180 protein-coding genes, 5 tRNA genes, 3 pseudogenes and 1 riboswitch (1 of these 189 only partly in view) are annotated in these 214,772 nt (G+C 72.4%); of the genes and pseudogenes, 141 read left to right on the forward strand and 47 right to left on the reverse strand.

Annotation, left to right across the window (positions count from 1 at the left end):
* On the forward strand, nt 1–982 hold the 3' portion of the coding sequence (locus IG88_RS0112985; RefSeq protein WP_031039274.1) for a cysteine desulfurase family protein. 188 nt of this gene lie to the left of the window's left edge; 982 of the gene's 1,170 nt are visible here — the last part of the coding sequence; the start codon falls outside the window, past its left edge; its stop codon occupies nt 980–982.
* Nucleotides 983–1,001: 19 nt separating this feature from the next.
* On the opposite strand, the gene IG88_RS0112990 is transcribed toward IG88_RS0112985, so the two are convergent.
* The gene (locus IG88_RS0112990; protein WP_031039275.1) at nt 1,002–1,730 is read right to left on the reverse strand and encodes an N-acetylmuramoyl-L-alanine amidase; all 729 of its coding nucleotides are present in this window, start codon (nt 1,728–1,730) and stop codon (nt 1,002–1,004) included.
* 60 nt (nt 1,731–1,790) lie between these two features.
* Between IG88_RS0112990 and mnmA the strand changes: the two genes are divergently transcribed.
* Nucleotides 1,791–2,921, forward strand: coding sequence for a tRNA 2-thiouridine(34) synthase MnmA (mnmA, locus tag IG88_RS0112995; RefSeq protein ID WP_031039280.1), 1,131 nt, complete (start codon nt 1,791–1,793; stop codon nt 2,919–2,921).
* A 43-nt stretch (nt 2,922–2,964) separates the two neighbouring features.
* Here the strand turns inward: mnmA and IG88_RS0113000 are convergent, their stop codons facing one another.
* Nucleotides 2,965–3,744: an alpha/beta fold hydrolase gene (locus IG88_RS0113000; RefSeq protein WP_031039282.1), complete on the reverse strand. Its 780-nt coding sequence runs from the start codon at nt 3,742–3,744 to the stop codon at nt 2,965–2,967.
* A 37-nt stretch (nt 3,745–3,781) separates the two neighbouring features.
* The gene (locus IG88_RS0113005; protein WP_031039284.1) at nt 3,782–4,123 is read right to left on the reverse strand and encodes a DUF427 domain-containing protein; all 342 of its coding nucleotides are present in this window, start codon (nt 4,121–4,123) and stop codon (nt 3,782–3,784) included.
* A 90-nt stretch (nt 4,124–4,213) separates the two neighbouring features.
* Here IG88_RS0113005 and IG88_RS0113010 point away from each other — a divergent pair, with 90 nt between their 5' ends.
* The 15 genes from IG88_RS0113010 (at nt 4,214) to IG88_RS0113080 (ending at nt 22,991) form a co-directional block, all read left to right on the forward strand.
* Nucleotides 4,214–4,753, forward strand: a complete 540-nt coding sequence (locus IG88_RS0113010; protein WP_031039286.1) for a TIGR00730 family Rossman fold protein — start codon at nt 4,214–4,216, stop codon at nt 4,751–4,753.
* 27 nt (nt 4,754–4,780) lie between these two features.
* Entirely contained in the window at nt 4,781–5,470 is a 690-nt protein-coding gene (locus tag IG88_RS0113015) for an SDR family oxidoreductase (protein ID WP_031039289.1), read from the forward strand.
* A 64-nt stretch (nt 5,471–5,534) separates the two neighbouring features.
* A complete protein-coding gene (locus tag IG88_RS0113020; protein ID WP_031039291.1) occupies nt 5,535–6,530 on the forward strand; it encodes a methionine synthase in 996 nt (331 codons plus the stop codon).
* Nucleotides 6,531–6,544: 14 nt separating this feature from the next.
* Nucleotides 6,545–8,752, forward strand: coding sequence for an NAD-dependent DNA ligase LigA (gene ligA / locus IG88_RS0113025; protein WP_031039294.1), 2,208 nt, complete (start codon nt 6,545–6,547; stop codon nt 8,750–8,752).
* Between the two features lie 256 nt (nt 8,753–9,008).
* Entirely contained in the window at nt 9,009–11,237 is a 2,229-nt protein-coding gene (locus IG88_RS0113030; protein ID WP_031039297.1) for a putative bifunctional diguanylate cyclase/phosphodiesterase, read from the forward strand.
* A gap of 377 nt (nt 11,238–11,614) precedes the next feature.
* On the forward strand, nt 11,615–12,109 hold the full coding sequence (locus IG88_RS0113035) for a cupin domain-containing protein (RefSeq protein WP_031039300.1): 495 nt from the start codon (nt 11,615–11,617) through the stop codon (nt 12,107–12,109).
* Between the two features lie 141 nt (nt 12,110–12,250).
* Complete coding sequence (gene gatC, locus IG88_RS0113040; protein WP_003973500.1) at nt 12,251–12,547, forward strand: Asp-tRNA(Asn)/Glu-tRNA(Gln) amidotransferase subunit GatC; 297 nt, start codon at nt 12,251–12,253, stop codon at nt 12,545–12,547.
* 3 nt (nt 12,548–12,550) lie between these two features.
* The gene (gene gatA / locus IG88_RS0113045) at nt 12,551–14,044 is read left to right on the forward strand and encodes an Asp-tRNA(Asn)/Glu-tRNA(Gln) amidotransferase subunit GatA (protein ID WP_031039303.1); all 1,494 of its coding nucleotides are present in this window, start codon (nt 12,551–12,553) and stop codon (nt 14,042–14,044) included.
* Entirely contained in the window at nt 14,041–14,280 is a 240-nt protein-coding gene (locus IG88_RS0113050) for a hypothetical protein (RefSeq protein ID WP_031039305.1), read from the forward strand. The genes gatA and IG88_RS0113050 overlap by 4 nt, the downstream gene beginning before the upstream one ends.
* 15 nt (nt 14,281–14,295) lie before the next feature.
* Nucleotides 14,296–15,810, forward strand: a complete 1,515-nt coding sequence (gene gatB / locus IG88_RS0113055; protein ID WP_031039307.1) for an Asp-tRNA(Asn)/Glu-tRNA(Gln) amidotransferase subunit GatB — start codon at nt 14,296–14,298, stop codon at nt 15,808–15,810.
* A 238-nt stretch (nt 15,811–16,048) separates the two neighbouring features.
* Nucleotides 16,049–18,295, forward strand: coding sequence for an MMPL family transporter (locus tag IG88_RS0113060; protein ID WP_031039309.1), 2,247 nt, complete (start codon nt 16,049–16,051; stop codon nt 18,293–18,295).
* Between the two features lie 181 nt (nt 18,296–18,476).
* Nucleotides 18,477–19,130 carry a hypothetical protein gene (locus IG88_RS0113065; RefSeq protein ID WP_031039311.1) on the forward strand — a complete coding sequence of 218 codons (654 nt, stop codon included), beginning with the start codon at nt 18,477–18,479 and terminating at the stop codon, nt 19,128–19,130.
* 194 nt (nt 19,131–19,324) lie between these two features.
* Nucleotides 19,325–19,510 carry a hypothetical protein gene (locus IG88_RS0113070; RefSeq protein WP_031039313.1) on the forward strand — a complete coding sequence of 62 codons (186 nt, stop codon included), beginning with the start codon at nt 19,325–19,327 and terminating at the stop codon, nt 19,508–19,510.
* A 104-nt stretch (nt 19,511–19,614) separates the two neighbouring features.
* A complete protein-coding gene (locus tag IG88_RS0113075; RefSeq protein ID WP_037835867.1) occupies nt 19,615–22,743 on the forward strand; it encodes a helix-turn-helix transcriptional regulator in 3,129 nt (1,042 codons plus the stop codon).
* Between the two features lie 38 nt (nt 22,744–22,781).
* Nucleotides 22,782–22,991 (forward strand): DUF6191 domain-containing protein, encoded by a 210-nt coding sequence (locus tag IG88_RS0113080; protein WP_031039317.1) that lies wholly within the window; start codon nt 22,782–22,784, stop codon nt 22,989–22,991.
* Between the two features lie 8 nt (nt 22,992–22,999).
* Here the strand turns inward: IG88_RS0113080 and IG88_RS0113085 are convergent, their stop codons facing one another.
* Both IG88_RS0113085 and IG88_RS0113090 read right to left on the reverse strand, forming a co-directional pair.
* Entirely contained in the window at nt 23,000–24,202 is a 1,203-nt protein-coding gene (locus IG88_RS0113085) for a PQQ-dependent sugar dehydrogenase (protein ID WP_051851888.1), read from the reverse strand.
* Between the two features lie 76 nt (nt 24,203–24,278).
* Nucleotides 24,279–25,277 (reverse strand): aldo/keto reductase, encoded by a 999-nt coding sequence (locus IG88_RS0113090; protein WP_031039321.1) that lies wholly within the window; start codon nt 25,275–25,277, stop codon nt 24,279–24,281.
* Between the two features lie 74 nt (nt 25,278–25,351).
* On the opposite strand from IG88_RS0113090, the gene IG88_RS0113095 reads away from it, so the two are divergent.
* The 6 genes from IG88_RS0113095 to serA all read left to right on the forward strand — a co-directional run bounded on the left by IG88_RS0113095 (nt 25,352) and on the right by serA (nt 35,336).
* Nucleotides 25,352–26,296, forward strand: a complete 945-nt coding sequence (locus tag IG88_RS0113095; protein ID WP_031039323.1) for a 2-hydroxyacid dehydrogenase — start codon at nt 25,352–25,354, stop codon at nt 26,294–26,296.
* A gap of 405 nt (nt 26,297–26,701) precedes the next feature.
* Nucleotides 26,702–29,785: a putative bifunctional diguanylate cyclase/phosphodiesterase gene (locus tag IG88_RS0113100; RefSeq protein ID WP_031039326.1), complete on the forward strand. Its 3,084-nt coding sequence runs from the start codon at nt 26,702–26,704 to the stop codon at nt 29,783–29,785.
* A 240-nt stretch (nt 29,786–30,025) separates the two neighbouring features.
* Nucleotides 30,026–31,867, forward strand: a complete 1,842-nt coding sequence (locus IG88_RS0113105) for an acetolactate synthase large subunit (protein ID WP_031039328.1) — start codon at nt 30,026–30,028, stop codon at nt 31,865–31,867.
* A 21-nt stretch (nt 31,868–31,888) separates the two neighbouring features.
* Entirely contained in the window at nt 31,889–32,413 is a 525-nt protein-coding gene (gene ilvN, locus IG88_RS0113110; protein ID WP_031039333.1) for an acetolactate synthase small subunit, read from the forward strand.
* A 118-nt stretch (nt 32,414–32,531) separates the two neighbouring features.
* Nucleotides 32,532–33,530 carry a ketol-acid reductoisomerase gene (ilvC, locus tag IG88_RS0113115; protein WP_031039336.1) on the forward strand — a complete coding sequence of 333 codons (999 nt, stop codon included), beginning with the start codon at nt 32,532–32,534 and terminating at the stop codon, nt 33,528–33,530.
* Nucleotides 33,531–33,746: 216 nt separating this feature from the next.
* On the forward strand, nt 33,747–35,336 hold the full coding sequence (serA, locus tag IG88_RS0113120) for a phosphoglycerate dehydrogenase (protein WP_030402378.1): 1,590 nt from the start codon (nt 33,747–33,749) through the stop codon (nt 35,334–35,336).
* 56 nt (nt 35,337–35,392) lie between these two features.
* On the opposite strand, the gene IG88_RS0113125 is transcribed toward serA, so the two are convergent.
* A complete protein-coding gene (locus IG88_RS0113125; RefSeq protein ID WP_199807448.1) occupies nt 35,393–36,940 on the reverse strand; it encodes an MFS transporter in 1,548 nt (515 codons plus the stop codon).
* A gap of 97 nt (nt 36,941–37,037) precedes the next feature.
* Here IG88_RS0113125 and IG88_RS0113130 point away from each other — a divergent pair, with 97 nt between their 5' ends.
* Nucleotides 37,038–37,628, forward strand: coding sequence for a TetR/AcrR family transcriptional regulator (locus IG88_RS0113130; protein ID WP_031039344.1), 591 nt, complete (start codon nt 37,038–37,040; stop codon nt 37,626–37,628).
* On the opposite strand, the gene IG88_RS0113135 is transcribed toward IG88_RS0113130, so the two are convergent.
* On the reverse strand, nt 37,606–38,847 hold the full coding sequence (locus IG88_RS0113135) for a helix-turn-helix domain-containing protein (protein ID WP_051851889.1): 1,242 nt from the start codon (nt 38,845–38,847) through the stop codon (nt 37,606–37,608). The genes IG88_RS0113130 and IG88_RS0113135 overlap by 23 nt on opposite strands.
* Nucleotides 38,848–39,032: 185 nt before the next feature.
* On the opposite strand from IG88_RS0113135, the gene IG88_RS0113140 reads away from it, so the two are divergent.
* The 7 genes from IG88_RS0113140 to IG88_RS0113170 all read left to right on the forward strand — a co-directional run bounded on the left by IG88_RS0113140 (nt 39,033) and on the right by IG88_RS0113170 (nt 47,970).
* On the forward strand, nt 39,033–39,959 hold the full coding sequence (locus IG88_RS0113140) for a proline dehydrogenase family protein (RefSeq protein WP_031039348.1): 927 nt from the start codon (nt 39,033–39,035) through the stop codon (nt 39,957–39,959).
* 46 nt (nt 39,960–40,005) lie between these two features.
* Nucleotides 40,006–41,646 carry an L-glutamate gamma-semialdehyde dehydrogenase gene (pruA, locus tag IG88_RS0113145; RefSeq protein ID WP_031039351.1) on the forward strand — a complete coding sequence of 547 codons (1,641 nt, stop codon included), beginning with the start codon at nt 40,006–40,008 and terminating at the stop codon, nt 41,644–41,646.
* Between the two features lie 312 nt (nt 41,647–41,958).
* The gene (locus IG88_RS44930; RefSeq protein WP_007444772.1) at nt 41,959–42,090 is read left to right on the forward strand and encodes a hypothetical protein; all 132 of its coding nucleotides are present in this window, start codon (nt 41,959–41,961) and stop codon (nt 42,088–42,090) included.
* A gap of 75 nt (nt 42,091–42,165) precedes the next feature.
* Nucleotides 42,166–43,218 carry a 3-isopropylmalate dehydrogenase gene (locus IG88_RS0113155; RefSeq protein ID WP_031039354.1) on the forward strand — a complete coding sequence of 351 codons (1,053 nt, stop codon included), beginning with the start codon at nt 42,166–42,168 and terminating at the stop codon, nt 43,216–43,218.
* Nucleotides 43,219–43,481: 263 nt separating this feature from the next.
* Nucleotides 43,482–44,570, forward strand: coding sequence for a branched-chain amino acid aminotransferase (locus IG88_RS0113160; RefSeq protein WP_031039358.1), 1,089 nt, complete (start codon nt 43,482–43,484; stop codon nt 44,568–44,570).
* A gap of 377 nt (nt 44,571–44,947) precedes the next feature.
* Nucleotides 44,948–46,552 carry a citramalate synthase gene (cimA, locus tag IG88_RS0113165; protein ID WP_031039360.1) on the forward strand — a complete coding sequence of 535 codons (1,605 nt, stop codon included), beginning with the start codon at nt 44,948–44,950 and terminating at the stop codon, nt 46,550–46,552.
* A 62-nt stretch (nt 46,553–46,614) separates the two neighbouring features.
* The gene (locus IG88_RS0113170) at nt 46,615–47,970 is read left to right on the forward strand and encodes a hypothetical protein (RefSeq protein ID WP_031039362.1); all 1,356 of its coding nucleotides are present in this window, start codon (nt 46,615–46,617) and stop codon (nt 47,968–47,970) included.
* A 21-nt stretch (nt 47,971–47,991) separates the two neighbouring features.
* On the opposite strand, the gene IG88_RS0113175 is transcribed toward IG88_RS0113170, so the two are convergent.
* Entirely contained in the window at nt 47,992–48,549 is a 558-nt protein-coding gene (locus tag IG88_RS0113175; RefSeq protein ID WP_031039364.1) for a YceI family protein, read from the reverse strand.
* 171 nt (nt 48,550–48,720) lie between these two features.
* Here IG88_RS0113175 and IG88_RS0113180 point away from each other — a divergent pair, with 171 nt between their 5' ends.
* The 3 genes from IG88_RS0113180 to IG88_RS0113190 all read left to right on the forward strand — a co-directional run bounded on the left by IG88_RS0113180 (nt 48,721) and on the right by IG88_RS0113190 (nt 53,034).
* Nucleotides 48,721–51,081 carry a polysaccharide lyase 8 family protein gene (locus IG88_RS0113180; RefSeq protein WP_031039365.1) on the forward strand — a complete coding sequence of 787 codons (2,361 nt, stop codon included), beginning with the start codon at nt 48,721–48,723 and terminating at the stop codon, nt 51,079–51,081.
* A gap of 154 nt (nt 51,082–51,235) precedes the next feature.
* On the forward strand, nt 51,236–52,819 hold the full coding sequence (locus IG88_RS0113185) for an acyl-CoA carboxylase subunit beta (protein WP_037835850.1): 1,584 nt from the start codon (nt 51,236–51,238) through the stop codon (nt 52,817–52,819).
* A 17-nt stretch (nt 52,820–52,836) separates the two neighbouring features.
* Entirely contained in the window at nt 52,837–53,034 is a 198-nt protein-coding gene (locus tag IG88_RS0113190) for an acyl-CoA carboxylase epsilon subunit (RefSeq protein ID WP_031039369.1), read from the forward strand.
* Between the two features lie 258 nt (nt 53,035–53,292).
* Here the strand turns inward: IG88_RS0113190 and IG88_RS0113195 are convergent.
* The 8 genes and pseudogenes from IG88_RS0113195 to IG88_RS0113235 form a co-directional block, all read right to left on the reverse strand.
* Nucleotides 53,293–53,649: pseudogene (locus tag IG88_RS0113195) on the reverse strand (GTP-binding protein); the annotation flags it as partial.
* Between the two features lie 38 nt (nt 53,650–53,687).
* Complete coding sequence (locus IG88_RS0113200; protein ID WP_031039374.1) at nt 53,688–54,260, reverse strand: DUF742 domain-containing protein; 573 nt, start codon at nt 54,258–54,260, stop codon at nt 53,688–53,690.
* 94 nt (nt 54,261–54,354) lie between these two features.
* A complete protein-coding gene (locus tag IG88_RS0113205; protein ID WP_004983065.1) occupies nt 54,355–54,768 on the reverse strand; it encodes a roadblock/LC7 domain-containing protein in 414 nt (137 codons plus the stop codon).
* Between the two features lie 10 nt (nt 54,769–54,778).
* Nucleotides 54,779–57,991, reverse strand: coding sequence for a nitrate- and nitrite sensing domain-containing protein (locus tag IG88_RS0113210; RefSeq protein ID WP_031039376.1), 3,213 nt, complete (start codon nt 57,989–57,991; stop codon nt 54,779–54,781).
* Between the two features lie 402 nt (nt 57,992–58,393).
* Nucleotides 58,394–58,750, reverse strand: a pseudogene (locus IG88_RS0113220) (GTP-binding protein); the annotation flags it as partial.
* A gap of 2 nt (nt 58,751–58,752) precedes the next feature.
* On the reverse strand, nt 58,753–59,151 hold the full coding sequence (locus IG88_RS0113225; RefSeq protein ID WP_007387727.1) for a DUF742 domain-containing protein: 399 nt from the start codon (nt 59,149–59,151) through the stop codon (nt 58,753–58,755).
* 111 nt (nt 59,152–59,262) lie between these two features.
* Nucleotides 59,263–59,676, reverse strand: coding sequence for a roadblock/LC7 domain-containing protein (locus tag IG88_RS0113230; protein WP_003973453.1), 414 nt, complete (start codon nt 59,674–59,676; stop codon nt 59,263–59,265).
* Nucleotides 59,677–59,685: 9 nt separating this feature from the next.
* Nucleotides 59,686–63,627 (reverse strand): nitrate- and nitrite sensing domain-containing protein, encoded by a 3,942-nt coding sequence (locus IG88_RS0113235; RefSeq protein ID WP_031039381.1) that lies wholly within the window; start codon nt 63,625–63,627, stop codon nt 59,686–59,688.
* Between the two features lie 602 nt (nt 63,628–64,229).
* Here IG88_RS0113235 and IG88_RS0113240 point away from each other — a divergent pair.
* From IG88_RS0113240 to IG88_RS0113290, 10 genes are all read left to right on the forward strand, one after another.
* The gene (locus tag IG88_RS0113240; protein WP_031039383.1) at nt 64,230–64,415 is read left to right on the forward strand and encodes a hypothetical protein; all 186 of its coding nucleotides are present in this window, start codon (nt 64,230–64,232) and stop codon (nt 64,413–64,415) included.
* Between the two features lie 127 nt (nt 64,416–64,542).
* Nucleotides 64,543–65,319 carry a fumarylacetoacetate hydrolase family protein gene (locus IG88_RS0113245; RefSeq protein ID WP_031039388.1) on the forward strand — a complete coding sequence of 259 codons (777 nt, stop codon included), beginning with the start codon at nt 64,543–64,545 and terminating at the stop codon, nt 65,317–65,319.
* On the forward strand, nt 65,312–66,796 hold the full coding sequence (gene gltX, locus IG88_RS0113250) for a glutamate--tRNA ligase (RefSeq protein WP_063760610.1): 1,485 nt from the start codon (nt 65,312–65,314) through the stop codon (nt 66,794–66,796). The genes IG88_RS0113245 and gltX overlap by 8 nt, the downstream gene beginning before the upstream one ends.
* Nucleotides 66,797–66,903: 107 nt before the next feature.
* A complete protein-coding gene (locus tag IG88_RS0113255; protein ID WP_031039410.1) occupies nt 66,904–67,299 on the forward strand; it encodes a RidA family protein in 396 nt (131 codons plus the stop codon).
* A 56-nt stretch (nt 67,300–67,355) separates the two neighbouring features.
* Complete coding sequence (locus IG88_RS0113260; protein ID WP_031039412.1) at nt 67,356–68,090, forward strand: HAD family hydrolase; 735 nt, start codon at nt 67,356–67,358, stop codon at nt 68,088–68,090.
* Between the two features lie 92 nt (nt 68,091–68,182).
* Nucleotides 68,183–68,254 (forward strand) — tRNA-Gln (locus tag IG88_RS0113265).
* 39 nt (nt 68,255–68,293) lie between these two features.
* Nucleotides 68,294–68,366 (forward strand) — tRNA-Glu (locus tag IG88_RS0113270).
* Between the two features lie 62 nt (nt 68,367–68,428).
* A tRNA-Glu gene (locus IG88_RS0113280) sits at nt 68,429–68,501 on the forward strand.
* A 20-nt stretch (nt 68,502–68,521) separates the two neighbouring features.
* Nucleotides 68,522–68,593, forward strand: a tRNA-Gln gene (locus IG88_RS0113285).
* A gap of 44 nt (nt 68,594–68,637) precedes the next feature.
* Nucleotides 68,638–68,710, forward strand: a tRNA-Glu gene (locus IG88_RS0113290).
* Between the two features lie 60 nt (nt 68,711–68,770).
* On the opposite strand, the gene IG88_RS0113295 is transcribed toward IG88_RS0113290, so the two are convergent.
* A complete protein-coding gene (locus IG88_RS0113295; protein WP_031039414.1) occupies nt 68,771–69,415 on the reverse strand; it encodes a MerR family transcriptional regulator in 645 nt (214 codons plus the stop codon).
* 82 nt (nt 69,416–69,497) lie between these two features.
* On the opposite strand from IG88_RS0113295, the gene IG88_RS0113300 reads away from it, so the two are divergent.
* Complete coding sequence (locus IG88_RS0113300; RefSeq protein WP_031039416.1) at nt 69,498–70,061, forward strand: DUF4188 domain-containing protein; 564 nt, start codon at nt 69,498–69,500, stop codon at nt 70,059–70,061.
* A 69-nt stretch (nt 70,062–70,130) separates the two neighbouring features.
* Here IG88_RS0113300 and ndgR read toward each other — a convergent pair whose 3' ends face one another.
* A complete protein-coding gene (ndgR, locus tag IG88_RS0113305; RefSeq protein ID WP_011030305.1) occupies nt 70,131–70,847 on the reverse strand; it encodes an IclR family transcriptional regulator NdgR in 717 nt (238 codons plus the stop codon).
* A 197-nt stretch (nt 70,848–71,044) separates the two neighbouring features.
* Between ndgR and leuC the strand changes: the two genes are divergently transcribed.
* From leuC to IG88_RS0113325, 4 genes are all read left to right on the forward strand, one after another.
* Nucleotides 71,045–72,475 carry a 3-isopropylmalate dehydratase large subunit gene (gene leuC / locus IG88_RS0113310; RefSeq protein WP_031039424.1) on the forward strand — a complete coding sequence of 477 codons (1,431 nt, stop codon included), beginning with the start codon at nt 71,045–71,047 and terminating at the stop codon, nt 72,473–72,475.
* 5 nt (nt 72,476–72,480) lie between these two features.
* The gene (gene leuD / locus IG88_RS0113315) at nt 72,481–73,074 is read left to right on the forward strand and encodes a 3-isopropylmalate dehydratase small subunit (protein ID WP_031039428.1); all 594 of its coding nucleotides are present in this window, start codon (nt 72,481–72,483) and stop codon (nt 73,072–73,074) included.
* Nucleotides 73,075–73,358: 284 nt separating this feature from the next.
* Entirely contained in the window at nt 73,359–73,589 is a 231-nt protein-coding gene (locus tag IG88_RS0113320) for a hypothetical protein (RefSeq protein ID WP_031039430.1), read from the forward strand.
* 136 nt (nt 73,590–73,725) lie between these two features.
* Nucleotides 73,726–74,397 (forward strand): HU family DNA-binding protein, encoded by a 672-nt coding sequence (locus IG88_RS0113325; protein WP_031039433.1) that lies wholly within the window; start codon nt 73,726–73,728, stop codon nt 74,395–74,397.
* 126 nt (nt 74,398–74,523) lie between these two features.
* On the opposite strand, the gene IG88_RS0113330 is transcribed toward IG88_RS0113325, so the two are convergent.
* Together IG88_RS0113330 and cofC are read right to left on the reverse strand one after the other, a co-directional pair.
* Nucleotides 74,524–74,757: a hypothetical protein gene (locus tag IG88_RS0113330; RefSeq protein WP_031039436.1), complete on the reverse strand. Its 234-nt coding sequence runs from the start codon at nt 74,755–74,757 to the stop codon at nt 74,524–74,526.
* 9 nt (nt 74,758–74,766) lie between these two features.
* On the reverse strand, nt 74,767–75,405 hold the full coding sequence (gene cofC, locus IG88_RS0113335) for a 2-phospho-L-lactate guanylyltransferase (RefSeq protein WP_031039439.1): 639 nt from the start codon (nt 75,403–75,405) through the stop codon (nt 74,767–74,769).
* 143 nt (nt 75,406–75,548) lie between these two features.
* Here cofC and IG88_RS0113340 point away from each other — a divergent pair, with 143 nt between their 5' ends.
* The 3 genes from IG88_RS0113340 (at nt 75,549) to IG88_RS0113350 (ending at nt 78,615) form a co-directional block, all read left to right on the forward strand.
* Nucleotides 75,549–76,346, forward strand: a complete 798-nt coding sequence (locus IG88_RS0113340) for a lysophospholipid acyltransferase family protein (protein WP_031039441.1) — start codon at nt 75,549–75,551, stop codon at nt 76,344–76,346.
* Nucleotides 76,343–77,353 (forward strand): NAD(P)H-dependent glycerol-3-phosphate dehydrogenase, encoded by a 1,011-nt coding sequence (locus IG88_RS0113345; protein WP_031039442.1) that lies wholly within the window; start codon nt 76,343–76,345, stop codon nt 77,351–77,353. Before IG88_RS0113340 ends, IG88_RS0113345 begins: the two co-directional genes overlap by 4 nt.
* A 92-nt stretch (nt 77,354–77,445) precedes the next feature.
* Nucleotides 77,446–78,615: a D-alanine--D-alanine ligase family protein gene (locus tag IG88_RS0113350; protein ID WP_031039446.1), complete on the forward strand. Its 1,170-nt coding sequence runs from the start codon at nt 77,446–77,448 to the stop codon at nt 78,613–78,615.
* A 108-nt stretch (nt 78,616–78,723) separates the two neighbouring features.
* On the opposite strand, the gene IG88_RS0113355 is transcribed toward IG88_RS0113350, so the two are convergent.
* Complete coding sequence (locus IG88_RS0113355) at nt 78,724–78,957, reverse strand: Lrp/AsnC family transcriptional regulator (RefSeq protein ID WP_031039447.1); 234 nt, start codon at nt 78,955–78,957, stop codon at nt 78,724–78,726.
* Nucleotides 78,958–79,201: 244 nt separating this feature from the next.
* On the opposite strand from IG88_RS0113355, the gene IG88_RS0113360 reads away from it, so the two are divergent.
* Together IG88_RS0113360 and thiD are read left to right on the forward strand one after the other, a co-directional pair.
* Nucleotides 79,202–80,170, forward strand: a complete 969-nt coding sequence (locus IG88_RS0113360) for a thiamine-phosphate kinase (protein WP_031039449.1) — start codon at nt 79,202–79,204, stop codon at nt 80,168–80,170.
* Nucleotides 80,167–80,964: a bifunctional hydroxymethylpyrimidine kinase/phosphomethylpyrimidine kinase gene (gene thiD, locus IG88_RS0113365; protein WP_031039452.1), complete on the forward strand. Its 798-nt coding sequence runs from the start codon at nt 80,167–80,169 to the stop codon at nt 80,962–80,964. The genes IG88_RS0113360 and thiD overlap by 4 nt, the downstream gene beginning before the upstream one ends.
* A gap of 433 nt (nt 80,965–81,397) precedes the next feature.
* Here the strand turns inward: thiD and rpmB are convergent, their stop codons facing one another.
* Entirely contained in the window at nt 81,398–81,583 is a 186-nt protein-coding gene (gene rpmB, locus IG88_RS38645; RefSeq protein WP_004924906.1) for a 50S ribosomal protein L28, read from the reverse strand.
* A gap of 265 nt (nt 81,584–81,848) precedes the next feature.
* On the opposite strand from rpmB, the gene IG88_RS0113375 reads away from it, so the two are divergent.
* The 9 genes from IG88_RS0113375 to mutM all read left to right on the forward strand — a co-directional run bounded on the left by IG88_RS0113375 (nt 81,849) and on the right by mutM (nt 90,945).
* Entirely contained in the window at nt 81,849–83,543 is a 1,695-nt protein-coding gene (locus tag IG88_RS0113375) for a DAK2 domain-containing protein (protein ID WP_031039455.1), read from the forward strand.
* 41 nt (nt 83,544–83,584) lie between these two features.
* Nucleotides 83,585–85,804, forward strand: coding sequence for an ATP-dependent DNA helicase RecG (gene recG / locus IG88_RS0113380; RefSeq protein WP_031039458.1), 2,220 nt, complete (start codon nt 83,585–83,587; stop codon nt 85,802–85,804).
* Between the two features lie 55 nt (nt 85,805–85,859).
* Complete coding sequence (gene rsmD / locus IG88_RS0113385; RefSeq protein ID WP_031039461.1) at nt 85,860–86,447, forward strand: 16S rRNA (guanine(966)-N(2))-methyltransferase RsmD; 588 nt, start codon at nt 85,860–85,862, stop codon at nt 86,445–86,447.
* A gap of 26 nt (nt 86,448–86,473) precedes the next feature.
* Entirely contained in the window at nt 86,474–86,953 is a 480-nt protein-coding gene (coaD, locus tag IG88_RS0113390) for a pantetheine-phosphate adenylyltransferase (protein ID WP_107071696.1), read from the forward strand.
* A 121-nt stretch (nt 86,954–87,074) separates the two neighbouring features.
* The gene (locus IG88_RS0113395) at nt 87,075–88,184 is read left to right on the forward strand and encodes an ATP synthase F0 subunit B (protein WP_031039467.1); all 1,110 of its coding nucleotides are present in this window, start codon (nt 87,075–87,077) and stop codon (nt 88,182–88,184) included.
* Nucleotides 88,185–88,326: 142 nt separating this feature from the next.
* On the forward strand, nt 88,327–88,980 hold the full coding sequence (locus tag IG88_RS0113400; RefSeq protein ID WP_031039469.1) for a YceD family protein: 654 nt from the start codon (nt 88,327–88,329) through the stop codon (nt 88,978–88,980).
* Nucleotides 88,981–88,982: 2 nt separating this feature from the next.
* Complete coding sequence (gene rpmF, locus IG88_RS0113405; RefSeq protein WP_003951102.1) at nt 88,983–89,156, forward strand: 50S ribosomal protein L32; 174 nt, start codon at nt 88,983–88,985, stop codon at nt 89,154–89,156.
* A 7-nt stretch (nt 89,157–89,163) separates the two neighbouring features.
* Nucleotides 89,164–89,994 (forward strand): ribonuclease III, encoded by an 831-nt coding sequence (rnc, locus tag IG88_RS0113410; protein ID WP_051851890.1) that lies wholly within the window; start codon nt 89,164–89,166, stop codon nt 89,992–89,994.
* A gap of 90 nt (nt 89,995–90,084) precedes the next feature.
* Entirely contained in the window at nt 90,085–90,945 is an 861-nt protein-coding gene (mutM, locus tag IG88_RS0113415; protein ID WP_031039475.1) for a bifunctional DNA-formamidopyrimidine glycosylase/DNA-(apurinic or apyrimidinic site) lyase, read from the forward strand.
* Here mutM and IG88_RS0113420 read toward each other — a convergent pair.
* Nucleotides 90,935–91,339: a winged helix-turn-helix transcriptional regulator gene (locus IG88_RS0113420; protein ID WP_031039477.1), complete on the reverse strand. Its 405-nt coding sequence runs from the start codon at nt 91,337–91,339 to the stop codon at nt 90,935–90,937. The genes mutM and IG88_RS0113420 overlap by 11 nt on opposite strands.
* Before the next feature lie 53 nt (nt 91,340–91,392).
* Nucleotides 91,393–92,595, reverse strand: coding sequence for a CAP domain-containing protein (locus IG88_RS0113425; protein WP_031039481.1), 1,203 nt, complete (start codon nt 92,593–92,595; stop codon nt 91,393–91,395).
* Between the two features lie 182 nt (nt 92,596–92,777).
* Here IG88_RS0113425 and IG88_RS0113430 point away from each other — a divergent pair, with 182 nt between their 5' ends.
* The 8 genes from IG88_RS0113430 to IG88_RS0113465 all read left to right on the forward strand — a co-directional run bounded on the left by IG88_RS0113430 (nt 92,778) and on the right by IG88_RS0113465 (nt 103,170).
* Nucleotides 92,778–93,059 carry an acylphosphatase gene (locus IG88_RS0113430; RefSeq protein ID WP_003973419.1) on the forward strand — a complete coding sequence of 94 codons (282 nt, stop codon included), beginning with the start codon at nt 92,778–92,780 and terminating at the stop codon, nt 93,057–93,059.
* Between the two features lie 380 nt (nt 93,060–93,439).
* Nucleotides 93,440–93,652, forward strand: coding sequence for a hypothetical protein (locus IG88_RS0113435; RefSeq protein WP_030188592.1), 213 nt, complete (start codon nt 93,440–93,442; stop codon nt 93,650–93,652).
* 252 nt (nt 93,653–93,904) lie between these two features.
* Nucleotides 93,905–97,489: a chromosome segregation protein SMC gene (gene smc / locus IG88_RS0113440; RefSeq protein ID WP_031039487.1), complete on the forward strand. Its 3,585-nt coding sequence runs from the start codon at nt 93,905–93,907 to the stop codon at nt 97,487–97,489.
* Nucleotides 97,490–97,689: 200 nt separating this feature from the next.
* Complete coding sequence (locus IG88_RS0113445; protein ID WP_031039489.1) at nt 97,690–99,108, forward strand: sugar porter family MFS transporter; 1,419 nt, start codon at nt 97,690–97,692, stop codon at nt 99,106–99,108.
* A 366-nt stretch (nt 99,109–99,474) separates the two neighbouring features.
* Entirely contained in the window at nt 99,475–100,392 is a 918-nt protein-coding gene (locus tag IG88_RS0113450; protein ID WP_234332139.1) for a 3-oxoacyl-ACP synthase III family protein, read from the forward strand.
* Nucleotides 100,389–102,071, forward strand: a complete 1,683-nt coding sequence (locus IG88_RS0113455) for an AMP-binding protein (protein ID WP_158853914.1) — start codon at nt 100,389–100,391, stop codon at nt 102,069–102,071. Before IG88_RS0113450 ends, IG88_RS0113455 begins: the two co-directional genes overlap by 4 nt.
* Nucleotides 102,068–102,379, forward strand: coding sequence for an acyl carrier protein (locus tag IG88_RS0113460; RefSeq protein WP_031039500.1), 312 nt, complete (start codon nt 102,068–102,070; stop codon nt 102,377–102,379). Before IG88_RS0113455 ends, IG88_RS0113460 begins: the two co-directional genes overlap by 4 nt.
* On the forward strand, nt 102,376–103,170 hold the full coding sequence (locus IG88_RS0113465; RefSeq protein WP_051851891.1) for an acyl-ACP desaturase: 795 nt from the start codon (nt 102,376–102,378) through the stop codon (nt 103,168–103,170). Before IG88_RS0113460 ends, IG88_RS0113465 begins: the two co-directional genes overlap by 4 nt.
* 61 nt (nt 103,171–103,231) lie before the next feature.
* Here the strand turns inward: IG88_RS0113465 and IG88_RS0113470 are convergent, their stop codons facing one another.
* Nucleotides 103,232–104,158, reverse strand: coding sequence for an acyl-ACP desaturase (locus tag IG88_RS0113470; RefSeq protein ID WP_031039508.1), 927 nt, complete (start codon nt 104,156–104,158; stop codon nt 103,232–103,234).
* Between the two features lie 262 nt (nt 104,159–104,420).
* On the opposite strand from IG88_RS0113470, the gene IG88_RS0113475 reads away from it, so the two are divergent.
* The 5 genes from IG88_RS0113475 to IG88_RS0113495 are packed head-to-tail and all read left to right on the forward strand — an operon-like array spanning nt 104,421 to nt 109,542.
* Entirely contained in the window at nt 104,421–105,344 is a 924-nt protein-coding gene (locus IG88_RS0113475; RefSeq protein ID WP_031039510.1) for an alpha/beta fold hydrolase, read from the forward strand.
* 1 nt (nt 105,345) lies between these two features.
* Nucleotides 105,346–106,920: an AMP-binding protein gene (locus IG88_RS0113480; protein WP_031039514.1), complete on the forward strand. Its 1,575-nt coding sequence runs from the start codon at nt 105,346–105,348 to the stop codon at nt 106,918–106,920.
* On the forward strand, nt 106,917–108,068 hold the full coding sequence (locus IG88_RS0113485; protein WP_063760611.1) for an NAD-dependent epimerase/dehydratase family protein: 1,152 nt from the start codon (nt 106,917–106,919) through the stop codon (nt 108,066–108,068). The genes IG88_RS0113480 and IG88_RS0113485 overlap by 4 nt, the downstream gene beginning before the upstream one ends.
* A complete protein-coding gene (locus tag IG88_RS0113490) occupies nt 108,065–108,316 on the forward strand; it encodes an acyl carrier protein (protein ID WP_031039520.1) in 252 nt (83 codons plus the stop codon). Before IG88_RS0113485 ends, IG88_RS0113490 begins: the two co-directional genes overlap by 4 nt.
* Nucleotides 108,313–109,542, forward strand: a complete 1,230-nt coding sequence (locus IG88_RS0113495; RefSeq protein ID WP_031039522.1) for a beta-ketoacyl-[acyl-carrier-protein] synthase family protein — start codon at nt 108,313–108,315, stop codon at nt 109,540–109,542. Before IG88_RS0113490 ends, IG88_RS0113495 begins: the two co-directional genes overlap by 4 nt.
* A 27-nt stretch (nt 109,543–109,569) precedes the next feature.
* Here the strand turns inward: IG88_RS0113495 and IG88_RS0113500 are convergent, their stop codons facing one another.
* Nucleotides 109,570–111,021 carry a cytosine permease gene (locus IG88_RS0113500; protein WP_031039527.1) on the reverse strand — a complete coding sequence of 484 codons (1,452 nt, stop codon included), beginning with the start codon at nt 111,019–111,021 and terminating at the stop codon, nt 109,570–109,572.
* Nucleotides 111,022–111,205: 184 nt separating this feature from the next.
* On the opposite strand from IG88_RS0113500, the gene ftsY reads away from it, so the two are divergent.
* On the forward strand, nt 111,206–112,411 hold the full coding sequence (gene ftsY / locus IG88_RS0113505; RefSeq protein ID WP_031039529.1) for a signal recognition particle-docking protein FtsY: 1,206 nt from the start codon (nt 111,206–111,208) through the stop codon (nt 112,409–112,411).
* A gap of 586 nt (nt 112,412–112,997) precedes the next feature.
* On the opposite strand, the gene IG88_RS0113510 is transcribed toward ftsY, so the two are convergent.
* Nucleotides 112,998–113,708: a bifunctional DNA primase/polymerase gene (locus IG88_RS0113510; protein ID WP_051851892.1), complete on the reverse strand. Its 711-nt coding sequence runs from the start codon at nt 113,706–113,708 to the stop codon at nt 112,998–113,000.
* A gap of 445 nt (nt 113,709–114,153) precedes the next feature.
* Here IG88_RS0113510 and IG88_RS0113515 point away from each other — a divergent pair, with 445 nt between their 5' ends.
* The 5 genes from IG88_RS0113515 to ffh all read left to right on the forward strand — a co-directional run bounded on the left by IG88_RS0113515 (nt 114,154) and on the right by ffh (nt 121,863).
* On the forward strand, nt 114,154–115,653 hold the full coding sequence (locus IG88_RS0113515) for a hypothetical protein (RefSeq protein ID WP_031039535.1): 1,500 nt from the start codon (nt 114,154–114,156) through the stop codon (nt 115,651–115,653).
* A gap of 320 nt (nt 115,654–115,973) precedes the next feature.
* Complete coding sequence (locus tag IG88_RS0113520; protein WP_031039538.1) at nt 115,974–117,320, forward strand: ammonium transporter; 1,347 nt, start codon at nt 115,974–115,976, stop codon at nt 117,318–117,320.
* The gene (locus IG88_RS0113525; protein ID WP_031039541.1) at nt 117,317–117,655 is read left to right on the forward strand and encodes a P-II family nitrogen regulator; all 339 of its coding nucleotides are present in this window, start codon (nt 117,317–117,319) and stop codon (nt 117,653–117,655) included. The genes IG88_RS0113520 and IG88_RS0113525 overlap by 4 nt, the downstream gene beginning before the upstream one ends.
* A gap of 27 nt (nt 117,656–117,682) precedes the next feature.
* On the forward strand, nt 117,683–120,154 hold the full coding sequence (locus tag IG88_RS0113530; RefSeq protein ID WP_031039543.1) for a [protein-PII] uridylyltransferase: 2,472 nt from the start codon (nt 117,683–117,685) through the stop codon (nt 120,152–120,154).
* A gap of 158 nt (nt 120,155–120,312) precedes the next feature.
* Nucleotides 120,313–121,863 (forward strand): signal recognition particle protein, encoded by a 1,551-nt coding sequence (gene ffh, locus IG88_RS0113535; RefSeq protein ID WP_031039545.1) that lies wholly within the window; start codon nt 120,313–120,315, stop codon nt 121,861–121,863.
* 143 nt (nt 121,864–122,006) lie between these two features.
* On the opposite strand, the gene IG88_RS0113540 is transcribed toward ffh, so the two are convergent.
* A complete protein-coding gene (locus tag IG88_RS0113540; RefSeq protein ID WP_031039547.1) occupies nt 122,007–122,912 on the reverse strand; it encodes an SAM-dependent methyltransferase in 906 nt (301 codons plus the stop codon).
* Nucleotides 122,913–123,582: 670 nt separating this feature from the next.
* Here IG88_RS0113540 and IG88_RS0113545 point away from each other — a divergent pair.
* From IG88_RS0113545 to IG88_RS0113625, 17 genes and pseudogenes are all read left to right on the forward strand, one after another.
* Nucleotides 123,583–124,179, forward strand: coding sequence for a hypothetical protein (locus IG88_RS0113545; protein WP_030188620.1), 597 nt, complete (start codon nt 123,583–123,585; stop codon nt 124,177–124,179).
* Nucleotides 124,180–124,434: 255 nt separating this feature from the next.
* A complete protein-coding gene (gene rpsP / locus IG88_RS0113550; RefSeq protein WP_007444852.1) occupies nt 124,435–124,854 on the forward strand; it encodes a 30S ribosomal protein S16 in 420 nt (139 codons plus the stop codon).
* Nucleotides 124,855–124,856: 2 nt separating this feature from the next.
* Nucleotides 124,857–125,096, forward strand: coding sequence for an RNA-binding protein (locus IG88_RS0113555; RefSeq protein ID WP_003973401.1), 240 nt, complete (start codon nt 124,857–124,859; stop codon nt 125,094–125,096).
* A 113-nt stretch (nt 125,097–125,209) separates the two neighbouring features.
* Entirely contained in the window at nt 125,210–125,779 is a 570-nt protein-coding gene (gene rimM / locus IG88_RS0113560; protein WP_031039551.1) for a ribosome maturation factor RimM, read from the forward strand.
* Nucleotides 125,779–126,612: a tRNA (guanosine(37)-N1)-methyltransferase TrmD gene (trmD, locus tag IG88_RS0113565; RefSeq protein WP_031039554.1), complete on the forward strand. Its 834-nt coding sequence runs from the start codon at nt 125,779–125,781 to the stop codon at nt 126,610–126,612. The genes rimM and trmD overlap by 1 nt, the downstream gene beginning before the upstream one ends.
* A 136-nt stretch (nt 126,613–126,748) precedes the next feature.
* Nucleotides 126,749–127,099 (forward strand): 50S ribosomal protein L19, encoded by a 351-nt coding sequence (rplS, locus tag IG88_RS0113570; protein ID WP_018531094.1) that lies wholly within the window; start codon nt 126,749–126,751, stop codon nt 127,097–127,099.
* A gap of 45 nt (nt 127,100–127,144) precedes the next feature.
* On the forward strand, nt 127,145–127,909 hold the full coding sequence (gene lepB, locus IG88_RS0113575) for a signal peptidase I (protein WP_031039560.1): 765 nt from the start codon (nt 127,145–127,147) through the stop codon (nt 127,907–127,909).
* Nucleotides 127,902–128,984: pseudogene (gene lepB, locus IG88_RS45125) on the forward strand (signal peptidase I); the annotation flags it as partial. The gene lepB (IG88_RS0113575) and the pseudogene lepB (IG88_RS45125), both read left to right, overlap by 8 nt.
* Nucleotides 128,875–129,891 (forward strand): signal peptidase I, encoded by a 1,017-nt coding sequence (gene lepB, locus IG88_RS0113585; RefSeq protein ID WP_031039563.1) that lies wholly within the window; start codon nt 128,875–128,877, stop codon nt 129,889–129,891. The pseudogene lepB (IG88_RS45125) and the gene lepB (IG88_RS0113585), both read left to right, overlap by 110 nt.
* A gap of 142 nt (nt 129,892–130,033) precedes the next feature.
* A complete protein-coding gene (gene lepB / locus IG88_RS0113590) occupies nt 130,034–130,810 on the forward strand; it encodes a signal peptidase I (RefSeq protein WP_031039565.1) in 777 nt (258 codons plus the stop codon).
* A complete protein-coding gene (locus tag IG88_RS0113595) occupies nt 130,800–131,330 on the forward strand; it encodes an NUDIX hydrolase (RefSeq protein WP_031039568.1) in 531 nt (176 codons plus the stop codon). The genes lepB (IG88_RS0113590) and IG88_RS0113595 overlap by 11 nt, the downstream gene beginning before the upstream one ends.
* Before the next feature lie 56 nt (nt 131,331–131,386).
* Complete coding sequence (locus IG88_RS0113600) at nt 131,387–131,695, forward strand: DUF2469 domain-containing protein (RefSeq protein WP_003965949.1); 309 nt, start codon at nt 131,387–131,389, stop codon at nt 131,693–131,695.
* An 88-nt stretch (nt 131,696–131,783) separates the two neighbouring features.
* Nucleotides 131,784–132,146: a YraN family protein gene (locus IG88_RS0113605; protein WP_031039570.1), complete on the forward strand. Its 363-nt coding sequence runs from the start codon at nt 131,784–131,786 to the stop codon at nt 132,144–132,146.
* Nucleotides 132,146–133,771, forward strand: a complete 1,626-nt coding sequence (locus tag IG88_RS0113610) for a YifB family Mg chelatase-like AAA ATPase (protein ID WP_031039572.1) — start codon at nt 132,146–132,148, stop codon at nt 133,769–133,771. The genes IG88_RS0113605 and IG88_RS0113610 overlap by 1 nt, the downstream gene beginning before the upstream one ends.
* 155 nt (nt 133,772–133,926) lie before the next feature.
* Entirely contained in the window at nt 133,927–135,057 is a 1,131-nt protein-coding gene (gene dprA / locus IG88_RS0113615; protein WP_031039576.1) for a DNA-processing protein DprA, read from the forward strand.
* 281 nt (nt 135,058–135,338) lie between these two features.
* On the forward strand, nt 135,339–136,181 hold the full coding sequence (whiG, locus tag IG88_RS0113620) for an RNA polymerase sigma factor WhiG (protein WP_031039579.1): 843 nt from the start codon (nt 135,339–135,341) through the stop codon (nt 136,179–136,181).
* 127 nt (nt 136,182–136,308) lie between these two features.
* On the forward strand, nt 136,309–136,866 hold the full coding sequence (locus IG88_RS0113625) for a TetR/AcrR family transcriptional regulator (protein WP_031039583.1): 558 nt from the start codon (nt 136,309–136,311) through the stop codon (nt 136,864–136,866).
* On the opposite strand, the gene IG88_RS0113630 is transcribed toward IG88_RS0113625, so the two are convergent.
* Nucleotides 136,820–137,518: a murein hydrolase activator EnvC family protein gene (locus tag IG88_RS0113630; protein WP_078861490.1), complete on the reverse strand. Its 699-nt coding sequence runs from the start codon at nt 137,516–137,518 to the stop codon at nt 136,820–136,822. The genes IG88_RS0113625 and IG88_RS0113630 overlap by 47 nt on opposite strands.
* A 270-nt stretch (nt 137,519–137,788) precedes the next feature.
* On the opposite strand from IG88_RS0113630, the gene rpsB reads away from it, so the two are divergent.
* The 9 genes from rpsB (at nt 137,789) to IG88_RS0113680 (ending at nt 147,814) form a co-directional block, all read left to right on the forward strand.
* Nucleotides 137,789–138,685 carry a 30S ribosomal protein S2 gene (gene rpsB / locus IG88_RS0113635; RefSeq protein WP_031039588.1) on the forward strand — a complete coding sequence of 299 codons (897 nt, stop codon included), beginning with the start codon at nt 137,789–137,791 and terminating at the stop codon, nt 138,683–138,685.
* 95 nt (nt 138,686–138,780) lie between these two features.
* On the forward strand, nt 138,781–139,617 hold the full coding sequence (tsf, locus tag IG88_RS0113640; protein WP_030402293.1) for a translation elongation factor Ts: 837 nt from the start codon (nt 138,781–138,783) through the stop codon (nt 139,615–139,617).
* Between the two features lie 206 nt (nt 139,618–139,823).
* Nucleotides 139,824–140,582 carry a UMP kinase gene (pyrH, locus tag IG88_RS0113645; protein WP_031039590.1) on the forward strand — a complete coding sequence of 253 codons (759 nt, stop codon included), beginning with the start codon at nt 139,824–139,826 and terminating at the stop codon, nt 140,580–140,582.
* Nucleotides 140,583–140,758: 176 nt separating this feature from the next.
* Nucleotides 140,759–141,316 carry a ribosome recycling factor gene (frr, locus tag IG88_RS0113650; RefSeq protein WP_030402292.1) on the forward strand — a complete coding sequence of 186 codons (558 nt, stop codon included), beginning with the start codon at nt 140,759–140,761 and terminating at the stop codon, nt 141,314–141,316.
* Nucleotides 141,316–142,491, forward strand: a complete 1,176-nt coding sequence (locus tag IG88_RS0113655) for a phosphatidate cytidylyltransferase (RefSeq protein ID WP_037835864.1) — start codon at nt 141,316–141,318, stop codon at nt 142,489–142,491. Before frr ends, IG88_RS0113655 begins: the two co-directional genes overlap by 1 nt.
* Before the next feature lie 175 nt (nt 142,492–142,666).
* Complete coding sequence (gene rlmN, locus IG88_RS0113660; protein ID WP_031039594.1) at nt 142,667–143,779, forward strand: 23S rRNA (adenine(2503)-C(2))-methyltransferase RlmN; 1,113 nt, start codon at nt 142,667–142,669, stop codon at nt 143,777–143,779.
* A gap of 55 nt (nt 143,780–143,834) precedes the next feature.
* Nucleotides 143,835–143,940, forward strand: a riboswitch (TPP riboswitch).
* A 139-nt stretch (nt 143,941–144,079) separates the two neighbouring features.
* A complete protein-coding gene (locus tag IG88_RS0113670) occupies nt 144,080–145,126 on the forward strand; it encodes a thiamine ABC transporter substrate-binding protein (RefSeq protein WP_051851896.1) in 1,047 nt (348 codons plus the stop codon).
* The gene (locus tag IG88_RS0113675) at nt 145,102–146,784 is read left to right on the forward strand and encodes an ABC transporter permease (RefSeq protein WP_031039598.1); all 1,683 of its coding nucleotides are present in this window, start codon (nt 145,102–145,104) and stop codon (nt 146,782–146,784) included. The genes IG88_RS0113670 and IG88_RS0113675 overlap by 25 nt, the downstream gene beginning before the upstream one ends.
* A 1-nt stretch (nt 146,785) precedes the next feature.
* Nucleotides 146,786–147,814 carry an ABC transporter ATP-binding protein gene (locus IG88_RS0113680; RefSeq protein WP_031039601.1) on the forward strand — a complete coding sequence of 343 codons (1,029 nt, stop codon included), beginning with the start codon at nt 146,786–146,788 and terminating at the stop codon, nt 147,812–147,814.
* A 244-nt stretch (nt 147,815–148,058) separates the two neighbouring features.
* On the opposite strand, the gene IG88_RS0113685 is transcribed toward IG88_RS0113680, so the two are convergent.
* The 6 genes from IG88_RS0113685 to IG88_RS0113710 all read right to left on the reverse strand — a co-directional run bounded on the left by IG88_RS0113685 (nt 148,059) and on the right by IG88_RS0113710 (nt 153,967).
* The gene (locus IG88_RS0113685; protein WP_031039603.1) at nt 148,059–148,769 is read right to left on the reverse strand and encodes an LAETG motif-containing sortase-dependent surface protein; all 711 of its coding nucleotides are present in this window, start codon (nt 148,767–148,769) and stop codon (nt 148,059–148,061) included.
* Nucleotides 148,770–149,032: 263 nt separating this feature from the next.
* Entirely contained in the window at nt 149,033–149,440 is a 408-nt protein-coding gene (locus IG88_RS0113690) for a VOC family protein (protein ID WP_031039605.1), read from the reverse strand.
* A gap of 175 nt (nt 149,441–149,615) precedes the next feature.
* The gene (locus IG88_RS0113695; protein WP_031039607.1) at nt 149,616–151,109 is read right to left on the reverse strand and encodes a hypothetical protein; all 1,494 of its coding nucleotides are present in this window, start codon (nt 151,107–151,109) and stop codon (nt 149,616–149,618) included.
* Entirely contained in the window at nt 151,091–151,867 is a 777-nt protein-coding gene (locus tag IG88_RS0113700; RefSeq protein ID WP_031039609.1) for an ABC transporter ATP-binding protein, read from the reverse strand. The genes IG88_RS0113695 and IG88_RS0113700 overlap by 19 nt, the downstream gene beginning before the upstream one ends.
* Before the next feature lie 207 nt (nt 151,868–152,074).
* Nucleotides 152,075–153,448 (reverse strand): aspartate aminotransferase family protein, encoded by a 1,374-nt coding sequence (locus IG88_RS0113705; protein WP_031039611.1) that lies wholly within the window; start codon nt 153,446–153,448, stop codon nt 152,075–152,077.
* Nucleotides 153,449–153,451: 3 nt separating this feature from the next.
* A complete protein-coding gene (locus tag IG88_RS0113710) occupies nt 153,452–153,967 on the reverse strand; it encodes an Lrp/AsnC family transcriptional regulator (RefSeq protein ID WP_030402280.1) in 516 nt (171 codons plus the stop codon).
* A gap of 165 nt (nt 153,968–154,132) precedes the next feature.
* Here IG88_RS0113710 and IG88_RS0113715 point away from each other — a divergent pair, with 165 nt between their 5' ends.
* Complete coding sequence (locus IG88_RS0113715) at nt 154,133–155,572, forward strand: gamma-aminobutyraldehyde dehydrogenase (RefSeq protein ID WP_031039613.1); 1,440 nt, start codon at nt 154,133–154,135, stop codon at nt 155,570–155,572.
* Nucleotides 155,573–155,740: 168 nt separating this feature from the next.
* Nucleotides 155,741–156,931, forward strand: coding sequence for a polyamine ABC transporter substrate-binding protein (locus IG88_RS0113720; protein ID WP_031039616.1), 1,191 nt, complete (start codon nt 155,741–155,743; stop codon nt 156,929–156,931).
* A gap of 68 nt (nt 156,932–156,999) precedes the next feature.
* Here the strand turns inward: IG88_RS0113720 and IG88_RS0113725 are convergent, their stop codons facing one another.
* Genes IG88_RS0113725 through IG88_RS0113740 form a run of 4 tightly spaced genes read right to left on the reverse strand, consistent with a single transcriptional unit; the run spans nt 157,000 to nt 161,202 of the window.
* Nucleotides 157,000–158,049: a LacI family DNA-binding transcriptional regulator gene (locus tag IG88_RS0113725; RefSeq protein WP_031039618.1), complete on the reverse strand. Its 1,050-nt coding sequence runs from the start codon at nt 158,047–158,049 to the stop codon at nt 157,000–157,002.
* Nucleotides 158,046–158,954: a carbohydrate ABC transporter permease gene (locus tag IG88_RS0113730; protein WP_031039621.1), complete on the reverse strand. Its 909-nt coding sequence runs from the start codon at nt 158,952–158,954 to the stop codon at nt 158,046–158,048. The genes IG88_RS0113725 and IG88_RS0113730 overlap by 4 nt, the downstream gene beginning before the upstream one ends.
* The gene (locus tag IG88_RS0113735) at nt 158,951–159,877 is read right to left on the reverse strand and encodes a carbohydrate ABC transporter permease (RefSeq protein WP_031039623.1); all 927 of its coding nucleotides are present in this window, start codon (nt 159,875–159,877) and stop codon (nt 158,951–158,953) included. Before IG88_RS0113735 ends, IG88_RS0113730 begins: the two co-directional genes overlap by 4 nt.
* Nucleotides 159,874–161,202: an extracellular solute-binding protein gene (locus tag IG88_RS0113740; RefSeq protein ID WP_031039626.1), complete on the reverse strand. Its 1,329-nt coding sequence runs from the start codon at nt 161,200–161,202 to the stop codon at nt 159,874–159,876. The genes IG88_RS0113735 and IG88_RS0113740 overlap by 4 nt, the downstream gene beginning before the upstream one ends.
* 191 nt (nt 161,203–161,393) lie before the next feature.
* Here IG88_RS0113740 and IG88_RS0113745 point away from each other — a divergent pair, with 191 nt between their 5' ends.
* The 3 genes from IG88_RS0113745 to IG88_RS0113755 all read left to right on the forward strand — a co-directional run bounded on the left by IG88_RS0113745 (nt 161,394) and on the right by IG88_RS0113755 (nt 165,737).
* A complete protein-coding gene (locus IG88_RS0113745) occupies nt 161,394–163,391 on the forward strand; it encodes a beta-galactosidase (protein ID WP_031039628.1) in 1,998 nt (665 codons plus the stop codon).
* Nucleotides 163,392–163,524: 133 nt separating this feature from the next.
* The gene (locus IG88_RS0113750) at nt 163,525–165,081 is read left to right on the forward strand and encodes a glycosyl hydrolase 53 family protein (protein WP_031039631.1); all 1,557 of its coding nucleotides are present in this window, start codon (nt 163,525–163,527) and stop codon (nt 165,079–165,081) included.
* Nucleotides 165,082–165,197: 116 nt separating this feature from the next.
* A complete protein-coding gene (locus tag IG88_RS0113755; protein ID WP_031039633.1) occupies nt 165,198–165,737 on the forward strand; it encodes an HXXEE domain-containing protein in 540 nt (179 codons plus the stop codon).
* Between the two features lie 60 nt (nt 165,738–165,797).
* Here the strand turns inward: IG88_RS0113755 and IG88_RS0113760 are convergent, their stop codons facing one another.
* The 3 genes from IG88_RS0113760 to IG88_RS0113770 all read right to left on the reverse strand — a co-directional run bounded on the left by IG88_RS0113760 (nt 165,798) and on the right by IG88_RS0113770 (nt 168,929).
* Nucleotides 165,798–166,973, reverse strand: a complete 1,176-nt coding sequence (locus IG88_RS0113760; RefSeq protein ID WP_031039636.1) for a serine hydrolase domain-containing protein — start codon at nt 166,971–166,973, stop codon at nt 165,798–165,800.
* 177 nt (nt 166,974–167,150) lie between these two features.
* The gene (locus tag IG88_RS0113765; RefSeq protein WP_031039639.1) at nt 167,151–167,852 is read right to left on the reverse strand and encodes a glycerophosphodiester phosphodiesterase; all 702 of its coding nucleotides are present in this window, start codon (nt 167,850–167,852) and stop codon (nt 167,151–167,153) included.
* Nucleotides 167,853–167,867: 15 nt separating this feature from the next.
* A complete protein-coding gene (locus tag IG88_RS0113770) occupies nt 167,868–168,929 on the reverse strand; it encodes an adenosine deaminase (protein ID WP_031039642.1) in 1,062 nt (353 codons plus the stop codon).
* Nucleotides 168,930–169,086: 157 nt separating this feature from the next.
* Between IG88_RS0113770 and IG88_RS0113775 the strand changes: the two genes are divergently transcribed.
* Nucleotides 169,087–169,788 (forward strand): DUF4190 domain-containing protein, encoded by a 702-nt coding sequence (locus IG88_RS0113775; RefSeq protein WP_031039645.1) that lies wholly within the window; start codon nt 169,087–169,089, stop codon nt 169,786–169,788.
* A gap of 58 nt (nt 169,789–169,846) precedes the next feature.
* Nucleotides 169,847–170,296, forward strand: a complete 450-nt coding sequence (locus IG88_RS0113780) for a DUF4190 domain-containing protein (RefSeq protein WP_031039648.1) — start codon at nt 169,847–169,849, stop codon at nt 170,294–170,296.
* Between the two features lie 128 nt (nt 170,297–170,424).
* On the opposite strand, the gene IG88_RS0113785 is transcribed toward IG88_RS0113780, so the two are convergent.
* Nucleotides 170,425–171,069, reverse strand: a complete 645-nt coding sequence (locus tag IG88_RS0113785; RefSeq protein WP_420712086.1) for an NADAR family protein — start codon at nt 171,067–171,069, stop codon at nt 170,425–170,427.
* Nucleotides 171,070–171,271: 202 nt separating this feature from the next.
* Here IG88_RS0113785 and IG88_RS0113790 point away from each other — a divergent pair, with 202 nt between their 5' ends.
* The 8 genes from IG88_RS0113790 to IG88_RS0113825 all read left to right on the forward strand — a co-directional run bounded on the left by IG88_RS0113790 (nt 171,272) and on the right by IG88_RS0113825 (nt 181,024).
* Nucleotides 171,272–172,807, forward strand: coding sequence for a gamma-aminobutyraldehyde dehydrogenase (locus tag IG88_RS0113790; protein WP_031039653.1), 1,536 nt, complete (start codon nt 171,272–171,274; stop codon nt 172,805–172,807).
* A gap of 55 nt (nt 172,808–172,862) precedes the next feature.
* Nucleotides 172,863–174,110, forward strand: a complete 1,248-nt coding sequence (locus IG88_RS0113795; protein WP_031039655.1) for an ABC transporter substrate-binding protein — start codon at nt 172,863–172,865, stop codon at nt 174,108–174,110.
* 5 nt (nt 174,111–174,115) lie between these two features.
* Nucleotides 174,116–175,309 (forward strand): ABC transporter ATP-binding protein, encoded by a 1,194-nt coding sequence (locus IG88_RS0113800; protein ID WP_031039658.1) that lies wholly within the window; start codon nt 174,116–174,118, stop codon nt 175,307–175,309.
* Complete coding sequence (locus IG88_RS0113805; protein WP_031039661.1) at nt 175,309–176,238, forward strand: ABC transporter permease; 930 nt, start codon at nt 175,309–175,311, stop codon at nt 176,236–176,238. Before IG88_RS0113800 ends, IG88_RS0113805 begins: the two co-directional genes overlap by 1 nt.
* Entirely contained in the window at nt 176,239–177,051 is an 813-nt protein-coding gene (locus IG88_RS0113810; RefSeq protein ID WP_031039663.1) for an ABC transporter permease, read from the forward strand.
* A 33-nt stretch (nt 177,052–177,084) separates the two neighbouring features.
* A complete protein-coding gene (locus IG88_RS0113815; protein ID WP_031039667.1) occupies nt 177,085–178,512 on the forward strand; it encodes an NAD(P)/FAD-dependent oxidoreductase in 1,428 nt (475 codons plus the stop codon).
* Between the two features lie 130 nt (nt 178,513–178,642).
* Nucleotides 178,643–179,110: a hypothetical protein gene (locus IG88_RS0113820; RefSeq protein ID WP_031039670.1), complete on the forward strand. Its 468-nt coding sequence runs from the start codon at nt 178,643–178,645 to the stop codon at nt 179,108–179,110.
* A gap of 87 nt (nt 179,111–179,197) precedes the next feature.
* The gene (locus IG88_RS0113825) at nt 179,198–181,024 is read left to right on the forward strand and encodes a chitinase (protein ID WP_031039673.1); all 1,827 of its coding nucleotides are present in this window, start codon (nt 179,198–179,200) and stop codon (nt 181,022–181,024) included.
* On the opposite strand, the gene IG88_RS0113830 is transcribed toward IG88_RS0113825, so the two are convergent.
* The gene (locus tag IG88_RS0113830; RefSeq protein ID WP_051851893.1) at nt 180,963–181,658 is read right to left on the reverse strand and encodes a phosphatase PAP2 family protein; all 696 of its coding nucleotides are present in this window, start codon (nt 181,656–181,658) and stop codon (nt 180,963–180,965) included. The two genes, IG88_RS0113825 and IG88_RS0113830, sit on opposite strands and share 62 nt — an antisense overlap.
* Nucleotides 181,659–181,702: 44 nt before the next feature.
* On the opposite strand from IG88_RS0113830, the gene IG88_RS0113835 reads away from it, so the two are divergent.
* Nucleotides 181,703–182,542: a tetratricopeptide repeat protein gene (locus IG88_RS0113835; protein ID WP_234332140.1), complete on the forward strand. Its 840-nt coding sequence runs from the start codon at nt 181,703–181,705 to the stop codon at nt 182,540–182,542.
* A gap of 430 nt (nt 182,543–182,972) precedes the next feature.
* On the opposite strand, the gene gabT is transcribed toward IG88_RS0113835, so the two are convergent.
* Complete coding sequence (gene gabT, locus IG88_RS0113840) at nt 182,973–184,307, reverse strand: 4-aminobutyrate--2-oxoglutarate transaminase (RefSeq protein WP_031039680.1); 1,335 nt, start codon at nt 184,305–184,307, stop codon at nt 182,973–182,975.
* 254 nt (nt 184,308–184,561) lie between these two features.
* Here gabT and IG88_RS0113845 point away from each other — a divergent pair, with 254 nt between their 5' ends.
* From IG88_RS0113845 to IG88_RS44935, 4 genes are all read left to right on the forward strand, one after another.
* Nucleotides 184,562–187,000 (forward strand): ATP/GTP-binding protein, encoded by a 2,439-nt coding sequence (locus IG88_RS0113845; protein ID WP_031039681.1) that lies wholly within the window; start codon nt 184,562–184,564, stop codon nt 186,998–187,000.
* A gap of 215 nt (nt 187,001–187,215) precedes the next feature.
* The gene (locus tag IG88_RS0113850) at nt 187,216–188,859 is read left to right on the forward strand and encodes a PucR family transcriptional regulator (protein ID WP_031039682.1); all 1,644 of its coding nucleotides are present in this window, start codon (nt 187,216–187,218) and stop codon (nt 188,857–188,859) included.
* 446 nt (nt 188,860–189,305) lie between these two features.
* Nucleotides 189,306–190,751 carry an aldehyde dehydrogenase family protein gene (locus IG88_RS0113855; protein ID WP_031039683.1) on the forward strand — a complete coding sequence of 482 codons (1,446 nt, stop codon included), beginning with the start codon at nt 189,306–189,308 and terminating at the stop codon, nt 190,749–190,751.
* A 325-nt stretch (nt 190,752–191,076) separates the two neighbouring features.
* Nucleotides 191,077–191,202 carry a hypothetical protein gene (locus IG88_RS44935; RefSeq protein WP_267884655.1) on the forward strand — a complete coding sequence of 42 codons (126 nt, stop codon included), beginning with the start codon at nt 191,077–191,079 and terminating at the stop codon, nt 191,200–191,202.
* A 101-nt stretch (nt 191,203–191,303) separates the two neighbouring features.
* Here IG88_RS44935 and IG88_RS0113865 read toward each other — a convergent pair whose 3' ends face one another.
* A complete protein-coding gene (locus IG88_RS0113865; RefSeq protein WP_031039685.1) occupies nt 191,304–194,141 on the reverse strand; it encodes a glycoside hydrolase family 3 C-terminal domain-containing protein in 2,838 nt (945 codons plus the stop codon).
* 343 nt (nt 194,142–194,484) lie between these two features.
* On the opposite strand from IG88_RS0113865, the gene IG88_RS0113870 reads away from it, so the two are divergent.
* Genes IG88_RS0113870 through IG88_RS0113895 form a run of 6 tightly spaced genes read left to right on the forward strand, consistent with a single transcriptional unit; the run spans nt 194,485 to nt 203,159 of the window.
* Complete coding sequence (locus IG88_RS0113870; RefSeq protein ID WP_031039688.1) at nt 194,485–196,170, forward strand: extracellular solute-binding protein; 1,686 nt, start codon at nt 194,485–194,487, stop codon at nt 196,168–196,170.
* 27 nt (nt 196,171–196,197) lie between these two features.
* Complete coding sequence (locus IG88_RS0113875; protein WP_031039690.1) at nt 196,198–197,232, forward strand: ABC transporter permease; 1,035 nt, start codon at nt 196,198–196,200, stop codon at nt 197,230–197,232.
* Nucleotides 197,229–198,185: a carbohydrate ABC transporter permease gene (locus IG88_RS0113880; RefSeq protein ID WP_031039692.1), complete on the forward strand. Its 957-nt coding sequence runs from the start codon at nt 197,229–197,231 to the stop codon at nt 198,183–198,185. The genes IG88_RS0113875 and IG88_RS0113880 overlap by 4 nt, the downstream gene beginning before the upstream one ends.
* Nucleotides 198,185–200,155 (forward strand): beta-galactosidase, encoded by a 1,971-nt coding sequence (locus tag IG88_RS0113885; RefSeq protein WP_031039694.1) that lies wholly within the window; start codon nt 198,185–198,187, stop codon nt 200,153–200,155. Before IG88_RS0113880 ends, IG88_RS0113885 begins: the two co-directional genes overlap by 1 nt.
* Nucleotides 200,152–202,368, forward strand: coding sequence for a glycosyl hydrolase family 95 catalytic domain-containing protein (locus IG88_RS0113890; RefSeq protein ID WP_031039696.1), 2,217 nt, complete (start codon nt 200,152–200,154; stop codon nt 202,366–202,368). The genes IG88_RS0113885 and IG88_RS0113890 overlap by 4 nt, the downstream gene beginning before the upstream one ends.
* A gap of 38 nt (nt 202,369–202,406) precedes the next feature.
* Nucleotides 202,407–203,159 (forward strand): glycoside hydrolase family 12 protein, encoded by a 753-nt coding sequence (locus IG88_RS0113895; RefSeq protein ID WP_078861491.1) that lies wholly within the window; start codon nt 202,407–202,409, stop codon nt 203,157–203,159.
* A 64-nt stretch (nt 203,160–203,223) separates the two neighbouring features.
* On the opposite strand, the gene IG88_RS0113900 is transcribed toward IG88_RS0113895, so the two are convergent.
* Complete coding sequence (locus tag IG88_RS0113900) at nt 203,224–204,237, reverse strand: LacI family DNA-binding transcriptional regulator (RefSeq protein WP_031039702.1); 1,014 nt, start codon at nt 204,235–204,237, stop codon at nt 203,224–203,226.
* Nucleotides 204,238–204,527: 290 nt separating this feature from the next.
* On the opposite strand from IG88_RS0113900, the gene IG88_RS0113905 reads away from it, so the two are divergent.
* The 7 genes from IG88_RS0113905 (at nt 204,528) to IG88_RS0113935 (ending at nt 214,540) form a co-directional block, all read left to right on the forward strand.
* On the forward strand, nt 204,528–206,480 hold the full coding sequence (locus tag IG88_RS0113905) for an acyl-CoA dehydrogenase family protein (RefSeq protein WP_031039703.1): 1,953 nt from the start codon (nt 204,528–204,530) through the stop codon (nt 206,478–206,480).
* Nucleotides 206,481–207,356: 876 nt separating this feature from the next.
* Nucleotides 207,357–208,613 (forward strand): 1-deoxy-D-xylulose-5-phosphate reductoisomerase, encoded by a 1,257-nt coding sequence (gene dxr, locus IG88_RS0113910; RefSeq protein WP_031039707.1) that lies wholly within the window; start codon nt 207,357–207,359, stop codon nt 208,611–208,613.
* A gap of 8 nt (nt 208,614–208,621) precedes the next feature.
* Nucleotides 208,622–209,914: a M50 family metallopeptidase gene (locus IG88_RS0113915; RefSeq protein WP_107452160.1), complete on the forward strand. Its 1,293-nt coding sequence runs from the start codon at nt 208,622–208,624 to the stop codon at nt 209,912–209,914.
* Nucleotides 209,915–210,170: 256 nt separating this feature from the next.
* Complete coding sequence (locus IG88_RS0113920) at nt 210,171–211,202, forward strand: flavodoxin/ferredoxin-dependent (E)-4-hydroxy-3-methylbut-2-enyl-diphosphate synthase (RefSeq protein ID WP_031039712.1); 1,032 nt, start codon at nt 210,171–210,173, stop codon at nt 211,200–211,202.
* Nucleotides 211,203–211,300: 98 nt separating this feature from the next.
* Nucleotides 211,301–212,149, forward strand: a complete 849-nt coding sequence (locus tag IG88_RS0113925; RefSeq protein WP_031039714.1) for a GNAT family N-acetyltransferase — start codon at nt 211,301–211,303, stop codon at nt 212,147–212,149.
* 71 nt (nt 212,150–212,220) lie between these two features.
* Nucleotides 212,221–212,763 (forward strand): GNAT family N-acetyltransferase, encoded by a 543-nt coding sequence (locus tag IG88_RS0113930; RefSeq protein WP_031039716.1) that lies wholly within the window; start codon nt 212,221–212,223, stop codon nt 212,761–212,763.
* A 73-nt stretch (nt 212,764–212,836) separates the two neighbouring features.
* Nucleotides 212,837–214,540, forward strand: a complete 1,704-nt coding sequence (locus IG88_RS0113935; RefSeq protein WP_031039719.1) for a proline--tRNA ligase — start codon at nt 212,837–212,839, stop codon at nt 214,538–214,540.
* Nucleotides 214,541–214,772 lie beyond the last annotated feature (232 nt).

Consider the following 214,772-nt stretch of genomic DNA (forward strand, 5'->3'; position numbering starts at 1 on the left):
CCTCACTTCCGGCGGCACCGAGGCCGACAACCTCGCCGTCAAGGGCCTGTACTGGGCCCGCCGCGACGCCGACCCGGCCCGCACCCGGGTCCTGGCCAGCCCCGTCGAGCACCACGCCGTCCTCGACGCCGTCCACTGGCTCGGCGAGCACGAGGGCGCCACCGTCGAGTACCTGCCGGTCGACGAGTACGGCCGCGTCCACCCCGAGGCGCTGCGCGAGGCCATCGCCCGCGACCCCGGCGACGTCGCCCTCGCCACCGTCATGTGGGCCAACAACGAGATCGGCACCGTCATGCCGGTACGGCAACTCGCCGACATGGCCGCCGAGTTCGACGTCCCGCTGCACGCCGACGCGGTCCAGGCATTCGGGCAGCTCCCCGTCGACTTCGCCGCCTCGGGGCTCGCCGCGGCGACCGTCTCCGGCCACAAGGTCGGCGGCCCCTACGGCATCGGCGCGCTGCTCCTGGGCCGCGAGTACACCCCGGTACCCGTCCTGCACGGCGGCGGACAGGAACGCCATGTGCGCTCCGGGACCCTCGACGTCCCCGCCGTGGCCTCCTTCGCGGTGGCCGGGCGGCTCGCCGCCGAGCGGCGCGAGTGGTTCGCCCGCGAGATCGGCGCCCTGCGCGACGACCTCGTCGCCGCCGTCCGCACGGCGGTCCCGGACGCGATCCTCGGCGGCGACCCGGCACCCCAGGGGCGCCTGCCCGCCAATGCCCACTTCACCTTCCCGGGCTGCGAGGGCGACTCCCTGCTCCTCCTGCTCGACGCCCAGGGCATCGAGTGCTCCACCGGCTCCGCCTGCACCGCGGGCGTCGCCCAGCCCAGCCACGTCCTGCTGGCCACCGGGACCGATCCCGACCTGGCCCGCGGCACCCTGCGCTTCTCGCTGGGCCACACCTCGACCCGGGCCGACGTGGAGGCACTCGGCAAGGCGATCGGCCCCGCGGTGGAGCGGGCCAGGGCGGCGGGGCTGTCGTAGCGGCAGCCGCGGGCAGGGTTCAGGCCTTGGTGGGCGGCTGGGACGGGGCGCTCGTGGCCGCCCGCCGCACCAGCTTCAGATACCGGTCCCAGTCCCAGTGCGGCCCCGGATCGGTGTGGTCGGTGCCCGGCACCTCCACGTGGCCGAGGATGTGCTTGCGGTCCACGGGTATGCCGTACCGCGCGCAGATCCCCGCCGTCAGCCGCGCGGAGGCGGCGTACATCGCGTCCGTGAAGTCCCGCGGGCGGTCCACGAAGCCCTCGTGCTCGATGCCGACACTGCGTTCGTTGTAGTCGCGGTTGCCCGCGTGGTACGCCACGTCCAGCTCGCGGATCATCTGGGTGATCCGCCCGTCCTGCCCCACGACGTAGTGCGCGGCAGCCTTGTGCCCCGGGTCCTGGAAGGCCCGCACGGCGCTGTCGAAGCTGCCCTGGGTGACGTGGACGATCACCGTGTCGATGCCGAAGTCGTCCGGCCGGTCCGCCCGCCGCCAGTTGGCGTCCGACGCCGCCACCCAGCGGGCGCCCGCGTAGTCGACCGCGCCCTGCTCGCGGGGCCGCTCGACGCCCGGCAGCCGCCACCACAGGCGCGACAGCTCGTCGCGGGCCAGCACGCCCGTGCCCACGGCCGCCGCCGCACCGCCGACGATCAGCGCCCGCCGGCCGATGCGCCGGTCGCCGTCCGCGGAGCCGCCGCTCCCGGAACCGCCCGGTGCCGACCCGCCCGTGGAACCCTCTTCAGCCCCCATACGATCTTCAACGCATACTCGCGCGCCCCGGTTCCCGCCTCCCCGTACTCTGGAGGGGCTATGACTGACACTCCGCAGCGCACCCGTCCCCTCCGCGTCCTCGCCGCCATGTCGGGCGGAGTCGACTCCGCCGTCGCCGCCGCCCGCGCGGCCGAGGCGGGGCACGACGTGACCGGCGTCCACCTGGCGCTCTCCGCGAACCCGCAGTCCTTCCGTACGGGCGCCCGGGGCTGTTGCACCATCGAGGACTCCCGGGACGCCCGCCGCGCCGCCGACGTCATCGGCATCCCCTTCTACGTGTGGGACCTCGCCGACCGCTTCCGCGAGGACGTGGTCGAGGACTTCGTCGCCGAGTACGAGGCCGGCCGCACTCCGAACCCCTGCCTGCGCTGCAACGAGAAGATCAAGTTCGCGGCGCTGCTCGACAAGGCGCTCGCCCTCGGCTTCGACGCCGTCTGCACCGGCCACTACGCCCAGGTGGTCCTGCGCGAGGACGGCACCCGCGAGCTGCACCGCGCCTCCGACATGGCCAAGGACCAGAGCTACGTCCTCGGCGTGCTCGACGACCGCCAGCTCGCCCACGCCATGTTCCCGCTCGGCGACACGGTCACCACCAAGGACGAGATCCGCGCGGAGGCCGAGCGCCGCGGCCTCGCGGTGGCCAGGAAGCCCGACTCGCACGACATCTGCTTCATCGCCGACGGCGACACCCAGGGCTTCCTCGCCGACCGCCTCGGCAAGGCCGAGGGCGACATCGTCGACGAGGCCGGAAACCGCCTCGGCACCCACGAGGGCGCCTACGGCTACACCATCGGCCAGCGCAAGGGCCTCAGGATCGGCACCCCGGCCCCCGACGGCAAGCCCCGCTACGTCCTGGACATCTCCCCGGTGGACAACACCGTGACGGTCGGCCCGGCCGAGGCCCTCGACGTCGACGCCCTCCGCGCGATCAGGCCCCGCTGGTGCGGCGCCGCCCCCACCGGCCCCGGCACCTACACCGCCCAGCTCCGCGCCCACGGCGGCGAGAGCGAGGTCCGTGCCGAACTGGTCGACGGCACCCTGGAGGTGACGTTCACCGAGCCGGTGCGCGGCGTCGCCCCCGGCCAGGCGATCGTGCTGTACGACGGGACGCGTGTGGTGGGCTCGGCGACCATCGCCTCCACGACGCGTGCGACGGCCGGCGCGGCCTGATCCGTCCCCCGGACACGCCTGTACGGTCGGCGTCGTCCACGGATCACGCGGCGAGGAACTCCGCGAGCACCGGCGCCAGTACGCCCGGCTCCACCCGGTGGGTCTGCCCGGCCACGGTGCCGTACGTCCCCTCGGGGGCCGCCTCGGCGACCGCGCGGGCGGCCTCGTGCCACCACGCGTCGCTCGCACCGCCCGCGAGGACCAGCAGGGGAGCGCCGATCGTGGCGATCGCGGACGTGGGGACCCGGCCCCCGCCCAGTACGGCGTCGTCGTACGCCAGGCTCGGCGCCAGCGACTCCATCCCGGCCCACATCGGCGACTGCCGGGCGCCCCGGATCATCTCCTCGCCCAGCCCGGTGTGGCGCAGGAACAGCTCCACGGCGTCCCCGCGCCCACCCCGCCCGAGGGCCTCGGCCAGTCGCCCGGTGTACTCGGCGGCGGCCCGCACGGCCGCGTCGTCCATGGCGTACGGCACCTCGTACACGGCCGCCCGGCGCACCGGCAGCCCGCTCGCCGCCGCCCGCAGCACCAGCGCGCCGCCCGACGACATGCCGTACAGCGAGGCCTCGCCGCCCACCTCCTCGATCAGCGCCGCCAGGTCCTCGATCTCGCGTTCCACCGCGTAGGGCGCCGTGTCGCCGCTCTCGCCGCGCCCCCGGCGGTCGTACACGACCACGTCGAAACGGTCCGACAGCTCGGCGGCCAGCGGTGCCGTCGTCGCCCCCGTCGACATGGCTCCGCTGACGAGCACCACCACCGGTCCGCGCCCGGAACGGTCGTAGGCGATGCGGGTGCCGTCACGGGAAACAGTCGTCTTGTCCATGCCCGTGCAGACTGCCGCACGGCACTCGGTTCATCGGTCAGGACACCTCGACTTCGTAGAAGCAGAAGTGGTCCTTGATCTCCGCGACCTCCGGCTTCGGGTCCGGGTACGCCCACACCACGTCCGCCGCGCCGGGCAGCGACCAGTAGGACGCGTCGCCCTTGAAGGGGCAGTGGGTGTGCGTGCCGGAGGGGGTCAGCAGGTCGACGCGTACGTCCGACGGCGGGATGTAGTACCGGTCGGGACAGCCCGTCTCGTGCAGGACGAGCGCCGCGTCGCTCTCCGCCAGGACCTGCCCGTCGTGCACCACGCGCACGTGCCGGCCGCTCGGCTCGACGGTGATGCGGTGCCCTGTGAGCTTCCCGAGTCCCTCGGTCATGATCGTTCTCCTCCGTGGCAGTGTCCTTCGTCACTACAGCGTGCCCGGGCGACGGCTTCTTCCCACCGCGCGGGAACGTACCGTTGAGCCATGAACATCTGCGTCTTCCTCTCCGCCGCCGACCTCGACGAGCGCTACACCCGGCCCGCCAAGGAGTTCGGCGGGCTGCTCGGCAAGGGCGGCCACACCCTCGTCTGGGGCGGCTCGGACACCGGCCTGATGAAGGTCGTCGCCGACGGCGTGCAGGAGGCCGGCGGGCGGCTGCTCGGGGTCTCGGTGGACTTCCTGGCGGCCAAGGCGCGCGAGGGCGCCGACGAGATGGTGATCGCCAAGGACCTGGCCGAGCGCAAGCGGCTGCTGCTGGAGAAGGCCGACGCCGTGGTCATCATGGTGGGCGGCACCGGCACCCTCGACGAGGCCACCGAGATCCTGGAGCTGAAGAAGCACGGACACACCGACAAGCCGGTCGTCCTGCTCAACACCGCGGGCTTCTACGACGGCCTCAGGGAGCAGTTCCGGCGCATGGAGGACGAGGGCTTCCTGCCCCGCCCCCTCACCGAGCTGGTCTTCTTCGCCGAGGAGCCGGTCGGCGCGCTCGCCTACCTGGAGGAGAGCCGGGGCATCGAGTAGGACATCGGTGGTGCGAGCATGGCGGGCATGGCTACACATGTGATCACCGGAGCGGGCTCCGGCATCGGCGCGGCCGTCGCCCGCCGCCTGCACGCACGCGGCGACGAGATCGTGCTCCACGCGCGCGACGCGGGCCGCGCCAAGGAACTGGCCGCCGCGCTCCCCGGCGCGCAGACCCTGGTCGGCGACCTCTCCGAACCGGGCAAGCTGTCCTGGGCGCTCTCGCACCAGTCGCTGCCCGACCGGGTGGACTCGCTGCTGCACATCGCCGGGGTCGTCGACCTCGGCGATGTGGGCGACCTCACCCCCAAGACCTGGATCAACCAGCTCAACGTCAACCTGGTCGCCCCCGCCGAGCTGACCCGCCTCCTGCTGCCCCAGCTCCGCGTCGCCCAGGGCCAGGTGATCTTCGTCAACTCCGGTTCCGGTCTCAACGCCCACGCCGGCTGGGCCGCGTACGGCGCCTCCAAGCACGGGCTGAAGGCGCTGGCCGACGCCCTGCGCCAGGAGGAGCACGGCAACGGCGTCCGCGTCACCTCCGTCTACCCCGGCCGCACCGCCAGCCCCATGCAGGCCAAGGTCCACCAGCAGGAGGGCAAGGAGTACGACCCCGCGCGGTGGATCGACCCGGAGTCCGTCGCCACGACGATCCTGATGGCCCTCGACCTCCCCAGGGACGCGGAGGTCAACGACCTGACGGTGCGCCCGGGACGCTGAACGCCCTCCCGCGAGCGGCGGCGGGGGCGGAAACAGCCCCGCGACCCCTGCGTACGCTTCTCCCGTGAACGACGACTTCGCCCCCGCCACCGGCATCGGCAGCCTCCCAGGCCACGACGCCCGAGAGGCCGCCAAGACCGCCACCGGCACCTTCGAGGACTTCCCCTTCCTCCCCGAACTGCCCGCCCGCGGCCCCGGCGCCGACATGATCGGCCGCACCGCCGGGATGCTCGTCGAGCTGTACGCGCGCGTGGAGCCCAGCGGCTGGCGGCTCGGCGACCGTCCGGGCCGGGACACCAAACGGGCCCGGGCCTGGCTCGGCGAGGACCTCGACGCCCTGGAGGAGTTCACCCAGGGCTACGAGGGCCCGCTCAAGGTCCAGGCGGTCGGCCCGTGGACTCTCGCCGCCGCCCTCGAACTGCGGGGCGGCGAGGCGGTCCTCTCCGACCCCGGCGCCTGCCGCGACCTCGCCGCGTCGCTCGCCGAGGGCCTGCGCCTGCACCTGGCGGAGATCCGGCGCCGCGTCCCCGGCGCGCGCCCGGTCCTCCAGCTCGACGAACCCTCCCTCACCGCCGTCCTGCGCGGACAGGTCCGCACCGCCAGCGGCTACCGCACCCACCGCGCCGTCGACCGCCAGACCGTGGAGGCGACCCTCCGCGAAGTGGCCGGCGTCCACGAGGGCGGCCCCGTCGTGGTCCACTCCTGCGCGCCGGACGTGCCGTTCGCCCTGCTGCGCCGGGCGGGCGTCGCGGGTGTCTCCTTCGACTTCTCGCTCCTCACCGACCGTGACGACGACGCGATCGGCGAGGCCGTCGAGGGCGGCACCCGGCTGTTCGCCGGTGTCGTGCCGGGCACGGACACCGCATTGTCAGACCCTGCCGGTAGCGTCATGGGTGTCAGAGCGCTGTGGCGCAGGCTGGGGCTGCGTCCCGAGCTGCTCGCGGAGGCGGTCACCGTCACTCCCGCGTGCGGACTCGCGGGCGCCTCCCCGGAGTACGCCCGGCGCGCGCTCGCCCACTGCGTCCGGGCGGCAGGATCCCTCGCGGACAACCCAGAGTAACGGGAGGACATACGGTGGCCGGCGACAAGCAGGGCGACAAGCAGGCGGAGACGACGAGCGTGCCCGCCGAGGCGCGGGAGCGGCACATGCGGCTCGCCGAGCAGATCGAGGAGCACCGCTTCCGGTACTACGTGAACGACGCCCCCGTCGTCAGCGACGCGGAGTTCGACCGGCTGCTGCGCACCCTGGAGGAGCTGGAGGAGCGGTACCCGGAGCTGCGCACGCCCGAGTCCCCGACCCAGAAGGTCGCCGGTTCCTACGAGACCGAGTTCACGGCCGTGCAGCACCCCACGCGGATGCTCTCCCTGGACAACACCTTCAACGACGACGAGCTGGCCGCCTGGTTCGACCGCATCGCCCGCGAGCTGGGCGAGCAGGAGTACCACTTCCTGTGCGAGCTGAAGGTCGACGGACTCGCCGTCAACCTCACCTACGAGCGCGGCCGCCTGGTGCGCGCCGCCACCCGGGGCGACGGCCGCACCGGCGAGGACATCACGCCCAACGTCCGCACCATCGCCGAGATCCCCGACCGACTGGCGGGCGAGAAGGTCCCCGACCTCGTGGAGATCCGCGGCGAGGTCTACTTCCCGATGGACAAGTTCCAGGAACTCAACGCCCGGCTGAACGAGGCGGGGGACAAGCCCTTCGCCAACGCGCGCAACGCGGCGGCCGGTTCGCTGCGCCAGAAGGACCCGCGCGTCACCGCCTCCCGCCCGCTGCACATGGTGGTCCACGGCATCGGCGTCCTGGAGGGGTACGCCGGCCTGACCCGCCTCTCCCAGGCGTACGACCTGCTGAGCGCCTGGGGCCTGCCCACCTCCCCGCACAACAGGGTGGTCGACGGCCTGGACGGCGTACGGGAGTTCATCGCGCACTACGGCGAGAACCGCCACTCCGTCGCGCACGAGATCGACGGCGTCGTCGTCAAGCTCGACGAGATCCGCCTCCAGGGCCGGCTCGGCTCCACGGCCCGCGCGCCCCGCTGGGCGATCGCCTACAAGTACGCGCCGGAGGAGGTCAACACCAAGCTCGTCGACATCAAGGTGGGCGTCGGCCGCACCGGCCGCGTCACGCCGTACGCGCAGGTCGAGCCGGTGACCGTGGCTGGCAGCGAGGTGGAGTTCGCCACGCTGCACAACCAGGAGGTCGTCAAGGCCAAGGGCGTGCTCATCGGCGACACCGTGGTGCTGCGCAAGGCCGGTGACGTCATCCCCGAGATCCTCGGGCCGGTCGCCGACCTCAGGGACGGCAGCGAGCGGGCCTTCGTGATGCCGGCCGAGTGCCCCGAGTGCGGTACGCCGCTGCGGGCCATGAAGGAGGGCGACATCGACCTCCGCTGCCCCAACGCCCGGGCCTGTCCCGCCCAGTTGAGAGAGCGGGTCGCCTACCTCGCCGGCCGGGAGTGCCTGGACATCGAGCACTTCGGCGGCGTCGTGGCGGCCGCGCTGACCGGGCCGCTGGAGCCGTCCGAGCCGCCGCTGGTGGACGAGGGCGACCTCTTCGACCTCACCCTCGAAAAGCTGCTGCCCATCAAGGCGTACGTCCTCGACCCCGACAGCGGGCTGCCCAAGCGCGACCCCGAGACCGGCGAGGAGAAGATCGCCACGGTCTTCGCCAACAAGGCGGGCGAGCCGAAGAAGAACACCCTCGCGCTGCTCCAGCACATCGAGGAGGCCAAGACCCGCCCGCTGGCCCGCTTCCTCAACGGCCTCTCCATCCGGTACGTGGGACCGGTCGCCGCGCAGGCCCTCGCCCGCGAGTTCCGCTCCGTCGAGCGCATCGAGCAGGCCACCGAGGAGGAACTGGCGAGCACGGACGGAGTGGGCGGCACCATCGCCGCCGCCGTCAAGGAGTGGTTCGCCGTGGACTGGCACCGCGAGATCGTCCGCAAGTGGAAGGCGGCCGGGGTTCCGCTGGAGGACCGGTCGACGGGGGAGGACGAGGGACCGCGCCCGCTCGAGGGCCTCACCGTCGTCGTCACCGGCACCCTGGAGAAGTTCACCCGGGACGCGGCCAAGGAAGCCCTCCAGAACAGGGGCGCCAAGGTGACCGGATCCGTGTCCAAGAAGACGTCGTTCGTCGTGGTCGGTGACAACCCTGGTTCGAAATACGACAAGGCGATGCAACTGAAGGTTCCGGTTCTGAACGAGGACGGTTTCGCCGTGCTCCTCGAACAGGGGGCCGAAGCGGCGGAGGGTGTCGCGCTTTCGGCTGAGGAATAGCGGTTGAAGGCCACCCGATCGGCGCATATCAGATGCATACGGGTGGCCGGGTGGCATTCGGGCAACCGTCGACGACCGGTGCCCCTGGACGCCTTGCGCGGCCTACTGTTGAGGGGTGCGCCCGCCGTGCCCAGCCGCGGTCGGGGCACCCCCTGCCCCGAGCGACAGGGGAACGGGTCTCCCACGCGGAGCCGTTGAAGGTGGTCGAGGCGGGGACCGCGTGGCGTGGGCACCGCCGGCTGTGAGAGGGACGGGAATGGAACCGACCGAGAGCGCCGCCGCGGGCTCACGGCTGCGCCTGCGTCACATGGCGGGCGCGCGGCACGTGGGCCGGTGGCTCGGGCAACGCGAGGGCGGCGTCCCGCATCCCGTGACGGGCCCCCGCGTGCCGCAGGCGACCGGCCACACCACCGGACACCTCCACGTCCCGGCCGACCCGGACGCCGAACGGCACCTGTCCTGGCCCGCGTTGCCCGCGGCGGTCGTCGCCACCGCCGCCTTCGTGCTGGGCGCCGGCTTCTACCGGGCGTTCAGCGACGGCCACGCCCTCTTCCCGTCCGGCACCGTCGGCTGGTCCCTGGCCGTGCTGGCCGGCATCGTCGTCGGACACCTCGTCATGCTCGGCCGCGCCCGCTGGTGGGGCGGCACCGGCTCGGGCGCCGCCCTCACCCTCGCCGTCCTGCTGCTGTACGGCTGGATCCCGGCCGGCATGGTCAGCCTCACCGTCGTCGTCCTGGTCGGCATAGCCCGCCGGGGCCGCTGGCGGCAGGGCGTCCTGCACGGCGCGGTGGACCTCCTCGGCATCGCCGCGGGCGCCCTGCTCCTCCGCCTCTGCGGCTCCGTACCCTCCGTCGAGCGTCCCTGGGACCCCGGCACCTGGGGGGTGTCCGCGGCGCCCAAGGTGGTGCTCGTCGCCGTCGCCTACCTCGCCGTCACCCGCGCCCTGCTGTGGTACCTGCAGACCCCGCGCCCCGGCCTGCCCACCGTCGCCCGCACCGCCCTGGTCAGACAGGGCCTGGTCGCCGTCGCCCTGCTCGGCATCGCCCCGCTGGTCTGCGTCGTCGCCCTCGCCAAGCCGCTGCTGCTGCCGCTGTTCGCCATCCCGCTCATCGCCCTCGACTCCACGCTGTGGATCGCCCGCGCCCGCGCCGAGGAGCAGTTGCGCGACCCGCTCACCGGTCTGCCCAACCGGCAGTGGCTGCTGGAGCGCACCTGGAGCGCGCTGGACGACGCCGAGCGCATCGGCGCCCGCGCCGCCCTGGTGCTGATCGACCTCGACCGTTTCCGGTCGGTCAACGACACGCTCGGCCACCTCGCCGGTGACCGGCTCCTGCTGCAGACCGCCGACCGGCTGCGGCAGGCCCTGCCGCGCGGGGCGGAGGCCGCGCGGCTCGGCGGCGACGAGTTCGCCGTGTTACTGCCCGTCGCCGACTCCACCACGTCGGCGACCCGGATCGCCCGCGGCCTCGTCGGCGCCCTCGGCTCCCCGATGGACCTGGACGGGCTCACCCTGGTCCTGGAGGCCAGCGCCGGCGTCGCCGTCTTCCCCGACCACGCGCTGGACGCCGAAGGGCTGCTGCGGCGCGCCGACGTGGCGATGTACCAGGCGAAGCGGGACCGCACCGGAGTCGAGGTCTACGAGTCCAAGCGGGACTCCAACACGCCGGACCGGCTCGGCCTCCTCGGCGACCTGCGCCGGGCGCTGGACGCCCACGAGGTCGAGCTGCACTACCAGCCCAAGGTGCGCTTCGACGGGCAGGTCGCCGGCCTGGAGGCGCTGGTGCGCTGGGTGCACCCCGAGCGCGGCAGGGTGCCGCCGGACGAGTTCATAGCCATCGCCGAGTCCTCCGGGCTGATGCCCCACCTCACCGAGTACGTCCTGGAGACGGCGCTCGGCCAGGTCGCCCACTGGCGCTCCCAGGGCCTGTTCGTGCCGGTCGCGGTCAACGTCTCCCCGCGCGACGTGCACACCCCCGGCTTCGCGGGCTCGGTGGCCGCCCGGCTGGCCCGGCACGGCGTTCCCGCGGGAGCGCTCCAACTCGAGATCACCGAGCACGTCCTCCTGGAGGACCCGCAGCGCGCGGCCGACACCCTCAACGCGCTGACCGGCCACGGCGTCAAGATGTCCCTGGACGACTTCGGCACCGGTTACTCCTCCCTCGTCCACCTGCGCAGGCTCCCCGTCAGCGAGCTGAAGATCGACCGCTCCTTCGTGGCCCGGCTGGCCGTCGACACCGAGGACGCCGAGATCGTGCGCTGCACCGTCGACCTCGCCCACTCCCTCGGCCTGCTCGTCGTCGCCGAGGGCGTGGAGGACGACGAGACCTGGGAGCGCCTGCGCGACCTGGGCTGCGACGCCGTGCAGGGCTGGCTCGTGGCGGCGGCGATGCCCCCGGAGGAGACCACGGCCTGGCTGCTCGCCCGCGGGTCCAGGGGCTGGGTACGGGCCGCCGCCGCCCTGCCGGCGGCAGCGAGCGACGAGTGACCTGACCCCCGTCGGCGCCGGCCCGCCGTCCCGCTGCCGGCCGGGAGCGGGCCGGGGCCCGCGTCGTGGCGGTCGGCCCGCCCGGTCCCGCGGCGCGAGGCGCCCGACCAGCAGCGCCGGCCGGCCCTCGTGGGCCCCGGGGGGCGGCCGGACGCTGCGCGTCGGCGTCACCAGCCCGTGCAGGCCCGCCCAGAAGGTCTCCGTGAGCAGGGGCCGGGTCGTCGTCCTCGTCAGCGCCGGGCTGCTCTTCGCCGTCTGACCACGCCCCTCCGGCACGCCGTCTGACCACGCCCGTCCGGCACACCGGCCCGGCGGGCCCGTCCGCCGCCGTCGTCCGAGTACGCTCAACCGTCGTTCCGTCGCAGGGGGTAGAAAAGATGTCGCTGTTCGTTCCGAAGTTCGACGAGTCCGTGGTCGTCCGCGAGGCCGAGGCCGAGGTCGTCGGCCGCGCGCCGACCACCGTGCGCCTGCTGGCCGACAGCAGCTCCACCGGCGGCGCCCTGTCCACCCAGCGCGTCACCCTCACCGCGGGTGCCGACGGCGCCGCACCGCACTGGCACGACAACTCCGCCGAGATGTTCTTCCTCCTCGACGGCGCCGCCGACGTCCTCTCCGGCGACGAGGTCGTCACCGCCGGACCCGGCGACCTGATCGTCGTCCCGCCCGGCAAGCCGCACGCCTTCGCCGCCGTGCCGGGGGCCGACGCCGACCTGCTCATCGTCCTCACGCCGGGCGTCGAACGCTTCGAGTACTTCCGCCACCTGCAACGCATCGCCCTCGGCGAGGCCACCCGGGAGAGCCTGCTGGAGGTCCAGGAGCTGTACGACAACCACTTCCTGAGCAGCGCCGCCTGGGACGCGCGACGCCGGTGAGCCGCTCCGGGGAAACCGTTTAACGGCCACGGCGCCCGGCCCCATAGGATTGGGCCAAACCGATTGGGCCGATTCGACGGGGACAAGCGACTTGTCCCGGCCGACGTGCCCCGACCACACACTCACCCAGAGGAACGCTGCATGCCTGGCATCACGCGCGAGGAGGTCGCCCACCTCGCCCGGCTGGCGCGTCTGGAGCTGAAGCCCGAAGAGCTCGAGCACTTCGCGGGACAGCTTGACGACATCATCGGCGCGGTCGCCCGCGTCAGCGAGGTCGCCGACCAAGACGTACCGCCGACCTCGCACCCGCTCCCGCTGACGAACGTCATGCGGCCGGACGAGGTCCGTCCGTCGCTCACGCCCGAGCAGGCGCTCTCCGGCGCCCCGGCCCAGGAGCAGCAGCGTTTCAAGGTGCCGCAGATCCTGGGGGAGGAGTAGGCCATGAGCGACATCATCAAGCTCACCGCGGCCGAGATCGCCGCGAAGATCGCCTCCGGGGAGCTGACCGCCGTCCAGGTCACCGAGGCCCACCTGGCCCGCATCGAGGCCGTCGACGAGAAGGTGCACGCCTTCCTGCACGTCGACCGCGAGGGCGCGCTGGCCCAGGCCCGTGCCGTCGACGAGAAGCGCGAGCGCGGCGAGAAGCTCGGCCCGCTGGCCGGCGTCCCCCTCGCGCTCAAGGACATCTTCACCACCGAGGGCATCCCCACGACCGTCGGCTCGAAGATCCTGGAGGGCTGGATCCCGCCGTACGACGCGACGGTCACCAAGCGCCTCAAGGACGCCGACGTCGTCATCCTCGGCAAGACCAACATGGACGAGTTCGCCATGGGGTCCTCCACCGAGAACAGCGCCTACGGCCCGACCGGCAACCCCTGGGACCTCACCAAGATCCCCGGCGGCTCCGGCGGCGGCTCCTCCGCGGCCCTCGCCGCCTTCCAGGCCCCGCTCGCCATCGGCACCGACACCGGCGGCTCCATCCGCCAGCCCGCGGCCGTCACCGGCACGGTCGGCGTCAAGCCGACGTACGGCGGCGTCTCCCGCTACGGCATGGTGGCCTTCTCCTCCTCCCTCGACCAGGGCGGCCCCTGCGCCCGCACGGTCCTGGACGCGGCCCTGCTGCACGAGGTCATCGCCGGGCACGACCCGATGGACTCCACCTCCATCGACGCCCCGGTCCCCGCGGTCGTCGAGGCCGCCCGCAACGGCAGCGTGGACGGCATGCGCGTCGGCGTCGTCAAGCAGTTCCGCGGTGAGGGCTACCAGGCCGGTGTCGTGCAGCGCTTCGACGAGTCCGTCGAGCTGCTGAAGTCGCTGGGCGCCGAGATCGTCGAGCTGGACTGCCCGTCCTTCGACCTCGCGCTCTCCGCGTACTACCTGATCGCGCCGTCCGAGTGCTCCTCCAACCTCGCCCGCTTCGACGGCCTGCGCTACGGCGCGCGCGTCGGCGACGACGGCACGCACTCCGCCGAGGAGGTCACCTCCCTGACCCGCGAGGCCGGCTTCGGCCCCGAGGTCAAGCGCCGCATCATGCTCGGCACGTACGCCCTGTCGAGCGGGTACTACGACGCGTACTACGGCAGCGCCCAGAAGGTGCGCACCCTCATCAAGCAGGAGTTCGAGCGGGCCTTCGAGCAGGTCGACGTGATCGTCTCCCCGACGACCCCGACCACCGCCTTCGCGATCGGCGAGCGCGCCGACGACCCGATGGCGATGTACCTCGCCGACCTGTGCACCATCCCCACCAACCTGGCGGGCAACGCGGCCATGTCGCTGCCCTGCGGCCTCGCCCCCGAGGACAACCTGCCGGTGGGTCTGCAGATCATCGCCCCGGCCATGAAGGACGACCGGCTCTACAAGGTCGGCGCCGCCGTCGAGGCCGCCTTCGTGGAAAAGTGGGGCCACCCGCTGATCGAGGAGGCACCGTCGCTGTGAGCGCACTGTCCAAGGCCAAGGGCTTCAAGAAGTCCAAGTCCGGTCTGTACGTCTCGATGGCCACCTCGGCGTTCGGCGCCGTGGGTGTCTACAAGCAGATCAAGAAGGCGCGTGGCGAGAGTGACACGCTGCGGCTGCTCGACGCCGTCATCACCGGCGCCGCCGTCGTCACCAACCTCGCCATCCTCTACCGCGAGCTGAAGCGCCTCGGCGACGACGACGTCCTGCTGGGCTGAGAGGGAAGTTTCACCGTGACCACCACGACCGACCTGGTGTCGTACGAGGACGCACTCGCGTCGTACGACCCCGTCATGGGCCTCGAGGTCCATGTCGAACTCGGCACCCACACCAAGATGTTCTGCGGCTGTTCGACCGCGCTCGGTGCCGACCCCAACACCCAGACCTGCCCCGTCTGCCTCGGCATGCCCGGCGCGCTCCCGGTCGTCAACGCGACCGGCGTCGAGTCGGCGATCAAGATCGGTCTCGCGCTGAACTGCGAGATCGCCGAGTGGTGCCGCTTCGCCCGGAAGAACTACTTCTATCCGGACATGCCGAAGAACTTCCAGACCTCCCAGTACGACGAGCCGATCGCCTTCGACGGCTACCTCGACGTGCAACTGGAGGACGGGGAGACCTTCCGCGTCCAGATCGAGCGCGCCCACATGGAGGAGGACACCGGCAAGTCGCTGCACGTCGGCGGCGCGACCGGCCGCATCCACGGCGCCTCGCACTCCCTCCTCGACTACAACCGCGCCGGCATCCCGCTCATCGAGATCGTCACCAAGCCGATCGAGGGAGCGGGCGAGCGCGCCCCCGAGGTCGCCCGCGCCTACGTCCGCGAGCTGCGCGAGGTCATCCGCGCCCTCGGCGTGTCCGAGGCCCGCATGGAGATGGGCCAGATGCGCTGCGACGTGAACCTGTCGCTGCGCCCCCACGGCACCGAGAAGTTCGGCACCCGCAGCGAGACCAAGAACGTCAACTCGCTGCGCTCCGTCGAGCGCGCCGCCCGCTTCGAGATCCAGCGCCACGCCGCGGTGCTGAGCGGCGGCGGCACGATCATCCAGGAGACCCGGCACTTCCACGAGGACACGGGGTCCACCACCTCGGGCCGCGTCAAGGAGGAGGCCGAGGACTACCGGTACTTCCCGGAGCCCGACCTGGTGCCCGTCGCCCCGGCCCGCGAGTGGGTCGAGGAACTGCGCACCGGCCTGCCCGAACTGCCGCTGGTGCGCCGCAACCGGCTCCGCGAGGAGTGGGGCGTCTCCGCCACCGACATGCAGTCCATCCTCAACGCCGGAGCCCTGGACCCGATCGTCGCCACGATCGACGCCGGAGCCGACGCGGCCTCCGCCCGCAAGTGGTGGATGGGCGAGCTGGCCCGCAGCGCCAACGAGTCGGGCAAGGCGCTCGACGAGCTGGCGATCACGCCGGTCCAGGTGGCCCGCGTAGCCGAGCTGGTGACGAAGGGCGAGCTGAACGACAAGCTGGCCCGCCAGGTCATCCTGGGCGTCCTCGCCGGCGAGGGCACGCCGGACGAGGTCGTCGACAAGCGCGGTCTCAAGGTCGTCTCCGACGAGGGCGCGCTGACCGCCGCCGTCGACGAGGCCATCGCCGGCAACCCCGGCATCGCGGACAAGATCCGCGGCGGCAAGGTGGCCGCGGCCGGCGCCCTGGTCGGTGCGGTGATGAAGGCGACCCGGGGCCAGGCGGACGCCGCCCGCGTCAAGGAACTGATCCTGGAGAAGCTGGGCGTCACCGAAGGCTGACGCCCCGTACGCCACGGGCCCTGGGGGGACGCGCCGACACGGCGGGTTCCCCCAGGGCCCTTTTGTGAAGAAGGCCACTAAATCCGCAAAGGATCACGTCTGCCTGCAAGAGTGATTCCGCATTGCTCATGCGTTCTTTGCGGACCGTTCACACCATGGGCGTCCGTTCCCGGTGTTCCCGGCCTTCCGGGTGTTCCCGGTCAAAGATCGACAATCAGACACCCCTGGGAGCACGTTCGTGGCAGCCCTCGCACGCTGGTGTGTACAGCATCGCCTCGCAGCCGTCCTGCTCTGGCTGCTCGCCTTCGGCGGTGTGGCCACGGCCGCCACGGTCGCCGGCTCCGCGTACTCCAACGACTACGGCATCCCGGACACCGGCTCCGACCGCGCCTACCGGCTGCTCGAGTCCCGCTTCCCCGACCTCGGCGGCGACAGCGACACCATCGTCTGGCACACCACGTCCGGCACCGTCCGCGCCGCCGACGTCGAGCAGACCATGACCCGCACCCTGGACCGCATCGCGGACCTGCCCGGCGTGGCCTCGGTGAGCAACCCGTACCAGGACCCCGACTCGCCCCTGATCAGCGAGAACGCGGACACCGCGTACGCCTCCGTCACCTTCGAGGACGCCTCCCAGGACATCGACCCGGCGCAGGCACGGGCCGTGGTCGACACGGCCGAGGCGGCCCGCACCGACGGACTCCAGGTCGAACTCGGCGGCAGCGCCATAGCGCTCACCGAGACCGGCGGCAGTCACCTCGCCGAGGCCGTCGGCGTGGCCGTGGCCGCGGTCGTCCTCTTCCTCGCCTTCGGCTCCGTCGCCGCGGCCCTGCTGCCCATCGCCACCGCGCTGGTCTCCGTCGGCACCGCCTACGCCGGCATCACCCTGCTCGGCCACGCCATGACCGTCGCCGACTTCGCGCCCATGCTGGGCACGCTCATCGGGCTCGGCGTGGGTATCGACTACGCGCTGTTCATCGTCACCAGACACCGGCGCGGACTGAAGCGGGGCCTGTCCGTGGCCGACGCCGCCGCCGAGGCCGTGGCGACCACCGGACGCGCCGTCGTCTTCGCGGGTGCGACCGTGTGCATCGCCCTGCTGGGCATGCTGATCCTCCGGCTGAGCTTCCTCAACGGCGTCGCGGTCGCCGCCTCGCTGACCGTGATCCTCACCGTCGCCGCCTCCGTGACGCTGCTGCCCGCCCTGCTGTCGTACATCGGCCCGCGCGCCCTGAGCCGTCGCGAGCGGCGCCGGCTCGCCGAGCACGGACCCGAGCCCGAGGTGCCGACCGGGTTCGCCGCCCGCTGGTCGGCCTTCGTCGAGCGCCACCCGAAGCTGCTCGGCGCACTCGCCCTCGTCGTCATCACCGTGATCGCCCTGCCCACCCTCGGCCTGCGCCTGGGCACCTCCGACCAGGGCAACGACCCCAAGGGCACCACCACCCGCCAGGCCTACGACCTGCTCGCCGACGGCTTCGGCCCCGGCGTCAACGGCCCGCTCACCCTGGTCACCGAGGTCCACGGCGCCGAGGACCGCCTCGCGCTCGACAACCTCGACGCCACCCTGCGCACCACCGAGGGCGTCTCCTCGGTGACCCCGGTGCTGTACAACACCGGCGGCGACGCCGCCCACCTCACCGTCGTGCCCGAGTCCGCCCCCCAGTCCCAGCAGACCAGCGACCTGGTCGACCGGCTGCGCTCCGAGGTGCTGCCGCGTGCCGAGACCGGGACCGCCCTCGACGTGCACGTGGGCGGCGTGACGGCCGGTTACGACGACTTCGCCGACGTCATCGTCGGCAAGCTGCCGCTCTTCGTCGGCGTCGTCATCGGCCTGGGCTGCCTGCTGCTCCTGCTGGCCTTCCGGTCCGTCGGCATCCCGCTCAAGGCCGCCGCCATGAACGTCGCCGCCGTGGCCGCCGCCTTCGGCGTGGTCGTGGCGATCTTCCAGTGGGGCTGGGGGAGCGAACTGCTCGGCCTCGGCAGCGCGGGGCCGATCGAACCCTTCCTCCCCGTGATCATGGTCTCGGTGCTCTTCGGGCTCTCCATGGACTACCAGGTCTTCCTCGTCAGCCGGATGTACGAGGAGTGGCTGGAGACCGGCGACAACCGCCGCGCCGTCCGGGTCGGCCTCGCCGAGACCGGCCGCGTGATCAACTCCGCCGCCGTCATCATGATCTCGGTCTTCCTCGCCTTCGTCCTCAGCGGCGACCGGGTGATCGCCATGTTCGGCATCGCGCTCGCCGCCGCCGTCGCCCTGGACGCCTTCGTGCTGCGCACCCTCCTGGTGCCGGCCCTGATGCACCTGCTGGGCCGCGCCAACTGGTGGCTGCCGCGCCGCCTGGACGCGCTCCTGCCGCGCATCAGCATCGAGCCGCCCGAGTGCCGGGCCGCCCACGAGAGGCTGGCCGCGGCGACGGACGCCGAGGTGGCGGACGTCCTCGCGGAGGAGGAACGGCAGCGGGACGTGCGCGACGTCACCGGGTGACCGGCGACGCGCGGTCGCGCGCCCACCCCGGGTGCCGGCGCCGCGCGGCCACTGGGCATGATGCGTGAGGGCGTGTGGCGCGGGAGCCTCCCTGCCGGGGCACGCGGCCGGCGGCACGCGCGCGTGCCGCCCACAGGGATCATTAAGGGACCTCTCAGACAGCGTCCGTACGGTGCGAGGCATGGGAACGAAGACAGTGGACGAGACCGGCGTGAAGACCGACGAGCACAAGACGGACGAGGCGACCGGGACCGCCGGGTCCACCGACCTCACCAAGACCGCCCAGACCCCTGAGGCCGGTGAGACCTCGGAGGCGGCCGAGACCGCTGAGGACTCCGGGACCTCCGAGGCTTCCGAGACCGGCACGCCCGAGGTTGCCGGGGCTGCGGAGGGCGAGGACACCGACGCCGCCGAGGACGCCGACGGCACCGGGGCCGGGCCCACCGGCGTCGGCCAGGGCGCGGGCGCCGTCGTCTCCGCCGGTCTCGGCATCGTCTCCCTGACCGGTAGCTGGGTCGGCACCGTGGCCTCCGCGCGCGAGTCGCTCATGGGCCAGCTCCAGACCTCCTCGTCGTCGAACGTCGGCACGCTGATCGAGAAGGGCTACGGCAACGCCTGGCAGGCCACCGCGCTGTGGGGCGGCCTCTTCGCCCTGGTCGCGCTGATCGTCGGCGTCGTCGTCCTGGCCCGCCCCGCGTTCGGGGCGCCCGGCCGCCCGCAGGCCCCGTGGATCAAGTCGGTCGCCTGGGCGGGCGTCGCCCTCGGCGTCATCGGCCTGCTCCTGGCCGTCCTGAAGTACACGGACGTGCTGCTGGGACTGCCCTCCGCCGGCTGACCGGCCACTTCTGAGGGGTCTTAGGGACCGTGCGCCCCGCGCGGCGCACGCCTAAGGCCCCTCACGCACGTCTGAGGCCCCGCCCGGCGCCGAAGATGCGGAACGTGCCCGATGCGGCCCGCCCCCCTGGGAGACGAAGGTTGAGGCATCGCCGGCGAGCGAAGCCGAAACCGAAGAGGAACCGAGGGACAGCCGTGTACGAGTACCAGGTCCAGCAGTACCGCTCCGCCGAACTGATCCGCCGCGCCGACGAGGCCCGGCTGGCCCGCGAGGTGCTCCGGGCCCGCCGCGCCGCCCGCCGCAGGGCCCGGCAGGACGCCGCCGAGGCGGAGAGCCATACGCCGCGACAGCGCCGGCCCCGGTTCGCCCGGGCCGCGTGAACGGGGGAACCGGGGAGGGAGGCCGCACGGCCTTCCTCCCCGCCGTCGTTCCCGGCACCGTCCGCCTGCCGAAAACCGGTGACCCGCTGTCGTACCCGCGTGCGATGCTCGGGTCCGTGGAGACCAGGTCCGTCAGTCCCGTGTTCGTCGGCCGCACCGGCGAACTGGACACGTTGAACGAGGCGCTCGCCCGTGCCGAGGGCGCCGACGCCGGGGCGTCCGACGCCGGGGCGTCCGCCTTCGGGGGAGAGCCGCAGGCCCTGCTGCTCGGCGGTGAGGCGGGCGTCGGCAAGACGCGCCTCGTCGAGGAGTTCGCCGCCGCCGCGCATCGCCGCGGCGCCGTCGTCGCACTGGGCGGCTGCGTCGAGATCGGCGCCGACGGGCTGCCCTTCGCGCCCTTCTCCACCGCGCTGCGCGCCCTGCGCCGCCACCTGCCGGGGGAACTGGCCGCGGCGGCCGCCGGGCAGGAGGAGGAGCTGGCCCGGCTGCTGCCCGAACTGGCCGAGGGCACCCCCGTCACCGGCGGCGGCCGGCACGACGAGGAGAGCATGGCCCGGCTCTTCGAGCTCACCGCCCGCCTGCTGGAGCGCGTCGCAGCCCGGCACACCGTCGTCCTCGTCCTCGAAGACCTGCACTGGGCCGACGCCTCCACCCGCCACCTGATCGCCTACCTCTTCCGCACCCTGCGCACCGGCCGCCTCGTCGTCCTGGCCACCTACCGCTCCGACGACATCCACCGCCGCCACCCGCTGCGTCCCCTGCTCGCCGAGCTCGACCGGCTGCGCACCGTCCGCCGCCTCGAACTCGGGCGCTTCACCCGCGACGAGGTGGGCCGCCAGATCGCCGGGATCCTCGCCCACGAACCCGACCCGGGACAGGTCGACGCGATCTTCGAACGGTCCGACGGCAACGCCTTCTTCGTCGAGGAACTCGCCGTCGCCGCCCACGAGGGGAGCTGCACCGGCCTCACCGACTCCCTGCGCGACCTGCTCCTGGTCCGCGTCGAAGCCCTGCCCGAGAGCGCCCAGCGGGTCGCCCGCCTCGTCGCCGAGGGCGGTTCCACCGTCGAGTACCGGCTGCTGGCCGCCGTCGCACAGCTCGCCGAGGACGACCTCATCGAGGCGCTGCGCTCCGCGGTCAACGCCCACATCCTGCTCCCCGCGCCCGACGGCGACGGCTACCGCTTCCGCCACTCCCTGGTCCGCGAGGCCGTCGGCGACGACCTGCTCCCCGGCGAACGCTCCCGCCTCAACCGGCGCTACGCCGAAGCCCTGGACGCCGATCCCACGCTGGTCCCCGCCGCCGAGCGCGTGATGCGCCTGGCCAGCTACTGGTACCACGCCCACGACCCCGCCAGGGCGCTGCCCGCCGTCCTGGACGCCTCCGTCGAGGCCCGCCGCCGGCACGCCTACTCCGAGCAACTGCGCCTGCTGGAGCGCGCCATGGAGCTGTGGGACGCCGCCCCCGACGACGTACGCGCCACCCTGCGCCCCGTCGACTACACCGAGGTCTACCCGCCCTGCGGCTGCGACCCGGACACCACACCCCTGCGCTACCTGGACCTGATGGCCGAGGCGGCCGTCGCCGGACGGCGGTGCGGGGAGCGCGAGCGCGCCATGAAGATCACCAAGCGGGCGCTGCGCCTGTTGGAGGACGAGCAGGGCACGAGCGCGTGCGGCCGGGACCAGCAGCGCGCCGCCTGGTTCTGGACCCAGCGCTCGCTGCTCGTCCAGGCCCAGGGCCGGGGCGACGGCTGGCGGGAGCTGGGCATCGCCCAGGAACTGGTCCGCGGACTGCCGCCCTCCCAGGTGCACGCCGAGGTGCTGGCCATGTCCGCCAACTGGTCGATGCTCCACTGCCCCGGCCCCGAGGCGATGACCGCGGCCGAACGGGCCGTGGAGTACGCGCGCATGGTGGGCGCCGACGAGATCGAGCTGAACGCGCGGCTCACCCTGGGCGGCCTGATGGTGGACGCGGGGCAGATCGACGCGGGACTCGCCGAGATGTTCCAGGTCAGAGACCTGGTCGTGGCACGGAACGGGACCGCCGTGGTGGCCCGCAGCCACGTCAATCTGCCGTCCGTGCTGGAGAGCGTCGGCCGCTCGCGGGAGGCGCTCGGCATCCTGCGCGAGGGCGTCGACCTCACCCGGCGGATGGGCCTGCTGGAGTCCGAGGCCTGGGTGTGGGGCAATCTCGCCGAGTCGCTCATCTCCCTGGGCCGCTGGGACGAGGCACTCGAAGCGGCGGACCGGGCCGGGGCGCCCGGCCGCGGCCCCGCGCCCCGCGGCGGCGCCGCCCTCAAGCGCGCGACCGTCGCCCTCGCCCGCGGCGAGTCGGCCGAGGCGGCCCGGCAGCTCACCGAGGCCCGCGCCGCCTACGGCACCCACGACCCCATGCCGCAGCACCGGCTGCCGCTGGCCGCCCTCACCGTCGGCGTGGCCGCGGCCGAGGGCCGCCTCGCGGACGCCCGCGCCGAACTCGCCCGCGCCCTGGACGAGGGCTTCCCGCCCGGCACCCAGCGCTACGGCTGGCCCCTGCTGCTGGCCGCCGCCGAGGCGGAGGCCGACGCCCGCACCCTGCCGGCCGCGGACGAGGGCCGGACCGAAGCAGTCGAACGCCTGTCCGATGCGGCGAAGCGTCTGACGACGGGCGCTCCCGTCTGGGCCGCCCACGAGCACTGGGTCCGCGCCGAACTCCACCGCGCGCGGGACCGCGACACCCCGCAGCTCTGGTCGGAGGCCGTCACCGCCTTCGAACGCCTGGAGCGCCCCTACGAACTCGCCCGCGTCCGGCACCGGCTCGCCGCGGCCCTCCTGGCGACCGGCGGCGAGGACGAGCGCGCCCGTGCCACGGAACTGCTGCGCCTGGCCCGTACCGTCGCCGACCACCTCGGTGCCCGCCCGCTGTCCGACGCCGTCGCCCTGCTCGTCCGGCGCGCCCGCCTCACCCTGGGCCGCGCCGCCCCCGAACCGGCCGCCGCACCCGCGCCCGCGGACCCGGCCGAGGCCCTGGGCCTCACCGGCCGGGAGCGCGACGTCCTGCGGCTGGTCGCCGAGGGGCGCACCAACCGCCAGATAGCCGGGGAACTCTTCATCTCGCCCAAGACGGCCAGCGTCCACGTCTCCAACATCCTGGCCAAGCTCGGCGTCTCCGGCCGCGGCGAGGCGGCGGCCCTGGCCCACCGGCTGGCGCTGTTCCCCGCCGAACGGCTCGGGGCCGGTCCGGCGGGGTGAGGTTTACGCTGAAAGGAACGCCGACGGACGGAGAAACCGTGTTCAACGCCTTCGAGGAACTGTTCTCCCCCGGCCGCAAGCACACCCACGACGAGCAGAAGCGCCTGGAACTGACCCGCGAGGACGTCGGCGACGGCGACCCCGCACGCGGCCCGATAGACCTCGGCTCGGGCAAGGTCGTCGTCCTGCGGCCGCGCACCGACGAGGCGGAGGCCCCGGCCCCGGCCCCGGCCCCGGAGGAGGAGTAGCCGGACGGCTACTTCACCGCCAGCTCCAGGATCCGGTCGTCGCCGCCCTTCGGGTCGCCGCGGCCGTCCGTGTTGCTGGTGACCAGCCACAGCTTGTCGCCGCCCGCCGGGGCCACCGTGCGCAGCCGCCCGTACTCGCCCTTCAGGAAGGCCTGCGGACCGGCCGAGACCCGCGTCCCGTCCAGCGGGATCCGCCACAGCCGCTCACCGCGCAGCCCCGCCATCCACACGCAGCCATCGGCGTAGGCGATGCCGCTGGGGGAGGCCTCGTCGGTGTGCCACTCGGCGATCGGGTCCTGGAAGCGCGGACCGCCGCCCTTGCCCTCCACGTCGGGCCAGCCGTAGTCGGCCCCCGGCTTGATCACGTTCAGCTCGTCCCAGGTGTCCTGGCCGAACTCCGAGGCGAACAGCCGCTGCTTGTCGTCCCAGGCCAGCCCCTGCACGTTCCGGTGGCCGTACGAGTACACGGGGGAGTCGGGGAAGGGGTTGCCGGGTGCGGGCTCGCCGTCCGGGGTCATCCGCAGGATCTTGCCGCCGAGGGACTTCTTGTCCTGGGACAGCCCCGTGTCGCCGCTCTCGCCCGTGCCCGCGTAGAGCATCTTGTCGGGGCCGAAGGCGATCCGCCCGCCGTTGTGGATCACCCCCTTGGGGATGCCCCGGAAGACCGTGTCCGGCGCGCCCAACTGCTCGCCCGGCGGCTTCTTCTCGTCGTACCGCATGCGCACGATGCGGTTGTCGGAGGCGGAGGTGTAGTACGCGTAGACCATGTGGTCCGAGGCGTAACGGGGGGAGAGCGAGATGCCGAGGAGGCCGCCCTCGCCGGACGCGGCGACCCCGGGCACCTCGCCCAGCTCCGTCTTCCCGCCCGTCCTGGTGTCGACCCGGGTGATGGTGGCCTTGTCCCGGGAGGAGACCAGCAGGCCGCCGCCGGGCAGCGGGGCCAGACCCCAGGGGCTGTTCAGTCCCGTGGCGACCGTGCGGAGCACCTTCACCGAGCCCTTCGCGGGCGGTGTCTCCGGCGTGGGCGACCCGGCCGGCGAGGAGCGCGCCGCCGTACCGGCCGGTGAGGAGGTGCCGGCGTCCGCCCCGGACGGATCCCCGCCGTCGGAGGAACAGCCGGCCGTCAGCAGGAAAGCGGCGGCCAGTACGGCCGGCACGGCTCGACGTCGCACGATCTCGGTCCCTTCCACGCGGCGGGTTCTCCCTGTCATACACCGCAGGGGCTCCCCAGGTTCCCGATCGCCGAATCCCGAACCCCGCGGCGGCCGGACCGGGCCGCCCCACGCCTCACTCCCAGGACCCCTGGGCCGGCGGCAGTCCCCGCAGCTCCGCCAGGTCCCGCTCGGTCAGCCGCAGCCGTGCCGCGCCCGCGTTCTGCGTCACCCAGCGTTCCCTCTTGGTGCCCGGCACCGGCACCACGTGCGGACCCTGTGCCAGCACCCAGGCCAGCGCCACCTGCGCCGCGGTGACCCCGTCGCCGTGCCGGGCCGCGACCCGGCGCAGGGTGGCCACGATCGGCTGGTTGGCCGCCATCATCTCCGCGGTGAAGCGGGGGTGGCGGGCCCGCAGGTCCTCCGGTTCGAAGCCCTGGCCGGGCGTCAGCGTGCCGGTCAGGTAGCCGTTGCCCAGCGGCATCGCGGCCAGGAATCCGACACCGCGCGAGGCGCACCACGGCAGCAGGGTCCGCAGTGCCTCCGGCGACCACACCGACAGCTCGGCCTCGACCGCGCTCACCGGGAAGACCTGCTGCACGCGCTCCAGTTGGCGGACCGTCGCGTCGTGCAGCCGCGCCCCCGGCCGCCGGGCCGAGCGCGCCCCGACCGCGCACAGGCCGAGCGCCCGCACCTTCCCCGCCCGCACCAGCTCCGCCATCGCGCCCCAGGTCTCCTCGACGGGTATCTCGGGGTCGGCGCGGTGCAGTTGGTAGAGGTCGATGACGTCCGTCTGGAGCCGGCGCAGGGACGCGTCGCAGGCCCGCCGCACATAGCCGGGGCGGCCGTTGGCCACGATGTGCTGCTCGCCCACCAGCAGACCGACCTTGGTCGACACGAAAGCCTCGGAGCGCCGCTCCTTCAGCACCCGCCCCAGCAGCAGCTCGTTGGTGAACGGGCCGTACATGTCCGCCGTGTCCAGCAGGGAGACGCCGAGGTCGAGGGCCCGGTGCACGGTCCTGAGCGACTCGTCGCCCCGCTGCCGCGAGGCGCTGTACGCCCAGTTCATCGGCATGCACCCCAGTCCGACGGCCCCCACCGCGAGTGCCGTCGCGCCGATCGTCCTGCGCTCCACCGGTCGTGACCCTCCCTCGTCAGGCCACCCAACCTAACCTCTGCCTCCTCGCCCTCTGACATAGCCTCCTGACCATGACTGCTGACGTGTGGCTGCCCATCCCCCCGGAGACGATCGAGGGCCTGCCCGAGGGTCCCGCCTACCGCCACTGGGACGGCGAGGAGACCTATCCCGCCGACCCGGCCGACTGCGCCTTCTACGTCGTCCCCTACATGAAGCCCGGCGGGGTCGGCGTACGTCCGCTGCCCGAGATGCGCTCCGTCCAGGTCGTCCAGACCCTCTCCGCCGGCATCGACCACGTCGAACCCGGCCTGAAGGACCTGCCCCCGGGCGTGCGGCTGTGCAACGCGCGCGGCGTGCACGAGGCCAGCACCGCGGAACTGACCCTGGCCCTGATCCTGGCCTCGCTGCGCGGCATCCCGGACTTCGTGCGGGCGCAGGACCGCGGGGAGTGGCTCGGCGGGGGATTCAGGCCCGCGCTGGCGGACCGCACGGTGCTGATCGTCGGGTACGGGTCGATCGGCGCCGCGATCGAGGACCGGCTCGTGCCGTTCGAGGTCGCGCCGGTCGTGCGCGTCGCGCGCTCCGCCCGCACCACCGAGCGCGGCCCCGTGCACCCGTTCACCGAACTTCCGGCCCTGCTCCCGCGGGCCGACGTGGTCGTCCTGGCCACCCCGCTCACCGAGGCCACCCGCGGCCTGGCCGACGCCGAGTTCCTGGCCCGCATGAAGGACGGCGCCCTGCTCGTCAACGTGGCCCGCGGACCGGTCGTCGACACGAAGGCGTTGCTCGCCGAACTGGAGAGCGGACGCCTCACCGCGGCCCTCGACGTGACCGACCCCGAACCGCTGCCGCCGGGCCACCCGTTGTGGCATGCTCCCGGCATAGTCGTCAGCCCTCACGCGGGCGGCCCGACCTCCGCCTTCCTGCCGCGGGCGGAGCGGCTGCTGGTGGACCAGTTGCGCCGCTTCGTGAACCGGGAGCCCCTGCGCAACGTGATCCTGACGACGGGCCCGTAGTCCGCTTCGGGCACCCTCCGCAATCCCCCGGATGCGGTGGGTGCGCGCATATCCGCTGGTCGTCACGGAGAGTAGAGAACCTATGTCCCTGAGTGACGAGACTGGTGTATCGTCCGACAGGGGATGCGCCGCGCACCGTCACGGCGCCGGGGATGGACATCTCAGACTGTGAGGGGGGCGACGGGCGATGCACGGCCTGTGGACCAACGATCCGACGCGGCGGAGTCGCCGCCGGCGACCCTGGCGCACGACGCCCACGACCGCGCGCGAACGGGGCCGGCCTGCCCGCAGCGGCCGGCACCGCCCCCACCCGCACCGGCCGGCCGAGCACCGCAGACGGCCGCGGCCGGTCCACCGGTGCCGGTGCGCGCGGGACACGGGAGCGGCGCGGACCGGGGGGCCGAGGTGAGTCCCCCGCCCGTGCCCACGCTGGACGGAGCGCTGCGCGGCCAGACCGCCCCCGGGCCGCTGCTGCCCCGGTCCCCGGCCGCCGCCGGCACGACGCCCGTGGTCCGCCAGCTCGTGCTGGCCCTGATCTGCGCGGCCTACGCCGTCGGCGCCGCGCTCGGCTGGGGCTCCGAGTACGTCGCCCAGATCATGGGCGACTTCGGGCTGAGCGCCGCCGCGGCCGCCGCCGCCGTCTCCTGTTTCCTCTACGCCCGCGGGCGCCGCGTCCGCTTCCGCTCGGCCTGGCTGCTCTTCTCGCTCTCCTCGGCGATGGCCTCCCTGGGCAACCTGGTCTGGGGGTGGTACGAGGTCGTGCTGCGGGTGCCGGTGCCCAGCCCCAGCTACGCCGACCTGTTCTTCCTGTGCTTCGCCCCGCCCGCCATCGTGGGGCTCCTCGTGCTGGCCAAGCGGCCGGTGACCAAGGCCGGCTGGATCTGCCTGGGCCTGGACGCCTGGCTGATCGGCGGTTCGCTGCTGACCCTGGCCTGGAGCCTGGCGCTCGCCCAGGCCGCGAAGGCCGAGGGCGGTTCCAGCGTGGCGCACGCGGCGCTCTCGGTGGCGTACCCGCTGCTCGACATCGCCCTGGTCAGCATGGTGCTCGCGCTGCACTTCCGGCGCTCGCCGGTCTGCAGGTCCGCCGTCAACACCGCCATCGGCGCACTCGCCCTGACGGTGGTGTGCGACGCCCTGTTCACCTCGCCGCTGCTCCACAACAGCTACCGCTCCGGGCAGTTGCTCGACGCCGGCTGGTTCGCGGGCTCCCTGCTGCTCGCGTACGCCCCCTGGGCCGCCTCCCGGCGCGGGCGGGCGGCGCCGGACGAGCGGGACCCCGGCGGCCACACCCGCGTGGTGCGCGAGCACGTGCCCGCACAGCGCGGCGCCGGGCACCGGCCCACGCCCCCCTCCGTCCCGCCCGCCGCGCCCCCCTCCCTGCCCGGACCCGGCCAGGGCGGCGAACGGGGCCGCTACCCGGCCGCCCGCCCCATCGCCGGGTCCCTGGCCGCGCTCACGCCGTACCTCGCGGCCGCCGTCTGCACCCTGGGCATCCTCTACAACGTGCTCAACGGCCGCAGCGTCGACCGCGTGGTGCTGCTGACCGGCGGCACCGTGGTGCTCGCGCTCGTCGTCCGGCAGGGCATCATGCTGCTCGACAACATCGTCCTCACCCAGGAACTGGCCCAGAAGGAGAACCACTTCCGCTCCCTGGTCCAGGGCTCCAGCGACGTCATCATGATCGCCGCGCCCAGCGGCATCCTGCGCTACGTCTCCCCGGCCGCCGCCGGGGTCTACGGGCGCCCGGCCGAGGAACTGGTCGGCAGCGAACTGGCCGGGCTCATCCACCCCGAGGACCTCGGCTGCGTCGTGCACGAGGTGCGCCGGTTCCTGGCCGCCGACCCGGCCGAGGAGCCCACCACCCGCATCGAGTGCCGCTTCCGTTCCGGGGAGGGCGGCTGGCTCAACGTCGAGTCCACCGTCAACCGGCACCACGGCGGGCTCATCTTCAACAGCCGGGACGTCACCGAACGCGTGCGCCTGCAGGCGCAGCTCCAGCACAACGCGGAACACGACCCGCTCACCGACCTGCCCAACCGGGCCCTGTTCACCCGGCGCGTCCAGCAGGCCCTCTCCGGCCGCCGCGCCCTGGACCGGGGCACCGCCCTGCGCGGCACGGCGGTGCTCTTCATCGACCTCGACGGCTTCAAGGGCGTCAACGACACCATCGGGCACCAGGCCGGGGACGAACTGCTCGTGCAGGCCGCCCGCAGACTCCACGAGGCCGTCCGCAAGGGCGACACCGCCTCCAGACTGGGCGGCGACGAGTTCGCGGCGCTGATCGTCGGGGACGGCGCCCGGGACCGGGCCGCCCGCGAGGGCCACATCCGGGAGCTGGCCGAGCGGCTCAGACTGACCCTCTCCCAGCCCTACCTCATCGACGGCAACGAAGTCCGGGTCAACGCCTCCATCGGCGTCGCCTTCGCCGAACCGGGCCTCGGTGCGGGGGAGTTGCTGCGCAACGCCGACCTCGCCATGTACCGGGCCAAGGCGGGCGGCAAGGGGCGCGTCGAGCTGTACCGGCCGCAGATGCAGCAGGACGTCGTACGCAAGGCCGAGCTGGCCACGCGTCTGCGGGCCGCACTGCACGACGGGGAGTTCGCGCTGCTGCACCAGCCGGTGGTCGCCCTGACGGACGGCCGGATCACGTCGGTCTGCGCCCAGGCGCGCTGGCGCTCCTCGCAGGGCGTGCTGTTCACCCCCGCCGAGTTCCTGCGGGTGGCCGACGACGGCGACAGAACCGCCGAACTGGACCGCTGGGTGCTCCGCGAGGCCGTCGCCCAGGCCGCCGACCGCGCCGCCGCCGGGCTGCCCGTCTCCGTGGCCATACGCATCGGCGCCCGCCGCCTGCTGGACCGCTCCATGCCGCTGGGCTCCGTGGAGGCCCTGCTGACCCGGCACGGGCTGCCCCCGGGCTCCCTCGTGATCGAACTGGCGGACATCGACCCGCGGATCGGCCTCGACGAACTGGACCGCCGGCTCAATGCCCTGCGCAGGGTCGGTGTCCGCATCGCGCTGGACGGCTTCGGCAGCGGCTACGCGGCGATCACCGCACTGCGGCGCCTGCCCGTGGACGTCCTCAAGCTCGACCGGAGCCTGGTCGAGGGCGTGGTCGAGTCCGCGCGCCTGCACAAGATCACCAGTGGTCTGCTGCGCATCGCGACCGACCTCGGACTGAAGTCCGTGGCCGACGGCGTCGACCTGCCCGAGCAGATCGTCGCCCTGCGCGCCATGGGCTGCACGCACGGACAGGGCATGGCCTTCTCCGGGGCGCTGGACGAGTACCGGCTGCGCAGGGTGCTCGGCACCGGCCACTACCCGGTGCCGCACGGCCCGGCCGAACCGGCCTTCGCGGGCAGCGGCGCCGGGGTGTACACCAAGGGCGTCGGCGCTCCCGCCACCGGGGGCGTGGCCTCCGGGCTGCCGGCCGTCCTCAGTGGTGGCACGGCCCTGCGCTCACATAATGAGACTCCCGTCCCACCCACTTGACAGTGGGTGCGCGCCGGAGGGAAGGTCAGTGCCATGCGCACCCGAATTCTCGTACTTGGACAGCGCGTCGGCTGAAGCTGGTGACGTCCGGACCGACCCGGACTCCCCGCGACCCCCACCGACGCGCTCCCCTCGCTTGCCTTGTGGCACGAGGGGTTTTTTGTTGCACAGGCACCTGCCGAGCAGCAGAACAGATCGCCCGAACTCGCACAAACCCTCAGCCTCGAGAAGAGAACGCCGATGACCGAGCAGGCCACCGGGGCTCACCCGCAGCCCCGGCCCCGATCCGGAGGACAGTCCGCCCCCGAGCACGTCACGGGTGCGCAGTCCCTCATTCGCTCTCTCGAGGAGGTCGGCGCCGACACCGTATTCGGCATTCCCGGCGGGACGATCCTCCCGGCCTACGACCCGCTGATGGACTCCACCCGGGTGCGCCACGTCCTGGTCCGGCACGAGCAGGGCGCCGGCCACGCGGCCACCGGTTACGCGCAGGCCACCGGCAAGGTCGGCGTCTGCATGGCGACCTCGGGCCCCGGCGCCACCAACCTGGTCACCCCGATCGCCGACGCCAACATGGACTCGGTGCCGCTGGTCGCGATCACCGGCCAGGTGGTGTCCTCCGCGATCGGCACGGACGCCTTCCAGGAGGCGGACATCGTCGGCATCACCATGCCGATCACCAAGCACAGCTTCCTGGTCACCAAGGCCGAGGACATCCCCCGGGTGATCGCGCAGGCGTTCCACATCGCCTCCACCGGCCGCCCCGGCCCGGTCCTGGTCGACATCCCCAAGGACATCCTCCAGAAGAAGACCACCTTCTCCTGGCCGCCGGTCATGGACCTGCCCGGCTACCGCCCGGTCACCAAGCCGCACGCCAAGCAGATCCGCGAGGCCGCCAAGCTGATCTCGGCGGCGAAGCGCCCCGTGCTCTACGTCGGCGGCGGCGTCCTCAAGGCCCGGGCCACCGCCGAGCTGAAGGTCCTCGCCGAACTGACCGGAGCGCCCGTCACCACCACCCTGATGGCGCTCGGCGCGTTCCCCGACAGCCACCCGCTGCACGTGGGGATGCCGGGCATGCACGGTGCGGTCACCGCCGTCACCGCGCTGCAGAAGGCCGACCTGATCGTCGCCCTCGGCGCCCGCTTCGACGACCGCGTCACCGGCAAGCTGGACAGCTTCGCCCCGTACGCCAAGATCGTCCACGCCGACATCGACCCGGCCGAGATCGGCAAGAACCGTGCCGCCGACGTGCCGATCGTCGGCGACGCCCGCGAGGTCATCGCCGACCTCGTGCAGGCCGTCCAGAAGGAGCACGACGAGGGCAACAAGGGCGACTACACCGCCTGGTGGAAGGACCTCAGCCGCTGGCGCGAGACCTACCCCCTCGGCTACGACCAGCCCGCGGACGGCTCGCTCTCCCCGCAGCAGGTCATCGAGCGCATCGGGCAACTGGCGCCCGAGGGCACGATCTTCGCGGCCGGCGTCGGCCAGCACCAGATGTGGGCCGCCCACTTCGTCCAGTACGACAAGCCCGCCACCTGGCTCAACTCCGGCGGCGCCGGAACCATGGGCTACGCCGTCCCGGCCGCCATGGGCGCCCAGGCCGGCATGCCCGACCGCACCGTCTGGGCGATCGACGGCGACGGCTGCTTCCAGATGACCAACCAGGAACTGACCACCTGCGCCCTGAACAACATCCCGATCAAGGTCGCCGTCATCAACAACGGCGCCCTCGGGATGGTCCGCCAGTGGCAGACCCTGTTCTACAACCAGCGGTACTCCAACACCGTGCTGCACTCCGGCCCGGACGACGTCAACCCCGAGGCCCGCGGCACCCGCGTCCCCGACTTCGTGAAGCTGTCGGAGGCCATGGGCTGCTACGCCATCCGCTGCGAGGACCCCGCCGACCTCGACAAGGTGATCGAGGAGGCCAACTCCGTCAACGACCGTCCCGTCGTCGTCGACTTCGTCGTCCACGAGGACGCGATGGTCTGGCCGATGGTCGCCGCCGGCACCTCCAACGACGAGATCATGGCCGCCCGGGACGTCCGCCCCGACTTCGGCGACAACGAAGACGACTGAGCGAGAGAGACCCAAGAGACCATGTCCAAGCACACGCTCTCCGTCCTGGTGGAGAACACCCCCGGCGTCCTGGCGCGGATCACCGCCCTCTTCTCCCGCCGCGGCTTCAACATCGACTCGCTCGCCGTCGGCGTCACCGAGCACGCCGACATCTCCCGCATCACCATCGTGGTGAGCGTCGAGGACTTCCCGCTCGAGCAGGTGACCAAGCAGCTCAACAAGCTCGTCAACGTGCTCAAGATCGTCGAGCTGGAGCCCACCCAGGCCGTCCAGCGCGAACTCGTTCTGGTGAAGGTGCGCTCGGACAACGAGACGCGCTCCCAGATCGTCGAGATCGTCCAGTTGTTCCGCGCCAAGACCGTCGACGTCTCCCCGGAGGCCGTCACCATCGAGGCCACCGGCAGCAGCGACAAGCTGACCGCCATGCTCCGGATGCTGGAACCGTACGGCATCAAGGAACTCGTCCAGTCCGGCACGATCGCCATCGGCCGCGGCGCCCGTTCGATCACGGACCGCTCGCTGCGCGCACTCGACCGGTCCGCATGACGACGGAATGCGGGCGGCCGGTGACCCCACCGGCCGCCCGTATTCCGAGACCCCGAAACTTCACTTCCCCCCACCGGCATACGGTGGGACGCAACACCGCACACAAGGAGAGAACCCAGTGGCCGAGCTGTTCTACGACGCCGACGCCGACCTGTCCATCATCCAGGGCCGCAAGGTCGCGGTCATCGGGTACGGCAGCCAGGGCCACGCCCACGCCCTGTCGCTGCGCGACTCCGGTGTCGACGTGCGCGTCGGTCTGCACGAGGGCTCCAAGTCCAAGGCCAAGGCCGAGGAGCAGGGCCTGCGCGTGGTGAGCCCGTCCGAGGCCGCCGCCGAGGCCGACGTCATCATGATCCTGGTCCCGGACCCGATCCAGGCCGAGGTCTACGAGAAGGACATCAAGGACAACCTGAAGGACGGCGACGCGCTGTTCTTCGGTCACGGCCTGAACATCCGCTACGGCTTCATCAAGCCCCCGGCCGGCGTGGACGTCTGCATGGTCGCCCCCAAGGGCCCGGGCCACCTGGTGCGCCGGCAGTACGAGGAGGGGCGCGGCGTTCCCTGCATCGCCGCCGTCGAGCAGGACGCCTCCGGCAACGCCTTCGCGCTGGCCCTGTCCTACGCCAAGGGCATCGGCGGCACCCGCGCCGGCGTCATCAAGACCACCTTCACCGAGGAGACCGAGACCGACCTCTTCGGCGAGCAGGCGGTCCTGTGCGGTGGCACGGCCGCGCTGGTCAAGGCGGGCTTCGAGACCCTGACCGAGGCCGGTTACCAGCCGGAGATCGCCTACTTCGAGTGCCTGCACGAGCTGAAGCTGATCGTGGACCTCATGTACGAGGGCGGCCTGGAGAAGATGCGCTGGTCGATCTCCGAGACCGCCGAGTGGGGCGACTACGTCACCGGCCCGCGGATCATCAACGACGCCACCAAGGCCGAGATGAAGAAGGTCCTCGCCGAGATCCAGGACGGCACGTTCGCCAAGAACTGGATGGACGAGTACCACGGCGGTCTCAAGAAGTACAACGAGTACAAGAAGCAGGACTCCGAGCACCTGCTGGAGACCACCGGCAAGGAGCTGCGCAAGCTCATGAGCTGGGTCGACGAGGAGGCGTAGGTCTCCCGCGCCGTGAGGGGTGCCCGTGTGCCGGGCACCCCTCACGGCCACTTCCGGGTGATCCTTCCGCACAGGCGCAGGACGACCACCGCCACGCCACTACACTGCTGAACACATACGCGTCGGGCCCACAGCGTCGTGCGTCTTCCACGCGGCTTAGCGACACCGAATGCGGCCGTCGGGACGGCCGTCCGCATTGGACTTGTGAGGACTCACGTGAGCTCGAAACCCGTCGTACTCATCGCCGAAGAGCTGTCGCCCGCGACCGTGGACGCGCTCGGCCCCGACTTCGAGATCCGCCACTGCAACGGCGCGGACCGGGCCGAACTGCTCCCCGCCATCGCCGACGTGGACGCGATCCTGGTGCGCTCCGCCACCAAGGTCGACGCCGAGGCCGTCGCCGCCGCCCAGAAGCTCAAGGTCGTCGCCCGCGCCGGCGTCGGCCTCGACAACGTCGACGTGTCCGCCGCCACCAAGGCCGGCGTGATGGTGGTCAACGCCCCGACCTCCAACATCGTCACCGCCGCCGAGCTGGCCTGCGGCCTCATCGTCGCCACCGCCCGCAACATCCCCCAGGCCAACGCCGCTCTGAAGAACGGCGAGTGGAAGCGCAGCAAGTACACCGGCGTCGAACTGGCCGAGAAGACCCTCGGCGTCGTCGGCCTCGGCCGCATCGGCGCCCTCGTCGCGCAGCGCATGTCGGCCTTCGGCATGAAGGTCGTCGCCTACGACCCCTACGTACAGCCCGCGCGGGCCGCGCAGATGGGCGTCAAGGTCCTGTCGCTGGACGAGCTGCTCGAGGTCTCCGACTTCATCACCGTCCACCTCCCCAAGACCCCCGAGACCCTCGGCCTGATCGGCGAGGAGGCGCTGCGCAAGGTCAAGCCGAGCGTCCGCATCGTCAACGCCGCGCGCGGCGGCATCGTCGACGAGGAGGCGCTGTACTCGGCGCTCAAGGAGGGCCGCGTCGCCGGTGCCGGCCTCGACGTGTACGCCAAGGAACCCTGCACCGACTCGCCGCTGTTCGAGTTCGACCAGGTGGTCTGCACCCCGCACCTCGGCGCCTCCACCGACGAGGCCCAGGAGAAGGCCGGCATCGCCGTCGCCAAGTCGGTGCGCCTCGCCCTCGCCGGCGAGCTGGTCCCCGACGCGGTCAACGTCCAGGGCGGCGTCATCGCCGAGGACGTCAAGCCGGGCCTGCCGCTCGCCGAGCGCCTCGGCCGCATCTTCACGGCCCTCGCCGGCGAGGTCGCCGTCCGCCTCGACGTCGAGGTCTACGGCGAGATCACCCAGCACGACGTGAAGGTGCTCGAACTGTCCGCCCTCAAGGGCGTCTTCGAGGACGTCGTCGACGAGACCGTGTCGTACGTCAACGCCCCGCTGTTCGCCCAGGAGCGCGGCGTCGAGGTCCGGCTGACCACCAGCTCGGAGTCCCCGGAGCACCGCAACGTGGTGACGGTGCGCGGCACCCTCGCGGACGGCGAGGAGGTGTCGGTCTCCGGCACGCTGGCAGGCCCCAAGCACCTCCAGAAGATCGTCGCCGTCGGCGAGTACGACGTGGACCTCGCCCTCGCCGACCACATGGTCGTCCTGCGCTACGAGGACCGTCCCGGTGTCGTCGGCACCGTCGGCCGCGTCATCGGCGAGGCCGGCATCAACATCGCCGGCATGCAGGTGGCCCGGGCGACGGTGGGCGGCGAGGCGCTGGCCGTGCTGACCGTCGACGACACGGTGCCCTCCGGGGTGCTGGCGGAGGTCTCGGCGGAGATCGGGGCGACGTCGGCCCGGTCCGTCAATCTGGTGTGAGGCCCGGGGGGCGCTGCCCCCGGACCCCCGCACACGGCCCTGAACGGGCCTGCTCCTCACACGCCGGACGGGCTGAGCCGGTCAGCCCGTCCGGCGTTTTCCGTGGCCGCCTGCTCGTGCACCCGCGCCCGCCGCAGGACCGTCGCCGCCAGGACCGCCGCGCCCGCGAGCACCACCGCGGCCGTGATCGCCGCACCCTGCATGCCCTGCGTGAACGCCTCCCGGGCCGCCGTCGCCAGGGCGTCTCCCGCGCGCCCCGGCAAGCGGTCGGCGACGGCCAGCGCGCCGCCCAGCGTCTCGTGGGCCGCGGCCGGGGCCGAGTCGGGGACGCCGTGGCGGTAGACCGCGGTGCCGACCGAGCCGAGGACCGCCATGCCGAGTGCCCCGCCGAACTCCGTGCCGGTCTCCATCAGCGAGGACGCCGAGCCCGCCCGCTCCACCGGGACGGTGCCCAGGGCCAGGTCCATGAGCTGCGTCGTCACCATGACGATCCCGGACGCGAGGACGCCGCACGCGGCGAGCACCAGCCACAGCGAGTCCGGGCCCGCCAGGGCCAGCAGGCCGTAGCCGCAGGCGGCGATCGCGAAGCCGGCCGCGACGACGTGGGCGCGGTGCACGCCCCGCTGCACCAGCGAGGCCGCCACCGGGGCGGCGAAGCCGATCGGCACCGAGGGCAGCAGCGCCCACAGGGCCGCTTCCATCGCGCTCTTGCCCAGCACCGACTGCAGGTACTGCGTGGTGAAGAAGGCCGAGCCCATCATCCCGAACGCCGAGACGAGGTTCAGCGCGACGGCCGGGGCGAAGCCGCGCCCGCGGAAGAGCGCCGGGGAGATCATCGGTGACGCCGTCGTGCGCTGCCGGTGCACGAACAGGGCCGCGAAGAGCAGGCCGACGGTGACCGAGACGACGTAGCGGACGTTCCAGCCCTCGGACGGGATCTCCTTGAGGCCGTAGACGACGGGAAGCACCGCGGCCATCGACAGTGGGACGCCCGGCCAGTCGAAGCGGCCCGGCGCGGGGTCCTTGGACTCGGGCAGCAGGAACGGGCCCAGGACCAGCAGCAGTGCCATGGCGGGCAGGTTGACCAGGAAGACCGAGCCCCACCAGAAGTACTCCACCAGGACACCGCTGAGCACCGAGCCCAGGGCCACCCCGGCCGTCAGCACGCCGGACCACAGGGCGATGGCCTTCGCGCGCTGGGCCGGGTCGGTGAACATCGTGCGCACCAGGGCCAGCGTGGACGGCATCAGGGTCGCGCCGCCGATGCCGAGGACGGCACGGGCTGCGATCAGCGTCTCGGCGCTGTGTGCGTAGGCCGCCACCACGGAGGCCGCGCCGAAGGCCACCGCACCGGCGAGCAGCAGCCGTCGGCGGCCGACGCGGTCGCCGACGGAGCCCATGGTCATCAGCAAGCCGGCCAGGACGAAGCCGTAGATGTCGAAGATCCACAGTTGCTGGGTGCCGGTCGGCTCCAGGTCCGCGCTGATCGCCGGAATCGCGAAGTAGAGGACGGAGACGTCCATCGAGACCAGCAGCAGCGGAAGCATCAGTACGCCCAGCGCGGTCCACTCGCGGCGGCCGGCCCGGGACGGGTTCTGTGTCATGCCGGGGACTGTACACACGTCCTATACGCTTGTCTAGAACGACTGTATAAGACAAGTGTTTAAGACGCCCGTATGGAGAGCTGGGTAAGGTGACGGCATGGGACACCGTGAGGATCTGCTCGAAGGCGCCAAGCGCTGCCTGCTCGCCAAGGGGTTCGTGCGCACGACGGCCCGCGACATCGTCAAGGAGTCGGGGACCAATCTGGCGTCCATCGGCTACCACTACGGCTCGAAGGACACCCTGCTCGCACAGGCCTACGTGTCCCTGGTCGAGGGGATGGGCGACGCCTTCGAGGGCGACGGAACCCTGGACGAGACCGAACCCGGTTCCCTGGAGCGCTTCGAGCGGGTGTGGTCGAACATCATCGGCACCATGAAGGAGCCGGGCTCCGTCTGGCGGCTCAGCATGGAGGTCCTCGCCCTCGGCGACCGGCTCCCCGAGGTCCGCGACCGCCTGACGGTGGCGCAGCGCGAGGCCGGCCGCGGTCTGATCCCGCTGCTGATGGGCGGCCGGGAGGAAGACGTGTCCGACGAGCGGGCGGACACCCTCGGCATGCTCTACGTGACACTGATGACGGGGCTCATCGCCCAGTGGACGTTCGACCCGAAGGCCGCCCCCGACGGCGGGCAGCTCGCCGCCGGGCTGCGCCAGGTGATCGAGGGCGCTACCGCAGGCGGTGCGCCTTGAGAGCCATGTGCAGCAGCAGCCGGTCCTCGCCGTCGTCCAGGTCCAGGCCCGTGAGCTGCTCGACGCGCGAGAGCCGGTAGTACAGCGTCTGGCGGTGGACGCCCAGCTCGGCGGCGGTGCGGCCGGCCTGGCCCGCGCAGTCCAGGTACACCTCGGCCGTGCGGGCGAGCTCGCGGTGGGCGGGGGAGAGCAGCGCCCGTACGGCGGGGTCGTCGGCGGCACGCGGCGGCAGCGAGGTCAGCAGCCGGAACGCGCCGATCGACGTCCACTGCGCGACGGGCCCGAACCGTGCCTCCGCGCGCGCCGCCCGGGCCGCCGCCGATGCCTCCGCCCAGGCCGTTGCCAGGTCCGCGAGACCCGTACGCGGCGCGGAGACACCGGCCGCGGCCCCGGCCGCGTCACCGGCCCCGTCCCGTGGCCGGCCGGAGCCCCGCGCCCCGGCCCGTTCCAGCAGCCGGCCCGCCGCCGACGTCGCCGGGGCCGGCACGTCCGTCGAGCGCAGCCGCACCAGCAGCGCCAGCGACACGGCCGAGGCCGACCAGGGCACCGTGCACAGCGCCGTGGCGCCCGGCACCGTACGGACCGAGGGCGCGTCGTCGGGGTCGGCCGAGGGCCACGGCGCCACGCAGACCACCGCGTGCGGCGTCTGCGCCCGGCTGCCCAGCGCGCTGCGCAGCTCCGCCACGGCCATGTCCCGCTGCCAGTCCCGCTCGGCGGTCAGCACCGCCCGCAGCTCCCGGCTCAGGTCGGCGCCGTGCTGCGCCTCGTCGGCGAGGAGCGCGCCGATCCGCGCCGTCACCCGCATGGCCGCCGCGAGCTGCCGCTCGCTGGGACCCGGGTCGGTCTCCAGGAGCCACACGTAGCCGAGGACCACACCCCGGTGGCGCACCGGCAGACATGTGCGTCCCCGGTACACGCCCGCCTCCGGGGTGGGCGGGATGCGGACCGGGCCGGTCGCGCGGGTGATGCCGAAGCTCTCGAACCACGCCCGGACCGCGGCGGTGGAACGCCGGGTGAGGATCGAACGGGTGCGCACCGGGTCCAGGACGGAGGAATCGAGATCGCCCTCGCTGTCGTACGCGCCGAAGGCGATCAGCTCGAAGTCGCGGTTCTCCAGGGTCGCGGGGGCGCCGAGCAGCTCGGACAGCTCGTCGACCAGCTCCTGGTAGTCACCACGGGCACCACCGGGGCCGGCGGCCGCTCTGGAATCGGACGTCACCCGGACAATTCTGCCGCATGCGCGCGCGGCCTTCATACATGTGTCTGAGATCCGCGGCACGGATGCGTGACAGGTGTCGATGGTCCACGATCGGGAGCATCCTTAGATTTCACGGTGGTTCTCCGTGCCGTTCCCCCGCTTCGCGGGAAGCGGCCCCTGTGTTGGTTGGTAAGTGGAGGTGCCCCGTGCTGGGTCCCGTGATTCTCGCCGCGTCGCGCAGCGACCGGATGCGTCGTCTCGTCTCGGCCGCGCCCGTGACCAAGCCGGTCGTGGACCGGTTCATCCCCGGCGAGACGGTCGACCAGATCGTGCCGATCATCCGGGAGCTCACCGGTCGGGGTCTGGAACTGACGATGGACGTGGTCGGTGAGGACATCACCACCCCCGCACAGGCCGAGGCCGCCCGCGACGCCTACCTGGAGCTGATCGACCGGCTCGAGCCGCTGGAGCTGGGCACCCGCGCCGAGATGTCGGTGAAGCTCTCGATGTTCGGCCAAGCGCTGGACGGCGGCCACGAGCTGGCCCTGAAGAACGTCCGCCCGGTCGTCGAGGCCGCCGCCGGGATCGGCACCACCGTCACCCTCGACGCCGAGGACCACACCACCCTCGACTCGATGTTCGCCATCCACGAAGAGCTGCGGAAGGACTTCCCGCAGACCGGCTGCGTCATCCAGGCCTACCTCTTCCGCACCGAGGCCGACGCGCGCCGCCTCGCCGACAGCGGCTCTCGCGTACGGTTGGTGAAGGGCGCCTACAAGGAGCCCGCAGAGGTCGCGTACCAGCAGCGCCACGAGATCGACAAGGCGTACGTGCGGATCCTGCGCACGCTGATGGAGGGCGAGGGCTACCCGATGATCGGGTCGCACGACCCGCGCCTGATCTCCATCGCCCAGGAGCTGGCCCGCACCGCCGGCCGCAAGCTCGACGAGTACGAGTTCCAGATGCTCTACGGCATCCGGGGCGACGAGCACCTGCGTCTGGCCGCCGAGGGCCACCGCATGCGCGTCTACACCGCCTACGGCACCGACTGGTACGGCTACTTCATGCGCCGTCTGGCGGAGAAGCCGGCCAACCTCCGGTTCTTCGCCCGCTCGATGGTCAGCAAGGGCTGAGCCCACCCGCTCGCAAGACCGCTCAGTTAAAGGAGTTACGGAACCCATGGACGCTGTGACCCAGGTCCCCACCCCCGTCAACGAGCCGGTGCACGGCTACGCCCCCGGTTCCCCGGAGCGCGCCCGCCTGGAGGCCAAGCTCAAGGAACTGGCCGACAACCCGGTCGACCTGCCCTGCACCATCGGCGGTGTCAAGCGGATGGGCGGCGGTGAGCGCTTCGACGTGGTGCAGCCGCACAACCACAAGGCCCGCCTGGGCACGTACGCCAACGCCACCCAGCAGGACGCCAAGGACGCGATCGACGCGGCCCTGGCCGCCGCCCCCGCGTGGCGTGCGATGTCCTTCGACGACCGCGCGGCGATCATCCTGCGCGCCGCCGAGCTGCTGTCCGGCCCGTGGCGCGAGACCATCGCCGCCTCCACCATGCTGGGCCAGTCCAAGACCGCCCAGCAGGCCGAGATCGACAGCCCCTGCGAACTGGTCGACTTCTGGCGCTTCAACGTCCACTACGCGCGGAACATCCTGGCCGAGCAGCCCCCGGCCAACTCCCAGGGCGTGTGGAACCGCATGGACCACCGCCCGCTGGAGGGCTTCGTCTACGCGATCACGCCGTTCAACTTCAGCGCGATCGCGGCCAACCTGCCCACCGCCCCGGCCCTGATGGGCAACGTGGTGGTCTGGAAGCCCTCGCCCACGCAGACCCACGCCGCCGTGCTGCTCATGCAGCTCCTGGAGGAGGCCGGGCTGCCCAAGGGCGTCATCAACCTGGTCACCGGCGACGGCATCGCCGTCTCCGAGGTCGCCCTGGAGCACCGGGACCTGGCGGGCATCCACTTCACGGGCTCGACCAAGACCTTCCAGCACCTGTGGAAGACGGTCGGCAACAACATCGAGAAGTACCGCACCTATCCGCGCCTGGTCGGCGAGACCGGCGGCAAGGACTTCCTCGTCGCCCACCCGAGCGCCGACCGCGCCGTCCTCAAGACCGCGCTGACCCGCGGCGCCTTCGAGTACCAGGGCCAGAAGTGCAGCGCCACCTCCCGCGCGTACATCCCGGCCTCCATCTGGAACGACGGGTTCAAGGAGGAGTTCGCCGCCGAGGTCGACTACCTCACCATGGGTGACGTCACCGACCTGTCGAACTTCATCGGCGCCGTCATCGACGAGCGGTCCTTCGCCAAGAACAAGGCCGCCATCGACCGCGCCAAGGCGGACGAGACCTGCACGATCGTCGCCGGCGGCTCCTACGACGACTCGGTCGGCTACTTCGTCCGCCCGACCGTCGTCGAGTGCACCGACCCGGAGAACGAGGTCTTCCGCACCGAGTACTTCGGCCCGTTCCTCGCCGTGTACGTGTACGACGACAGCAAGGCCGGCGCGTACGACGAGATGCTGACCCAGATGGAGTCGGTGTCCGACTACGCCCTGACCGGCTCGGTCATCGCCAACGACCGCGCGGCGGCGGCGTACACCATGGAGAAGCTGCGCTACGCGGCCGGCAACTTCTACATCAACGACAAGTCGACCGGTGCCGTCGTCGGCCAGCAGCCCTTCGGCGGCGGCCGTGCCTCCGGCACCAACGACAAGGCCGGCGCCCCGCAGAACCTGATGCGCTGGACGCTGACCCGCGCCATCAAGGAGACGCTGGTCCCGCCGACCGACTACACCTACCCGCACATGGGCTGACGACAGCCGCGTGCCACACGCCCGGCGGGCCAGGTCGTTTCGACCTGGCCCGCCGGGCGTTTTCGCAGGCCGGAGCGGTGTGAGCCATCGCACCGTCTCAGATAGTAGGAAGTCCGAGTAATTGTGCAGACAGACGCGGCGGGCGCCCTTAACTTTGTAGGAGCCGAACGTCCCGCTCGATCGAGCGAAGGGCGGTCGCGAGTCCGTGCCCGTGCAGGCGACCCCTGCGGCACCGTGCTCCCCGCCCCTTCCGGCCTCTCGCAATCCCCTTTCTCCGCACCTCCGTGTGCTGTGCCGAAGGAGTCGATTCCCATGGCCGAGACCACCGTCCGCCGCCGCGTCCGCCACCTCTCCCGTACGAGCGACTCCGACCGCAAGAACGCCGCGGCCGCCCTGCAGCGCGCCCTCGACCGCCGGGACAACGGCGGCGCCACCGGCCACTGAGCCGCCGGACGACGCTGGCGTCCGCATGCCGGACGCCTCGTGTCATCCCGTGGGACGAGGAGTAGGGTGCTGCGCATGTCGGCAAGCTCTCGCATCCTCAATCTCGCAGTGATTCCCGGTGACGGCATCGGCCAGGAGGTCGTGGCCGAAGGTCTGAAGGTCCTCTCCGCCGTCCTTCCGCAGGATGTGAAGCTGGAGACCAAGGAGTTCGACTTCGGCGCCCGGCGCTACCACGCCACCGGTGAGACCCTCACCGACGCCGACCTCGACGCCCTCAAGGCGCACGACGCCATCCTCCTCGGCGCGATCGGCGACCCCTCGGTGCCGTCCGGCGTGCTGGAGCGCGGGTTCCTGCTCAAGCTCCGCTTCGCCTTCGACCATCACGTCAACCTGCGGCCGAGCAAGCTCCTGCCCGGCGTCGCCACCCCGCTCGCGGGCCAGCCCGAGATCGACTTCGTCGTCGTCCGCGAGGGCACCGAGGGCCCCTACACGGGCAACGGCGGCACCATCCGCAAGGGCACCGAGCACGAGGTCGCCACCGAGGTCTCCGTCAACACCGCCTACGGCGTCGAGCGCGTCGTGCGGGACGCCTTCGCCCGCGCCCAGGCCCGGCCCCGCAAGAAGCTCACGCTGGTCCACAAGAACAACGTGCTGACCTTCGCGGGCCACCTGTGGACCGACGTCTTCAACAAGGTGGCCGCCGAGTACCCCGAGGTCACCACCGACTACATCCACGTCGACGCCGCGACCATCTACCTGGTCACCGACCCGGCCCGCTTCGACGTGATCGTCACCGACAACCTCTTCGGCGACATCATCACCGACCTCGCCGCGGCCGTCTCCGGCGGCATCGGCGTCGCCGCCAGCGGGAACATCAACCCCTCCGGCGACTTCCCCTCGATGTTCGAGCCGGTGCACGGCTCCGCGCCCGACATCGCCGGCCAGGGCAAGGCCGACCCCACCGCCACGGTCCTGTCCGTCGCGCTGCTGCTGCGCCACCTCGGTTACGAGGCCGAGGCCGCCCGCATCGAGGACGCCGTCTCGGCAGACCTGGGCGAGCGCGGCGGTCTGCCCGCCCGTTCCACCTCGGAGATCGGCGACGCGCTCGCCGTACGAGTAGCCGGCTGACAGCCGCCGCGCCACTCGATCGAATCCGTTTCGAAGCCGTCGGGTCCAAAAACAAGGCACCCGGCGGCTTTCTCCTGCGTCCGCCAGGTGCGACCATCGAATCCTGGACCGCATTCACCCCGTTTCACCCCTCGCGGGCCGCGCGCGATAATCGAACGCGAAGCCGCGACTTGAGGGAATGCTCGGACGTCCCAGCACCGGCCACCGGCCGTACGGGCGTGACCGCGGCCCGTCACAACACAACCGGTGAAGGACAGCCACCCATGACGACGCCCACGATCGAGCTCAAGCCCTCCGCCCACCCGCTCTCGGACGCCGAGCGCGCGGCGATTCTGGCCAACCCCGGGTTCGGCCGCCACTTCACCGACCACATGGTGACGATCAAGTGGACCGAGGGCCGCGGCTGGCACGACGGCCAGCTCGTGCCCTATGCCCCGCTCTCCCTGGACCCGGCGACCATGGTCCTGCACTACGCGCAGGAGATCTTCGAGGGCCTGAAGGCCTACCGGCGGCCCGACGGCTCCGTCGCCACCTTCCGCCCGGAGAAGAACGGCGCCCGCTTCCAGGCCTCCTCGCGCCGCCTCGGCATGCCCGAGCTTCCGGTCGAGACCTTCATCGAGGCGTGTGACGCGCTGGTGCGGCAGGACGAGAAGTGGGTCCCGGCGCACGGCGGCGAGGAGTCCCTGTACCTGCGGCCCTTCATGATCGCCACCGAGGTCGGCCTGGGCGTCAAGCCGGCCAACGAGTACCTCTTCCTCGTCATCGCCTCCCCGGCCGGCGCCTACTTCCCCGGCGGCGTCAAGCCCGTCTCCATCTGGGTCTCCGAGGACCGCGTCCGCGCCGTCCCCGGCGGCATGGGCGACGCCAAGACCGGCGGCAACTACGCGGCCTCCCTGCTCGCCCAGGCCGAGGCCGCGGCCAAGGGCTGCGACCAGGTCTGCTACGTGGACGCCATCGAGCGCACGTGGGTCGAGGAACTGGGCGGCATGAACCTCTACTTCGTGTACGGGAACAAGATCGTCACGCCGGCCCTCACCGGCTCCATCCTCGAGGGCGTCACCCGTGACTCCCTGCTCACCGTCGCCCGCGACCTCGGCTACGAGGCGGAGGAGGGCCGCATCTCGGTCGACCAGTGGCAGCGCGACTCGGAGAACGGCACCCTCACCGAGGTCTTCGCCTGCGGCACCGCGGCCGTGATCACACCCGTCGGCACGGTCAAGCGGACCGGCGCCCAGTGGCGGCAGAGCGGCGGCGAGCCGGGCGAGGTCACCCGGCGCCTGCGGGACGCGCTGCTGGACATCCAGCGGGGGACCGTCGAGGACACCCACGGCTGGATGCACACGCTGGCCTGACGCGCACCGGGGCAGGGGCGGGCCCGCCGGGACCCCGCCCCCGCCCCGGCCCCTGCGGGGTGGTTCCTCGCGGACGGCTGCCGCTCGCATCCTGAGACGGGCGGTGAGAAGGGGGAGGGAGTGTGCCAGACTTCCCCCGTGCTCTCGTTCGCCATGATTATTGGCAGCAGGCGCGCCGGTCCGCAGTGACCACCACGTACGACCAGGTACGGGTGGCCACCGTCGTCCTCGACCCGCGCGCAGACCTCTCGCACCCGCGAGAGGTTTTTCGCTTTCCTGGCCCACCCCGAGCCGGGAAGAGAGCGCGAGGGATCATAGACGGACGGTGGAACCGGTCATTCCGGTAGACCGAGATCCCCTACAGGAGCCTTCAGATCATGACCGCAACCAGCGAACTCGACGATTCGTTCCACGTCTTCGACACCACCCTGCGCGACGGCGCGCAGCGCGAGGGCATCAACCTCACGGTCGCGGACAAGCTGGCCATCGCACGGCACCTGGACGACTTCGGTGTGGGCTTCATCGAGGGCGGCTGGCCCGGCGCCAACCCGCGGGACACCGAGTTCTTCGCCCGGGCCCGGCAGGAGATCGACTTCCGGCACGCCCGGTTGGTGGCCTTCGGCGCCACCCGCCGCGCGGGCGCCAAGGCCGCCGAGGACCACCAGGTCAAGGCGCTGCTCGACTCCGGCGCCGAAGTGATCACACTGGTCGCCAAGTCCCACGACCGGCACGTCGAACTGGCGCTGCGCACCACGCTCGACGAGAACCTCGCCATGGTCGCGGACACGGTCTCCCACCTCAAGGCGCAGGGGCGCAGGGTCTTCGTCGACTGCGAGCACTTCTTCGACGGCTACCGCGCCAACCCCGAGTACGCGAAGTCGGTCGTGCGCACCGCCTGGGAGGCCGGTGCCGACGTCGTCATCCTGTGCGACACCAACGGCGGCATGCTCCCGGCGCAGATCCAGGCCGTGGTGGCCACGGTGCTCGCCGACACCGGCGCCCGGCTCGGCATCCACGCCCAGGACGACACCGGCTGCGCCGTCGCCAACACCCTCGCCGCCGTCGACGCGGGCGCGACCCACGTCCAGTGCACGGCCAACGGCTACGGCGAGCGGGTCGGCAACGCCAACCTGTTCCCGGTCGTGGCCGCCCTGGAGCTGAAGTACGGCAAGAAGGTGCTGCCCGAGGGCCGGCTGCGCGAGATGACCCGCACCTCCCACGCCATCGCCGAGGTCGTCAACCTCACCCCCTCCACCCACCAGCCCTACGTGGGCGTCTCCGCCTTCGCCCACAAGGCCGGCCTGCACGCGTCCGCGATCAAGGTCGACCCGGACCTGTACCAGCACATCGACCCCGAGCTGGTCGGCAACACCATGCGGATGCTGGTCTCCGACATGGCCGGCCGCGCCTCCGTCGAGCTCAAGGGCAAGGAGCTGGGCATCGACCTCGGCGGCGACCGCGAACTGGTCGGCCGGGTCGTGGAGCGGGTCAAGGAGCGCGAGCTGGCGGGCTACACCTACGAGGCCGCCGACGCCAGCTTCGAGCTGCTGCTGCGCGCCGAGGCCGAGGGCAGGCCGCTGAAGTACTTCGACGTCGAGTCCTGGCGCGCGATCACCGAGGACCGCCCCGACGGCAGCCACGCCAACGAGGCCACGGTCAAGCTCTGGGCCAAGGGCGAGCGCATCGTCGCCACCGCCGAGGGCAACGGCCCGGTCAACGCCCTGGACCGGTCGCTGCGCGTCGCCCTGGAGAAGATCTACCCCGAGCTGGCCAAGCTCGACCTGGTCGACTACAAGGTCCGCATCCTGGAGGGCGTGCACGGCACCCAGTCCACGACCAGGGTGCTCATCTCCACGTCGGACGGCACGGGGGAGTGGGCCACGGTGGGCGTCGCGGACAACGTGATCGCCGCCTCGTGGCAGGCCCTGGAGGACGCCTACACGTACGGGCTGCTGCGGGCGGGCGTCGCGCCCGCCGGGTGACCGGGTGCCCGATACCCGGGCCTCTCATGTCTGAGCGGGGTGCACGCGGGTACGCCGAGCGTATGAGTGGCGTTCGCATGCACCTCCTCATGCGCCTGCTGGTCGTACCGGTCGTCGCCGCGCTGGCGGTGCTGATGGCCGGTGCGCCCGGCGCACGGGCGCAGACCGACGTCTCCACGATCGGCGCCGCGCTGCGCGACAGCCCGGTGTACGTGGACCCGGCCGCCTCGGACCTGCTGTCCAGGTCCGACGCGGACGCGCTCGCCCACAAGATCGAGAACGCGGGCGACCCGGTCTTCGTCGTGGTCCTCCCGGCCGGCTACCCCACCACCGACCTCTTCCGGAACCTGCGCACCGAGACCGGCATCACCGGTCTGTACGGCGTCCGTCTCGGCGACCGTTTCGACGCCCGTGCCGACAGCAGCGTGCTGAGCCCCCAGGGCGTGCGGAACCTGGTCACCGCGGTCCAGGGCGCGGGCGATCCCAAGGCACAGCTCAACGACTTCGTCGACGACGCGGTACGCAGCGTGAACGGCTCCGCTCCCTCCTCCTGGGACTCCGGGGGCGGTTCGGCGCCCACGGGCGCCCTGATCACCGCGGGCGCGGTGGTGGTGGTCGGCGGCGCGGGCGTCTACGCGCTCTCCCGGCGCAACCGCCGCCGCCGCGAGGCCGAGCAGCGGGAGTCGCTGGAGCGGCTGCGCGTGGTGGTCGACGAGGACATCACGGCGTTCGGCGAGGAACTGGACCGCCTGGACTTCCACCCGGCGGAACCCGGCGCCGACGACGCCATGCGGGCGGACTACGAACGCGCCCTGGACTCCTACGACCAGGCGAAGACGTACATGGCGGACGCCCGCAAGCCGGAGGACGTGCGGGCGGTCACCCAGGCGGTGGAGGACGGGCGCTTCTCGCTCGCGCAGCTCGCCGCCCGCCGCGAGGGCAGGCCGCTGCCCGAACGCCGTCCGCCCTGCTTCTTCGACCCCCGGCACGGACCGTCGGTCGCCGACGCCACCTGGACCCCGCCGGGCGGCACGACCCGGCAGGTCCCGGTCTGCGCGGCCGACCGGGCCCGGCTCTCCGACGGGCGGGAGCCGATGATCCGCGAGGTGGACACCGAGTACGGCCGCCGCCCCTACTGGGACGCGGGCCCGGCCTACGGCCCGTGGGCGGGCGGCTACTTCGGCGGGGGCATCCTGCCCGGCCTGCTGGTCGGCACCATGCTGGGCGGCATGATGGCGGGCCCCGCCTACGGAGCCGGTTACGGCGCGGGATACGGCGACTTCGGCGGCCACGAGGGCGGCGACGTCTCGGGCGCCGACTTCGACCCCGGGGACTTCGGGGGCGGCTTCGGCGACGGCGGCTTCGGCGGTGACGGAGGCTTCGGCGGGGGAGGCGGCGACTTCGGCGGCGGCTTCTGAGCCGCCGCGCCGGCCGGTGCGTCAGGCCTGCCGGATCGCCGAGATGTCGAAGTTCAGCTTGATCTTGTCCGAGACCAGGACGCCGCCCGTCTCCAGGGCCGCGTTCCAGGTGAGCCCCCACTCCGAGCGCTTGATCTCCGCCTTGCCCTCGAAGCCGACGCGCTCGTTGCCGAACGGGTCCTTGGCGGCGCCGTTGAACTCCAGGTCGATGGTGAGCGGCTTGGTCGTGCCGAGGATCGACAGGTCACCGGTGATGCGGTAGTCGTCGCCGCCCAGGGACTCCGCCTTGGTGGAGCGGAAGGTCATCGTCGGGTACTCGCCGGTGTTGAAGAAGTCCGAGCTCTTCAGGTGGCCGTCGCGGTCGGCGGAGCCCGTGTCGATGCTGTCCATCGTGACGTCGAGGGTGGCCGTGGAGCGGGACGGGTCGGCGCCGTCCAGGTGCAGCGTGCCGGTGAAGTCGAGGAACTTGCCCTTGACGTTGGTGACCATGGCGTGGCGCGCCGTGAAGCCGATCGTCGTGTGGGCGGGGTCGACGGTGTAGTCGCCGGTGAGCGTGGCGAGGTCGGGGGTGCTGGTCATGGTGTCCTCCGTGAGGGTTCGGGACCCGGGCGGACCCGGGCTTAATGTTGAACGTTCAACCAGTCCAACGGGTTCGACTGTAGACCTATTCCGCGCGGGCATCAACAGTCACGCACGGCATGCCGCGCGTGTCGTTCCGGATTCGGCCACGGCGTGATAGACGGCATGAGCATGACCCCGAAGCGCCCCACCGCTCCCAGCCGCCGGGCCGTCCTGTTCGCCGCGGCCCTGGCCGCCGGGCTCACCGCGGCCCCCCGCGCGGCGGCCGCCGCCGCCCCCTACGCCGCCCCCGACGCGGCCGCCGCCGACCCCTACGACGCCCTCCGCCGGCGCTGGCTCGAACTCGCCCTCGGCACCGGCTACGACCCCGCCGCCGAACCGTACGCCTCCCGCCTCGCCGATACCGGCGCCCGCGCCCGCGAGTGCCGCGCCGCCATGGCCCCCACCCCCGCCTCGCTGTGGCCCGGCCACCCCTTCGACCCGCCCGCCGGCATCACCTTCGCCTACGGCCGCCTGTGGACGATGACCGAGGCGTACGTCCAGGAGGGCACCGGCTCCACCGGCGACCCCGCCCTCCTCGCCGACCTCCTGCGCGGCCTCGACCACCTCTCGGCCACCGTCTACAACCCGGCCACCACCCGGTACGGCAACTGGTGGGAGTGGCAGATCGGCAGCCCCCGCCTCCTGATGGACATCACCGCCGCCCTGTACGACCACCTCGGCGCCGACCGCGTCGCCGCTGCCTGCGCCGCCGTCGACCACTTCGTCCCCGACACGGTGCTCGGCGACTACTCCGGCACCTCCACCGGCGCCAACCGCGTCGACCTGTGCCGCTCCGTCGCCCTGCGCGGCATCCTGGGCCGGGACCCCGCCAAGATCGCCCTGGCGCGCGACGCCCTCTCGCCCGTCTTCCCGTACGTCACCGAGGGCGACGGGCTCTACGCCGACGGCTCGTTCGTCCAGCACACCTGGATCGCCTACTCGGGGACGTACGGCCAGGTCATGCTCGACGGACTGGGCCGGCTGTTCACCCTGCTGGCCGGCTCCGAGTGGGAGGTGACGGACCCGGCCCGGCAGACCGTCCTCGACAGCGTCGAGCGGGCCTACGCGCCCCTGATCCACGACGGCCTGGTCATGGACCTGGTCAACGGCCGTGCGATCAGCAGGGGTTACCTCCAGGGCGACGACCTCCACGTCATGCGCGGCGACCACTTCCACGGGCGGCAGCTCGTCGCCGCCATGGCGGTCCTCGCGGGCGGTGCGGGCGACGCCGAGCGGGAACGCTGGCACGCCCGGATCAAGGGCTGGATCGAGCGCGACACCGTCACCCCGATCCTCACGGCGCCGGAGTTCCGGGCGGCCGACCTCGCCCGGCTGCACGCGATCGCCGACGCGCCCGGCGAGGCCGCCCCCGAACCCGCCGGGCACCACCTCTTCGCCGCCATGGACCGTGCCGTCCACCGCCGCCCCGCCTTCACCGCGGGCCTCGCCATGGCCAGCGACCGCATCGCCCACTACGAGTGCGGCAACGGCGAGAACCCGCGCGGCTGGCACACCGGCGCGGGGATGCTCACCTGGTGGGCCAACGGGACCAGGTCCGACCAGTACACGGACTGGTTCTGGCCCACCGTCGACTGGTACCGGCTGCCCGGCACCACCGTCTCCACCCGGCGCCTGCCCGACCGCGCGGGCGGCGAATGGGGCGGGCCCAGGCCGGACGTGCGCTGGGTCGGCGGCACGACCGACGGCGAGTACGCGGCCGCCGGCCAGCACCTCAAGGGCCTCGGCTCCACCCTCCGGGCGCGCAAGTCCTGGTTCTTCCTCGACGACGCGGTGGTGTGCCTGGGCGCCGGCATCACGTGCGAGGACGGCGTCCCCGTCGAGACGGTCGTCGACAACCGCAACCTGGGGGAGGGCGGCACCCAGATCCTGGTGCGCGGCGGGCGCTGGGCCCACCTGGAGGGCCACGGCGGCTGGATCGTGCCCGAGGGAGAGCTGCGGACCCTGCGCGAGGACCGCACCGGCGCCTGGTCCGACATCAACACCACCAGCACGACCGAGCGCCGCACCCGGCGCTGGCAGACCCTCTGGCTCGACCACGGCACCGACCCGGCCGACGCCGGCTACGTCTACACCGTCATGCCGGGCGCCTCCCTCGCCGCCGTGGCCCGCCGGGCCGCCGACCGCCGTTGGCTGAGGGTCCTCGCCAACGACGGCACCCGCCAGGCGGTGGCCGTCCCCTCCCTCGGCCTCACGGCCGCCAACTTCTGGCAGGCCGGCACGGCGGGCCCGCTCACCGCGACGGCCGGGGCGAGTGTGCTGGTCCGGCGCGGTGGCCGCTCCGCTACCCTCTGCGTGAGCGAACCGCCGCGCACCGGGCAGCCCCTGGAGGTCGTCTGGGAGCACCCGGTGAGCGCGGTGACGCGGGCCGGCGAGACGGTCCAGGTCCTGGAGACGGGCCGCCGACTGCGTCTGCGCGTCACCCCAGGGGTGGTATGTACCACCCATGAATGTGAGGTGACTCTCAGCTGATGAGTTTGTGTAACCTCTACAAGCTCCAGCCCCCCTGAGCAGTCGAAAGAGCTGCATGGGATGGGGATTCTGTTCAGTGCTACCAGGAAAACGGGCCGGAGACTGTACGGAGTCGACGGCTCGCATTCCTTGGTCGGCTTCGTACAGTCACTACATGACCGTTTTGGATGAGGCGCCGGGTGAGCCGACGGACGCGCGCGGGCGAGTGGCCGAGCTGCACGAGATCCGTGCGCAGGCCCTGGCCGGGCCGAGCGAGAAGGCGACGGCGGCGCAGCACGCCAAGGGCAAGCTGACGGCGCGCGAGCGGATCGAGCTGCTCCTGGACCCGGATTCGTTCCGGGAGGTCGAGCAGTTGCGCCGGCACCGGGCGACCGGGTTCGGACTGGAGGCGAAGAAGCCGTACAGCGACGGTGTCGTCACCGGCTGGGGCACGGTGGAGGGCCGCACGGTCTTCGTCTACGCCCACGACTTCCGGATCTTCGGTGGTGCGCTGGGCGAGGCACACGCCACCAAGATCCACAAGATCATGGACATGGCCATCGCGGCCGGTGCCCCACTGGTCTCCCTGAACGACGGTGCGGGCGCCCGCATCCAGGAGGGCGTCTCCGCGCTCGCCGGGTACGGGGGGATCTTCCAGCGGAACACGAAGGCCTCGGGCGTCATCCCGCAGATCAGCGTGATGCTGGGCCCGTGTGCGGGCGGCGCCGCCTACAGCCCGGCGCTGACGGACTTCGTCTTCATGGTCCGCGACACCTCGCAGATGTTCATCACCGGTCCGGACGTGGTCAAGGCCGTCACCGGTGAGGAGATCACGCAGAACGGGCTGGGTGGCGCCGACGTCCACGCCGAGACCTCGGGCGTGTGCCACTTCGCCTACGACGACGAGGAGACCTGCCTCGCCGAGGTCCGCTACCTCCTCTCCCTCCTCCCGCAGAACAACCGGGAGAACCCGCCCCGCGCCGAGTCCGCGGACCCCGCGGACCGCCGCTCGGACGTCCTGCTCGACCTGGTCCCGGCGGACGGCAACCGCCCCTACGACATGGTCAAGGTGATCGAGGAACTCGTCGACGAGGGCGAGTACCTGGAGGTCCACGAGCGCTGGGCCCGCAACATCATCTGCGCCCTGGCCCGCCTCGACGGCCAGGTCGTCGGCATCGTCGCCAACCAGCCGCAGGTCCTGGCGGGTGTGCTGGACATCGAGGCGTCGGAGAAGGCCGCGCGCTTCGTCCAGATGTGCGACGCCTTCAACATCCCGATCGTCACCCTTCTGGACGTACCCGGCTTCCTGCCCGGCGTCGACCAGGAGCACGGCGGAATCATCCGCCACGGCGCCAAGCTGCTGTACGCGTACTGCAACGCCACCGTGCCCCGGATCTCACTCATCCTGCGCAAGGCGTACGGAGGTGCTTACATCGTCATGGACAGCCAGTCCATCGGCGCCGACCTCACCTACGCCTGGCCGACCAACGAGATCGCCGTCATGGGCGCGGAAGGCGCCGCCAACGTCATCTTCCGCCGGCAGATCGCCGATGCCGAGGACCCCGAGGCCATGCGGGCGCGCATGGTCAAGGAGTACAAGTCCGAGCTGATGCACCCCTACTACGCGGCCGAACGCGGCCTCGTCGACGACGTCATCGACCCCGCGGAGACCCGCGAGGTGCTGATCAAGTCCCTGGCGATGCTTCAGACCAAGCACGCCGACCTGCCCTCCCGCAAGCACGGCAACCCGCCGCAGTGACCCGAGGAGCCACCTTCATGTCCCCTGTCGACATCCGCGTCGAGAAGGGCCACGCCGAGCCCGAGGAAGTCGCCGCCATCACGGCCCTCCTCCTGGCCCGCGCCGCCGCCCGCCCCGCCGAGCTCGCCCCGGCCCACGGCGGCGGCCGAGCCCGCGCGGGCTGGCGCCGCCTGGAGCGCGAGCCGGGATTCCGCGCCCCACACAGCTGGCGCTGACCCGAGATACGAGCGAGGCCCCTCCGTCACGGAGGGGCCTCACTCGTTCAGGGGCGCGGGGAACTGCGCGACCAGCCACGTACTACGCGCACCCGGCAACGAAACCGCCCCCTGCAGCCCAGTGGCCGCAGGGGGCGTCGCGCAACCCGGCGCTGACGGGGTGCCTCCCTCACGCTCGGCTTCGCTCGAGCGGGAGGCGCCCCCACCGCCCACCCGTGCCACCCCAGCGGCACGACTGCCCGCAGGCTGAGCGGAGTGCTAACGCAACCGCGCCATCAGCGCGTGCTCCACGAGCGTGATGAGCGCCGACTTCGCGTCGGCCCGGTGCCGCGCGTCCGTGGTGATGATCGGCGTGTCCGGACCGATCTGCAGCGCCTCCCGGACCTCGTCCGGGTTGTACGGCTGCTGCCCGTCGAAGCCGTTGAGCGCGATCACGAACGGCAGCCCGCTGTTCTCGAAGTAGTCGACCGCCGGGAAGCAGTCGGCCAGCCGCCTCGTGTCGACCAGCACGATCGCCCCGATGGCGCCGCGCACCAGGTCGTCCCACATGAACCAGAACCGGTCCTGGCCCGGTGTGCCGAACAGGTAGAGGATCAGGTCCTGGTCGAGCGTGATGGATTTTCGCGGAAGTGGTGGAGCGGGAAGGACCGCCGCTAGAGCTTGCGAAGTCCACTGAGCACCCTTTCGAGCAGTGTCACGTCTGGCTGGCCGCCGGCGCTCTCGTCGCCGCCGGGCTGATGGATGGCGACCAGTCCCGCCTCCGCCAAGTCGGCGACGAGGATCCTGGCCACGCCGAGAGGGATCGCCAGCAGGGCCGAGACCTCGGCCACCGACTTGATCTCCCGGCAGAGGTTGCAGATCCGCTGATGCTCGGGCAACTGTCCCTGCATCTGGTGCGGCTGCGCGGTGGTGTGCACCAGCGCCTCGATGGCGAGCTGGTAACGGGGCCTGGTGCGGCCGCCCGTCATGGCGTACGGGCGCACCAGGGGGTTGTTCGACGCCCCGGCGGGCGCCGGCTCAGGGGTGCGGTGCTGCGGCTGCACGGGTTGGATGCGCGGAGCCTGCGGCTGGTCGTACGGCGAAGGGCCGGGGCCCTGCGGCGCGTACGGCTGCTGGTGGCTCGGTACGGAGGGGTAGCCGTAGCCGTTCGCCGAGCCGTCGCCCTGGCCCTGACCGGGGCCGTACGACCAGTTGCCCGACGACGGACCGCCTGGGGGTGTTGCCACTTCTTCCTCCTCCGACTGCGCCTGGCACCCAACGCTGTGGAGCCGCGTCCCGAAACCTTACGGCCACAGGACACCAAAACGCACCGTCTGTCCTTTAGTTGAGAAGGCTCCCTTGGAGCTCCGCCCGCAGATCGGGGGTCAGGACCGTGCCGGCACGGTCCACCAGGAGGGCCATCTCGTACCCAATGAGACCGATGTCCGCCTCGGGGTGTGCGAGAACCGCGAGGGACGAGCCGTCGGAGATGGACATGATGAAGAGGAATCCGCGCTCCATCTCCACAACCGTCTGGTTCACGCTGCCGCCCTCGAAGATGCGCGAGGCACCCGCGGTCAGCGAGGTCAGACCGGAGGCGACGGCGGCGAGCTGATCGGCTCGGTCGCGGGGGAACCCTTCGGACATCGCCAGAAGGAGTCCGTCGGCGGAGACCACCACCGTGTGGGACACCCCCGGGGTGTTGTCCACGAAGTTGGTGATCAACCAGTTCAGGTTCTGCGCCGCCTGGCTCATCGGGCTCACACTAACGCTCCTGGTTGTAGGTGCTGTCAGGACCACGGTGTTCGTTCCTCGTGTCCTGGCCGTTCGTTTCACTGCCTGCGTTGCGGCCCCGTTCGACGCCGCGCCGCAGGTTGCTCAGCCTGCCCCGGACGTCCTCCGGAGCGCGGGAGACCTGGGGGCCTCCCTGGGGGGTGGTCTCGGCCGCGCCCTCGACCAGGTTGGCCTTGGGCACCCGCCGCGGCAGGCCCGAGGAGGTCACACCGCCCGCCTTGGGCCTGCGCAGCGCCGAAGCCTGCTGCCAGCGGTCGTCGTTGGCCGACCGCCAGGTGTCCTCGCCGCCCGTCCCCGGTGCGGCGGCCGGCGTCTCCCGGCCCACGTGCCCCGCATCGCCCGCGCCGCTCGCGGTGGATCCGCGGCGGGGAAGACCGGCGTCGGTCAGCTCGTGGGCGGCGGAGGAGGCCGGACCCGGACGGTCGAAGCCTACGCGGTCCGCCTCGGTCACGTCAGCGGCCTGGGCGGATTGCGCCGGCGCGGCACTTGCGGGGTACTGGTCCGGATATTCGTTCTGGTACCCGTCCTGCTGCGGCCAGTCGTCCTGGTGGCGGCGCTGCTCGAAGGGCGAGTAGCTCCCGGTCTCCGGCACCCCGCCGTCCGGCGCGTAGTACTGCCCGTCGTACGACGCCTGCTGCGGTTCCTGGTACGCCTGCTGCTGGTCCTGGTACGCCGTCTGCTGGTCGTACCCGCCGTTCACCGGCTCCTGGTAGGCGCCGTTCACCTGCTGCTGGTAGCCGTCGGGCGCCTGGTCCCAGCCCGGCTGCCCTCCGGCGAACCGGTCCTGGAAACCGGTGGCTTCGGGGCTGCCGTTCTCGCCCTGGCCCGCGGGGCCCGGCAGTTCGGGGTGGGCCTGGGCCTCCAGAGCCGCGCGGCGCTCCTCGCGCATCAGCGAGCGGCCGACCGGGTCGAGTTCGCGGATGTCGTCCGGGATCTCGGCGTACCGGCTGTCGTCGAAGCCCAGTTCGGCGGCGGTCCGCATGGGCTGGCCGACCTGCGGGAAGCTCTCGCCCTGGACGTTCTTCTCCGGGATGATCTGCGAGACGGTGAACTCGTCGCGCTGCGGCTGCTGCTCGCCGCCGCCACCGTGGGTGATGGCGTCCGGGAGCATCACCAGCGAGGTGGTGCCCGCCTGCTCGCCGGAGGGGCGGAGCTGGACGCGGATGCCGTGCCGGTCGGAGAGCCGGCCCACCACGAACAGGCCCATGCGCTGCGAGATCGCGGCGTCCACGGTCGGCGGGTTGGCCAGCTTGTGGTTGATGTCCGCGAAGTCCTCGGCGGTCAGGCCGATGCCCTTGTCGTGGATCTCGACCATCACGCGGCCGTCGGGCAGCCGGGTCGCGGTGACGCGGACCTTGGTCTGCGGGGAGGAGAACGTGGTGGCGTTCTCGAGCAGCTCGGCGAGCAGGTGCACGAGGTCGGTCACGGCGCGGCCGTGGATCTCGGCCTCCGGCACGCCCGACAGCTCGATGCGCTCGTACTGCTCCACCTCGGAGGAGGCGGCGCGCAGCACGTCCACCAGCGGCACCGGCTGGTCCCAGCGGCGGCCGGGCTCCTCGCCGGCGAGGACCAGGAGGTTCTCGCCGTTGCGGCGCATGCGGGTGGCCAGGTGGTCCAGCCGGAACAGGTTCTCCAACTGGTCGGGGTCGGCCTCGTTGTTCTCCAGGTCGGTGATCAGGCTCAACTGGCCCTCGATCAGCGACTGGTTGCGGCGCGACAGGTTGGTGAAGATCGCGTTGATGTTGCCCCGCAGCATGGCCTGCTCGGAGGCGAGCCGGACGGCCTCGCGGTGGACCTGGTCGAAGGCGCGGGCGACCTCGCCGATCTCGTCGGTCGAGGTGATCGGGATCGGCTGCACCCGGGTGTCGACCCGGCCGGGGTCGGTGCGCGAGAGCTGGTCGACCAGCATCGGCAGCCGCTGCTCGGCGATGCCGAAGGCGGCGTTGCGCAGTTGGCGCATGGAGCGGCTCATGCCGCGGGCCACCATGCCGGCCAGCACGAACGCGGCGAGCAGTGCGATGACGACCGCGGCACCCGTGATGTAGGCGTCGCGCTCGGCGTCGTCGGCGATCGAGGACGCCTCGGACACCGCCTTGTCCGCGAGGTCCGACTCGATCTTCTGGTACGCGTCGAACTTGAGGGTGTTGACCGCCCACCAGTTTTCCGGCGTGATGCCCTGCCGGGCCAGCTCCGCACGCGCGCCGGTGTCCGTGGAGGTCAGTCCGGCCAGCTCTGAGACCATGGTCGTCGGGTTGGACGGCGGCGCCACGTAGTCCGGGTCCTTGGCCTTGGCCTCCTTGGCCATGGCCGCGCCGTCCTCCTTGAGCTTCGCCTCGGAGTCCTCGAGCTTCTGCGCGTCCGCCTCGGTGCCGCCGCCGATGTACTCCTCGACCGCGATGCGCTCCAGGTAGGCGTACGAGGAGAGGGCGACGCGCTGGCTGGCGAGGTGGCCGGGCTCCGGACCCGGCTTGATCAGCATGTGCATGCCGATGGAGCGCTCCAGGGAGAGCGCGGCCTTGGTCAGGGAGATCGCGTAGACGGTGCGGCCGTAGGAGGTGATGTTGCCGGTGCCCAGACCGAGTTCGTTGGCGAACTCCATCAGGGGGTGGGCGACCCCGGTGTAGCCCTCCTCGGTCTCCACGCCCTTGAGCTTGGAGGTGTACGCCGCCGCACGCAGCGTCTGGAGCTTGGGTTCCTGCTCGCGGAAGACCTTCAGGCGGCGGTCCAGGCCGGCCTTGTGGGGCATGCCCTGGGCCGCCTGGTCGAAGGTGTCGGCCGCCTCGTCGGTGGCCCGGCGGGCCTTGACGACGGTGGCGTCCTTCTCGCCCTTGCCCTGCAGCAGCGGGGCAGCCGTGACGTCGCGCTCGTTGTAGAGGGCGTTGGCGTAGCCGAGGGAGGCCCGGACCAGACGCGCGGTGCTCTCGGCGTCCTCGGCGTCCTGCCAGGTGTCGATCGAGCTCTTCACCTGGAAGCCGCCCATGACGAGGCCGACCAGCACGGGTATGAGCAGGATCGCGTTCAGCCGGGTGGGCACCCGCCAGTTGCGGGGCGTGAAGCGGCCACCGCTCGGCGCGGACTCGGCCTTGGGTTCCGCGGCGGGGGCGGGGGCGGGCGCCGCTGTGCGCGGCGGCGGGGTGAAGTTGCCCCGGGCCGACGGCTCGGGACTGTTCTTGCTTCGCCTCACTCGACCAACAACCTCTCGGCGGTCGGCACCTGTGTCGTGCCGCTGTGTCTCAGAACCCAGACCGTCATCGAGTACGTGCTACTGCTGAGTACGTCTTTGGCCATTGGGCAGTTCTGGCATTCCAGCACGGCGAACAACGCTCTTCCAAACAGTGGAACGCGGGGACGGCGCGTGACGTACGCCCCACGTAAAACGGTCATAAAGAGCGAGGCCCGTCAAAAGACGGGGTGTTCGTGAGCGTAGCGAGACGAGCTGACCGCGTCGCGTGTCGGTACCACCCGATTCCTCTGCCGAAACGTTATGAACAGCGGAGCCGACCGTGTCAAAGGACACAGCCGGCTCCGAATCGTCTACGACAAGTGCCGTAGAACCCTGCCGACTTGGCTGCGGGCGCCCGCGGAGCTACCGCAGGCGGGCCATCAGCGCGTGCTCGACCAGCGTGATCAGTGCCGACTTGGCGTCGGCGCGGTGCCGGGCGTCGGTCGTGATGATCGGGGTGTCGGGACCGATCTGCAGCGCCTCGCGCACCTCGTCGGGCGTGTACGGCTGCTGCCCGTCGAAGCCGTTGAGGGCGACGACGAACGGCAGCCCGCTGTTCTCGAAGTAGTCGACCGCCGGGAAGCAGTCGGCCAGCCGGCGGGTGTCGCAGAGCACGACCGCGCCGATGGCGCCGCGCACCAGGTCGTCCCACATGAACCAGAACCGGTCCTGGCCCGGTGTGCCGAACAGGTAGAGGATCAGGTCCTGGTCGAGCGTGATGGTCAGAGCTTTCGAAGTCCACTGAGCACCCTTTCGAGCAGTGTCACGTCCGGCGCACCGCCGTTGTTCTCGTCTCCGCCGGGCTGGTGGACCGCGACCATCCCGGCCTCCGCGAGGTCCGCGACCAGGATCCGCGCCACGCCGAGCGGCATCGCCAGGAGGGCCGACACCTCGGCCACCGATTTCACCTCGCGGCACAAGTGGCAGATCCGCTGGTGCTCGGGAAGCAGCCCCATGAGCGCTGCCGGGTCGGCCGTCGTACTGATCAGCGCCTCGATGGCGAGCTGATAGCGCGGCCTGGTCCGGCCACCGGTCATCGCGTAGGGACGTACCAGCGGCTGGTCGCCCTCGTCCTCGTACGGCTCCGCGTACGGATCATGAGAGGCGGTGGGCGGGGTCATGAATCCTCCGGGCGGGACAGCAGGTCGGTCAGTCGTGCCGTCTGACGAGGCCGGTGGGGGGATTGTGGCGGCCGGACGGTGATTTGGTAACACGGGTGGTGCCGGGGCCGATCAGTGGAGCAGACTGCCTTGTAGTTCGGCGCGCAGGTCGGGTGTGAGGACCGCGCCCGCGCGGTCGACCAGGAGCGCCATCTCGTAGCCGACGAGGCCGATGTCGCACTCCGGGTGCGCGAGGACGGCCAGGGACGAGCCGTCCGAGACGGACATGAGGAAGAGGAACCCCCGCTCCATCTCCACGACCGTCTGCGCCACGTTGCCGCCCTCGAAGATCCGGGACGCCCCGGCGGTCAGCGAGGTCAGTCCCGAGGCGACGGCCGCGAGCTGGTCGGCGCGGTCGCGAGGGAAGCCCTCGGACATCGCCAGGAGAAGTCCGTCGGCGGACACGACGACGGTGTGGGACACCCCTGGGGTGTTGTCCACGAAATTCGTGATCAACCAGTTGAGGTTCTGTGCCGCCTGGCTCATCGGGCTCAACTAACGCTCCTGCTGGTGAGTGGGCCGCGGGTAGCTGCCGGTCTGGTTGGTACCGGCCTGACGGCCCTGTGCGATTCCCCGACGGAGATTGGTCAGCCGGCCGCGCACGTCGTCGGGCGCACGCGAGACCTGCGGACCGTTCTGGTGCGACTGCTGCTGAGCCGTTCCCGGGACGAGGTTGGCCCGGGGGACCCGGCGCGGGAGGCCGGAGGTGGTGACTCCGCCGGCGGCCGGCTGCCTGACGCGCTCCGCCTGCCGGACGAGGTCGTCGTTCGGCGAGCTGCGCCAGGCCGAGGTGGCCGGCCGCTGCGGGGCCGCCGGGGTCTGGGGCTGGGCGGCCTGCGGCTCCGCCGGTGCCGCGGCCGGGGTCTCCTGCTGGGCCCTCGCCTCGCGGTCGCCGTGGAACCAGTTGGTCTCCAGCGTGTCGTACAGCGGCGTACGCCCGTCACCGGGGCCGGAGGCCGGGGGCAGGGCCCAGTTGTCGCCGGGCCGCTGCTGCGGGGCCGGGGGACGCGGGGCGCCGAAGTCGTTGCCGCCCTGCGTGCCGCCCGCCTGGGGACGCTCGAACTGGCCGGTGTCCGCCGGGTTCTGACGGGACGGCAGGTCGTGCTGCCCGGTCGAGCCGCTGTCGTAGCCCTGGGCGCCGGCGAACGGGTCCGCCGGGGCGGCCGCGCCGTCCGGGGACGCCGGTGCGGGGCGGCCGCCGAAGACGTCCGAGCGGACGAAGGGACCGCCGCCCTGCTGTCCGGCGGCCGGCTCGGGCCGTGCGAACCGGTCGTTGCGCGGGGCCTCCTGGCCGGAGCGGCCCGCGTCGAACTGGTCCTGGCGCTGCTGGTCCTGCCCGAACCGGTCCTGGTCCTGGCCGAACCGGTCCTGGTCCTGCCCGAACCGGTCCTGGCCGAACTGCCCCTGCCCGTACTGGTCCGGGTACTGGTTCTGGCCCTCGTACTGGTTCCGGCCGTCGTACTGGTTCTGGCCGGGGCGGGCGAACTCGCCGGTGTCCTGCGGCTCGTCGCGCCGCGGCGCCGGGGCATCGAAGTCGGGGCGGGCGAACTCGGCCGTGGCGGCGGGGGACTGGGGCTCGCCGAACCGGGGCACCGCCGGCATCTCCGCGGTCGCGCCCGGGCCCTGCCGCTCGTCGAGGCGCGGGGTCAGGTCGGGGCGGGAGCCGTCCGGCTCGTCGTGGCCGCGGGGGGCGTCCAGCGAGGCGCGAGGCACGGGCGGCTGCGCGTTCTCGTCGCTCCAACTCGGCACACGGGGCTGCGGGTTGCCGCCGGGCAGCTCGGCCCGCGGGCCGCCGCGCGGCGGCAGTTGGGGACGACGGCCCTGCTCGGCGTCGCCGTTCGCCCCGCGCTTGTCGCGCTGCGGGGGAGCGGCGGGAGCACGGGTGCCGCCGAACATGTCCTGGCCCTGCGCCTGCGGGGCGTTGTTCCCGGGCGCGTTGCCCTGCGGCGCGTTCATGCCCGCGGCCTGCAGACCCTGCGGGGCACCGGGCGCCTGACCGGCGCCCGCGCCCGCTCCGGCCGGGGCCGGACGGTTCTGCGGTCCCGGACCAGCCGGGGCCTGCGGCCCGCGCGGGCCGCCCGGCCCACCCGGGCGACCGCCCGCGTCCCGCCCGGGCAGCGCGGCCCGCGGTCCCTGACCGGCACCGAGCCGGCCGCCCGGCGCACCGCCGCCGAAGGCACCGCCGCCCTGGCCGCCGCGGCGGGCCGCGGCGACACCGGCGGCCGCCTGCGCGGCGGCCGGACCGCCGGTGCCCCCGCCGGGCTGACCGGGCTTGGGCTGCGGCTTGCGGCCGCCCTGGGCGACGTCGACGGGCAGCATGACCAGCGCGGTCGTGCCGCCGGAGTCGGACGGGCGGAGCTGGATGCGGATGCCGTGACGCTGCGAGAGGCGGCCGACCACGAACAGACCCATGCGGCGGGAGACGGAGACGTCCACGGTGGGCGGCGAGGCGAGCCGCTCGTTGATCGCGGCGAGGTCCTCGGGGGAGAGGCCGATGCCGGTGTCGTGGATCTCGATCAGTACCCGGCCGTCGGGCAGTGCGTGACCGGTGACCTTGACCTTGGTCTGCGGCGAGGAGAACGAGGTCGCGTTCTCCAGCAGCTCGGCGAGCAGGTGCACGAGGTCGTTGACCACGCGGCCGGCGACCTCGGTGCTCGGCACGGACGCCAGCTCGATGCGCTCGTACTGCTCCACCTCGGAGGCGGCGGCACGGAGCACGTCGACCAGCGGCACCGGGCGCGTCCAGCGCCGGCCCGGCTCCTCACCGGCGAGGACGAGGAGGTTCTCGCCGTTGCGGCGCATGCGGGTGGCGAGGTGGTCGAGCTTGAAGAGCGAGGAGAGCTGGTCCGGGTCGGCCTCGCGGGACTCCAGTTCGGAGATGAGCGAGAGCTGGCGCTGGATGAGGCCCTGGGAGCGGCGCGAGAGGTTGGTGAACATCGCGTTGACGTTGCCCCGCAGCAGGGCCTGCTCGGCGGCGAGGCGGACCGCCTCGCGGTGCACGTCGTCGAAGGCGGCGGCCACTCGGCCGATCTCGTCCCGGGAGTGCACACCGACCGACTCCACCGAGGTGTCGACGTCCTGCGGGTCGGTCTCGGAGAGCTGCTTGACCAGCTCGGGCAGGCGGTCCTGGGCGACCTTGGTCGCGGTGTCCTCCAGGCGGCGCAGCGAGCGGATCATGGACCGGGCCACGACGAACGCGCCGACCAGGGAGACGCCGAGCACGAGCAGGATGACGACACCGGAGATGATCGCCTCTTGCTCGGACTCGTTGCGCAGCTCGCGGGCCTGCTGCTCCATGTCCTCCAGCAGCTTCAGCTCGATGTTCTTCATCTGCTGGATCTTGGTGGAGCTGTCGTCCAGCCAGTCCTGGTAGGACCGGGACTTCAGGCTCTCCAGGCCGTGGGTCTTGCTGAGCGCGCGGCCCGCGTACTGGTCGGAGGCCTCGATGACCGGGTTGCCCTCGGTGATCGGCTTGAGCAGGTCTTCGGCACCGTCGCCGTAGATGCTGCTGAAGCTGCGGATCTCGGAGGTCTGGCCCTGGAGCGCGGACTGGGCGTACAGCCGGTCGTTCTCGGTGAGGTCGCCCTTGTCCTTGTTGTTCGCGGGCAGCGCCGCGGCGAGGACGGCGCGCTGGATGGACGCGTACTCCTTGGCCGAGGAGAAGGCCGACAGGGCGCGGGTGCGCTGGATCATGTCGGAGTTGCTGGTCGCCTCCGCCATGTCCTGCGAGAGGTCGAGCAGGTGGGTGATCAGACGGTGGTAGGACTCGACGGTCTGGGTCGAGTTGTCCTTGGCCGTGTACGCCGTGCTGCGGATCTTGGTCAGGTCGTTCAGGTCGCTGGCGATGCCGACGAGGCTGTCCCGGACACCGACGAGCTGGCCGTCCTTGCTCGCCGCGTCGATCTGCTCCGACTTGTCGAGGAAGTTCTTCAGGGCCCGGTCGGTCTGCTCGCGGTCGCCCTTGACGGCGATGGCGCTGGACTTCGAGCCGTGGGCCAGGGGGCCGGCGGACTGGTCGCGCTCCTCCTGGAGCGCGTGCGCCAGCTCGGTGGCCTGCTTGGTCATCTCGGTCAGCAGCTTCATGTTCTCGAGCTGCTGGATGTCGTCGATCGACTGGTTGATGCGCAGCGCGCCGAGCGAGGTCGCCGCGACCACCGGGAGCGCGAGCAGCGACACCAGGCGCGTGGAGATCCGCCAGTTGCGCAGGGCTATTCGCGGGCCCGGGCCGGTCGAGCCCGTGGCCGGCTTGGCGGACGGCTGCTGGCCGGGTGCGGAGGGGTCCGCCGCCTGGCCGACGCGCTCCCCGCCGTCCCCGGGCTGGGTCTGGCCCGGGTTCTGGGCGTGCTGGGGCGAGGAGCTGACGGCCTTGGGGCCAGTCCCGCCCTGCGGCTCCGGCTCCGCCGAAGCGCTGCCATCCCTCTTGAAACGTCCCTGCACTAGCGTCGCAACCTCTGGACCAGGCGCCCGTCCGCGTGAACGGCCGGGCACGGTGTCGGCGTCATGGGGGCGCCCTGAATACGCCCCCGTGGTGGTCGTGAGTGACCGGCGCTGGTTCCCCCTTCTCGCCGCCGCTCGGCGCTGGTGTGCGCCCCCTGTGCGCCGGGTCGATCCTGCGGCGGTCCGTGGAATTCCAGCACAGTGCAGGATCTCCAACAAGGCCCACGGGGCAGGCCGTGAGATACGTGACAGCACGTGAGGGGCGAGTCACCTGTCGTAGAAGATGATCACCCGCAAACCGGACGTATGTGCGCGAGTCGCCGAGGTGGGGGCGGTGTCCCAGTCGCCATGATCAGCAGCGGAATGATGGCTTCAGGCGTGCAATGTCGGTTTCGTCGGAGTGGCATCGGTGTCTCAATTGACCGGTTTGACCCTTGATAAGTGAGGAAACTCACACCCTGTTCGTGGACTCGCCGGCGGCCGCCGGGGAATCGCGTGTTTAGCCTGACGCTTTACAGAGAAGGCAAAACCGACAACCCGCGCCCCCGCAGAGGCTTTCCGCGCCTTCGGGGCGCCCGGAAACGACAGGGCCTCGTACAACCGTGAAGACGACGATGATGTTCCACAAGACCGCCAACCCGCGACGCACGACGCTGGCGCACCTCAAGGACGCCGACGACCTGCGGGCGCCGGAGCAGCCGGAGCACGCCGTCGAGCTCCCCGCGCAGACCGCCAACCCCCGCCGCACCATCCTCATGGAGCTGCCGGCCACCGCCTCCGCGGAGTAGCACGGCGCGCCACCGAGCACGTCCGGCGGCGCCGACGGCCCCCGAGGGGCTGCCCGGCGGTGCGGGCCCACCGCGATAGCCTGGAGCGTCAGACTCCAGCCAGCTCAGTCAAGGGGCCAAGCAACCCGTGCGCATCGCCAGGTTCTCCATCGACGGGAACGTCGCCTTCGGCGCGGTCGAGGGCGACCAGCCGGACCAGCTCGTCCTCGACATCATCAAGGGCATCCCGTTCGCGGACCACGAGCTCTCCGGCACCAGGGTGCCCCTGAGCAAGGTGCGGCTGCTGCCGCCGGTACTCCCCAACAAGGTCGTGGCCTTCGGCCGCAACTACGCCGAGCACGCCCGTGAACTCGGCAACGAGGTGCCCGACGCCCCGTTCGCCTTCTTCAAGCCGTCCACCTCCGTGATCGGCCCCGGTGACCCCGTCCAGTACCCCTCCTTCAGCGAGGAACTGCACCACGAGGCCGAACTGGCCGTCGTCATCGGCCGCATGTGCCGCGAAGTCCCGCGCGAGCGCGTCAAGGACGTGATCTTCGGTTACACCTGCGCCAACGACATCACCGCCCGCGACGTGCAGCGCCGCGAGAAGCAGTGGGCCAGGGCCAAGGGCTTCGACTCCTCCTGCCCGCTCGGCCCCTGGGTGGAGACCGACCTGGACCCGAGCGACCTGACCATCCAGCTGACGGTCAACGGCGGCCAGCGCCAGCTCGGCCGCACCAGCGAGATGATCCACTCCATCGAGGATCTGATCGTCAACATCTCCGAGGCGATGACGCTGCTCCCCGGTGACGTGATCCTCACGGGCACCCCGGCCGGCGTCGGCCCCCTCAACGTCGGCGACGAGGTCGCCGTCACCATCGAAGGCATCGGCACTCTCACCAACAAGGTTGTCAAGCGTGGCTAGCGCATCCGACTCCCCCGTACGCGTCCGTTTCTGTCCGTCCCCCACCGGCAACCCCCACGTGGGCCTGGTCCGCACCGCCCTGTTCAACTGGGCCTTCGCGCGCCACCACCAGGGCACGCTGGTCTTCCGCATCGAGGACACCGACGCGGCCCGCGACTCCGAGGAGTCGTACCAGCAGCTCCTGGACTCGATGCGCTGGCTGGGCTTCGACTGGGACGAGGGCCCCGAGGTCGGCGGCCCGCACGCGCCGTACCGCCAGTCGCAGCGCATGGAGATCTACCGGGACGTCGCGCACAAGCTCCTGGACGCCGGCCACGCCTACCGCTGCTACTGCTCCCAGGAGGAGCTGGACGCCCGTCGCGAGGCCGCCCGCGCCGCCGGGAAGCCCTCCGGCTACGACGGCCACTGCCGCGACCTGAGCGACGCGCAGGTCGAGGAGTACCGGGCGCAGGGCCGTGAGCCCATCGTCCGCTTCCGGATGCCCGACGAGGCGATCACCTTCACGGACCTGGTCCGCGGCGAGATCACGTACCTCCCGGAGAACGTCCCGGACTACGGCATCGTCCGCGCCAACGGAGCGCCGCTGTACACGCTCGTCAATCCGGTCGACGACGCCCTGATGGAGATCACCCACGTCCTGCGCGGCGAGGACCTGCTCTCCTCCACCCCGCGCCAGATCGCCCTGTACAAGGCGCTGATCGAGCTGGGCGTCGCCAAGGAGATCCCCGCCTTCGGCCACCTGCCGTACGTCATGGGCGAGGGCAACAAGAAGCTCTCCAAGCGCGACCCGCAGTCCAGCCTCAACCTCTACCGCGAGCGCGGCTTCCTCCCCGAGGGCCTGCTCAACTACCTCTCCCTGCTCGGCTGGTCGCTCTCCGCCGACCAGGACATCTTCACGGTCGAGGAGATGGTCGCCGCCTTCGACGTCACCGACGTCCAGCCCAACCCGGCGCGCTTCGACCTCAAGAAGTGCGAGGCGATCAACGCCGACCACATCCGCCTCCTGGAGATCAAGGACTTCGCCGAGCGCTGCCGCCCCTGGCTGAAGGCCCCCGCCGCGCCCTGGGCGCCGGAGGACTTCGACGAGGCCAAGTGGCAGGCGATCGCGCCGCACGCGCAGACGCGTCTGAAGGTCCTCTCCGAGATCACCGACAACGTCGACTTCCTGTTCCTGCCGGAGCCCGTCTTCGACGAGGCGAGCTGGACGAAGGCGATGAAGGAGGGCTCGGACGCGCTCCTGAGCACGGCCCGCGAGAAGCTGGACGCCGCCGACTGGACGTCCCCGGAGTCCCTCAAGGAGGCCGTCCTGGCCGCCGGCGAGGCCCACGGCCTCAAGCTCGGCAAGGCCCAGGCCCCCGTCCGCGTCGCCGTCACCGGCCGCACGGTCGGCCTGCCCCTCTTCGAGTCCCTGGAGGTCCTGGGCAAGGAGAAGGCACTGGCGCGCATCGACGCGGCCCTGGCCCGCCTCGCGGCGTAACCGGCAGCACCCGTGAAGGGCGGCGTCCGCACGGACGCCGCCCTTTCTCGTACCCCGCCCGGCCCTTCCGACCGGCGCCGTCGCCGAGGCGCCCGCACACTGACGGCATGCGCCGCGAGGACATCGACCCACGCTTCTTCGGGGACCGCCTGGCCTACAACCGGGCCGTTCTCGTGGAGCACCCCCGGCGCTGGCTCGTGGTCGCCGGCCACGAGGCCCGCGACGGCGAGGGCGGCATCGCCGCCGTGGGCGACGTCCCCGGCCAGCTCCGCCTGACCTTCCGGCGTCTGGCCGAGACGCTGGCCAAGGCCGGGTTCGCCCTGAGCGACCTCGTCCAGATCCGGATCCTCACCGTCGACATCCAGGCCGTCACGGCCCACTACGACGCCGTCCTGGACGAACTGGCCGCCGCCGACTGCCGCCCCGCGAGCCTCCTGGCCGAGGTCCGCGCCCTGTCCGACCCGCGGATGCTGGTCGAGATCGAGGGGCTGGCCGTGCAGTAGGCGCCGCCTCCGCCGACTCCACGGCGCCCGCCGCCCACACGCCCTAGGCTGGCCCCATGCCGATCCAAGCCGTGGTCTGGGACGTCGACGACACGCTCTTCGACTACACCACCGCCGACCGCGAGGGCATGCGTGCCCACCTGGTCGCCGAGGGGCTGCTGGCCGGGTACGGCTCGGCCGAGCAGGCGCTCGTGCGCTGGCGGGAGATCACCGACCGGCAGTGGGCCCGCTTCGCCGCGGGCGAGGTGGACTTCGTCACGCAGCGGCGCGACCGCACCCGGGTCTTCCTGGACCGGCCCGGGCTGACGGACGCCGAGGCCGACGACTGGTTCCAGCGGTACGTCACCCACTACGAGGCCGCCTGGTCCCTCTTCCCGGACGTGCTGCCCGTCCTGGACGCCCTCGCCGGCAGCCACCGGCACGCCGTGCTCTCCAACTCCAGCCTCACCGTCCAGGACCGCAAGCTGCGCGTCCTCGGCGTGCACGACCGCTTCGAGGCCGTGCTGTGCGCCGCCGAGCTGGGCGTGTCCAAGCCGGACGCCGGGGCCTTCCTCGCGGCCTGCGACGCCCTCGGTCTCGCCCCGGCCGAGGTCGCCTACGTCGGCGACCACCCGGAGATCGACGGACGCGGCGCGGCCGACGCCGGGCTGCTCTCCGTGTGGATCGACCGGGGCGGCGCCCGCGCGGCCGTCGACCCGCCCTCCGGCGGCCGCCGTATCGCCTCGCTCTCCGAACTTCCCGCGCTCCTCGGCGCCGATACCCGTTTTGGAGCCCCGTCCACCTTCGGGTAATGTTCTTCCTGCGCCGCCGGAGAGCGGGCCGTAGGGCCGGGAACCGGAAGCGCAACGCTAGAACAAGATCCCCTCCGGGGCTTGCGTTCCAGTGGCCTATGGTGTAATTGGCAGCACGACTGATTCTGGTTCAGTTAGTCTTGGTTCGAGTCCAGGTAGGCCAGCTCGCAGAGCTTATCTGCACCGCGGAGCACATCCGCAAAGCCCCCGTTGTGTAGCGGCCTAGCACGCCGCCCTCTCAAGGCGGTAGCGCCGGTTCGAATCCGGTCGGGGGTACAGATCCTTCCCGCGAGGACAGTTCGGGTCGCTCCCGCTGTCTTCGATGCAGGATCGCTAGGGCCCCCGTTGTGTAGCGGCCTAGCACGCCGCCCTCTCAAGGCGGTAGCGCCGGTTCGAATCCGGTCGGGGGTACGAACTGGTCTAAACCACATTGGTCTATGGTGTAATTGGCAGCACGACTGATTCTGGTTCAGTTAGTCTAGGTTCGAGTCCTGGTAGACCAGCTCGGATCTGCGGCGGAAGAGCATTCGACGCCCGCAAGATCCACGCCCCCGTTGTGTAGCGGCCTAGCACGCCGCCCTCTCAAGGCGGTAGCGCCGGTTCGAATCCGGTCGGGGGTACTCGAAGTCCGAAGGGGGCTTCCGCTCAAGCGGAAGCCCCCTTCGGCGTTCGTCCGGCGCCTACTCGATGCCGTACCGCCGCGCCGACTCCTCCTCCTGCGCCAGCCGGTGCAGGGCCCGCAGCACCGGCTGGAAGAGCACCGCGGAGGCGACCGCCATCTCGACCTGCTCCGCCTCGGAGGCGTGGGTCTCCATGAAGTCCAGCTCCCGCCGGGCCACCTCCATCATCAACGCTCCGTACGGCGCCATCAGTTCGGCGTCCCACGGGTAGTCGAGCCGGCGCAGCGCGGCCACCGCCACCACCAGGGAGCGGTGCACGGGGGAGAGCGGGGCCATCTCCCGGGCCGTCCCCCAGCCCAGCAGCTCCAGCAGCCGGTCCACCTCGGTGCGCGCGGCGGCCACCGCCGGATCGGCCTCGTCCGGCTCGGCGTCCTGCGGCAGCGCCCACAGGGCCGCCCCCAGCCGGACGGTGCGGCCCAGGGACTCGTCGTCGACGTGGCCCAGCACCTCCCGGGCCGTGGCCACCGGTACCTTGCCGACCTGGATCAGCGCCCGCACCAGCCGCAGCCGGCGCAGGTGGCCCTCGTCGTACTCGGCGGTGGTCGCGTTGATCTGCCGGCCGGGCGGCAACAGGCCTTCCCGCAGGTAGTACTTGATCGTCGCGGTGGAGACCCCGCTGCGCTTGCTCAGGTCGGCCAGTCGCATCCCTTGCGCCCTTCCTCGGACATCGAACACTATCGGAGGGGCACTACTTGGAGAGTGCCGCTCACCAACACGGGGAGGCGTCATGCCGGGCAAGGCCGCGACCGCGACCCGCACCACCGCCGCCGCCGAGGGGGACGTGACCGTCCTGCTCATCGGCATGCGGATCAACCACTTCTGGGCCGTGCACCACTGGCTGCCGGTCATCCTCGCCATGCCGCGCATGCTCCGCGAGCTGGCGAAGGACCCGGAGCGCGGACTCCTGAACCACGTCCTGCTGACGGCCTCGCCGCGGACGTACTACGTCGTCCAGTACTGGGAGTCCAAGGAGAAGCTCTACGCGTACGCCGACTCGCCCGGCACCGTCCACCACCGGGTGTGGGCGGTCGTCAACGGCAAGGAGCGCCAGGGCAAGGTGCGCGGGCACGTGGGTCTGTGGCACGAGGCGTACGTCGTGCCCGAGGGGTCGTACGAGTCGATCTACGCCGACATGCCCGCGTTCGGGCTCGCGGCGGCGCACGGACAGGTGCCGCTCGAACGACGGGGCAGGCGCGCCCGGGACCGCTTCGCGTACCGGTCGCGGAGCGGGGCGGGGGAGCGGGCGCGCAAGCGTGTGCTCCCCCGGGGAGAGGTCCCGGACGGGGACTGACCCAGAACGGCGCGGGGCCCGCCGCGGCGTTGAGGCGGGCCCGTGACCGGTCGGAGGTGTCCTGGGCGGTCAGCCGTTGCGGCGCAGCGCCTCGGAGAGGCGGCCGGCGGCGTCGATGATGGCCTGCGCGTGCATGCGGCCGGGGTGGCGGGTGAGGCGCTCGATGGGGCCGGAGACGGACACGGCGGCCACCACGCGGTTGGACGGGCCGCGCACCGGCGCGGACACCGACGCGACTCCGGGCTCGCGCTCGCCGATGGACTGGGCCCAGCCGCGGCGCCGCACGCCGGACAGCGCCGTCGCCGTGAACCGGGCGCCCTGGAGGCCGCGGTGGAGGCGCTCGGGCTCCTCCCAGGCCATCAGGATCTGCGCCGAGGAGCCGGCCTTCATGGTGAGCGTGGAGCCGACCGGGACCGTGTCCCTGAGGCCGGACAGGCGCTCGGCCGCGGCCACGCAGATGCGCATGTCGCCCTGGCGGCGGTAGAGCTGGGCGCTCTCGCCGGTGACGTCGCGCAGGTGGGTGAGGACCGGGCCGGCCGTCGCGAGCAGGCGGTCCTCGCCGGCCGCCGCCGCCAGCTCGGCCAGGCGCGGGCCGAGAATGAAACGGCCCTGCATGTCGCGCGCCACCATGCGGTGGTGTTCCAGCGCCACGGCCAGGCGGTGGGCCGTGGGTCGTGCCAGTCCGGTCGCACCGACCAACCCCGCGAGGGTGGCCGGGCCGGACTCCAGAGCGCTCAGGACGAGGGCCGCCTTGTCCAGAACGCCGACGCCGCTACTGTTGTCCATGCAACGATACTCCCGTCTCACTCTGTGAAACGCAAGTTCAATTTTCCGTGGAACCCGCCACTCTGGAAGGCACGAAGTCACAACGGCCCGTGACGAGAGGGCCTGGTGGCGGCTGCCCGGAAACACAGGGGTGCGGGCACCGCTTCCCCAAGATCACTAGTTGGGTCGGCGCTTCGCCGCCGACCGAAGGGAAAGCGATGGGTAGGACACTCGCGGAGAAGGTCTGGGACGACCACGTCGTCCGGCGCGCCGAGGGCGAGCCCGACCTCCTCTTCATCGATCTGCACCTGCTGCACGAGGTGACCAGCCCACAGGCCTTCGACGGCCTCCGCAAGAGCGGCCGCCCGGTGCGGCGGCTCGACCTGACCATCGCCACCGAGGACCACAACACCCCGACGCTCGACATCGACAAGCCCATCGCGGACCCGGTCTCCCGGGCCCAGCTGGAGACGCTGCGCAAGAACTGCGCGGAGTTCGGCGTCCGGCTGCACCCGCTGGGCGACGTCGAGCAGGGCGTGGTGCACGTGGTCGGTCCCCAGCTCGGCCTGACCCAGCCCGGCACCACCGTGGTCTGCGGCGACTCGCACACCTCCACGCACGGCGCCTTCGGCGCGCTGGCGTTCGGCATCGGCACCTCCCAGGTCGAGCACGTGCTGGCCACCCAGACGCTGCCCATGACCCGCCCCAAGACCATGGCGATCACCGTCAACGGCGAACTGCCCGACGGTGTCACGGCCAAGGACCTGATCCTGGCGATCATCGCGCGGATCGGCACCGGCGGCGGCCAGGGCTACATCCTGGAGTACCGCGGCGAGGCCATCGAGAAGCTCTCGATGGAGGCCCGTATGACCATCTGCAACATGTCGATCGAGGCCGGCGCCCGCGCGGGCATGATCGCCCCCGACGAGACCACCTTCGCCTACCTCCAGGGCCGCCCGCACGCGCCCCGGGGCGCCGACTGGGACGCGGCGGTCGCCTACTGGAAGACGCTGCGCACGGACGACGACGCCCAGTTCGACGCCGAGGTGGTCATCGAGGCCGCCGAGCTGGCCCCGTTCGTCACCTGGGGCACCAACCCCGGCCAGGGCGCGCCGCTTTCCGCCGCCGTCCCCGACCCGGCCTCGTACGAGGACGCCTCGGAGCGCCTCGCCGCCGAAAAGGCCCTGGAGTACATGGGCTTGGAGGCGGGCCAGCCGCTGCGCTCCATCCGGGTGGACACCGTCTTCGTGGGCTCCTGCACCAACGGCCGCATCGAGGACCTGCGCGCCGCCGCCGAGATCGTCCGGGACCGCAAAGTCGCCGACGGCGTACGCATGCTGGTCGTGCCGGGCTCCGCGCGGGTCGGTCTGCAGGCCGTCTCCGAGGGCCTGGACGTGGTCTTCAAGGAGGCCGGCGCCGAATGGCGGCACGCGGGCTGCTCGATGTGCCTGGGCATGAACCCGGACCAGCTCGCCCCCGGTGAGCGCTCCGCGTCCACCTCCAACCGCAACTTCGAGGGGCGCCAGGGCAAGGGCGGCCGCACCCACCTGGTGTCGCCGCAGGTCGCGGCCGCGACGGCGGTCCTGGGCCACCTCGCCTCCCCGGCCGACCTGTCCGCCGCCGACGTCCCCACGCCCGCTGGAGTCTGAGAGTCATGGAAGCGTTCACCAAGCACACCGGCCGGGCCGTCCCGCTGCGCCGCAGCAACGTCGACACCGACCAGATCATCCCCGCCCACTGGCTCAAGAAGGTGACGCGGGACGGGTTCGAGGACGGGCTGTTCGAGGCCTGGCGCAAGGACCCGGAGTTCGTGCTCAACCGGCCCGAGCGCGAGGGCGCCACGGTGCTGGTCGCGGGTCCCGACTTCGGCACCGGCTCCTCCCGCGAGCACGCCGTCTGGGCACTGCAGAACTACGGCTTCAAGACCGTGATCTCCTCCCGCTTCGCCGACATCTTCCGCGGCAACTCTCTGAAGAACGGCCTGCTCACGGTGGTCCTCGACCAGAAAACCGTGGACGCGCTGTGGGAGCTGGTGGAGCAGGACCCCCAGGCCGAGATCACGGTCGACCTGGAGGCCCGCGAGGTCCGCGCCGAGGGCGTCACCGCCTCCTTCGAGCTGGACGAGAACTCCCGCTGGCGGCTGCTGAACGGGCTGGACGACATCTCGATCACCCTCCGCAACGAGGACGAGATCGCCGCGTACGAGGCCGGTCGCCCCTCGTTCAAGCCGCAGACCCTCCAGGTCTGATCCGGCCGGGCCCAGGGGACTCCCCGAGGCCCGGCAAGGTCGAGTTTCGGCCACCCAACCTCCGCGCCGTACCCCCGATCAGCCCGATCGGGGGTACGGCCGTTTTCGGATCCGGGTGAGTCCGCCCGTGACCAGCGGGACGCGCAACTTCCCACGTTAGAGCCGTGGTTGATGGGGTACTCAAGCTCGCGAGGACCGGTTTCAGGATGCGCCGAAAGGGCCGTCCGGGGCGGCAGTTGCCCCCTGCGCAGGCGACAACTCGCCCCAGATGGCACAATCTGTGCATGGAACACGACGGCCAACTCGAGCTCTATACGGCGGTCGCGGTCCGGCTCAAGGAAGCGCACACAAGAGTGCGCGCACTGCAAGTCCCGGAGGGCGTACGGATGGCGCTGACCCGGAAGCTGCTGGTCATTACGGCCGCGGCCAAACACGATCTCGCCGGTGCGGCAGGGCGCCTGGATCGGTTCGTCGCCGACCTCGACGCGGGCCGAATCCCCGAAGAGGACGGCTGAACCGGCCGGACCGCCCGAGTCCGTTGCGGCACAAGGGTGATTAGCCCGTTTCGTGTTTGATTTGCGGTATATATCTGCCTAACGTGCGAAAAAGCTTGAACACATTCGTTCTGGCGATGTCTCCGAAGGGGAAGACGTGAACAAGGCGCAGCTCGTAGAAGCGATTGCCGACAAGCTGGGCGGCCGGCAGCAGGCCGCCGACGCTGTCGACGCGGTCCTGGACGCCCTCGTCCGTGCCGTCGTCGCGGGCGACCGGGTCTCGGTCACCGGCTTCGGTTCTTTCGAGAAGGTCGACCGCCCCGCCCGTTACGCCCGCAACCCGCAGACGGGTGAGCGGGTTCGGGTCAAGAAGACCTCCGTGCCGCGCTTCCGCGCGGGCCAGGGCTTCAAGGACCTGGTGAGCGGCTCGAAGAAGCTTCCGAAGAACGACATCGCGGTCAAGAAGGCCCCCAAGGGCAGCCTGTCCGGCCCGCCGCCCACCATCTCCAAGGCCGCGGGCAAGAAGGCCGCCGCCAAGAAGGCCACGGGCGCGGCGAAGAAGACCACGGGCGCGGCCAAGAAGACGTCTGCGGCGGCGAAGAAGACCACCGCGAAGAAGACCACCGCGAAGAAGACCACCGGCGCCGCGAAGACGACGGCGAAGAAGACCACCGCCAAGAAGTCCGCCGCCAAGAGCACCACGGCGGCCGCGAAGAAGACCGCCGCCAAGAAGGCCCCGGCCAAGAAGGCGACCGCCAAGAAGGCCCCGGCCAAGAAGTCGACGGCCCGCAAGACCACCGCCAAGAAGGCCACCGCCCGCAAGAAGTAGGCAGCAGGCAGATACGAGCAGCACCAGCAGGCGAACGGGCACAGGGCACTCACGCGCCGGGCCGGACTCCCTCTCGGAGTCCGGCCCGCGGCGTGTCCGGGGCCGCCGCCGGGAGCGCCCCGCGGATCAGAACGTCTGCAGCGTCACCAGCGTGATCCGGCGCTCCGTCCCCTCGGTTCCGCCCGCCGCCTCGGCTCCGTCCTCGCCCTCGACCTCGATGCGCACCCGCTGCCCGGGCCGCAGCAGCCTGAGGCCCCCCGCGTCGAACGCCGCCGCGTCGAAGGGCACCGCCGTGCCGTCGTCGAGCAGCACCTGCCCGCTGCGGCTCACGGGGTCGTACGTGTACGCGGTCGCCTGCATGCGCGCAGCCTACTGCCCGGCGATCAGCAGCCGCGCCGCCACCGCGGCCGTACGGGGGCCCACGCCCAGCGCCAGCGCGGAGCGCAGATCAGCGCCGGTGTCGACGTCCTGGCGTACGGAATCCACCGCGTCGAGGCGCAGTTCCACCGCGCCGGACCGACGATGGCGGGCCCGTGAATCGGTACCGAAGGCGGGGGCCAGAGGCAGCCCCGGGGCCACGGCCAGCAAGGTGGTGCCGATTCCGGCCGCGTCCGGGAGAAAAGCGCGCGGGAATTGCCCGGCCGCGGCCAGTACCCGGGTCAATTCCGCCGGCCGGAGCGCGGGGAGATCGGCATTGAGCGCGGCCACCGGGCTTTGCGGACGGCTCGCCCTTACCACGGCCGCTCCGTGCGTCAGCGCGGCGTTCAGGCCGCCGCCGGCCTCCTCGGGGACGATGCCCGCGCCGAGCGCCGCGAGCTGCCGTGCGGCGTCCGCGTCGTCCGTGACGACTGCCACATCCGCCACCGTCGGGCAGGCCAGCGCGGCTGCCACGGTGTCCTGCGCGAACGCCAGCGCCAGCCCCGGCCGCACCCCGTCGTCCGCGGTGTCCGCCAGCCTGCTCTTGGCCCGGGCGAGGGGCTTCACGGGTACGACCAAGGTCCACTGCACGGGGGTTCCGTCCTTCTCTCGTCGCCGTCATTGTCACCTGCGAGACCTGGCGGTTCACTCTTCGGGGCGTACGGTGTTCTCGACAGACGGACGGCCCGGGGCGACACTTGTCCGGCCCCAGGCCCAGGAGGAAAGGTGTCAGCGTGCCCCGCCGCAGAATCGGCTTCTGGTACCGCTTGGCCGCGGTGATCTGCAAACCGCCGCTGGTGGTTCTGATCAAGCGGGACTGGCGGGGAATGGAGAACATTCCGGCCGAGGGTGGATTTATCACCGCCGTGAACCACAATTCGCACGTCGACCCCTTCGCGTACGCGCACTACCAGTACAACACCGGACGCGTCCCGCGATTCCTGGCGAAGAGCGGCCTTTTCAAGAAGGGCTTCGTCGGCGCCGCGATGCGGGGGACCGGGCAGATCCCCGTCTACCGCGAGAGCACGGACGCGCTGAGCGCCTTCCGCGCCGCGATCGACGCCGTGGAGCGCGGTGAGTGCGTCGCGTTCTACCCCGAGGGCACCCTCACCCGCGACCCGGACGGCTGGCCGATGACCGGCAAGACCGGTGCCGCGCGCGTCGCCCTGCAGACCAAGTGCCCGGTGATCCCGGTCGCCCAGTGGGGCTGCAACGAACTGCTGCCGCCGTACGCCAAGAAGCCGAACCTCCTGCCGCGCAAGACCCACCAGGTACTCGCCGGCCCGCCGGTGGACCTGTCGCGGTTCTACGGCCGGGAGATGACCGCGGAGGTGCTGAAGGAGGCCACCGAGGTCATCATGGCCGCCGTCACCCGCCAGCTCGAGGAGATCCGCGGCGAGAAGGCACCCGAAACCCCCTACGACCCGCGCCGCGAGCGGATCGAACAGCGGCGCCGCACGCAGGCCCAGGCGCGGGCGCAGTCGGCGCCGCCACGGACGCACGGAACGCAGGCAGAAGGGCAGAGCACGTGAGCAAGCCGGTCAAGGCGGCCGTCTTCGGCACCGGATCCTGGGGCACCGCCTTCGGCACGGTCCTCGCCGACGCGGGCTGCGACGTCACCCTGTGGGGGCGCCGCGCCGCACTCGCCGACGCCGTCAACTCCACCCGCACCAACCCGGACTACCTGCCCGGCGTGGAACTCCCCGAGAACCTGCGGGCCACCACCGACGCCGCCGAGGCCGCGCGGGACGCCGACTTCACCGTCCTCGCCGTCCCCTCCCAGACGCTGCGCGCGGGACTCGCCGACTGGACGCCGCTGCTGGCGCCCGGCACCGTCCTGGTCTCGCTCATGAAGGGCGTCGAACTCGGCTCCGCGATGCGGATGAGCGAGGTGATCGGGGACGTCGCCAAGGTCGGCCCCGAGCGCATCGCCGTGGTCACCGGCCCCAACCTGGCCCGTGAGATCGCCTCGCGCATGCCCGCGGCCGCCGTGGTCGCCTGCCCCGACGAGTCCGTCGCCCAGCGCCTCCAGACCGCCTGCCACACACCGTACTTCCGCCCCTACACCAACACCGACGTCGTCGGCTGCGAACTGGGCGGCGCCGTGAAGAACGTGATCGGCCTCGCGGTCGGCATCGCGGACGGCATGGGCCTGGGCGACAACGCCAAGGGCTCGCTCATCACCCGCGGCCTCGCCGAGACCACCCGCCTCGGGGTCGCGCTCGGCGCCGACCCGCTGACCTTCGCCGGACTCGCCGGGCTCGGCGACCTGGTGGCGACCTGCTCCTCGCCGCTGTCGCGCAACCACACCTTCGGCACCAACCTCGGCAAGGGCATGACCCTGGAGGAGACCATCGCGGTCACCAGGCAGACCGCCGAGGGCGTCAAGTCCTGCGAGTCCGTGCTGGACCTGGCCCGCAGGCACGGCGTCGACATGCCGATCACCGAGACGGTCGTCGCCATCGTGCACGAGGGCAAGTCGCCGGTGGTCGCGGTGAAGGAACTGATGTCGCGCAGCGCGAAGCCGGAACGACGCTGAGCGACGCCGTCCGGCGCCCGGCGGAAACCGGGCGCCACGCGGCCCCGCCGACGCTGTCTCACGGCACACCGGGCGGGTACTCTCGACGCGATATGAGCACCGAGAACCTCCCCCAGAGCCCTGAGACGAGCCCTCAGCGGCCGCCGCGCAAGCCGCGTGTGGCCGTCGTGTTCGGCGGGCGCAGCTCCGAACACGGGATCTCCGTGGTCACGGCCGGCGCCGTCCTCGCGGCCATCGACCGGACGCGCTACGACGTCCTGCCGATCGGCATCACCCGGGACGGCCGCTGGGCCCTCACCGCCGACGAACCGGAACGCATGGCGATCTCCGAACGCCGTACGCCCGACGTCGAGGAACTGGCCGAGTCGACCGAGGGCGGCGTGCTGCTGCCCGTCGACCCCGCCAGCCGCGAGGTCGTCTACAGCGAACCCGGCTCGGTGCCCAAGGCGCTCGGCGAGGTCGACGTCGTCTTCCCGGTGCTGCACGGTCCCTACGGCGAGGACGGCACCCTCCAGGGCCTGCTGGAGCTGTCCGGTGTGCCCTACGTCGGCGCGGGCGTGCTCGCCTCGGCCGTCGGCCAGGACAAGGAGTACATGAAGGCGGTCTTCGCCTCCTACGGGCTCAAGGTCGGCCCGTACGTGGTGGTCCGGCCCCGGGAGTGGGAGCAGGACCGTTCCGGCGCCCGCAGGAAGATCGTGGACTTCGCCGGGGAGCACGGCTGGCCGCTGTTCGTGAAGCCCGCGCGCGCGGGTTCCTCGATCGGCATCACCAAGGTCGACGGCCTCTCCGGCCTCGACGAGGCGATCGAGGAGGCCCGGCGCCACGACCCGAAGATCCTGGTCGAGGCGGCGCTGCGGGGCCGGGAGATCGAGTGCGGGGTGCTGGAGTTCGAGGACGGCCCCCGGGCCTCCGTCCCGGCCGAGATCCCGCCGCCCTCGGAGCACGCGTACTACGACTTCGAGGCCAAGTACATCGACTCCACCCCCGGCATCGTGCCGGCGCCGCTCACGGCCGAGGAGACCGCCGACGTCCAGCGGCTGGCGGTGGCGGCCTTCGACGCGGCCTCCTGCGAGGGGCTGGTGCGCGCGGACTTCTTCCTCACCGAGGAAGGAGAGTTCGTCATCAACGAGATCAACACCATGCCGGGCTTCACGCCGATCTCCATGTACCCGCAGATGTGGCAGGCCAGTGGCGTGAGCTACCCGGAGCTGGTGGACCGGCTGGTCCAGGCGGCGCTGCGGCGGTCCACGGGACTGCGCTGACGCCTCCCGGCCCGCCGCACCCGCCCGTCCGCCATGGAGAAGGCGATCCCCTGGGGGTCGCCTTCTCGCAGTATGATCAGCGGGTTTTCAGGGCGGGTGGAGAGGGTGCTAGAGATGGACGACCGGACAGGTCAGGGTGCGGGTGATGCCGTCCACTTGCTGGACCCTCGCGACCACCATGCGACCCAGTTCGTCGACGGTGTCGGACTGCGCGCGGACGATGACGTCGTAGGGTCCTGTCACGTCCTCGGCCTGGATCACGCCAGGGAGACTGCTGATCGTCTCGGCGACGGCCGACGCCTTGCCGACCTCCGTCTGGATCAGGATGTACGCCTGTACCACGGAACCTCCAGAGCGGCCACGAGGATCATGTGGGGAAAAGGAACGCCACGGTATCGCGTAGCCGCTCTCCGCGGGGAGACCCGCGGGCCGAGGGCCTGCGCGTCGGGGTGCCGGAGGGACACGAGTTGACGATCACGCCGACCGCGGCGACGGTCATGTCGACCGTAACGAGGACGGGCACGACGCGCGACCGGGCACGGACGCGGGCACGGACAGGGACCGGGACGGAAGGGGAGCCAAGGCGATGAAGGGCACTGTTGGTGAGCTGGGGGAGTTCGGGCTCATCAGGGAGCTCACCTCCCGTCTCACCACCACCCCCGCGGTCCGGGTCGGACCCGGCGACGACGCCGCGGTGGTGGCCGCGCCCGACCGCAGGGTGGTCGCCAGCACCGACATCCTCGTCGAGGGGCGGCACTTCCGCCGGGACTGGTCCACCGCGTACGACGTGGGCCGCAAGGCGGCGGCGCAGAACCTGGCCGACATCGCCGCCATGGGAGCCGTGCCGACCGCGCTGCTGCTCGGCCTGGTCGTGCCCGCCGAACTGCCGGTGACCTGGCCGTCCGAGCTGATGGACGGGCTGCGCGACGAGTGCCAGGTCGCGGGCGCCTCCGTGGTCGGGGGCGACGTGGTGCGCGGCGACACCATCACCGTCTCCATCACCGCCCTCGGCGACCTGCGCAACCAGGAGCCCGTCACCCGGGCCGGCGCCCAGCCCGGCGACCTCGTCGCGGTGACCGGCTGGCTGGGCTGGTCCGCCGCCGGGTTCGCCGTCCTCTCGCGCGGCTTCCGCTCGCCGCGCGCCTTCGTCGAGGCCCACCGCCGCCCCGAGCCGCCCTACCACGCGGGTCCGGCCGCCGCGGGCCTCGGCGCGACCGCCATGTGCGACGTGAGCGACGGCCTCGTCGCCGACCTCGGGCACATCGCGGAGGCCAGCAAGGTCCGCATCGACGTCCGCTCCGGGCAGATCGACATCCCGACCCAGATGAACGACATCGGGCAGGCCGTCGGCGTCGATCCCATGCAGTGGGTGCTCACCGGGGGCGAGGACCACGCGATCGTGGCGACCTTCCCGCCGGACGTGAAACTGCCCGCCCGCTGGAAGGTCATCGGCGAGGTCCTCAACCCCTCCGCGCTGCCCCAGGTCACCGTGGACGGGGCGCCGTGGACCAGCAAGGGCGGCTGGGACCACTTCGGCGGGGACGTGGAGCCGTGAGGCCGCCCCTGGTCCTCACCGTGGCGGGCTCCGACTCCGGCGGCGGCGCCGGTATCCAGGCCGACCTGAAGACCATGCTCGCCCTCGGCACCCACGGCATGAGCGTCCTCACCGCCGTCACCGCACAGAACTCCCGCGGCGTGCAGGGTGCCTGGGAACTGCCCGTGGACGCGGTGCGGGAGCAGTTCCGCAGCGTCGTGGACGACATCGGCGTCCAGGCGGTCAAGACCGGGATGCTCTCCTCGGCCGAACTGGTCGAGACCGTCGCCGAGTTGCTGGCCGGCACCGACGCGCCCGCCGTCGTGGACCCGGTCGGCGTCTCCAAGCACGGGGACGCGCTGCTCGCCGCGTCCGCCCTGGACTCGGTGCGCACCAGGCTCCTCCCGGTCGCCACCGTCGCCACGCCCAACCTCGACGAGGTCGCCCAACTCACCGGCGTGCGCGTCGAGTCCGAGTCCGATCTGCGCCGGGCCGCGGACGCCGTCCTCGCCTACGGGCCGCACTGGGTGCTGATCAAGGGCGGCCACCTGGCCGGCGACGCCGTCGACCTGCTCACCGACGGCACCGAGGAGCACTGGCTGCGCGCCCCCCGCCTCGACAACCGCCACACGCACGGCACGGGCTGCACCCTCGCCTCGGCCGTGGCCTGCGGCCTGGCCAAGGGCCGGTCGGTGCCGGAGGCGGTGACGGCGGCCAAGGAGTACGTCACCGGGGCGATCGCGGCGGGCTTCCCGCTGGGTGACGGCATCGGCCCCGTCGACCACGGCTGGGCGCTCGGACGGGACACTCGCTGAGCCACAGCCGCCCCCTCCGGCAGCCGCTTGACGAACCCGGCCGCCGGACGGTGGCCGAGCAGCCGGTACCTGCGGTTCCGGCCGGACCCACGGATGCCTGGGCAGGGGCAGGCTCCGGCGGAAGTGACGCCGGCGCGGTGAGCACGGCGGGCGGGATCTGTCCGCCCTCGGCGAGGGGCGCCGGCTCGGGGAAGCGGGCCTCGCCCGCGGAGCGAGGTGTCTCCGGGCGTGCGTCGGTCGCGGGGCGGCGGTGCGGGCCTGTACGGCGTCCCGGCCGACGAGCGGGGTGAGCCGGGTGAGCCGGGTGAGCCGGACGGGCAGCCCGGGCCGACGCGGGGTGGTGTGGCGGCGGGCACGGCAAAAAGCCGGCCCACACGAGGTGGACCGGCTCCCTACAGCGGACCAGGCAGTGGCCGCGCGCTCAGCTGATGCGTCAGCGCGAGACCTTGCCGGCCTTGATGCACGAGGTGCAAGCGTTCACGCGCTTCGGCGTCCCGCCCACCACGGTACGCACGCGCTGGATGTTCGGGTTCCAGCGACGGGGCGTACGGCGGTGCGAGTGCGAGATGTTGTTGCCGAAGCCCGGCCCCTTGCCGCAGACGTCGCAGTTGGCAGCCACGGGTCACTCCAAAGACTTCAGATGCACTTACGGTTGATCCCGGCATGCCGGGATCAAGCTCTCGGACTCGCGAACGGGCCGGGATCTGAGTGGCGGTGCCAGGGGGAGAGCCCGACCGGGATCGGGCAACCGGAGCAGCATACAACGGCTGCTCCCGCACAACGAAACTACCACGGCGGCTCAGGGCCCCGTCCCGGCCCTCTTCCGCCGGGCGGTGCCCCAAGGTCTACGCTGCCAGCCACGTCCGCACTCCAGGGAGGCGCAGGTGGCGCAGGTGCCGCAGAGGTTCTTCGACGCTCTGGCGGTGCGTACCTGGTGCGGTCTGTCGCTGCGCGCCCTGGGGCGGGCGCGCGAGGAGATCGACGCGATCAACGTCTACCCCGTCGCCGACGGGGACACCGGCACGAACCTCTACCTGACCGTCGAGTCCGCCGTCGCCGCGGTGGAGGCCGTCTTCGCGGCGTACGAGGTGGACGACGGGGCCCGGGGCGCGGACGGCGGGCCTTCGCTGGCCGACGCCGTGGGAGCCATGGCGCACGGCGCGCTGATCGGCGCGCGGGGCAACTCCGGCACGATCCTCGCCCAGCTGCTGCGCGGCATGGCCCAGGTGCTCACGGCCCGGGGTGATTCCGCCCACACCGAGGGCGCCGGCCTGCGGCTGGCCCTGCGGCACGCCGCCACCTCCGCCCGGCAGGCCGTGGCCCACCCCGTCGAGGGCACCGTCCTGACCGTCGCCTCGGCAGCCGCTGACGCGGCCGACGGTGCGGAGGGCGACTGCGCCGAGGTGGCCCGCGCGGCGTACGAGGGCGCCCGCGCGGCGCTCGTCGCCACCCCGGGCCAACTGCCCGCCCTGGAGCGCGCCGGAGTGGTCGACGCGGGCGGGCACGGCCTGGTGACGGTCCTCGCCGCTCTGGTGGAGACGTTCACGGGCCGGTCGCCGGGACCGGTCGCCCTGCCGCACGCACGCGTGGAGCACGGCGGAGAGGGGGTCGCGGACGCGACCACGGCCGAGGAGTGCGCCACCCAGGAGGAGGACGGACCCGCCTTCGAGGTGATCTACCTCCTGGAGGCCGACGACCCGGCCGTGGCCCGGCTGCGGCAGCGGCTCGACGCCCTCGGGGACTCCCTCGTCGTGGTCGGCGGCGACGGGCTGTGGAACGTCCACGTGCACGTCGACGACGCGGGCGCCGCCGTGGAGGCGGGCGTCGAGGCAGGACGGCCGTACCGCATCCGCATCACCCACTTCGGGCACGGTGACGCCCACACCACCAAGGCGGAGCGCCCGCCCCGGGAGCGGACCCAGCGCGCCGTGGTGGCCGTCGTGCCGGGGGAGGGGCTGGCGGAGCTGTACACCGGGGCGGGCGCGACCACCCTGCTCGCGCGCCCGGGGGAGCCGCCCGCCAGCGGAGAGCTGGTCCAGGCCGTCCGGCGGGCGCACGCGCGCGAGGTGGTGCTGCTGCCCAACGACGCCGAGCTGCGCCACACCGCCGCCGCGGCGGCCGAGCAGGCCCGCACCGAAGGCATCCGCGTCGCCCTCATCCCGACCCGTTCCGCGGTCCAGGGCATCGCCGCGCTCGCCGTGCACGAGCCCGAGCGGCGCTTCGACGAGGACGTGGTGGCGATGACCTCGGCGGCCGGCGCCACCCGCCACGCGGAGGTCACCGTCGCCGAACGCCAGTCCTGGACCACGGCCGGCATCTGCCAGGCCGGGGACGTCCTCGGGCTCATCGACGGCGACGTGGCGGTGATCGGCGCCGACGTCCGCGAGGTCGCCGAGACCGTCCTGGACCGCATGCTGTCGGCCGGCGGCGAGCTGGTCACCCTCGTCCTCGGCGACGAGGCCCCGCAGGCCGTCGCCGACCACCTGGAGGCCCGCGTCCGGGATGCCTACCTCGCCGTCGACACCGTGGTCTACCGGGGCGGCAGACAGGGCGCCCTGCTGCTCGTGGGCGTGGAGTAGGGCGGCGCCGCTGTGCGCCGTTGTCAGTGGCGTGGTGTGCAATGGATCCCGTGCCCGCACTGCGAGAACCCCTGAAGAAGGTGCTCGGCCCCGCCACCGCGAAGGTGATGGCCGAGCACCTCGGCCTGCACACCGTCGGCGACCTCCTCCACCACTACCCCCGCAGGTACGAGGAGCGCGGTCAGCTCACCCACCTCGCCGACCTCCCCATGGACGAGCACGTCACCGTGGTCGCCCAGGTCGCCGACGCCCGTCTGCACTCCTTCGCCTCGTCGAAGGCCCCGCGCGGCAAGGGACAGCGCCTCGAGGTGACCATCACCGACGGCAGCGGCCGCCTCCAACTGGTCTTCTTCGGCAACGGCGTGCACAAGCCCCACAAGGAACTCCTGCCGGGCACCCGGGCGATGTTCGCCGGCAAGGTCTCGGTCTTCAACCGCCGGCTGCAACTCGCCCACCCGGCGTACGAGTTGCTGCGAGGCGACGCCGAGGGCGAGGAGACCGTCGAGTCCTGGGCGGGTGCCCTCATCCCCCTCTACCCGGCCACCGCCAAGCTGGAGTCCTGGAAGCTCGCCAAGGCGATCCAGACCGTGCTGCCCAGCGCCCAGGAGGCCGTCGACCCGCTCCCCGGGCCGCTGCGCGAGGGACGGGGCCTGGTCTCCCTGCCCGAGGCCCTCCTCAAGATCCACCGTCCGCACACCAAGGCCGACATCGAGGACGCCCGCGCCCGCCTGAAGTGGGACGAGGCCTTCGTCCTCCAGGTCGCCCTCGCCCGCCGCCGCCACGCCGAGACCCAGCTCCCCGCCGTCCCCCGCAGGCCGAGTCCCGACGGCCTGCTCACCGCCTTCGACGACCGGCTCCCCTTCACCCTCACCGAGGGCCAGCAGCGGGTCTCCCGCGAGATCTTCGACGACCTCGCCACCGACCACCCGATGCACCGGCTGCTCCAGGGCGAGGTGGGCAGCGGCAAGACCCTGGTCGCCCTGCGCGCCATGCTCGCCGTCGTCGACTCCGGTGGGCAGGCCGTGATGCTGGCGCCCACCGAGGTTTTGGCCCAGCAGCACCACCGGTCGGTGGTCGAGATGATGGGCGAGCTGGCCGAGGGCGGGATGCTCGGCGGCGCCGAACACGCCACCAAGGTGGTGCTGCTCACCGGTTCCATGGGCGCCGCAGCCCGCCGGCACGCCCTGCTCGACCTGGCCACCGGCGAGGCCGGCATCGTCATCGGCACCCACGCGCTGATCGAGGACAAGGTCCAGTTCCACGACCTCGGCCTGGTCGTCGTCGACGAGCAGCACCGCTTCGGCGTCGAGCAGCGCGACGCCCTGCGCGGCAAGGGCAAGCGGCCCCCGCACCTGCTCGTCATGACCGCCACCCCCATCCCGCGCACCGTCGCCATGACCGTCTTCGGCGACCTGGAGACCTCCGTCCTGGACCAGCTCCCGGCCGGCCGGTCCCCCATCGCCAGCCACGTGGTCCCGGCCGCCGACAAGCCCCACTTCCTCGCGCGGGCCTGGGAGCGGGTCCGCGAGGAGGTGTCCAACGGCCACCAGGCGTACGTCGTCTGCCCGCGCATCGGCGACGAGGACGACGACCCGAAGAAGGGCGCCAAGCCCTCCGGGCGGCCCCCGGAGGACGACGCCGAGAAGCGGCCCCCGCTCGCCGTCCTCGACGTCGCCGAGGGCCTGGCCAAGGGGCCGCTCCAAGGGCTCGAGGTGGAGGTCCTGCACGGCCGGATGCCGCCCGACGACAAGGACGCGGTCATGCGCCGCTTCGCCGCCGGGGAGACGGACGTCCTGGTCGCCACCACCGTCATCGAGGTCGGTGTGAACGTCCCCAACGCCACCGCGATGGTGATCATGGACGCCGACCGCTTCGGCGTCTCCCAGCTCCACCAACTGCGCGGCCGCGTCGGCCGTGGCTCCGCCCCCGGCCTGTGCCTGCTGGTCAGCGAGATGCCCGAGGCGAGCGCGGCCCGGCAGCGGCTGAACGCCGTCGCGAGCACCCGCGACGGCTTCGAGCTGTCCCGCATCGACCTCGAACAGCGCCGCGAGGGCGACGTCCTCGGCCAGGCCCAGTCCGGCGCGCGCACCTCCCTGCGCGTCCTCGCCGTCATCGAGGACGAGGAGATCATCGCCGAGGCGAGACGTGAGGCGGCCGCCGTCGTCGCCGCCGACCCGGAGCTGACCGGCCTGCCGGGGCTGCGCACGGCCTTGGAGGCGCTGCTGGACGAGGAGCGGGAGCAGTACCTGGAGAAGGGCTGAGAGACTGGCAGCGGACACCGTCCGTCCACCCGAGCACACCGACAAGGACGCAGAAATGACCCGCGTGATCGCCGGCAAGGCCGGCGGACGTCGCCTGGCCGTCCCGCCGGGAACCGGTACCCGCCCCACCTCCGACCGCGCGCGCGAGGGCCTGCTCTCCACCTGGCAGTCCCTGCTCGGCGGCCCGCTGGACGGCGAACGCGTCCTCGACCTGTACGCGGGGTCCGGCGCCGTCGGCCTGGAGGCGCTGTCCCGCGGCGCGGGGCACGTGCTGCTCGTCGAGGCCGACGCCCGCGCCGTCCGCACGGTCCGGGCGAACGTCGACTCCCTCGGTCTGCCCGGCGCCGAGGTCAGGGCGGGCAAAGCGGAACAGATCATCCGCACGCCGGCCCCGGGGGAGCCGTACGACGTCGTCTTCCTGGACCCGCCGTACGCCGTCTCGGACGACGATCTTCGGGAGATCCTGCTCACACTCCGTACGGAGGGGTGGCTCGCGCGGGAAGCGCTCGTCACCGTGGAGCGCAGCACCAGAGGCGGCGAATTCCGCTGGCCGGACGGCTTCGAGGCGATCCGGTCCCGTCGCTACGGCGAGGGAACGTTTTGGTACGGTCGCGCCGCCTCTACGTGCGAAGACGCACGATGACCGGACCGGAGAGCGAGGGAACACAAGTGCGCCGTGCCGTCTGTCCCGGGTCATTCGACCCAATCCACAACGGACACCTCGACATCATCGCCCGTGCCTCCAGCCTCTACGACGAGGTCTACGTCGCGGTGATGATCAACCGGTCCAAGAAGAGCCTGTTCGAGATCGACGAGCGGATCGACCTCATCCGCCAGGTCACGGCCGAGTACGGCAACGTCCGGGTCGAGTCCTTCCACGGGCTGCTGGTCGACTTCTGCAAGCAGCGCGAGATCCCGGCCATCGTCAAGGGCCTGCGCGCGGTCAGCGACTTCGACTACGAGCTGCAGATGGCCCAGATGAACAACGGCCTCTCGGGTGTGGAGACGCTCTTCGTCCCCACCAACCCGACCTACAGCTTCATGTCGTCCTCCCTGGTCAAGGAGGTCGCGACCTGGGGCGGCGACATCTCCCACCTGGTGCCGCCGCTGGTCCTCGAAGCCCTCACCGAGCGCCTGCGGAACCGCTGACCGCCCCGCCGCGCAGTCTCCGGAGCCTGACAATCCGTCACCCGGTGTCCCCGGGGCGTCCCGGGGTCGTACAGTCGTCCCGACCGTCTCCAACACAGCTGTAGAGAGTGGCGAGCACACGGTGGACGTGCAGAACAAGCTCGACGAGATCACCGCGATGGTCTCCGGCGCCCGCGCCATGCCCATGTCGGCCTCGTGCGTGGTCAACCGCGCCGAACTGCTCTCGCTGCTGGAAGAGCTCCGCGCGGAGCTGCCCGGTTCCCTCGCCCAGGCGCAGGAGCTGATCGGCGACCGTGAGCAGATGGTCGCCGAGGCCCGCCAGGAGGCCGAGCGGATCATCGAGAGCGCGCACGCCGAACGTGGTTCCCTGATCGCCGGCACCGAGGTCGCCCGCCGCTCCCAGGCCGAGGCCGACCGGATCCTCGCCGAGGCCCGCCAGGAGGCCGAGGAGGTCCGCGCCGAGGCCGACGACTACGTCGACTCCAAGCTCGCCAACTTCGAGGTCGTCCTCACCAAGACCCTCGGCTCCGTCGGACGGGGCCGCGAGAAGCTCCTGGGCACCGGACCCGGCCTCGACGAGCACGGCTACGAGGACGAGGACGCCCCCGAGCGCAGCCACGACCCCGAGACCCTGCGCCGCGACGCCGACGCCTACGTCGACACCAAGCTCGGCGCCTTCGAGGCCGTGCTGGCCAAGACGCTGGAAGCGGTCGGCAAGGGCCGCCAGAAGCTGCACGGCCGGATCGCCACCGACGACCTCGGGGTCCTCGCCGACGACACCAGCACCGTCCAGCACTCCAGCGACGCCGACTACCTCGCCGGCCTCGCGGATCTCGCCGACGCCCCCGTCCCGGCGCCCGCCCCCGCCGAGCAGCCCCGGTACGGCGAACGGCAGCCCGCCGCGGCCCAGGCCGTGCCGGAGATGCCGGCCCAGGACCCGGCGTACGGCTACGTCCCGCAGCAGCAGCCCGACCCCTACGCGGCCTACCAGCAGACCTACGACGCCGGCCAGGACCCGTACGGCTACCAGCAGCAGGGTGCCGACCCGTACGCGTACCCGTACGACGGCGGCCGGCAGCCCTACGACGCCCAGCAGGGCTACGCCCAGCCCCCGCAGCCGGCGCACGCCCCGCAGGCCCAGCCGCAGGCGCTCGACGAGACCAGCCTCTTCGACACCAGCATGATCAGCGCCGAGCAGCTCAGGGCCTACGAACAGGGCCGCGGCCTCTAGCGGCGCCGGGGGCTCCGGCCCGGATTGGGACGAGAGCGCATGGTCCAGTATCCTGGCTCTTCGGTCGCGCGTACGTCCGCGATCGCCGCTGCCCGGGAACACCGAAGGGCGGCGCCCCCACCCACGAAGACCGAAAGCAGGAATGGTTCTGAACGCGCGCCTCGACCACCGCGACCCCCTCGTGTTCGACACGCACGAGCTGGGACGGCGGCCCGGTGCGCTCCAGCGCCTGACCCGCACGGTCGACGCTCCCAAGGACTTCGGTCTCCAGGGCGTCATCGGAGTGCCGGAAGGCGCCCCGGTGGAACTCGATCTCCGGCTCGAGTCGGTCATGGAAGGGGTGCTCGTCACGGGCACCGCCCGTGCCAGGGCCCAGGGGGAGTGCGTAAGGTGTCTGGAGCCGCTCGAGCAGCAGCTCGAAGCGGACTTCCAGGAACTGTTCTCGTACCCTGACGCCGACGACCGTGGCCGCCCCGTGGCGGAACCGGGCGACGACGCCGAGGACGACGAGGACAGGCTTTTCGTCGAGGACGGCCTGATCGGCCTCGAACCCGTGCTGCGCGACGCGGTGGTGCTCGCACTGCCGATGCAGCCGGTGTGCCAGGAAGACTGCCCGGGTCTGTGCTCCCAGTGCGGAGTGCGCCTGGCGGACGACCCGGACCACCACCACGACGCCGTCGACATTCGTTGGGCGGCATTGCAGGGACTCGCCGGTTCACTCGGAGACGGCGAGAAGGACGAGATGAGCGGCGACGGGCCAGATTCCGCGGACGCCGCCGAGAAGCAGGAGAAGTAGCCGTGGCTGTTCCGAAGCGGAAGATGTCGCGCAGCAACACGCGCCACCGCCGGTCGCAGTGGAAGGCTGCGGTCCCCACCCTGGTTGCGTGCGAGCGCTGCCACGAGCCCAAGCAGCAGCACATCGCGTGCCCGTCTTGCGGCACTTACAACAAGCGCCAGGTCCTCGAGGTCTGAGCGGCTGGTGAGAGGCACTGTGTCAGTCCCCAAGAAGGCGGAAGACGCCAAGGCGGACCCACCCGCCAAGAAGAAGGCGGACACCCAGGCCTCGTCCCACACGCTTCTGGAAGGGCGGCTCGGCTACCAGCTCGAGTCCGCCCTTCTGGTGCGTGCGCTGACCCACCGTTCCTACGCGTACGAGAACGGCGGTCTGCCGACGAACGAGCGGCTGGAGTTCCTCGGTGACTCCGTCCTCGGCCTCGTTGTCACGGACACGCTGTACCGCACCCACCCCGACCTGCCCGAAGGCCAGCTGGCCAAGCTGCGGGCCGCGGTGGTCAACTCGCGTGCGCTGGCAGAGGTGGGCCGAGGGCTCGAACTCGGCTCCTTCATCCGGCTCGGCCGGGGCGAAGAGGGCACGGGCGGCCGGGACAAGGCGTCCATCCTCGCCGACACCCTCGAAGCGGTGATCGGCGCGGTCTATCTCGACCAGGGTCTCGACGCGGCCTCCGAACTGGTGCACCGCCTGTTCGACCCGCTGATCGAGAAGTCCTCGAACCTCGGTGCCGGCCTGGACTGGAAGACCAGCCTCCAGGAACTCACCGCGACCGAAGGGCTCGGCGTTCCCGAGTACCTGGTCACGGAGACCGGCCCGGACCACGAGAAGACCTTCACTGCTGCCGCCCGCGTCGGAGGCGTCTCGTACGGCACCGGCACCGGCCGCAGCAAGAAGGAGGCGGAGCAGCAGGCCGCGGAATCCGCGTGGCGGTCCATCCGGGCCGCGGCGGACGAGCGCGCCAAGGCGACGGCGAACGCCGTCGACGTGGACCCCGACGGGGCGTCCGCCTCCGCCTGACCCGCCCACCGCACGGTCCGAGCGCCCGCCCCGCCCCCGGGGCGGGCGCTCGGCTCGTCGCCCGCCCACCGGCCCACCCGAGGGGAAGCCATGCCCGAGTTGCCCGAGGTGGAGGTCGTCCGTCGCGGCCTGGAGCGCTGGGTCGCCCACCGGACCGTCGCCGACGCCGAGGTGCTGCACCCGCGCGCGGTACGCCGCCACATCGCCGGACCCGACGACTTCGCCCACCGTCTCAAGGGCCACCGCGTCGGTACCCCAAGCCGCCGCGGCAAGTACCTGTGGCTGCCGCTGGAGGACACCGGCCAGGCGGTCCTCGCCCACCTCGGCATGAGCGGCCAGCTCCTGGTCCAGCCGCACGAGGCACCCGCCGAGAAACACCTGCGCGTCCGGGTCCGCTTCGCCGACGCCCTCGGCACCGAGCTCCGCTTCGTCGACCAGCGCACCTTCGGCGGCCTCTCCCTGCACGACACGACCCCCGACGGCCTGCCCGACGTCGTAGCGCACATCGCCCGCGACCCGCTGGACCCCCTCTTCGACGACGAGGCCTTCCACCGGGCGCTGCGCCGCAAGCGGACCACGGTCAAACGCGCCCTGCTCGACCAGTCCCTGATCAGCGGCGTCGGCAACATCTACGCGGACGAGGCCCTGTGGCGCGCCCGCCTGCACTACGAACGCCCCACGGCGACCCTCACCCGCCCCCGCACCACCGAACTCCTCGGCCACATCCGGGACGTGATGAACGCGGCCCTCGCCGTCGGCGGCACCAGCTTCGACAGCCTGTACGTCAACGTCAACGGCGAGTCCGGCTACTTCGACCGCTCCCTCGACGCCTACGGCCGCGAGGGCCTGCCCTGCCGCCGCTGCGGCACGCCCGTGCGCCGCCGGCCGTGGATGAACCGCTCCAGCTACTTCTGCCCGAAGTGCCAGCGCCCGCCGAGGGTCACGCCGTAGACGCCCGCCGCCGCTCGTAGCGCTCGCGCGAGGCCAGCACCTCGTCCATCCGTCCCTCGACGCACTGGATGAGCGCCAGCAGCCGCTCGGCCACCTCGTGGCCCAGCGGCGTCAGCTCGTAGTCCACCCGGGGCGGGTTGGTGGGCTGCGCCTCGCGGTGCACCAGCCCGTCGCGCTCCAGCGCGTGCAGGGTCTGGGCCAGCATCTTCTCGCTGACGCCGTCCACCCGGCGCCGCAGCTCGTTGAACCGGAACGACCCCTCGTGCAGCGCGCCGAGCGTCAGCGCGCCCCAGCGGCCCGTGACGTGCTCCAGGGTGCCGCGCGAGGGACAGGCCCGGGAGAACACGTCGTACGGCAGATCCTGCTCCGCCGTGCGTTCCTGCGTGGTCGACATGCCACCAGCGTACGTGAGCACAGCGCTGCGCCGCAGACCGCGCGGGGCGGGGGTCAGTAGCCGAAGTCCTGCGTCCACCACGGGCCGCCGGAGCCGAAGTGGACGCCGACCCCCAGGGTCTTGAAGTCGCAGTTCAGGATGTTGGCCCGGTGGCCGGGGCTGGCCATCCAGGCGTCCATCACGGCCTGGGCGTCGGCCTGGCCGCGGGCTATGTTCTCGCCGCCGAGGCCGCTGATGCCCGCTGCCGCCGCCCGGTCCCAGGGCGTCGCGCCGCTGGGGTCGGTGTGGTCGAAGAAGCCCTGGGTGGCCATGGCCCTGCTGAAGTCCTCGGCCAGTTCGCGCAGGGCGCTGTTGGCGGCCACGGGGCTGCAGCCCGCCTTGGCGCGTTCGTCGTTGACCAGCTTGAGCACCTGCGCCTCGGCGACGGCCGCCTCCGAGAGGGCGGCGGGAGCGCCGGGCCGCTGGGTGGCCGTGCGGGAGGGTGCGGGTTCCGGCTTCGGGTCGGTGCTCGGCGTCGTCCTCTGCTTCCCGGTCTTCGACGGCGTTCCGGCCGGGGCGGCGGGCTTGGCGGCCGGTGCCGACGTGGAGGGGGCGGCCGAGGGAGACGGGGAGCCGTCCTTCGAGGACTCCTTCGCCGACGGGGACGAGGAGGTCCGGGAGGGCGGGGCTGAGCGGTCGGCGCCGCGTTCCGACGTGCCGGCGTCGTCGCGGCCGGGGTCGGCACTGCCCGACGTGCCGCCCTGCTGGGAGGGGCCGTTGGCCGGGGCCTCCTGGGCCCGCACCGGGTCGCCGCTGCTGCCGCCGCCTATTCGGTAGTTGTCGAGGCCGGGTACCGCGCCGGTGGCCACCGCCACCGTGCCGATGGCGACCGCCGCGGACACCCCGAGCAGACCCGTGCGGACGCCGGTGCCCATCTTCCGGCGACGGCGACGGCGCCCTCCGCCCGGCTGCGAGCCGCCGTCGGGCGTGTAGCCGTCGGCGGGGAAGGCGACGGTGCGGCCGGCCTGCGGGGCCTCGCCGTCCGGGCCGTCCGGGCCGTCCGCGAACAGGTAGGCGTCGCTCCTGGCACGGACCTCGGCGTACGCCTCGGGGTTCAGATAGGGGGCGATCCCCATCGTGGGGGCCTCGCCCGCCTTGCCCGGGCCCGGCGTCAGGGGATCGCGGCCCCGTCCCGTCGCCGTGCCGTCCGTCCCCTGGTCTCCCGCGGCGCGGCCCGTGGCGGCGCGGCCGGCGGCGGAGCGTCGGTGGCGTCCCATGTCCTGGCCTTCCTCGTCCTCGTCCTCGCGCCGGGCGTGCCCCGCGGTCGACTGTGCTCACGATCAACACGGAACTCACACGATCGAGTGAGTTTCATGTGGGATTCATTGGACCGGGACGGTACCGCATGGCGCCTGGGGGTGAAGTGTCGCGCGGGACATTGACTGGTTAGGTTGCAGTCATGAGCGAGGATGTACGACTGGTCGCGTGGGTGCGCGGACAGGTCCAGGGCGTGGGTTTCCGCTGGTTCACGCGGGCCAGGGCGCTGGAACTCGGCGGGATGAGTGGTTTTGCTCTCAATCTGGGCGACGGCCGCGTCCAGGTCGTCGCCGAGGGGCCGCGCGAGCGCTGCGAAGGACTGCTGGAATGGCTGCGCGGTGACGACACGCCCGGGCGCGTGGACGGCGTGACCGAGATCTGGGACACACCCCGCGGCGGCTACGAGGGCTTCGCCATCCGCTGACGACCGGCCGCGCGAGGGTCCGCGGACGCCGTGAGCGACCCTCCCCGCGGAGGCGGTCCGGAGGAAAACGGGCAGGTGGTTGCCAAGAACGGCGGCTCGTGGCAGGCTCCGCACCCAGGAATGATCGCCACGCCCCGAGGGGCCCGCAGGAGTCGCAGCGCCGCCGTTCCCCGGCCGCGCGCCCCCGGGCGCCCGCCAGTACGGGGCGTGATCGTGTTGACCGTCAAACTTTTTGGTGAGACTCTGAAAGCCCCGCGCACCTTAGCTGTTTGGCATGGTTGAACGGCAGAGAAAACTTCACAGTGCCAAGCACCGCGGGTGCGATTCCCTCACGACCCACACCGCTTCGGTCGGTCACTCATTGTGGAGGACCATCCATCATGGCAAAGGCGCTTCTCGGTTACGTCGGCGGCTCCGACCCGCGACTCCTCGCCGAGATGCGACGGCTCCAGCAGCGCGTCCAGGACCTGGAATCCGAGCTCGGACGAATCCAGGCGGAGAAGGACGCGCTGGCGGCTGCCGCTTCTCACGACAGGATCATGGAGAGCATGGAGAGCGTTGACGCACACCAGGCGGAGCCTGCGCTCACCTGATCACTGCATCGCTCCACTACGGCACTGCAGTGGTTGGGCCCGCCCGTACAACCGCTAGGTGTCAGAGTCTGCAAGGGACGCTTCGGCGTCCCTTCTTTCTTTCCCGGCCCCCGTCCCGTCTCGCCCCGTCCCTGCCCCGCGCAACCTTTCACCCTCTTCAACGTCTGATGTGCCCTGCATGTTCACCGGCGAAACCGCGGCGGTTCACCGGTTCATGGAGTGAGACACACCCGAGAGGTAGAGTCCGACGGCGTGCACCTGAAGGCCCTGACCCTCCGCGGATTCAAGTCGTTCGCCTCGGCGACCACGCTCCGGTTCGAGCCCGGCATCACCTGCGTCGTCGGCCCGAACGGCTCGGGCAAGTCCAACGTCGTCGACGCGCTCAGCTGGGTCATGGGCGAACAGGGCGCCAAGTCGCTGCGCGGCGGCAAGATGGAGGACGTCATCTTCGCCGGCACCACCGGCCGCCCGCCGCTCGGCCGGGCCGAGGTGTCGCTGACCATCGACAACTCCGACGGTGCCCTGCCCATCGAGTACGCCGAGGTCACCATCACGCGGATCATGTTCCGCAACGGCGGCAGCGAGTACCAGATCAACGGGGACACCTGCCGTCTCCTCGACATCCAGGAACTGCTCTCCGACTCCGGCATCGGCCGCGAGATGCACGTCATCGTCGGACAGGGCCAGCTCGACTCCGTCCTGCACGCCGACCCGATGGGGCGCCGCGCGTTCATCGAGGAGGCCGCGGGCGTCCTCAAGCACCGCAAGCGCAAGGAGAAGGCGCTCAGGAAACTGGACGCGATGCAGGCCAACCTCGCCCGCGTGCAGGACCTCACCGACGAGCTGCGGCGCCAGCTCAAGCCCCTCGGCCGGCAGGCCGCCGTCGCCCGCAGGGCCGCCGTCATCCAGGCCGACCTGCGGGACGCCCGGCTCCGGCTCCTCGCCGACGACCTGGTACGGATGCGCGAGGCGCTCCAGGCCGAGATCGCCGACGAGGCCGCCCTCAAGGAGCGCAAGGAGGCCGCCGAGCAGGAGCTGGGCAAGGCGCTGCGCCGCGAGGCCGGTCTGGAGGACGAGGTGCGCCGGCTCACCCCGCGCCTCCAGCGCGCCCAGCAGACCTGGTACGAGCTGTCCCAGCTCGCCGAGCGGGTGCGCGGCACGATCTCGCTGGCGGAGGCGCGCGTGAAGAGCGCCACCTCGGCGCCGCCCGAGGAGCGCCGGGGCCGTGACCCGGAGGACCTGGAGCGCGAGGCCGCCCGCGTCCGGGAGCAGGAGGCCGAACTCGTCGCGGCGCTGGAGGCGGCCGAGCACGCGCTGGAGGACACGGTCGCCCACCGCGCCGACCTCGAACGCGAGCTGGCCCTGGAGGAGCGCCGCCTCAAGGACGCCGCCCGCGCCATCGCCGACCGCCGGGAGGGACTGGCCCGGCTCAGCGGGCAGGTCGGCGCCGCCCGTTCCCGCGCCGCCGCCGCCCAGGCCGAGATCGAGCGGCTGGCCGAGGCCCGCGACGCGTCCAGGGAGCGGGCCGCCGCCGCCCAGGAGGAGTACGAGACCCTCCGGGCCGAGGTCGACGGACTCGACGCCGACGACCGGGAACTCGCCGACCGGCACGAGTCCGCCAAGCGGGACCTGGCCGAGGCGGAGGCCGCGCTGGGCGCCGCCCGGGAGGCGGCCACCGCCGCCGAACGCGAACGCGCCGCCACCCGGGCCCGGCACGACGCCCTCGCGCCCGGCCTGCGCCGCAAGGACGGCACCGGTGCCCTGCTCGCCGCCAAGGACCGGCTCAGCGGCGTGCTCGGCCCCGCCGCCGGTCTCCTCACCGTCACGCCCGGCCACGAGGCGGCCCTCGCCACCGCCTTCGGCGCCGCCGCCGACGCCCTCGCGGTGACCTCACCCGCGGCCGCCGCCGACGCCATCCGCCTGCTGCGCAAGCAGGACGCGGGCCGCGCCGCCCTGCTGCTCGCCGGCGCCCCGGAGGACGCGGCGCAGGAGCCGCGCGGCGAGGGGCCGCCGTACGCCGCCGACCTGGTCCGGGGACCCGCCGAGCTGATGCCCGCCGTACGCCGGCTGCTGCGGGGGATCGTCGTCGTCGCCACCCTGGAGGACGCCGAGGACCTCGTCTACGCCCGCCCCGGGCTGACCGCGGTCACCGCCGAGGGCGACCTGCTGGGCGCCCACTTCGCGCAGGGCGGGACCGCCGGCGCGCCCAGCCTCCTGGAGGTGCAGGCGTCCGTGGACCAGGCCGCCGCCGAGCTGGAGGAGCTGGGCGTGCGGTGCGAGGAGCTGGCCGGGGCACACGAAGCGGCCGTGGCACGGCGCCGGGAGTGCGCCGCACTCGTCGAGGAGCTGGCGGAGCGGCGCCGGGCCGCCGACCGGGAGAAGTCGTCGGTCGCCCAGCAGCTCGGGCGGCTGGCGGGCCAGGCGCGGGGTGCCGCAGGCGAGGCGGAACGGTCCGCCGCCGCTGCCGCCCGGGCGCAGGAGGCGCTCGACAAGGCGCTGACGGAGGCCGAGGAACTGGCCGAGCGGCTCGCCGTCGCCGAGGAGATGCCGGTCGAGGAGGAGCCCGACACCGCCGCCCGCGACCGCCTCGCCGCCGACGGCGCCAACGCCCGCCAGACCGAGATGGAGGCCCGCCTCCAGGTCCGTACGCACGAGGAGCGGGTCAAGGGGCTCGCCGGGCGGGCCGACTCCCTGGACCGGGCGGCCCGCGCCGAACGCGAGGCACGCGCGCGTGCCGAGCAGCGGCGGGCCAGGCTGCGGCACGAGGCGGCCGTCGCCGAGGCGGTCGCCGCCGGCGCCCGGCAGCTCCTCGCCCACGTCGAGGTCTCCCTCACCCGGGCCGACGAGGAACGCGCCCTCGCCGAGGCGGCCAAGGCCCGGCGCGAGCAGGAGCTGACCGCCGCGCGCACCGCCGGACGCGACCTCAAGGCGGAGCTGGACAAGTTGACGGATTCAGTTCACCGGGGCGAGGTACTCGGCGCCGAGAAGCGGCTGCGGATCGAGCAGCTGGAGACCAAGGCGCTGGAGGAACTCGGTGTGGAACCGGCGGGGCTCGCGGCCGAGTACGGCCCCCATCAAGAGGTGCCGCCCTCGCCCCCCGCCGAGGGCGAGGTGCTCCCCGAGGACCCGGAGCACCCGCGCAACCGCCCGCGGCCGTTCGTCCGCGCCGAGCAGGAGAAGCGGTTGAAGGCCGCCGAGCGTGCCTACCAGCAGCTCGGCAAGGTCAACCCGCTGGCGCTGGAGGAGTTCGCGGCGCTGGAGGAACGGCACCAGTTCCTCAGCGAGCAGTTGGAGGACCTGAAGAAGACCCGCGCCGACCTGCTCCAGGTCGTCAAGGAGGTCGACGAGCGCGTCGAGCAGGTCTTCACCGAGGCCTTCCGGGACACCGCGAGGGAGTTCGAGGGCGTCTTCGGCCGCCTCTTCCCCGGCGGGGAGGGACGGCTGGTCCTGACCGACCCCGACAACATGCTCACCACGGGCGTGGACGTCGAGGCCCGGCCCCCGGGCAAGAAGGTCAAGCGGCTGTCGCTGCTCTCCGGCGGGGAGCGCTCGCTGACCGCGGTGGCGATGCTGGTGTCGATCTTCAAGGCCCGGCCGAGTCCGTTCTACGTGATGGACGAGGTCGAGGCCGCGCTCGACGACACCAACCTGCAGCGGCTGATCCGGATCATGCAGGAGCTGCAGGAGGCGTCGCAGCTCATCGTGATCACGCACCAGAAGCGCACGATGGAGGTCGCCGACGCGCTCTACGGCGTGTCCATGCAGGGCGACGGTGTGTCGAAGGTCATCAGCCAGCGGCTGCGCCAGGACCGTGAGCCCTCCACCCCACGGTCCTGACCACGGTTAACTTCAACTCTTGAACGGACGTGCCACCCCAGCACTGCCCCGACGCCCCTAAAACTCGAACCTCTCGCCCTATTGACTTCGAAACTTGAAGGCATAGTCTCTGCAACGTTGCTTTTACCTTCAGGTCCCTTCAACGGCACCTCGAAGGGTGAACCGCCCCGGCAGCGTTGCCGGTAGCCCGAGGAGTACACGTGGCCAGCACATCGCAGGCGCCCAGTCCAGGAGCCGGGACGGCTCACCCCGATCATCTCGGGCACGTCATCTTCATCGCGGCGGCGGCCGCGATGGGCGGTTTCCTGTTCGGCTACGACAGTTCCGTGATCAACGGCGCCGTCGAGGCCATCCGGGACCGCTACGACGTCGGCTCCGCGGTGCTGGCCCAGGTCATCGCCATCGCCCTGATCGGCTGCGCCATCGGCGCCGCCACCGCGGGCCGCATCGCCGACCGCATCGGCCGCATCCGCTGCATGCAGATCGCGGCCGTCCTCTTCACCGTCAGCGCCGTCGGCTCCGCACTGCCCTTCGCGCTGTGGGACCTCGCCATGTGGCGCATCATCGGCGGCTTCGCCATCGGCATGGCCTCCGTGATCGGCCCCGCCTACATCGCCGAGGTCTCCCCGCCCGCCTACCGGGGCCGGCTCGGCTCCTTCCAGCAGGCCGCGATCGTCGTCGGCATCGCGGTGTCGCAGCTTGTCAACTGGGGCCTGCTGAACGCCGCCGGCGGTGACCAGCGCGGCAAGCTGATGGGCCTGGAGGCCTGGCAGGTCATGCTCGGCGTCATGGTGATCCCGGCCGTCCTCTACGGCCTGCTCTCCTTCGCCATCCCCGAGTCCCCCCGCTTCCTGCTCTCGGTCGGCAAGCGCGAACGCGCCAGGAAGGTCCTCGAAGAGGTCGAGGGCAAGGACACCGACTTCGACGCCCGCGTCGCCGAGATCGAGCACGCCATGCACCGCGAGGAGAAGTCCTCCTTCAAGGACCTGCTCGGCGGCAGCTTCTTCTTCAAGCCCATCGTCTGGATCGGCATCGGCCTGTCGGTCTTCCAGCAGTTCGTCGGCATCAACGTCGCGTTCTACTACTCCTCGACGCTGTGGCAGTCGGTCGGCGTCGACCCGACGCAGTCCTTCTTCTACTCGTTCACGACGTCGATCATCAACATCGTCGGCACCGTGATCGCGATGATCTTCGTGGACCGCATCGGCCGCAAGCCGCTCGCCCTGATCGGCTCCGTCGGCATGGTGATCGGCCTGGCGCTGGAGGCGTGGGCCTTCTCCTACCACCTGGTCGACGGCAAGCTCCCGGCGACCCAGGGCTGGGTCGCCCTCATCGCCGCCCACGTCTTCGTCCTCTTCTTCGCCCTCTCGTGGGGTGTGGTCGTCTGGGTCTTCCTCGGCGAGATGTTCCCCAACCGCATCCGCGCCGCCGCCCTGGGCGTGGCCGCCTCCGCGCAGTGGATCGCCAACTGGGCCATCACCGCGAGCTTCCCGTCGCTGGCCGACTGGAACCTCTCCGGCACCTACGTGATCTACACGGTCTTCGCCGCCCTCTCCATCCCCTTCGTGCTGAAGTTCGTGAAGGAGACCAAGGGCAAGGCCCTGGAGGAGATGGGCTGACCGCCCGCCCCGAACCCGGGGAGGAGGCCAAGTCCCCGCCGCCCCCTCCCCGTACCGTCCGCCGCCCCGCCCGGCCGCTCGCCGGGCGGGGCGGCGGTGTCGTACGCGAGATCCGTCCGAACACCGGGGAACACCCCGGAGTGGCTCGCGCGGGCGGGTGCCGGTCGCATGGCATTCTGCTGCGCGAACCGGTCCATTCCGGACCGGTCGCTTGGAGAGTCTTTCGGCTCGGCCGTCGTCAGCCCTGCCGCCCGGTCGGCCGCCGTGTGCGCCCCGGGAGGACACATTTCCTGCTTCAGTCGGATTACCGGCGCAGCCGTTCATCATCCTCCGCGCCGCCAGTCGGTGGCGGAGGTCGAGGAGGCGGTGCGCGAGACCAATCCCCATCTGCTCATCGTGGAAGGCGTGCTGGAGCGCCTCTACGGCCTCGAAGAGCGCCGCGTGGCCCCGCCGGGAACCCTGCCGTCCGATCTCGCGGCCGCGGCGGGCGAGTCCGCGCTGGTCCGGGCCGGCGTCGCGCCCTCCGAGGTGGAACTCCTGATCTTCGCGGGGGTCAGCGAGGACCTGGAGGAACCCGCGACCGCACACGTGGTCGCCCACAAACTCGGCGTGAAGGCACCCGCCTTCGACGTGAAGAACGCCTGCAACGGTGTGCTCAACGCCCTGCAGACCGCCGACGCGCTGATCAGGACCGGGACGCACACGACGGTCCTGGTCGTCACCGGCGAACTGCCCAGCCGGCTGATGCGGCTCCCGGTGGCCGACCGGTCCGCCCTCGCCCACGCCATGCCCGCCTACACCGGGGGCGACATGGGCGCGGCCCTGCTGCTGCGGGCCGGCGACGCCCCCGGCCTGATCGCCATGCGGTTCGCCGCCGACCCGGCCGGCTGGGACGCGGCCACCATGGTCAACCCCTACTTCGGCACCGCGGACGAGCCGAGGTGCCCGCGCATCGACTCCGAGTCGCTGGTGCGCTCGTGCCTGGGCTTCGCGCAGGACGGCGTACGGGAGATGGCGGAGCTGGGCTTCAAGATCGGGGACGCCGACCTCGTCTGCGTCCACCAGGCGTCGGTGCCCTTCACCCGCACCCTCTGCGAGGCCGTGGGCGCCGAGCAGGACCGCGTCGTCCAGGTCTTCCCCCGGTACGGCAACGTCGGCACCGGCAGCCTCCCGCTGCAACTGGTCGAGGCCGAAAGCACCGGGCGGCTCCACCGCGGTGACCTCGTCGCCCTGTTCGGGCTGGCCAGCGGCACGAGCTGCGGCCTCGCCCTGTGCCAGTGGTGAGCGACGCCTGGGTCTGCTCGGTCCTGCAGACGTACGAAGGGGACCCGGCCCCGGCCCACCGGTACGTGGACGGCGAGGGCCGCACCCGGGAACTGTCGCGGGCCCGGCTCCTCGACGAGGTGCGCGACCGCGCCCGGCGGCTGGCGGGGTGCGGGGCGGGCCCCGGCAGCAGGGTGGCGCTGCTGGCCGACGACCCCGGACGGTTCGTCCCCGCCTTCCTCGGCGCGGTCTGGGCCGGCATGGTCCCGGTCCCGCTCCCGCCCCCTCCGGTCCTGGGACGGCGCGACGCCTGGGCCGAGGCCGTCGGCGCGTCGCTCCCCGCCGCCCGGCCCGACCTCGTCGTCGCCGAGGAGACGGTGCTCGCCCTGCTGCCCGCGACACCGGCCCGCCACCTCTCCTACGAAACACTGGAGTCGGCCGCCGAGCCCGCGGACACCCCGGCCCCCGCCGCCTACCGGCCCGGGCGCACCGCCTACCTCCAGTTCAGCAGCGGCAGCACCGGACGGCCCAGGGCCGTCGTCGCCACCGCCGGATCGGTCACCGCCAACAGCCTCGCCATCATGCGCGACGCACTCGCCGCCGACCCGGCCCGCGACCACGGCGTGAGCTGGCTGCCGCTCCACCACGACATGGGCCTGGTCGGCTTCGTCCTCGCCCCCCTGGCCGTCGGCGTACCGGTGACCCTGGTCGCCACCCGGCTGTTCGTCCGCGACCCGGGCGTGTGGATGCGCACCCTGTCCGACGTGAAGGGCACCATCACCGGCGCCCCGAACTTCGCCTACGCGCTGGCCACCCGGCGCACCGACCGGGACCGCCTGGCCCGCCTCGACCTGTCCGGGGCGCACACCCTGCTGTGCGGCGGGGAGCCGGTCAGCCCCCGCACCCTGGGGGACTTCGCCGACGCCCACCGCGCGGCGGGCCTCGACCCGGCGGCGCTGCGCCCCTGCTACGGGCTGGCCGAGTCCACGCTCGCGGTGTCCATCGCCCCCAGGGGCACCGCGTCGCGCCCGGACCGGGTCTCCTGGCCCCGGCTGCGCGACCGCGACCGTGCCGACCCGGGCGGCGACGGCACCGAGTCCGTGGAGGTCATGGGCTGCGGCCGCCCCCTCCCCGGCCACGAGGTCCGTGTGGTCACCGAGTCCGGACTGCCCGGCGCCGACCGGGAGGTGGGCGAGATCTGGGTGCGCGGGCCCTCCGTCTGCGCCGGGTACGTGGACCGGACCCGGGACCGGCCGGTTCCGGTCACCCACGACGGCTGGCTGCGCACCGGGGACCGCGGCTACCTGGCCGACGGTGTGCTCCACCCGACGGGCCGGCTGAAGGACGTCCTCGTCGTCCAGGGGCGCAACATCGACCCGCAGCGCGTCGAGTGGGCCGCGGAGGCGGTGGACGGCGTCCGCACCGGCGGAGCGGTCGCCTTCACCCGGCCCGGCACCGACACCGAGGAGGTGGTCGTGGTCGCCGAGTGCCGGCCCCGCCGGAGCGCCGGCATCGGCGACGCCGTACGGGAGACCGTGTCGCGGCGGCTCGGGCTGGGCGTCGGCGACGTCGTGGCCGTCGGCCCGGGCACGGTCGCGAAGACGACCTCGGGCAAACCCCGGCGCCAGGAGATGCGCCGCCGCTACCTCCTCGGAGACCTCTCATCCCTGCCCACCGAACCCCCAAGGAACAGCCCATGACACCGACCGACATTCCCCAGGTCCTGCAGCGTGCCTACCAGCAGGTGACGCAGCGCGACCCCGGGACCCTGCACCGGGACACCGACATCCGCGCGCTGGGCGTGGACTCCGTGCAGCTCCTCGAGATCATCGTGATCGCCGAGACGGAGCTGGGGCTGCGCGTCCCGGACGCGGCCCTCGGCGGCGTGGAGACGATCGGGGACCTGTACGACATGCTCGGCCGGGCCGCACCGCAGGCGCCGACCCAACTGCCCGCGCCCGCGCCCGCACCGGCGCAGGCTCCCGCCGCTGCCCGGATCGCGCGATGACCTCGATCGCGCTGCGCGAGGCGTTCCACCGGGAGTTCATGACCTTCTTCGAGCGGGCCGAACGCACCCGCCGCTGGAGCGTCTTCGACGACATCCCCTGGGACCGGCTGGACGAGGTGTCCGCCCGGGACGAACTGGCCCTGGCCGCCGAGACGTTCTGCGGCATCGAGATGTTCCTCCCCGACTACCTCCAGGCCCACCTCTCGCTGCTGGCCGGCGACTACGGGCAGGCGTGGTTCTCCGCGAACTGGGGCTACGAGGAGGCCAAGCACGCGCTGGCCCTGCGCGAGTACCTGCTGCGCAGCGGCCAGCGCACCGAGACGCAGATGCGGGAGTTCGAGGAGGCCGTGACGGCACGCCACTGGGAGCCGCCGTACCGGACGCCCCGGCAGATGGTCGTGTACTCGGCGCTCCAGGAGCTGACGACCTTCGTGAGCTACCGCGAGCAGCGCGACCTGGCCCGGCGGACGCAGGACCCCGTCCTCGCCGAGGTCTACCGGCTGATCGGGCGGGACGAGATGGCGCACTGCCGTTTCTACCAGCGGATCCTGGGCCTGCACCTCGACGAGGACCGCACCGGCACGCTGAAGGACCTGGCCCACGTGGTGCGCACCTTCCGCATGCCCGCCCACGAGCTGCTGCCCGACCGCGCGGACCGGGAGAGCGTGCGCACCACGGGCTTCGGCAACGGCGCCTTCATCACGGAGGTCCTCCTGCCCTCGCTCGGCGCGCTCGGCCTGACCCGGCACGACCTCTACGCCGCCGCGGCCACCGTGCCCGCGGCCCGCTAGACACGGGCGGAGCGGTGCCTCCCCGCGTACGGGCGGGGGGCGCCGCTCCTGAACGACGCTTTCAGAGCGCGGAGTTCACGTGGCCGGCGAACCTGCGGGCCTGCGCCTCGGACGCCCGCAGCAGTGCCGCGAGCCGGTCCCTGGCCTCCTCGCCCTCGGCGCCGAGGCCGGTCCGGTCGAACACCCGCAGGTGACGCGTCACCGGTGCGAGCACTTCCGTGTGGTGGGTCACGGGGGAGTAGATGCCCGACCGCGCCATCGACATCGACAGGCGCGGGAAGTCCGGCGCGCCGTGCGCGGGGGACCGGAACGTCGCCACCACGGTCGCCAGGGCCCCGATGGTCCGCTCCGGCTGGAGCTCCATGGCCGCTTCGAGCACCCGGCGGTAGAACAGCATGTGCCGGTTCTCGTCCTGCGCGATCCGCTGCAGCAGCGCCACGCACACCGGCTCGCCGGAGATCCGCTTGATGTTCCGGTACGAGATCCGGGTCGCCAGCTCCTGGAGGGTCACGTACACCAGCCCGGCCAGGACGTCGCCGCGGTAGTCGCTGTCGTACCCGGTCTGCATGTGCAGGCGGCGCGCGTCCTCCATGGCCACCGGATCGGCGGTCCGCGTGACGATCAGGTAGTCCCGGACGGCCGTGCCGTGGCGGTCCTCCTCCACCGTCCACCGGTTGACCCAGGTGCCCCACGCGCCGTCCCTGCCGAACAGCTCGGCGATCACCCGGTGGTAGCTGGGCAGGTTGTCCTCGCTCAACAGGTTGTGCAGCAGCGCGTCCCGCACCGCCGACTCCATCGCCCCCTGCTCCGGCGCCCAGGGCTCGCCCCCGAGGACGCCGTCGTAGTCGCGTCCCAGCCCCCACGGGACGAACCGGTGCGGATACCAGTCGTCGGCGCCGCGGAAATGGTCGTCCAGGGCCCGTGCGACCACCGGCTCCAACTCCGTGAGCAGCCCGACGTCTTCGCGCTCCACCTCTGGCGCACGCATAACAGCCTCCCGACGATGCCGAAGTGCGGCGGGACCGGCCACCCTCCGGCGGTCCCCAACCGGTCACCGGCATGCTCGCCCACCGCGTGTGCCCCGGCGGTACAGCGCGCCGGGCGACCGGTGAGAGCCGGTAAGTGTGATGAACTCCAGTGCGTTGCAGGGTGGTTCGCGTCCAGGGCCCGTCTGGACCGGCCGGGTGAAGTTCCCGCGCGGGACGGAGTCGGCGCGGTGCGGGCGGCCGGGCGCGTCCTACCGTGGCGCCATGCCTCCCCCCACGCCGCCGGCCTCTCTGCTGCCCGGCTATCCGGCAGCCGACCGGTGGCGGCGCGTCCCCCGGACCGGTCAGCACTACGTGGACACGGGCTCGGGTCCACCCGTCCTGCTGCTGCACGGCAATCCCTCGTGGAGCTACCAGTGGCGCCACCTGATGGCCGCACTGTCCCCGGACTTCCGCTGCGTCGCCCCCGACCTCGCCGGGCTCGGCCTGTCCCCGCGACCGCGCGTCCCGGCCGCCGCCGTCGACCGGCACCTGCTGCAACTCGACCACCTCGACGCCCTGTTCGACCACCTCGTCGGCACTCAGGACATGCCCCGCGACGGCTGGACGCTGGTGCTGCACGACTGGGGCGGACCGCTCGGCCTGGCCTGGGCACGGCGCCGGGCACTGCGCCCCGCCCGCGTCGTGGTGCTCAACTCCGTCTGCTTTCCCTGGCCTTCTGGCTACCGGCTGCCGGTGTACCTGCGCTGGATCCGGGACCACCGCGGCGTCGCGGCCCTCGCCCACGCCACCAACTTCTTCCCCCGGGCCGCGGTGCGCGGCGGCGTCGTGGCCCCGCTGCGCCGGGCCGAACGCCGGGCGTACCTGCTGCCGCTCGCCCGGAGCGGAGACCGGCGTGCGGTCGTGGACTTCGTACGCGGCATCCCGCGCGACGAACGGGAGGAGTCCTGGCGGCTCCTCGATCCGGCCGGTGCCGACGGAGCCGACCTGCGCGGCCTTCCGCTGTTCGTCGGCTGGGGCATGCGCGACCCGGTGTTCACGCCCGTAGTCCTGGCGGAGTGGGAGCGGCGCTTCCCGCACGCCCGGGTCCACCGCTACCCCGACGCCGGCCACTACGTCATGGAGGACGCGGCCGGCCGGCTCGGCCACGACATCCGCGGCTTCCTCTCGTCCACGGAACGGGGCTGACATGGCACACCTCCACGCCCGGCTCGAACAGCTCGCCGCGGAGCGCCCGCACGACACCGCCCTGGTCCTCGGCCGCCGCGACGGAGCGGGCCGGGCCGTCACGTTCGCCCGGCTCGTCGCGGGGTGCCGGGAGGCGGCCGAGGCCTTCGAACGGGCCGGGGTGCGCCGCGGCCACAAGGCCGTGACCATGACCGGCGACCCCTACCACCTGTTCACCACCGTCCACGGGCTGCTCGCCGTCGGAGCCGTCCCGGTCCTGGTCGACCCCGGTCTGCCCCGCGCCGACCTGCGCCAGTGCCTGGACGAGGTGGCCCCCGAGGCGTTCGTCGGACAACCCCTCGCCCACCTGGGCCGTACGGCGCTGGGCTGGGCCCGGGGACACGTGCGGACGGCCGTCGTCACCGGGGCGGCCGTCCCGGGACTGCGGCGGCGTCTGCCCCTGCCCCGCGCCCGGCGGGGCGGGGAAGCCGCCGGCCCGCCGCGGGACACCCGGCCCCCGGCGCCGGACGACCTCGCGCTGATCGCCTTCACCTCCGGCTCGACCGGCGTCCCCAAGGGCGCCGAGTACCACCACCGCACCCTGGCGGGGCAGGCCGAGACGCTGGCCCGCCTGGTCGGCACCGACGGCACGCTGTTCGCCGGGTTCCTCCCCGTCGTGCTGCTGGGACCGGTGCTGGGGCACACCACGCTCGCGCCCGCGGTCAACCACCGCGCCCCGGCCCGCACCCCGCCCGGACGCCTGGTCCGCCCGCTCCTGGAGAACCGGACGGAGGTGGTGGTCGGCTCGCCCGCCGTGCTGCGGCTGCTGGCCGAGCACTGCGCGCGCCGCGGCCTCACCCTGAGCCGCGTCGACCGCGTGATCTCCTTCGGCGCCCCGCTGCGGGCCGCACTCGCCGACGCCCTGCACGCGGTGCTGCGGCCGGACGCCGAGGTGCTCAGCGCCTACGGGGCCACCGAGTGCCTGCCGGTGAGCGCCGCCGGCACCGCCGAGGCCCGCTCACCGGGCCCCGGCACGTGCGTGGGCCGGCCCGTCGAGGGCGTCGTCGCCAGGATCCTGGACGCCGGTCCCGACGGCGTCGGCGAGATCGCCGTCACCGGCGGCAACGTCAGCCCGGCCTACCACGCGCGTCCCGAGGTCACCGCGGCCACCAAGACCCTCACCGCCCAGGGCGTCCAGCACCGGACCGGCGACATGGGGACCATCGACGCGCAGGGCCGCATCTGGTTCCACGGCCGCCGCAGCCACCGCGTCCTCGGCACCGGTCACGTCCTGACCACCGAGGACGTCGAGGCCGCCGCCGACACCGTGCCCGGCGTGCGCCGCAGCGCCCTCGTCGGGGTCGGCGACCCGGGCCGGCAGCGCGCCGTGCTGTGCGTCGAGCTGACCACGCGGGGGCCCGGGCGCGCGGCGGTGGTCGCGGCGGTGCGCGCACTGCTCGACCGGCGACCCGACGGGCGGCACATCACCGACGTCCTCGTCCACCCGGGGTTCCCGACGGACATCCGGCACAACTCCAAGATCAACCGCGAGCGGCTGGCCGCCTGGGCCACCCGGCGCCTGCGGAGGCAGCGGTGAGCGCACCGGCCGCACCGGTCCCCGCCCGGGTCCTCGTCACCGGCGGCAGCGGCTTCCTCGGCGCCGAGATCTGCCGGCAGCTCACCGCCCGCGGCACCGAGACCGTCTCCCTCAGCCGCCGCCCGAGCGCCGCGCTGACGCGGCTCGGCGTCCGCCAGGTCCACGGCGACCTCACCGACCCGGCCGCCGTCGACCGGGCGCTCGCCGGGTGCGACGCCGTCGTCCACAACGCCGCCCTCGCGGGAACGGGCGGTCCGGCGGCCCCCTACTGGTGCACCAACGTCGACGGCACCCGTACGGTGCTCGACCGGTGCCGCCGGCTCGGCGTGCGCACCCTCGTCCACACCTCGACCGCCAGCGTCGTCTTCCGGCCCGGGGGCCTGGAGAACGCCGACGAGCGGCTGCCCCACCCGCGCCGGCACCTGGCCGCCTACCCCCGCACCAAGGCCGTCGCCGAGACACTGGCCCTCGCCGCCCACGGCTCCGGCGGCCTCGCCACCCTCGCCCTGCGCCCGCACATCATCTGGGGGCCGGGCGACCCGCACTTCCTGCCCGCCCTGACCCGCGCCGTCCGCCGGGGGCGCCTCGTCATGCCGGGCAACGGGACCAACCTCGTCGACACCACCCACGTCCGCACCGCCGCCCACGCCCACCTGCTCGCCCTCGACCGGCTCCACCAGGGGTGCCCGGTCGGCGGGCGGGCCTACTTCGTCGCCCAGGGCGAGCCGCTGCCCCTGCGCGACATCGTCGGCCTGCTGCTCGCCGCCGCCGGGGTCCGCGCCACCTGGCGGCCGGTGCCCGCCCCACTCGCCCACGCCGCCGCTGCCGCCCGCGAGACGGCGGACCGGCTGCGGGGCGCCACCGGCACGCACGGCCTCAGCCGCTTCCTGGTCGCCGAACTGGTGCACCCGCACTGGTTCGACCTGACCGCCGCCCGCACCGGCCTCGGGTTCACCCCGCCGCTCGGCTTCGCCGACGGCATCCGGGAGGCGTTCGAGGCCGCGGGCCGCCCCGCCGCCGGCGCCGGCACCCTCGCCCGGCTCCTGCCCGCCCCTCCGGGCCCGGCCCCCCGGTCCGGGCCGAAGCCTCCGCTCTCGTCCGCCCACCCCGCCGTACCCGGCATCGAGAAGGGAACCGCCCGCCCATGACCGACACCTACGACGTGATCCGCTCCGTGCTGACCACGACGTTCCGCGTCCCCGACGACGAGATCAGCCCCGAGCGCACCCTCGAACAGCTCGAACTCGACTCGCTCGCCCTCGCCGAGTTCGCGCTCATCCTCCAGGAACGCCTGGAGGTGCGGGTCGACGAGGAGCACGCCACCCGGGCCACCACCCTCGCCCAGGTGACCGAGCACCTCGACACCCTGCGCGCCCGGTCGGTGACCACGCCGTGACACCCCGCACCCCCGTCGCGATCACCGGGCTGGGCCTGGTCACCCCCGGCGGAGACGGAGCGGAGGCGACCTGGGAAGCGGTGTGCGCGGGAACCGGCACCGCCGCCCCGGACCCCCTCCTCGCCGGCCTGCCCGTCGACTTCTCCTGCCGGGTCCCGCTGACCGAGGAGGAACTGGACCGGCGGGTCGGACGCCGCTCGTGGCGCATGGGACGCTCCGCGAAGCTCGCCGTCCTCGCCGCCCGGGAGGCCGTCCGCGACGCCGGCCACCGGCCCGCCGACTGGGACGGCGCCCGCGTCGCGGTGATCCTCGGCTGCGGCATGGGCTGCGTGGACAAGTGGGAGGAGCAGGGCAGGCGCCTGGAGGAGCGCGGTCCCGACTTCGTCTCGCCCCTCGCCATCCCCCTGGTCCTGCCCAACCTCGGCACCGGTGAGGTCTCCATCGACCTCGGGGCCCGGGGCATCGGCCTCGCCCCCGCCACCGCCTGCGCCTCCGGGGCGACCGCCCTCGCGCTGGCCCGCGACCTGCTGGCGGCCGGCCTGTGCGACGTGGCCGTGGCCGGCGGCGTCGAAGCGGGCGTCAGCCGGCTGTCCACCACCGGCTTCTGGCGCATGGGAGCCCTCTCGGAACGCCGCGACGCGCCCGCCGAGGCGTCCCGGCCGTTCGCCGCCGACCGCGACGGCTTCGTCGTGGGGGAGGGCGCCGGCGTGCTGGTCCTGGAACGCGTCGCCGACGCCGCGGCCCGCGGCAGGCCGCCCCGCGCCCTGCTCGCGGGCTGCGGCAGTACCTCCGACGCCCACCACCCCACCGCGCCGTCACCGGACGGGCGGGGAGCGGAGGCGGCCCTGCGCACCGCGCTCGCCGAGGCCGGGCTCGCCCCGCACGACGTCGACCACGTCAACGCCCACGGCACGTCCACGGAGCTCAACGACGCCACCGAGGCCGGCCTGATCGCGCGGGTCCTGCCGCACCGGCCCAGCGTCACCGCGGCCAAGGGGGTCCTCGGGCACAGCCTCGGCGCCGCCGGGGGTATCGAGGCCGCGCTGACCGTGCTGACCCTCCAGCACCGCCGCGTCCCGCCGGTCGCCAACCTGGAGGCTCCCGCGCCCGGGCTCGACCTCGACTGCGTGGTGAAGCGGCCCCGCCGCCAGGAGGTCCGCGCCGCGGTCAGCCACTCCTTCGGCTTCGGCGGGCACAACGTCGTCCTCGCGCTGACCCGTCCGTAGCCCACCGGGCGGGGTGCCGGCGGGGCCTCAGACGGTCACGGTCCCGGCTCGTTCCGCCGGCTCGGCGGGGCGCTCCGGGACGACCGCCGCGGGCTTCGGCAGCACGAGGTACAGCAGACCGGAGATCACCACCGTGGCCACCCAGCCCAGTCCGTACTCGCCGACGACGTTGTTCGCCGCGAGCGGGCCGGTGAACCAGTCGGACGTGGTGAACATCAGACCGGCGGCCAGGCCCACCGCCCAGGCGGCGACGGCGGCGGGGGAGAAGCCGCCGCGGTACCAGTAGGCGCTGGTGCGGCCGGTGTCGGCCAGGGCCGCGCCGTCGTACTCCCGGCCGCGCAGCAGGTCCGCGCCGAAGACGCCGACCCAGGCGGAGAAGGCGACCGCGAGCAGCGACAGGAAGGCGATGAAGGACCCCATGAAGCTGGTCGCCACCAGCATCAGCACGCCGCCGAAGACGAGCGAGATCACGGCGTTGACCGAGACCGCCCAGTGCCGCGGGACCTTGAAGCCCAGGGTCTGCGCGGTGAAGCCGGCCGAGTACATCGACATCGAGTTGATCAGCAGCATGCCGATCAGCGCGATCAGCAGGTACGGCACCGCGATCCAGGTGGGCAGGATCTCGCCGAGGAAGGAGACCGGGTCGGCGGCCGAGGCCAGGTCCGGCGTGGAGACGGCCATGATCATGCCCATCAGGACCATGGGCAGCACGACGATGCCGGCCCCGCCGACCGTGACACCCACGATGCCCTTCGAGGACGCCGTGCGCGGCAGGTAGCGGGTGAAGTCGGGAGCGGACGGGATCCAGCTCACCCCGCCGGCCGCGATCAGACCGACGCCCGTGATCATCGCGGCCACCGAGCCGGCGGACCGGCCGAAGACCGCGGACCAGTCCGTGTCCACGATCAGGTAACCCAGCACGAGCACGGAGAAGGCGCCGAAGAGGTACGTCGCGTACTTGTTGCACTTCTGCACGGCGTTGATGCCCAGCCCCGAGATCGCGAACGTCGCCACGACGAAGGCCAGCAGCGTCACCATGTCCAGCACGCTGTTCGCGCGGATGCCGAACACAATGTCCAGCACGGTGAGCAGGGCGTACGCGCCGGTCACCGCGTTGATCGTCTCCCAGCCCCAGCGGGCGACCCAGATCAGCGAGCCCGGCAGCAGATTGCCCCGCTGCCCGAACACCGCGCGGGAGAGCGCCATGCCGGGGGCACCGCCCCGCTTGCCGGCGATGCCGATCAGACCCACCAGGCCGTACGACACGACGGGCGCCGCGGCCGCGACGACCAGGGCCTGCCAGAAGTTGAGCCCGTACGCCACGACGAGGCTCGCGCCCATCGTGAGCAGCAGCACGCTGATGTTGGCGCCGACCCAGGTCGGGAACAGGTCGCGGATCCGGGCGGTGCGCTCGTGGTCGGGCACCTGCTCGATGCCACGGGTTTCCAGGGCGCCTTCGTTCTCGGCGGTCTTGCTCATGTGGGGGGTCCGTGCCTCGATCGTGGGGGAGAGGGGACGGTCGGGACTCTACGCGCGTTGACGCATCCTCTTCCATCGTACTTTGCTCCGACTCGTTCCTTCCAGGGCCCTTTGTCCTTCGGACGAAACCACAAGGAGCCGACAGCCGGGACCCGAGCAGGGGGTCACGCATACTGGACGCGTTATGGAAATCGTCATCCTTGCTGTAGTCATCGCCGTGGTCGTGATCGGCGCGCTCGGCGGGCTGGTGGTCGGCAGTCGCCGCAAGAAGCTGCCTCCGCCGCCTCCCGCGACGCCCGACATCACCGCCCCTCCGGCCGAGCCGCACGTCGGCGAAGAGGCCGAGACGCCGCGCGACGAAACGCGCCGGACGATAGAGGAGGTCGACCTCCCGGACGGCGGCACCGCCACCGTCGAGGAGCCGCCCGTCGTCGAAGAGCTCGAGATCCCGCAGATCGAGGTTCCCGAGCCCACCGCCGGCCGTCTGGTCCGGCTCCGTGCCCGCCTCTCCCGCTCGCAGAACGCGCTCGGCAAGGGACTGCTGACCCTGCTGTCCCGGGAGCACCTCGACGAGGACACCTGGGAGGAGGTCGAGGACACGCTCCTCACGGCCGACGTCGGCGTACAGCCCACCCAGGAGCTGGTCGAGCGGCTGCGCGAGCGGGTGAAGGTGCTCGGCACCCGCACCCCCGAGGAGCTGCGCGGACTGCTGCGCGAAGAGCTGATCAACCTCGTCGGCCCCGACATGGACCGCGAGGTCAGGACCGAGCCCGCCACCGGCAAGCCCGGCATCGTGATGGTCGTCGGGGTCAACGGCACCGGCAAGACCACCACCACCGGCAAGCTCGCCCGCGTCCTGGTCGCCGACGGCCGCAGCGTCGTCCTCGGTGCCGCCGACACCTTCCGTGCCGCCGCCGCCGACCAGCTCCAGACCTGGGGCGAGCGCGTCGGCGCCCACACCGTGCGCGGGCCGGAGGCCGGCGACCCGGCGTCCGTGGCCTTCGACGCGGTCAAGGAGGGCAAGGAGCTGGGTTCGGACGTCGTGCTCATCGACACCGCCGGCCGCCTGCACACCAAGACCGGCCTCATGGACGAGCTGGGCAAGGTCAAGCGCGTCGTGGAGAAGCACGCGCCGCTGGACGAGGTGCTGCTCGTGCTCGACGCCACCACGGGCCAGAACGGGCTGATCCAGGCCCGGGTCTTCGCCGAGGTCGTGGACATCACCGGCATTGTGCTCACCAAGCTGGACGGCACGGCCAAGGGCGGCATCGTGGTCGCCGTGCAGCGCGAACTGGGCGTGCCGGTCAAGCTGATCGGGCTCGGCGAGGGCGCGGACGACCTGGCACCGTTCGAGCCCGCGGCCTTCGTGGACGCCCTCATCGGCGAGTGACGCAGCCTGCGGCGCCCTGCGTACGCACGCGTGAGAAGCGCCCGCCTCCCGGACCGGGGGACGGGCGCTTCGCCGTGTCGGGCGGCCCGTGCGCCGCGGCGCACGCCTCCTGAGCGACACCGCGCGGCGGCCGGGAAGCCGCCGGGGCACTCCGGAGTTGTGGGAGCGGCGCGGGTGGTGGCCCGGAGGGGGCCTGGGGGGAGCGCGGGGGCCGGGGCGGGGGCCGGTGCGGGGAGCGGTGTGGTCCGGGCGGCTGACCCGGGGCTCCGGGACGGCGCTGGGCCGCTCTGGCGGTGTGGGGGAGGTGCGGGTGGTGGCTCGGAGGGCTCAGGGGAGGAACTGCGGGGGTGGCCCGGGGTGGGTGTGGGTGCGGTGTCGTTTGGCCGGGTGATCCGGGGGCCTGGGACGGCGCCGAGCCGCTCTGGAGGTGCGGGGCGTCTGCGGCTGCGGGGGCGTCGGGGCGGGGTGCCGGTGTGGTCCGTGCCGGTGTGCCGGTGTGTCGGTGCGCCGGTGCGCCGGTGCGCCGGTGCGGACCGGGTGGCTGACCCGGTGAGTCATGAAACCGCCGGGTGACGCCGGGGACGGTCTAGACGGTCCCCTGGTGGCTCCGGTCGAGGCCGGTGGTCTGCGCCCGGGACCGGTGGGCCAGGTACGCCAGCGTCCCCAGGAGCAGCCTGGCCGCCGGGGGCCGCGTGGCCGAGTCGAGGGCCGGGGGCCGCAGCCAGCGCACCGCGCCCCGGCCCCCGCGGTCGGAGGGCGGCGCCGTGATGTACGTACCCGGGCCGAGGCCGCGCAGGTCGAGGGCGGACGGATCGTCCCAGCCCATGCGGTACAGCAGCCGGGGCAGCTCGGCGGCGGCGCCCGGCGCGACGAAGAACTGGGCGCGGCCCTGCGGCGTCGCCGCGACCGGGCCGAGCGGGAGGCCCATGCGCTCCAGCCGGGCCAGTGCCCGCAGGCCGGCGGGCTCGGCCACCTCGATCACGTCGAAGGCCCGCCCGGCCGCGAGCATCACCGCCGCGCCGGGAAACCGCCCCCACGCCTCGCTCGCCTCGTCGAGCCGCGCCCCGGCGGGAACCTCGGGCGCGAAGTCCAGGGGGTGCGCGCCCGGCGCCGGGCAGTCGGGCAGGCCGCACGAGCAGGCGCCCGCGGCGGCCCGGGCGCCCGGGACCACGTCCCAGCCCCACAGCCCGGTGAACTCGGCCACAACGGTGCACTCCGAGGCGCGGCCGCGGCGGCGCGCACCGGACCGGATCTCGCGCATGCCCCGACTGCTGCCGATGCCGATGGTGAAACCCATGCCCCCTCCAACGGGTCCGGCGCGGTGACGGTTACGCAGCGGACGTGAGACGTGACTCTCTGCTTCCACCTCCCCAGTCCCGGGCGATTCAGGCAGCGCCCGGAAGCACGCCGGGTAGTGCGCCCGGCCGTGCACGCTCCGGCGTGCACCGTTGCACCGACTCCAGAGTGGCGTGTGTCAAGTGAATCGCGTCCCGGCCGCGCTGAGTTCATTCGAAGGGGTGGCGAATGGTGGCGATTCCGCAATCGCCATGGCTGAACGAGTGATCGCGGGACTACTTTGAGTGCATGGAGCCTTGGGGCACATGCACTTGTGGGTATGCCGGAGGCAACCCGGTTCTCCGTTCGAAGGGTGGCAACCACCGGACGGAGCGCCGTGACCACCGGCATTCTGATAGGGCTTGGCGCACTCGGCGACAGGTGGTCTCAGGGATGGGGGCGTTCCAGTGAGCGGCAACGGCGGAAGCGGTACGAGCGCGGGGAGTGCGTCGCACCCCGACAAGCGCCCGAACGAGCTGCTCACGTCCTGGTTCGCCCGCAGCGGCTGGTCCAAGGGCGAGCTGGCCCGCCAGGTCAACCGCCGGGCCCGCCAGCTCGGCGCCAATCACATCTCCACCGACACCTCGCGCGTGCGCCGCTGGCTCGACGGGGAGAACCCGCGCGAACCCATCCCGCGGATCCTGTCCGAGCTGTTCTCCGAGCGTTTCGGCGTCGTCGTCTCCGTCGAGGACCTGGGCCTGCGTTCCACCCGCCCCACCCCCTCCGCGACCGGCGTCGACCTCCCCTGGACGGGCCCGCAGACCGTGGCCCTGCTCAGCGAGTTCTCGCGCAGCGACCTCATGCTGGCGCGGCGCGGCTTCCTCGGGAGCTCGCTGGCCCTCTCCGCGGGCCCGTCCCTCATCGAGCCCATGCAGCGCTGGCTCGTCCCCACCCCCTCCGCCGGCCAGTCCGCCGAACGCGAGGGCGCCGCCCCCGGCTCCCGCGCGCGCGGGAGGCTGTCCCGGCCGGAGCTGGAGCTGCTGGAGTCCACGGCCGTCATGTTCCGCCGCTGGGACGCCCAGTGCGGCGGCGGTCTGCGCCGCAAGGCCGTCGTCGGCCAGCTCCACGAGGTCACCGACCTGCTCCAGGAACCCCAGTCGGAGACCACCCGCGCCAAGCTCTTCAAGGTCGCCGCCGAGCTGGCCGAGCTGGCCGGCTGGATGTCGTACGACGTGGGGCTCCAGCCCACCGCCCAGAAGTACTTCGTGCTCGCCCTGCACGCCGCCAAGGAGGCGGGGGACCGGCCGCTGGGCTCGTACATCCTCTCCAGCATGAGCCGTCAGATGATCCACCTCGGCCGGCCCGACGACGCCCTGGAACTGATCCATCTCGCCCAGTACGGCAGCCGCGACTGCGCCGGCCCCCGCACCCAGTCGATGCTGTACGCGATGGAGGCCCGCGCCTACGCCAACATGGGCCAGCCCGGCCGCACCAAGCGAGCGGTGCGCATGGCCGAGGACATCTTCGCCGAGGCCGACGAGTGGGACGAGCCGGACCCCGACTGGATCCGCTTCTTCTCCGAGGCCGAACTGCACGGCGAGAACAGCCACTCCTTCCGCGACCTGGCCTACGTCGCGGGCCGCAGCCCCGCCTACGCCTCCCTCGCCGACCCCCTGATGCGCCGGGCCGTGGAGCTGTTCGCCAAGGACGAGGAACACCAGCGGTCCTACGCGCTCAACCTCATCGGCATGGCCACCGTGCACCTGCTGCGCCGCGAGCCCGAGGAGAGCGCCGTCCTCGCCAAGCAGGCCATGGGCATCGCCAAGAAGGTCCGCTCCGAACGCGTCAACACCCGCATCCGCAAGACCGTCGACACGGCCGTACGCGATTTCGGCGACCTCGGTGAGGTCGTCGACCTCACCGAACGGCTCGCCGTCGAGCTGCCGGAGACCGCCGAAGCGGTCTGAACCCCCACCAGCCCCGGCCGCGGCCGGCCCTCCCGAACTGCCCGACTCGGCTCCCCCATGCCAGGTCATTCGGAGGCCCGCCGCGGCCGGCTCGTCACCCGGTACCGACCACCCGCGCACGGTGGCCGGCGCGCGGGACGGCGGCCGGCCGTTCACCCACGCGTAACACGCACCGCGCCTTCGTCACGGCGGCGAAACACCGAGGGGCCTCCACGGAAACCGCGCTGCGCCAGTCTCGTGGCGCATAACCGGCCCACCCCTCACCGCCCGCCCGCCAGGCTTCGCCCGCACGGGGCCGTACCAACGACGAGGAGACGCCGATGGCTCCAGCCATCACGCTCGCGGCAGAGACCGAGCTCTCCGCCGCCAACACAGGCTTCATGCTCATCTGCTCCGCCCTGGTGATGCTCATGACGCCCGCCCTGGCCTTCTTCTACGGAGGCATGGTCCGCGTCAAGAGCACCCTGAACATGCTGATGATGAGCTTCATCAGCCTCGGGATCGTCACCGTCCTGTGGGTGCTCTACGGCTTCTCCATGGCGTTCGGCACCGACTCCGGCAGCCTCGTCGGCTGGAACTCCGACTGGCTCGGCCTCAGCAACATCGGCCTGACCGAGCTGTGGGACGGATACACGATCCCCGTCTTCGTGTTCCTGGTCTTCCAGCTCATGTTCGCCGTCCTCACCCCGGCCCTGATCAGCGGCGCCCTCGCGGACCGCGTGAAGTTCACCGCCTGGGCGCTGTTCATCGCCCTGTGGGCCACGATCGTCTACTTCCCCGTCGCCCACTGGGTCTGGGGCGCCGGCGGCTGGGCCTTCGAACTGGGCGTGATCGACTTCGCCGGCGGAACCGCCGTGCACATCAACGCCGGTGCGGCCGCGCTCGGCGTGATCCTCGTCATCGGCAAGCGGGTCGGGTTCAAGAAGGACCCGATGCGCCCGCACAGCCTGCCGCTGGTCATGCTCGGCGCGGGCCTGCTCTGGTTCGGATGGTTCGGCTTCAACGCCGGGTCGTGGCTCGGCAACGACGACGGCGTCGGCGCGCTGATGTTCGTCAACACCCAGGTCGCCACCGGCGCCGCCGTCCTCGGCTGGCTCGCCTACGAGAAGATCCGGCACGGCGCCTTCACCACCCTCGGCGCGGCCTCCGGCGCCGTCTCCGGCCTGGTCGCCATCACCCCGGCCGGCGGCGCGGTCTCCCCGCTCGGCGCGATCGCCGTCGGGCTCATCGCCGGCGTGGTCTGCGCCATGGCCGTCGGCCTGAAGTACAAGTTCGGCTACGACGACTCCCTCGACGTGGTCGGCGTCCACCTCGTCGGCGGCATCCTCGGCTCGCTGCTCATCGGCTTCTTCGCCAGCGGCAAGGGCCAGTCCGACGTCCAGGGCCTCTTCTACGGCGGCGGCCTCGACCAGTTCTGGAAGCAGTGCGCCGGCGTCTTCGGCGTCCTCGCCTACTCCCTGGTCGTCTCCGCGGTCCTCGCCCTCCTGCTGGACAAGACGATCGGCATGCGGGTACCGGAGGACGTCGAGGTGGCCGGCATCGACCAGGCCGAGCACGCCGAGACCGCATACGACTTCAGCGGCGCCGGCGGCGGTGCCGCCCGGACGACCGCCGCACCGGCCGCCTCCACGGCCGCGCCGGCCCCGAGCAAGAAGGTGGACGCATGAAGCTCATCACCGCCGTCGTCAAGCCGCACCGGCTCGACGAGATCAAGGAGGCCCTCCAGGCCTTCGGGGTCCACGGCCTGACCGTCACCGAGGCCAGCGGTTACGGCCGCCAGCGCGGACACACCGAGGTCTACCGCGGTGCCGAGTACACCGTCGACCTCGTGCCCAAGATCCGCATCGATGTCCTGGCCGAGGACGACGACGCCGAGCAGCTCATCGACGTCGTGGTCAAGGCGGCCCGCACCGGCAAGATCGGCGACGGCAAGGTCTGGGCGGTCCCGGTCGACACGGCCGTACGGGTCAGGACCGGCGAGCGCGGACCCGACGCGCTCTGACACGACGGACGGACAAGGAGTCGCCGGGTGACGAGTACGGACGTGACGCAACCAGCAGAAGGCCCGCAACCCGGCGGCTACGCGGCGGCCCGGCTGCGCCTCCTCACCGAGGGGGCGCGGACCGGGCCGCCGCGCCGCAGGGCACTGGCCGAACTGACCGACGCCTGGCTGGCCGGCCTCTTCGGCGCGGCCACCGCACACCCCGCGGGGGTCTCCCTCGTCGCGGTCGGCGGATACGGGCGCGGCGAACTCTCCCCGCGCAGCGACCTGGACCTGCTCCTGCTGCACGACGGCCGGGACGACAAGGCCGTCGCGGCCCTCGCCGACCGCCTCTGGTACCCGGTCTGGGACCTCGGCCTCGACCTCGACCACTCCGTCCGCACCCCGCAGCAGGCCCGGAAGACTGCGGGCGAGGACCTCAAGGTCCACCTCGGGCTCCTGGACGCCCGCCACCTCGCCGGAGACCTCGGCCTGACCACCGCCCTGCGCACCGCCGTCCTCGCCGACTGGCGCAACCAGGCCCCCAAACGCCTCCCCGAACTCCGGGACCTGTGCGCCGAGCGCGCCGAACGCCAGGGCGAGCTGCGGTTCCTGCTGGAACCCGACCTCAAGGAGGCCAGAGGCGGCCTGCGCGACGCCACCGCCCTGCGCGCCGTCGCCGCGTCCTGGCTGGCCGACGCCCCGCGCGAGGGCCTCGACGACGCCCGGCGCCGGCTCCTCGACGTACGCGACGCCCTGCACCTGGCGACCGGCCGGGCCACCGACCGGCTGGCCCTCCAGGAACACGACGAGGTGGCCGCCGCACTGGGCCTCCTGGACGCGGACGCGCTGCTGCGGCAGGTGTACGAGGCGGCCCGGGTCATCTCCTACGCGGGCGACGTCACCTGGCGCGAAGTGGGGCGCGTCCTGCGCGCACGCTCCGTACGGCCGAGGCTGCGCGCCCTGATGGGCGGGAGGAACGGCGGGAAACCGGTCACCGAGCGCTCCCCGCTCGCCGAAGGCGTCGTGGAGCAGGACGGCGAGGTGGTACTCGCCCGCACCGCGCGCCCCGAACGCGACCCCGTACTCCCGCTGCGCGCCGCGGCCGCCGCCGCGCAGGCCGGCCTCCCGCTCTCCCTGCACGCCGTCCGGCGCCTGGCGGCCACCGCGCGCCCCCTGCCCACGCCCTGGCCCGCCGAGGCACGGGAGCAACTGGTGACCCTGCTGGGCTCCGGCCGCCCCACCGTGCAGGTCTGGGAGGCCCTGGAGGCCGAGGGCCTGGTCACCCGGCTGCTGCCCGACTGGGAGCGGGTCCGCTGCCGTCCGCAGCGCAACGCCGTGCACCTGTGGACCGTCGACCGGCACCTGATCGAGACCGCCGTCCGCGCCGCCGGATTCACCCGCCGCGTGCACCGCCCCGACCTGCTGCTGGTCGCCGCGCTGCTGCACGACATCGGCAAGGGCTGGCCCGGCGACCACTCCGTGGCCGGCGAGACGATCGCCCGGGACGTGGCCACCCGCATCGGCTTCGACCGCACGGACGCGGCCGTCCTCGCCACCCTCGTACGCCACCACCTGCTGCTCGTGGAGACCGCCACCCGGCGCGACCTCGACGACCCGGCCACCGTGCGCGGGGTCGCGGAGGCGGTCGGCACGGAGCGGACGCTGGAACTGCTGCACGTCCTGACCGAGGCGGACGCGCTGGCCACGGGCCCGGCCGCCTGGTCCTCCTGGCGCGGCGCGCTCGTCGCCGACCTGGTGAAACGGGTCGCCTCGGTGCTGGCCGGGGACCCGCCCGGCGAACCCGCCGCCGCGACGCCCACCGCCGAACAGGAACGGCTCGCGGTCGAGGCGTTCCGCACGGGCGGCCCCGTACTGGCGCTGCGGGCACGGGCCGAGCCACCCGCCGATCCGGCAGCGGCCGACGCCTCCCCGGCCGACGGCCCCGAGCCGCTCGGCGTGGAACTGATGATCGCCGTACCCGACCAGGCCGGGGTGCTCCCCGCCGTGGCCGGGGTCCTGGCCCTGCACCGCCTGACCGTCCGCACCGCCGAGCTGCGGTCCGTCCCGCTGCCGGACGGCGTCGACGGCTCGGTGCTGCTCCTCGACTGGCGGGTCGCCGCGCAGTACGGCTCCCTGCCCCAGGCCGCCAGGCTCCGGTCCGACCTGGTCAGGGCCCTGGACGGCACCCTGGACATCGCAGCGCGGCTCGCCGAACGGGACGCCGCCCATCCCCGGCGCCGGGGCGTGGAGCCGCCCTCGCCCCGCGTGACCGTCGCCCCGGCCGCGTCCCGGCTGGCCACCGTGATCGAGGTCCGCGCCCAGGACGCGCCGGGACTGCTGTTCCGGCTGGGGCGCGCACTGGAGGCGGCCGGGGTGCGGGTACGCAGCGCGCACGTGTCGACACTGGGGGCGAACGCGGTGGACGCGTTCTACGTCACCGGTCACGGGGGTGCGCCGTTGCCGGGGGAGGAGGCGGCGTCGGTGGCGCGGGGGCTGGAGGAGTCGCTGCGGGGGTGACCTTCCGGCCGAGTCGTGCGTCGACCGAGCACGCTCCCCGACGCGGGGACACCAGTCCCCCCGTCCGCCCGTTGCAGCGGGCAGGGACGATTTGCTCGCCGGGCCGGATACCCTGGAGGGCGACCCACACCAACGCCGACGCGAGGACCTACGCCGCCGTGTTCGATACTCTCTCCGACCGCCTGTCAGCCACCTTTAAATCCCTCCGGGGCAAAGGAAGGCTGACCGAGGCGGACATCGACGCCACGGCCCGCGAGATCCGCATCGCGCTCCTCGAGGCAGACGTGGCGCTGCCCGTCGTGCGCGCCTTCATCAAGAAGGTCAAGGAGCGTTCTCTCGGCGCCGAGGTCTCCAAGGCACTGAATCCCGCGCAACAGGTCCTCAAAATCGTCAATGAGGAACTGGTCGGCATCCTCGGCGGCGAGACCCGCCGCCTGCGCTTCGCCAAGCAGCCGCCGACCGTGATCATGCTGGCCGGTCTGCAGGGTGCCGGTAAGACCACCCTCGCGGGCAAGCTGGGCCGCTGGCTCAAGGAGCAGGGCCACTCGCCGCTGCTGGTCGCCTGTGACCTCCAGCGCCCCAACGCCGTCAACCAGCTCAGCGTCGTCGCCGAGCGCGCCGGTGTCGCGGTCTACGCCCCCGAGCCGGGCAACGGCGTGGGCGACCCGGTCCAGGTCGCCAAGGACTCCATCGAGTTCGCCAAGGCCAAGGTGCACGACCTGGTCATCGTCGACACCGCCGGCCGCCTGGGCATCGACCAGGAACTGATGCAGCAGGCCGCGGACATCCGCGACGCGGTCTCCCCGGACGAGATCCTCTTCGTCGTCGACGCGATGATCGGTCAGGACGCGGTCAACACCGCCGAGGCCTTCCGCGACGGCGTCGGCTTCGACGGCGTGGTGCTCTCCAAGCTCGACGGCGACGCCCGCGGTGGCGCGGCCCTGTCGATCGCCTCGGTGACCGGCAAGCCGATCATGTTCGCGTCGAACGGCGAGAAGCTCGAGGACTTCGACGCCTTCCACCCGGACCGGATGGCCTCCCGCATCCTCGACATGGGTGACCTGCTCACCCTGATCGAGCAGGCGGAGAAGACGTTCAGCCAGGAAGAGGCCGAGAAGATGGCCTCCAAGCTGGCGTCCAAGAAGGGCCAGGACTTCACCCTGGACGACTTCCTGGCCCAGATGGAGCAGGTCCGGAAGATGGGCTCCATCTCCAAGCTGCTCGGCATGCTGCCCGGCATGGGGCAGATGAAGGACCAGATCAACAACCTCGACGAGCGCGACGTCGACCGCACGGCCGCCATCATCAAGTCGATGACCCCGGCCGAGCGCCAGGAGCCGACGATCATCAACGGCTCGCGCCGCGCCCGTATCGCCAAGGGTTCCGGCGTCGAGGTCAGCGCGGTCAAGTCGCTGGTGGAGCGGTTCTTCGAGGCCCGCAAGATGATGTCCCGCATGGCCCAGGGCGGTGGCATGCCGGGGATGCCGGGGATGCCCGGCATGGGCGGCGGGCCGGGCCGGCAGAAGAAGCAGCAGAAGAAGGCCAAGGGCAAGCAGCGCTCGGGCAACCCGATGAAGCGCAAGCAGCAGGAGCAGGAGGAGGCCGCCCGCCGGGCCGCCGCCGCGCAGGGCGGGGGCGCCCTCGGGCTGCCGCAGCAGGGCGGTCAGAACTTCGAACTGCCGGACGAGTTCAAGAAGTTCATGGGCTGACGCCCGTCCGTACCTGAGCACCGGGGGCGGCATTCCCCACCGGGGATGCCGCCCCCGGTTGTCCTCGCGGCCCGGCGCCTCCTGGGAGGGGCCTGGACCGCGAGGGAGGGGTGTTCCCCGACGGTGGACCGGCGCAGGTGGCGTCAGGGCACCCGGGCGACGAGGTAGCGGAAGACGTTCGGCATCCACACCGTTCCGTCCGGCCGCCGGTGGGGGTGCAGGGCTTCCGTCAGCTCCTTGTCGACCTGTTCCGGGTCGGTCGCCGCGACCGCCGCGTCGAACAGCCCCGTCGAGAGCAGTCCGCGCACCGCGCTGTCCATGTCGGCGTATCCGAACGGGCACGCCACCCGCCCCGAGCCGTCCGGCCTGAGCCCGGCCCGCTGGGCGACCTCCTCCAGGTCGTCGCGCAGGGCGGGGCGCCAGCTTCCGGGTCCGCGCAGCGGGTCGGAGAGCCGGGCGGCCACTCGCAGCACCGATGCGGTGGCGCACCGCTCGGGCGGGCCCCAGCCGGTCAGCACCACGGCCGCCCCTCGCGCGGCGAGCGGTGTCGCCCGGCCGAGGAGGGCACCGAGTTCCTCCGAGTCGCCCGTACGGCATCCGGTGGGCTCGAAGGCGGTCACCAGGGTGTACGCCGGTGCCGTGGGGTCCGCGGCGTCCTCGGGCGGCCCCTCGACGATCCGCGGGGCGCCGGCCCGCGCGCGCGTGCCCTCCGCCGCGGGGGACTGGGGCCCGTGCACCGTCCCCTGCTCCCCGGGGGTGCCGGGGAGCAGGCGCCGGCGGGCCAGGGCCAGGAGTTCCGGGGAGCGGGAGTCGACCCCGGTCACCGCGGCGCCGCGCGAGGCGGCCATGAGCAGGGCGAGACCGGAGCCGCAGCCCAGCCCCAGCACGCGCGTGTCGCCGCCCACGTCCAGTCGCTCGTGGACGGCCTCGTAGAGCGGTACGAGCATCCGCTCCTGTATCTCGGACCAGTCACGCGCGCGTGCCCGCAGGTCCACGTGAGGTGTCGTCCCCGCGTGAGTCGAGTGCTGCCGCACGAGCGTAGGTGTCATAGGAAGCGCCCCAATCGCCGAGTGTTGCCGCCGTGCCCGATTCCTTGGCCCCCGTGCAGTGCGCTCGCACTCCCCCCGTATGCCAGGAAACTCCGGGCTCGCCGTGGCGTCCAGTGGTGACGGGGGCCGGTCTGCCCGATCCCCGGCAGCCTGGCGAGATTTCACTTCCCGGCAACATGGGCGTGACCGCGTGGTACCCCGGGTGGCGCGGTCCCGTGTCCTCGGCCGGATGGCCGGATCGTGTCGCTGGGCGGCGACCGTGGGTGGCCGCGGTGCGGAGTGACCGGTTCCGGCCAAGGTCGGCCGGCCCGGCGGCCACCGCGCGGTGACCCGACGCGCGGGGAGGCGGGGCGGTGCCGCACGCCGGGGGCTCACCCGGTAACGTCGCACCCGTCGACGCGCCTGCCCGGACGGCGTCCCTCGGGCGCGACAGTGACCGAAACGCCTCTTGCGCCCTCGCGGGCAGCGCGCACTCCGGCGTACGTGCGCCACGTACACGCCGGCGCGTACGTCGGACTACGCACCGGCTTGGTACGAGCTGTGAGGCTTCTCCGCAGATCAGCGCACCCGCCCTCGTCGGGACGCATCAGCGGCAACTGACTGGTACGTGCAAATTATTTGGGATGCCCCGGAATAGGAACACAGGGGCACCCCGGCTCGTTGTCATTACGTGAGCACGACACCACCTGTTCTCGCCGCAGAGCTGGCGCAGGCGTGGGCCGACATTCAGCGGCACCACACCGAGCTGCCCGATCTTGCCGCGCCCGAGTCCCTGATCGGAGAGTCGTCGTCCGCCTGCGGGCACGAGCTCTCCTTCGAGCGACTGCTTCACGAGGCAGTCCACGGCATCGCCGCCGCGCGCGGAGTACGCGACACCTCCCGCGCGGGGCGCTACCACAACCGCCGATTCCTCGCGATCGCCGAGGAGCTGGGCCTGGACCACCCCGAGGAGCCGCATCCCAGCAGTGGCTTCTCGCTGGTCACGCTCACCCCCGAGGCGAAGCGCCGCTACCGCCCGACGATCGAACGCCTCCAGCGCGCGCTGAAGGCCCACACCGCCGCCACCGCGACCGACACGGCCCGCAGCTTCCGCGGTCCGGCCGCCCGCCACGGCTCCTCCGGGGGAGGGGTGCGCGTGAAGGCGGTCTGCGACTGCGGTCGCAATGTGCGCGTCGTCCCCTCGGTGCTGGCCCAGGCGCCGATCATGTGCGGCGGCTGCGGCAAGCCGTTCCGCATCCCGGAGGTGGTCGGCGCGGGAGTGAGCTGACGGTCCGGCTGCTCGTGGCGGCCGGACCGGGGCCGGGCCCGTCGTCCGGGGCCGAGCGGTCCGCCCGCGGGGCGGACCCGGTGCCCTCGGTCCGGCGGGCCCGCCCACGTGTGGCACAATGGCTAGCTGTACTCGACAGTCGCACAGGACCCCTCTCTCCTCCGGCTGACGCGTCCATCGGGCACTCGGGTACCGCAACCCCACGCGGCTCTCTCGCCGTGCCCACCCACGTCAAATCCAGGAGAACCCACTCCCGTGGCAGTCAAGATCAAGCTGAAGCGTCTGGGCAAGATCCGTTCGCCTCACTACCGCATCGTCGTCGCCGACTCCCGTACCCGCCGTGACGGCCGGGCCATCGAGGAGATCGGCAAGTACCACCCGACGTACAACCCGTCGGTGATGGAGGTCGACGCCGAGCGTGTCGCGTACTGGCTCGGTGTCGGCGCCCAGCCGACCGAGCCCGTGCTCGCCATCCTGAAGAAGACCGGCGACTGGCAGAAGTTCAAGGGCGAGCCTGCCCCGGCTCCGCTGCTCCAGCCGGCCGAGAAGGCGGCCCGCCCGTCCTTCGAGGCGATCGGTGGCGAGGACGAGGGCAAGGGTGAGGCGATCACCCAGAAGAAGAAGGCCGACAAGAAGGACGAGGCCGCCGCCGAGTCCTCCGCGTCCGAGGCCTGAGCATGCTCGAGGAGGCTCTCGAGCACCTCGTGAAGGGCATCGTCGACAACCCTGACGATGTGCAGGTCGCCTCGCGCAACCTGCGCCGCGGGCGGGTGCTCGAGGTCCGGGTCCACCCCGACGACCTCGGCAAGGTGATCGGCCGCAACGGCCGCACCGCACGCGCCCTGCGCACCGTCGTGGGCGCCATCGGCGGCCGCGGTGTCCGTGTCGACCTCGTCGACGTGGACCACGTCCGCTGACGCCAATCGCAGCACCGGCTCGGGCCGGGGAAGGCCACTGGGCCGTCCCCGGCCCGCAGTCGTATGAGCCCGTCGTACGGGCTCGCCGCAGTTCCGACAGGAGATCAAGCACAGTGCAGTTGGTAGTCGCGCGCATCGGCCGCGCCCACGGCATCAAGGGCGAGGTGACCGTCGAGGTCCGCACGGACGAGCCGGAGCTGAGGCTGGGGCCCGGTGCCGTACTGGCCACCGACCCCGCCTCCGCCGGACCGCTCACCATCGAGACCGGCCGGGTGCACAGCGGCCGCCTCCTGCTGCGCTTCGCCGGCGTCCACGACCGCACCGGGGCCGAGGCGCTGCGCAACACGCTCCTGATCGCCGACGTCGACCCGGACGAGCGGCCCGAGGACGAGGACGAGTACTACGACCACCAGCTCATCGACCTCGACGTGGTGACCGCCGACGGCACCGGGGTCGGCCGCATCACCGAGATCTCCCACCTGCCCACGCAGGACCTGTTCGTGGTGGAGCGCCCCGACGGCAGCGAGGTCTACGTGCCGTTCGTCGCCGAGATCGTCACCGCGATCGACCTGGACGAGCAGCGCGCGGTCATCGACCCGCCGCCCGGCCTCGTCGACGACCGTGCCGAGATCGCCTCCTCGCGCGACGCGGACGACGCCGACGGCCCGGGAGACGACGCCTGATGCGGCTCGACGTCGTCACGATCTTCCCGGAGTACCTCGAACCGCTGAACATCTCCCTCGTCGGCAAGGCACGCGCGCGTGGACAGCTCGGCGTCCACGTGCACGACCTGCGCGACTGGACGTACGACCGGCACAACACGGTCGACGACACCCCCTACGGCGGCGGCCCCGGCATGGTCATGAAGACCGAGCCGTGGGGCGACGCCCTGGACGCCGTCCTGGCCGACGGCTACGAGGCGGGCTCCGGCGAGCCCGCCCTCGTCGTGCCCACGCCCAGCGGCCGGCCCTTCACCCAGGAACTCGCCGTCCAGCTCTCCGAGCGGCCCTGGCTGATCTTCACCCCCGCCCGCTACGAGGGCATCGACCGCCGTGTCGTCGACGAGTACGCGACCCGGATGCCCGTGTACGAGGTGTCCATCGGCGACTACGTCCTGGCCGGCGGCGAAGCGGCCGTCCTGGTCGTCACCGAGGCCGTGGCCCGGCTGCTGCCCGGCGTGCTCGGCAACGCGGAGTCCCACCGGGACGACTCCTTCGCCCCCGGCGCCATGGCGAACCTGCTGGAGGGCCCCGTCCACACCAAGCCGCCGCGGTGGCGCGGGCGCGGCATCCCCGACGTGCTGCTCAGCGGCCACCACGGGAAGATCGCCCGCTGGCGCCGCGACGAGGCCCTGCGCCGCACCACCGCCAACCGGCCCGACCTGATCGAACGGTGCGATCCCGCCGCCTTCGACAAGAAGGACCGCGAGATGCTGTCCATCCTGGGCTGGCAGCCCGACCCGGACGGGGAACCGTACGGCCGATTTTGGCGCAGGACCCCGGGCATGGAAGAATAGGCGGCTGTTGTGCGTCCGTCCGGAGCGCGCCCCTGCCACAGGGGGAGAAGACGCCCGTCCCGACCCGCACGGCACTGATTCCGAAACACCTAGTTTCCGTCGATGACCTGTGGCATCGGCGAAGAAAGCAGACGAAATGTCTCACCTGCTCGACTCCGTCGACGCCGCGTCGCTGCGCAGCGACGTCCCGGCCTTCCGCCCCGGCGACACCGTCAACGTCCACGTGCGCGTCATCGAGGGCAACCGCTCCCGTGTGCAGCAGTTCAAGGGCGTCGTCATCCGCCGTCAGGGCGCCGGCGTGCGCGAGACCTTCACGGTCCGCAAGGTCTCCTTCTCCGTCGGCGTCGAGCGCACCTTCCCGGTGCACACCCCGATCGTGGAGAAGATCGAGCTCGTCACCAAGGGTGACGTCCGCCGCGCCAAGCTGTACTACCTGCGCGAGCTGCGCGGCAAGGCCGCCAAGATCAAGGAGAAGCGCGAGAACTGAGCGCCCTCCGAGGTCCGTGCCGGGGCCGGATAGCATCTGGCCCCGATGGACACCGAAGCACAGCACACGGAGCGCGACCGCTCCTCCCTTCCCTCCGACTCCGAGCCGCCCTCGGATCCGGACGGTCCGGAGGAACGGTCGCGTTCCGCGTTCACGGGGCGGATCAGGGACTGGGTGCCGGGCGGCCGGATCACCGTGACCCTGCTGGTCCTGATGCTGTTCCTGCTGCTGCTCAGCACCTTCGTGCTGCAGCCGTTCCAGATCCCGAGCGGATCGATGGAGCGCGGATTGAGGATCGGTGACCGCGTTCTCGTAAACAAGTTGGCGTACCGTTTCGACCGTCGGCCGCAGCGGGGCGACATCGTCGTCTTCGACGGCACCGGGCTCTTCGGGCACGGCGACTACATCAAACGCGTTGTCGGTGTGGGCGGCGACCACGTGGTGTGCTGCGACGAGGAGGGGAGGCTCCGGGTGAACGGTCAGTCGGTCGACGAGTCGGCGTTCCTGTTCCCCGGCGACCGGCCCTCCACGGTCCCCTTCGACGTCGTCGTCCCCGACGGCACCCTCTTCGTCCTCGGCGACCACCGCGCCGACTCCAGCGACTCCCGCGACCACCTGGGCTCCCCGGGCGGCGGGATGATCCCGCTGGACAAGGTGATCGGCCGCGCCGACTGGATCGTCTGGCCCTTCGGCCACGCCACCCACCTCGGCCGTCCCGACGCCTACGCGCGCGTGCCGGACGCGGCAACCGGCGCCGAGCCCGCGCACGCGGGGGCCGGGGAGGCGCGCGCCAGGGACGGCGATGGGTAGCCGGGGCAAGCCGCGGGGAGCGCCCAGCAGCCCCGCGGAGAACCTGCTGCCCACCGGTTCGCGCCGTGCCGTCGCACCGTCCGGCGGCCGTTCGCGCGCCGAGCGCCGCAAGCTCCAGCGCAAGGTCAAGCGGCGGCGCAGACGCAGTGCCGTCAAGGAGATCCCGCTCCTCGTCGGTGTCGCGGTCCTCATAGCGCTGGTGCTCAAGACCTTCCTCGTCCAGGCCTTCGTGATCCCGTCGGGTTCCATGGAACAGACCATCCGGATCGGCGACCGGGTCCTGGTGGACAAGCTCACCCCCTGGTTCGGTTCCGAGCCGCAGCGCGGGGACGTCGTCGTCTTCCGGGACCCCGGCGGCTGGCTGGCGGGCGAGCAGACCACCAAGAAGGACGACCCCGTCGTCGTCAAGCAGGTCAAGGAGGGGCTCGCCTTCATCGGGCTGCTGCCGTCCGACGACGAGAAGGACCTCATCAAGCGGGTCGTCGGCGTGGGCGGCGACCACGTCAAGTGCTGCGACAAGCAGGGGCGCGTCACCGTCAACGGAGTCCCCCTGGACGAGGACTACCTGTACCCCGGGGACAGCCCGTCCCGGACGCCGTTCGACGTCACCGTGCCCGAGGGGCGGCTGTGGGTGATGGGCGACCACCGGTCCAACTCCGCGGACTCCCGCGCCCACCAGGAGAGCGACTTCGGCACCGTGTCCCAGGACGAGGTGGTGGGGCGGGCCATGGTGATCGCATGGCCGTTCGGTCACTGGACCACCCTGGACGAACCGAAAACGTACGCGTCCGTGTCCGACTCGGCCTCCGGTTCGACCGCCGCTCCCGGGCTGTCGCATAGGGTTGCCCCCTACGATCCGAACGCGATGATGGAACTCCCGACCCCTGCGGAACTCCCGCTCGTTATGGGAGTGGTGGGCCTGCGCCGTATCCGGGGCAGGCGGCGGCAGAGAGTGAGGAGTTGGCGTGGGGGATGTGGCGGTTGGCGCACGGTCCGGACACGACGGCGAGGAGAACCGCGGACGCCCCGAGGAGGCGGCCGGCCCGGCGTCGGTCGGCGCCCCGGACTCCGGGTACGGCTCCGGGACCGAGGACGGCAGGGTGACGAACGGACAGAGCGGTCAGAACGGGCACAACGGCGGGACCGAGGACGAGGGGATCGGCGGGACGCCGCCCGCGGCACCTCCCGCGGCGAAGAAGCAGCGCTCCTTCTGGAAGGAACTGCCGATCCTGATCGGCATCGCGCTGGTGCTCGCTCTGCTGATCAAGACGTTCCTGGTGCAGGCGTTCTCGATCCCGTCGTCCTCGATGGAGAACACCCTGCAGATCGGTGACCGGGTCCTGGTCGACAAACTGACCCCCTGGTTCGGCTCCGAACCCGAGCGCGGTGAGGTCGTCGTCTTCCACGACCCGGCCGACTGGCTGGCGGGCGAGCCGACGCCCGAGCCGAACGCGCTGCAGACGGTCCTGAGCTGGATCGGGCTGATGCCGTCCGCGGACGAGAAGGACCTGATCAAGCGGGTCATCGGCGTCGCCGGTGACACGGTCGAGTGCAACAAGACCGGCCCGCTCAAGGTCAACGGCAAGGCGCTGAACGAGCCGTACGTCTATCCCGGCAACACGCCGTGCTCGGACGACGACCAGGGCGGACGGTTCAAGGTCACGGTGCCCGAGGGCAAGCTCTGGGTCATGGGCGACCACCGGCAGAACTCCCGGGACTCGCGCTACAACCAGTCGGACAAGAACGGCGGCATGGTCCCGGTGGACGAGGTCGTCGGCCGCGCGATCGTGGTCGCCTGGCCCATGGACCACTGGAGCACGCTGCCGGTCCCGGAGACCTTCGACCAGGACGGCCTGCAGTCCCAGGCCCAGTCCTCGGCCGCCGCCGCGCTGACGGTCGCGCCGCAGGGGCTGGCCGTCGCCGGGGTGGTCCCGTTCGTCTGGTGGCGCCGCCGCCGCACCGCGCCCGCCGAGACCCGCTGACGCGTCCCCCGGCCGTACGGTCCCGGCCGGTGCGCGGCGGCCTGCGTGAGCGTCGCCCGGCGGGGCAGCCCCCTGCCGACCGTCTTCCGGCGGCCGGGAGGGGGCTGCCCCGCCGCCGTACCGCCGGGTAAGGTGCGGCTCCATGGGTGGCGAGAGCACGACACGTACGGCCCCGCGCGGCGCCGGAGCGGACAAGGGCCCGGCGGGCAGTCGGACCGGACAGCGGCTGTCCGGCATCGCCGTGGCGCTGGGGCTGGTGATGTTCCTCGGCGGGTTCGCCTGGGGCGCGGTGCTCTACCGGCCCTACACCGTGCCGACCAGTTCGATGACGCCGACCATCGACGCCGGTGACCGGGTCCTGGCGCAGCGCATCGACGGTGCCGACGTCCGCCGCGGGGACGTCGTCGTCTTCAAGGACGCGACCTGGGCCAACGCCCCCATGGTCAAGCGGGTCGTCGCCGTCGGCGGGGACACCGTCTCCTGCTGCCAGAAGGGCAAGCTGAAGGTCAACGGCAAGGTGATCGACGAACCGTACCTGCCCGACGGCACCCCGGCCGAGATCAGCGACTTCCCGACCGTGACCGTCCCGGAGGGCCGCCTCTTCCTGCTCGGCGACGAGCGCGGCAACTCCGTGGACTCCACCGCCCACCTCACCGACGCGGCCGGCGGCACCGTGTCGCGGGGCGCCGTGGACGCCCGCGTGGACGCCGTGGCCTGGCCGATGAACGGCATGCTGGAGCGGCCGACCGGCTTCGAGACGCTGGGCGACCTGTCCTCGCCGGGCCCGCTGCGCACGGTCCTGGCGCTGGTGATCGCCGGGGCGGTGCTGATCCTGGGCGGCGCGGCCTACGGTCCGCTCGCCCAGCGGGCCCGGGCCTCCCGCGCCCGGCAGGGGGCGGAGCCGACCGGTGGCCGCTGAGCAGACCCCGGCGGGCCGGGACACATACGAGGGCGGACTGCGCCGGGTCGCCCGGGTCGTGCTGCTCGACCCCGAGGACCGCGTCCTGCTGCTGCACGGGCACGAACCCGACGATCCCGCCGACGACTGGTGGTTCACCCCCGGCGGCGGCGTGGAGGGCGACGAGACCCGCGAGGAGGCGGCCCGGCGCGAACTGCTGGAGGAGACCGGCATCACCGACGTCGAGCTGGGTCCGGTCCTGTGGCGGCGCAGGTGCTCCTTCCCCTTCGCGGGCCGCCGCTGGGACCAGGACGAGTGGTACTACCTGGCCCGCACCGACCGGACCGCCGCCGGGACCGTCGGCCCCGGCCTGACCGAACTGGAGCGGCGCAGCGTCGCCGGAGCGCGCTGGTGGACGTGTCAGGAACTGACCCGGGCACGTGAGACGGTGTATCCGACCAGACTCGCCGAGCTGCTGCGCACGCTGCTCGACGAAGGTCCCCCGGCCGGCCCGGTGACCCTGGACACCGAAATCGTCTAGGGGTGCACGGGACTGGCGCACAATGGGGGGACCGTACGGCTGAAGGGGAACATGCCATGAGCGCCGAGGACCTCGAGAAGTACGAGACCGAGATGGAGCTCAAGCTCTACCGGGAGTACCGCGACGTCGTCGGACTGTTCAAATACGTGATCGAGACCGAGCGGCGCTTCTACCTCACCAACGACTACGAGATGCAGGTGCACTCCGTCCAGGGCGAGGTGTTCTTCGAGGTCTCCATGGCTGATGCCTGGGTGTGGGACATGTACCGGCCGGCCCGGTTCGTGAAGCAGGTGAGGGTGTTGACGTTCAAGGACGTGAACATCGAGGAGCTGAACAAGAGTGACCTGGAGCTTCCCGGCGGGTGACGGAGTTTTCCACAAGCGGTGGCTTGTTCACCGTGAGTGACGGGGTCTCGCCGTCTGCGTGATCGTTGGTGCCGGAGGTGGTGCCGACATGAACGCACGAGGTGCGATGGGCAAGTACGGCGAGACACTCGCCGCCCGCAGGCTGGCCGGGGCCGGGATGACCGTCCTGGAGCGCAACTGGCGCTGCGGCAGGACCGGCGAGATCGACATCGTGGCCCGGGACGGGGACGTCCTGGTCGTCTGCGAGGTCAAGACCCGCAGGGGCGGCTCGTTCGAGCACCCGATGGCCGCCGTGACCCCGGACAAGGCGGAGCGGCTGCGGCGGCTGGCCGAGCGCTGGATCCAGACCCACGGGGGAGCTCCGCCCGGCGGTGTCCGCATCGACTTGGTCGGCGTCCTCCTCCCGCAGCGCGGCGCCCCCGTGGTCGAGCACGCCCGGGGGGTGGCGTGATGGGGTTCGCGCGTACGTGCTCGGTGGCGCTCGTCGGCGTGGAGGGCGTGGTGGTGGAGGTCCAGGCCGACCTGGAGCCGGGGGTGGCGGCGTTCACGCTGGTGGGGCTGCCGGACAAGAGCCTCAGCGAGAGCCGGGACCGGGTGCGGGCGGCCGTGGTCAACTCGGGTGCGGAGTGGCCCCAGAAGAAGCTGACGGTGGGGCTCAGCCCGGCGTCGGTGCCCAAGAGCGGCAGCGGCTTCGACCTCGCCGTCGCCGCGAGCGTCCTGGGCGCCGCGGAGCGGATCGACCCGCGGGTGCTCGCGGACATCGTGATGATCGGGGAACTGGGGCTGGACGGGCGAGTGCGGCCCGTGCGCGGCATCCTGCCGGCGGTGCTGGCCGCGGCCGACGCGGGGTACGAACAGGTGGTCGTGCCGGAGTGCGCCGCCGCCGAGGCATCCCTCGTGCCCGGGGTGTCGGTGCTCGGCGTGCGCAGCCTGCGCCAGTTGATCGCGGTCCTCGCCGACGAACCCGTGCCGGAGGAGGAGCAGGACCAGCAGGGCCGCCCCGACCCGCTGCTGGCCGGCCTGCGCATGCCCGGCACCGGCGCGGCCACCGGGATGCACAGTGTGGGAGCGGCTCAGCACGACCACGGACACGATCTCGCCGACGTCGTCGGACAGGAGTCGGCGCGCACGGCGGTGGAGGTCGCCGCGGCCGGCCGCCACCACCTGTTCCTGGAAGGGCCGCCGGGCGCCGGCAAGACCATGCTCGCCGAACGGCTGCCCGCCATCCTGCCCCGGCTCTGCCGGGCGGAGTCCCTGGAGGTCACCGCCGTGCACTCGGTGGCGGGCCTGCTGCCGCCGGGCAAACCGCTGATCGACGTGGCCCCCTACTGCGCTCCCCACCACTCCGCCACGATGCAGGCCCTCGTCGGCGGCGGCCCGGGCATCGCGCGCCCGGGAGCCGTGTCACTGGCACACAGGGGTGTCCTGTTTCTGGACGAGACACCGGAGTTCAGCAGCCACGCGCTGGACGCCCTGCGGCAGCCGCTGGAGGCGGGGCACGTCGTCATCGCGCGCAGCGCCGGGGTGGTGCGCTTCCCGGCCCGGTTCCTCATGGTGCTCGCCGCCAACCCCTGCCCCTGCGGGCGGTTCTCGCAGACCGACGAGTTGTGCGAGTGCCCGCCCTCGGCGATCCGCCGCTACCAGGCGCGGCTGTCGGGGCCGCTGCTCGACCGGGTCGACCTGCGGGTCGAGGTGGACCGGGTCACGCGCAGCCAACTGGCGGGCGACGGCCCCCGGGGCGACGCCACCGCGACGGTCGCCGACCGGGTGCGAGCGGCCCGGGAGCGGGCGGCGGCCCGCCTCGCGGGCACCCCGTGGCGGTCCAACAGCGAGGTGCCCGGCCGGGAACTGCGCAGCCGCTGGCGGGCCGCGCCCGGCGCGCTGGACGAGGCGGAGCGCGGTCTGGAACGCGGCGTCCTCACCGCCCGCGGACTCGACCGCGTGCTGCGCGTCGCCTGGACCGTGGCGGACCTCGTCGGCCACGACCGCCCCGGAGCCGGGGATGTCGCCCTGGCGCTGCAACTGCGCACCGGGGTGCCGCGGGGCGTGCCGATGGCTCTGGGAGCACTGACGTGACCGGCGCCGACAGGCCGCCGGAGGCCGCCCCGAGCGGTGACGGCGGGCCGGCGCAGGCCGACTCCCTCTTCCGTCCCGCCGCCGTGTCCGCCGCAGGCGGGGGTCCGGCCCCCGGAGACACAACGGCACGGGACGAGGGGACCGCGGAACGCGAGCTGCTCGGGCGGGTCTTCCTCACCCGGGTCCTCGAACCCGGCGACGAGACCGGCGGACGGTGGGTACGCGAGCGCGGTGTGCCGGAGGTGGTGCGGCGCCTGCGCGGGGGCGGGCGCGCGCTGCCGGGGGTGAGCGAGAAACGGTGGGCGGGCCTGTGCGCCCGGGCGGACCGGGCCGATCCGCGCCGGGACCTGGCCGTCGCCGGGTCCGCGGGGGCGCGGTTCGTGATCCCCGGGACCGCCGAGTGGCCGGGGCAGCTCGACGACCTCGGTGACGCCCGCCCCCTCGGGCTGTGGGTGCGGGGCGGGCCCAGTCTGCGCATGTGGGCGCTGAGGTCGGTCGCCGTCGTGGGTGCCCGCGCCTGCACCGAGTACGGGGCCCACATGGCCACCGCTCTCGCCGCCGGGCTGGCCGAGCGCGGCTGGGTCGTGGTGTCCGGCGGTGCCTACGGCGTCGACGGCGCCGCCCACCGCGGCGCCCTCGGCGCCGGTGGCGCCACCGCGGCGGTGCTGGCCTGCGGCGTCGACCGTCCCTACCCTCCCGGGCACACGGCGCTGATCAGCAGGATCGCCGAGCAGGGCCTGGTCGTCGGAGAGCTGCCGCCGGGCGATCATCCGACGCCGAGCAGATTCGTCCTGCGCAACCGGGTCATCGCCGCGCTCACCCGGGGCACCGTGGTGGTGGAGGCCGCCCACCGCAGCGGATCGCTGGTCACCGCCCGGGCGGCCCGGCGGCTGGGCCGGCACGTGATGGGGGTGCCGGGACCCGCGACCAGCGCGCTCTCCGCCGGGGTGCACGAACTGCTGCGCGGCGACGCGGTACTCGTCGGCGACGCCGCCGAGGTGGTCGAGCTGGTGGGCGCCATGGGAGAGCTGCCTCCGGAGCGGTGCGGGCCGGTCCTGCCCACCGACCTGCTGGAGCCCCGCACCCGCCGGACGCTGGCCGCGCTCCCCGGGCGGGGAGCGGCGACGGCGGCCGAGGTGGCCCGCGGCGCGCAGACCACGGCGGACGACGCGACCGCGAGACTGTACGAGCTTCGAGCGCTTGGTTACGTCGAACGACACGGCGACGGCTGGAAGTTGACACGCCAGGCGATGATCTCGATTCGCGGTGGCCGAAGTCCGTGCTGACGCACCGTGTTCGGCCGTCCGGGGGAAGCCCGACGCCCGTGGGGTTGCGGGCAGTTGAGGTATTCGAGTGATCACCGAGAGCGATCACCGTCCCCCCTGTGGAGCGTTCAGCGGAACGTATCTGCGTAGGGTGGCCGCCCACTCCTTCGCACACCGCGACGGTCCAGTCACGCTACGCTCACGATGACCCCCACGCAGACGGCCGACAGCAGGTGACAACCAGAAGGCAGACCGGCGGCCTCACGCGCACGACATCACGGCAGAACGGCACTAGGCGACGAATGCCCCAGCACACCTCCGGGTCCGACCGGGCGGCGATCCCCCCAGCCGCCCGCGACGGTGGCAGCGTGCGACCGTCCGCCCCCTCGACGCTCGACGAGCTGTGGCGGTCGTACAAGGCGACCGGCGACGAGCGGCTGCGGGAACAGCTCATCCTGCACTACTCGCCCCTCGTGAAGTACGTGGCGGGCCGGGTCAGCGTGGGGCTGCCGTCCAACGTCGAACAGGCCGACTTCGTCTCCTCGGGAGTCTTCGGACTGATCGACGCCATCGAGAAGTTCGACGTCGACCGCGAGATCAAGTTCGAGACGTACGCGATCACCCGGATCCGGGGCGCGATGATCGACGAACTGCGCGCGCTGGACTGGATCCCGCGGTCGGTGCGGCAGAAGGCGCGCAACGTGGAGCGTGCGTACGCGACGCTGGAGGCGCGGCTGCGCCGCACCCCCTCGGAGAGCGAGGTCGCCGGGGAGTTGGGGATCGCCGTGGAGGATCTCCACGCGGTCTTCAGCCAGTTGTCGCTGGCCAACGTGGTGGCCCTGGAGGAGCTGCTGCACGCGGGCGGCGAGGGCGGCGAGCGGCTGAGCCTGATGGACACGCTGGAGGACACCGCCGCCGACAACCCGGTGGAGGTCGCCGAGGACCGGGAGCTGCGGCGGCTCCTGGCCCGGGCGATCAACACACTGCCGGAGCGGGAGAAGACCGTCGTCACGCTCTACTACTACGAGGGCCTCACACTCGCCGAAATCGGAAACGTGCTGGGCGTCACGGAGAGCAGAGTCAGCCAGATTCACACCAAGTCGGTGTTGCAGCTCCGCGCCAAGCTCGCGGGTTTCGGCCGCTGACCTGGGCCGGTGGCACGCGGGAGACCCGGCCGGCGCACCCGGCGGTGAGCGTGCGGCCGGTGCGTGACTCCCGTCCGGGGGGCCGCGTCCGTAAAGTGGTGACGTGCCAAGGATTCGAGCGGCCTCCGTGGCCGAGCACCGGTCGATGCAGCGTGCCGCCCTGCTGGACGCGGCACGCTCGCTGCTGTCCGACGGCGGAACGGAGGCCCTGACCTTCCCCGCCCTCGCCGAACGGACCGGCCTTGCCCGGTCGTCCGTCTACGAGTACTTCCGGTCCCGGGCGGCCGTGGTCGAGGAGCTGTGCGCCGTCGACTTCCCCGTCTGGGCCGCGGAGGTCGAGGCGGCCATGGAGCGCGAGACGGCTCCCGAGGCCAAGGTCGAGGCGTATGTGCGCACCCAGCTCGACCTGGTCGGGGACCGGCGTCACCGGGCCGTCGTGGCCATTTCCGCGAGTGAACTCGACGCCGGTGCGCGGGAGAAGATCCGGGCCGCGCACGGTGGTCTGGTCGCGATGATCGTCGAGGCGCTCGGCGAGCTGGGGCACGACCAGCCCCGGCTGGCGGCGATGCTCGTCCAGGGCGTCGTGGACGCGGCCGTCCGGCGGATCGAGCTGGGCGCGGCGGAGGAACCGGCGGCGATCACGGAAGCGGCGGTCTCCATGGCGCTGCGGGGCGTGCGGGGCTGACGCCCGTACGGCCGGGCGGCGGCACCCCGAGGACCGGCAGCAGCCTCGACGGCCCCCCGTTCAGCAGCCACGGCGGGAGCAGGGACAGCGGGTTCAGATAGACCTCGCCCCGCAGCAGGCCCCAGTGCAGGCAGCCCGAGCAGTGCGAGTCCGGCGGCCGCACCGTGCCGAGCACCTCGCCGGCCGTGACCTCGTCGCCCTTCTCCACCGCGGGCTCGACGGGCGCGTATGTCGTCCGCAGGGGTGGCTCGCCCGTCCCCGCCAGCTCCAGCGAGACCACACCCCGGCCCGCGACCGGCCCCGCGAAGGACACCCGCCCGGCGGCCACCGCCCGCACCGGTGTCCCGCCCGCCGCGGCGAGATCCACCCCGCGGTGGCCCGGCCCGTACGGGGACGCCGGGGGTTCCCAGCCCCGCAGAACAGCGGGCCGGACACCGACCGGCCAATAGCGGGCCAGGGCCGGTACGGCCGGGTCCGGCACCTTCCGCGCCACCTCGCCCGCCGCTGCCGTCGCCGCAGCCGTCGTCGCGGCCCCCGCCGGCGCCGGGCGCGGCGGCCCCGACGTCAGGACGGTCAGGACGGCCAGGACGGTCAATACGGCCGGCAACAGCATCGGCCGGGCACACGCGCTCACCCATCGCCTCGTTCGCATGCGAGCACCGTCCCGCACCAGGCCCGATCCGCGCCGGGCCCTGTGGACCGCGCCCCGGTTGTGGACAGCCGCGTCACCCGGTACCCCGCGGGTCCCGTACACTTCTGGTGGCGATCCGGGTCACCGGGTCGACTTCGCACGCCCCGACACGAGGCCCGCACAGGTCCGTGTCAGCGCCCCTCGGTCCCTAGTGGCAGGCGCATCCGGGCGTCAGGCGCGGGAGCCGTCCGGCTCGCGCGGCACAACCGAGAAACTCGAGGAGATACGGCCATGGCCGTCGTCACGATGCGGGAGCTGCTGGAAAGCGGCGTCCACTTCGGTCACCAGACCCGTCGTTGGAACCCGAAGATGAAGCGCTTCATCTTCACGGAGCGCAACGGCATCTACATCATCGACCTGCTCCAGTCGCTGTCGTACATCGACCGCGCCTACGAGTTCGTCAAGGAGACCGTCGCCCACGGCGGCACGGTCATGTTCGTCGGCACGAAGAAGCAGGCGCAGGAGGCCATCGCCGAGCAGGCCACCCGCGTCGGCATGCCCTACGTCAACCAGCGCTGGCTGGGCGGCATGCTCACCAACTTCTCGACCGTCTACAAGCGCCTGCAGCGCCTCAAGGAGCTCGAGCAGATCGACTTCGAGGACGTGGCCGCCTCCGGCCTCACCAAGAAGGAGCTGCTGGTCCTCTCCCGCGAGAAGGCCAAGCTGGAGAAGACCCTCGGCGGTATCCGCGAGATGTCCAAGGTGCCCAGCGCCGTCTGGATCGTGGACACCAAGAAGGAGCACATCGCGGTCGGCGAGGCCCGGAAGCTCAACATCCCGGTCGTCGCCATCCTCGACACCAACTGCGACCCCGACGAGGTCGACTACAAGATCCCGGGCAACGACGACGCGATCCGCTCCGTCACCCTGCTCACCCGCGTGATCGCCGACGCCGTCGCCGAGGGCCTCATCGCCCGTTCCGGTGCCGCCGGTGGTGCCAAGGGCGAGAAGGCCGCCGGCGAGCCGCTCGCCGAGTGGGAGCGCGACCTGCTCGAGGGCGAGAAGGCCGAGAAGAAGGACGACGCCGAGGCCGCCGAGAAGCCCGCCGAGGCCCCGGCCGCCGAGGCCGCCCCGGCCGCCGAGGCGCCCGCCGCCGAGGCTCCGGCCGCGGACGCCGAGCAGGCCTGACCCCTCACCACCTTCGGGTTCTGGACGGCGGGGGCCCACGAAGCCCCCGCCGTCCGGCCCGTAGATCTTCAGACTTCGAGAGAGATTCCGGAATCATGGCGAACTACACCGCCGCCGACGTCAAGAAGCTCCGCGAGCTCACCGGCGCCGGCATGATGGACTGCAAGAAGGCGCTGGACGAGGCCGAGGGCAACGTCGAGAAGGCCGTCGAGGCGCTCCGCATCAAGGGTCAGAAGGGCGTCGCCAAGCGCGAGGGCCGCTCTGCCGAGAACGGCGCCGTCGTCTCGATCATCGCCGACGACAACACCTCGGGTGTCCTCGTCGAGCTGAAGTGCGAGACGGACTTCGTCGCCAAGGGCGAGAAGTTCCAGAACGTCGCCAAGGCCATCGCCGAGCACGTCGCCAAGGCCGCCCCGGCCGACCTCGAGGCCCTGCTCGCCTCCGAGATCGAGGCCGGCAAGACCGTCCAGGCGTACGTCGACGAGGCCAACGCCAACCTCGGCGAGAAGATCGTCCTGGACCGCTTCGCGCAGTTCTCCGGTGGCTACGTGACCGCGTACATGCACCGCACGATGCCCGACCTGCCCCCGCAGATCGGTGTCCTCGTCGAGCTGGACAAGCCCAACGCCGAGATCGCCAAGGGTGTCGCCCAGCACATCGCCGCCTTCGCGCCGAAGTACCTCTCCAAGGAGGACGTCCCGGCCGAGGTCGTCGAGTCGGAGCGCCGTGTCGCCGAGGAGACCACCCGCGCCGAGGGCAAGCCCGAGGCCGCCCTGCCGAAGATCGTCGAGGGTCGCCTCAACGGCTTCTTCAAGGACGCCACCCTGCTCGGCCAGCCCTACGCCCTGGACAACAAGAAGTCCGTCCAGAAGGTGCTGGAAGAGGCCGGTGTCAGCCTGAAGCGCTTCACGCGCATCAAGGTCGGCATCTGAGTCCGTACCGCGACGGACGTACGACCCCGGTAGGGTCGACCGCAGTCGTCGGCGCCGTTCGCGTATGCCGTTGCGTACACGCGCGTGGCGGCGGACGACAGCAGATCTGACGAGGAGGCCATTGCCGCGTATGGGATGCGAAACACGCCCCCACCGGCAGTGGCCTTCTTCGTGTGTGTGACCCACGTAAAAGAGGCGAGATCTCCATGACCACCAAGGCCGAGAAGAGCGACGACGGCAAAGTACGCGGCCGCTTCATGCTGAAGCTGTCCGGAGAGGCCTTCTCCGGCGGTGGGGGCCTGGGCGTCGACCCCGACGTGGTGCACGCCATCGCCCGTGAGATCGCCGCCGTCGTGCGGGACGGCGCGCAGATCGCGGTCGTCATCGGCGGCGGCAACTTCTTCCGCGGCGCCGAGCTGCAGGTGCGCGGCATGGACCGCGCCCGCTCCGACTACATGGGCATGCTCGGCACCGTGATGAACTGCCTGGCCCTCCAGGACTTCCTGGAGAAGGAGGGCGTCGACTGCCGCGTGCAGACCGCCATCACCATGGGCCAGGTCGCCGAGCCCTACATCCCGCTGCGCGCCGTGCGCCACCTGGAGAAGGGCCGCGTGGTCATCTTCGGCGCCGGAATGGGCATGCCGTACTTCTCCACCGACACCACCGCCGCCCAGCGCGCCCTCGAGATCGACGCCGAGGCCCTGCTCATGGGCAAGAACGGTGTGGACGGGGTCTACGACTCCGACCCGAAGACCAACCCGGACGCCGTGAAGTTCGACGCGCTCGGGTACGGCGAGGTCATCACCCGCGACCTGAAGGTCGCCGACGCCACGGCCGTCACCCTCTGCCGTGACAACAGCCTCCCGATCGTGGTCTTCGAGCTGTTGAAGGAGGGCAATATCGCCCGTGCCGTCAAGGGTGAGAAGATCGGCACGCTCGTGGGGGACCAGGGCAGCCGGGACTGACCGGACACCCCCCTCCGCGGACACCACCTGTCCGGGGGACGGAAGGGACGGGACCGGGCCGGGGGATGGACAATGTCCCGCCGGTCGGGAACCGTGCAGGAAGAACGCGACGCAGCCGGCCGCAGCTCCGACAGGGGACCGCAGCCGGGCCTACTCAAGACACGCAGGAGCAAGTGGTGATCGAAGAGACCCTCCTCGAGGCCGAGGAGAAGATGGAGAAGGCCGTCGTGGTCGCCAAGGAGGACTTCGCCGCGATCCGCACCGGCCGTGCGCACCCGGCGATGTTCAACAAGATCGTGGCCGACTACTACGGCGCGCCGACGCCGATCAACCAGTTGGCCTCGTTCTCCGTGCCCGAGCCGCGCATGGCCGTGGTGACCCCCTTCGACAAGAGCGCCCTGCGCAACATCGAGCAGGCGATCCGCGACTCCGACCTGGGCGTCAACCCGAGCAACGACGGCAACATCATCCGGGTGGTGTTCCCCGAGCTGACCGAGGACCGCCGCCGCGAGTACATCAAGGTGGCCAAGGGCAAGGGCGAGGACGCCAAGGTCTCCATCCGCTCCGTGCGCCGCAAGGCCAAGGACGCCATCGACAAGATGGTCAAGGACGGCGAGGTCGGCGAGGACGAGGGCCGCCGTGCGGAGAAGGAGCTCGACGACACCACCGCCAAGTACGTCGCGCAGGTGGACGAGCTCCTGAAGCACAAGGAAGCCGAACTGCTCGAGGTCTGATGAACGACTCTTCCTGGGGAGCGCCGCCACAAGCCGGGTACTGGGGGCCGTCCGACCAGGGACCCGCCCAGGGCGCCGGCCCGGCGGGTCCCGCGTACGATGCGCACTACGCGCAGCAGACTCGCCCCATGCCCATCGTGCCCGACGTACCCGAACACGGCGGAGACCAGGACGACGACCAGGGGACCGCTCGGCTGAGCGGTCCCTTGTTCCGGGACGAGCCGTTCCACGACCAGCCCGGTCGCGACGTGCCGTATCGCGACCAGAACCCGTCGGCGCAGCCGTATGCGGTGGTGCCGCAGAATCCGGAGCCCATGCCCGTCGCCCCGCAGCCGGCGCAGCCGCAGCCGCCGCAGAAGAAGAGCGCGGGGCGCGACCTCGGGGCGGCGATAGGGGTCGGTGTCGGCCTCGGCGTGGTGATCATCGCGTCGCTGTTCTTCGTCAAGGCCGTCTTCGTCGGTGTGATCGCGGTCGCCGTCGTGGTGGGGCTGTGGGAGCTGACCAAGCGGCTGGAGGAGCGCAAGAGCATCAAGGCGCCCCTCGTGCCGCTCGCCGTCGGCGGCGCGGCGATGGTGGTCGCCGGGTACGCGCGCGGCGCCGAGGGTGCGTGGATCGCCATGGCGCTCACCGCGCTGGCGGTCCTGGTCTGGCGGATGACCGAGCCCCCCGAGGGCTACCTCAGGGACGTCACCGCCGGGCTGTTCGCCGCGTTCTACGTGCCGTTCCTGGCCACCTTCGTCGCCATGATGCTGGCGGCGGACGACGGGGCCTGGCGCGTCCTGGTCTTCCTGATACTGACGGTCGTCAGCGACACCGGGGCGTACGCCGTCGGCTGGCGCTTCGGCAAGAAGAAGCTCGCCCCGCGCATCAGCCCGGGCAAGACCCGCGAGGGCCTGCTCGGGGCGGTGGCGTTCGCGATGGCGGCGGGCGCACTGTGCACGCAGTTCCTGATCGACGACGGCACCTGGTGGCAGGGCCTGCTGCTCGGCCTCGCGGTCGCCGTCAGCGCCACGCTGGGCGACCTCGGCGAGTCCATGATCAAGCGCGACCTCGGCATCAAGGACATGGGCACCCTCCTGCCGGGGCACGGCGGCATCATGGACCGGCTGGACTCGCTGCTGCCGACGGCGCCGGTGGTGTGGCTGCTGCTGGTGATCTTCGTCGGGTCGGGTTGACAGCGATCAGGTAGTCTGGGAAGGGCCTGCGGCTTTTGGCCGCGGGCCCTTCCGTGTGTCCCCGCCGAGGCGGGGGTCTTCCAGTGAGGTCTCCTGGCTCCGGCACGGCCCTGCCGTTGTCCCCGCCGACGCGGGGGGTTGCCACAGGCCCGCCGTCCTGAGGAGTTGTCCGACCGTGGCCCGTCCAGCCCCCGGTGAGCTGACCTTCGCCGCACCCCGCGGAGCGAAGCGGCCGCCGCGGCACCTCGCCGATCTCACGCCCGCCGAGCGCAAGGAGGCTGTCGCCGCGATCGGTGAGAAGCCGTTCCGTGCGAAGCAGCTCTCGCAGCACTACTTCGCGCGGTACGCGCACGACCCCGAGCAGTGGACCGACATCCCCGCCGGCTCGCGCGAGGGCTTGCGCGAGGCGCTGCTGCCCGAGCTGATGACGGTCGTGCGGCACCTGTCGACCGACGAGGGGACCACGCGCAAGACGCTGTGGAAGCTGTTCGACGGGACCCTCGTCGAGTCGGTGCTCATGCGCTACCCGGACCGGGTCACGATGTGCATCAGCTCCCAGGCGGGCTGCGGCATGAACTGCCCCTTCTGCGCCACCGGCCAGGCCGGACTCGACCGGAACCTGTCGACCGCCGAGATCGTGCACCAGATCGTGGACGGCATGCGGGCGCTCAGGGACGGCGAGGTCCCGGGAGGTCCCGCCCGGCTCAGCAACATCGTGTTCATGGGCATGGGCGAGCCCCTCGCCAACTACAACCGGGTCGTGGGCGCCGTCCGCCGGCTCACCGATCCCGAGCCCGACGGACTGGGGCTCTCCCAGCGCGGGATCACCGTCTCCACGGTCGGCCTCGTCCCGGCGATCCACCGCTTCGCCGACGAGGGCTTCAAGTGCCGCCTCGCCATCTCCCTGCACGCTCCCGACGACGAGCTGCGCGACACCCTCGTCCCCGTCAACACGCGGTGGAAGGTGCGCGAGGTGCTGGACGCCGGGTTCGAGTACGCGGCGAAGTCCGGGCGGCGGCTGTCCATCGAGTACGCCCTGATCCGCGACATCAACGACCAGGCCTGGCGCGGCGACCGGCTCGGGCGGCTGCTCAAGGGCAGGCCCGTGCACGTCAACCTGATCCCGCTCAACCCCACGCCCGGCTCCAAGTGGACCGCGTCGCGGCCCGAGGACGAGAAGGCGTTCGTGGAGGCGATCGCGGCGCACGGTGTGCCGGTGACGATCCGGGACACCCGTGGCCAGGAGATCGACGGGGCGTGTGGTCAGCTCGCCGCGAGCGAGCGGTAACCTGACCGACGGAAGTACGTCAACGCCGTACAACGTCATTCGCAGTCACATCTTCATATTCCGACAGGGGAGCGCCACAGCGCTGAGAGTGCGGCACCGGCCGCAGACCCTCTGAACCTGGCCCAGGTCATTCTGGGTAGGGAGATCGGTCACCACTCGAGCTGTTGCGCCCTGCCCGGGATCCTCGCCAGGGGTCCCGGGCGGGGCCGCGTCTTCTCCTGGTCACCCAGGAGGAATTCAGTGAGCATCACCAAGAAGGGCATCACCAAGCAGGTCAGTGTCCTGGCCGTCGGGCTCGGCATGGTCGGCACGCTGGCCGCCTGCGGATCGTCGTCCGACGACGGGGGCGGCAGCGGCGCCGGCGGCTCCAAGACGGTGACGCTGGTCAGCCACGACTCGTGGGCCGCCTCCAAGGACGTCATCGCGGCCTTCGAGAAGAAGTCGGGGTACAAGGTCAAGGTCCTGGAGGACGGCGACGCCGGGCAGGCCGTCAACAAGGCGATCCTCACCAAGGACAACCCGCAGGGCGACGTCTTCTTCGGCGTCGACAACACCCTGCTGTCCCGCGCCCTGGACAACGGCCTGTTCCAGCCGTACGAGGCGAAGGGCTCCGACCGGGTCCCGCCCGAGTACCGGGCCGACCGGGACAAGCACCGGGTCACGCCCGTCGACACCGGCGACATCTGCGTCAACTACGACAGGGCCTACTTCGACAAGCACCGGCTCGCACCGCCGAAGTCCTTCGACGACCTGGCCAAGCCCGCCTACAAGGACCTGCTCGTCACCGAGAACGCGGGCAGTTCCTCGCCGGGCCTCGGCTTCCTGCTCGGCACCGCCGCCCGGTACGGGGACGACGGCTGGGAGGGCTACTGGAAGAAGCTCAAGGCGAACGGCGTCAAGGTCGTCGACGGCTGGGAGCAGGCGTACAACGAGGAGTTCTCCGGCTCGGCCGGCGGCAGGAAGGCGGGAGGCGACCGCCCGCTGGTCGTCTCCTACGCCTCCTCCCCGCCCGCCGAGGTCGTCTACGCCGACCCGCAGCCGGACACCGCCCCCACGGGCGTCGCCGACGGGACCTGCTTCCGGCAGGTCGAGTACGCGGGCCTGCTCGCCAACGCCAGGAACCCCGAGGGCGGCAAGGCACTCCTCGACTTCCTGCTGAGCAAGACCTTCCAGGAGGACATGCCGCTGAACATGTTCGTCCACCCGGTGCGGAAGGACGCGCAGGTCCCGGAGGTGTTCACGAAGTTCGGGCCGCAGGCCAAGGACCCGCAGACCCTCGACCCGGCGAAGATCGCCGGCAACCGCGACCAGTGGGTCAAGTCGTGGACCTCGCTCGTACTGAAGTGAGCGACCGGGGCAAGCCGGTGGGGAGCGTGCGCGGGAGCGCGGCGCGGCTCGGTCTGATGGCCGTGCCGGTCGCGTTCTTCGCGGTGTTCTTCGCCTACCCCGTCGCGGCCATCGTCGCGCGCGGCCTGAAGGCCGACGGGGCCTGGCAGGTGGGGCGGTTCGGGGACGTGCTCGCGCAGTCCGACGTGCGGCACGTCCTGTGGTTCACCACCTGGCAGGCACTGGCGTCCACCGCCCTCACGCTGCTGATCGCGCTGCCCGGCGCCTACGTCTTCGCCCGCTTCGACTTCCCCGGCAAACAGGTGCTGCGGGCCGTGGTGACCGTGCCGTTCGTGCTGCCGACGGTCGTCGTCGGGACGGCGTTCCTGGCGCTGGTCGGGCGGGGCGGGCTGCTGGACGAGCTGTGGGGCCTGCGCCTGGACACCACGGTGTGGGCGATCCTGCTCGCGCACGTCTTCTTCAACTACGCCGTCGTCGTGCGCACCGTGGGCGGCCTCTGGGCGCAGCTCGATCCGCGGCAGGAGGAGGCCGCGCGGATGCTCGGCGCCTCCCGGCTGCGGGCCTGGCGGCAGGTGACGCTGCCCGCGCTGGTGCCCGCCGTGGCCGCCGCCGCGCTGATGGTCTTCCTGTTCACCTTCACCTCCTTCGGCGTCGTCCAGATCCTCGGCGGGCCCACCTTCTCCACCCTCGAGGTGGAGATCTACCGCCAGACCTCCCAGGTCTTCGACCTGTCCACGGCCGCCGTGCTGACGCTGGTCCAGTTCGCGGCCGTCGCCGCCGTCCTCGCCGTGCACGCCTGGACGGTACGGCGGCGCGAGACGGCCCTGCGGCTGGTGGACGCGGGCACGACCGCGCGCCGGCCGCGCGGCGCGGGGCAGTGGGCGCTGCTCGCCGGGGTCCTGGGCGTCATCGCGGTCCTGCTGGTGCTGCCGCTCGCGGTGCTGGTGCAGCGGTCGCTGGGCGCCTCCGGCTTCGGCTACTACCGGGCGCTGACCCGCGAGGACGGCGGCGCCTTCCTCGTCCCGCCGATCGAGGCGATCGGCAACTCCCTCCAGTACGCCGTCGCCGCCACCGCCATCGCCGTGGTGATCGGCGGCCTGGCCGCGGCCGCGCTCACCCGGCGCGACGCGGGCCGCTTCGTGCGCGGGTTCGACGCGCTGCTGATGCTGCCCCTCGGGGTGTCGGCCGTGACGGTCGGCTTCGGCTTCCTGATCGCGCTGGACGAACCCCCGCTGGACCTCAGGGCCTCGTGGATCCTGGTGCCGCTCGCGCAGGCGCTGGTGGGCGTCCCCTTCGTCGTACGGACCATGCTGCCGGTGCTGCGGGCGGTGGACGGGCGGCTGCGGGAGGCGGCGGCCGTGCTGGGGGCGTCGCCGTGGCGGGTGTGGCGGGAGGTGGACCTGCCGATGGTGCGGCGGGCGCTCCTGGTGGCGGCCGGGTTCGCCTTCGCGGTCTCGCTCGGCGAGTTCGGCGCGACCGTCTTCATCGCGCGGCCCGACAACCCGACGCTGCCGGTCGCGGTGGCCCGGCTGCTGGGACGGCCCGGGGACATGAACTACGGCCAGGCGATGGCCCTTTCGACGATTCTGATGCTGGTGTGCGCCGTGGCCCTGGTGGTGCTGGAGCGGTTGCGGACCGACCGGAGCGGGGAGTTCTGACATGCCGTCCAGCCTGCTGGGCCTCGAAGGCGCCACGGTCCGCTTCGGCGGGCGGGCCGTGCTCGACGACGTCGACCTGGCGGTCGCCGAGCACGAGGTGGTGTGCGTGCTCGGGCCCAGCGGCAGCGGCAAGTCGACGCTCCTGCGGGCGGTCGCCGGACTCCAGCCGCTGGACGCCGGGCGGGTGACGCTGGAGGGACGTGACCAGGCCGGGGTGCCCGCGCACCGGCGCGAGGTCGGGCTGATGTTCCAGGACCACCAGTTGTTCCCGCAGCGCGACGTGGCCCAGAACATCGCCTTCGGGCCGCGGATGCGCGGCGCGTCCCGGGCCGAACAGCAGGAGCGGGTGCGGGAGTTGCTGGAGCTGGTCGGGCTGCCGGGTGCCGCCCGCCGGTCCGTCGGCGCGCTCTCCGGCGGTGAACAGCAGCGGGTGGCCCTGGCCCGCGCCCTCGCGCCCCGGCCCCGGCTGCTGATGCTCGACGAGCCGCTCGGCCAGCTCGACCGCTCGCTGCGGGAGCGACTGGTGGTGGAACTGCGGGAGCTGTTCGGCCGGTTGGGCACCACGGTGCTGGCCGTGACGCACGACCAGGGCGAGGCCTTCGCGCTCGCCGACCGGGTGGTGGTGATGCGGGACGGCCGGATCGCCCAGTCGGGGACGCCCCTTGAGGTCTGGCGGCGGCCGGCGGACGCTTTCGTGGCCCGTTTCCTCGGTTTCGACAACGTGGCCGAGGCCTCCGTCGCCGGGCAGGCCGCCGACACCCCCTGGGGCAAGGTGCCGGTCCCCGACGACGCCCCCCAGGGCACGCGGACGGTGCTCGTGCGGCCGGCCGGGGTGCGCGTCGTCGGCGCCGACGCGGGCCTGCGCTGCACGGTCGCGGCCCGCACCTTCCGCGGCACGCACGTCGCCGTGCACCTCCAGCCGGAGGGCGCGCCCCGCCTGGAGGCGGCGTGCGCGCTGCGGGACGCGCCGGAGGTCGGCGACGCGGTCGGGGTGGAGTTCGACGCGGCGGAAATCGTGGTGCTCGGGTGATCGTCGGGCTGGTGGGGTGAGCGCACGGCACTCCTCGCGCGCGAGCGGTACTGCGACCCGGTCGCCCACCGGGCGGGCGGACTGAGGGCCCCTGCGCCCGGCCGCCGCCGGACGCACCCGAACTCGAAGTGATCGGCGACCGCGAACTGCTCGAACTGCGACTGGAGACGGCGACGTTCGGCTGACACGACGGTGGCCCGCCCCGGACGGGACGGGCCACCGCGTGGGAACCGGTGTGCGGGCGTCAGCGGTTGCCGTTCGCCCCACGACGGCGCAGGCCGAAGAAGACCGCGCCGCCACCGACGACGACCAGGGCCGCCGCGATGCCGGCGATCATGCCGGTGTTGGAGCCGGCGCCGGTCTCGGCGAGGTTGGACTCACCGGCCGCCGGGGACGGGGCGTTGTCGCCCGGGACGGCCGCCGGGGCGGTGCTCTCCGGCTGCGACGGCGCCGGGGCCGACGTGGACGGCTCGGGGGCCGGGGACTCCGTCTCGTCGGACGGCGTGGAGGAGCTCTCCGACGGGGTCGGCGTCGGGGACGGGGTGTCCTCCGTCTTGCACGGGGTCGACGGGGTCGTGACGTCCGGCTTGATGTACTCGTCGACGTACCGGTCGGCCTTGACGTGGACGCGGTACTCCGTGTTCGGCTGCCAGTCCACGGCGAAGTTGACGGTGGTGCCCTCCTTGGAGCCCTTGACCGTCTCCTGGCCGACCTGCTCGCCGGTGCTCTTCAGCGTGACGGTGACGGTGGCCGGGATGCCGGCGGGGTCCACGTCGGTGACGGAGATGACACCGTTGTCGCCGTCGCACTCGGCCTTGGCGGAGAACTCGTTGATGTTGCAGGCGAGGGCGGAGCCGGAGGCGCTGAGCGCGAGGGCCGCGGAGGCGGCGACGACGCCGAGGGCGCGGACGCCCCGACGGGATGCCGTACGGCTGATTATGGACAGGACTGCCACGTTTGTCCTTTACGGGAGCGCGGATGCGGGGGGTGGTGGGGTGCCGACGCCCGATGGCGCGGCATCAGCACACCCATGAGCCTCACTGGTCTATAAGCGCGGCGTAAGAAGTGTCAACGCACATGCCGGACAAGGCCGTTGACTTTGCCGTCTTATTAAGCGCCGAGACGTTTCAGCGTCGCAGGAGCCCCATGGATCCGGCCAACAGGCCCGATTCCGGACTCCCGTGTCCGCCCCTGCGCGATCCGTGCCCGCGGCTCGGCTCAGCCCTGGGCCGCCGCCGGGTCCATCCACACGACCTCGAAGGTGTGGCCGTCGGGGTCGTCGAAGGCCCGGCCGTACATGAAGCCGAGGTCCTGGGTCTCGCCGGAGACCGAGCCGCCGGCCGCGACCGCCTTGTCCACCAGCTCGTCGACCTTCTCGCGGCTCTCCGCGCTCAGCGCGATCAGCACCTCGCTGGACTTGGTCGAGTCCGCGATCTCCTTCTTGGTGAACTGGAGGTACTTCTGCGGCGTGTGCACCATCACGACGATGGCGTCGCTCACCGGGAACGACACGGTGCTGTCGTCGCTGAACCGGGCGTTGGGCTCCCAGCCCAGTCCGGTGAAGAACTTCCTGGCGGTGTCGAGGTCGTTGGTGGCCAGGTTCACGAAGATCATCTGCTGGTACATGGGGGCTGCTCCCGTTGGCTGTGCCGCTGTGCCGCTGTGGGCGTGCGGTGCGTGTGCGTCGTGCGGTGCGTGTGCGTCGTGCGGTGCGTGTGTCGCGCCGTTCGAAGAGGTAGACGGGAGGCGGCCCCGGAACTCATCGCGAGTCCGGGGCCTTTTTCGAACGGTCCTGTGCGGCTCAGTGCTCCAGCGGCAGCGCGGCCAGCACCGCGACCACCAGGGTCAGCGGACCGAACAGGGCGAGCAGGGCGGCGGCGCGTACGGCGGCGGCGCCGCGCAGGGTCGCGGGGGGCGCGCCCAGGCGCAGCAGCGCGTCCGTGGTGCCGGCGCGGGCGTGCTTGGCGGCGACGGCCGCGGTCAGGAGGGTGGCCACGGTGCAGCCGACGACCAGGAGTGCGCCCAGGGTGGCCAGCGGGCCGAAGGCCGGTCCGTCGCCGTCGTACACCGTGGCGGTCACGTAGGCCGCGGCGGCGACGGCGGCGACGACACCGAGGGGGCGGCCGATGCGGTGGGACTCCTCCATGAGGACGCGGCCGGCCAGCAGCCGCAGGGCGCCGGGGCGCACGGCCTGGAGCAGCCGGCCGCACAGGTGGGTGAGGCCCGGTCCGGCCAGGGCGAGGCCCAGCGCGGTCAGGGCCCAGCCGATCAGGACGCCGGCGGAGGGGGCGGTGCCGGGGGTGGGGGCGGCGGACGCGTTGCCGGTGTAGGTCTCGACGGTGAGGCCCGCGGCGAGGACGGCGATGCCCCAGGGGAGGGCGGTGGTGTTCTGGGGGCGGGGGGTCGGCTCGGGCCGTGCGTCGGGGGAGGCGTCCGGTGTCTGCGGGGTGGAGTCCGCCGGGGCCGGGACCGGGGGAGCGGCGTCCAGCGTCTGTGTGGTGCCGTCCGCCGACGGCGAGGGGTGGGGGTCACTCGCCCGCGTGTGCAGGGCGTCGCCATCGGTCACCCTCCCCCACTCCTGGCTTCGCTCGAGCGGGGGGACCCCCGTCGCCCCGGCGGCACGGCCGCCCGCAGCACCGGCGACAGCACGGCTGTCCGCGGACACCGCGGCGGTGCGGGCGCCGAAGCGGCCGTAGGCGCCGAAGGTTTCGCGGGCCCTGCCCCAGCCGTAGGCGCCGAAGCGGCCGTAGCCGCGGGGTGCGGCGGCCTTGGCGGGCCGGGGATCGCGGGGCCGCAGGGCGTGGGCCACGGCCGCCGAGGCGAGGGCCGGTACGAGGACCAGCAGCGTCAGGACGGCCGGGGCGGGGAGGGACTGGCCGACGGCCAGGGCGTCGGCCGCGACGCGGTCGGAGGGCGGGCGGCCGGTCAGGCTGCCGCGCAGGTACAGGAAGGCGAGCAGGGCCGCGACGGAGCCGAGGGACGCGGTCAGAGCCGTCGTCGTCGCCGACACGGCCATCAGCCGGCCCGGACCGAGGCCGATCGCCGACAGTCCCGAGCGGGGCCGGGTGCCGGGATCGGTGCGGGCCACGGCGACCGCGAGCTGCGCCGCGGCGGCCAGCGGTGCCGCGCACCAGGCCAGGCGGAGCGCGGCGGCGCCGGGGGTGTCCGGGTGGCTCAGCGCGTGGCCGAGGGCGCACAGCAGCAGGAAGCCCGTGCCCGCCGAGGCCAGCGCGACCAGCAGGCGGCGCAGGTGGACGGCGAGGTGGGCGGTGCGGGTCAGGCGGAGAGCGAGCACGCCGCCCGGCCTTCCGTTCCGGGAGTCCCGGTGGCACCGTCGGCCACCGCGGTCTCGGCGAGCGGGGGCAGGTGCACGGTCCGCACCCGGCGTCCGTCGAGCAACGCGACCGCTCGGTCCGCCAGGGCGGCGGTCTGCGCGTCGTGCGTGGCGAGCAGGACGGTGATGCCGTGCGAGCGGGCCGCGGTGGTGAGCGTCCGCAGCACCTGGGCGCGGTCGGCGCGGTGCAGGGGGGCGGTCGGCTCGTCGGCGAAGAGGACCGCCGGGGCGACGGCGAGGGCGCGGGCGATGCAGACGCGCTGCCGTTCGGCCTGCCGGAGTTCGTGCGGGCGCCTGCGTGCCTTGTCGCCGACGTCGAGGCGGTCCAGCCACTCCAGGGCGGTGGTCTTGGCCCGGCGCCGGCCCGTGCCGCGCAGCATCAGCGGGAGCGCGGCGTTCTCCCAGGCGTTCAGCTCCGGGACGAGTGCCGGTGCGGGATCGATCCAGCCGAAGCGGTCGCGGCGCAGGCGTTCGCGGCCGAGCGGGCCCATGGTGTGCACCGGCACGCTGTTGAACCACACCTCGCCGCCCTGCGGCTTGACCAGGCCGGACAGACACCGCAGCAGCGTGGTCTTGCCGCTGCCGCGCGGTCCGCTCACGGCGAGGATCTCGCCCTCGCGCACGCCGAGCGACACGCCCTGCAGCGCGGGGGAGCCGTCGTGGTGCTGGAAGTGCAGGGCGCGGGCCCAGAGCACGTCGTTGTCCGGCGGAGCCTCCATGGGCGTACACCTCGGTTCTGATCCGTATTTCCCCGGTCGGGTCGTCCCCCTTCCGGGGGAACGAAGACGGGGCCGATCGGTCACTGGGCACGCTAGGCAGTCCCCGCGCGGGGGCCGGACAGCACGAGGCCCCGGGCCGCCGTGTCTCACTCGAACGGGCGGCGCCGGGGCCGGAGATGATCCTCTCAAGGAACGATCAGAGGATGATCAGAGCTTCGTCCACGCCTCCGTGAGCGTGGCGCGCAGGATCTGCTCGATCTCGTCGAAGGTCTCCTGACTGGAGATCAGCGGCGGGGCGAGCTGGATGACCGGGTCGCCGCGGTCGTCGGCACGGCAGTACAGGCCGTTGTCGAACAGCTTCTTCGACAGGAAGCCGTACAGGACCCGCTCGGTCTCCTCCTCGTCGAAGGACTCCTTGGTGGTCTTGTCCTTGACCAGTTCGATGCCGTAGAAGAAGCCGTTGCCGCGGACGTCGCCGACGATCGGCAGGTCGTGCAGCTTCTCCAGGGTGGCGCGGAAGGCGCCCTCGTTGTCCAGCACGTGCTGGTTGAGGCCCTCGCGCTCGAACAGGTCGAGGTTGGCGACGCCGACCGCCGCGGAGACCGGGTGGCCGCCGAACGTGTAGCCGTGCAGGAAGGTGTTGTCGCCCTGGTAGAACGGCTCGGCCAGGCGGTCGGAGACGATGCAGGCGCCGATCGGGGAGTAGCCCGAGGTCATGCCCTTGGCGCAGGTGATCATGTCCGGGACGTAGCCGAACTTGTCGCAGGCGAAGGTCGTGCCCAGGCGGCCGAAGGCACAGATGACCTCGTCGGAGACGAGCAGCACGTCGTACCGGTCGCAGATCTCGCGGACCCGCTGGAAGTAGCCGGGCGGGGGCGGGAAGCAGCCGCCCGCGTTCTGCACGGGCTCCAGGAAGACCGCCGCGACCGTGTCCGGGCCCTCGAAGAGGATCTGCTGCTCGATCTGGTCGGCGGCCCACCGGCCGAAGGCCTCGGGGTCGTCGCCGAAGAGCGGGGCGCGGTAGATGTTGGTGTTCGGCACCTTGTGCGCGCCGGGCACCAGCGGCTCGAAGGGGGCCTTGAGTCCCGGCAGGCCGGTGATGGACAGGGCGCCCTGCGGAGTGCCGTGGTAGGCCACCGCGCGGGAGATCACCTTGTACTTGGTGGGCTTGCCGGTCAGTTTGAAGTACTGCTTCGCGAGCTTCCACGCGGTCTCGACCGCCTCGCCGCCGCCCGTGGTGAAGAAGACCTTGTTGAGGTCGCCGGGGGCCTCGTGGGCCAGGCGCTCGGCCAGCTCGACGGCCTTGGGGTGGGCGTAGGACCAGACGGGGAAGAAGGCCAGTTCCCGCGCCTGCTTCGCGGCGGTCTCCGCCAGCTCCTGGCGGCCGTGTCCGGCCTGGACCACGAACAGGCCGGCGAGTCCGTCGAGGTAGCGCCTGCCCTTGTCGTCGTAGATGTGGGTGCCCTCACCGCGGACGATGGTGGGGACGGGGGCGTTCTCGTACGACGACATGCGGGTGAAGTGCATCCACAGGTGGTCGTAGGCGGTGCGGCTGAGGTCCTTGGGGCTTTCGGTGCTCACGATTTATCGGGTTCCCCACATGTAGGTCTGCTTCTTGAGCTTGAGATAGACGAAGCTCTCGGTGGAGCGCACCCCGGGGACGGCCCGGATGCGTCGGTTGATGACCTCCAGGAGGTGGTCGTCGTCCTCGCAGACGACCTCCACCATCAGGTCGAAGGAGCCCGCGGTCATCACCACGTACTCGCACTCGGACATGGCGGCCAGCGCCTCGGCCACGGACTCCACGTCGCCCTCGACGTTGACGCCGACCATCGCCTGGCGCCGGAAGCCCACCGTGAGCGGGTCCGTGACGGCGACGATCTGCATCACGCCCTGGTCGAGCAGCTTCTGGACGCGCTGGCGCACGGCCGCCTCCGAGAGGCCCACGGCCTTGCCGATGGCGGCGTAGGGGCGGCGGCCGTCCTCCTGGAGCTGCTCGATGATGGCGAGGGAGACGGCGTCCAACTGGGGACCGCCGTTCCGGGACTCGCGGGTGTCCTTCTGGTCTGCGCTTCGACTGGCCACGGCTTCACTGTGCACGACGTATCGACAGTTTCGCAAGGCCGTAGCGATGAAATTCGTTGTTTGAGTAGCTTGAAGCTGCGGATATCGCAACCGTGAGGGGAGCGGGGGTGTTGAAAACGTCGGCGCTCCGTCTAGGGTGGGTGTCTCAGTTACTGGACACCCGAACTTGGAGGGCCGGCAGTGAGCACCGAGCTGCGTCGTCTGCGCAACTACATCGACGGTGAGTTCCGGGACGCCGCCGACGGACGGACCACGGAAGTGGTCAACCCCGCCACGGGCGAGGCCTACGCGACCGCCCCCCTGTCCGGGCAGGCCGACGTGGACGCGGCCATGGCGGCCGCCGCCGCGGCCTTCCCGGCGTGGCGGGACACGACCCCGGCCGAGCGGCAGAAGGCCCTGCTGAAGATCGCGGACGCGTTCGAGGAGCGGGCCGAGGAGCTGATCGCGGCCGAGGTGGAGAACACGGGCAAGCCGATCGGGCTGACCCGCTCCGAGGAGATCCCGCCGATGGTCGACCAGATCCGCTTCTTCGCGGGTGCGGCGCGGATGCTCGAAGGCCGCGGCGCCGGTGAGTACATGGAGGGGCTGACCTCCTTCGTGCGCCGCGAGCCCATCGGTGTCTGCGCGCAGGTCGCGCCGTGGAACTACCCGATGATGATGGCCGTGTGGAAGTTCGCCCCGGCGCTCGCCGCGGGCAACACCGTGGTCCTCAAGCCCTCGGACACCACCCCCGCCTCCACCGTCCTGATGGCCGACATCATCGGCTCCGTCGTGCCCAGGGGCGTCTTCAACGTCGTCTGCGGCGACCGCGACACCGGCCGCCTCATGGTCGAGCACGAAACCCCGGCGATGGCCTCCATCACCGGCTCCGTGCGGGCCGGCATGTCGGTCGCCGAGTCGGCCTCCAAGGACCTCAAGCGCGTCCACCTGGAGCTGGGCGGCAAGGCCCCGGTCGTCGTCTTCGAGGACACCGACATCCCCAAGGCCGTCGAGGGCATCTCGGAGGCGGGCTACTTCAACGCCGGCCAGGACTGTACGGCGGCCACCCGCGTGCTGGTCCACGAGTCGGTCCACGACGAGTTCGTGAGCGCGCTCGCCAAGGCCGCGTCCGAGATCAAGACCGGGCAGCCGGACGACGAGGACGTGCTGTACGGCCCGCTCAACAACCCCAACCAGCTCAAGCAGGTCTCCGGGTTCATCGAGCGCCTGCCCGCGCACGCCAAGGTCGAGGCGGGCGGCCACCGGGTGGGCGACAAGGGGTACTTCTACGCCCCGACCGTCGTCTCGGGCCTCAAGCAGGACGACGAGATCATCCAGCAGGAGGTCTTCGGCCCCGTCATCACCGTGCAGTCCTTCCGCGACGAGGACCAGGCCGTCGAGTGGGCCAACGGCGTGGAGTACGCGCTGGCCTCCTCGGTGTGGACCAAGGACCACGGCCGCGCGATGCGGATGTCCAAGAAGCTGGACTTCGGCTGCGTGTGGATCAACACCCACATCCCGCTGGTCGCCGAGATGCCGCACGGCGGCTTCAAGAAGTCCGGCTACGGCAAGGACCTGTCGGCGTACGGCTTCGACGACTACACCCGGATCAAGCACGTGATGACGTCGCTGGACGCCTGATCCCCCTCACCGGCCGGGCGCGGCCCCGGACCCCGGCGTACGGCCGGCGTCCGGGGCCGCGGCGTGTGCGGGGCGGACTCCGGGCGCTCGACAGGGTGTCCGGCCCGGCCCGGCCCGCTCGACGCAGCGTCGATTGTCCCGGCGGGCGTGCGACGGGATGCTCGTGCCATGCCCCTGCTCCCGAAAACGCCCTCGCTCTCCCGCCGTACCCTGCTGCGCGGCCTGGGCGGCTCCGCCGTGCTCGGTGTGCCGGCCGGCTGCGGTGTCCCCGCCGCCCACGTGGCCCCCGGCGACCGTGCCGCTCCCGACCGGTCCGCCGTCGAGCCCAGGCTGACCTGGGCCAACTGGCCGCTGTACATCGACACCGACGACGAGCATCCCGGCCGGCGGCCCACGCTGGAGGCGTTCGAGAAGGAGACGGGGATCTCCGTCGACTACGTCGAGGAGATCAACGACAACGACGAGTTCTTCGGCAGGATCAGCCCGGCCCTGATGAACCACCGGCCCGTCGACCGGGACCTGATCGTCATCAGCGACTGGATGTGCGGGCGGTTCGTACGGCTGGGCTGGGTGCAGGAGATGGACCGGGGCAGCCAGCCGAACGTCGCCGAGCACCTGGACCCGCTGCTGCGTTCGCCCGCCTTCGACCCCGGCCGCAGGTTCACCGTGCCCTGGCAGTCCGGCATCACCGGCATCGCCTACAACCGGCGCAGGCTCGGCCGGGAGATCCGGCACGTGTCCGACCTGTGGGCGGCCGACCTCAAGGGCCGCGTCACCCTGCTGTCGGGCATGGACGAGGCGTTCGCGCTGCTGATGCAGGGCAACGGCGTGGACATCACCGACTGGCGGACCGACGACTTCCACCTGATCTGCGAGCAGGTGGAGGAGCAGGTCGCCAAGGGGCAGATCCGCCGCTTCACCGGCAACGACTACATCAAGGACCTCTCCAGCGGCGACGTCCTGGCCTGCCAGGCCTACTCCGGCGACGTGATCCAGCTCCAGGCGGACGACCCGGACATCGAGTTCGTCGTCCCGGAGGAGGGCGCCGAACTGTGGGCGGAGTCCCTCATGATCCCCGACCTGGCCCGTCACAAGGCCAACGCCGAGCGGCTGATCGACCACTACTACCGGCCCGAGGTCGCCGCCGAGCTGGCCGCCTGGGTCAACTACGTCTGCCCGGTCCCCGCCGCCCGGGACGTCCTCGCCTCCTCCGGCGACGAGGAGACCGCCGCCCTGGCCGAGGACCCGCTGATCTTCCCGGACGCCGCGATGCGCGAACGGCTCGCGATCGCGCGGGACATCCCGGCGGGGGAGCGGGCGGAGTTCGCGAAGCGGTGGAACGGGATCGTGGGGGTGTAGCGGACCGGTCCGGGGAGCCGGGTGGGGAAGCCCGCCGGCCGAGGGTGCCCCCTGGCCAGGAGGCAGGCTCAGGCCGAGTCCCGCCGTACCAGTTCCGTCGGCAGTATGACGGCCGCCGGGGCCTCGCCGCCGACCTGGGCGAGCAGTACCCGCACCATCTCCGCGCTGATCCGGTCCCAGGGCTGGCGGATCGTGGTCAGGGCCGGCTGGGCGGCGAGGGCCGCCGGGGAGTCGTCGAACCCGCCGACCGCCACGTCCTGCGGCACCCGTCGCCCGGCCCGCTGCAGCGCGGCGAGGACGCCCTGGGCCATCAGGTCCGAGGCGACGAACACCGCGTCCAGGTCGGGCGCCTGGCCGAGCAGCCGGACCGCGGCGGCCTCGCCGCCGGCCCGGCTGTAGTCGCCGGACACGATCAGCTTCGCGTCCTCGGCGATCCCGGCCTCCGCGAGGACCTCCCGGTACCCGGCGAGCCGCTCCACGCCGCCGGGGGTGTCGAGGGGGCCGGTGACCGTGGCGACGCGCCGCCGGCCGAGGGACAGCAGGTGCCGGACCATGTCCCGCGCCCCGTCCCGGTCGTCGGCGGCGACGTAACTCACCTTCGCCGCCGGACCCTGCCCGACCGGCTTGCCGCAGGCCACCAACGGGACGCCCGCCTCGCGCAGTTCGGCCGCCACGGGGTCGCCGGAGTGCGAGGAGACGAGCAGCACCCCGTCGACGTGGCCCGCCGTGATGTACCGCGTGATCCGGCGGCGTTCGTCGCGCGTGCCCGCGATCATCAGCAGGAGCGGGATGTCGTGGGCGGCGAGCGCCTGCGTACAACCCCGCAGGAGCACGTTGAAGTTGGGGTCCTCGAAGAAGCGCTCCTGCGGCTCGGTGAGCAGGAAGCCCACCGAGTCCGAGCGGCCCGTGATGAGGGAGCGCGCGTGCCGGTTCACCACGTAACCGGTCTTGCGGATCGCCGCGTCGACCGCCTCCCGGGCCGCCGGGCTCACGTAGTGACCGCCGTTGAGGACGCGCGACACCGTGCCGCGCGAGACCCCGGCCTCGCGCGCCACGTCGTGGATCGTCGGCGGCCTGCGCCGGCCGCCGCTCGTGGTCCCCGTTGCGCTCATGGTCATGACTTTACGGCTCCCGACAGCAGGTCCAGACTCCAGAACCGCTGAATGACCAGGAAGAGAGCGACCAGCGGGACGATCGCGAGGAACGCGCCGGTGATCACCAGGGTGTACAGCGCGGGCGTGTTGGCGCCCTGTTCGAGGAGCGTGAACAGGCCGAGCGTGATCGGGAACTTCTCGTCGTCGCTGAGCATGATGTACGGCAGCAGGAAGTTGTTCCACACGGCGACGAACTGGAACAGGAACACCGTCACCAGACCCGGCACCATCATGGGCAGTGCGACACGGGTGAAGATGCGCCACTCGCCGGCTCCGTCCATCCGGCCCGCCTCGACGACGTCCGCGGGCACGGCCGCCGCCGCGTAGATCCGCGCGAGGTAGATGCCGTACGGGGACAGGACCAGCGGGAGCAGCACGGACAGGTAGGAGTCCGTGAGGTCGGCCTTCGCGAGCAGCAGGTACTGCGGGACCGCCAGGATGACCGGGGGCATCAGGACGCCCGCCATCAGCACGTTGAAGACCGACTCGCGGCCGCGGAAGCGGTAGACGGCCAGGGCGTAGCCGCTCAGCGCCGACACGGCGGTCGACAGGAGCGCGCCCAGGCCGGCGTACAGCGCCGAGTTCGCCATCCACTTCCAGTAGACGCCGTCGCGGTAGGCGGACAGTTCCCCGACGTTGTCGGCGAAGCCGGAGCCGGGCAGGAAGGTGAAGGTCGAGAACAGCTCGCTGCCCGACTTCGTCGACGCGACGACCACCCACGCCACCGGCAGCAGGCAGTACAGGGCGCCGAGGACCAGTACGGCCGTCGGGACGAGGGCCACCCGCCGGCGCGGCGGCGGGACCTGGGCGGTGCCCCGTGCGGTGCTCGCGGCGGGGGCCGCGCCGCGGGCGGTGACGGACGGGCTCATCGGGCCTCCTCCTGCCGGTTCCGGGAGTTCGCGGCGCGCAGGAACCCGAAGGAGAGCACGAGCGTGACGGCGGCGATGATCACGGCGGTGGCGGCGGCGGAGTGGATGTCGCCCTTCACGAACGCGTCCTGGTAGACCTGCATCAGCGGGCTCCACGTGGTCGACAGTGCATTGGTCAGCGGCTTCAGGGTGGTCGGTTCGTTGAACACCTGGAGCGTCGCGATGATCGAGAAGAACGCCGTGAGGACCAGCGACGGCGCCACCATCGGGATCTTGATGCGGAGGGCGATCTGCAGTTGCGAGCAGCCGTCGAGCCGGGCGGCTTCGTAGACCTCGGCGGGGATCGCACGCAGCGACGTGTAGATCACGATCATGTTGAAGCCGGTGCCGCCCCAGACCGCGATGTTCGACATGGCGAGGTACAGCGGACCGCCGTCCAGGAGGTCCGGCTGCGGCAGGCCCAGCCGGTCCAGCACGAAGTGGAACGGGCTGACGTCGGGCAGGTAGAGGAAGCCCCACAGCAGGGCCGCCACGACGCCCGGGATCGCGTACGGCAGGAAGATCGCCAGGCGCGTGACCGGGGTGAGGCGGACCCGGTCCGCGTCCAGCATCAGGGCGAAGACGAGCGCGAGGCCCAGCATCACGGGGACGACGATCGCTCCGTAGCCGAGGATGCGCAGCGCGCCGTGCAGCAGTTCGGAGTCGGTGAGGGCGTCCGCGTAGTTGGACAGGCCCGCCCACACCTCGTGCCGGGCGTTCCTGCCGAGGCCGAGGCCCTCGACCTCGACCTTGTGCAGGCTGAGCCAGAGCGCGTACCCGATGGGCAGCGCGAAGAAGAGCAGGAAGAGGACCCCGGCGGGGAGGAGGAAGCCGTACGGGGCGCTCTTGACCCCGTACGGCCGCCGGGTGGCGCGGGAGGTCATTCGGCGACCTCGAAGCCCTGCTTCCTCATGTCGGCGACGGTCGCGCTCTGCATCTTCCGCAGGGCGGCGCCGAAGTCCGACTTGTCCTTCGCGGCCGCGCCGAAGGCGTCCTTGAAGGTGGCGTACGCGACGTTCACGTTCGGCCCCCACGCGGCGGGTGCGGTCGTCTCGGCGATCTTCGCGGCCTGCGGGTAGAAGTCGGGCTGGTTGGCGAAGAAGGCCGGGGGCTCGGTGAACGCGCCGCCGAGCTGGGCGTCCGAGGCGGCCGGGTAGACGCCGCTCTCCTTGGCGAGCGCGGCCAGGGCCTTCGGGTCGGTGTTCAGCCAGGCGGCGAACGTCGCGGCGGCCTTCTGGTGGGTGCTGTCGGTGGTGACGGCGGTCGAGGAGCCGCCCCAGCTCCCGGTCGTGTTCGAGGTGTCGTCCCACTGCGGCAGGGGGGCCATGGCCCACTTGCCCTCGGTGTCGGGGGCCGCGGTGGTCAGGGTGCCCGGGGCCCAGACGGCGCTGACCCAGGCGATCTGCCGTCCGTCGTTGAGCGCCTTGTTCCAGGCCGGCGTGTACATCGGCTGGTTGTCGATGGCGCCCTCCGCGACCAGGCCGCCCCAGAAGTCGGCGACCTTCCGCGTCGCCGCGTCGTCGATGCCCACCTTCCACGTGTCGCCCTCGGTGCTCCACCACTTCGCGCCGGCCTGCTGGGCGAGACCGGCGAAGAGGCCGGAGTCGTTGGCGGAGAAGGTGGTCAGGTCCTTGTCGGGAGCCTTCTTCTTCAGCTCGCGGGCGACGTCGGCGAACGCGTCCCAGGTCGTCGGAACCTTCAGGCCGTACTTCTCGAACAGGTCCTCGCGGTACAGGAACATCATCGGCGCCGCGTCCTGGGGCACCGCGTACACGGCGTCCGTGCCGAGCGTCGCCTGCTGCCACAGGCCGTCCGCGAACTTGCCCTTCAGTTCGCCGGCCGTGCCCGATATGTCGGCCAGCGCGTCGTTGCTGACCAGGGTCGGCAGCGCCTGGTACTCGGCCTGCACCAGGTCGGGGGCCTTCTTCGCCTTGTGGGCGGTGAGGATCTTGGTGACGAGGGTGTCGCCGGAGGCCTGCTTCTTGACCGTGACGTGGATCTGCTGCTCCTTGCCGGGGCCCTTGTTCCACAGGTCGACGACCTTGTCCATGTTGGGGGTCCAGGTCCAGTACGTCAGGTCCGCCGGGCCCGCGGCGTCCTGGCCGGCGTCGCCGTCGTCGGATGAGCCGCAGGCGGCGAGTGCGGAGGCGCTGAGCGCGATCGCCGCGGCGGTGGCGGCGAGGCGGCGGTGCTGCTTCGTGATGGGCATGGCTGGATGTCTCCCTGACCGGACGAGGGAACGGGGTGGTGGCCGTAAGGTTCAGGCTCTGTGAGCGTTCACAGTAGAGAAACATCCTGGACACTTGTCAATGGTTGTTGCTGTGCGCTTATGTTGGGTCAGTGCCGCCGATGAAGTGTGTGCACGTTCTCAGTTGATCGATTTTCCCTTGGGGGTACCTCATGGCGCGGCTCGCCTTCGGCGGCGACTACAACCCCGAGCAGTGGCCGGAATCCGTCTGGCAGGAGGACGTCCGGCTGATGCGTGAGGCCGGCGTCACGATGGTGAGCGTCGGGATCTTCTCGTGGGCCCTGCTGGAGCCGGCACCGGGCTCGTACGACTTCGGCTGGCTCGACCGGGTCGTCGACCTGCTGCACGACAACGGCATCGGCGTCGACCTGGGCACGCCCACCGTCGCCCCGCCCAAGTGGTTCTACGACCGGCACCCCGACGCCCTGCCCGTCACGGAGGACGGCACCCGTCTGGCCTTCGGCTCACGCGGCGCCATCTGCCACAGCAACCAGGCCTACCGCGACGCGTCGAGCCGCATCACCGAACAGCTCGCCCGCCGCTACGGCACGCACCCGGCCGTGCGGATGTGGCACGTCCACAACGAGTACGGCGTCCCGGTCAGCGCCTGCTACTGCGAGAGCTGCGCGGCGCACTTCCGGCGCTGGCTCGCGGCGGCGTACGAGAGCGTCGAGGACGTCAACCACGCCTGGGGGACGGCCTTCTGGGGCCAGCGCTACGGGTCCTTCGCCGAGATCGACCCGCCGCGCCTCACCCCCACCGTCGGCAATCCGGCGCAGAAGCTCGACTACCGGCGCTTCGCCGACGCCACCCTGCGCGAGAACTTCGTGCGGGAGCGCGACATCCTGCACCGCCTCGCCCCCGGCATCCCCGTCACCACCAACTTCATGACCGCCCTCAGCCAGTGCGACTCCCTCGACTACTGGGCCTGGGGCCGCGAGGTCGACCTCGTCACCAACGACCACTACCTGATCACCGACGGCCGCCGCACCCACGTCAACCTCGCCATGGCCGCCGACCTCACGCGGTCCGTCGCCGGCGGCGCGCCGTGGCTGCTGCTCGAGCACTCCACGTCGGGGGTGAACTGGCAGGCCCGCAACCCGGCCAAGGCCCCGGGCCAGATGGCGAGGAACTCACTGGGCCACGTGGCGCGCGGCTCCGAGGGCGCGTTGTTCTTCCAGTGGCGGCAGTCGAGGCGCGGGGCCGAGAAGTTCCACTCCGCGATGCTGCCGCACGCCGGGACGGACTCCCGGGTGTGGCGTGAGGTGTGCGAACTGGGCGCCGCGGTGCGGGAGCTGGCTCCCGTGGCCCAGACCCGCACGGTCGCCGATGCGGCGGTGCTGTGGGACTGGCACGCGTGGTGGGCGCAGAGCCTGGAATGGCGCCCCAGCGAGGACCACGACGCCCGCGAGCGCGCGGACTCCTTCTACGAGGCCCTCTACGACCACCACCTCACCGTCGACTTCGCCCACCCGGAAGCCGACCTGTCGGCCTATCCGCTGGTCGTCGTTCCCGCGCTGTACCTGGCCACCGAGGCCACGGCCCGCAACCTGCGCGCCTATGTGGAGAACGGCGGCACGCTCGTCGTCTCCTACTTCTCCGGCATCGTCGACGAGCACGACGCCGTCCATCCCGGCGCCTGTCCCGGGGCCTTCCGCGACGTCCTCGGCCTGACCGTCGAGGAGTTCTCGCCGCTGCTCGCGGGGGAGTCGGTGCGGATCTCCGGCCCGGAGGGCGCCGAGCTGACGGCCGACGTGTGGAGCGAGTTCGTGGTCCCGCGCGGCGCCGAGACCGTCTGGACGTACGAGGACGGGCTGACGGCCGGGCGCCCGGCCGTCACCCGGCACTCCTTCGGCCGGGGCACGGCCTGGTACGTCTCGACCCGGCTGTCCGCCGCCGGCCTGGGCCCCGTCCTCGCGGCCGCGAGCGCCGACGCGGGGATCGATCCGCGCCCCGGACTCCCGCGGGACGTCGAGGTGGTGACCCGCACGGGCGCCACCGGCACGTTCGTGTTCGCCATCAACCACACGCCGGACGAGGTGAAGGTGCCGGCCCGGGGCGTCGAACTCCTCACCGGAGAGCGGGCGCCGGCCGGGGTCGCGGTGCCCGGCGGTGCGGTGCGCGTGGTCCGCCTCGACGAGGCGCCGTAGGCGTCCTCCCCAGAGCCCCGGCCGGGTCCATGGGGGAGCCCGGCGGGTCACGGCGGCGCCGCGGCGGCCTTCGCGCGGCGCCGCCCCACACCTCCCCCCGCCCACAGACAGCGACGTCGAAGGGACATCGACGATGCACGGCACCCCCGCAACCCCGGGCAGGCTCACCCGCAGAACGGCACTCACCGCGGCCCTGGGCGGCGCGGCCGCCCTCGCCCTGCCCGCCCCACGGGCCGCGGCGTCCGGCACCCTGGGCAACGGCGGCTTCGAGCAGGGCACGACCGGCTGGTCCCAGTACGGGACGAGCGGCGCCGCCTACGCCGAGGCGGGTGGCCGCTCCGGCGGCCGGCGCCTGGCCCACTGGGCGTCCTCGGCGTACCGGGTCGAGACCTACCAGTACCTCACCGGTCTGAGCAACGGCATGTACACCCTCACCGCCTGGGTCCGCTCCAGCGGTGGCCAGAACGAGGCGTACATAGGGCTCAGGACCGCGGCCGGCGAACAGCGCACCGACCTCCCCCCGACGCCGAACGGGGAGTGGCTCCGCCTGGTCACCTCCCTCGCGGTCACCGACGGCACGGCCACCGTCCGCCTGTACTCCGACGCGAACGCCGGCGACTGGGCCAACTTCGACGACATCACCCTCACACCGGGCGCCACGGGCCTGGCCGTCAGGGGCGCCGACATCTCGTCCCTGAAGAAGAACGAGGACATGGGCGCGACCTACCGGAACCCCTCGGGTGCCCGCGCCGACGCGATCGGGGTCCTCGCCTCCGCCGGCATGAACCACGCCCGGCTGCGCGTCTGGGTGGACCCGGCCGACGGCTACTGCGACAAGGCCCGCACGCTTGCCATGGCCAGGCGCGTCAAGGCCGCCGGCCTGAAACTCCTCGTCGACTTCCACTACTCCGACACCTGGACCGACCCGGGCGCGCAGACCGTCCCCGCCGCCTGGTCCGGCCACTCCTACGCCCGGCTCACGACCGACGTCCACGACCACACCTACGACGTCCTGAACGCGCTCAAGGCCCAGGGCACCCCCGCCGACATGGTCCAGATCGGCAACGAGCTCAACGCGGGCATGCTCTGGCCGACCGGTTCCACCTCCGACTGGGCACAGCTCGCGGGTCTGCTGACCGCCGGCGCGAACGCCGCCAAGGCGGTCTCCTCCGCCACCCGGGTCGCCCTGCACCTCGCCAACGGCGGCGACAACGCGCTCTACCGCACCTGGTTCGACAACGCCGTGTCGTACGGAGTCCCCTTCGACGTCATCGGCCTGTCCTTCTACGGCTACTGGCACGGCTCCCTGTCCGACCTCCAGGCCAACATGGACGACCTGGCCACCCGCTACGGCAGGGATCTCTACGTCGCCGAGACCGCGTACCCGTTCACGCTGGACGGCGACGACTCCTGGGAGAACGTGATCGACCTGGAGTCGGAGCTCGTTGCCGGCTACGCGGCGACCGGGGCGGGCCAGGCCGCCTGGTTCCGTGACCTGCTCAGCGTGGTCGAGGCCGTGCCGAACGGTCGTGGCCTCGGCGCCTTCTGGTGGGACGCCACCTGGACGGCGAGGGCGGGCAACGGCTGGGACCCGGCCGACCCGTCCAGCGGCAACGCCTGGGAGAACCAGGCCCTGTTCGACTTCGACGGCGTACCGACGGCAGCCCAGGCCTGGTTCCGGCACCGCTGAGCGCCGGCCCGGGGCCCGGACGGCGAGCCGGCCGGCGGTGTGCGGGCCGGTCTCGTCGGCGGGCGGGGCCCGCGAAGCGGTGGAACGGGACCGTGGGGGTGCAGCAGACTGATCCCGTGACGAATTCATCGGGTGATGAAGAGGTGGCCGCCGCGGTCACACTGGGGCTGCTGGCCGCCTGGGCCCTGCACGACCTCGAGGAACTGGCGACCGTGCCGGGCTGGTGGCGGCGCAACCTCCCCGCCCTGCGCGAGCGCTGTCCGGCCGTGCCGCAGGCAGTGTGGCGGCGGGCCGGGCCGGTGGACGGACGGGAGTTCGCGGTCGCGGTCGGCGCGATGGGCGCCGTCGTGGCCGCGGCGTCCGTCGCGGGACGGCTGACCGGGGGCCGCTCGGCCGTGTACCAGGGCGCGCTCAACGCCTTCGGCCTGCACGGCCTCGTCCACCTCGCCCAGGCGGCGCTGGTGCGCGGCTGCACGCCCGGGTCGGCCACCTCACCGCTGGTCGTCGTCCCCTTCACCCTGTGGGCCCGTCACCGGCTGCGCCGCGCCGGGGTCCTGCGCGCCACGCGCCCGCGCGACCTCGCCGCGGGCCTGGGTTTCGCGGCCGCGGCGACGGTCGCGGCGCACGGGGTGGCGCGGCGGCTGACGAAGGGCTGAGGAGCGGCGGGCGAACGACCGCCCAACGACGGGCGAGCGGCCGACGGGCGGCAGCCGGGGCTACTTCAGCGCGGCCGTCGTGATCGCGTCGAGCACCGGGTTGCGCGCCGCGCCCTTGGCGTCGGTGGCGTTGACCGAGTACACGAGGGTGCGCGAGAGGTCGCGGGTGCCGCCGATGAGCGCGCTGTAGCCGTAGCGCGAGCCGGACTTGCCCCAGAAGACCTGGCCGTCGGCCTCCGTGTACTCCAGCCCCGCGCTGCGGTGTGCCTCCGGCAGCCCCGGCGGGGTCGTGAACATCTCCTCCAACTGCGGCCCGGGCACGATCCGTCCCCGGAACAGCGAGGTGAGCAGCCGCTCCAGGTCGGCCGTCGTCGAGATCATGTCACCGGCCGCCCAGCGGTCCGCCTGGTTCCACTCGGTCACGTCGAGCATCCGCGTCGTTCCGTCCGGCTGCTCCACGGCCTGGTAACCCCGGTTGTGCGGGCCCCGGATGCGCGGGTCGGTGCCGGGGAAGTACGTGTGCCGCATCCCGGCCGGGCGCAGGACCAGGCGCGTGGCCTCGGCGGCGTAGGAACGCCCCGTCACCTTCTCGATCAGGAAGCCGAGGATCGTGTAGTTGATGTTCAGGTAGTGCTGCTGGTCGCCCGGGTCGAACTCCGGTCCCTTCGCGATCGCCGACGCCACGACCTCCCGCGGGGTCAGGGTGTCGAAGCGGTGCGCGTACTGCTCGGCGAAGTCGTCGCCCGGCCCGTCGCCCTCCGGAACGCCGCTGGTGTGGTTGAGCAGTTGACGCACGCTGATCGGTTTGTCGAAGGCCCCAGTGAACAGCTCGGGCAGGTAGCCCTGCACCGGCGCGTCCAGGTCGACGTCGCCCCGGGCCGCCAGCCGCAGGACGGTGGCGGCCGTGACGACCTTGGTGACCGAACCGGCCCGGAACCGGGCGTCCGGGTGGGCCGGCCGTCCGCCGGCCAGGTCGCGCACGCCCGCGCTGCCGTGCCAGTCGCCGTCGGTGTGCCCGACCCGGACGAGCGCGGCCGTGGCGTGTTCGCCCGGGACCGGGGCGAGGGCCGCGCGCAGCGCCTTCGCGTCCGGCACGTCCGGTTGGTGCGCGGCGGTGGCGGCGGCGGTGGCGGTGGCCGCGGTGGGAGCCGCGGACGCGGGGGCCGCCGTCAGCGGTCCGGCGGACAGCGCGAGCACCAGGCAGGCGGCGAGGACGGAGGAGGTACGGGCACGCATCGGCGGCTCCAGTTCCGTGAAGGGGTGGAACGTTCGATGATCATCTTTGTGTGCCCGGCCGGGCACCGGATCGTCGGCGAGGAGGGCCCGTACCCCGAACCGGGTCTCGGGGAACGGGGGAGCACGCTGCGGGACGGATGCGGGACGACCCCTACGGGCCCGGTGCCACCGAGCGCCCTACCGGGGGCGTCCGTCCCGCAGCGCGGTCAGGACCTCGATGCGGTTGGTGGTGACGGAGTCGACGCCCGAGGCGATCAGCCGGCGCATCGTGCGGCGGGTGTCCGGGGTCCACACCGACAGCAGGAGACCGTCGGCGTGGACACGGTCCGCCAGGGCCCGGTCCACCAGCCCGAACCGGTAGTTGAGCCACCGGGGTTTGACCGCCGCCAGCAGCGCGGGCCGGGGCGGTGCCGCCGTCGTCCAGGTCAGGGCGATCTCGGCGGCCGGGTCGGCGGCCCGCACGGCGAGCATGGCGGCGGCGCCCGCGGTGTAGTACACCCGGTCCCGCGCGCCGCACTCGCGGACCACGTCCACGATGCGCCGCACCGCCCGCTCGCCAGGCCCGCCCGGCAGGTCCAGCATCAGCCGGCTGCCGTCCGTGGCCGCCAGCGCCTCCGCCAGCGTCGGCACCCCGCCCGCCGTCAGTCCGCGCACCTCCTCGGCCGACAGCGAGCGCAGCGGCCGGTCGGGCCCCCACAGCCGCTTCAGCGTCTCGTCGTGCAGCAGCACCGGCACGCCGTCCCGGGTCAGGCGTACGTCGGTCTCGACCGCGTCCGCGCCGCGCTCCAGGGCGGAACGCAGCGACGCGAGCGTGTTCTCGCGGTGCCGGTAGGGGTCGCCGCGGTGGGCGACGGCGGTCAGGGCGCGCGGGGTGTCCATACGGGGCGGCAACTCTCAGGAGGCGAGCCAGGCGGCGGTGTACGTGTCGATCTCGTCGGCGATCCTGGCCTTGCCCGGCGCGTCGAGGAACGACGCCTCGACCGCGTCCTTCGCCAGTCCGGCGAGGCCGCGCTCGTCGAGGCCGAGGAGCCGGGCGGCGACGGCGTACTCGTTGTTGAGGTCGGTGCCGAACATCGGCGGGTCGTCGGAGTTGATCGTCACCAGGACGCCGGCGCGCACGAACTCCTTGACCGGGTGCTCGTCCAGGCTGCGCACCGCGCGGGTGGCGATGTTCGAGGTCGGGCACACCTCCAGCGGGATGCGCCGCTCGGCGAGGTGGGCCAGGAGCTCGGGGTCCCGGGCCGAGCTGGTGCCGTGTCCGATGCGCTCGGCGCGCAGGTCGGTCAGGGCGTCCCACACCGTCTGCGGTCCCGTGGTCTCACCGGCGTGCGGCACCGAGTGCAGGCCCGCGGCGATCGCCCGGTCGAAGTACGGCTTGAACTGCGGGCGCGCCACCCCGATCTCGGGCCCGCCGAGCCCGAAGGAGACCAGGCCCTCGGGGCGCAGCCGGTCGTCGGTGGCCAGCCGCGTCGTCTCCTCGGCGGACTCCAGACCGGCCTCGCCCGGAATGTCGAAGCACCAGCGCAGCACGGTCCCGAACTCGGCCTCGGCCGCCTTGCGGGCGTCCTCGATCGCGTCCATGAAGGCGCCCTCGTCGATGCCCCGCCGGGTGGAGGAGAACGGCGTGATGGTCAGCTCGGCGTACCGCACCTGCTGCCGGGCCATGTCCCGGGCCACCTCGTAGGTGAGCAGCCGGACGTCCTCCGGGGTGCGGATCAGGTCGACCACGGACAGGTACACGTCGATGAAGTGGGCGAAGTCCGTGAAGGTGAAGTAGTCGACCAGCGCCTCGGGGTCGGTGGGGACCTTGGAGTCGGGGTGGCGCGCGGCCAGTTCGGAGACGATGCGCGGGGAGGCGGAGCCGACGTGGTGGACGTGGAGTTCGGCCTTCGGCAGCCCGGCGATGAAGGCGTGCAGGTCGCGCGGGACGTCGGGGTCGACGAGGTGCTCGGTCAAGGGTTCCTCCCCGGGGCGGCGCCCGGGCCGCGCGAGGCGGCGGTGGGGCGCGGGTGATCGGCTGATCGGTGGTCCGGGGATCATCGTAGGCCGGTCGCACGCCCGGCGGTCCGGGACCGTAGCATGGCGGGCACGAACGACCCCGGGGGGACGAGAGATGACGGACGCGATACGGCCCGACGGGGACTCCGCCGACGGGCACGACCCCTGGGCGCCCCCGGAGAGCGGGCCGTCCCTGGACAAGGGTGCCGCGGCGGGACCGGAGCAGGAGCCGCCCCGGCCGCCCGCCTCCGACGGGCCGCCGCCCTGGCAGCCGCCGCCGGGCGTGCACGACCAGGCCACGGTCACCTCGATGCCGGGTGGCGGGTTCCCCGGCCCCGGGTCCGCGGTGCCGCCCCCGCCGGTCGCACCCGACGGCGCCGGTGCCCCCGGCGGATACGGCTACCCCGGGTACGGCCACGGCTACGGCTGGCCCGGCATGCCGATGGCCCCGCAGAACGGCATGGGCACCGCGTCGATGGTGCTGGGCATCCTGGCCTGCGCCCTGTTCTGCGTGTACGGCGTGGTCTCCCTGGTGCTCGGCGTCCTCGCCATCGTCTTCGGGGTCAAGGGCCGCAGGAAGGCGGAGCTGGGCCTGGCCAACAACCACGGGCAGGCGCAGGCCGGGTTCGTGATGGGCATCGTCGGCGTCGTCCTCGGCGTCGCCGTGATCGTGCTGATCGCCGTGGGCATCACGGCCGCGATCAACGACGACTCGTTCGACGACGATCCCTACTACGGTGCCGCACGGGCCGTGCCCGTCTCCGCACCGGTCTCCGTGCCCGTCTCCGCACCGGTCTCCGTGACGGCGGAAAGCTGAGGCCCTCCCCCCGGCCCTGCCTCTACGATGTCAGCCGCCAACGAGGGGAGATCAGTTCATGTCGTACTCCAATCCCGGACCCGGCGGGTACGGGCCGCCGCCGCAGCAGGGCCCGCCGCCCGCCGGGGGCTACGCCTACCCGCAGTCCGCGCCCGGGTACGGCTACCCGAACCAGGGCCCGTCCTATCCGGCCGCCCCGCCCGTGGGGCATCCGCAGGGCCCCGGCTACGGCATGCCGGTGCAGCCGAGCAACGGCATGGGAACCACGGGACTGGTCCTCGGCATCATCGGCGTGGTGTGCAGTCTGACCTTCCTGCTCTGGTTCTTCGGCGTGATCCTCGGCATCCTCGGGATCATCTTCGGGGCGATAGGCCGGGGGAAGGCCAACCGGGGCGAGGCCACCAACAAGGGCTCCGCGACCGCCGGTCTCGTGCTCGGCATCATCGCCACCGTGATCCTGCCGCTGCTCGGCTTCCTCGCCTTCGCGAGTCTGATGAGCATCGCCTGAGCCGGGCCGTACGGGCCGTACGGGGCCGTGCCGGAAACCCGGGCCGGGCCGTGCCCGAATGAGAGGGGGCGGCTTTCGGGCCGTCCCCCGGCCGCTCAGGAACTGCTCAGGAGCCTTTCAGCGGTCACTCACGCGCCGCTCGCGCGCAGCCGCTCGCGGGCGGCCATCAGCGCGAAACCCAGCAGGTTCGCTCCCCGCCAGCGCTCGGGGTCCGTCGCCGCCCCGTCGTCCGCGGCCAGACCGATGCCCCAGACCCGGTCCACGGGACTCGCCTCCACCAGCACCCTGTCGCCCGTGTTCAGCAGGTACGTCCGCAGGGCCGGGTCCGAGGCGAACTTGTGGACGCTGCCCTCCACCACGATCCCGAACCGCTCCCGCTCCCACACCGCCTCGTCGAAGCCGCGCACCAGCCGGCCCGCCTTCTTCGCCTGAGCGGGGTGTGCCGCGGCCAGCACCCGTCGCTCGGCCTCCGGGTCCCGGAAGAGCCGGGCCTTGCCGGCCATCATCCAGTGCTCGGCCGTCCGGTACTCCACCCCGGCCACCGTGAACGGCGACGGCCACCACTGGCTCAGACAGCTCGGCCCGACCCTGCCGTCCGGGAGCGGCCGGTGCCCCCAGAAGCACAGGTACTTGATCCGCTCGCCCGACCTGACCCGCGCCACCAGCGCTTCCCGGTCGCCGACGGCCTCCATGGTCACCCCCGCACTCCGCCCGGCCGCCGCACTCCGCTCGGCCCTCGTGATCTTCTCGTCGGCCCCCGTGATCTTCTCCATGCACGCGAGTGTGGCAGGCGCCACTGACACTCCGTCCGCCCTTTTCCGTGGCGACTCGACACCTGGTCGACAGATTCCGTCGCGTAACCAAATGGCAACAACGGAATCACTTGTTGACGACCTAGTGCTCTGTCAGGATCGGCACTCACATCGAGCCTGAGCCACACCGGCCCCCGTCATGGGGAGACCGAGGAGAGCCGACATGCACAACCCGGGCAACGCCACTGTGGACCGATTCCCGGCCCAGGACCGCTTCGCCGACGGGGCCCAGTACATCGCGGGCCGTCTCACCAAGGGCACCTCCGGACACACGCACACCGTCGTCGACCCGGCCACCGGCGAGGAGGTCCTGACCTACGAACTGGCCGGACCCGGTGACGTCGACGCCGCCGTCGCCGCCGCGCGGGAGGCATTCCCGGGCTGGGCCGGTGCCACCCCCGCCGAGCGCTCCGACGCCCTGCACCGGTTCGCCGCCGTCCTCGCCGAGCGCGCCGAGGACTTCGCCCGCGCGGAGTCCCTGCAGTGCGGCAAGCCGCTGAAGCTGACCCGGGAGTTCGACGTGCCGGGCACCGTCGACAACGCGGCCTTCTTCGCGGGCGCCGCCCGGCACCTGCAGGGACAGTCGGCGGGGGAGTACTCCGGCGACCACACGTCGTACGTGCGCCGCGAGCCGATCGGCGTCGTCGGGTCGGTCGCGCCCTGGAACTACCCGCTCCAGATGGCCGCCTGGAAGATCCTCCCGGCGATCGCCGCGGGCAACACCGTCGTGCTCAAGCCCGCAGAGATCACCCCGCTCACCTCCTTGATGTTCGCCCAGGCGGCGACCGAGGCCGGCATCCCGGACGGCGTGATCAACATCGTCAGCGGCACGGGACGGGAGGCAGGCGAGCACCTCGTGGCGCACCCCGACGTCGCCATGACCTCCTTCACCGGTTCCACCGCGGTCGGCAAGCGCGTCGCCGAGGTCGCCACCGCCACCGTCAAGCGCCTCCACCTGGAACTGGGCGGCAAGGCGCCCTTCCTCGTCTTCGACGACGCCGACCTCGACGCCGCCGTCAACGGCGCGGTCGCGGGCGCCCTCATCAACACCGGCCAGGACTGCACGGCCGCCACGCGCGCCTACGTGCAGCGGCCCCTGTACGAGGCGTTCGTCGAGCGGACTGCCGCGCTCATGGACACCGTCCGCGTCGGCGACCCCTTCGCCGACGGCACCGACCTCGGTCCGCTGGTCAGCCACGTCCAGCGGGACCGCGTCGCCGGGTTCGTCGACCGGGCCCGCTCCTACGCGCGCGTGGTGACCGGCGGCGAGGCACCCCAGGGCGACCTCAAGGACGGTGCCTACTACCGGCCCACCCTCGTCGCGGACGCCGCGCAGGACAGCGAGGCCGTCCAGTGCGAGATCTTCGGGCCGGTGCTGGTCGTGCTGCCCTTCGACACCGACGACGAGGGCATCCGGCTGGCCAACGACACGCCGTACGGGCTCGCCGCCTCCGCCTGGAGCCGGGACGTGTACCGGGCGAACCGCGCCACCCGCGAGATCAAGGCGGGCTGCGTGTGGATCAACGACCACATCCCGATCATCAGCGAGATGCCGCACGGCGGTTACCGGGCGTCCGGCTTCGGCAAGGACATGTCCGCCTACTCCTTCGAGGAGTACACGCAGGTCAAGCACGTCATGTTCGACAACACCGCGGTGGCGGCCAAGGACTGGCACCGCACCGTCTTCGGGGACCGGTAGTCACGACGAGAGGCCGCCGACCACGGCCGACCCACCCGAAAGGGCAACCACGCGCATGGAGCAGTACGAGCCCGACCGCCTGTCCCCGGCCCAAGTGGCCGCCGTGCGGCGCTCACTGAGAAGCGGCAGGGCCGCCCTCACCCGCCGTTCGCTGCTGCGCGCCTCCACGGGCGCCGCGCTCGCGGCCGGCGGCCTCGGCCTGCTGAGCGGCTGCGGCATCCCGGCGGCCGGCAGGACCGAGGGCGGCGTCTCGGCCGAGGACCGCTCCCAGGAGGAGAAGCAGGTCCGCTTCTCCAACTGGACCGAGTACATGGACGTCGACGAGAGCGGCAGGCGGCACCCCACGCTGGAGGCGTTCACCCGGCGCACCGGCGTCAAGGTCACCTACACCGAGGACATCAACGACAACAGCGAGTTCTTCGGCAAGATCCAGCCGCAGCTCGCCGCCGGCCAGGAGACCGGGCGGGACATCATCGTCCTCACCGACTGGCTGGCCGCCCGCCTGATCCGCCTCGGCTGGGTCCAGAAACTGGACCCGGCCAACCTGCCGCACGCCTTCGCCAACCTCTCGCCCCAGTTCCGCAGCCCGGACTGGGACCCGGGCCGCGCCTACTCCTACCCCTGGCAGGGCATCTCCGCCGTCATCGCCTACAACAAGAAGGCCCTGGACGGCATCGAGGTCAGGACGGTCTCCGACCTGCTCGACAACCCGAAGCTCAAGGGGCGGGTCGGGTTCCTCACCGAGATGCGCGACACCATGGGCATGATGCTGCTCGACATGGGCAAGGACCCGGCCCGCTTCGGCGACGACGACTACGACGCGGGGATCGACCGGCTCCAGAAGGGCGTCGACCGCGGCCAGATACGCCGCTTCACCGGCAACGACTACACGTCCGACCTCAGCAAGGGCGACCTCGCGGCCTGTCTGGCCTGGGCCGGTGACGTGGTCCAGCTCAGGGCCGACAACCCGGACGTCGGCTTCGTCATCCCGGACAGCGGCTACGTCACCTCCAGCGACAACCTGCTGATCCCCAACAAGGCACGGCACAAGACGAACGCCGAACGGCTCATCGACTACTACTACGAGCCGGGCCCGGCCGCTCAACTCGCCGCCTACATCAACTTCGTCTGCCCGGTCGACGGCGTGAAGGACGACCTGGCGAAGATCGACGAGGACGCGGCGAACAACCCGCTGATCATTCCCGACAAGGCCATGCAGGCCAAGTCGCACTCCTTCCGCTCCCTGAGTTCGAAGGAAGAGACGGCATACGAAGAGAAGTTCGCGAAGCTCACCGGGGCGTGACGACGATGACGACCAACACGACGAAGAACCAGACGGCCGCGACGGAGGGCGGCGGCGACGTCCGCCTCGCCGGCATCAGCAAGACCTACGGCTCCTTCACCGCCGTGCACCCGCTCGACCTGACCGTGCCCCAGGGCTCCTTCTTCGCCCTGCTCGGCGCCTCCGGCTGCGGCAAGACCACCACCCTGCGCATGATCGCCGGGCTGGAGGAGCCCACCGCGGGCACCGTCCACCTCGGCGACCAGGACGTGACCGCGCTGCCGCCCTACAAACGGCCGGTCAACACCGTCTTCCAGTCCTACGCGCTCTTCCCGCACCTCGACATCTACGAGAACGTCGCCTTCGGCCTGCGCCGGCGCGGCATCAAGAGCGTGAAGAAGCAGGTCGGGGAGATGCTCGACCTGGTGCAGCTCGGCGAGCAGGCGCGCAAGAAGCCCCACCAGCTCTCCGGCGGCCAGCAGCAGCGCGTCGCCGTCGCCCGCGCCCTGATCAACCACCCCAGGGTGCTGCTCCTCGACGAGCCCCTCGGCGCCCTCGACCTCAAGCTGCGCCGCCAGATGCAGCTTGAGCTCAAGCGCATCCAGACCGAGGTCGGCATCACCTTCGTGCACGTCACCCACGACCAGGAGGAGGCCATGACGATGGCCGACCGGGTCGCCGTGATGAACGCGGGCCGCGTCGAGCAACTGGGCGCCCCCGCCGACCTGTACGAGAACCCGCGCACCACCTTCGTCGCCAACTTCCTCGGCACCTCCAACCTCGTCGAGGCCGAGGTCGACACCCGCAGCGGCGACGACGTCGTCGTGAGGGCGGCCGGCGACAAGCTGGTGCTGCCCGGCGCCCGGTGTTCCGCGCCCGCGAAGGCGGGCGGCAAGATCCTGGTCGGGGTCCGCCCCGAGAAGATCGGCCTCACCCACGCGGACGACGCGGGCTCCGTGCCCGAGGGGCGCAACCGCGTCACCGGCACGATCAGCAGCACCAGTTTCATCGGCGTGTCCACCCAGTACGTCGTCGACTGCGCAGCCTGCCCGGAGTTCGAGGTCTACGCCCAGAACATCGACCGCGACCCCCGCCTCGTGCCCGGCGCCGAGGTCGTCCTGCACTGGAACCCGGCGCACACCTTCGGCCTCGACGCCGCCCAGTCCGTGCTCGCGGGGACGGCGGGCGACGCCGGTGCGGCCGAGGGCGAGGCCGCCTGATGTCCACCCTCACCGAGGCGCCGCCGCCCCTGGCCCCGGCCGCGCCCGAGCAGAAGCCCCCGCGCAAGCGCGGCCGCCGGACGCCGTACTGGCTGCTGCTGCCCGGCATCCTGTGGCTGGTCGTCTTCTTCGTGGCGCCGATGGTCTACCAGGCCTCCACCTCCGTGCAGACCGGCTCGCTGGAGGAGGGCTACAAGGTCACCTGGCACTTCGCCACCTACTGGGACGCGCTGTCCGCGTACTGGCCGCAGTTCCTGCGCTCGGTCGCCTACGCCGCCTCGGCGACCGTGCTGTGCCTGCTGCTCGGCTATCCGCTCGCCTACCTCATCGCCTTCCGCGCGGGACGCTGGCGCAACCTGATCATGATCCTGGTGATCGCGCCGTTCTTCACCAGCTTCCTGATCCGCACCCTGGCCTGGAAGACGATCCTCGCGGACGGCGGCCCGGTCGTCGGCGCCCTGAACACGCTGCACGTCCTGGACGTGACCAGTTGGCTCGGCTGGACCTCCGGCGACCGCGTGCTGGCGACCCCGCTCGCGGTGGTGTGCGGCCTGACGTACAACTTCCTGCCGTTCATGATCCTGCCGCTGTACACCTCCCTGGAGCGCATCGACGGCCGGCTGCACGAGGCGGCCGGTGACCTGTACGCGAAGCCGTCCACCGTCTTCCGCAAGGTCACCTTCCCGCTGTCGATGCCGGGCGTCGTCTCCGGCACCCTGCTGACCTTCATCCCGGCCACCGGCGACTACGTCAACGCCTCCCTGCTGGGGTCGGCGGACACCGGCATGATCGGCAACGTGATCCAGTCGCAGTTCCTCAGGGTCCTGGACTATCCGACGGCCGCCGCGCTCTCGTTCATCCTCATGGCCGCGATCCTCGCGATGGTCACCTTCTACATCCGCAAGTCCGGAACGGAGGACCTGGTTTAAATGGCCTTCGTCACCTCTCTCAAGAACTGGCTCAAACGCCATCTGGTCGTCATCGCGGGCCTGCTGACCCTCGCCTATCTCCTGCTGCCCAACGTCGTCGTCACGGTCTTCTCGTTCAACAAACCGAACGGACGCTTCAATTACACGTGGCAGCAGTTCTCCACGGACGCCTGGAAGGACCCGTGCGGCGTCGCCGGGCTGTGCGGCTCGCTCTCGCTCAGCCTCCAGATCGCCCTGTGGGCCACCCTCGGCGCCACCGCGCTCGGCACCGCGATCGCCTTCGCGCTGGTCCGCTACCGCTTCCGCGCGCGGGGTGCGATCAACTCGCTGATCTTCCTGCCGATGGCGATGCCCGAGGTCGTGATGGCCGCCTCGCTGCTCACCCTGTTTCTCAACATGGGTGCTCAGCTCGGCTTCTGGACCATCCTGATCGCCCACATCATGTTCTGCCTGAGCTTCGTCGTGACGGCCGTCAAGGCGCGCGTGATGTCGATGGACCCGCGCCTGGAGCAGGCGGCGCAGGACCTGTACGCCGGTCCCTTCCAGACCTTCGTCCGGGTCACCCTGCCCATCGCCGCCCCCGGCATCGCGGCCGGCGCGCTGCTCGCCTTCGCGCTGTCCTTCGACGATTTCATCATCACCAATTTCAACGCGGGCTCCACCGTCACCTTCCCCATGTTCGTGTGGGGCTCGGCCCAGCGCGGAACGCCCGTTCAGATCAATGTCGTCGGTACGGCCATGTTCGTCGTCGCCGTACTGTTCGTCCTGGCCTCCATGGCCGTCGGCAACCGCCGCAACCGCCGCAAGGCATGAGCGCGTCCGCAGTATTCGTAGGGAGTTGAAATCATGGCCCCTGGAGCCATGAGCCGCAGCAACGACTGGACGAAATCCCTCTCCGACGCCCAGCCGGTCCCGTACTGGCTGGACGACCCCGGCCGCCCCCGCGCCGAGGCCGCCCTCACCGGTGCCGAGACCTGCGACCTGCTGGTGGTCGGCGGGGGCTACAGCGGACTGTGGACCGCGCTGATCGCCAAGGAGCGCGAGCCGGACCGGGACGTGGTGCTGGTCGAGGGCCGCGAGGTGGGCTGGGCCGCCTCCGGCCGCAACGGCGGATTCTGCGCCGCCTCCCTCACCCACGGGCTGTCCAACGGCCTCGCCCGCTGGCCGCACGAGATCCACAGGCTGGAGGAGCTGGGCGCCCGCAACCTCGACGCGATCGAGGAGGCGGTCGCCCGGCACGGGATCGACTGCGACTTCGAGCGCACCGGCGAGATCGACGTGGCCACCGAGCCCTACCAGGCCCGGGAACTGGAGGACTGGTACCGCCGGATCCTTGCCGAGGGCCTCGCCGGGGGCATCGAGTACCTGGACGCCGACGCGGTGCGGGAACAGGTCGACTCGCCCACCTTCCGGGCCGGCCTGTGGGACCGGCGGGGCGTGGCGATGGTCGACCCCGCCAAGCTGGCCCGGGGCCTCAAGCTCGCCTGCCTCGCGCTCGGCGTCCGCCTCTACGAGCACACCCCCGCGCTCACCCTCCGGCCGTACGGCGCCGGCATGGCCGTGCGCACCCCCTACGGCGGGGTCCGCGCCCGCACGGTCGCGCTCGGCACCAACGTCTTCCCCAGCCTGGTCCGGCGGGTGCGCAGCTACACCGTCCCCGTCTACGACTACGCCCTGATGACCGAGCCGCTCTCCGACGCGCAGCTCGCCCGGGTCGGCTGGCGCAACCGGCAGGGCCTCGGCGACAGCGCCAACCAGTTCCACTACTTCCGCCTCTCCCGCGACAACCGGATCCTCTGGGGCGGTTACGACGCGGTCTACCCCTACGGCGGCCGGGTGCGCGCCGAGTACGACCACCGTCCCGAGACCTACGCCAAGCTCGCCGGGCACTTCTTCACCTGCTTCCCGCAGCTAGAGGGCGTCCGCTTCACCCACGCCTGGGGCGGCGCCATCGACACCTGCTCGCGCTTCTCGGCGTTCTTCGGCACCGCCCACCGGGGCAGGGTGGCCTACGCGGCCGGGTACACGGGCCTCGGCGTGGGTGCCACCCGGTTCGGCGCCGAGGTGATGCTCGACCTGCTGGCGGGGGAGCGCACCGAACGGACCGAGCTGGAGATGGTGCGCAGCAAGCCGCTGCCCTTCCCGCCCGAGCCCTTCGCCTGGACCGGCATCGCCCTCACCAAGTGGTCGCTGGCCCGCGCGGACGCCCGGGACGGCCGGCGCAACCTGTGGCTGCGGACGATGGACCGGCTGGGGCTCGGCTTCGACAGTTGAGCCGGGGCCGGCGGGCGGGCGTGTGAGCCGGTTCACTCCAACGGGTTGCGGCAACCCGCGTAATGCCGCCGGGAGACCTCCCTCTCCCTCATGACGCACCCCGCGTCGAGGAGTGAAAGGGAGGTTTCACATGCCTGGTGCGAAGACGGCGGTCGCGTGGCTGGCATCCGTCGCGCCGGACCCCGAGTCCTGCCGCCGGGACTGGGAGCGCGACCCCTCGGGTGTCGCGCTGCTGCCCGCGGGCAAGGCCTGGGACGTGCTCATCCTGCCGTCCAGGCTGGGCTATCCGACCCTGGACGTGCTCTCCCGTGTGCTGGATCAGCCCGGCCCGGTGCTCGCCGACTTCGGTGACGCGCGCACGGGCTTCTTCGTTCCCGCCGGCACCGCGGCCCGCTGGGTCGGCACCGGCGTCCGGACGGCCGGGCCCGGCACCTGGATCGTGGTGCCGTTCCCCGGCGGACCGCCGGCCGGCGGCACCCGCTGGCTGATTCCGCCGGACGGCAGCGGCACCCTCACCGATCCCGCGCTGCTGGAGCTGGCGATGCACGAGGCGGCGGCGGCCCTCGCGGTGGAGGAGGGGGAGAGGTGGCGGGAGTGAGGTGCGCGAGGGGTTGACAACGGAATTGGTCTGGACCAAATTGGGCGCGCTCCACCCTCCCCATCTCCCCCATGTCCGGAGGCACTTGTGGAACGCGCCAGCGCCAGACCTCTCACCCGTCGCCGCCTCGTCACACTGCTCACGGCCGCGGCCCTCGCCGCGTCCGGCCTGACCGCGCTCACGTCGGCCGCCCGTGCGGCCGACGCGGACCTCGCCCGCAACGGCGGCTTCGAGTCCGCGCTCGACGGCTGGACCTGTACGGCGGGCACCACCGTGACCTCGCCCGTGCACGGCGGCACGGCGGCCCTGAAGGCCACCCCGGCCGGGGCCGACAACGCCCGCTGCGCGCAGACGGTGTCCGTGAAGCCGGACTCCCAGTACACGCTCTCCGGCTACGTCCAGGGCACCTACGTCTACCTCGGCGCGAGCGGCACCGGCACCACCGACGTCTCCACCTGGGCCCAGTCCGCCCCCGACTGGCAGCGGCTGACGACCACCTTCCGCACCGGCCCGTCGACCACCAAGGTCACCATCTACACCCACGGCTGGTACGGCACGGGTGCCTACCACGCCGACGACATCTCCCTCACCGGCCCGGGCGGCGAGACGGGGCAGCCCCCGGCCGTCCCCGGCGGCCTGAAGACCGGCTCGGTGACCTCCTCCAGCGTCGCCCTGTCCTGGTCACCGGTGCCGGGCGCGACGGGCTACGCCGTCTACCGCGACGGCGCCAGGACCGGCACGGTCACCGGCACCTCGACCACCGTGACCGGCCTGACCCCCTCGACGGCGTACTCCTTCCAGGTCACCGCCCTCAACGACGCGGGCGAGTCGGCGCGTTCCGCCACGGTCACCGCGACCACCGCCCAGCGCCCGGACGACGGCGGCGGCTCCTCCGGCGGCCTCCCGGCCCACGCCCTGGTCGGCTACCTCCACGCCAGCTTCGCCAACGGCTCCGGCTACACCCGCATGGCCGACGTGCCCGACAGCTGGGACGTCATCGACCTGGCCTTCGGCGAGCCCACCTCGGTCACCTCCGGCGACATCCGCTTCGAGCGGTGCCCGGTCACCGAGTGCCCGAACGTGGAGAGCGACGCCGAGTTCAAGGCCGCGATCAAGGCCAAGCAGGCGGCCGGCAAGAAGGTGCTGATCTCCATCGGCGGCCAGAACGGCCAGGTGCAGCTCACCACCGCCGCCGCCCGCGACAAGTTCGTCTCCTCCGTCTCCGCGATCATCGACGAGTACGGCCTGGACGGCCTCGACATCGACTTCGAGGGCCACTCCCTCTCCCTGAACGCCGACGACACCGACTTCAAGAACCCGAAGACCCCCGTCGTCGTCAACCTCATCTCCGCCGTGAAGGCGCTCAAGGCCAAGTACGGCGCGGACTTCGTGCTGACCATGGCGCCCGAGACCTTCTTCGTCCAGCTCGGCTACCAGTACTACGGCACCGGCAAGTGGGGCGGCCAGGACCCGAGGGCGGGCGCCTACCTGCCGGTCATCCACGCCCTGCGCGACGACCTGACCCTGCTGCACGTCCAGGACTACAACTCCGGCCCGATCATGGGCCTCGACAACCAGTACCACTCCATGGGCGGCGCCGACTTCCACATCGCCATGACCGACATGCTGCTCACCGGCTTCCCGGTCGCGGGCGACGCCGGCAACGTCTTCCCGCCGCTGCGCCCGGACCAGGTCGCGATCGGCATGCCGGCCTCCACCCAGGCGGGCAACGGCCACGTCTCCCCGGCCGAGGTGACCAAGACCCTGAACTGCCTGACGAAGAAGACCGACTGCGGCTCGTACGCCACCCACGGCACCTGGCCCGCCCTGCGCGGCCTGATGACGTGGTCGATCAACTGGGACCGGTACGCGAACTGGGAGTTCCAGAAGAACTTCGACGCGTACTTCGGCTGACGCCCGGCGGGGTCCGGCGGACCGCCGACCGGACCCCGGCCAGCAGCACCGTCCCCAGGCACCAACTGGCCACCACGTCCAGCGGCCAGTGGTATCCCCGGCGCACCAGGCCGTAGGAGGTGCCCAGTACCAGCGCGGCGCAGAGCACGACCAGCGTCCGGCGCGCGGCGTGCGGGCGCAGGAGCGGGAGCAGCACCAGCGTCGCGGCGCCGTACGCGACGAGGGCCGTGGCGGTGTGGCCCGAGGGGTAGTAACCGACGGCGGGCGGCACGGCCGGGGTGCCGGGGCGGTCGGTCCACGCCTTGAGCGGGGCGACCAGCACCGGCACCAGGACCATCGCCAGCGCCCCGGCGAGCGGCGGCAGCCACCAGCGGACCACGCCCGCCGCACGCCCGCGCCACGCCGCCCACACCAGCGCCGCGGCGAGGACCGGCACCGCCACCTGCACGTTGCCCAGGTCGGACAGCAGCTCGGAGGCCCGGTCCGGGTGGACGAGCACCCCGCTCAGCCGCTCGTCCGCCCCGGCCAGCGGGCCGTCGGCGACGACCTGCCAGGTGACCAGGGCGAAGAGGAGCACACAGAGCCCGACGAGGGCGGGCAGGACGCGGGGGCGGGGGCGGGCGGAAACCGGCATGCGGCCCAGCTTCGCAGGCCGGCCGTCGCGTAGTCTCACCGCCCGTGACGACCATACGAACGGCACGGGACAGCCAGTGGGGAGAGGTCTTCTCCCGGCTGCGGACCATGACCCGGGAGGGCCGGTACGAGGAGGTCGAGGCCGAGGCGCGGGCCCTGGCCGCCCTCCCGCGACGCCCCTGGCGCAGGCGTCCGCCGCACTGGGAGGCCCGGGTGCTCGCCACCGGAACGGCCGTCATGCACGGCCGGACGGCCGAGGCACTGGACGAACTGGACGCGCTGATCGCGGAGCTGGAGCCGGTCGGCCTCAACTCGCAGATGCTGCGGCTGACCGCCCGCAGCAACCGTGTGGCGGCCCTGTCCGGGCTGCGGCGCCACGCCGAGGCGGAGACCGAGGCGCTCGCGGTCCTCGGCGAGCTGACCCGCATCGCCCACCGCGCCCCGGTGTCGGCGCTGGAGTTGAACACCCTGGGGCACCTGGCCGCCGTGCTGTGCGGGCTGGCCCGCCACGAGGAGGCGGAGGCCGTGGCCCGCGGCAACCTGCCCCGGGCCGGCGGACCCGCCGTCGCCGTCCTGCACACCACGCTGGCGCGCAGCCTGACCGGGCAGGGCCGGCACGAGGAGGCGCTGACCGAGCTGGGCCGGAGCCTGCCGCGGCCGCCCCGCCACGCCGCCGGGTACCTGGACCTGGTCGCCGCCGAGGCCCTGTACGCCCTGGGACGCCGCGCCGAGGCGGAGGACGCCGTACGGCGGTCGCTGGCCGCCTGCGAAAAGATGCTGCACCCGGCGCATCCGCGCACCGCCGAGGCCCGTGCCCTGCTCGCCCGTGTCACCGGGGGCGGGCAGGGCACGGGGTCCGGCGGAGAAGGAGTTCCGGGGGAGTGACACCGAAGGGCCGGCACAAGGGGGGGGAGTGTGCCGGCCCTTCGGTGAACCGCCGTCCCGGGTGCCGAGGCGGCCGTCCTGACCGGAACGCCGCGCGCCCCGGGGGGTTTGGGGCGGGCGACCGTCCGATCGGTGAGGAAGCCGGAACCCGTGGGCTCCGGTTGTGTGCGCGAGGCACGACCAGGTCGAAGCTGGGGAGGCCCCGTCCTGATGATCCGCCCACAGTCCCCTGTGGGCGGGTCCATCTCTCATCTGCGTAGAACCTACGGCAGGGGGTCGGCTCAGGACAGGCTCATCGGCGTCCTGCCATCCACCCCGCACACCTTCTTCACACGCTCTGCCGGTCGCCCCGCCAGGCGTGCGAAGCGCAGCTCAGATGCGCGTTCGATCCCTCGCGCACACGCTCGCCCCGGTCCTGGCGCGCCCTCGTTCAGATGCCGGCGAGGGCCTGCTCGATGATGTCGAGACCCTCGCCGAGCAGGTCGTCGCCGATCACCAGCGGGGGCAGGAAGCGCAGCACGTTGCCGTAGGTGCCACAGGTCAGCACCAGCAGGCCCGCCTGGTGGCAGGCCTTGGCGAGCGCGGCGGTGGCCTCGGGGGCCGGCTTCTTGGTGGCGCGGTCCTCGACCAGCTCGATCGCGATCATCGCGCCGCGGCCCCGGATGTCACCGATCACGTCGAACTTTTCCGCCATGGCGGACAGGCGGGACTTCATGACCGCCTCGATGTTCCGCGCCCGGGCGTTGAGGTCCAGCTCCCTCATCGTCTCGATGGCGCCGAGCGCACCCGCGCAGGCCACCGGGTTGCCGCCGTACGTGCCGCCGAGGCCGCCGGAGTGCGCGGCGTCCATGATCTCGGCGCGGCCGGTGACGGCGGACAGCGGGAGGCCGCCCGCGATGCCCTTGGCCGTCGTGATCAGGTCCGGGACGATGCCCTCGTCCTCGCAGGCGAACCACTGGCCGGTACGGCAGAAGCCGGACTGGATCTCGTCCGCGACGAAGACGATGCCGTGGTCCGAGGCGAACGAGCGGATCGCGGGCAGGAAGCCCTTGGCCGGCTCGATGAAGCCGCCCTCGCCGAGCACCGGCTCGATGACGATCGCGGCCACGTTCTCCGCGCCGACCTGCTTGGTGATCTGGTCGATCGCCTGGGCGGCGGCCTCCGGACCGGCGTTCTCGGCGCCGGTCGGCCAGCGGTAGCCGTAGGCGACCGGCACCCGGTACACCTCCGGCGCGAACGGGCCGAAGCCGTGCTTGTACGGCATGTTCTTCGCGGTCAGCGCCATCGTCAGGTTCGTCCGGCCGTGGTACCCGTGGTCGAAGACCACCACGGCCTGCCGCCCGGTGTACGCCCGCGCGATCTTGACCGCGTTCTCCACGGCCTCGGCGCCGCTGTTGAACAGCGCCGACTTCTTCGCGTGGTCGCCCGGCGTCAGCTCGGCCAGCGCCTCGGCGACGGCGACGTAGCCCTCGTACGGCGTGACCATGAAGCAGGTGTGGGTGAAGTCGGCGAGCTGCGCGGACGCCTTGCGCACGACGGCCTCGGCGGAGGCGCCGACGGAGGTCACCGCGATGCCGGAACCGAAGTCGATCAGGCGGTTGCCGTCGACGTCCTCGATGACGCCGCCGCCGGCCCGGGCCACGAAGACCGGCAGCGTGGATCCCACACCCTGCGCGACCACGGCCGTACGGCGGGCCTGCAGCTCCTGCGACTTCGGGCCGGGGATGGCGGTGACGACGCGGCGCTCCTGCGGAAGTGCGGTCATGAGGGCTCCTGGGGATCTTGCGGACGAACGCTTGCCTTCTGTTCTCGCAGGCTAGGACCGGCGGTGGGGGGTGGGCATGCTCCATGTGGGCGTTGTCCGGACGGCCCCTTGTCCGCCGTGGACAGGTGGCCGGAACCGGCGGCACGGGGACACGTCGGGACGGGCCCGGCCGCGTAAGCGGTGAACTCCCCTTGCGAGGGCGTTAGATTGGCTCGCTGATGGTGGACGGAGCGGCTGGTCAGGGGGCAAGGGCGATGGACGGCGACGGGACGCGGGACGCGCGGGGCACGCATGCGAATCCGGTACCGCGCCCGGCGGGGCCTCCCGAGGTGCCCCCCGCGCCGCCCCCGGTACCGCCCGCCGTGCCGCCCCGGCCGGCCGGCGTGCCGGGCGCGCCCGCCGTGCCCGAGCACACCCCCCGGGCCGGGTCCGCCGTCGCCACCTGGCTCGACACCGAGCGGCCGGCCGCCCGTCCCGGGATCTGGCGGTTCGGATACCGGCCCCCCAAGGAGGCTCCGCAGCGGGTCGCCCCCGTGACCGTCGTCGGCATGCTGGTGCCGCTCGGCCTGGCGATGCTGGTCTGGTCGCTGTGGCAGCGCGGGGTCACCTCCTACCAGTACGCCCTCCTGCGCCTGTTCACGCCGGACGACTGGTGGTGGGGCGGCACGCTCGCCTCGCCCAAGGTGTTCGAGGGGCGGAACGTGCCGGCCCCGGGGGCGGAGGCCCTGGTGATCTACGAGGGCCTCGCCTTCGCCGCGCTCGTGCTGCTGGTGGCCGTGCTCGGTAGCTGGCGCGCCGTCGTCAGCCACTACGTGACCCGCAGGCCCCAGCCCGCCCGCGCCCTGATCGCGGGCCTTCTCGCCCTCCTGGTCCTGAGCTTCGTCTTCCCCGACGCCTTCCCGGTCGTCGGATGGTCCCCGGTGCCGGTCGTCGACCCCCTCCTCTCCTTCACGGTGCTCGTCTCCGACGGCTACGACCTGATGGCGTCCCGCCTGTACACGGACACCCTGTACGCGGTCGTCACCCTGCTCGTGCTGTGGCCCTTCGCCCGCCTCGGCGGCTGGCTGCCGTACGCGCGCGGCCTGCTCGCCGCCCGCCGGGCCGTCCCCGCCGCCGTCGCCCCGGCCGCCCGCCCCCGCTCGCAGTGGCCCGCGCTGCGGGACGCCGGACAGCACGAGGCCGCCGACCTGCTCACCGGCGAGGTCGCCCGCGGCGGCGTGAACGACGTCGACTGCGCCCGGGTCGAGAACGCCTTCTCCGCCGCCCTGCGCGGCGGCACACCGGACACGTTCCGTGACACCGTGCTGCGCCGGGGCGGTGCGGCCTGGGCCCACCCGTCGGGTGCCCGGGACCTGCGCCGCCGGACCGCCCGCCACGACCTGCTGACCGGGCAGGTGCGCATCGGCCGCTGGGCGGCCGTCGAGCAGACCCCCCCGCCCTACCGGGACGCCGGGGCAGCCCTCGACCCGGGGGTGCTCGGCACCTCGCTGCTGGCGGTGGGCCCTCCCGGGTCCGGCAAGACCCGCGGCCTCGTCGAGCCGGTGACCGAGGCGCTCGCGCTGCAGGCGCTCACCGGGACCTGCGCCGTCGTCGCCGTGTCCGCCCCGGGGTCCCCCGTGTGCGACGACGACGCGTTCGACGTGATCGTCCGCATCGGTGACCGCTCCTCGGTGCACGACCTGGACCCGTACGCCGAGTCCGACGATCCCGACGACGCGGCCGCGATCCTCGCCGAAGCCCTGGTGGGCGACCTCGACACGGTCGGAGCCCAGGGCGCCGTCACGGCCCTGGCGCAGTTGCTGGGCCCCTTCCGCGCGGTGCACGGACGCTTCCCCTCCCTGCCGGAGCTGCACGCGCTGCTGGAGGGCGAGGAGTCCGCGCTGTCGCGGCTGGGGGAGGCGCTCGCGGCGAGCGGGAACGACGTCATGCGCCGCGAACTCGACGCCCGCGTCCGGCAGACCGGCGCCCCGGGCGACGCGGGCCGGGCCCTGGCGGACCGGCTGGCCCTGCTGAACCGGCCGGTGTTCGCCGACTTCTTCGGCGGCCGCGGGAAGGCCCGGCCGTTCTCCCTGCGGGCGGTCGCCCACCATCCGCTGCGGGTCCGGATCGACGTCCCCGAGCGCGGGCACGACGAGGCCTCCCGGCTGATCACCCGGCTGATCCTCGCGCAGTTCCACGCGGTCGTCAGGGAGGGCCGCCGGGAGCACTTCGTCGGCCTGGTCCTGGACGACGCGACGGGCGCCGTCACGCCGCAGTCCGTGCGCCGCATCCAGCGACTGCGCTCGCAGAACGCGGGCGTGCTGCTCGCCCTGCGGACCGTGGGCGACGTACCGGAGGCGCTGCACGGTCCGCTGTACGGCGCCGTGGGCTGCCGCATGGCCTTCTGCGGCGTCTCCACCTGGGACGGCAGCCGGTTCGCGCAGTCCTGGGGCACCGAGTGGGTGGAGACGACCGAGGTCGCCAAGCACACGGTCTTCGCCGACCAGCCGATGACGAGGTTCTTCCACGCCGTGCGCAAGCTGGTGACGGGCAAGGCGGTGACGACGGACGCCGTGACCGTCCGCCAGGTCGAGCGGGAACGCTGGTCGGCCTCCGAACTGGCGCATGCCGTGCCGGCCGGGCACGCCGTGCTGTCGCTGACCAGCGTCAAGGGGGAGCACGCACCGCCGCTGCTGGTGAATCTGCGCGGGTGAGCCCTCGGGGCCTTGGGGGAACCCCGGGCTCGGACGCCACCGGCCCCGGGCATTCGGGGGCCCGGGACCGTACAGTGAGGCAGAATCGACACGTGCCGTTCATACGCGGCGGCCAAAAGATCACAGCGACTGCCCACCGACTCCCCACCGACCCCCGCAACCGGCCGCACACCCCCGGCCCCACCTCTGACGCAGACCCGAAGGCCAAGGCACCCATGCCCCCGACGCTCGCCTCGCTCGTCCACCACTCGGCGCTCAAGCTGGCCGTGCGCGCCGGCGAGGACCGCCTCGACGTGCCGGTGCGCTGGGCCCACGTGAGCGAACTCGCCGACCCCGTGCCCTACATGGAGGGCGGCGAACTCCTGCTCATCACCGCCCTCAAGCTGGACGCCGAGGACCCCGAGGCGATGCGCCGGTACGTGAAACGGCTGGTGGAGGCCGGAGTGGTGGGCCTCGGGTTCGCCGTCGGCGTCAACTACGACGACATCCCCCGGGCCCTGGTGGAAGCCGCCCGCGAGGAGGGACTGCCGCTCCTGGAGGTGCCGCGCCGCACCCCCTTCCTCGCGATCAGCAAGGCCGTGTCCGCCGCGATCGCCGCGGACCAGTACCGCGCGGTCACCGCGGGCTTCGCCGCCCAGCGCGAGCTGACCCGGCGGACCCTGACCGACGGCCCGGAGGGCCTGCTGGCCGCCCTCGCCGCGCAGGTCGACGGCTGGGCGGCGCTGTACGACGCCTCGGGCGCCGTCGTCGCCAGCGCGCCGGAGTGGGCGGGCCGCAGGGCCGCGCGGCTCACCGCGGACGTGCAACGGCTGCGCGAGCGCCCGGCGCCGGCCTCCTCGGTGGTCGCCGGGGCCGGGAGCCCCGACCATCCCGAGAACGCCGACCGGGTCGAGCTGCACACCCTGGGCACCTCCCGCCGCCCCCGCTCCGCGCTCGCCGTCGGCACGGCCGCCGCCCCCGGCACCGCCGAGCGGTACGCCGTCCACTCCGCCATCGCGCTGCTGACCCTCACCACGGAACGCTCTCGCTCCCTGCACGAGGCCGCGCTGCGCATCGACGCAGCCGTCCTGCGCATGCTGCTGGCCGGCGAACCCGACCACGCGCGCACGGTCGCCGGGGACCTGTACGGCGGTCTGCTGGACGCGCCGTTCCGGATCGTCGTCGCCGAGTCGGCGGCGGCCAGGGCGCGCACCTCCACGGGAGCACGGGCCGACGACCCGGGCGGTGTGGCCGGTGACGCCCTCGCCGCCCTCACCGAGGCCGTGGAATCCGCGGCGGCCCACGCCGGCGAGGCGGTGCTGGTCGTCCCCGAGGGCGAACGCCTGGTGATGCTGGCCACCGACGGGGGTGCGGCCGTCGCCGCCTGCGCCGAGTACGCCTCGGCCCTGGAAGCCGCCCGCCCGGCCTCCGAGCCCCTCGCGGGAGGCGACGAGGAGAGCCTGGTCGTCGGCCTGTCGGCACCGTCCGGGCCCATCGCCGCGTCCGCCGCCTACACACAGGCCGAACAGGCCCTCTCGGTGGCCCGCCGGCGCGGCCGGGTCTGCGTGGAGCACGAGCACCTGGCGGCCGGGTCCGTCCTGCCGCTCCTCGCGGACGACGCCGTACGCGCCTTCGCCGACGGTCTCCTGCGCGCGCTGCGCGACCACGACGCCACCGGCCGCGGCGACCTGGTGGCCTCCCTGCGCGCCTGGCTCTCCCGCCACGGCCAGTGGGACGCCGCCGCCGCAGACCTCGGCGTCCACCGCCACACCCTGCGCTACCGGATGCGCCGCGTGGAGGAGATCCTCGGCCGCTCCCTTGACGACCCGGACGTCCGCATGGAGCTGTGGCTGGCCCTCAAGGCAACGGCACCCGAATAGCCCGTCCGGGCACGGCCGTCCGGCGCGGCCGCACAGGGCGCGGCTGTCCGGTGTGGTCGTTCCGGGTGCGGCTGTCTGGTGCGGTCGTCTGGCGTGGCTGTCCGGTGGGGCTGTCTGGCGCGGTCGTTCCGGGTGCGGTCGTCTGGCGTGGCTGTCTGGTGTGGTCGTTCCGGGTGCGGCTGTCTGGTGTGGTCGTCTGGCGTGGCTGTCCGGTGCGGCTTTCCGGGGCGGTTGCCCGGCGCGGTCGGCCGGCGGCGTTGCCCGGCGCTTGCGTCCGGCACGGCTGCCCCGGGCGGTCGTCCGGCGTTTGTGGCCACCGCGTCGAACAGGCCACCCCCACCACTACACCCCGGACAAACACCCCCCGCCCCGCCCCGCCCTACCGTGGACGCGCACGCGCAATCACCAGCACACGACCCCCAACGCGGAAGGGCCGGGACTCGACAATGACTTCCACCCACGCCTTCTGGCTCGCCGGCCGCCAGGCCACCGGCGAGACCGGCTTCGACGTCACCTCCCCCTGGGACGGCACCACCGTCGGCACGGTGAGCGTCCCCACCGACGCCCAGGTCGAAGAGGCCGTGGCCGCCGCGTACGCCGTCCGCGAGGACTTCGCCGCGACCCCCGCCCACACCCGCGCCGCCGCCCTCGACCACGTCGGCCGCCGCCTGACGGAGCGCGCCGAGGAGATCGCCCGCCTGATCTCCGCCGAGAACGGCAAGCCCGTCAAGTGGGCGCGCGGCGAGGTCGGCCGCGCCGTCTCGGTGTTCCGCTTCGCCGCGGAGGAGGCCCGCCGCTTCAACGGCGGCGAGGCCCAGCGCCTGGACACGGACGCCGGCGGCCAGGGCCGCCTCGCCCTCACCCGCCGCTTCCCCAAGGGCGTCGTCCTCGGTATCGCGCCCTTCAACTTCCCCCTCAACCTGTGCGCCCACAAGATCGCCCCCGCGATCGCGGCCGGTGCCCCCATCATCCTGAAGCCCGCCCCCGCCACCCCTCTCTCCGGCCTGGTCCTCGGTGAACTCCTCGCCGAGACCGAGCTGCCCGCCGGCTCCTGGAGCGTCCTTCCGGTGCCCAACGACCGCATGCCCGCCCTCGTCCAGGACGAGCGCCTCCCGGTCATCTCCTTCACCGGCTCGGAGACCGTCGGCTACGCGATCATGGACTCGGTGCCCCGCAAGCACTGCACCCTCGAACTGGGCGGCAACGGCGCGGCGGTCGTCCTCGGGGACTGGGCGAGCGACGAGGACCTGACGTGGGCCGCGTCCCGCATCGCGACCTTCTCCAACTACCAGGGCGGCCAGTCCTGCATCTCCGTGCAGCGCGTCATCGCCGACGCCGCCGTCTACGACCGCCTGCTGCCCCGCATCGTCGCCGCCGTCGAGGCCCAGGTCACCGGCGACCCGAACGACGACGCGACGGACGTCGGCCCGCTGGTGAGCGAGGCCGCCGCCGAGCGCGTGGAATCCTGGGTCGAGGAGGCCGTCGCAGCGGGTGCGAAGCTCCTCACCGGCGGCAAGCGCGACGGAGCCGCCTACGCCCCGACCGTCCTCACCGACCTGCCCGCCGACACCACCCTCGCCCGCGAGGAGGTCTTCGGCCCGGTCCTCAGCGTGCAGAAGGTGACCGGCGAGGCCGAGGCGTTCGCCGCCGTCAACGACTCCAAGTACGGCCTCCAGGCGGGCGTGTTCACCCACGACCTCCAGGCCGCCTTCCGTGCCCACCGAGCCCTGGAGGTCGGCGGCGTCGTGATCGGCGACGTCCCCTCCTACCGCGCCGACCAGATGCCGTACGGCGGCGCCAAGCAGTCCGGCGTCGGCCGCGAGGGCGTGCGGTTCGCGATGGACGACTACACCTACGAGCGGGTGCTGGTCCTCACGGGGCTGGCACTCTGACGTCCGGCGTCCGGTCCCGTCCGGCGTCGGGATGACTGCGCGGGCATGCCGTACGAAACGGGCGGCGGCCGGGGGTTCGTATGTCGGCCGCCGGTCGCACCGGGTCCAGTGTGTTTCCTGCGCAGAGCTCGACCACGCGGCCGGGCGGGCGGTGCCGCCGAAGAAGACCAAGGACCACGAGATCGACGACAGGGGCGACGTACGGGGCTGACCGCCGACGGCCCGTCCGGCGGCCTGGAGAGCATGGGCCACCCCACGATCGCGGCCCATTCCGACCAGGTGACCGGCAGGACCACGCACGTTCGACGACAAGTCCGGCCGCTTCATGGCCGAGGAGGTGCGGGGCAAGCCGGAGGCCGAGGGACTGGAGCGCCGGCTGTCCGGCGTGGCCCAGCGGCTCGGCAGGCAGACGCGTCGGCGCATCAACCACCAGATCGTGAAGCACTCCTGACAGGGCCCCGGAGCCGGTGCCGGCGGGCCGCGAGTCGGGAGCCCGGTACCGGTGACCACCGGTGCCGGGCCCCCGTCCCCGTGCCGGACTCCTCCGGACCCTCAGCCGGAGAAGCCGACGTGCGCGAGCCGCAGTGAGCCGCGCAGCCTGATGCGGAGGTCGTGGACGCCCCCGGCGGTGAAGGCACAGGTCAGCTCCACGTAGTCGTACGGACCCGCGGTCGGCGCGGCCGGTGACAGGGCCGCCGTCCACGGGCCGTCGCCGAGGGCCAGCTCGACCGTGCCCTCGCCCGCCACCGACACCGTCACCCCGGTCGTAGCGGCGCCGAAGTCGCAGGCGCGGTAGAGCAGTTCACCCGTGCCACCGCCAACCGGCGTCACCGCGTCGCCCGTCGTCCTCGTCCGGTCGACGATCTCCGTGCCGCTCTGCTCGTCGAAGTCGGCTGCGTCCAGGCCGCGTTCGCGGACCGGGCGGGGTGCCGCGGGCTCGCCGTCGACCGTGACGGTCGTCGACAGGCGCACGTCCTCGCTCGACGCGCCCACCAGCAGGGCGTACGGGCCCGGCTCCAGCCGCCACCGGCCCCGCGCCACGTCCCAGAACGCGAGGGCGGACAGCAAGACCTCGAAGGAGACCCGGGCCGACGCGCCGGGCGCGAGGGACAGCCGGCGGTGGGCCAGCAGTTCGCGGCGCGGACGCGGTACCGACGGGGACTCGGCGCGGGCGTAGAGCTGGGCCACCTCGTCGGCGGCCACCTCCCCGGTGTTGGTGACCGTGAAGGACACCGAGACCGCTTCCTCCCCCACCCGCGCCGTCAGGTCCGCGTACCCGAAGGACGTGTAGGACAGGCCGTGCCCGAACGGGAACAGCGGCGTCCCCTCGAAGTACAGGTAGGTCTGCCGGCCGCCGATCACGTCGTAGTCGAGGAGAGCGGGCAGGTCGGCGTCGTCGGCGTACCAGGTCTGCGGGAGCCGGCCCGCCGGGGAGACGTCCCCGGCGAGGACCCGGGCCAGCGCCGTCCCGGCCGCCTGCCCCCCGTGCGCGGTCCACAGCACCGCCGGGAGCGCCTCGGCGTCGACCGCGTACGGGTAGGCCGACACCAGCGCGAGCACGGTCGCCGGGTTGGCGGCGCGGGCCGCGCGCAGCAGCCGCTCCTGGTGGGCGGGCAGGCGCAGCGTCGTCCGGTCCTCGGTCTCGCGGCCGTTGATGTGCGGGTCGTTGCCCGCGACCACCACGACCACGTCCGCCCCGGCCGCCGCCCGCGTCACCGCCTCCTCGCCGCGCTCGGCGACGACCAGTTCGAAGACCTCGCCGTCCGTGTCGTCCTCCTCGGCAACCTTCACGCCGTCGGCGGCGACCTGGACGAGGCGGCCCGTACCCGTGTGCCTCAGGAGGTGACCGTCGCCGTGGGGTTCCAGCCGGAACGTCTCCTGCACGACCCAGCCGCCGGGCTGGTCGGCGGAGGCGCGCAGGAAGCCGTCCTCGGCGACGGACAGGTAGCGGCCGTCGGGTGCGCGCAGGGTGAGCACGCCCTCGCCCCAGTCGACGAGCGCCAGTTCGGTGCCGGCCGCGTCGGTGGTCAGGGGCGGCAGGTCGGTGCGGCCGGCGAGCAGGGCCGGGTCGAGGGCGGCCTCCGTGCCGCGCCCCTCGGCGGGGGCGTCGCCCGACGGCACGACGTGCAGGAACGTGCCGTCGGCCGTGCGGAGCCTGACCCGGTCCACGCCCTCCGCGAAGCTCACGCGGTCGGCGCCGAACCGCTCGTACAGGCCCTCCAGCGGGGTCGAGCGGTGGATGAGCGTGCCGCTGTACCAGTCGAGCTTGCACTCGTCGGCGAGCAGCCCGACGACGGCGACGCGGGTGTCGGAGGCCAGGGGCAGGAGGCCGTCGTTCTTGAGCAGGACCACCGCCTGCTCGGCCGCCTCCCGCGCCAGCGCCCGGTGTTCCGGCGTGTCGAAGTCCCGTACGTCCGCGTGCGGGTCGTGCCCCGGGTCGAACTCGCCGAGCCGGAAACGGACCGACAACTGCCGCCGCACGGCCGCGTCCACGTCCGCCTCCGTCAGCAGGCCCCGCTCCAGGGCGCCCCGGACCCGCGCCACGATCTTCGAGGGGTCCGTGCCGTGGTCGGTGAAGCTGTCCACTCCGGCCCGCAGCGCGGCGGCGGTGGCCTCCTCGTGGGTGTCGAAGTAGTGCTCGGAGTCGACCAGGTTGGAGGGGGCGCCGGCGTCGGAGCAGACCAGGAGGTCCTCCTCGGTCCAGGTGCGCAGGTGGCGGCCGAGGTCGGGGGAGAGGTGGTTGGGGCGGCCGTTGACCAGGTTGTAGGCCGGCATCACCCCGGCCACCGCGCCCGCCTCGACGGTCGCGCGGAAGGCCCGCAGGTCGTACTCGTGCAGCACGCGCGGGCGGACCGAGGACGAGGAGGTGTCCCGGGCGGTCTCGTTGTTGTGGGCGAGCCAGTGCTTGAGGACCGGAGCGGTGCGCCAGTACGTCGGGTGGTCGCCGCGCAGACCCCGGGTGTAGGCCGTGGCGATGGCAGAGGTCAGCTTCGGGTCCTCCGAGTAGCCTTCCTCGTTGCGGCCCCACAGGGGGTGGCGCAGCAGGTTCACGGTCGGCGACCAGACGTTGAGGCCGACGCGTTCGTCCCGCGCGCGCATCGCCCGGGCCTCCTTGGACACCGCCTCGCCGACCCGGTGCACGAGGTCCTCGTTCCAGGTGGCGCCGAGCCCCACGGCCTGCGGGAACACGGTCGCCGGGCCCATCCAGGCCACACCGTGCAGCGCTTCCTGGCCGGTGCGGAAGGCGGCGATGCCCAGACGCTCGACCGCGGGCGCGAACTGGTGCAGGAAGGCGGTTTTCTCGTCGAGCGTGAGCCGCGACATCAGATCGTCGACGCGCTTCGCGAACGGCAGTTGCGGATCACGGAACGGCGGCGTGGGTGCGGTCACGAGGTGGTCCCCTTGCGGATGGTGCGGGTAGGACGTCGAAGCGCTTCGATGCTCTGTGCACCCCAGGGTGGGTGTCAAGACGCTGCGGCGGATTGCGCCTCGGCCGGTGCCACTTCGCCTCGGGCACTCGCCGTGGAAAAGGGAGTGTGGTCAAGACCTTTCCCGGGGGTGCCGAACAGGAATATTGGAAACGGCTCTTGTGCCCCCCGGGGGGTTAACTTAACCTCGCTGCAACATCGAAGCGCTTCGACACGAACTGGTCCCAGTTCCCTCAAAGACACCGCACCCGACGGCCGCCGCCGGGTGTCCCGGTGCGCCACGAAGGCACGAAGGGTTGACGCACATGACGCCGAACGCCGCCTCCGGTCCCAGCCGGAGAAGTTTTCTCGCCTCCACCGCGGTGGCCACCGCAGCGGTGGCGGGAGGCCTGCCCCTGCTCTCCGCCTGCGGCGGATCCGACGGGGGCTCGCGCGACGGCACCACGTCGGGCAAGGACGCCAAGAAGATCCTTCCCGCCTACGTGGCGAGCAACGTGGTCACCCCCGACATCCCCAGCAAGAACGGTTCCGCGGTCGGCTTCACCGGCAAGCTCGACCTGGCGGGCCTGAAGACCTCGGTGCCCAAGAAGCTCGGCAAGGGCGGCAGGGTCACCGTCATGTCGCCGTTCTGGGGGTCGCCGCCCAAGGAGGACAACGCCTACTACCGGGCGATGAACGACCTCATCGGCGTCGACGTGGTCTGGCAGAACCAGGACGGCAACACCTACGACCAGAAGCTCGGCGCCGTCCTCGCCTCCAGCGAGGTGCCCGACGTGGTGGTCGTGCCCGGCTGGAACATGACCGGCAAGATCCCCAGCGCCATCATCGGCAAGTTCGCCGACCTCGGCCCCTACCTCTCCGGCGACGCGGTCAAGGAGTACCCGAACCTCGCCGCGATCCCCACCGACGCCTGGCAGCGCTCCATCTTCGGCGGCAAGCTGCGCGGCCTGCCGCTGCCGTCCTCGTACGTCCCCGCCATCGTGCCGTTCTACCGCCAGGACATCTTCGAGAAGGAGGGCTACGAGGTCCCCCGCTCCTGCGACGAGTTCATGGCACTGGCCAAGGACGCCACCAACGCCAAGGCCAAGCGCTGGGCCTGCCTGGACATGAAGTGGACCGCCTTCAACGCCTTCGGCGTGCTCTCCGGCAACGAGAAGTCGCTCGGCTGGAACGAGGTCGACGGCAAGCTGGTCTACCGCATCGAGACCGACGAGTACCTCGAGGCCCTGGAGTGGACGCGCAAGCTGTTCGCCGCCGGGGTCGTGCACCCCGACGCCAAGCTGGGCAAGTCCAACGCCGCCGACCCCGGACCGAAGTTCGCCGCCGGGGAGTTCCTGATCTACAACCAGGACATGTCGCAGTGGTGGAGCCGCACCGCCGAACAGGCCGTCCAGAACCCGGAGTTCAAGATCTGGGGCATGGACATCTTCGGCCACGACGGCGGCACCCCCGCACTGTGGGCGCAGAACCCGGCGAGCATCTTCGCCTTCGTCAACAAGAAGGCGTCCGAGGCCGTGATCCGTGACGTGCTGGCCGTCGCCAACGTCACCGCCGCGCCGTACGGCACCAAGGAGTACATGGCCACCAACTACGGCGTGGAGGGCACCCACTACACGGTCAAGGACGGCGTGCCCACCAAGACCGACCAGGGCAACATCGACGTGATGAACGCCTACGTGATGGTGGCGAGCCCCGCCGCGACCATCGCCCACCCCGACTTCCCCGAGGTCGCCAAGGGGCAGGTCGAGTGGCAGCAGCGCATGGGCGCCGTCACGAAGAAGCCCGCGTTCTACGGCATGCAGATCACCGAGCCGGCCCGCTGGACCAACCTCTCCAACGACTTCGAGCAGTTGGAGGACGACGTCATCCGCGGCCGCAAGAAGATCGGCGACGTGCAGCAGGCCGTCTCCGACTGGAAGAGCAAGGGCGGGGACAAGCTCCGCGACTGGTACCGGAAGATCCTCGACGAGAACGGTCCGGCGGCCGGCTGACCGGGTCCTGAGGCAAGGAGAACCGCCGTGTCCCACAGCACGGTGCCTCGGACCGACACCGAGGCCGAAGTCAACAAGAAGCCCCCGAAGGGGCACGGCGGCGACACCGGGGCCGCGAAGAGACCGCCCACCGGGAAGCTGAGCCTGCGGCTGAGGTTCCGGCGCGACCGCGTCCTGATCCTGATGACGCTGCCGGCCGTCCTGCTGCTGCTGGTCTTCAACTACGTACCGATCCTCGGCAACGTCGTCGCCTTCCAGGAGTACGACCCCTACGTCAGTGACAACGGCGTCGTCTCCATCCTGCACAGCCCGTGGGTGGGCGTGGAGAACTTCCAGCGGATCTTCGAGGACTCCGCCTTCTGGAACGCGGTCCAGAACACCCTCGTGCTCTTCGTCCTCCAGCTCCTGCTGTACTTCCCCATCCCGATCCTGCTCGCGCTGCTCATCAACAGCGTGGTCAGGCCACGGGTACGGGCGGTCGCGCAGGCCATCCTCTACCTGCCGCACTTCTTCTCGTGGGTGCTGGTCGTCGCCGTCTTCCAGCAGCTCCTGGGCGGTGCCGGGCTCCTCTCCCAACTGCTGCGGCAGCACGGGTACGACGGGCTCGACATCATGACCGACCCCGAGACCTTCAAGTTCCTGATCACCGCGCAGAGCGTGTGGAAGGACGCCGGCTGGGGGATCATCGTCTTCCTCGCCGCCCTCGCCTCGGTCAGCCCCGACCTCTACGAGGCGGCAGCGATGGACGGCGCGAACCGCTGGCGCCGCATGTGGCACGTCACCCTGCCCGCCCTGCGCCCGGTCGTCGCCCTGCTGCTGGTGCTCCGCGTCGGCGACGCCCTCACCGTCGGCTTCGAACAGATCCTCCTGCAACGCGGCGCCGTGGGACCCGGCGCCGCGGAGGTCCTGGACACCTTCGTGTGGTGGAACGGCGTACGCAACCAGGACTTCGGCTACGCGGCCGCCGCCGGCCTCATCAAGGGCGTCATCAGTCTCGGTCTGGTCCTCGCGGCCAACAAGGTGGCCCACCTCATGGGCGAGCAGGGGGTGTACAAGAAGTGACCGCCGTACGAGAGGCGACGGCCCCGGCGGCCGACGAGCCGGCGCGCGCACCCGGCCGGTGGGCGGCCCCGCCCCGGCCCGTGTGGGAGGAGCAACCCACCCGGGCCGGGCTGGCCGGCAAGGGGCTGGTGCTGCTCCTGGCCTGCCTCGGCATCCTGTTCCCGCTGTGGATCGTCGTCGTCACCAGCCTGTCCAGCCGCAAGACCATCGACGAGGCCGGCGGCCTGGTGATGATCCCCAAGGACATCACCTTCGTCGCCTACCAGGAACTGCTCAGCGGCGGCCAGGTCACCCGCGCCGCGCTCGTCAGCATCGGCATCACGCTCGTCGGCACCCTGTTCTCCATGGCGGTGTCCGTGCTGTGCGCCTACGGGCTCTCCCGCAGCGGCTCGCTGGGGCACCGCTGGATCCTCATGGTGCTGCTCGCCACCATGTTCTTCAGCGCCGGACTCATCCCCACCTACCTGCTGGTGCAGTCCCTGGGACTCACCGACAGCTACCTCGCCCTGATCCTGCCGAGCGCGATCAGCGTCTTCAACATCCTGGTGCTGCGCGGCTTCTTCATGGGCATCTCCCAGGAACTCGTCGACAGCGCCCGCATCGACGGCGCCGGGGACCTGCGCATCCTGTGGCAGATCGTGCTGCCGCTGTCCCGCGCGGTCGTCGCGGTGATCACGCTGTTCTACGCCGTCGGCTACTGGAGCGCCTGGTTCAACGCCTCCCTCTACCTCAACGACCAGGACATGCTGCCCCTGCAGAACGTCATGATCCAGCTCGTGCAGAAGCAGGAGGCGCCGGTCGGCCTCGGCCAGGCCATCAAGACCGGTGAACTGTCCGGGCTCGCCGTGCAGATGGCCGTCATGGTCATGGCCCTGCTGCCGGTCGCCGTCCTGTCGCCCTTCGTCCAGCGCCACTTCAAGAAGGGCATGCTCACCGGGGCGGTGAAGGGCTGATGCCGAACCTGTCCGACGTCACCCGCGGGCGCATCCTCTACGGCGGCGACTACAACCCCGAGCAGTGGCCCGAGGAGACCTGGCCCGAGGACGTCCGCCTGATGAAGGCCGCCGGCGTCAACTCCGTCACCCTCGGCGTCTTCTCCTGGTCCCGGCTCGAACCCCGCCCCGGTGTGCACGACTTCGCCTGGCTGGACCGGCTCATGGACCTCGTGCACGAGGCCGGGATCGGCGTCGTCCTCGCCACGCCCACCGCCTCGCCGCCGCCCTGGCTGGGCCGACTCCACCCCGACACCCTGCCCCGCGACGAGGACGGCCGCACCGAGTGGTGGGGCGGCCGCCAGCACTTCTCGCACTCCAGCACCGTCTACCGCCGCCACGCCGCCGCCATCACCGAGGCCCTGGCCGCCCGTTACGCGGCCCACCCGGCCCTGACCATGTGGCACATCAACAACGAGTACTGCACCTACGACCACGGCGACGAGGCCGCAGCCCGCTTCCGCCGCTGGCTCCGGGACCGCTACGGCACCCTCGACGCCCTCAACACCGCCTGGGGCACCGCCTTCTGGAGCCAGGGCTACGGCGACTGGGAGGAGATCCTCCCGGCCCGCCGCACCCACTACCTCAAGAACCCCGCCCAGGTCCTGGACTTCCGGCGCTTCACCTCCGACATGCTGCTGGAGTGCTTCACCGCCGAGCGCGACATCGTCCGCCGCCACACCCCGCACCTCCCGGTCACCACCAACTTCATGCCGCTGTGGGCGGGTCAGGACGCCTGGCGCTGGGCCGAGGAGGAGGACGTCGTCTCCGTCGACCTCTACCCCGACCCGGGCGACCCGTCCGGCGCCCAGCACGGGGCCCTCGTCCAGGACATGACCCGCTCCCAGGCCCGCGGCCCGTGGATGCTCATGGAACAGGCGGCCGGAGCCGTCAACTGGCGCGATGTGAACCACCCCAAGCCGCGCGGCCTGAACCGCCTCTGGTCGCTCCAGGCCGTGGCCCGCGGGGCCGACGCCGTCTGCTGCTTCCAGTGGCGGCAGTCCCGGCAGGGCGCGGAGAAGTTCCACTCCGGGATGGTCTCCCACGCGGGCGAGCAGGGCCGCACGTACCAGGAGGTGAAGCAGCTCGGCGCGGACCTGGCCCGGATCGCCCCGCACGTCGGCGGCGCCGCGGTCACCGCGGACGTCGCCGTCCTGCACGACTGGCACTCCTGGTGGGCCGGCGACCAGGAGGCCCGGCCCTCCCGCGAGGTCGACTACCCGGACGTCCTCGGCGCCTGGCACCGCGCGCTCTGGCGGGCCGGCCTCACCACCGACTTCGCCCACCCCCGCCACGACCTGACCCGCTACCGGCTCGTCGTCGTCCCGCAGCTCTACGCCCTCACCGACGCCGCCGTCGACAACCTCCTCGCGTACGTGCACGGCGGCGGCACCCTCGTCTGCGGCTTCCTGACCGGCGTCGCCGACCAGGACGACCGGGTCCGGCCCGGCGCCATGGACGCCCGGCTGCGCGAGCTGTTCGGCATCCGCACCCTGCACGAGTGGTGGCCGCTGCGGCCGGGGGAGGACGTCGCGTGCGAGGGCGGCCTGCGCGGCACCCTGTGGTCCGAGGAACTGGAGCCCGACGGCACCGCCGACGAGACCGTGGCGTACCGGGGCGGGGAACTCGACGGCCTCCCGGCCGTCCTGCGCAAGGGCCGCGCCTGGTACGTCTCCACGCTCCCCGAACCCGGGGCGCTGAGCGCGCTGCTGGCCCGCGTGGCCCGCGACGCGGGTGCGCGGCCGGTGCTCGACGGACTCCCGGACGGCGTCGAGGCGGTCCGGCGCGGCGACGTGCTGTTCCTGCTCAACCACGGCCGCGAGCCGGTCACCGTCGGCCTCCCGGGCACCCACCACGACCTGCTGACGCGGACGGAGACCACCGGCCGGATCACCCTGGGCCGCTACGGCGTGGCGGTGCTGAAGCCATGAGCGCCACCCCCGTCCACGGCACCTGGGAGCCCGAGCCCGCCGCCCGCTGGGAGGACGCCTTCCTGAGCGGCAACGGCCACCACGGCGCCCTGGTGCACGGCGACCCGGACACCGACCGGGTGATCGTCACCCACCACACCCTCGTCCGCCCGGACGGCGACGACGGGCACCGGCGCCCACCCGCCCTCGCCGCCGGACTCCCCGCCCTCCAGGACCGCCTGCTGGCCGGGGACACCACGGCCGCCGAGGACTTCACCGACGGCCGCCCGCTGCAATGGGTGCGCCCCTTCCACCCGGCCTTCCAGCTCCGCCTGGACCGGCCGTTGACCGACGACGCCGACGCCCCCTACCGCCGCGCCGTCGACTTCGCCACCGGCGAGACCACGGCCACCCGCGGAAGCTGGACCAGCCGCGTCTTCGTCTCCCGCGCCGACGACGTGATCGTCCAGCACGTCACCGCCCCGCACCTCACCCTCGACCTGTCCCTCGACCCCCGCCTGCCCGGCGCCCCCGCCGGACTGGGCATCGGCCACGGCGCCGTCCTCACCCCCGAGGGCGCCCTGCTCACCCTGCGCGCCCGCTACCCCGGCAGCGACCTCGCCTACACCGGCGTCACCCTGCTCGCCGTCACCGGCGGCACCACGAGGCTCGTGCCGCCCGGCGTCCTGGCCGAGGGCGCCACCGGGGTGCTGCTGCTGACGCGGGTGCACCGGCACACCGGCGAGCTGGACGCCCTCGCCGAGGGCCGCGCCCTGCGCGAACTGCTGCACCAGGGCCCGGCCGCGGCCACCTACGACGGCCTCCTCGCCCGGCACCTGAGCCGGCACCGCACCGCCTACGACCGCGTCACCCTCGACCTGGCCGCCGACCCCGCCGAACGCGCCCTGCCGGGCTCCGAACTGCTCGCCCGGCCGCACAGCCCCGCCCTGCTGGAACGCCTCTTCGCCGCCGGCCGCTACCACCTGCTGTCGGCGAGCGGCCTGCTCCCGCCCCGCCTCACCGGCCTGTGGACCGGCGACTGGAACACCGCCTGGTCCGGCGCCTTCACCACCAACGCCAATCTCAACCTCCAGACCGCCTCCGCCGCGGCCGCCGCCCTTCCCGAGGTCACCGAGGCCCACGCCGCGCTGGTCCACCGCCAGCTCCCGCACTGGCGGGACAACGCCCGAGCGATCTTCGGCACCCGGGGCGCGGTCGCGCCCTCGCACACCGACGGCGAGTGCGGCCACACGTACCACTTCAGCCGCGAGTACCCGCTGCACCTGTGGACCGCGGGCGCCGACTGGCTGCTCAAGCCCCTGGTCGACCACGACGAGAGCCACGGCGCGCAGGACCCGCGTACCACCGCCGCGCTCGCCGAAGCCGCCCTGTTCTACGAGGACTTCCTCACCCGGACCGACGACGAAGGACACCTGGTCGTCGTCCCCTCCTACTCGCCCGAGAACCGCCCCGCCAACGCGAGCTGGGGCACCCTCAACGCGGCCATGGACCTCTCCGCAGCCCGGCACGCCCTGCTGACCGCCGCCGACCGCCACCCCCGGCACGCCGACCGCTGGCGCGCCCTCGCCGACCGCCTCCCCCCGCACCGGACCAATGCCGACGGCGCCCTGGCGGAATGGGCGCGGCCCGGCCTGGAGGACACCTACGACCACCGCCACCTCAGCCACCTCTACGGCGTCTGGCCGCTCGACGAGATCAACCCGTACGACACCCCCGGCCTCGCCGAGGCCGCCCACCGTGCCCTCGAACTGCGCGGCGCCGAGAACGACTCGGCCCACGGCCACCTCCACCACGCCCTGGTCGCGGCCCGCCTGCGGGACGGCAGCCGGGTCGCCCACGCGCTCGGCCGGGTCCTCGGCGGCGACTTCTTCCACGCCTCCCTGATGAGCGCCCACTACCCCCACCGCGACGTCTACAACGCGGACGCCGCGCACGCCCTGCCCGCCGTGCTCATCGAGATGCTCGTGCAGTCCACCCCCGGCCGGCTGGTGCTGCTGCCCGCCCTCCCGGACTCCTGCCCACGGGGTGAACTCCGGGGCGTGCGGACCCGGTTCGGGGCGTCGCTCGACCTCACCTGGGCGCCGGACGGCAGCGCCACGGCCGTCCTGCGCCCGGACCGCACCCGCCGCATCGAACTGAGGACTCCCTCCGGCGCCGAACCGCTCGACCTCGTCGCCGGGGAGGACCGCGCCATCAGCGTCAAGGCGCGGTAACACCAGCGCACGTCCCCCCACCCATGGAAGGAACCGCCATGGCACCACGCACGCGCACCACCCGCACCCGCACCGCCGGCACCCGCACCACCCGCACCCGCACCCTGACCGCGCTCCTCGCCCCGGCCCTCGCGCTCGGCGCCACCGTCGGCCTCGCCTCCGCCCCCGCCCAGGCCGCCGTCTGGAACTCCTGCGACCAGTGGGGCAACACCAGCCTGAACGGCTACACCCTCTACAACAACATCTGGGGCTCCGGCGCCGGAAGCCAGTGCGTGTGGGCCAACTCCGGTACCAACTGGGGTGTCTGGGCCGACCACCCCAACACCGGCGGCATCAAGTCCTACCCGAACGCCAAGAAGGTGATCAACAAGCCGGTCTCCGCCCTCACCTCGCTCACCAGCAGCTACGCCGTCACGGTCCCGTCGTCGGGCGCGTACAACACGTCGTACGACATCTGGGACACGGACTACGACTACGAGATCATGCTCTGGGTCAACCACACCGGTGCCGTCGGCCCGCTGGGCACCCCGCAGGGGACGGTCAGCCTCGGCGGCCACACCTGGAACGTCTACAAGGGCGACAACGGCGCCAACGAGGTCTTCTCGTTCCTGCGCACCTCGGACTCGGACTCCGGCACGGTGAACATCCTCCCGATCCTGAAGTGGATCAAGGACACCAAGGGCTGGATGGGCGACGAGACCATCGGCGACGTGCAGTTCGGCTACGAGATCACCTCGTCCGCCGGCGGCCTGGACTTCCGCACCGACAACCTGACGGTCAGCGGCGGCTGACCGGGACGCCCGCGCACCACGGCGCAGGGGCGGGGTCCGCCCGCCGCGGTGCGCGGGCGGACCGCTACGGCCGGACGGGCGCCGGCCCCGAGCTGGCCCGGACGGTCAGCTCCGGCGCGAGCAGCACGACCTCGTCGCTCCCGCGGCCCCGGAGCTTGGCGACCAGTTGCTCCACGGCCCGCCGGCCCATCTCCTGGGCGGGGACCGCGACCGAGGTGAGCCGCACCGAGGCCTGGGTGGCGACCTGGTCGGGGCAGACCGCGACCACCGACACGTCCTCCGGCACGGCCCGGCCCTGCTGGCGCAGCAGGGCGAGCAGCGGCTCGACCGCCGCCTCGTTCTGGACGACGAAGCCGGTGGTGCCGGGGCGTTCGTCGAAGACGCGGGCCAAGGTCACGGCCATCGCGTCGTACCCGCCGTCGCAGGGCCGGTGCAGCAGCCGCAGCCCCAGCTCCCGGGCGCGGGTGCGCAGGCCGTCGAGGGTGCGCTCGGCGAAGCCGGTGTGCCGTTCGTAGACGGCGGCGGCCTCACCGATGACGGCGATGTCGCGGTGGCCCAGCTCCGCCAGATGCTCCACGCACAGCGCCCCGGTCGCCCGGAAGTCCAGGTCGACGCAGGTGAGTCCTTCGGTGTCGGCGGGGAGGCCGATGAGCACGGAGGGCTGGTCGGTGCCGCGCAGCAGGGGGAGCCGCTCGTCGTCCAGTTCGACGTCCATGAGGATCATCGCGTCGGCGAGACCGCTGCCGGTGACGCGGCGCACCGCGTCGGGTCCCTCCTCGCCGGTGAGCAGCAGGATGTCGTACCCGTGGGTGCGCGCGCCGGCCGCGACCGCGATGGCGATCTCCATCATCACCGGCACGTACATGTCGGTGCGCAACGGGATCATGAGCGCGATGATGTTGGACTTGCTGCTGGCCAGGGCGCGGGCGCCGGCGTTCGGGTGGTAGCCGAGCTTCCTGATGCTCTCCTCGACCCGCTGCCGGGTGGTGGTGGAGATGGACCGCTTGCCGCTGAGGACATAACTCACCGTACTGGCCGAGACTCCGGCGTGCTGGGCGACCTCGGCGAGAGTGACCATCCAGCTCTCCAAGCTTGTGAAGCGCTTCGACAGCGCGCGGGACCAACAGGGGTGGGCGAGGGTAGTCCGACAGTAGCCCGCAGTAGGGACGGCTGTCCATAGGCAGTCGAAGCGCTTCGATTGCCTTCTCCAGCGAAGATCTGCCTTCCGGCCTCCCCCGAGCAGTATCGACCGAACGGCCGCGCGGTCTGGCCGGGTCGCCCGATATCGGGTACATACGATCGAGTAGCGCCTTCACATAACGTACGTCCGCACGTGCGTGCCGGACGAATCGTGGCGAGGTGAGCCTCATGCCCGCACCACCCACCCCTTCCTCCCCCTCCCGACCCACCGTCAGCGAACGTGAGGCCCGCCAGGTCGCGGAGGCGGCCCGGGAACAGGACTGGCGCAAGCCCAGCTTCGCCAAGGAGCTCTTCCTCGGCCGCTTCCGCCTCGACCTCGTCCACCCCCACCCGCTCCCGGCCGACGAGGACGTCCAGCGGGGCGAGGAGTTCCTGGCCAAGCTGCGCGACTTCTGCGAGACGAAGATCGACGGCGCGGTGATCGAGCGCGACGCGCGGATCCCCGACGACGTGATCACCGGGCTGAAGGAGCTGGGCGCCTTCGGCATGAAGATCGACACCAAGTACGGCGGCCTCGGCCTGACCCAGGTCTACTACAACAAGGCGCTCGCCCTGGTCGGCTCCGCGAACCCGGCGATCGGCGCGCTGCTCTCCGCCCACCAGTCGATCGGCGTGCCGCAGCCGCTGAAGATGTTCGGCACCCAGGAGCAGAAGGACACGTTCCTGCCGCGCTGCGCCCGCACCGACATCTCGGCCTTCCTGCTGACCGAACCGGACGTCGGTTCCGACCCGGCCCGCCTGGCCACCACCGCCGTCCGGGACGGCGACGACTACGTCCTCGACGGCGTGAAGCTGTGGACCACCAACGGCGTCGTCGCCGACCTGCTCGTGGTCATGGCCCGCGTCCCGAAGTCCGCGGAGGGCAGGGGCGGCATCACGGCGTTCGTGGTCGAGGCCGCCTCCGAGGGCATCACGGTCGAGAACCGCAACGCCTTCATGGGCCTGCGCGGCCTGGAGAACGGCGTCACCCGCTTCCACCGGGTCCGCGTCCCGGCCGCCCACCGCATCGGCCCCGAGGGCGCGGGCCTGAAGATCGCCCTGACCACGCTGAACACCGGTCGCCTCTCCCTCCCGGCGATGTGCGTCGGGGCCGGCAAGTGGTGCCTGAAGATCGCCCGCGAGTGGTCGGCGGTGCGCGAGCAGTGGGGCAAGCCGGTCGCGCTGCACGAGGCGGTCGGCTCCAAGATCTCCTTCATCGCGGCGACGACCTTCGCCCTGGAGGCCGTCCTGGACCTCTCCTCCCAGATGGCCGACGAGGACCGCAACGACATCCGTATCGAGGCCGCCCTCGCCAAGCTCTACGGCTCCGAGATGGCCTGCCTGATGGCCGACGAGCTGGTCCAGATCCGCGGCGGCCGGGGCTTCGAGACGGCGGCCTCCCTCGAAGCCCGCGGGGAGCGGGCGGTCCCCGCCGAGCAACTCCTGCGGGACCTGCGCATCAACCGCATCTTCGAGGGCTCCACCGAGATCATGCACCTGCTGATCGCGCGCGAGGCCGTCGACGCCCACCTCTCCGTCGCGGGCGACCTGATCGACCCCGACAAGACCCTGTCCGACAAGGCGAGGGCGGGCGCCCAGGCGGGCGTCTTCTACGCCAAGTGGCTGCCGAAGCTCGTCGCGGGACCCGGCCAACTCCCGCGCTCGTACGCGGACTTCCACCCCGCCGGCCACCGGGACCTGTCCGGGCACCTGCGCTACGTCGAACGCACCGCTCGCAAGCTCGCCCGCTCCACCTTCTACGCCATGTCCCGCTGGCAGGGCCGGATGGAGACCAAGCAGGGCTTCCTGGGCCGGATCGTCGACATCGGCGCGGAGCTGTTCGCGATGAGCGCCGCCTGCGTACGCGCCGAGCACCTGCGGGCCCGGGGCGACCACGGCCGCGAGGCCTACCAGCTCGCCGACGCTTTCTGCCGCCAGTCCCGCATCCGCGTCGAGGAGCTCTTCGGCCGCCTGTGGACCAACACCGACGACCTGGACCGCAAGGTCGTCAAGGGCGTACTGGGCGGCGCGTACGAGTGGCTGGAGCAGGGCGTCGTCGACCCCTCCGGCGACGGCCCGTGGATCGCGGACGCGACCCCGGGGGAGTCCCGGCGGAAGAACCTCCGCCGAGCCATCGGCTGAGCCGAAACCCCCCGGCCCCGCCCGGCCGACCGCCCGAGCCGGGTGGCCAAGCCCGGGCGGTCGGCGGGGCGGGAGGGGCCGTCGGCGGGGTCGGGCCGCGACCTGAACGACGCGCCGGACACCGCCGCGGACGCCGGGCAGGGCCCGGCCCGTGCCGCCCGACTCCGGCGCCGACCGTCCGGCCGGTGGCTTCCCGTGCCGGGCGGGGCCCCGTTGCGGGTGCCGTCGTTGAGCGCCTCGGGAGTCGGCTCCTTCCCGTCCGGGTGAGGGCTCAGGCCGGACGACGGGGCCGTCGAGCGCGGTCGGCGTTGCTGGGGCGCGCTCCGGCAGGGCTCGGCGGTTCGGGCCGCCCGAGGTCGGTGGTGATCCCGTCGGGCCATGCTGCCGGCGGCTTCCGGTGCCGGGCGGGGCCCCGTTGCGGGTGGCGTCGCTGAGCGCCTCGGGAGTCGGCTCCGGTCCGTGCGAGCCGGGGCCCAAGTCCGGGCGGCTGAGCGGGAGGGGAGGGCTGTCGGCCGGGCCGGGCCGCGACCTGAACGGCGCCGGACGCCGGGCCGTGTCCCGGCGGGGCCGGGCGGTCCGTGCCGCCGCCCGACGTCGGCGCCGGGCCGTCCCGGCGTGCTGCCGACGGTGTTCGCCCCCTGCGGGTCGTCCGGGTGTGCTCCCCGCGTTCTCGGTTTCCGGGCCGGTGCGGGCAAGCAGCCGCCGGCTTCCGCTGCCCGGCCGGCCGGGCACGGGCGCGGCGGGCCCCGGTTCCGGCCCGGCCCCCGGCCGGAGGCGAGTGGGAGGGTGCTCCGGCCTTCCTCCGTGTGTGCAGGGCGACACCCGACCGAGGGACGCGCTGTCCTCCCGGAGGGCCGTTGCGGACACAATGGGGGGATGAGCGACAGTCCAGCCCCACTCGCCGACCCCCACCTCGTCTACGACCCGGTGGCGGGCGACGGCCCGAAGGACGTGGTGATCCTCGGGTCCACCGGGTCGATCGGGACCCAGGCCATCGACCTCGTGCTGCGCAACCCGGACCGCTTCCGGGTCACCGCCCTGTCCGCCAACGGCAGCCGGGTCGCCCTCCTCGCCGAGCAGGCGTACCGGCTGAGGGCGCGGACCGTCGCCGTCGCCCGCGAGGACGTCGTACCGGCGCTGCGGGAGGCGCTCTCCGCCCAGTACGGCACGGGCGAGCCGCTCCCCGAGATCCTCGCCGGACCGGACGCGGCCACCCACCTCGCCGCCTCCGACTGCCACACCGTGCTCAACGGCATCACCGGCTCCATCGGACTCGCGCCCACCCTCGCCGCCCTGGAGGCGGGCCGCACCCTCGCGCTGGCCAACAAGGAGTCGCTCATCGTCGGCGGCCCGCTGGTCAAGGCGCTGGCCAAGCCCGGTCAGATCATCCCGGTCGACTCCGAGCACGCCGCCCTCTTCCAGGTGCTGGCCGCCGGCACCCGCGCCGACGTGCGCAAGCTGGTCGTCACCGCCTCCGGCGGCCCGTTCCGGGGCCGTACGAGGGAGGAGCTGGCGGGCGTCACCGTCGAGGACGCCCTCGCCCACCCCACCTGGGCCATGGGGCCGGTGATCACGATCAACTCCGCCACCCTCGTCAACAAGGGCCTGGAGGTGATCGAGGCCCACCTGCTCTACGACATTCCCTTCGACCGCATTGAGGTGGTCGTGCACCCGCAGTCGTATGTCCACTCGATGGTGGAGTACACGGACGGATCGACCCTGGCCCACGCCACGCCCCCCGACATGGGCGGGCCCATCGCCGTGGGCCTCGGCTGGCCCGACCGCGTCCCTGACGCCGCGCCCTCCTTCGACTGGAGCAAGGCCTCGACCTGGGAGTTCTTCCCCCTCGACAACGAGGCCTTCCCCTCCGTCAACCTGGCCCGGCACGTCGGACAGCTCGCGGGCACGGCCCCGGCGGTGTTCAATGCCGCCAACGAGGAGTGCGTCGAGGCGTTCCGCTCCGGCGCGCTGCCGTTTCTGGGGATCATGGAGACCGTCACGCGGGTGGTCGAGGAGCACGGCACCCCCCGTACGGGAACCTCGCTCACCGTCGCGGACGTCCTCGAAGCGGAGACCTGGGCGCGCGCCCGGGCCCGGCAACTGGCGGCACAGACGGCGGAGGCCCGTGCATGACGACCCTGATGTTCATCCTCGGCATAGTCCTCTTCGCCGTCGGCCTGCTCTTCTCCATCGCCTGGCACGAGCTGGGCCACCTGTCCACGGCCAAGATGTTCGGCATCCGGGTACCGCAGTACATGGTGGGCTTCGGGCCGACGCTGTTCTCGAAGAAGAAGGGCGACACCGAGTACGGGGTCAAGGCCATCCCCTTCGGCGGCTACATCCGCATGATCGGCATGTTCCCGCCCGGCGCCGACGGCCGCCTGGAGGCACGCTCCACCTCGCCCTGGCGCGGGATGATAGAGGACGCCCGCTCGGCCGCCTTCGAGGAACTGCAGCCCGGCGACGAGAAGCGGCTCTTCTACACGCGCAAGCCGTGGAAGCGCGTCATCGTCATGTTCGCCGGCCCGTTCATGAACCTCGTCCTGGCCGTGGTGCTCTTCCTCACCGTCCTGATGGGCTTCGGCATCTCGCAGCAGACCACCACCGTCAGCTCCGTCTCGAAGTGCGTCATCTCGCAGAGCGAGAACCGCGACGACTGCACCAAGTCCGACCCGGCCTCCCCGGCCGCCGCCGCGGGCCTCAGGGCCGGTGACAAGATCCTCGCCTTCGACGGCGTACGGACCGACGACTGGGACCGGCTGTCCGACCTGATCCGCGCCAACCCCGGCAAGGACGTGCCGGTCGTGGTCGAGCGCAAGGGCGAGGAGATCACCCTCCACGCGACCATCGCCACCAACAAGGTCGCCAAGAAGGACTCCCACGGACAGATCGTCCAGGGCGAGTACGTCACCGCCGGCTTCCTCGGCTTCAGCTCCGCCACCGGCGTGGTGAAGCAGGACTTCGGCCAGTCCGTGACCTGGATGGGCGACCGCATCAGCGACGCGGTCGACAACCTCGCCGCCCTGCCCGGCAAGATCCCCGCCCTCTGGGACGCGGCCTTCGGCGACGGACCGCGCGAGGCGGACTCCCCGATGGGTGTCGTCGGCGCCGCCCGCGTCGGCGGCGAGATCGCCACCCTGGACATCCCGCCCACCCAGCAGCTCGCCCTGTTCGTCATGCTGGTGGCCGGGTTCAACCTCTCCCTGTTCCTCTTCAACATGCTCCCGCTGCTGCCGCTCGACGGCGGCCACATCGCGGGCGCCCTGTGGGAATCGCTGCGCCGGGGCGCGGCCAGGGTGCTGCGCAGGCCCGACCCCGGGCCCTTCGACGTGGCCAAGCTGATGCCGGTGGCCTACGTGGTGGCGGGTGTCTTCGTCTGCTTCACCCTGCTCGTGCTGGTGGCGGACGTCGTCAACCCGGTGCGCATAAGCTGACGCCCGGGCGGACCGCGGGACAGCGGGACGACGACCCGATCTGCGGACCGTCCGACCGATCCGATGAGAAGCCCGATCCGGAGAGCATGTCCCTCCGGACCGGGCTTCACTCCGCTCGCCCGGCAGAAGGCCGCCAAAGGGTGCATCTGCCGTACGCCGCGTGCCCGGCGTTCATGTCGGTGCCGTAATCTCGGATGCCGGAGCCCGCCGCTGAACGGGGCCGGACCTTGATCCACGACTTGGGGTTGCACAGCAGATGACTGCGATTTCTCTCGGCATGCCGGACGTTCCGACCAGGCTCGCGGAGCGCCGCAAGAGCCGGCAGATCCAGGTCGGGCCCGTGGCGGTGGGTGGCGACGCCCCCGTGTCCGTGCAGTCCATGACCACGACCCGCACCTCCGACATCGGCGCCACGCTCCAGCAGATCGCCGAGCTGACGGCGTCGGGCTGCCAGATCGTCCGTGTGGCCTGCCCCACCCAGGACGACGCCGACGCGCTGCCGGTGATCGCGAAGAAGTCGCAGATCCCGGTGATCGCCGACATCCACTTCCAGCCGAAGTACGTCTTCGCCGCCATCGAGGCGGGCTGCGCGGCGGTCCGGGTGAACCCGGGCAACATCAAGCAGTTCGACGACAAGGTCAAGGAGATCGCCAAGGCCGCGAAGGACCACGGCACGCCCATCCGCATCGGCGTGAACGCCGGTTCCCTGGACCGCCGCCTGCTCCAGAAGTACGGCAAGGCCACCCCCGAGGCGCTGGCGGAGTCCGCCCTGTGGGAGGCGTCGCTCTTCGAGGAGCACGACTTCCGGGACATCAAGATCTCGGTCAAGCACAACGAGCTGCTCTCCCAGGGCATCGGCGACACCATCCGCGTCTCCCTGTCGGCCCCGCCGGTCGAGGAGATCAAGGTCGGCATCCAGATCCTGGAATCGCTCAACCTCCGCCAGCGCGGCCTGGAGATCGTGTCCTGCCCGTCCTGCGGCCGCGCCCAGGTCGACGTCTACAAGCTGGCCGAGGAGGTCACCGCCGGCCTGGAGGGCATGGAGGTCCCCCTGCGCGTCGCCGTCATGGGCTGCGTGGTGAACGGCCCCGGCGAGGCCCGTGAGGCGGACCTCGGCGTCGCCTCCGGCAACGGCAAGGGGCAGATCTTCGTCAAGGGCGAGGTCATCAAGACCGTCCCCGAGTCGAAGATCGTGGAGACCCTCATCGAGGAGGCCATGAAGATCGCCGAGCAGATGGAGAAGGACGGCGTGATCTCCGGCGAGCCCTCGGTCTCCGTCGCGGGCTGACCCCGCCCACCCGTGCCGCGTCGCCCTGGGGGCGGCGCGGCATATGCGCGACAGGTACAGTGCGGAGACCAGCAGATCTCAGGGTGAGGCCCCCGCACGTGTTGACGCAGACCACCTCCCGCGTGCTCGAACCGAGCGACCTGGACGCCGCGCTCGCCGTCCTCGACCGCGAGCCGGTCGCCAACGCCTTCGTGACCGCGCGCGTCCAGATCGCCGGACTCGACCCCTGGCGCCTGGGCGGCGAGATGTGGGGCTGGTACGAGCACGGCATGCTCACGTCCCTGTGCTACGCGGGCGCCAACCTCGTCCCGATCTGCGCCACTCCGCGCGCCGTCCGCGGCTTCGCCGACCGCGCCCGGCGGGCCGGTCGCCGCTGCTCCTCGATCGTCGGCCCCGCCGAACCGACCGGCCAGTTGTGGCGGTTGCTCGAACCGGCCTGGGGCCCGGCCCGCGAAGTCCGTGCCCACCAGCCCCTCATGGTCACCGACCGCCTCCCCGACGACATCGCCCCGGACCCCTACGTCCGCCGCGTCCGCAAGGACGAGATGGAACGGATCATGCCGGCCTGCGTGGCGATGTTCACCGAGGAGGTCGGCATCTCCCCGATGGCCGGCGACGGCGGCCTGCTCTACCAGGCCCGGGTCGCCGAACTCGTCGGCTCCGGCCGCTCGTTCGCCCGCTTCGACGCCGACGGCAAGGTGGTCTTCAAGGCCGAGATCGGCGCCGCCACCGACCGCGCGTGCCAGATCCAGGGCGTGTGGATGCACCCCGAGTACCGCGGCAAGGGCCTGGCGGCACCGGCCATGGCGGCGGTCCTGCGCCACGCCCTCGCGGACTTCGCCCCGGTGGCGAGCCTCTACGTCAACGACTTCAACACGGCGGCGCGACGGACCTACCTGCGGGTCGGTTTCCAGGAAGTGGGCGCCTTCATGAGCGTGCTGTTCTGAGGGCCGCGCGCCCTCCGGTCCACCACCCGCACCGCCCGCCCCCGCCGGAACACCCCTGTAGGCTCCCCGGCATGGACCTCGTGATCGGCCCACTGGACCTCTCCGCACACGTGGACGAGGCGCTGGCCGTCCAAGCCGCCGCGTTCGGCCTCGGCCCCGACGAAGTGGCCGTCCGGCGCCAGATCGTCCTGCGCCACATGACCTACCCCGGCGCCAGGGCCCTCGGCGCCACCGACCGGGGCCGGCTCGTCGGCTTCGTCTACGGCATGCCCAACGACCGCGCCCACTGGTGGTCCACCGTCGTCGAGCCCTGCCTGCGCGCCCAGGGCACCGACGCCTGGCTGGACGACTCCTTCGTCATCACGGAGTTGCACGTGCACCCGGCCCACCAGAACCGCGGCGCGGGCCGCGCCCTGATCACCACGATCACCGACGCCGCCACCGAACCCCGCTCGATCCTTTCCGCGATCGACACCGAGAGCCCCGCCCGCGCCCTCTACCGCTCCCTCGGCTACCAGGACCTCGCCCGCCAGGTCCTCTTCCCCAGCGCCCCGAAGCCGTACGCGGTGATGGGCGCCACGCTCCCGCTGCGCAGGCGCACGCCCGGTCGATAACCGATTTCCACCCCACCGGACCGCCCGGCTAACCTCCTAGCACCACCCTTACGCAGCAGGAGACACGAGAACCATGGCCAACGCACCGGTCCAGCGCATGTCGAAGTTGATGGCGAAGACGCTGCGCGACGACCCGGCGGACGCCGAGGTCCTCAGCCACAAGCTGCTGGTCCGCGCCGGCTACGTGCGCCGCACCGCCGCCGGCCTGTGGAGCTGGCTGCCGCTCGGCAAGAAGGTCCTCGGCAACATCGAGCGCATCGTCCGTGAGGAGATGGACGCCATCGGCGCCCAGGAGGTCCAGCTCCCCGCCCTCCTGCCGCGCGAGCCGTACGAGGCCACGGGCCGCTGGGACGAGTACGGCCCCGAACTCTTCCGCCTCCAGGACCGCAAGGGCGGCGACTACCTCCTCGGCCCGACGCACGAGGAGATCTTCACCCTCCTGGTCAAGGACCAGGCGTCGTCCTACAAGGACCTGCCGGTCATCCTCTACCAGATCCAGAACAAGTACCGCGACGAGGCCCGCCCCCGGGCCGGCATCCTGCGCGGCCGCGAGTTCCTCATGAAGGACTCCTACTCCTTCGACGTCGCCGACGAGGGCCTGGCCGAGTCCTACGCCCTGCACCGCGCCGCCTACCAGCGCATCTTCGAGCGCCTGGGCCTCGACTACCGCATCGTCGCGGCGACCGCCGGCGCCATGGGCGGCTCCAAGTCCGAGGAGTTCCTGGCCCCCGCCGAGGCCGGCGAGGACACCTTCGCGGACTGCCCGAACTGCGACTACGCCGCCAACACGGAGGCGATCACCTACAAGCTCGTCCCGGTCGAGGCCACCGACGTCCCCGCCGCCGAGGACATCCCGACCCCCGACACCCCCACCATCGAGACCCTGGCCGCCTCCCTCGGCGTACCGGCCTCGGCCACCCTCAAGAACCTTCTGGTCAAGGTGGACGGCGAGATCGTCGCCGTGGGCGTCCCCGGCGACCGCGAGGTCGACATGGACAAGGTGGAGGCGCACTTCGCCCCCGCCGCAGTCGAACTGGTCACCGCCGAGGACTTCGTCGGCCGCTCCGACCTGGTCCGCGGCTACGTCGGTCCGCAGGGCCTGGGCGAGAAGGTCAAGTACATCGCCGACCCCCGCGTCGCGCCCGGCACCGCGTGGATCACGGGCGCCAACAAGGTCGACACCCACGCCAAGAACGTCGTGGCGGGCCGTGACTTCGAGGTCGACGCCTACGTCGACGTCGTCGTGGTCCGCGAGGGCGACCCCTGCCCGAACTGCGGTACGGGCCTGAAGCTGGACCGCGCCATCGAGATCGGCCACATCTTCCAGCTCGGCCGCAAGTACGCCGACGCCCTCAAGCTCGACGTCCTCGGCCAGAACGGCAAGCCGGCCCGCGTCACCATGGGTTCCTACGGCATCGGCGTCTCCCGCGCGGTGGCCGCCCTCGCCGAGCAGCACGCCGACGACAAGGGCCTCGTCTGGTCCAAGGAGGTCGCCCCGGCCGACGTCCACGTCGTCGCCGCGGGCAAGGCCCTGCAGACCGAGCTGGCCCTGGAGATCGCCGACAAGCTGGCCGCGGCGGGCGTCCGCGTCCTGGTGGACGAACGCGCGGGCGTCTCTCCCGGCGTCAAGTTCACCGACGCGGAACTCATCGGCGTCCCCCAGATCCTGGTCGCCGGCCGCCGCTCGGCGGAGGGCGTGGTCGAACTCAAGGACCGCCGCACGGGGGAGCGCGAGGAGGTAACGGTCGAGGAGGCCCTGACCCGCCTCACGAGCTGACGCTCGCCCGGCCGGGGGCCACGTGGTCCGGCGTTGCGGGGTTGCCCGGCGTGGGTGCGGGGTGGGTTCGCGGGCCCGGCGTCGCGGAGTGCCCCGGCGTGGGTGCGGGGGTGGGGTCGCGGGCCCGGCGCTGGCGGGGTGCCGCTGCGCCCACCCGTGCCGCCCCAGCGGCACGACTGCCCGCAGCTAGGGGGCGACGGCCGGCAGTCGCGTACGGCGCGAAGGGGTCGTG

This window comes from Streptomyces sp. NRRL F-5650 (assembly GCF_000721365.1).
In the GTDB taxonomy this organism is placed as follows: Bacteria; Actinomycetota; Actinomycetes; order Streptomycetales; family Streptomycetaceae; genus Streptomyces; species Streptomyces ardesiacus.

Coding starts and splice junctions, on each gene's coding strand:
- IG88_RS0113795 (WP_031039655.1), top strand. CDS start 172,863: ATGGAGCAGTACGAGCCCGACCGCCTGTCCCCGGCCCAAGTGGCCGCC.
- IG88_RS0113185 (WP_037835850.1), top strand. CDS start 51,236: ATGACCGTTTTGGATGAGGCGCCGGGTGAGCCGACGGACGCGCGCGGG.
- IG88_RS0113725 (WP_031039618.1), bottom strand. CDS start 158,049: ATGACCATGAGCGCAACGGGGACCACGAGCGGCGGCCGGCGCAGGCCG.
- IG88_RS0113790 (WP_031039653.1), top strand. CDS start 171,272: ATGCACAACCCGGGCAACGCCACTGTGGACCGATTCCCGGCCCAGGAC.
- IG88_RS0113500 (WP_031039527.1), bottom strand. CDS start 111,021: ATGAGCAAGACCGCCGAGAACGAAGGCGCCCTGGAAACCCGTGGCATC.
- IG88_RS0113475 (WP_031039510.1), top strand. CDS start 104,421: ATGCCTCCCCCCACGCCGCCGGCCTCTCTGCTGCCCGGCTATCCGGCA.
- IG88_RS0113420 (WP_031039477.1), bottom strand. CDS start 91,339: ATGTCGACCACGCAGGAACGCACGGCGGAGCAGGATCTGCCGTACGAC.
- IG88_RS0113920 (WP_031039712.1), top strand. CDS start 210,171: ATGACTGCGATTTCTCTCGGCATGCCGGACGTTCCGACCAGGCTCGCG.
- IG88_RS0113540 (WP_031039547.1), bottom strand. CDS start 122,912: ATGACACCTACGCTCGTGCGGCAGCACTCGACTCACGCGGGGACGACA.
- IG88_RS0113850 (WP_031039682.1), top strand. CDS start 187,216: ATGCCCCCGACGCTCGCCTCGCTCGTCCACCACTCGGCGCTCAAGCTG.
- IG88_RS0113730 (WP_031039621.1), bottom strand. CDS start 158,954: ATGAGCCCGTCCGTCACCGCCCGCGGCGCGGCCCCCGCCGCGAGCACC.
- leuC (WP_031039424.1), top strand. CDS start 71,045: ATGGGTAGGACACTCGCGGAGAAGGTCTGGGACGACCACGTCGTCCGG.
- cimA (WP_031039360.1), top strand. CDS start 44,948: ATGACCGCAACCAGCGAACTCGACGATTCGTTCCACGTCTTCGACACC.
- IG88_RS0113125 (WP_199807448.1), bottom strand. CDS start 36,940: ATGACACAGAACCCGTCCCGGGCCGGCCGCCGCGAGTGGACCGCGCTG.
- IG88_RS0113465 (WP_051851891.1), top strand. CDS start 102,376: ATGACCTCGATCGCGCTGCGCGAGGCGTTCCACCGGGAGTTCATGACC.
- IG88_RS0113605 (WP_031039570.1), top strand. CDS start 131,784: ATGAACGCACGAGGTGCGATGGGCAAGTACGGCGAGACACTCGCCGCC.
- IG88_RS0113600 (WP_003965949.1), top strand. CDS start 131,387: ATGAGCGCCGAGGACCTCGAGAAGTACGAGACCGAGATGGAGCTCAAG.
- trmD (WP_031039554.1), top strand. CDS start 125,779: ATGCGGCTCGACGTCGTCACGATCTTCCCGGAGTACCTCGAACCGCTG.
- rpsB (WP_031039588.1), top strand. CDS start 137,789: ATGGCCGTCGTCACGATGCGGGAGCTGCTGGAAAGCGGCGTCCACTTC.
- IG88_RS0113350 (WP_031039446.1), top strand. CDS start 77,446: ATGAGCACCGAGAACCTCCCCCAGAGCCCTGAGACGAGCCCTCAGCGG.
- gatC (WP_003973500.1), top strand. CDS start 12,251: ATGCCTGGCATCACGCGCGAGGAGGTCGCCCACCTCGCCCGGCTGGCG.
- IG88_RS0113815 (WP_031039667.1), top strand. CDS start 177,085: ATGGCCCCTGGAGCCATGAGCCGCAGCAACGACTGGACGAAATCCCTC.
- IG88_RS0113745 (WP_031039628.1), top strand. CDS start 161,394: ATGGCGCGGCTCGCCTTCGGCGGCGACTACAACCCCGAGCAGTGGCCG.
- IG88_RS0113230 (WP_003973453.1), bottom strand. CDS start 59,676: ATGAGCCAGGCGGCACAGAACCTCAACTGGTTGATCACGAATTTCGTG.
- IG88_RS0113330 (WP_031039436.1), bottom strand. CDS start 74,757: ATGCAGGCGACCGCGTACACGTACGACCCCGTGAGCCGCAGCGGGCAG.
- IG88_RS0113255 (WP_031039410.1), top strand. CDS start 66,904: ATGCGCCGCGAGGACATCGACCCACGCTTCTTCGGGGACCGCCTGGCC.
- IG88_RS0113095 (WP_031039323.1), top strand. CDS start 25,352: ATGACTGCTGACGTGTGGCTGCCCATCCCCCCGGAGACGATCGAGGGC.
- IG88_RS0113655 (WP_037835864.1), top strand. CDS start 141,316: ATGAACGACTCTTCCTGGGGAGCGCCGCCACAAGCCGGGTACTGGGGG.
- IG88_RS0113720 (WP_031039616.1), top strand. CDS start 155,741: ATGCCCCTGCTCCCGAAAACGCCCTCGCTCTCCCGCCGTACCCTGCTG.
- IG88_RS0113820 (WP_031039670.1), top strand. CDS start 178,643: ATGCCTGGTGCGAAGACGGCGGTCGCGTGGCTGGCATCCGTCGCGCCG.
- IG88_RS0113740 (WP_031039626.1), bottom strand. CDS start 161,202: ATGCCCATCACGAAGCAGCACCGCCGCCTCGCCGCCACCGCCGCGGCG.
- IG88_RS0113830 (WP_051851893.1), bottom strand. CDS start 181,658: ATGCCGGTTTCCGCCCGCCCCCGCCCCCGCGTCCTGCCCGCCCTCGTC.
- IG88_RS0113690 (WP_031039605.1), bottom strand. CDS start 149,440: ATGTACCAGCAGATGATCTTCGTGAACCTGGCCACCAACGACCTCGAC.
- IG88_RS0113010 (WP_031039286.1), top strand. CDS start 4,214: ATGAACATCTGCGTCTTCCTCTCCGCCGCCGACCTCGACGAGCGCTAC.
- ndgR (WP_011030305.1), bottom strand. CDS start 70,847: ATGGACAACAGTAGCGGCGTCGGCGTTCTGGACAAGGCGGCCCTCGTC.
- IG88_RS0113205 (WP_004983065.1), bottom strand. CDS start 54,768: ATGAGCCAGGCGGCGCAGAACCTGAACTGGTTGATCACCAACTTCGTG.
- IG88_RS0113400 (WP_031039469.1), top strand. CDS start 88,327: ATGGTTCTGAACGCGCGCCTCGACCACCGCGACCCCCTCGTGTTCGAC.
- IG88_RS44935 (WP_267884655.1), top strand. CDS start 191,077: ATGGCCGAGGAGGTGCGGGGCAAGCCGGAGGCCGAGGGACTGGAGCGC.
- IG88_RS0112990 (WP_031039275.1), bottom strand. CDS start 1,730: ATGGGGGCTGAAGAGGGTTCCACGGGCGGGTCGGCACCGGGCGGTTCC.
- IG88_RS0113735 (WP_031039623.1), bottom strand. CDS start 159,877: ATGACCTCCCGCGCCACCCGGCGGCCGTACGGGGTCAAGAGCGCCCCG.
- IG88_RS0113480 (WP_031039514.1), top strand. CDS start 105,346: ATGGCACACCTCCACGCCCGGCTCGAACAGCTCGCCGCGGAGCGCCCG.
- IG88_RS0113905 (WP_031039703.1), top strand. CDS start 204,528: ATGCCCGCACCACCCACCCCTTCCTCCCCCTCCCGACCCACCGTCAGC.
- IG88_RS0113700 (WP_031039609.1), bottom strand. CDS start 151,867: ATGGAGGCTCCGCCGGACAACGACGTGCTCTGGGCCCGCGCCCTGCAC.
- IG88_RS0113895 (WP_078861491.1), top strand. CDS start 202,407: ATGGCACCACGCACGCGCACCACCCGCACCCGCACCGCCGGCACCCGC.
- IG88_RS0113800 (WP_031039658.1), top strand. CDS start 174,116: ATGACGACCAACACGACGAAGAACCAGACGGCCGCGACGGAGGGCGGC.
- IG88_RS0113075 (WP_037835867.1), top strand. CDS start 19,615: ATGCTCGGGTCCGTGGAGACCAGGTCCGTCAGTCCCGTGTTCGTCGGC.
- IG88_RS0113915 (WP_107452160.1), top strand. CDS start 208,622: ATGTTCATCCTCGGCATAGTCCTCTTCGCCGTCGGCCTGCTCTTCTCC.
- lepB (WP_031039565.1), top strand. CDS start 130,034: ATGGGTGGCGAGAGCACGACACGTACGGCCCCGCGCGGCGCCGGAGCG.
- IG88_RS0113855 (WP_031039683.1), top strand. CDS start 189,306: ATGACTTCCACCCACGCCTTCTGGCTCGCCGGCCGCCAGGCCACCGGC.
- IG88_RS0113015 (WP_031039289.1), top strand. CDS start 4,781: ATGGCTACACATGTGATCACCGGAGCGGGCTCCGGCATCGGCGCGGCC.
- IG88_RS0113320 (WP_031039430.1), top strand. CDS start 73,359: ATGGAACACGACGGCCAACTCGAGCTCTATACGGCGGTCGCGGTCCGG.
- IG88_RS0113175 (WP_031039364.1), bottom strand. CDS start 48,549: ATGACCAGCACCCCCGACCTCGCCACGCTCACCGGCGACTACACCGTC.
- pruA (WP_031039351.1), top strand. CDS start 40,006: ATGGACGCTGTGACCCAGGTCCCCACCCCCGTCAACGAGCCGGTGCAC.
- ftsY (WP_031039529.1), top strand. CDS start 111,206: ATGGAAATCGTCATCCTTGCTGTAGTCATCGCCGTGGTCGTGATCGGC.
- IG88_RS0113870 (WP_031039688.1), top strand. CDS start 194,485: ATGACGCCGAACGCCGCCTCCGGTCCCAGCCGGAGAAGTTTTCTCGCC.
- IG88_RS0113160 (WP_031039358.1), top strand. CDS start 43,482: ATGACGACGCCCACGATCGAGCTCAAGCCCTCCGCCCACCCGCTCTCG.
- IG88_RS0113810 (WP_031039663.1), top strand. CDS start 176,239: ATGGCCTTCGTCACCTCTCTCAAGAACTGGCTCAAACGCCATCTGGTC.
- IG88_RS0113805 (WP_031039661.1), top strand. CDS start 175,309: ATGTCCACCCTCACCGAGGCGCCGCCGCCCCTGGCCCCGGCCGCGCCC.
- IG88_RS0113935 (WP_031039719.1), top strand. CDS start 212,837: ATGGCCAACGCACCGGTCCAGCGCATGTCGAAGTTGATGGCGAAGACG.
- IG88_RS0113525 (WP_031039541.1), top strand. CDS start 117,317: ATGAAGCTCATCACCGCCGTCGTCAAGCCGCACCGGCTCGACGAGATC.
- IG88_RS0113780 (WP_031039648.1), top strand. CDS start 169,847: ATGTCGTACTCCAATCCCGGACCCGGCGGGTACGGGCCGCCGCCGCAG.
- pyrH (WP_031039590.1), top strand. CDS start 139,824: ATGACCACCAAGGCCGAGAAGAGCGACGACGGCAAAGTACGCGGCCGC.
- IG88_RS44930 (WP_007444772.1), top strand. CDS start 41,959: ATGGCCGAGACCACCGTCCGCCGCCGCGTCCGCCACCTCTCCCGTACG.
- IG88_RS0113035 (WP_031039300.1), top strand. CDS start 11,615: ATGTCGCTGTTCGTTCCGAAGTTCGACGAGTCCGTGGTCGTCCGCGAG.
- IG88_RS0113105 (WP_031039328.1), top strand. CDS start 30,026: ATGACCGAGCAGGCCACCGGGGCTCACCCGCAGCCCCGGCCCCGATCC.
- IG88_RS0113300 (WP_031039416.1), top strand. CDS start 69,498: ATGCCGGGCAAGGCCGCGACCGCGACCCGCACCACCGCCGCCGCCGAG.
- IG88_RS0113430 (WP_003973419.1), top strand. CDS start 92,778: ATGAGCGAGGATGTACGACTGGTCGCGTGGGTGCGCGGACAGGTCCAG.
- rplS (WP_018531094.1), top strand. CDS start 126,749: ATGTCTCACCTGCTCGACTCCGTCGACGCCGCGTCGCTGCGCAGCGAC.
- IG88_RS0113610 (WP_031039572.1), top strand. CDS start 132,146: ATGGGGTTCGCGCGTACGTGCTCGGTGGCGCTCGTCGGCGTGGAGGGC.
- IG88_RS0113630 (WP_078861490.1), bottom strand. CDS start 137,518: ATGCGAACGAGGCGATGGGTGAGCGCGTGTGCCCGGCCGATGCTGTTG.
- IG88_RS0113930 (WP_031039716.1), top strand. CDS start 212,221: ATGGACCTCGTGATCGGCCCACTGGACCTCTCCGCACACGTGGACGAG.
- IG88_RS0113170 (WP_031039362.1), top strand. CDS start 46,615: ATGAGTGGCGTTCGCATGCACCTCCTCATGCGCCTGCTGGTCGTACCG.
- whiG (WP_031039579.1), top strand. CDS start 135,339: ATGCCCCAGCACACCTCCGGGTCCGACCGGGCGGCGATCCCCCCAGCC.
- IG88_RS0113295 (WP_031039414.1), bottom strand. CDS start 69,415: ATGCGACTGGCCGACCTGAGCAAGCGCAGCGGGGTCTCCACCGCGACG.
- IG88_RS0113680 (WP_031039601.1), top strand. CDS start 146,786: ATGCCGTCCAGCCTGCTGGGCCTCGAAGGCGCCACGGTCCGCTTCGGC.
- IG88_RS0113750 (WP_031039631.1), top strand. CDS start 163,525: ATGCACGGCACCCCCGCAACCCCGGGCAGGCTCACCCGCAGAACGGCA.
- mnmA (WP_031039280.1), top strand. CDS start 1,791: ATGACTGACACTCCGCAGCGCACCCGTCCCCTCCGCGTCCTCGCCGCC.
- IG88_RS0113510 (WP_051851892.1), bottom strand. CDS start 113,708: ATGGGTTTCACCATCGGCATCGGCAGCAGTCGGGGCATGCGCGAGATC.
- tsf (WP_030402293.1), top strand. CDS start 138,781: ATGGCGAACTACACCGCCGCCGACGTCAAGAAGCTCCGCGAGCTCACC.
- IG88_RS0113775 (WP_031039645.1), top strand. CDS start 169,087: ATGACGGACGCGATACGGCCCGACGGGGACTCCGCCGACGGGCACGAC.
- recG (WP_031039458.1), top strand. CDS start 83,585: ATGGATCCCGTGCCCGCACTGCGAGAACCCCTGAAGAAGGTGCTCGGC.
- IG88_RS0113435 (WP_030188592.1), top strand. CDS start 93,440: ATGGCAAAGGCGCTTCTCGGTTACGTCGGCGGCTCCGACCCGCGACTC.
- IG88_RS0113225 (WP_007387727.1), bottom strand. CDS start 59,151: ATGACCCCGCCCACCGCCTCTCATGATCCGTACGCGGAGCCGTACGAG.
- IG88_RS0113030 (WP_031039297.1), top strand. CDS start 9,009: ATGGAACCGACCGAGAGCGCCGCCGCGGGCTCACGGCTGCGCCTGCGT.
- IG88_RS0113670 (WP_051851896.1), top strand. CDS start 144,080: ATGGTCGGCACGCTGGCCGCCTGCGGATCGTCGTCCGACGACGGGGGC.
- IG88_RS0113490 (WP_031039520.1), top strand. CDS start 108,065: ATGACCGACACCTACGACGTGATCCGCTCCGTGCTGACCACGACGTTC.
- leuD (WP_031039428.1), top strand. CDS start 72,481: ATGGAAGCGTTCACCAAGCACACCGGCCGGGCCGTCCCGCTGCGCCGC.
- IG88_RS0113085 (WP_051851888.1), bottom strand. CDS start 24,202: ATGACAGGGAGAACCCGCCGCGTGGAAGGGACCGAGATCGTGCGACGT.
- IG88_RS0113005 (WP_031039284.1), bottom strand. CDS start 4,123: ATGACCGAGGGACTCGGGAAGCTCACAGGGCACCGCATCACCGTCGAG.
- IG88_RS0113155 (WP_031039354.1), top strand. CDS start 42,166: ATGTCGGCAAGCTCTCGCATCCTCAATCTCGCAGTGATTCCCGGTGAC.
- dxr (WP_031039707.1), top strand. CDS start 207,357: ATGAGCGACAGTCCAGCCCCACTCGCCGACCCCCACCTCGTCTACGAC.
- IG88_RS0113785 (WP_420712086.1), bottom strand. CDS start 171,069: ATGGAGAAGATCACGGGGGCCGACGAGAAGATCACGAGGGCCGAGCGG.
- IG88_RS0113520 (WP_031039538.1), top strand. CDS start 115,974: ATGGCTCCAGCCATCACGCTCGCGGCAGAGACCGAGCTCTCCGCCGCC.
- IG88_RS0113555 (WP_003973401.1), top strand. CDS start 124,857: ATGCTCGAGGAGGCTCTCGAGCACCTCGTGAAGGGCATCGTCGACAAC.
- ilvN (WP_031039333.1), top strand. CDS start 31,889: ATGTCCAAGCACACGCTCTCCGTCCTGGTGGAGAACACCCCCGGCGTC.
- IG88_RS0113470 (WP_031039508.1), bottom strand. CDS start 104,158: ATGCGTGCGCCAGAGGTGGAGCGCGAAGACGTCGGGCTGCTCACGGAG.
- IG88_RS0113130 (WP_031039344.1), top strand. CDS start 37,038: ATGGGACACCGTGAGGATCTGCTCGAAGGCGCCAAGCGCTGCCTGCTC.
- IG88_RS0113845 (WP_031039681.1), top strand. CDS start 184,562: ATGGACGGCGACGGGACGCGGGACGCGCGGGGCACGCATGCGAATCCG.
- gabT (WP_031039680.1), bottom strand. CDS start 184,307: ATGACCGCACTTCCGCAGGAGCGCCGCGTCGTCACCGCCATCCCCGGC.
- IG88_RS0113190 (WP_031039369.1), top strand. CDS start 52,837: ATGTCCCCTGTCGACATCCGCGTCGAGAAGGGCCACGCCGAGCCCGAG.
- rsmD (WP_031039461.1), top strand. CDS start 85,860: ATGACCCGCGTGATCGCCGGCAAGGCCGGCGGACGTCGCCTGGCCGTC.
- lepB (WP_031039560.1), top strand. CDS start 127,145: ATGGACACCGAAGCACAGCACACGGAGCGCGACCGCTCCTCCCTTCCC.
- IG88_RS0113885 (WP_031039694.1), top strand. CDS start 198,185: ATGCCGAACCTGTCCGACGTCACCCGCGGGCGCATCCTCTACGGCGGC.
- IG88_RS0113900 (WP_031039702.1), bottom strand. CDS start 204,237: ATGGTCACTCTCGCCGAGGTCGCCCAGCACGCCGGAGTCTCGGCCAGT.
- IG88_RS0113425 (WP_031039481.1), bottom strand. CDS start 92,595: ATGGGACGCCACCGACGCTCCGCCGCCGGCCGCGCCGCCACGGGCCGC.
- IG88_RS0113765 (WP_031039639.1), bottom strand. CDS start 167,852: ATGGACACCCCGCGCGCCCTGACCGCCGTCGCCCACCGCGGCGACCCC.
- IG88_RS0113065 (WP_031039311.1), top strand. CDS start 18,477: ATGGGAACGAAGACAGTGGACGAGACCGGCGTGAAGACCGACGAGCAC.
- IG88_RS0113180 (WP_031039365.1), top strand. CDS start 48,721: ATGACCCCGAAGCGCCCCACCGCTCCCAGCCGCCGGGCCGTCCTGTTC.
- IG88_RS0113000 (WP_031039282.1), bottom strand. CDS start 3,744: ATGGACAAGACGACTGTTTCCCGTGACGGCACCCGCATCGCCTACGAC.
- IG88_RS0113460 (WP_031039500.1), top strand. CDS start 102,068: ATGACACCGACCGACATTCCCCAGGTCCTGCAGCGTGCCTACCAGCAG.
- IG88_RS0113360 (WP_031039449.1), top strand. CDS start 79,202: ATGAAGGGCACTGTTGGTGAGCTGGGGGAGTTCGGGCTCATCAGGGAG.
- IG88_RS0113890 (WP_031039696.1), top strand. CDS start 200,152: ATGAGCGCCACCCCCGTCCACGGCACCTGGGAGCCCGAGCCCGCCGCC.
- mutM (WP_031039475.1), top strand. CDS start 90,085: ATGCCCGAGTTGCCCGAGGTGGAGGTCGTCCGTCGCGGCCTGGAGCGC.
- gatA (WP_031039303.1), top strand. CDS start 12,551: ATGAGCGACATCATCAAGCTCACCGCGGCCGAGATCGCCGCGAAGATC.
- IG88_RS0113260 (WP_031039412.1), top strand. CDS start 67,356: ATGCCGATCCAAGCCGTGGTCTGGGACGTCGACGACACGCTCTTCGAC.
- IG88_RS0113760 (WP_031039636.1), bottom strand. CDS start 166,973: ATGCGTGCCCGTACCTCCTCCGTCCTCGCCGCCTGCCTGGTGCTCGCG.